The sequence below is a fragment of the Pseudomonas sp. genome (genome assembly GCF_040514055.1).
In the GTDB taxonomy this organism is placed as follows: Bacteria; Pseudomonadota; Gammaproteobacteria; order Pseudomonadales; family Pseudomonadaceae; genus Aquipseudomonas.
The window spans coordinates 1-168,081 of record NZ_JBEVDL010000047.1; the positions used below are offsets into that span (position 1 = coordinate 1).

Annotated in this window: 161 protein-coding genes, 1 tRNA gene and 1 pseudogene; 94 read left to right on the plus strand and 69 right to left on the minus strand. The window is 64.9% G+C overall.

Features of this window, described 5'->3' with window-relative positions; genetic code table 11:
• On the minus strand, positions 1-193 hold a 193-nt coding region (gene rpmA / locus ABWY06_RS11150), incomplete at its 3' end, for a 50S ribosomal protein L27 (RefSeq protein ID WP_353925634.1).
• A gap of 38 nt (positions 194-231) precedes the next feature.
• Positions 232-543, minus strand: coding sequence for a 50S ribosomal protein L21 (gene rplU, locus ABWY06_RS11155; protein WP_353925635.1), 312 nt, complete (start codon positions 541-543; stop codon positions 232-234).
• A 241-nt stretch (positions 544-784) separates the two neighbouring features.
• Between rplU and ABWY06_RS11160 the strand changes: the two genes are divergently transcribed.
• Both ABWY06_RS11160 and ABWY06_RS11165 read left to right on the plus strand, forming a co-directional pair.
• Positions 785-1,753: a polyprenyl synthetase family protein gene (locus ABWY06_RS11160; RefSeq protein ID WP_353925636.1), complete on the plus strand. Its 969-nt coding sequence runs from the start codon at positions 785-787 to the stop codon at positions 1,751-1,753.
• 146 nt (positions 1,754-1,899) lie between these two features.
• On the plus strand, positions 1,900-2,142 hold the full coding sequence (locus ABWY06_RS11165; protein WP_353925637.1) for a PA4570 family protein: 243 nt from the start codon (positions 1,900-1,902) through the stop codon (positions 2,140-2,142).
• A gap of 308 nt (positions 2,143-2,450) precedes the next feature.
• Here ABWY06_RS11165 and bamJ read toward each other — a convergent pair whose 3' ends face one another.
• The 6 genes from bamJ to ABWY06_RS11195 form a co-directional block, all read right to left on the minus strand.
• Positions 2,451-3,068, minus strand: a complete 618-nt coding sequence (gene bamJ, locus ABWY06_RS11170) for a BamJ family beta-barrel-assembly machinery protein (RefSeq protein WP_353925638.1) — start codon at positions 3,066-3,068, stop codon at positions 2,451-2,453.
• Positions 3,069-3,128: 60 nt separating this feature from the next.
• The gene (locus ABWY06_RS11175; RefSeq protein ID WP_353925639.1) at positions 3,129-3,269 is read right to left on the minus strand and encodes a DUF2256 domain-containing protein; all 141 of its coding nucleotides are present in this window, start codon (positions 3,267-3,269) and stop codon (positions 3,129-3,131) included.
• A gap of 15 nt (positions 3,270-3,284) precedes the next feature.
• On the minus strand, positions 3,285-3,584 hold the full coding sequence (locus ABWY06_RS11180) for a DUF6482 family protein (protein WP_353925640.1): 300 nt from the start codon (positions 3,582-3,584) through the stop codon (positions 3,285-3,287).
• 122 nt (positions 3,585-3,706) lie between these two features.
• The gene (locus tag ABWY06_RS11185) at positions 3,707-4,204 is read right to left on the minus strand and encodes a TIGR00645 family protein (RefSeq protein WP_353925641.1); all 498 of its coding nucleotides are present in this window, start codon (positions 4,202-4,204) and stop codon (positions 3,707-3,709) included.
• Between the two features lie 206 nt (positions 4,205-4,410).
• Positions 4,411-4,752 carry a PA4575 family protein gene (locus tag ABWY06_RS11190; RefSeq protein ID WP_353925642.1) on the minus strand — a complete coding sequence of 114 codons (342 nt, stop codon included), beginning with the start codon at positions 4,750-4,752 and terminating at the stop codon, positions 4,411-4,413.
• A gap of 163 nt (positions 4,753-4,915) precedes the next feature.
• Complete coding sequence (locus ABWY06_RS11195) at positions 4,916-7,432, minus strand: Lon protease family protein (RefSeq protein ID WP_353925643.1); 2,517 nt, start codon at positions 7,430-7,432, stop codon at positions 4,916-4,918.
• Between the two features lie 261 nt (positions 7,433-7,693).
• Here ABWY06_RS11195 and ABWY06_RS11200 point away from each other — a divergent pair, with 261 nt between their 5' ends.
• The 7 genes from ABWY06_RS11200 (at position 7,694) to ABWY06_RS11230 (ending at position 13,813) form a co-directional block, all read left to right on the plus strand.
• Positions 7,694-8,182 carry a DUF3015 domain-containing protein gene (locus ABWY06_RS11200; protein ID WP_353925644.1) on the plus strand — a complete coding sequence of 163 codons (489 nt, stop codon included), beginning with the start codon at positions 7,694-7,696 and terminating at the stop codon, positions 8,180-8,182.
• A 61-nt stretch (positions 8,183-8,243) separates the two neighbouring features.
• Entirely contained in the window at positions 8,244-10,097 is a 1,854-nt protein-coding gene (locus ABWY06_RS11205) for an Lnb N-terminal periplasmic domain-containing protein (protein ID WP_353925645.1), read from the plus strand.
• 52 nt (positions 10,098-10,149) lie between these two features.
• Positions 10,150-10,656 (plus strand): GNAT family N-acetyltransferase, encoded by a 507-nt coding sequence (locus ABWY06_RS11210; RefSeq protein WP_353925646.1) that lies wholly within the window; start codon positions 10,150-10,152, stop codon positions 10,654-10,656.
• Between the two features lie 40 nt (positions 10,657-10,696).
• Positions 10,697-11,182 (plus strand): GNAT family N-acetyltransferase, encoded by a 486-nt coding sequence (locus ABWY06_RS11215; RefSeq protein WP_353925647.1) that lies wholly within the window; start codon positions 10,697-10,699, stop codon positions 11,180-11,182.
• A gap of 239 nt (positions 11,183-11,421) precedes the next feature.
• On the plus strand, positions 11,422-12,012 hold the full coding sequence (locus tag ABWY06_RS11220; protein ID WP_353925648.1) for a hypothetical protein: 591 nt from the start codon (positions 11,422-11,424) through the stop codon (positions 12,010-12,012).
• Between the two features lie 348 nt (positions 12,013-12,360).
• Positions 12,361-13,128: a hypothetical protein gene (locus tag ABWY06_RS11225; protein ID WP_353925649.1), complete on the plus strand. Its 768-nt coding sequence runs from the start codon at positions 12,361-12,363 to the stop codon at positions 13,126-13,128.
• A gap of 91 nt (positions 13,129-13,219) precedes the next feature.
• The gene (locus ABWY06_RS11230) at positions 13,220-13,813 is read left to right on the plus strand and encodes a hypothetical protein (RefSeq protein ID WP_353925650.1); all 594 of its coding nucleotides are present in this window, start codon (positions 13,220-13,222) and stop codon (positions 13,811-13,813) included.
• A gap of 37 nt (positions 13,814-13,850) precedes the next feature.
• On the opposite strand, the gene ABWY06_RS11235 is transcribed toward ABWY06_RS11230, so the two are convergent.
• Entirely contained in the window at positions 13,851-14,366 is a 516-nt protein-coding gene (locus tag ABWY06_RS11235; protein WP_353925651.1) for a GNAT family N-acetyltransferase, read from the minus strand.
• Positions 14,367-14,402: 36 nt separating this feature from the next.
• Positions 14,403-16,013 (minus strand): RNA repair transcriptional activator RtcR, encoded by a 1,611-nt coding sequence (gene rtcR, locus ABWY06_RS11240; RefSeq protein ID WP_353925652.1) that lies wholly within the window; start codon positions 16,011-16,013, stop codon positions 14,403-14,405.
• Positions 16,014-16,296: 283 nt separating this feature from the next.
• On the opposite strand from rtcR, the gene ABWY06_RS11245 reads away from it, so the two are divergent.
• The 5 genes from ABWY06_RS11245 to ABWY06_RS11265 all read left to right on the plus strand — a co-directional run bounded on the left by ABWY06_RS11245 (position 16,297) and on the right by ABWY06_RS11265 (position 20,190).
• Positions 16,297-16,370: transfer RNA gene (locus tag ABWY06_RS11245), tRNA-OTHER, on the plus strand.
• Positions 16,371-16,702: 332 nt separating this feature from the next.
• Entirely contained in the window at positions 16,703-17,842 is a 1,140-nt protein-coding gene (locus ABWY06_RS11250) for a slipin family protein (RefSeq protein ID WP_353925653.1), read from the plus strand.
• Positions 17,843-17,889: 47 nt separating this feature from the next.
• On the plus strand, positions 17,890-18,249 hold the full coding sequence (locus ABWY06_RS11255; RefSeq protein ID WP_353925654.1) for a zinc-ribbon domain-containing protein: 360 nt from the start codon (positions 17,890-17,892) through the stop codon (positions 18,247-18,249).
• A gap of 49 nt (positions 18,250-18,298) precedes the next feature.
• Positions 18,299-19,561: an RtcB family protein gene (locus tag ABWY06_RS11260; protein WP_353925655.1), complete on the plus strand. Its 1,263-nt coding sequence runs from the start codon at positions 18,299-18,301 to the stop codon at positions 19,559-19,561.
• A 14-nt stretch (positions 19,562-19,575) separates the two neighbouring features.
• A complete protein-coding gene (locus ABWY06_RS11265) occupies positions 19,576-20,190 on the plus strand; it encodes a hypothetical protein (RefSeq protein WP_353925656.1) in 615 nt (204 codons plus the stop codon).
• A gap of 21 nt (positions 20,191-20,211) precedes the next feature.
• Here the strand turns inward: ABWY06_RS11265 and ABWY06_RS11270 are convergent, their stop codons facing one another.
• A complete protein-coding gene (locus tag ABWY06_RS11270) occupies positions 20,212-20,637 on the minus strand; it encodes a hypothetical protein (RefSeq protein WP_353925657.1) in 426 nt (141 codons plus the stop codon).
• A gap of 150 nt (positions 20,638-20,787) precedes the next feature.
• Between ABWY06_RS11270 and ABWY06_RS11275 the strand changes: the two genes are divergently transcribed.
• Positions 20,788-21,591: a nucleotidyltransferase domain-containing protein gene (locus ABWY06_RS11275; RefSeq protein WP_353925658.1), complete on the plus strand. Its 804-nt coding sequence runs from the start codon at positions 20,788-20,790 to the stop codon at positions 21,589-21,591.
• Positions 21,592-21,616: 25 nt separating this feature from the next.
• Positions 21,617-22,645, plus strand: a complete 1,029-nt coding sequence (gene rtcA, locus ABWY06_RS11280; protein WP_353925659.1) for an RNA 3'-terminal phosphate cyclase — start codon at positions 21,617-21,619, stop codon at positions 22,643-22,645.
• A gap of 374 nt (positions 22,646-23,019) precedes the next feature.
• Here rtcA and ABWY06_RS11285 read toward each other — a convergent pair whose 3' ends face one another.
• Positions 23,020-23,853, minus strand: a complete 834-nt coding sequence (locus tag ABWY06_RS11285; protein WP_353925660.1) for an EamA family transporter — start codon at positions 23,851-23,853, stop codon at positions 23,020-23,022.
• Positions 23,854-24,017: 164 nt separating this feature from the next.
• Between ABWY06_RS11285 and ABWY06_RS11290 the strand changes: the two genes are divergently transcribed.
• The gene (locus ABWY06_RS11290) at positions 24,018-24,353 is read left to right on the plus strand and encodes a hypothetical protein (RefSeq protein WP_353925661.1); all 336 of its coding nucleotides are present in this window, start codon (positions 24,018-24,020) and stop codon (positions 24,351-24,353) included.
• Between the two features lie 188 nt (positions 24,354-24,541).
• On the opposite strand, the gene ABWY06_RS11295 is transcribed toward ABWY06_RS11290, so the two are convergent.
• The 3 genes from ABWY06_RS11295 to ettA form a co-directional block, all read right to left on the minus strand.
• Positions 24,542-25,681: an AAA family ATPase gene (locus ABWY06_RS11295; protein ID WP_353925662.1), complete on the minus strand. Its 1,140-nt coding sequence runs from the start codon at positions 25,679-25,681 to the stop codon at positions 24,542-24,544.
• On the minus strand, positions 25,678-26,538 hold the full coding sequence (locus tag ABWY06_RS11300; protein ID WP_353925663.1) for an RNA ligase family protein: 861 nt from the start codon (positions 26,536-26,538) through the stop codon (positions 25,678-25,680). Before ABWY06_RS11300 ends, ABWY06_RS11295 begins: the two co-directional genes overlap by 4 nt.
• A 279-nt stretch (positions 26,539-26,817) precedes the next feature.
• The gene (gene ettA / locus ABWY06_RS11305; RefSeq protein ID WP_353925664.1) at positions 26,818-28,482 is read right to left on the minus strand and encodes an energy-dependent translational throttle protein EttA; all 1,665 of its coding nucleotides are present in this window, start codon (positions 28,480-28,482) and stop codon (positions 26,818-26,820) included.
• A gap of 305 nt (positions 28,483-28,787) precedes the next feature.
• Between ettA and ABWY06_RS11310 the strand changes: the two genes are divergently transcribed.
• The 6 genes from ABWY06_RS11310 (at position 28,788) to glyA (ending at position 39,802) form a co-directional block, all read left to right on the plus strand.
• Entirely contained in the window at positions 28,788-33,017 is a 4,230-nt protein-coding gene (locus ABWY06_RS11310; protein WP_502948188.1) for a bifunctional diguanylate cyclase/phosphodiesterase, read from the plus strand.
• A gap of 172 nt (positions 33,018-33,189) precedes the next feature.
• A complete protein-coding gene (locus ABWY06_RS11315; RefSeq protein WP_353925665.1) occupies positions 33,190-34,011 on the plus strand; it encodes a protease inhibitor BamI-like protein in 822 nt (273 codons plus the stop codon).
• A gap of 80 nt (positions 34,012-34,091) precedes the next feature.
• The gene (locus tag ABWY06_RS11320) at positions 34,092-35,573 is read left to right on the plus strand and encodes an RICIN domain-containing protein (protein WP_353925666.1); all 1,482 of its coding nucleotides are present in this window, start codon (positions 34,092-34,094) and stop codon (positions 35,571-35,573) included.
• 525 nt (positions 35,574-36,098) lie between these two features.
• Complete coding sequence (locus ABWY06_RS11325; RefSeq protein WP_353925667.1) at positions 36,099-36,923, plus strand: protease inhibitor BamI-like protein; 825 nt, start codon at positions 36,099-36,101, stop codon at positions 36,921-36,923.
• 107 nt (positions 36,924-37,030) lie between these two features.
• On the plus strand, positions 37,031-38,317 hold the full coding sequence (locus ABWY06_RS11330) for an RICIN domain-containing protein (RefSeq protein ID WP_353925668.1): 1,287 nt from the start codon (positions 37,031-37,033) through the stop codon (positions 38,315-38,317).
• 231 nt (positions 38,318-38,548) lie between these two features.
• Entirely contained in the window at positions 38,549-39,802 is a 1,254-nt protein-coding gene (gene glyA, locus ABWY06_RS11335) for a serine hydroxymethyltransferase (RefSeq protein WP_353925669.1), read from the plus strand.
• Positions 39,803-39,902: 100 nt separating this feature from the next.
• On the opposite strand, the gene yjiA is transcribed toward glyA, so the two are convergent.
• The 3 genes from yjiA to ABWY06_RS11350 all read right to left on the minus strand — a co-directional run bounded on the left by yjiA (position 39,903) and on the right by ABWY06_RS11350 (position 43,227).
• Complete coding sequence (gene yjiA / locus ABWY06_RS11340; protein WP_353925670.1) at positions 39,903-40,865, minus strand: GTPase; 963 nt, start codon at positions 40,863-40,865, stop codon at positions 39,903-39,905.
• A 73-nt stretch (positions 40,866-40,938) separates the two neighbouring features.
• A complete protein-coding gene (locus tag ABWY06_RS11345; RefSeq protein ID WP_353925671.1) occupies positions 40,939-41,139 on the minus strand; it encodes a YbdD/YjiX family protein in 201 nt (66 codons plus the stop codon).
• A gap of 24 nt (positions 41,140-41,163) precedes the next feature.
• Entirely contained in the window at positions 41,164-43,227 is a 2,064-nt protein-coding gene (locus ABWY06_RS11350) for a carbon starvation CstA family protein (protein WP_353925672.1), read from the minus strand.
• A 329-nt stretch (positions 43,228-43,556) separates the two neighbouring features.
• On the opposite strand from ABWY06_RS11350, the gene ABWY06_RS11355 reads away from it, so the two are divergent.
• The 6 genes from ABWY06_RS11355 to ABWY06_RS11380 all read left to right on the plus strand — a co-directional run bounded on the left by ABWY06_RS11355 (position 43,557) and on the right by ABWY06_RS11380 (position 49,854).
• The gene (locus tag ABWY06_RS11355) at positions 43,557-44,930 is read left to right on the plus strand and encodes a cache domain-containing protein (protein WP_353925673.1); all 1,374 of its coding nucleotides are present in this window, start codon (positions 43,557-43,559) and stop codon (positions 44,928-44,930) included.
• Between the two features lie 15 nt (positions 44,931-44,945).
• Positions 44,946-45,581: a response regulator gene (locus ABWY06_RS11360; protein WP_353925674.1), complete on the plus strand. Its 636-nt coding sequence runs from the start codon at positions 44,946-44,948 to the stop codon at positions 45,579-45,581.
• A gap of 171 nt (positions 45,582-45,752) precedes the next feature.
• The gene (locus ABWY06_RS11365; protein WP_353925787.1) at positions 45,753-46,913 is read left to right on the plus strand and encodes a DUF3142 domain-containing protein; all 1,161 of its coding nucleotides are present in this window, start codon (positions 45,753-45,755) and stop codon (positions 46,911-46,913) included.
• Entirely contained in the window at positions 46,900-49,098 is a 2,199-nt protein-coding gene (locus ABWY06_RS11370; protein ID WP_353925675.1) for a hypothetical protein, read from the plus strand. Before ABWY06_RS11365 ends, ABWY06_RS11370 begins: the two co-directional genes overlap by 14 nt.
• A 32-nt stretch (positions 49,099-49,130) precedes the next feature.
• Positions 49,131-49,502 carry a PilZ domain-containing protein gene (locus ABWY06_RS11375; RefSeq protein ID WP_353925676.1) on the plus strand — a complete coding sequence of 124 codons (372 nt, stop codon included), beginning with the start codon at positions 49,131-49,133 and terminating at the stop codon, positions 49,500-49,502.
• A 58-nt stretch (positions 49,503-49,560) separates the two neighbouring features.
• Positions 49,561-49,854 (plus strand): hypothetical protein, encoded by a 294-nt coding sequence (locus tag ABWY06_RS11380; RefSeq protein ID WP_353925677.1) that lies wholly within the window; start codon positions 49,561-49,563, stop codon positions 49,852-49,854.
• A gap of 58 nt (positions 49,855-49,912) precedes the next feature.
• Here ABWY06_RS11380 and radA read toward each other — a convergent pair whose 3' ends face one another.
• Together radA and ABWY06_RS11390 are read right to left on the minus strand one after the other, a co-directional pair.
• Positions 49,913-51,277, minus strand: a complete 1,365-nt coding sequence (gene radA, locus ABWY06_RS11385) for a DNA repair protein RadA (protein WP_353925678.1) — start codon at positions 51,275-51,277, stop codon at positions 49,913-49,915.
• Positions 51,278-51,343: 66 nt separating this feature from the next.
• Entirely contained in the window at positions 51,344-51,613 is a 270-nt protein-coding gene (locus ABWY06_RS11390; protein ID WP_353925679.1) for an HP1242/YdcH family protein, read from the minus strand.
• A gap of 169 nt (positions 51,614-51,782) precedes the next feature.
• On the opposite strand from ABWY06_RS11390, the gene ABWY06_RS11395 reads away from it, so the two are divergent.
• Both ABWY06_RS11395 and mscL read left to right on the plus strand, forming a co-directional pair.
• Complete coding sequence (locus tag ABWY06_RS11395; RefSeq protein ID WP_353925680.1) at positions 51,783-52,529, plus strand: EAL domain-containing protein; 747 nt, start codon at positions 51,783-51,785, stop codon at positions 52,527-52,529.
• 65 nt (positions 52,530-52,594) lie between these two features.
• Entirely contained in the window at positions 52,595-53,008 is a 414-nt protein-coding gene (mscL, locus tag ABWY06_RS11400; RefSeq protein WP_353925681.1) for a large-conductance mechanosensitive channel protein MscL, read from the plus strand.
• A gap of 4 nt (positions 53,009-53,012) precedes the next feature.
• Here the strand turns inward: mscL and ABWY06_RS11405 are convergent, their stop codons facing one another.
• From ABWY06_RS11405 to ABWY06_RS11415, 3 genes are all read right to left on the minus strand, one after another.
• The gene (locus ABWY06_RS11405; protein ID WP_353925682.1) at positions 53,013-53,789 is read right to left on the minus strand and encodes a ferredoxin--NADP reductase; all 777 of its coding nucleotides are present in this window, start codon (positions 53,787-53,789) and stop codon (positions 53,013-53,015) included.
• 140 nt (positions 53,790-53,929) lie between these two features.
• Complete coding sequence (locus ABWY06_RS11410; RefSeq protein ID WP_353925683.1) at positions 53,930-54,925, minus strand: DctP family TRAP transporter solute-binding subunit; 996 nt, start codon at positions 54,923-54,925, stop codon at positions 53,930-53,932.
• 392 nt (positions 54,926-55,317) lie between these two features.
• Entirely contained in the window at positions 55,318-55,761 is a 444-nt protein-coding gene (locus ABWY06_RS11415; protein ID WP_353925684.1) for a hypothetical protein, read from the minus strand.
• On the opposite strand from ABWY06_RS11415, the gene ABWY06_RS11420 reads away from it, so the two are divergent.
• Positions 55,730-56,578, plus strand: a complete 849-nt coding sequence (locus ABWY06_RS11420; protein ID WP_353925685.1) for an SDR family NAD(P)-dependent oxidoreductase — start codon at positions 55,730-55,732, stop codon at positions 56,576-56,578. The genes ABWY06_RS11415 and ABWY06_RS11420 overlap by 32 nt on opposite strands.
• 25 nt (positions 56,579-56,603) lie before the next feature.
• On the opposite strand, the gene ABWY06_RS11425 is transcribed toward ABWY06_RS11420, so the two are convergent.
• Complete coding sequence (locus tag ABWY06_RS11425; RefSeq protein WP_353925686.1) at positions 56,604-57,848, minus strand: VWA domain-containing protein; 1,245 nt, start codon at positions 57,846-57,848, stop codon at positions 56,604-56,606.
• A gap of 205 nt (positions 57,849-58,053) precedes the next feature.
• On the opposite strand from ABWY06_RS11425, the gene ABWY06_RS11430 reads away from it, so the two are divergent.
• Positions 58,054-59,178, plus strand: coding sequence for a methyltransferase (locus ABWY06_RS11430; protein ID WP_353925687.1), 1,125 nt, complete (start codon positions 58,054-58,056; stop codon positions 59,176-59,178).
• 340 nt (positions 59,179-59,518) lie between these two features.
• On the opposite strand, the gene ABWY06_RS11435 is transcribed toward ABWY06_RS11430, so the two are convergent.
• The 5 genes from ABWY06_RS11435 to ABWY06_RS11455 all read right to left on the minus strand — a co-directional run bounded on the left by ABWY06_RS11435 (position 59,519) and on the right by ABWY06_RS11455 (position 64,012).
• On the minus strand, positions 59,519-59,662 hold the full coding sequence (locus ABWY06_RS11435) for a DUF2474 domain-containing protein (protein ID WP_353925688.1): 144 nt from the start codon (positions 59,660-59,662) through the stop codon (positions 59,519-59,521).
• The gene (cydB, locus tag ABWY06_RS11440; protein WP_353925689.1) at positions 59,662-60,669 is read right to left on the minus strand and encodes a cytochrome d ubiquinol oxidase subunit II; all 1,008 of its coding nucleotides are present in this window, start codon (positions 60,667-60,669) and stop codon (positions 59,662-59,664) included. The genes ABWY06_RS11435 and cydB overlap by 1 nt, the downstream gene beginning before the upstream one ends.
• Positions 60,670-60,671: 2 nt before the next feature.
• The gene (locus tag ABWY06_RS11445; RefSeq protein WP_353925690.1) at positions 60,672-62,111 is read right to left on the minus strand and encodes a cytochrome ubiquinol oxidase subunit I; all 1,440 of its coding nucleotides are present in this window, start codon (positions 62,109-62,111) and stop codon (positions 60,672-60,674) included.
• Between the two features lie 278 nt (positions 62,112-62,389).
• Positions 62,390-63,007 (minus strand): nucleotidyltransferase family protein, encoded by a 618-nt coding sequence (locus ABWY06_RS11450; protein ID WP_353925691.1) that lies wholly within the window; start codon positions 63,005-63,007, stop codon positions 62,390-62,392.
• A 36-nt stretch (positions 63,008-63,043) separates the two neighbouring features.
• A complete protein-coding gene (locus ABWY06_RS11455) occupies positions 63,044-64,012 on the minus strand; it encodes an XdhC family protein (protein ID WP_353925692.1) in 969 nt (322 codons plus the stop codon).
• A 149-nt stretch (positions 64,013-64,161) separates the two neighbouring features.
• On the opposite strand from ABWY06_RS11455, the gene ABWY06_RS11460 reads away from it, so the two are divergent.
• Complete coding sequence (locus ABWY06_RS11460) at positions 64,162-65,472, plus strand: MFS transporter (RefSeq protein ID WP_353925693.1); 1,311 nt, start codon at positions 64,162-64,164, stop codon at positions 65,470-65,472.
• Here the strand turns inward: ABWY06_RS11460 and ABWY06_RS11465 are convergent.
• The gene (locus ABWY06_RS11465; RefSeq protein WP_353925694.1) at positions 65,411-66,286 is read right to left on the minus strand and encodes a LysR family transcriptional regulator; all 876 of its coding nucleotides are present in this window, start codon (positions 66,284-66,286) and stop codon (positions 65,411-65,413) included. The genes ABWY06_RS11460 and ABWY06_RS11465 overlap by 62 nt on opposite strands.
• Positions 66,287-66,412: 126 nt before the next feature.
• Between ABWY06_RS11465 and ABWY06_RS11470 the strand changes: the two genes are divergently transcribed.
• Together ABWY06_RS11470 and ABWY06_RS11475 are read left to right on the plus strand one after the other, a co-directional pair.
• Entirely contained in the window at positions 66,413-66,805 is a 393-nt protein-coding gene (locus tag ABWY06_RS11470) for a DoxX family protein (protein WP_353925695.1), read from the plus strand.
• Between the two features lie 10 nt (positions 66,806-66,815).
• Positions 66,816-67,493, plus strand: coding sequence for a glutathione S-transferase family protein (locus tag ABWY06_RS11475; RefSeq protein ID WP_353925696.1), 678 nt, complete (start codon positions 66,816-66,818; stop codon positions 67,491-67,493).
• On the opposite strand, the gene ABWY06_RS11480 is transcribed toward ABWY06_RS11475, so the two are convergent.
• From ABWY06_RS11480 to ABWY06_RS11510, 7 genes are all read right to left on the minus strand, one after another.
• The gene (locus tag ABWY06_RS11480; protein ID WP_353925697.1) at positions 67,490-69,199 is read right to left on the minus strand and encodes a J domain-containing protein; all 1,710 of its coding nucleotides are present in this window, start codon (positions 69,197-69,199) and stop codon (positions 67,490-67,492) included. The two genes, ABWY06_RS11475 and ABWY06_RS11480, sit on opposite strands and share 4 nt — an antisense overlap.
• Positions 69,200-69,303: 104 nt before the next feature.
• On the minus strand, positions 69,304-70,956 hold the full coding sequence (locus ABWY06_RS11485; RefSeq protein WP_353925698.1) for a J domain-containing protein: 1,653 nt from the start codon (positions 70,954-70,956) through the stop codon (positions 69,304-69,306).
• A gap of 12 nt (positions 70,957-70,968) precedes the next feature.
• Entirely contained in the window at positions 70,969-72,663 is a 1,695-nt protein-coding gene (locus ABWY06_RS11490) for an Hsp70 family protein (protein ID WP_353925699.1), read from the minus strand.
• A gap of 201 nt (positions 72,664-72,864) precedes the next feature.
• The gene (locus ABWY06_RS11495) at positions 72,865-75,069 is read right to left on the minus strand and encodes a xanthine dehydrogenase family protein molybdopterin-binding subunit (protein WP_353925700.1); all 2,205 of its coding nucleotides are present in this window, start codon (positions 75,067-75,069) and stop codon (positions 72,865-72,867) included.
• Complete coding sequence (locus tag ABWY06_RS11500; protein WP_353925701.1) at positions 75,066-76,055, minus strand: FAD binding domain-containing protein; 990 nt, start codon at positions 76,053-76,055, stop codon at positions 75,066-75,068. Before ABWY06_RS11500 ends, ABWY06_RS11495 begins: the two co-directional genes overlap by 4 nt.
• Positions 76,052-76,561, minus strand: a complete 510-nt coding sequence (locus ABWY06_RS11505; protein WP_502948191.1) for a (2Fe-2S)-binding protein — start codon at positions 76,559-76,561, stop codon at positions 76,052-76,054. The genes ABWY06_RS11500 and ABWY06_RS11505 overlap by 4 nt, the downstream gene beginning before the upstream one ends.
• Before the next feature lie 183 nt (positions 76,562-76,744).
• The gene (locus ABWY06_RS11510; RefSeq protein ID WP_353925703.1) at positions 76,745-77,296 is read right to left on the minus strand and encodes a DJ-1 family glyoxalase III; all 552 of its coding nucleotides are present in this window, start codon (positions 77,294-77,296) and stop codon (positions 76,745-76,747) included.
• A gap of 170 nt (positions 77,297-77,466) precedes the next feature.
• Here ABWY06_RS11510 and ABWY06_RS11515 point away from each other — a divergent pair, with 170 nt between their 5' ends.
• The 4 genes from ABWY06_RS11515 to ABWY06_RS11530 all read left to right on the plus strand — a co-directional run bounded on the left by ABWY06_RS11515 (position 77,467) and on the right by ABWY06_RS11530 (position 82,026).
• The gene (locus tag ABWY06_RS11515; protein WP_353925704.1) at positions 77,467-78,762 is read left to right on the plus strand and encodes an NCS2 family permease; all 1,296 of its coding nucleotides are present in this window, start codon (positions 77,467-77,469) and stop codon (positions 78,760-78,762) included.
• 93 nt (positions 78,763-78,855) lie between these two features.
• Positions 78,856-79,950 (plus strand): tRNA (uridine(54)-C5)-methyltransferase TrmA, encoded by a 1,095-nt coding sequence (gene trmA, locus ABWY06_RS11520; RefSeq protein ID WP_353925705.1) that lies wholly within the window; start codon positions 78,856-78,858, stop codon positions 79,948-79,950.
• Positions 79,951-80,615: 665 nt separating this feature from the next.
• On the plus strand, positions 80,616-81,203 hold the full coding sequence (locus ABWY06_RS11525; RefSeq protein ID WP_353925706.1) for a hypothetical protein: 588 nt from the start codon (positions 80,616-80,618) through the stop codon (positions 81,201-81,203).
• Between the two features lie 403 nt (positions 81,204-81,606).
• Positions 81,607-82,026, plus strand: coding sequence for a hypothetical protein (locus tag ABWY06_RS11530; protein ID WP_353925707.1), 420 nt, complete (start codon positions 81,607-81,609; stop codon positions 82,024-82,026).
• Between the two features lie 158 nt (positions 82,027-82,184).
• On the opposite strand, the gene ABWY06_RS11535 is transcribed toward ABWY06_RS11530, so the two are convergent.
• Entirely contained in the window at positions 82,185-82,571 is a 387-nt protein-coding gene (locus tag ABWY06_RS11535) for a DUF4345 domain-containing protein (RefSeq protein ID WP_353925708.1), read from the minus strand.
• A gap of 171 nt (positions 82,572-82,742) precedes the next feature.
• On the opposite strand from ABWY06_RS11535, the gene ABWY06_RS11540 reads away from it, so the two are divergent.
• The 9 genes from ABWY06_RS11540 to ABWY06_RS11580 all read left to right on the plus strand — a co-directional run bounded on the left by ABWY06_RS11540 (position 82,743) and on the right by ABWY06_RS11580 (position 90,506).
• Positions 82,743-83,195: a DUF411 domain-containing protein gene (locus tag ABWY06_RS11540; protein ID WP_353925709.1), complete on the plus strand. Its 453-nt coding sequence runs from the start codon at positions 82,743-82,745 to the stop codon at positions 83,193-83,195.
• A gap of 93 nt (positions 83,196-83,288) precedes the next feature.
• Positions 83,289-84,647, plus strand: coding sequence for a hypothetical protein (locus ABWY06_RS11545; RefSeq protein WP_353925710.1), 1,359 nt, complete (start codon positions 83,289-83,291; stop codon positions 84,645-84,647).
• A 110-nt stretch (positions 84,648-84,757) separates the two neighbouring features.
• The gene (locus tag ABWY06_RS11550; RefSeq protein ID WP_353925711.1) at positions 84,758-85,102 is read left to right on the plus strand and encodes a zinc ribbon domain-containing protein YjdM; all 345 of its coding nucleotides are present in this window, start codon (positions 84,758-84,760) and stop codon (positions 85,100-85,102) included.
• A 135-nt stretch (positions 85,103-85,237) separates the two neighbouring features.
• The gene (locus ABWY06_RS11555) at positions 85,238-85,627 is read left to right on the plus strand and encodes a DUF3592 domain-containing protein (RefSeq protein WP_353925712.1); all 390 of its coding nucleotides are present in this window, start codon (positions 85,238-85,240) and stop codon (positions 85,625-85,627) included.
• Positions 85,628-85,825: 198 nt separating this feature from the next.
• Positions 85,826-86,815, plus strand: a complete 990-nt coding sequence (locus ABWY06_RS11560) for an AraC family transcriptional regulator (protein ID WP_353925713.1) — start codon at positions 85,826-85,828, stop codon at positions 86,813-86,815.
• A 329-nt stretch (positions 86,816-87,144) separates the two neighbouring features.
• Positions 87,145-87,750 (plus strand): peptidoglycan recognition protein family protein, encoded by a 606-nt coding sequence (locus ABWY06_RS11565; RefSeq protein ID WP_353925714.1) that lies wholly within the window; start codon positions 87,145-87,147, stop codon positions 87,748-87,750.
• Positions 87,744-88,154, plus strand: a complete 411-nt coding sequence (locus ABWY06_RS11570) for a hypothetical protein (RefSeq protein ID WP_353925715.1) — start codon at positions 87,744-87,746, stop codon at positions 88,152-88,154. Before ABWY06_RS11565 ends, ABWY06_RS11570 begins: the two co-directional genes overlap by 7 nt.
• A gap of 337 nt (positions 88,155-88,491) precedes the next feature.
• Entirely contained in the window at positions 88,492-89,394 is a 903-nt protein-coding gene (locus ABWY06_RS11575; protein ID WP_353925716.1) for an NYN domain-containing protein, read from the plus strand.
• 29 nt (positions 89,395-89,423) lie between these two features.
• Entirely contained in the window at positions 89,424-90,506 is a 1,083-nt protein-coding gene (locus ABWY06_RS11580) for a type I restriction endonuclease (protein WP_353925717.1), read from the plus strand.
• A gap of 649 nt (positions 90,507-91,155) precedes the next feature.
• On the opposite strand, the gene ABWY06_RS11585 is transcribed toward ABWY06_RS11580, so the two are convergent.
• Together ABWY06_RS11585 and aptA are read right to left on the minus strand one after the other, a co-directional pair.
• Entirely contained in the window at positions 91,156-92,649 is a 1,494-nt protein-coding gene (locus tag ABWY06_RS11585) for a CoA-acylating methylmalonate-semialdehyde dehydrogenase (protein WP_353925718.1), read from the minus strand.
• 145 nt (positions 92,650-92,794) lie between these two features.
• Positions 92,795-94,141 (minus strand): omega-aminotransferase AptA, encoded by a 1,347-nt coding sequence (gene aptA, locus ABWY06_RS11590; protein WP_353925719.1) that lies wholly within the window; start codon positions 94,139-94,141, stop codon positions 92,795-92,797.
• Positions 94,142-94,285: 144 nt separating this feature from the next.
• Here aptA and ABWY06_RS11595 point away from each other — a divergent pair, with 144 nt between their 5' ends.
• The 3 genes from ABWY06_RS11595 (at position 94,286) to ABWY06_RS11605 (ending at position 96,521) form a co-directional block, all read left to right on the plus strand.
• A complete protein-coding gene (locus ABWY06_RS11595) occupies positions 94,286-95,218 on the plus strand; it encodes a LysR family transcriptional regulator (RefSeq protein ID WP_353925720.1) in 933 nt (310 codons plus the stop codon).
• Positions 95,219-95,318: 100 nt separating this feature from the next.
• A complete protein-coding gene (locus ABWY06_RS11600) occupies positions 95,319-95,783 on the plus strand; it encodes a hypothetical protein (RefSeq protein WP_353925721.1) in 465 nt (154 codons plus the stop codon).
• A gap of 393 nt (positions 95,784-96,176) precedes the next feature.
• Positions 96,177-96,521 carry a hypothetical protein gene (locus ABWY06_RS11605; protein ID WP_353925722.1) on the plus strand — a complete coding sequence of 115 codons (345 nt, stop codon included), beginning with the start codon at positions 96,177-96,179 and terminating at the stop codon, positions 96,519-96,521.
• 107 nt (positions 96,522-96,628) lie between these two features.
• Here ABWY06_RS11605 and ABWY06_RS11610 read toward each other — a convergent pair whose 3' ends face one another.
• Positions 96,629-98,065 carry an amidohydrolase family protein gene (locus ABWY06_RS11610; RefSeq protein WP_353925723.1) on the minus strand — a complete coding sequence of 479 codons (1,437 nt, stop codon included), beginning with the start codon at positions 98,063-98,065 and terminating at the stop codon, positions 96,629-96,631.
• Between the two features lie 286 nt (positions 98,066-98,351).
• Here ABWY06_RS11610 and ABWY06_RS11615 point away from each other — a divergent pair, with 286 nt between their 5' ends.
• The 9 genes from ABWY06_RS11615 (at position 98,352) to ABWY06_RS11655 (ending at position 107,283) form a co-directional block, all read left to right on the plus strand.
• Entirely contained in the window at positions 98,352-99,002 is a 651-nt protein-coding gene (locus ABWY06_RS11615; protein WP_353925724.1) for a TetR/AcrR family transcriptional regulator, read from the plus strand.
• Between the two features lie 32 nt (positions 99,003-99,034).
• Positions 99,035-99,619 carry an IMPACT family protein gene (locus ABWY06_RS11620; RefSeq protein ID WP_353925725.1) on the plus strand — a complete coding sequence of 195 codons (585 nt, stop codon included), beginning with the start codon at positions 99,035-99,037 and terminating at the stop codon, positions 99,617-99,619.
• A gap of 106 nt (positions 99,620-99,725) precedes the next feature.
• Positions 99,726-100,295, plus strand: a complete 570-nt coding sequence (locus tag ABWY06_RS11625) for a DUF922 domain-containing Zn-dependent protease (RefSeq protein ID WP_353925726.1) — start codon at positions 99,726-99,728, stop codon at positions 100,293-100,295.
• A 731-nt stretch (positions 100,296-101,026) separates the two neighbouring features.
• Positions 101,027-101,716 (plus strand): SDR family oxidoreductase, encoded by a 690-nt coding sequence (locus tag ABWY06_RS11630; protein WP_353925727.1) that lies wholly within the window; start codon positions 101,027-101,029, stop codon positions 101,714-101,716.
• Between the two features lie 128 nt (positions 101,717-101,844).
• Entirely contained in the window at positions 101,845-103,200 is a 1,356-nt protein-coding gene (locus ABWY06_RS11635) for an 8-oxoguanine deaminase (protein WP_353925728.1), read from the plus strand.
• 92 nt (positions 103,201-103,292) lie between these two features.
• Entirely contained in the window at positions 103,293-104,240 is a 948-nt protein-coding gene (locus tag ABWY06_RS11640) for an adenosine deaminase (protein WP_353925729.1), read from the plus strand.
• A 190-nt stretch (positions 104,241-104,430) separates the two neighbouring features.
• Positions 104,431-105,201 carry a substrate-binding periplasmic protein gene (locus ABWY06_RS11645; RefSeq protein WP_353925730.1) on the plus strand — a complete coding sequence of 257 codons (771 nt, stop codon included), beginning with the start codon at positions 104,431-104,433 and terminating at the stop codon, positions 105,199-105,201.
• Between the two features lies 1 nt (position 105,202).
• Positions 105,203-106,531 carry a GGDEF domain-containing protein gene (locus ABWY06_RS11650; protein WP_353925731.1) on the plus strand — a complete coding sequence of 443 codons (1,329 nt, stop codon included), beginning with the start codon at positions 105,203-105,205 and terminating at the stop codon, positions 106,529-106,531.
• A 20-nt stretch (positions 106,532-106,551) separates the two neighbouring features.
• Positions 106,552-107,283 carry a substrate-binding periplasmic protein gene (locus tag ABWY06_RS11655; protein ID WP_353925732.1) on the plus strand — a complete coding sequence of 244 codons (732 nt, stop codon included), beginning with the start codon at positions 106,552-106,554 and terminating at the stop codon, positions 107,281-107,283.
• 327 nt (positions 107,284-107,610) lie between these two features.
• Here ABWY06_RS11655 and hrpB read toward each other — a convergent pair whose 3' ends face one another.
• On the minus strand, positions 107,611-110,130 hold the full coding sequence (gene hrpB / locus ABWY06_RS11660; protein ID WP_353925733.1) for an ATP-dependent helicase HrpB: 2,520 nt from the start codon (positions 110,128-110,130) through the stop codon (positions 107,611-107,613).
• A gap of 415 nt (positions 110,131-110,545) precedes the next feature.
• On the opposite strand from hrpB, the gene pmcY reads away from it, so the two are divergent.
• The 5 genes from pmcY (at position 110,546) to ABWY06_RS11685 (ending at position 113,544) form a co-directional block, all read left to right on the plus strand.
• Positions 110,546-110,965 carry a periplasmic Zn2+ metallochaperone PmcY gene (gene pmcY, locus ABWY06_RS11665; protein WP_353925734.1) on the plus strand — a complete coding sequence of 140 codons (420 nt, stop codon included), beginning with the start codon at positions 110,546-110,548 and terminating at the stop codon, positions 110,963-110,965.
• Positions 110,966-111,009: 44 nt separating this feature from the next.
• Entirely contained in the window at positions 111,010-111,540 is a 531-nt protein-coding gene (locus ABWY06_RS11670) for a DinB family protein (RefSeq protein ID WP_353925735.1), read from the plus strand.
• Positions 111,531-112,424, plus strand: a complete 894-nt coding sequence (locus ABWY06_RS11675; RefSeq protein WP_353925788.1) for a cation diffusion facilitator family transporter — start codon at positions 111,531-111,533, stop codon at positions 112,422-112,424. The genes ABWY06_RS11670 and ABWY06_RS11675 overlap by 10 nt, the downstream gene beginning before the upstream one ends.
• 372 nt (positions 112,425-112,796) lie before the next feature.
• On the plus strand, positions 112,797-113,276 hold the full coding sequence (locus tag ABWY06_RS11680) for an Lrp/AsnC family transcriptional regulator (RefSeq protein WP_353925736.1): 480 nt from the start codon (positions 112,797-112,799) through the stop codon (positions 113,274-113,276).
• Positions 113,277-113,340: 64 nt separating this feature from the next.
• Complete coding sequence (locus ABWY06_RS11685) at positions 113,341-113,544, plus strand: DUF2788 domain-containing protein (RefSeq protein ID WP_353925737.1); 204 nt, start codon at positions 113,341-113,343, stop codon at positions 113,542-113,544.
• 15 nt (positions 113,545-113,559) lie between these two features.
• Here the strand turns inward: ABWY06_RS11685 and ABWY06_RS11690 are convergent, their stop codons facing one another.
• Entirely contained in the window at positions 113,560-114,129 is a 570-nt protein-coding gene (locus ABWY06_RS11690; RefSeq protein WP_353925789.1) for a pseudouridine synthase, read from the minus strand.
• 140 nt (positions 114,130-114,269) lie between these two features.
• Between ABWY06_RS11690 and ABWY06_RS11695 the strand changes: the two genes are divergently transcribed.
• From ABWY06_RS11695 to ABWY06_RS11705, 3 genes are all read left to right on the plus strand, one after another.
• Positions 114,270-115,319, plus strand: a complete 1,050-nt coding sequence (locus ABWY06_RS11695) for an MBL fold metallo-hydrolase (RefSeq protein WP_353925738.1) — start codon at positions 114,270-114,272, stop codon at positions 115,317-115,319.
• Positions 115,320-115,399: 80 nt separating this feature from the next.
• Positions 115,400-116,434: an NADPH-dependent aldehyde reductase Ahr gene (ahr, locus tag ABWY06_RS11700; protein ID WP_353925739.1), complete on the plus strand. Its 1,035-nt coding sequence runs from the start codon at positions 115,400-115,402 to the stop codon at positions 116,432-116,434.
• Positions 116,435-116,490: 56 nt separating this feature from the next.
• Entirely contained in the window at positions 116,491-116,934 is a 444-nt protein-coding gene (locus ABWY06_RS11705; protein WP_353925740.1) for a GNAT family N-acetyltransferase, read from the plus strand.
• Positions 116,935-116,937: 3 nt separating this feature from the next.
• Here ABWY06_RS11705 and amn read toward each other — a convergent pair whose 3' ends face one another.
• The 3 genes from amn to ABWY06_RS11720 all read right to left on the minus strand — a co-directional run bounded on the left by amn (position 116,938) and on the right by ABWY06_RS11720 (position 120,826).
• Positions 116,938-118,410, minus strand: a complete 1,473-nt coding sequence (gene amn / locus ABWY06_RS11710; RefSeq protein WP_353925741.1) for an AMP nucleosidase — start codon at positions 118,408-118,410, stop codon at positions 116,938-116,940.
• Between the two features lie 128 nt (positions 118,411-118,538).
• Entirely contained in the window at positions 118,539-120,188 is a 1,650-nt protein-coding gene (locus tag ABWY06_RS11715) for an acyl-CoA dehydrogenase family protein (RefSeq protein ID WP_353925742.1), read from the minus strand.
• A complete protein-coding gene (locus ABWY06_RS11720) occupies positions 120,185-120,826 on the minus strand; it encodes a TetR/AcrR family transcriptional regulator (protein WP_353925743.1) in 642 nt (213 codons plus the stop codon). The genes ABWY06_RS11715 and ABWY06_RS11720 overlap by 4 nt, the downstream gene beginning before the upstream one ends.
• A gap of 195 nt (positions 120,827-121,021) precedes the next feature.
• Here ABWY06_RS11720 and ABWY06_RS11725 point away from each other — a divergent pair, with 195 nt between their 5' ends.
• The 4 genes from ABWY06_RS11725 (at position 121,022) to ABWY06_RS11740 (ending at position 124,608) form a co-directional block, all read left to right on the plus strand.
• Positions 121,022-121,819: a hydroxymethylpyrimidine/phosphomethylpyrimidine kinase gene (locus ABWY06_RS11725; RefSeq protein ID WP_353925744.1), complete on the plus strand. Its 798-nt coding sequence runs from the start codon at positions 121,022-121,024 to the stop codon at positions 121,817-121,819.
• The gene (thiE, locus tag ABWY06_RS11730) at positions 121,816-122,460 is read left to right on the plus strand and encodes a thiamine phosphate synthase (protein ID WP_353925745.1); all 645 of its coding nucleotides are present in this window, start codon (positions 121,816-121,818) and stop codon (positions 122,458-122,460) included. The genes ABWY06_RS11725 and thiE overlap by 4 nt, the downstream gene beginning before the upstream one ends.
• Positions 122,461-122,530: 70 nt before the next feature.
• A complete protein-coding gene (gene hemL, locus ABWY06_RS11735) occupies positions 122,531-123,814 on the plus strand; it encodes a glutamate-1-semialdehyde 2,1-aminomutase (RefSeq protein ID WP_353925746.1) in 1,284 nt (427 codons plus the stop codon).
• Between the two features lie 245 nt (positions 123,815-124,059).
• Positions 124,060-124,608 (plus strand): tetratricopeptide repeat protein, encoded by a 549-nt coding sequence (locus ABWY06_RS11740; protein ID WP_353925747.1) that lies wholly within the window; start codon positions 124,060-124,062, stop codon positions 124,606-124,608.
• 221 nt (positions 124,609-124,829) lie between these two features.
• On the opposite strand, the gene ABWY06_RS11745 is transcribed toward ABWY06_RS11740, so the two are convergent.
• Entirely contained in the window at positions 124,830-125,156 is a 327-nt protein-coding gene (locus ABWY06_RS11745) for a DUF1820 family protein (RefSeq protein WP_353925748.1), read from the minus strand.
• A gap of 127 nt (positions 125,157-125,283) precedes the next feature.
• On the opposite strand from ABWY06_RS11745, the gene miaB reads away from it, so the two are divergent.
• The 5 genes from miaB (at position 125,284) to lnt (ending at position 130,620) form a co-directional block, all read left to right on the plus strand.
• Positions 125,284-126,624 carry a tRNA (N6-isopentenyl adenosine(37)-C2)-methylthiotransferase MiaB gene (miaB, locus tag ABWY06_RS11750; RefSeq protein WP_353925749.1) on the plus strand — a complete coding sequence of 447 codons (1,341 nt, stop codon included), beginning with the start codon at positions 125,284-125,286 and terminating at the stop codon, positions 126,622-126,624.
• Positions 126,625-126,711: 87 nt separating this feature from the next.
• Positions 126,712-127,695 (plus strand): PhoH family protein, encoded by a 984-nt coding sequence (locus ABWY06_RS11755; protein WP_353925750.1) that lies wholly within the window; start codon positions 126,712-126,714, stop codon positions 127,693-127,695.
• Positions 127,688-128,158 carry an rRNA maturation RNase YbeY gene (gene ybeY / locus ABWY06_RS11760; protein ID WP_353925751.1) on the plus strand — a complete coding sequence of 157 codons (471 nt, stop codon included), beginning with the start codon at positions 127,688-127,690 and terminating at the stop codon, positions 128,156-128,158. The genes ABWY06_RS11755 and ybeY overlap by 8 nt, the downstream gene beginning before the upstream one ends.
• A gap of 34 nt (positions 128,159-128,192) precedes the next feature.
• A complete protein-coding gene (locus tag ABWY06_RS11765) occupies positions 128,193-129,032 on the plus strand; it encodes a CorC family transporter (protein WP_353925752.1) in 840 nt (279 codons plus the stop codon).
• Between the two features lie 67 nt (positions 129,033-129,099).
• Positions 129,100-130,620, plus strand: coding sequence for an apolipoprotein N-acyltransferase (gene lnt, locus ABWY06_RS11770; protein WP_353925753.1), 1,521 nt, complete (start codon positions 129,100-129,102; stop codon positions 130,618-130,620).
• A 73-nt stretch (positions 130,621-130,693) separates the two neighbouring features.
• On the opposite strand, the gene ABWY06_RS11775 is transcribed toward lnt, so the two are convergent.
• Together ABWY06_RS11775 and ABWY06_RS11780 are read right to left on the minus strand one after the other, a co-directional pair.
• Entirely contained in the window at positions 130,694-131,455 is a 762-nt protein-coding gene (locus tag ABWY06_RS11775) for a YdcF family protein (RefSeq protein ID WP_353925754.1), read from the minus strand.
• A gap of 55 nt (positions 131,456-131,510) precedes the next feature.
• Complete coding sequence (locus ABWY06_RS11780; RefSeq protein WP_353925755.1) at positions 131,511-131,966, minus strand: hypothetical protein; 456 nt, start codon at positions 131,964-131,966, stop codon at positions 131,511-131,513.
• 199 nt (positions 131,967-132,165) lie between these two features.
• On the opposite strand from ABWY06_RS11780, the gene leuS reads away from it, so the two are divergent.
• The 5 genes from leuS (at position 132,166) to ABWY06_RS11805 (ending at position 138,182) form a co-directional block, all read left to right on the plus strand.
• Positions 132,166-134,790, plus strand: a complete 2,625-nt coding sequence (gene leuS, locus ABWY06_RS11785; protein ID WP_353925756.1) for a leucine--tRNA ligase — start codon at positions 132,166-132,168, stop codon at positions 134,788-134,790.
• An 81-nt stretch (positions 134,791-134,871) separates the two neighbouring features.
• A complete protein-coding gene (locus ABWY06_RS11790) occupies positions 134,872-135,483 on the plus strand; it encodes an LPS-assembly lipoprotein LptE (RefSeq protein ID WP_353925757.1) in 612 nt (203 codons plus the stop codon).
• Between the two features lie 35 nt (positions 135,484-135,518).
• The gene (holA, locus tag ABWY06_RS11795) at positions 135,519-136,556 is read left to right on the plus strand and encodes a DNA polymerase III subunit delta (protein ID WP_353925758.1); all 1,038 of its coding nucleotides are present in this window, start codon (positions 135,519-135,521) and stop codon (positions 136,554-136,556) included.
• Positions 136,557-136,641: 85 nt separating this feature from the next.
• Positions 136,642-136,806: an alternative ribosome rescue factor ArfA gene (gene arfA / locus ABWY06_RS11800; RefSeq protein WP_353925759.1), complete on the plus strand. Its 165-nt coding sequence runs from the start codon at positions 136,642-136,644 to the stop codon at positions 136,804-136,806.
• 77 nt (positions 136,807-136,883) lie between these two features.
• Positions 136,884-138,182 (plus strand): lytic murein transglycosylase, encoded by a 1,299-nt coding sequence (locus tag ABWY06_RS11805; protein WP_353925760.1) that lies wholly within the window; start codon positions 136,884-136,886, stop codon positions 138,180-138,182.
• Between the two features lie 515 nt (positions 138,183-138,697).
• On the opposite strand, the gene lipA is transcribed toward ABWY06_RS11805, so the two are convergent.
• The 12 genes from lipA to ABWY06_RS11865 all read right to left on the minus strand — a co-directional run bounded on the left by lipA (position 138,698) and on the right by ABWY06_RS11865 (position 149,846).
• Positions 138,698-139,678 carry a lipoyl synthase gene (gene lipA, locus ABWY06_RS11810; protein ID WP_353925761.1) on the minus strand — a complete coding sequence of 327 codons (981 nt, stop codon included), beginning with the start codon at positions 139,676-139,678 and terminating at the stop codon, positions 138,698-138,700.
• Positions 139,675-140,328, minus strand: a complete 654-nt coding sequence (lipB, locus tag ABWY06_RS11815; protein ID WP_502948189.1) for a lipoyl(octanoyl) transferase LipB — start codon at positions 140,326-140,328, stop codon at positions 139,675-139,677. Before lipB ends, lipA begins: the two co-directional genes overlap by 4 nt.
• Entirely contained in the window at positions 140,328-140,600 is a 273-nt protein-coding gene (locus ABWY06_RS11820) for a DUF493 domain-containing protein (protein WP_353925762.1), read from the minus strand. Before ABWY06_RS11820 ends, lipB begins: the two co-directional genes overlap by 1 nt.
• Positions 140,601-140,661: 61 nt before the next feature.
• Entirely contained in the window at positions 140,662-141,822 is a 1,161-nt protein-coding gene (locus tag ABWY06_RS11825; RefSeq protein ID WP_353925763.1) for a D-alanyl-D-alanine carboxypeptidase family protein, read from the minus strand.
• Positions 141,823-141,927: 105 nt separating this feature from the next.
• On the minus strand, positions 141,928-142,938 hold the full coding sequence (locus ABWY06_RS11830) for a septal ring lytic transglycosylase RlpA family protein (protein ID WP_353925764.1): 1,011 nt from the start codon (positions 142,936-142,938) through the stop codon (positions 141,928-141,930).
• Entirely contained in the window at positions 142,938-143,948 is a 1,011-nt protein-coding gene (mltB, locus tag ABWY06_RS11835; RefSeq protein ID WP_353925765.1) for a lytic murein transglycosylase B, read from the minus strand. The genes ABWY06_RS11830 and mltB overlap by 1 nt, the downstream gene beginning before the upstream one ends.
• A 16-nt stretch (positions 143,949-143,964) precedes the next feature.
• The gene (gene rodA / locus ABWY06_RS11840; RefSeq protein ID WP_353925791.1) at positions 143,965-145,068 is read right to left on the minus strand and encodes a rod shape-determining protein RodA; all 1,104 of its coding nucleotides are present in this window, start codon (positions 145,066-145,068) and stop codon (positions 143,965-143,967) included.
• A 38-nt stretch (positions 145,069-145,106) separates the two neighbouring features.
• Positions 145,107-147,020, minus strand: a complete 1,914-nt coding sequence (gene mrdA, locus ABWY06_RS11845) for a penicillin-binding protein 2 (RefSeq protein ID WP_353925766.1) — start codon at positions 147,018-147,020, stop codon at positions 145,107-145,109.
• 5 nt (positions 147,021-147,025) lie between these two features.
• A complete protein-coding gene (gene rlmH / locus ABWY06_RS11850) occupies positions 147,026-147,493 on the minus strand; it encodes a 23S rRNA (pseudouridine(1915)-N(3))-methyltransferase RlmH (protein WP_353925767.1) in 468 nt (155 codons plus the stop codon).
• Positions 147,494-147,502: 9 nt separating this feature from the next.
• The gene (rsfS, locus tag ABWY06_RS11855) at positions 147,503-147,877 is read right to left on the minus strand and encodes a ribosome silencing factor (RefSeq protein ID WP_353925792.1); all 375 of its coding nucleotides are present in this window, start codon (positions 147,875-147,877) and stop codon (positions 147,503-147,505) included.
• A 42-nt stretch (positions 147,878-147,919) separates the two neighbouring features.
• Positions 147,920-148,558, minus strand: a complete 639-nt coding sequence (gene nadD, locus ABWY06_RS11860) for a nicotinate-nucleotide adenylyltransferase (protein WP_353925768.1) — start codon at positions 148,556-148,558, stop codon at positions 147,920-147,922.
• Entirely contained in the window at positions 148,551-149,846 is a 1,296-nt protein-coding gene (locus ABWY06_RS11865; protein ID WP_353925793.1) for a glutamate-5-semialdehyde dehydrogenase, read from the minus strand. Before ABWY06_RS11865 ends, nadD begins: the two co-directional genes overlap by 8 nt.
• A 186-nt stretch (positions 149,847-150,032) precedes the next feature.
• On the opposite strand from ABWY06_RS11865, the gene ABWY06_RS11870 reads away from it, so the two are divergent.
• Positions 150,033-151,271 carry an alpha/beta fold hydrolase gene (locus ABWY06_RS11870; RefSeq protein WP_353925769.1) on the plus strand — a complete coding sequence of 413 codons (1,239 nt, stop codon included), beginning with the start codon at positions 150,033-150,035 and terminating at the stop codon, positions 151,269-151,271.
• A gap of 14 nt (positions 151,272-151,285) precedes the next feature.
• Here ABWY06_RS11870 and ABWY06_RS11875 read toward each other — a convergent pair whose 3' ends face one another.
• On the minus strand, positions 151,286-152,146 hold the full coding sequence (locus ABWY06_RS11875) for a class I SAM-dependent methyltransferase (RefSeq protein WP_353925770.1): 861 nt from the start codon (positions 152,144-152,146) through the stop codon (positions 151,286-151,288).
• Between the two features lie 63 nt (positions 152,147-152,209).
• Here ABWY06_RS11875 and ABWY06_RS11880 point away from each other — a divergent pair, with 63 nt between their 5' ends.
• The gene (locus tag ABWY06_RS11880) at positions 152,210-152,926 is read left to right on the plus strand and encodes a DNA-3-methyladenine glycosylase (protein ID WP_353925771.1); all 717 of its coding nucleotides are present in this window, start codon (positions 152,210-152,212) and stop codon (positions 152,924-152,926) included.
• A complete protein-coding gene (locus ABWY06_RS11885) occupies positions 152,923-154,281 on the plus strand; it encodes a bifunctional DedA family/phosphatase PAP2 family protein (RefSeq protein ID WP_353925772.1) in 1,359 nt (452 codons plus the stop codon). The genes ABWY06_RS11880 and ABWY06_RS11885 overlap by 4 nt, the downstream gene beginning before the upstream one ends.
• A gap of 105 nt (positions 154,282-154,386) precedes the next feature.
• Here ABWY06_RS11885 and ABWY06_RS11890 read toward each other — a convergent pair whose 3' ends face one another.
• The 3 genes from ABWY06_RS11890 to ABWY06_RS11900 are packed head-to-tail and all read right to left on the minus strand — an operon-like array spanning position 154,387 to position 156,090.
• On the minus strand, positions 154,387-154,986 hold the full coding sequence (locus tag ABWY06_RS11890) for an LON peptidase substrate-binding domain-containing protein (RefSeq protein WP_353925773.1): 600 nt from the start codon (positions 154,984-154,986) through the stop codon (positions 154,387-154,389).
• Positions 154,987-155,014: 28 nt separating this feature from the next.
• Positions 155,015-155,731 (minus strand): LrgB family protein, encoded by a 717-nt coding sequence (locus ABWY06_RS11895; RefSeq protein WP_502948190.1) that lies wholly within the window; start codon positions 155,729-155,731, stop codon positions 155,015-155,017.
• Positions 155,728-156,090 carry a CidA/LrgA family protein gene (locus ABWY06_RS11900; RefSeq protein ID WP_353925774.1) on the minus strand — a complete coding sequence of 121 codons (363 nt, stop codon included), beginning with the start codon at positions 156,088-156,090 and terminating at the stop codon, positions 155,728-155,730. The genes ABWY06_RS11895 and ABWY06_RS11900 overlap by 4 nt, the downstream gene beginning before the upstream one ends.
• 194 nt (positions 156,091-156,284) lie before the next feature.
• On the opposite strand from ABWY06_RS11900, the gene ABWY06_RS11905 reads away from it, so the two are divergent.
• The 6 genes from ABWY06_RS11905 (at position 156,285) to ABWY06_RS11930 (ending at position 161,299) form a co-directional block, all read left to right on the plus strand.
• Positions 156,285-156,740: a MaoC family dehydratase gene (locus ABWY06_RS11905; RefSeq protein WP_353925775.1), complete on the plus strand. Its 456-nt coding sequence runs from the start codon at positions 156,285-156,287 to the stop codon at positions 156,738-156,740.
• Between the two features lie 126 nt (positions 156,741-156,866).
• Positions 156,867-158,594, plus strand: a complete 1,728-nt coding sequence (locus ABWY06_RS11910) for a C13 family peptidase (protein WP_353925776.1) — start codon at positions 156,867-156,869, stop codon at positions 158,592-158,594.
• A gap of 67 nt (positions 158,595-158,661) precedes the next feature.
• Positions 158,662-159,303, plus strand: a complete 642-nt coding sequence (locus tag ABWY06_RS11915) for an oxidoreductase (protein WP_353925777.1) — start codon at positions 158,662-158,664, stop codon at positions 159,301-159,303.
• A 41-nt stretch (positions 159,304-159,344) separates the two neighbouring features.
• On the plus strand, positions 159,345-159,695 hold the full coding sequence (locus tag ABWY06_RS11920) for a DUF5629 family protein (RefSeq protein WP_353925778.1): 351 nt from the start codon (positions 159,345-159,347) through the stop codon (positions 159,693-159,695).
• 10 nt (positions 159,696-159,705) lie between these two features.
• Positions 159,706-160,317, plus strand: a complete 612-nt coding sequence (locus tag ABWY06_RS11925; RefSeq protein WP_353925779.1) for a class I SAM-dependent methyltransferase — start codon at positions 159,706-159,708, stop codon at positions 160,315-160,317.
• Between the two features lie 115 nt (positions 160,318-160,432).
• Entirely contained in the window at positions 160,433-161,299 is an 867-nt protein-coding gene (locus ABWY06_RS11930) for an MBL fold metallo-hydrolase (protein ID WP_353925780.1), read from the plus strand.
• A 374-nt stretch (positions 161,300-161,673) separates the two neighbouring features.
• On the opposite strand, the gene ABWY06_RS11935 is transcribed toward ABWY06_RS11930, so the two are convergent.
• From ABWY06_RS11935 to ABWY06_RS11950, 4 genes are all read right to left on the minus strand, one after another.
• Complete coding sequence (locus ABWY06_RS11935) at positions 161,674-161,970, minus strand: YceK/YidQ family lipoprotein (protein WP_353925781.1); 297 nt, start codon at positions 161,968-161,970, stop codon at positions 161,674-161,676.
• Positions 161,963-162,592, minus strand: a complete 630-nt coding sequence (gene ubiX, locus ABWY06_RS11940) for a flavin prenyltransferase UbiX (RefSeq protein WP_353925782.1) — start codon at positions 162,590-162,592, stop codon at positions 161,963-161,965. The genes ABWY06_RS11935 and ubiX overlap by 8 nt, the downstream gene beginning before the upstream one ends.
• Positions 162,589-163,950, minus strand: coding sequence for a UDP-N-acetylmuramate:L-alanyl-gamma-D-glutamyl-meso-diaminopimelate ligase (gene mpl / locus ABWY06_RS11945; protein WP_353925783.1), 1,362 nt, complete (start codon positions 163,948-163,950; stop codon positions 162,589-162,591). The genes ubiX and mpl overlap by 4 nt, the downstream gene beginning before the upstream one ends.
• A gap of 80 nt (positions 163,951-164,030) precedes the next feature.
• Positions 164,031-165,947 (minus strand): sigma-54-dependent Fis family transcriptional regulator, encoded by a 1,917-nt coding sequence (locus ABWY06_RS11950; RefSeq protein ID WP_353925784.1) that lies wholly within the window; start codon positions 165,945-165,947, stop codon positions 164,031-164,033.
• Positions 165,948-166,271: 324 nt separating this feature from the next.
• Between ABWY06_RS11950 and exaC the strand changes: the two genes are divergently transcribed.
• Positions 166,272-167,792, plus strand: coding sequence for an acetaldehyde dehydrogenase ExaC (gene exaC, locus ABWY06_RS11955; protein ID WP_353925785.1), 1,521 nt, complete (start codon positions 166,272-166,274; stop codon positions 167,790-167,792).
• A gap of 126 nt (positions 167,793-167,918) precedes the next feature.
• Positions 167,919-168,081: pseudogene (locus ABWY06_RS11960) on the plus strand (ethanolamine permease); the annotation flags it as partial.

Genomic DNA, 168,081 nt, shown 5'->3' on the forward strand with positions numbered 1-168,081 from the left:
CTTCGACTTTCGCGAACAGGGTGTGATCCTTACCCATGCCAACGCCATAACCGGCGTGGAACTGGGTGCCGCGCTGACGCACGATGATGTTGCCGGCCTTGATGACCTGGCCGCCATACATCTTCACGCCAAGACGTTTGGCTTCTGAGTCGCGACCGTTACGGGTACTACCACCAGCTTTTTTGTGTGCCATGAGTTCAATACTCCTAGTAGAGGATTTAGGCTAAAAAATTAAGCCTGAATACCGGTGATTTTGATCTCAGTGAACCACTGGCGGTGGCCCTGACGCTTCATGTGGTGCTTACGACGGCGGAACTTGATGATGGTCACTTTATCGTGACGACCTTGCGCGATCACTTCGGCGACGACTTTGGCGCCAGCCACGACCGGTGCGCCGATCTGTACATCATCACCGTTGCCGACCAGCAGCACACGGTCAAAAGTCACGGCCTCGCCAGTGGCGATTTCGAGCTTTTCGATTTTCAGGTATTCACCTTCGGTGACTTTGTACTGCTTGCCACCGGTAACAATTACTGCGTACATAATTTTGCTCCGTTAATCCTGCTCACCCAGCGCTTTATAGGAATAGTCGTCGGCTGGCATGGCTGCTTGGGGCCGGAAGGACGCCCTTGCAATTGCGTAAGGCAGGTGCTGCCCAGGGAAGTTCAGGGGCCGCGATTGTACGCAAGCCTGGCCAACCGCGCAAGCACCTCGGGCCCTTGCCTTGACAGCCCCCAGCTCGGCCCCTAGCATGCCGCGCAACCCTCGAGGAGCACTATCGCCGATGCAACCCCAGGCCTTCTACCATGCGGTGGCAGACGATTTTACCGCTGTCGACGGTATCATTCGCCAACAACTGATTTCCCGCGTCCCCCTGGTGGAGAAAATCGGCGACTACATCATCTCCGCCGGTGGCAAACGCCTGCGCCCGCTGCTGGTGCTGTTGTGCGGCAAGGCCCTGGGCCATCAGGGCGATGACCTGCGCCTGCTGGCGGCGACCATCGAGTTCCTGCACACCGCCACCCTGCTGCACGACGACGTGGTCGACATGTCGGACATGCGCCGCAGCCGCCCCACCGCCAACGCCCAATGGGGCAATGCCCCCAGCGTGCTGGTCGGCGACTTTCTCTATTCGCGCTCCTTCGAGATGATGGTCGAGCTGGGTTCCATGGAGGTGATGCGCATCCTCTCCAAGGCCACCCGGGTGATCGCCGAGGGCGAAGTGCTGCAGCTGTCGAAGATTCGCGACGCCAGCACCAGCGAAGAAACCTATATGGACGTGATCCGTGGCAAGACCGCCATGCTGTTCGAGGCCTCGGCCCACAGCGCCGCGGCCCTGGCCGGCGCCAGCGTCGAGCAGAGCGAAGCCTTGCGCACCTTTGGCGACCACCTGGGCGTGGCCTTTCAACTGGTCGACGACCTGCTGGACTACCGCGGTGACGCGGCGACCCTGGGCAAGAACGTCGGCGACGATCTGGCCGAAGGCAAACCGACCCTGCCGCTGATCCATTGCATGCGCAACGGCACGCCGGAACAGGCCGCCCTGGTCCGCCAGGCGATCCAGAAAGGCGGGCTGGAGGACCTGGAGCGCATTCGCGAAGCCGTGGAAGCCTCAGGCGCCCTGGACTACACCGCGCAACAGGCCCGCGACTATGCCGAACGGGCGATTGCCTGCCTGGACGTGCTGCCGGCCAGCGAGTATCGCGACGCCCTGGTGCAGCTCAGCCGCTTCGCGGTCGCCCGCAGCCACTGAGTCTCCTGCCCCGTCCAAAAAAACCCATCCTCGCGATGGGTTTTTTGTGTGTCCGTCGGACCGTCCGCGAAAAACACCAATGAAGGCTTGCTATTAATTGAATAGGAATTATTCTCAATTAAAGCCCTGTTCATTGGAGTGAACTCATGACCTACCTGATCGATGCCTGGCTGGACCGCCCTCACCCCTACCTGCGCATCCTGCACCGCGAAACCGGACAGGTCTGTGCCGAACTGGAGGAAGAGGCGCTCGACGAGCTGCGTGAACTGGGAGAATTGGACCTGATCAGCCTCAACTCCAGCGAGCCGCTGGTGCTCAAGGAGCTGGTGCGCAACCTGTTCCTGTTCTGCTACGCCCGGGCATTGCGCCCTGGCGATGGCATGCACTGAAACCCGACCCTGTGGGAGCCGCCGAAGTCGGTCGCAGGCCAAGGGTGGGCTGTCGCGAAACAACGCGCCGAGACCAGCTCACATTCGCACGGGGCCGTTACGGCTAATTGATCATGCCCAAGCTCCGCGTGGGAATTCAGCCTGGGACGCTCCGCGTGCCTTTTGCTGGCGCCGTGAATCGCGGCCATGGGCCGCTCCTACGAAAGCGCGGCACTGCACTTGGCGCGCGGGGGGTTGGCTCGCTCCCACGCTCCGCGTGGGAATGCCGACGGCGACGCTCCGCGTCGCGCCGGCACACCGTTACCGCCTTAAAGGATATCCAGCAGCTCGACGTCGAACACCAGCACGCTGTGCGGCGGAATGCTGCCCACGCCTTGTTCGCCGTAGGCCAGCTCGCTGGGCACGTACAGCCGCCACTTGCTGCCAACGCCCATCAACTGCAGGGCCTCGGTCCAGCCGGCGATCACGCCGCCCACCGGAAATTCCGCTGGCTGGCCGCGATCGTAGGAGCTGTCGAACACGGTCCCGTCGATCAGGGTGCCGTGGTAATGCGTGCGCACGCTGTCTTCACGGGACGGCTTGGCACCGTCGCCGGCGGTCAGCACTTCGTATTGCAGGCCCGAGGCCAGCTGGACGATGCCATCGCGCTTGGCGTTTTCGGCGAGAAAGGTCAGGCCGGCACCAGCGGCTGCCTGGGCTTTGGACTGGGCCTCGGCCTGCATGATTTCGCGGATCACCTTGAAACTGGCGGTCATTTCTTCCTGGCTGACGCGGCTCGCCTTGTTGGTGAACGCATCGGTCAGGCCGACCAGGATAGCGTCCAGGCTGACGCCCGGCGGCGGGTTGTCGCGCAGCTGCTCGCCCAGCTGACGGCCGATGCCGTAGCTGACGCGGGTTTCGTCAGTGGAAAGGTTGAATTCGGCCATGGCCAGGCTCCGCTGTGGGTAAAAATGGGCGGCCAGCCTAGCACAGATGCCCCCGGCCCCCTATCGAGGAGCCGCCGGCCGACGACGGCAGCGCTCGGAGCAGTACTTCACCTGATCCCAGCAGCGTGCCCACTTCTTGCGCCAGGCGAAGGGCAAGCCGCAGGTCGTGCACGCCTTGATCGGCAGCAGGGATTTTTTCATCGACTGGTTCGGCGCTTACGAGGTCATGGCGAGGGGCACCCGCAGCGACTCCCGCGCCGCACCCGGCAGGCCACAGATTTCGTCATGCACGCAGCTGTGCACCAGGTGAAAGGGCACACTGGGCAGGCCCTGCAACAGCTGCCGGGCCTGCTCGACCGAGCGCAGTTGCAGGGTTGTGCCCGCCTCGTCGCTGAGCAGGTGGACCTGCCCATCGACGCGCACCTCCAACAGATAGATGCCGCCTTCCAGGGAAACCAGATTGAGCTCGTCGATATGGCCGGCGCGGGCCTGCTCAGTCAGGTGATGTAGCTTCATGGTGGCGCCCCAGACCTGGACAATACCTGTACATCATATAATGAAAATACAGATAAACCCCACTGCAGGCATAAAAAAACCGCCCGCCGTTAGCCCACGGACGGGCGGCTAGCGAAGAGCAGTTAGAGGTGATCGTGTTTGGTGATCTTGTCCAGGTAACCCATGATAAAAGCCGAAATCACAAAGGTCATATGGATGATCACGTACCACATCAGGTAATCGGTGGAGATGTTCTGCGCATCCATAAACACCCGCAGCAGGTGAATGGAGGAGATCGCCACGATGGAGGACGCCACTTTCATTTTCAGCGACGCGGCATCCATGGTGCCCAGCCAATCGAGCTTTTCCGTGCCCTCATCGATGTTCAGCCGCGAGACGAAATTCTCGTAGCCGGAGAACATCACCATGACCAGCAGTCCGCCGACCAGGGACATGTCGATCAGCGAGAGGATCACCAAAATCAGCTCGGACTCGGTGCGCTCGAACACATGGGGCAGGACATGGATGATTTCCTGGAAAAACTTCAATCCCAACACCAGCAATCCCAGCGACAGACCAAAGTAGATCGGGGCCAGCAACCAACGCGAGGCGTACATCAGGTTCTCGATTAAACGTTCCATGGTCTCTCACAGGGGGGATCAAAACTGGCAGCGAGTATACCCAGGCGTACGATGCCGACAAGCGTCCAGCCGCCACACAATCCGGGCACCCTCCCCGGCCCGGCGGTGTCGACTGCCGATTGTGGATAACCCTGCCGCGGAGCCTCGTGTCCGCGCGGCAAAAGCCGACGCAAGCGGTATCGGCGCATCCACCGCCGTTGCCCGGTTCAATTGTCAGGGCGGAACTGATAATCGCCCAGGTGACGACCCCGCTCGGCGTTCACCCGGCGCAGTTCGGCCTGCAGGTGCAGGCACCAGATCGCCGGTTCGCAGGACTCGGCATAGCCCAGCAGCGCCAGGTTGTCGGCGATCGCCGTGAGCACCGCTTCGGCCACCAAGGGCCCGTGGAATGGGCCTTGCGCCTTGATCGTGGACGGCTGGGCGTGGGCCATGCCGGCGGCGCACAAGAGTGTCCAGAGCCCTTTGTCGCCAGCCAGCGGGCGGATGACGCACTCGATGCGCGTTTCCAGGCCCAGGCAATGGCGAGTAAGACTGAGGCGACGCGGCATGGCGGCTGTCCTCGGAGAATCTGGGTTTTAGCCTACACCTCGGCGGGTGGATCAGCAAAGCCCAAGGCTGCGCGACAACCTGTGGATAACTCTGTGGGCAAAGTCTCCGGCCGCCCGCTCAAGGTGCGCGCCAGAGCCGCTGTCACCGCTCAACCCCATCCCTTCACAGCGTGTCTTTTTTTACCGGCACCTTGCGCGGTTTCTCGGGCTTCTTCTCGCCCTTATCGGTTTTCTCGGCTTTTTCCGCCGCCAAGGCCAGGGCCAATACCTGAGCCTCGCGGATTTTCTCGGCGTCGCCGTCCTCGAGTTCCAGGTCCATCTCGGCAATGTCGCGCAAGCGCTCCACCACCCGGGCATTGATACTGCCGGCCGGGAAGCGGCCCTGCTCGTCCGCCGCCCCTACGGCCTGCCCCACAAGCAAGCCGAGGGCCTCATCCACCTGACGTACTGCGTAAACATGGAACAGGCCGTTGCGCACTGCCTGCAGCACCCGCTCGTCGAGCATCAGGGTAGTGACATTGGCATGGGGAATGATCGCGCCCTGCTCGCCCGTGAGCCCGCGGGCCTCGCACAGGCGGAAGAAACCCTCGATCTTTTCATTGACGCCACCGACGGCCTGCACTTCGCCGAACTGGTTGATCGAGCCGGTAATGGCGAAACACTGCTTGAGCGGGGTGCGCGACAAGGCCGAGATCAGGGTGCAGACCTCGCCCAGGGACGCACTGTCACCGTCCACATAGCCATAGGATTGCTCCAGGGCGATGCTCGCGGAAATCGCCAGGGGAAACTCCTGGGCGTAACGGCTGCCCAGGTAGCCGGTCAGGATCATCACGCCCTTGGAGTGAATCGGCTGCCCCAGGTTGACCTCGCGCTCGATATCGACGATGCCGCTGCCGCCCGGATAAACGGTGGCCGAGATGCGCGCCGGCACGCCAAAGGCCGAATCGCCGACTTCCAGCACGGTCAGCCCGTTGCATTTGCCGACGGCGGCACCGGCGGTGTCGATCAGGATGACCCCGGCCAGCATATCGTCGAGGATGCGTGCCGAGACCCGCCCGGTACGCGTGGCCTTGGCCTTCAGGGCTCGCTCGATGTGGCCGGCGTCGGTGACGCTGTCATTGGCCAATTGCCGGATGAAATCGGCCTCGCTGACCAGCTGGAACAGGTCGCCAATACGCGCCGACAGGCGGCCCTGATGCTCGGCCAGACGCGCGCTGTAGGTCGCCAGCCGGGCCACGGCGGTGGCGGTCAGCGGCGCCATGCCCTCTTCCGAGGTGCGGGTCTTCAGCAACTGGGCGAACTGCTCAAGGCTGTCCTCGACCAGCGGGATATCCTCGTCGAAGTCGACCAACACCCGGAACATTTCCTGGAAGTCCGAATCGTGGTCCTGCAGGGCGTAGTACAGCTCGCGCGAGCCGATCAGGATCACCTTGACCTGCAAGGCGATCACCTGCGGGTTGAGGGTCACGGTGGCCAGGCGGCCCAGCTCGCCCAGGGGCGACTCCATCTTCAGCTTGCGGGTATGCAATGCGCGCTTGAGCGCATCCCAGACGAAGGGCTCGCCCAGCATTTTCTCCGCCTCGAGCACCAGGAAGCCACCATTGGCCCGGTGCAACGCACCCGGGCGCAGCTGCCGGTAGCTGGTGGACAGCGCCCCCTGGTCGGTGCTGTATTCGATACGGCCGAACAGGTTGTCGTAGGTCGGGTGGGATTCGAACACCACGGGCGCGCCACCACTGCTGTGGTGACCGACCACCAGGCTGGGGCTGTACTGCTCCTCGAGCAGCTTGCGGCTCTGGGCATCGGCCTTTTCCGCGTCCACCAGTTGTTCGACCAGGGTCTTCAACAGGTTGACCTGCATGGCCTGCAGGTAGGCACAGACCCCGGCGTTTTCCGCATATTTTTTCGACAGCGGCGCCAACAACGGCTGCAGCGCCAGGGTGATGGTTTCCTCGTTCAGCTGCCGCAGCTGGTTGCTCGATTCGCGTTTCCATTGCGGCAGGCTGGCCAGCTCCTCGTTGAGGCGCTCTTCCAAAGCAGAAATATCGGTGTGATAACGCTCGCGCTCGGCTTCCGGCAGCTGGGCGAACTCCGCCTCGTCGAGGGCCTTGCCCTCTTTCATCGGGGTAAAGGCGATATTGCTGCTGTCGCGGTACAGGGCGATGCCCTTGTCCAGGGACAGCCGTTCGATCACATCCAGCGCGCGGTCATAGCGCTGGTTGAAGGCCCGATCGATGGCGCTTTTTTTCTGCTGGTAGGCCGGGTGTTCGAAGACCGCCGGAAAGGTCGCGACCAGGTTGTCGATCAGCAGGCCGATGTCGCTGATAAAGGCGCCGGCCGTACCCGGAGGCAGTTCCAATGCCCGCGGCTCGCGCGGCTCGTCGAAATGGTTGACGTAGACCCAGTCCGCCGGCGTGGCCAGGCGCTTGGCTTCGGCCTTGAGGTACCGTTTGACGAAGGAAAAACGCCCGGTGCCCGGTTCGCCCATGACAAACACGTTGTAGCCGGGACGCGGCATCGCGACCCCGAATTGCAGCGCCTCCACGGCGCGCTCCTGGCCGAGGACCCCGCGAAAGGGCTCCAGGTCGTCGGTGACGGTGAAATTGAACTGAGCGGGATCGAAGGGCCGGGTCAGGGCTTCGGGCGCCAGGCGCAGGCCGGCAACAACGGAATCGGGCATCGGAAGTCCTTACATCGAGCGGCACCAGGCCGCGGAAAGATGGCCGCATTCTGGCGCCGCCCGCAGGGCCCTGGCAAGGCGGCGGCGCGTGGACGTCTGGCGCAGCGCAACATTTTCCGACAATTACTGAACCGGGTTCCCCGCTTCAGGCTCATAACGACACGGGTAGTCTTAACTACCCTGATGATCAGGAGCCCTAGCGTTCCTGGCCAGCTGTTGCTGTACCCCGATCTTCCATAGAGACAATAGAGAGAACACGCTATGAAACGGATCTTGATAGGCACTCTTTTCGCTGCCGCTTCGCTCAATGCCATGGCTGAAGCCCCCGGCGGCCCCGACTGTGGCTGGGGTAACATGCTGTTCGAAGGACAGCGTGGCATCGCTCCGCATTTCCTCGCCTCCACCACCAACGGCACCACCGGTAATGCCACCTTCGGCATGACCTCCGGGACCAACGGCTGCGCCACCAATGGTGCGCTGACCTACGGCGGCAAGTCGATGCTCAAGCTGGGGGCGATGCTCGATGAGCTGTCCGAAGATATGGCCAAGGGCCAGGGCGAAGCCCTGACCACCTATGCCGTGCTGCTGGGGGTTGAACCCCAGGATCGCGCCCACTTCGCCGCGGTCACCCACAGCCACTTCCAGGACATCTTCAGCCGTGCCGATGTCACGGCCGACGAGGTGCACAGCGCCACCCTGGCGGTGATCAAGGCCGATGCCCGTCTGGCCAAATACGCGACCCAGGCTTAAGCTCCCGCGGTCCGCTCCAGCCGGGGCGGACCGGTTTTTCCTACTGATCGAACCCCTGACCATGCTCAAACGCCTGCCTTATCTGGCGCTGTGCGCCTGTGCCGCGGTGCAGGCCGCGCCGACGTTGTCGCCGCCGGACCTGCAGGCACTGGCCAACCGCCCCGAATGGATCGCCCTGGGCCACTACGAAACCGGCAAGCTCGGCGGTTGGCGCAGCTATGTCGACGACCAGGCGTTTTTCCTCGCCGCCGACGGCGAACAGAATCCCAGGGCCGAGCTGGCGGCCACCCTGGCGGCGCTCTACGCGCCGGCCACGGCCGGCGAGCTGCACGCCCAATGCGTGTTCCCGGCGCGCAGCCGCTGGCTGCGCCATGAACTGGCGCTGGACGACCTGCCGCAACTGCAGTGCGGCGATTTCCAGCGCTGGTACCAGGGCATTGCCCCCCACAGCACGGTGCTGATTTTCCCGGCGGCCTACCTCAACAGCCCCTCTTCGATGTTCGGCCATACGTTGCTGCGCATCGACCAGGCCGAGGTTCAACGCGACGGCACCACCCTGCTCAGTTACGCGCTGAATTTCGGCGCCTATATCCAGGGCATGGACAACAGCCTGCTGTATGCCTGGAAAGGCCTGATGGGCGGCTATCCCGGACTGTTTTCCCTGGTCTCCTACCAGGAAAAACTCGCTGAATACCGCAGTCTGGAAAATCGCGACCTGTGGGAGTACCGGCTGAACCTCAGCGCCGAGGAAACCGGGCGCATGATCGAGCACGTCTGGGAGCTCAAGCAGATCCAGTTCGACTATTTCTTCTTCGATGAAAACTGCTCCTATCGCCTGCTGGAACTGCTGGAGATCGCACGGCCAGGCTTGCAGCTGACCGAACAATTCCCGCTCACCGCCATCCCCACCGACACCGTCAGGGCCATCCAGGAAGCCGGGCTGGTGGAGCAGGTCGCGTTTCGCCCCTCCCGTGAGCGAGAGCTGATGGCCCGCACCCAGGCACTGGACGCCGAGGAGCGGCAATGGGTCGGCCGCCTGGCCGACGCACCGGAGCACCTGCAGGCCCCGGCGTTTCTCGCCCTGCCCGCGCCCCGCCGCGCGCTGATCCAGGACGGTGCTTACCGCCTGCTGCGCTACCGCGCCAACGGCCAGGTACGGGATCCGGCGGTCGCCCAGCACAGCTTCGAGCTGCTGCGCGCCATCAACCAGCAGCCGCCGCCCGAGCTGGCGGTCGAGCGTCCGAGCCTGCCGGAAGACGGCCATGAGTCGCGCACCTGGCAGCTCGGGGCGGGTAGCCGCGACGGTGAGGCCTTCGCCGACTATGGCCTGCGCATGGCCTATCACGACCTCAACGACAACGCGCCGGGCTTTCCCCTGGGCGCGCAGATCGAAATGGGCAACCTCAAGCTGCGTCAGTACGAGGGCAACCGCTGGCAGCTGCAGCGTCTCGAGCTGGTCACCATTCGCTCCCTGACCCCGCGCAGCGCGCTGCTGCAGCCCTGGTCCTGGCAGGTCGCCAGTGGCCTGGAGCGAGTGCCCGGACGGGACGACGACCAGACGCTGGTCAGCCAGGTCAACGGTGGTGCCGGTGGCACCTGGCGCCTGGGCGAGGACGTGCTGGGTTATGCCCTGGGCACCCTGCGCCTGGAGCACAACCCGGACTTCGCCGCCTTTGTCGCACCGGCGGCGGGCATGGCCGGCGGCCTGTTGTGGCGCAATGACCTGGGTAACCTGGGCCTGGAAGCCAAGGCCGATTATTTCCATAATGGCGAAGTCCGCCGCAGCCTCGGCCTGACCCAGCAATGGGAACTGTCGCGCAACCTGGGCCTGCGCCTGAGCGCCGAACGCCAGTTCAGCCAGCTGACGTCCCCGGAAAACGAACTGCGGCTGGAAGTGAAGTGGTACCACTATTAAGCCAGGCCGCGGGTTCGATAGCCCTCTGCCCCCACCCTGTTGAGAAAAAGCGATGCCTTACAGCGTTTCACTCACCACCTGGCAGCAGCTGAGCGCCGAGCAACGCGCGGCGGTTCGCCAACTGAGTATTTCACCGCAACAAGTCGAATACGCCGGCCCCACCGAGCGGGCGGTGGCGCTGTGCGAAGCGGACCAGGTCGGCGATATCCAGGGCCTGGCTATCTTCAAAGGGCAGCAGATTACCGGCTTCCTGCTGCTCAAGCGCGGCGCGCAGGCACCGGAGTGGGCGCCGGCCGGAGCTGTCACCATCAGCGGCCTGCGCATCGACCAGACCTTCCAGGGCCAGGGCATCGGCACCCAGGCGCTGCACGCCGTGAAGGACTGGGTGCAATGCCACTGGCCCGAGGTGGCGCAACTGATCCTGGCGGTCGATGAAGACAATGCCGCCGGTATCCGCGCCTACCTCAAGGCCGGCTGGAACGACCTGGGCGTGCGCATGCTGGGCCGTATTGGCGGCGAGCGGCAGATGGCGATGCCCTTGGCAAACAGCGCGCAATAATCGGTACCTTGATTCACCCAACCACAGGAGCCGATCGGCCATGCCCCTTAGCCATAGACCCGTGGAAGAACAGGACCTGCCGACCCTGTGCGGATTGGCGCAAGACGCCGAAGAGCTGTTTTTCTTCTTCCCCAAGGCCCGCTTCCCGCTGACCCCGGCGCAACTGCAGGAGAACATCGCCCAACGCGCGGATTCCACCGTGGTGCTGCTGGAAGGTCAAGTGGTGGGCCTGGCCAATTTCTACCGCTGGGAAAGCGGCGGCCAATGCTGGATCGGCAACGTCATTGTCGCCCCCAGCGCACGGGGCCGCGGTGTGGCGCGCTACCTGATCGGCTGCCTGGTCGAAAAGGCCCATGACCACCACCAGGCGAGCGCGGTGCACCTGTCCTGTTTTAACCACAACACCGCCGGGCTGCTGCTCTACTCCTCCCTGGGCTTCGAGCCCTACGCCATCGAGCCCTACACTGGACCCCAAGGCCAGCGCCTGGCGCTGATCCAGTTGCGCTGGCGGTGTAGCGGCCTGTAGTCCAACGCTAGGCGAGGACGTCCCGATACCGTATAAAGCGATTATCACCCATGGCCACGCGGTGCCGCCTTCATAAACGGTGCAGCTCACTGGCCTGCCAATAGCCTTACATTTGAGTCCGCTAAAGCAAGCACGTAAGCGGCCCTTGCACCTTATATCGGCTGCAGCAACCCAAGGAATAAACCCCAAACAATAACCACCATCGCACCACAAGCACATACAGAATGGAGTGCTACTTAATGGTAAAACAACTAGTCGCTGCCGCCGGCCTACTCTTCCTGGCCGGCTGCGCGGTACCCACCACTTATACTTACGGCACTCAAAATTATTCCTCCGCGCAGACCTTTCATGCCGCCGCCAATGCCGACATGGTCGCGGCGCTGTCCACCGTTACACCGCTACCCGTCCCCTTGACCGATAAGACACTGATACTCGCCATTCCCAGCGAGTCAACCCGGTTCAATTACGCCAAAAGCCTTTTCGTTCGCCAGACCGGCCAGCAACCCATGAATGAAGCGCTGGCCATTCTGCAAAACGTCGGCCGGGTCAACCAAATGGGTATGAGGATTTATTACGACGGCCTCCTGAAAAGAAACATTTACAAATCCGTGCAACTGATCGAGATGCAGGCCATGACAGGGGAATTTTCCGCGTCACCTGAGGCTGACGCACTGTATATAACCGAGCCTGCACCGGGGTCGGCCCAGTGGTTCTATGTATCTGACAAACACGGCAAACAGATTTTCGCTGCGGACCGCAGCGACCCCTCGACCACCGGAAAACTCAACGCATTTATCGAGGCCGTACAAGCTCAAGCCATCCGTGAGTAGCCAACAGGCGGCTGGGTAATAGGCCCACCCGCAGGCCCCGAAAAGGCTATTACCTCATTCGCCCAAGGCCATGGAGCGGCCACACGGCTGCCTGGGCCTGGGCCTGGGCAGGAGCATTGAAGCACCGCGAGGCCTGTTAGCTGGCGCGTAGAAGCGCGGAAACCGAGATTCTGGAAACGCCTGGGGGTCCTGAGCGCTTCGTATTGGAAGCACTTTGCCCACCTCGCAGGCTCCTGTATAAGCCTTCTAAGAAGACGGCCTGTCCCGCCCGATCTTGGGAAGCGCCGGGAAGCTTAATGTGGCCGAGGTAGGGACTTACGCGTGCCCATCAGCAGAATGGAAATCTCGATGTCACAACCACGTCCGAAAGCCCGGCCCAGTGCCTTTCACCTGACTTGCGTGAGCCTTTCGCTGACCACCTGCCTCCTCAGTGCGACGGCCACGGCACAACCCTTGCTGCGGGTTTCGCAACCGACCTGGGCGGAGTTGACGCCGGTCGAGCGTAACGCCATTCAGAAAACCCATGTCGTCGAGCTGGTGGCGCTCAATGCCTTTGGTTTGATCATGGACAACCAAAGTATCGACGAATCCCGCCCAGGCACCTCTGGCGGGGCCCGTCTGGGCGAGACCGTTGCCCAGGCCAGTTATATCGATCACGCATTCAAGGACGGCAACCGCTACTCCGCCAAGAACCAGCTGGCGATTGGACTGCTGGGGGCCCTGGTCGGCGCCTCCATGGACCAGGCGCCCCAGGCGCAATTTCACCACCGCTACGCCGTCAAGCTGGGGACGGGCAATGTCGAGTATTTCGATGAAGTGAAGGGCGACGGATTCAGGCACTCGCCCGGCGTGTGCATCGCCATTCCAGCCCTGACCCTCACCGACCAGCAGCTCTGCAGCCAGACAGCCGCCAGTCTAAGGGCGCTGTACCTGCCGACCACGGCGGCCGCAACCGGCCCAGTGCCCACGCCTGATGCCAAACCCGCCAGCGTGCGCACGGACACACCAACAACATCACCCTCCGACCTGGTCAACTGCAAGTCGGGAACCCTGGCCCCGGTCAGAACCACCGCCAAGAAATGCGCGCTGATCAACGGAATCGCGCAACCCCAATAAACCACCCGTGGCGAAACTTAATGGCGCAGCTCTATCGCGGTGCGCCGGCTGATCGAGCGCCTTCACGGACACCTTAATGGAGCGATGATCCATGTTGATAAAATTGGTTGCAGTTGCCAGCCTGTTGTTACTGCTGACCGGCTGCGCCACCCCCCCCACTTATATTTACGGCGATCAAACCTATTACTCTCCCGAGGCGGTCCTAGGGGCCATCGACATCGACTTAATCAACACACTGGCCAGTATTCAACCCTTGCCGGCTCCCTTGACGCAGAGGAAACTGATATACGCGGTTCCCAGTGAGTCGATCGTCATAGCCGAGGCCAAAAATCAGTACATTAAAAACAACCGCCAGCCGGCACAAGGTGCGGCACTGATATCCCTGGAAACCCTTGCCACTGGAAACTATAAGTCGCTCAAACTCGGCCACGCCGCCGTTGATAAAAGGAACATCTATTCATCGGTTCAATGGGTGACGATGCAGGCAATGACCGGGGAATTTCCTGCATCACCCGAGACCGATGTACTTTATTACACCCAGGCATCACAAGACTCGGGCCAATGGTTCTACGTGTCCTACAAGCATGGCAAACAGATATTCGCTCACGACCGTAGCGCCCCCGAGAGCCTCGGCAAAATCAACGCCTTTATCGAGGCCGTGCAGGCGCAAGCCATTCGCGAATAGAGAGCCGCTCAGCAGTATCCTGCGACAGGCTCTATAGTCAGGGCCCAGCGACCTCACAGCTCATCAACAGCTTGGCCAGGTACTCGCCATCCACCGCCAGCGCCTGGGGCTCGCGGCCGAAGGTGACAAAGCCGCAGCGCTGGTACAGCGCCAGGGCCGCCTGGTTGCCTTCGGTCAGGCTCAGTTGCACCAGCCGCACCCCGTCACGCCCGCGCGCCTCGGCCAGGGCCGTCTGCACCAGGGCAAGGCCCAGGCCCAGGCCGCGCAGAGCCGGCGCCAGGTAGAGGCCAAACAACTTGGCCTTGTGCCGGACCTTTTCCTGCTGGGCGAAGGTGAGTCCCACCACCGCGGCCAAGGCGCCGGCCTGCCAGCAGCCCAGCACCCGGGTTTTGGCCTGTGGCCCCGCTTCCAGCCGCGCCGCCCACCAGGTCAGCGGCAATGCCGCGCGCTCGGCGACGCTGGAGGTAAAGGCCCGCGGATGCCGCGCGTAGGCCTCGAGCATCAGCCTGCGGTAGTCCGCGGCATGTCCGGGCAACAGGCGTTCAATCTTCATCGGTAGCGTCCCATCAGCAGAGCCAAGGTGTAAAAACTAACGCAGGCTTTTCCAGTCCAGGCCAAAACGCGCCAGGTACTTGCGCAGCCGATCCGCGTCGTTGGGTTGACTCTTGCCCTGGCGCGACACGGCGAACAGCTGGCGACCGGCCTCGGACAAACTGCTGGCCTGGCGGCAGAGGGCGATCACCGCCGGCAACTGCAGGCGATCGAACAGGTCCAGCTGCTCCAGGCGCTCCCCCAGCAACCCGTGCAGCACATCCGCAGCGTCACCCTGGCCCGCAGCAACGGCCGTACCGGACCAGGCCCGGCGCAGGCGCAGCACTTCCTCGTCGACCTGGACCTCGTCGATCCGTCCACTGTCGGCCAGGGTCGCCATGCGGGTGATGGAGGCCGACAGTTCGCGAAAATTACCGCTCCAGGCCGCCTCGCTGGAGCTGGCAAAGGCCAGGTAACGCCGCCGCGCCTCCAGGTTGAAGCGCACCAGGCGGCCGTGTTCGCGGGCGTAGCGCTCCAGCTCGAATTCCAGATTCGGCTCGATATCCTCGCGGCGCCCGGCCAGGCCCGGCATCTCGAAGGTCCAGAGGTTGATCCGGGCGAACAGGTCCTCGCGAAACAACCCCTGGGCCACGCGCTGGCGCAGGTCGCGGTGGGTGCCGGCGATCAGCAGGAAATCGCTTTCGACCTCGCGGTCGCTGCCCAGGGGGAAAAAGCGTTTTTCCTCGATGGCCTTGAGCAACATGGCCTGCTCGTCGGGGCCCAGCTCGCCAATCTCGTCGAGAAACAGCATGCCGCCGTCGGCCGCCCGCAGCAGCCCTTCGCGGGCCGCCTGGGCGCCGGTAAAGGCGCCCTTGCTATGGCCAAACAGCGCCGACATGGCGCCGTCGCCGCGCAGGGTGGCGCAGTTGACCTCGACAAAACGCCCCTGCAGCAGGTGCCGCGCGCGTTTCAGCTGGTAGATGCGCCGCGCCAGAAAGGACTTGCCCGAGCCGGTGGGCCCGACCAGCAGCATGGGCGAGCGCGAACGCACCGCCACCCGCTCGATCTGCTCGATGCTGCGGTTGAACGCCGGGTTACGGGTGGCAATACCGGCCTTGAGAAACGCCAGGGTCTCCTGCTGCTCCCGACGAAACCGCGTGGCGATACGGTCGTAGCGCGACAGGTCGAGGTCGATCAGCGCGCAGGTACCGATATGCTCGGCGTCGTCGTTACGCCGGCCCGGCGAGGTCTGCACCAGGCGTGCCGGCAGGTACCGCGCCTCGGTCAGCAGGAACCAGCAGATCTGCGCCACGTGGGTCCCGGTGGTGATATGCACCAGGTAGTCCTCGCGTTCGGTATCGAAGGCATAGGCGCTGGTGAACTCGTGCAGCGCACCATAGACCTCCTCGAAATCCCAGGGGTCGCGCAGGGTCATCGGGTGCAGGCGCACCTCGGTCTCCGGCGAGACCGCGGCGATATCGTCGCGAATCCGCCCGGCCAACCCGGCATCCCGTGGACTGTGGATCAGCTCCAGCCGGTCGAGTAGCAGGTCCGGCTGCTGACACAGCCCCACACTGGGCCGCCATTTGTGCCAGCGATTGGCGCCCTTGCCCACCCGGTCCAGGGTGGCGCCGACAAAACCGAGGGCCACCGTATGCTTGCGTTGCATGCTTATACCAAAAGATAAATAACGATCTTAAAATATATTAAATCCTGTAAAAAATCCGCGCATCGAACCGGAATAAATTCAAAAAATAGAATATTTCTCTTTTAAATTAACAACTTATAAAAACTATTGGCTTTCCTGACAGAACTGGCACGCCGCTCGCAATATCCCTCTCGACCGCATCGCCAGGCAGGCCTTCGGGTCGGGAGTCGAATCCCGCCGGTGCAGGGACCCACCCTTCGGGGTGTCGGTTGCCCTGTATGCCGCCACCGCAACGACCGGTCATGGAGTCGGTAGCTCAGTGGGTAGAGCACTTCTGTTCGCAGGAGCCGTCGCAGGTTCGAGCCCTGCCCGAGTCCACTCGATAGCTCAGCTGGTAGAGCAGTCTTTTTCGGAGGACCTGTCGCGGGTTCGACTCCCGCTCGAAATGCCCTTTCACGGCAGCAACACCTCAGGCACTACCCGTCGGTGCGGCACTGGGACGTTCCAGCGCCACCGCCGATCTGCCCGGCCCCAGGGTCGAGCGACAGGCAGACATGCGTTTGGGCCGAGGACCGGCCCCGCGGCCAGGACGGCCGAAACGCCAGGTTTCCCCGTCGCCCCACCCTGGACGCCCGGCGGATCGGCGACCACCGACACCCGGTTAGGCAATAACCGAATGGCTCAACAATAAAGAATCAGGAAGAACGACCATGACTATTTTCAAGCGCTGGATGGTAAAGAAGAACGAACGCGGCCTGCTGTTCTCCGAGGGCGACTTCGTATCGATCCTCGAGCCCGGCCAGCACGTCCGTTTCGACCCCCGCCAGCGCCTGAGCCTGCAGCTCTACAGCCTTAACACAGCGCTGTTCGAGCACCCGCTGACCGCTTACCTGCGCCAGCACGAAGCCGCGCTGGTGGAGCGATTCTTCCAGCGCTGCGACCTGAACGAACAACAGGTCGGCCTGCGCTTCGAGGACGGCCTGCTGGTCGAGCTGCTGCCACCGGGCGCCCGCCGCCTGTACTGGAAGAGCCAGGCCGAGCAGCGCCTGGAAACCATCGAGCTGAGCCAGACCTACCGCCTGGAGCGCGAGCTGGTCGCCCGCCTGAGCCAGCCCTCCCTGCGCGGCCGGCCTTTGCCCGGCCTGGACGCGGTGCTGCTGGCCCAGGTGCCGGCCTACCAGGTCGGTGTGCTCAAGGTCGATGGCGAGGTGATCGAGTTGCTGCCGGCGGGCCTGCATGGCTTCTGGCGCTTCAACCGGCAGATCGGCGTGGAGCTGGTGGACCTGCGCATCCAGGCCCTGGAAGTCAGCGGCCAGGAAATCCTCAGCCGCGACAAGGTCAGCCTGCGCCTGAACCTGTCCGCCAACTGGCGCTACACGGATGTGCTGCTGGCCCACGAGCACCTGGCCAAACCCCAGGAGCAGCTGTACCGCGAGCTGCAGTTCGGCCTGCGGGCCGCGGTGGGCACCCGCAGCCTGGATGAACTGCTGGAGAACAAACAGGCGATCGAGCAGACCCTGTACGCGCATCTGGCCGGCAAGTTGCCCGGCCTGGAGGTCAGCAGCCTCGGGGTGCGCGACATCATCCTGCCGGGCGAAATGAAGGCGCTGCTGGCCCAGGTGCTGGAAGCTGAAAAAGCTGCCCAGGCCAATGTGATACGCCGTCGCGAGGAAACCTCGGCGACCCGCTCGCTGCTCAACACCGCCAAGGTGATGGAAGACAACCCGACGGCCTTGCGCCTGAAGGAACTGGAAACCCTCGAGCGGGTAGCCGAACGCATCGACCGGATCTCGGTGTTCGGCGGTCTCGACCAGGTGCTCAACGGCCTGGTGAAACTGGCCCCGCATTGAAAGCCACAGCCATGGGCAATAACGCGACAGAACAAGGTATAAAAATAATGAAAAGCGGAAAACAACGCCGCCAGGAACTACGCGCCGCCCGCCTGCGCCGTGCCGAAAAAAACCGGCAGGCCCTGCTCGACTGCCTGCCGCTGAGCTTCACGCCCAGCAGCCAGTTGGCGGTTCGGCCTGGTCTGCTGGCGTCCTACAACAGTTACGGCCAACCGCTGTTCGTGGCGCGCGGCTGGTACCAGGACCAGCCCTTTTGCTGCCGCGATTGCGGTCGGGATGAAATCTGGACCGCGGCGCAGCAACAATGGTGGTACGAAACCGTGCAAGGTTCGGTGTATGCCAGCGCCATCCGCTGCCGGCCCTGCCGCCTGGAACGCCGCCAGGCCGATGGCCGCGCCCCGAAGTAGCCCCTGTCGGCGACGCCGGCAGCACTGAATAGAAAAATGGATACCGATGATGAATACCGAGATAAACGAGACACTGCACGACAACGCCCCGGCCACCAGCTTCCAGTTGCTGGAGGTAGCCAACGGTAAACCGATCAAACTCTGGACCCAGGGCGTGCCGGTGGAAGCCGAGGCGAAGCAGCAGCTGATCAACACCGCCAAGCTGCCCTTTATCTTCAAGCACCTGGCGGTGATGCCGGACGTGCACCTGGGTAAGGGCTCGACCATCGGCAGCGTGATCCCTACCCTGGGCGCGGTAATCCCCGCCGCCGTGGGCGTGGATATCGGTTGCGGCATGATGGCCGCGCGCACCTCGCTGATGGCCAGCGACCTGCCGGACAACCTCGGCGGGCTGCGCGACGCCATCGAGCGCGCGGTGCCCCACGGCCGTACCAGCGGCCGCGGCGCCCGCGACAAGGGCGCCTGGGAGAATGTACCTCAGGCCACCGACCAGGCCTGGTCGAACCTGGCCGGGCGCTTCAAGTTGATCACCGATAAACAGCCACGCCTGGAAAAGACCAACAACCGCAAGCACCTGGGAACCCTGGGGACCGGCAACCACTTTATCGAGGTCTGCCTCGACGAAGCCCAGCGGGTCTGGTTCATGCTGCACAGCGGATCGCGCGGCGTGGGTAACGCCATTGGCAGCCTGTATATCGAGCTGGCCAAGGCCGATATGCGCCAGCACATCGCCAACCTGCCGGACAAGGACCTGGCCTATTTCGAGGAGGGCAGCCAACACTACGACGACTATGTGGAGGCGGTGGGTTGGGCCCAGGATTTTGCCCGGCAGAACCGTGAGCTGATGATGCAGGCGGTGATCGCCGCAGCGCGTCAGGTCATCGGCAAGCCGTTCGAGGCCAACTTGCAGGCGGTCAACTGCCACCACAACTATGTGCAGAAGGAGCGGCATTTCGGCGAGGAGGTCCTGGTTACCCGCAAGGGCGCGGTCTCGGCGCAGAAGGGCGAGTTGGGGATCATTCCCGGGTCCATGGGCGCCAAGAGTTTTATCGTCCGTGGCCTGGGTAACCCGGAGGCGTTCAACTCCTGCAGCCACGGCGCCGGACGGGTGATGAGCCGGACTCAGGCGAAAAAGCGCTACAACCTGGACGACCAGATCCGCGCCACCGCCCATGTCGAGTGCCGCAAGGACCTGGACGTGATCGACGAGATCCCCATGGCCTACAAGGACATCGAGCAGGTCATGCATGCCCAGCGCGAGCTGGTGGAAGTGGTGCACACCCTGCGTCAGGTGGTGTGCGTTAAGGGCTGAGCCAGGAGCAACGGATGGACGCGTTACAGGAACTCTGGGATCCCCAACTGAAACAGCTGCGCGAACGGCTGCGTCTGGCAGGCTGCGTTTTCGAGTTCGAGGTGTATCGCCTGCCTACCGCTGGCGCGGCCGATGAAGACCTGCACCGCCAGGCGCTGGCGGGGTTGTTTGCGCGACTCGAACTGGAGCGCGAACGCTGGCGCCAGCGCCTCGTGGCCCGCCACGGGGTAGCCGATCAGGGGCTGCCGCCAGTACTGCGGGTCGAGCTTGAGCAGGCGCGTCCCGCGTCCCTGGATTCCCACGCCATCGGCCAGTTGCGGCGTACTCACCATTGGCAAAAAGGTCAGGTACCGCTGTACGCCGCGTTTCGCAACCCGCCTTACGGCACCCGATTAGGAGAGGAGGAAATGGCCACGCTGTTCCACGACTGGCTCGATCTGCTGGGCCTGCGTGCGGACGAATTCGTGCAGGTGCTGGACTGGGTCGGCGAGGCCCATCGCGACCCGAATCGCAGCGACTGGAGCAATTACTTCGACGACGGCAAGGACTGGTGGGGCGTCTGGTGCCTGAGCATTGGCAACCCCGCGCGCGGCACACTTAGCGTGCTGGCCGCCAGCGCGACCGACTGATCCCTGGGTGCAGCGACCGGCTTACTCCGGCGCCAGGCACATCAGCCAGCGGCGCAGGCGGTTAGTGGAATGGGGGACCAACCCTTCCTTGCGGCAGTGCTCGAGAAAGGCGTAGAGGTAGGCAACCCGCTCGGCACGGGGTATCTCGGTCAGCTCCTTGAGCGGGAACCACTGCAGGTTCTTGCCCATGGACAGCAGCACCGAGAAATGCCGGGCCTGGGTAAAGGTCACCAGGGTCCGGCGCACGACCAACAGGTAACACCAATTGGCCGCCGGCCAGGCGAAACGACAAAGTACCACCACCATCCCGACCAGCATCAGACCTTGCAGCAGCCAGCAGAAGACACCCTGCACACCCAGCAGGCTCGGCACCAGGCACACCGCCAGGACGCCGCCGATCAGGCACAGCACGGTGGCCAGCAAATTGAAGATATGTGAATAGACCATGACAGGGGATTATCCGCGGGGCTTGTAAGAGGGCCACTGTTTAGCCCATGCCAGGCCAATCGACCATGGCGCCAAGCATGGAACGTGATCCAACACACACTATGGGTCGGGGCTTCGCCCCACCCACGCACAAGGCCGAGGAGGCCTGAAATGGAATTGAACGAACGCCACCCGCTGTCGCCCGAGATGCGCGAATGGGTGTTACGGGAACTGAAGGAAATAGAAACCCAGTATGACGTGCAGGTGCTGTATGCCTGCGAGTCGGGGAGCCGCGCCTGGGGCTTCGCATCCCCAGACAGCGACTATGACGTGCGCTTTGTCTACGTCCATCGCCAGGCCTGGTACCTGCGGGTGGACGAACCGCGGGACGTGATCGAGCGCCCGCTCAGTGACGAGCTGGATATCGGTGGCTGGGAGCTGCGCAAGACCCTGCGTCTGCTGCGCAAATCCAATCCGACCCTGCTGGAATGGCTGGACTCGCCACTGGTGTACCGTCAGGAACCCGGGGCGGCCGAGCAGCTGCGAAACCTGGCCGAGGCCTTTTACTCAGCCCAGGGCGCCCGTCACCATTACCTGTCGATGGCCAAGAAAAACTTCCGTGGCTACCTGCAGGATGAGCAGGTGCGCTTCAAGAAGTACCTCTATGTGCTGCGTCCCTTACTGGCGGTGCGCTGGATCGACCAGGGCCTGGGTCGCCCGCCCATGACCTTTGCCGCGCTGCTGGAGGCCACCGTGCAGGATCCGCAGCTGCTGGCCGAGATCGATGAATTGCTGGTGCTCAAGCGCCAGGTGGTCGAGTCGGCCTACGGCCCTCGCCGCCCGGCGCTGCACGCCTTTATCGAGCAGGCACTGCTCCAGGCCGAAAACCAACCGCCACTGCCGGCACCCGGCGGCGATACCGCCGAACTGGACCGTTACCTGCGCGAGACCGTGCTGGGCTCGAACACAGACTGACCCGCGCCCCTAAGGATCAAGAAAGATGCACAAGGATTTTATGGAACTGGACGGCGCCATGGGTGGCGGCCAGGTACTGCGCAGCGCGCTAAGCCTGTCCATGGTCAGCGGCCAGGCATTCTCCATCGTCAATATCCGCGCCCAGCGCAGCCGCCCTGGGCTGCTGCGCCAGCACCTCACCGCGGTACTGGCGGCCGCCGAAGTCTGTGGCGCCGAGGTCGAGGGCGCGCGGCTGGGCTCGACCCGCCTGAGCTTCCGGCCCGGGGCGATTCACGCCGGCGATTACCGCTTCAGCATCGGCACCGCCGGCAGCTGCACCCTGGTGTTGCAAACCCTGTTGCCGGCGCTGTTGCACGCCCCCGACCAGAGCCGCCTGTGGCTCAGCGGTGGTACCCATAACCCGGCGGCGCCGCCGGCGGATTTCCTGCAGCTGGCCTGGCTGCCGCTGTTGCGACGCATGGGCGTGCAGGCCGAGCTGAAGCTGCTGCGCCATGGCTTCGCGCCGGCCGGCGGCGGCGAGCTGCAGCTCGAGGTGCAACCCGCCACCCTGCAACCGCTGCACCTGGAACAGCGCGGCGCGGTGCTGCAGCAGCACGCCCGCACCTTGCTGGCGGGCGTGCCCGGCCATGTCGGCGCGCGGGAACTGGAACGCCTGGGCAAACGCCTGTCGCTGCCCGCCGAGGCGCTGCATTTTGTTCACCTGCCCGAGGACCAGGGGCCGGGCAATGCCTTGCTGCTGGAAGTGCACTGCGAACAGGTCAGCGAAGTCTTCGCCGCCTTCGGCCAGACCCGTCTCAGCGCGGAAAAAGTCGCCGACCTGGTGGCGCACCGTGCTCGCCGCTGGCTGTTGAGCGAGGCCGCAGTGGACGAACACCTGGCCGATCAACTGCTGCTGCCGATCGCCCTGGCCGGCGGCGGCAGCTTCACCACGCTGGCCATGACGCCGCACCTGGAAAGCAATATCCAGGTGATCGAGGCTTTTCTGCCGGTGCGATTTCACTGCGAGGAGTTGGGAGCGGCACTCTGGCGAATCAGCCTGGTGCCTGCCGCCTGAGGCAGAGCAATCCAGGCGATCACGCAGCCAAGCACAAGCGGATAACACCACCCGCCCCTTTCAGTAGGCCGAGCCCACTCGTTGTGCAGTGGGTCAAGCGGCAGGGACGCCGCGAGAGTCGCGATGGGCCAGGGACGGCCCTTCGCGACGGGCCCATGGAACAATGAGGGGGAGAGGGAACCCGCCGCAGGCGGGCCGAATGTCAGGGGCAAGCCTTTTGGGTTACTTTTGGGGCGACTGCCAAAAGTGACCCGCCGTAAGGGCGGAACCCGAGGTTTGTGCCGATAAATGAGTGACGCATATGCGCCGCACCGAACAGCCCACGCACCAGATCGACTCGCCTCAACATGTAGAGTGAGCCTGCAATGGAGCAATCACGACAACCGCAGCAATACCGCCCCCAGGGCGATCAGGGCGATCGCCAGGCCCTGCACTCGGCCGATGCGTTCGCCCAAAAACAGCCAGGCGATCAGCAGTCCGAACAGGATCGAGGTTTCGCGCAGCGCCGCCACCAGCGCCACTGGCGCCAGGGTCATGGCCCACAGAGCCAGGCCATAAGACAGCAGCGTCCCGGCGCCGCCGAGCAGGCCGTAGTGCCAACGGCTGCGTAGCTCGCTCGAGAACGCCCCGCGCCGGCACAGCAACGTCCACAGCAGCAAGGGAACAGCCGTCAGCAGGAAAATCCACAGGGTATAGGCCGCCGGCGCCCCCGACAGCCGTACGCCCAGGCCATCGATCAGCGTGTAACAGGCGATCACCAGGGCATTGATCAGCGCATAGCCAGTGGCGGCGCGCCCGGCCCCGCGCCCCTGCCACACCAGTACGAGGATCCCGCCACAGAGCGTGCCCAGGGCCAGCCAGCGAAGGACCGAGAGACTTTCACCCAGCAGCGGCCCGCTGGCCAGGGCGACCAGCAAGGGCGCGGTGCCGCGTATCAGGGGGTAGGCCTGGCTCATTTGCCCGGCATGATAGGCCGCCGCCACCAGACGAAAATACACTACCTGAACCAGGGCGGACGCCGCGATATAACCCCAGCTGGCCGCTGCGGGTGCCGGCAACCAGGGCAGTGCCAGCAGCGCCATCCCGCCCGCCGCGCTGGTCACCATGACCGTGCCCATCAGCTTGTCGTCGCCACCGCGCACCACCGCATTCCAGCTGGCATGCAGCAGCGCCGCGAACAGCACCACCAGCACCAGGCTTGCCGTCATCTTCTCAATGCCCCTGTCGACCCGCTTGAAGGCGGCGGCGCCGTACCCACGGCACCCGCCAGAGCCAACCGATTAACGTTTTCATCACAACCGACGCCCTAGACTCGGACGATCATCATTCCTGCTGCGCGTACGCCCGCCCTAATGGCGTATGGGAGTTTCGCATGGCGCGTTATCCGGCCGTCCTTTCCCTGGTCCTGACCAGCCTGCTGAGCGGTTGCCAATCGACCCGCGAGACTCTGCTGGGCCAGGGCTACCCGCCGGCCTTCGCCGAGGGCTTCCAGGACGGCTGCCAGAGCGGCCAACAGGCGGCGGGGGCGATCAGCGGCGGCTACCGCAAGAACGTGCCACTGTACCTGAGCAGCGCGCAGTACGCCGAGGGCTGGGGTGACGGTTTCCAGCAATGCCAGGCCATGGTCGAAAGCCGTGAACGCCGCGCCTACCACGAGCGGCGCCACGAAGAACAAGGCGAACACTGGCAAGAGCCGCGCCCGCGCTAAGCCCGCCCAAATCGGTTGTCCTATGGCATCGGCCGAGCGGCTCGAACACGGCGCTCGGTCCCCGTCTGCGGCTGATGCGCTGCACACACGCCATGCCCGCGCCGGCGGGTATCCAGCCCTGGCGACACGGCAGCTGCTCCGAGAGTGACACCAGGGGCTTTCGTGGACCTGGGCCAGGCGTGACCGCCCTAGCCGGTCAGGTAGTCCACCTGGTGGGCCTCGCTGGGCACCGGCACCTCCCATTTGAACAGCATCCGCTGGATATCCGCGTTGCGCAGTGAGCTGTCACGACGGCTGTTGCGTCGGTATAGCTCCGCTTCCGGCCGTTCCAGGTACACCAGTCGTACCTTGGCCTTGTAGGCATACAGCAGATCGAGGGTTTTCTGGCGCATCTGCAGCGACAGGTGCGTCGAATTCCATACGAACGGCCGCTGCTGACGCAGCAAGGCCTTGGCCCGGTCGATCGCGTAGTGGGCCGCGGCCCCTTCGTTCTGGCCATGCTTGAGGCCCAGGGCCTCGCGCGCATCGTCGAAGGAAATCACCGGCAACTGCGGGCAATGCTCGGCCACCCAGGTGTCCTTGCCGCTGGCCGGCAGCCCGGCCAGCATGGTCACCGACGACCCCGGCGGTTCGTGCAGGGCGTAGTCCGGATGGACCCGGGTGCCACGGAAGTACTGCACCCGGGTATAGGCATCGGCGAAGTGGCGCGGCGCGTGCAGACACCCCTCCTCCTGCGCCAGCTCGCGAAACAGCGCGATCTCGTCCAGCACCGCGGCCTTGCCCACATAGTGTCGGCCTTGCATGTCCGCCTCGGCCAGGCAGCAAAGCATCCACAGTGGCAGCTCCCAGGACAGCCGATGAATCAGGAACTCCGCGGATTGCCCCTGGCGATTGCCGCTGAGGGCGAAAAACGGCAGCTGGTGCACCGCGATCAGCCGGCAGATGGCCTCGCGCAGGGCAAAGGGCACCCCGGCGCGCCACAGCAGCAGACGCGCATCCACCGCGCCGCGCCGCGAGTGCCCGGGCTGGCCGATGCGCCCGCTGTCGGGATCGATTACCGTGGTGTCCGGCTTGGCGATGTCGTGCAACAAGGCGCTGACAAACAGCACAAATCGCTCGTCCTGGCTGCTCGCCTGATAATCCGCTTGTTGCAGCAAGGCCTCCAGCACCATCAGGGTGTGGGTCCAGACATCACCCTCGGCATGGTAGTAAGGGTCCTGCGGGGTATTGGCCAAGGGAGCAAGGCTGGGTATGGCCGCCAGCCAGGCCGCCGCGTCGATCTGGCGCTCGGATTGCAGCACCAGGCGTTGCAGGTCCGGGTAGTTCATTGGCCACCTCCGGTCGGCGCCCAGCGGTGGGTCAGACGCGGCGCATACAGGTCGACCCCCGGCGCCAGCTGGTTGGCAATAAAGGGCTGCTCGGCGTGGTGCTGGCCGGCCTGTTCGATGGCCTGGATAAAATCCTGGCGCACCCATTTGATCCGTCCGTCGGTGGTCGCCGGGCTCTCCAGCTTAAGGTACAGGCCTTCCATGCGGATCGAGCGGTCGCACTGGCGCCAGGCACGTGCCACGTCCAGGCCTTCGCGCCGCACCTGGGTCTCGAAGCCGGCCTGCCAGGCCGGCGACTTGGCGCCCGAGGGGCCGACCAGGGCCAGCAATTCTCTCAGGCTGCCCGGCGCCACCCCGGCGAACAGCACCGGCACCGACAGCACCGGGCCGTCAGCCAGCAGGGCGTGACGGCGGACCGTGGAGAGGAAACAGCCGGCCTGGCGATCCCAGATATCGAATTCGCAGAAATAGTGCGGCAGCTGGTCGTAGAACACCGCGTGTTTTTTATGCAGCCATTCGCCATACAGGACGTAACGGTCCTCTAGGCGCTCCAGCAACCAGGGTTCATGGGCCACCGCCCACTGCTTGAGCAGGTTGAACTGGCGCTCGCGGCCTCCGCCGCTCAGGTAATGCCCGCGCGATTGCAGCAACAGCTCGGCGGCCGACGAGAAGCTGATGGCGCAGTTGGCGCCGTCGAGTTTTTCCTCTACCACCAACCAGCGACCCGCCAGACGGTGGTAGGCGACCTGACCCGCCTCGCTATCGCCGGGCTGCAGGCGCGAGCCTTGCAGGTGCGGGGTGCGCGGGTATTTGATCAGTTCGAGGTTTTGCGCGTAGGCGCAACGATTTATGCTCATGGGTTTTCTCCAGATCGATCAGGGAAAACCAACGACAGCAAAACAGGCAGGGGCGAGCACCACCGGGGCACAGGCAACCATCAGGCACAGCGAAACCGTCGTCGGTATCAGGCGTGTTGGTTGAGGCGGGGCACTTCGTTCACCACTGAAAGGAAAGGTGCAGGAGGACAGCAGGCGCGCATTCAACGCCAAGGCGCCTTGCGCCGTCAAGCGCAGCTGGCGCTGCGCCCTGGGCCAGTTGGCAAAACGGAGCCCTGAGGCTCCGTTATGGGCTGCCGCTTACGCAAGCTTTTTATGGCGAACCCGATGCGGCTGGGCCGCCGCGTCGCCCAGGCGTTTCTTGCGATCGGCCTCGTACTCGGTGTAGTTACCTTCGAAGAACAGCGCCTGGGAGTCATCCTCGTAGGCCAGGATATGGGTCGCGACCCGGTCCAGGAACCACCGATCGTGGGAGATGACGATGGCCGCGCCGGGGAAGTCCAGCAGGGCCTCTTCCAGGGAGCGCAGGGTTTCCACGTCCAGGTCGTTGGACGGTTCGTCCAGCAGCAGCACGTTGGCGCCCTCTTTCAAGGTCAGCGCCAGGTGCAGACGACCGCGCTCACCGCCGGAGAGGTCCTTGACGAACTTCTGCTGGTCGCCGCCCTTGAAGTTGAAACGACCAACGTAGGTCCGCGACGACACCTCGTAATTGCCGATGCGGATCTGGTCGGAACCGTCGGAGACCATTTCCCAGACGGTCTTCTTGCCGTCCAGGTCCTCGCGGCTCTGGTCGACGCAGGCCAGCTGCACGGTTTCACCAATTTCGATGCTGCCCGAGTCCGGCTGCTCCTTGCCCATCAGCATGCGGAACAGGGTGGACTTGCCCGCGCCGTTGCCGCCGATGACCCCGACTATGGCGCCCTTGGGCATGCTGAACGACAGGTTGTCGATCAGCACACGATCGCCATAGCCCTTGCAGACGTTCTTGAACTCGATGACCTTGTCGCCCAGGCGTGGACCGGCCGGGATATAGATCTCGTTGGTTTCGCTGCGTTTCTGGAATTCCTGGGACTGCATTTCCTCGAAACGCTGCAGACGCGCCTTGGATTTCGACTGACGGGCCTTGGCGCCCTGGCGCACCCATTCCAGCTCGTCCTTCATGGCCTTTTCATGGGCCGACTGCTGCTTGGACTCCTGGGCCAGTCGCGCCGACTTGGCTTCCAGCCAGCCCGAATAGTTGCCCTCGTAGGGAATGCCGGCGCCGCGGTCGAGCTCGAGAATCCAGCCGGCGACGTTGTCGAGGAAATACCGGTCGTGGGTGATGGCCACTACGGTGCCCGGGAAGTCGTGAAGGAAGTGCTCCAGCCAGGCCACCGAATCGGCATCCAGGTGGTTGGTCGGCTCGTCCAGCAGCAGCATATCCGGCGCCGACAGCAGCAGGCGGCACAGGGCGACCCGACGTTTCTCGCCGCCGGACAGCACCGCGACCTTGGCGTCCCAGGCGGGCAAGCGCAATGCGTCGGCGGCGACTTCCAGCTGGCGCTCCAGGTTATGGCCGTCGGAGGCCTGCAGGATCGCTTCAAGCTTGCCCTGCTCGGCCGCCAGGGCGTCGAAGTCGGCATCCGGCTCGGCGTAGGCGGCGTAGACCTGGTCCAGGCGCGCCTGGGCGTTCTTGATCACGCTCACCGCCTCTTCGACCACTTCGCGCACGGTCTTGTCCGGGTCCAGCTGCGGTTCCTGGGGCAGGTAGCCGATATTCAGGTCCGGCATGGGCCGTGCTTCGCCGTTGAACTCGGTGTCGACCCCGGCCATGATTTTCAGCAGGGTGGATTTACCCGAACCGTTCAGGCCGAGCACGCCGATCTTGGCGCCCGGGAAAAACGACAAGGAAATGTTTTTCAGGATTTCCCGCTTCGGCGGCACGACCTTGCCCAGCCGATGCATGGTAAAAACATATTGAGCCATGGGTAACCTAGCGTCTGTTCAGAGAAAGAAAGATGACGCGAGCGACGCTGCCATTCGGCTGGCGCGGCGGGCCATGATGCAAGTCACGGCCGGCGCGCCGAAAAAGCCGCAGACTGAGGGGCAGCGCTGCTCGCATGCGTGGGGCAAAACTACCGGAATGCGCCTCTCAGGGCAAACTGCAGACAGGGATTCGTCGAAAAAACTGGCACTTAGCCATTACCACTGGCAAGCTGGCCGGCTGCCATGCGTCCCACTCCAGGCGCGCTGCCTGCTACCCTTTTTACTCGACTGCGCAGGACTCTCCGGTGCCCAAGCCGCTTCCACCCACCCGACAGCCCCACGAGCCCCGTCCAACGCCCTGGCGTCGCTCGGTGAAAGGCGTGTTGGTGGGCCTGGTGCTGGTGCTGCTGGCCCTGCTGCTGTGGCAGCTGCGCGAAGAGTTCCAGCAGTTGCAGGCCAATCAACGGCAGCGCGGCCACGAATACAGTGCACAACTGGCCCATCACCTCGACCTGAGCCTGGAGTTCAAAGCCCTGGCTGGACTCGCCCTGTTACGCCAGAGTGGCGTCCCGGTAACGTCGCCGGGGCTACAGGCGACCATGCCGCCGGGCCTGACCACAGTGTTCCCTGGCTTGCGCAGCCTGGCGTGGCTAGATGACCAGGGTCGTTTGCTCGCCGATACGGCGCCGGCCGACGATGGGCCGTATCTGGCCGAACTGCTGCGGCGCTCGGCCGGCAAAGCTTTCCATTACGCCTTCGATGGTCGCGCTGCGGGCCAGATCTACCTGCTGCTGCGCCAGGCGCCGGAGGGCGAACGCAGCGGCTATTGGGTGACCCGCCTGGAGCCCGCGGGCCTGTGGCAATGGCTCGACAGTGACCACAGCAGCGAACACCACTGGCTGCTGGAGGACCTGCCCAGCCGGCAGGTCATCGCTCGCCACCCCGTCGAGCAGCGTGGAGTGGCCATTCCGGTGACGGCCCAGGAGCAGGACCAGACCATCCTGCAACGGCCGCTACTCGGCAGCGATTGGCAACTGCGCGGGCTGTTCGATGCCCGCCAGGTACGCAAGCAGGTACTGCCGGCGCTGGCCGGCAAGTTTCTGCTGTTCCTGCTCTGTGCCGGCCTGATTCTGCTGGCGTTGGTGCGCCTGTTGCGCGAGGAACGCAGCCTGCGCGCCAGCAATGCCGCCTCGCAACGCTCGCTGCAGCACGCCGCCAGTGCCCTGCGCGCCATCGAGGAGCGAGTGTTGGTTACCGAGGGCAACGGCCAGTTGCTCTACTTGAATGCCCAGGCGGAACAGCTGTTTGGCCTGAGCAGCGCGCAAGCCCAGGGCCAGCATTTGCTCAGCTTGTTGCCGCACCTGGATCCGCTGCTACTGTACGGGACGGTGATGCCCCATGACCCCGAGCCCGACCTGGTGGAGGTGTGCCACGAGGGGCAGCCGCGGCTGTTCACCGTGACCCGCAGCGACCTCAGTGAAAGCACGGCGCCGGCCGGTTATGTCTGGGTCCTGCGCGATGTCACCGAGCAGGAGCAGGCCCTGCGCGTATTGCAGGAAACGCGGCGACGCTACCAGGACATCTTCGAAGGCACCGGCATTGCCCTCTGTGTACTGGATCTGGCCGGGCTGCGCCCGTTCCTGCAGTCACGCGGGCTGCACGACCGCGAAAGCCTGGAGCAGTGGCTGCAAACCGAACACGGTGAGCATCAGGCGCTGCTGCAGCAACTGCAGATTACCGAAACCAACCAGGTGGCCCTGCAACTCTTCGGGGTGAGCTCCACCGCGCAGGCCTGGCACCACCTGATCGACCGCCGCCCCGTACGGGTCGGCGGGTTGCGCTATCAATTGATCATGGCCGTGTTGGGCGCCTCGCGTCAGCTGGAGATGGAAAGCCGCATCGTCACGTCCGATGGCCAGGAGCGCCACCTGTGGCTGGTGCTGCGCCTGCCGGACGACCTCGAGGATTGGCATGCGGTAACCCTCAGCATCAACGACATCACCGGCCGCAAACGCACCGAGCTGTCGCTGATCGAGCGTGAGCGGTTCTGGTCGGACGTGGTCCGGGCGGTTCCCGACACCCTCTATGTCCACGACATCACCCACAAATGCGTGTTGTTCAGCAACCACCATATGGGCCTGCGCCTGGGCTACAGCCGGGACGAAGTCGCGGCCATGGGCGAGCATTTCTGGGAGCATATCCTGCACCCCGACGACAGCGACTACTACTGGCGCATCCGCAACCTGCAACAGGTGATCGGCAACGGCGTGCTGCTCGAATCGCTGCTGCGCTGGCGTCACAAGAGCGGCCAGTGGCATTGGTACAGTATCCGTGAGCAGGCGCTGGCACGGGATGCCGACGGCCGGGTCAGCCGCCTGATCGGGGTAGCCAAGGACATCACCGAACAGGTCAACAGCAGCGAGTCGCTGCGCGGCAGCGAACAACGCTATCGACTGCTGGCCGAAAGTATCAGCGACGTGATTTTCTCCAGCGACAACAACCTGCAGCTCAACTATGTCAGTCCATCGGTGCAACCGGTGCTGGGCTATAGCCCCGAGTGGATCATCACCCACAGTTTCCACAGCGTGGCGGCCGACCCGCGCCAGTTGGCCAGCCTCGACCTGCTGCTGGGGCGCATCCGCCTGGCCTTGGGTGATCCGCAGCGCCTGGCCGACCTGCGCGAGCAACTGGCGCCGCAGCTGTTTCTGTTCGACTGCCTGCGCGCGGACGGACGCAAGATACCGGTGGAATTGCGCATCGTACTGATGTGGGACGGTCAGGACCGCTTCGAGGGTGTGCTGGGTGTAGGCCGCGATATCAGCCAGCAGCGCCGGGCGGAAAAAGACCTGCGCATGGCCGCCACCGTCTTCGAACACTCCACCGCGGCGATCCTGGTCACCGACCCGGCCGGCTATATCGTCCAGGTCAACAAGGCCTTCAGCCGCATCAGCGGTTATGCCAGCGCCGAGGTCCTGGATCAGTTGCCGGGTATGCTGACCGCCGATCGCCAACAGGCCAGCCAGCTCAGCTACATCATGCAGCAGCTCAACCAACGTGGCAGCTGGGAAGGCGAAGTCTGGCTCAAGCGCAAGGACGGCGACAGCTACCCGGCCTGGGTCGGCATTACCGCGGTGCAGGACGAAGAGGGCGACCTGGTCAGCTATGTGTGTTTTTTCAGCGACATCAGCGAGCGCAAGGCCAGCGAACAGCGCATCCATCGCCTGGCTTACTACGACGGCCTGACCCAGTTGCCCAACCGCACCCTGTTCCAGGACCGTCTGCACTCGGCCTTGCAACACGCCCAACGGCATCAGGAATGGGTGGTGCTGATGTTCCTCGACCTCGACCGCTTCAAGCCGATCAATGACTCGCTCGGCCACGCCGCCGGCGATCGCATGCTCAAGGAGGTCGCCCAGCGCCTCGGTGAGTGCGTGGAGAGCGACGACACCGTGGCGCGCATGGGCGGCGACGAGTTCACCCTGCTGCTGCATCCCTGCGCCACCCGCGAAGGCGCGTTGAACCGCGCCGTGCATGTGGCCGAACGGATAATCGCCGGCCAGACCCGGGCCTTTGTGCTGGAAGGGCGCGAGTTCTTCGTCACCGCCAGTATCGGCATCGCGCTCAGCCCCCAGGATGGCAGTGAGCTGAGCCAGTTGATGAAGAACGCCGACACCGCCATGTACCACGCCAAGGAACGCGGCAAGAACAACTTCCAGTTCTACCAGGCCGATATGAACGCCAGTGCCCTGGAACGCTTGGAGCTGGAGAGCGACCTGCGCCACGCCCTCGAGCAGGGCGAGTTCCTGTTGCATTACCAGCCGCAGTTTTCCAGCGACGGCAAACGCCTGACCGGCGTCGAAGCACTGCTGCGTTGGCAGCACCCCCGCCGGGGCTTGGTCGCCCCTGCCACCTTTATTCCGGTGCTGGAGGAATTGGGCTTGGTGGTCCAGGTCGGCGACTGGGTCCTGACCGAAGCCTGCCGACAGCTCAAGGCCTGGCAGGACAGCCAGGTACGAGTGCCGAAAATCTCCGTCAACCTGTCGGCCCGGCAGTTCGCCGACGGCCAGTTGGACACCCGTATCGCCAGCATCCTGCAGGAGAGTGCGCTTGCCCCGGCCTGCCTGGAACTGGAACTGACCGAAAGCATCCTGATGCGCGATGTGGGCGAGGCGATGCGCATCCTGGCCGGCTTCAAGCGCCTGGGGCTGAGCATCGCAGTGGACGATTTTGGCACCGGCTACTCCTCGCTCAACTACCTCAAGCAATTCCCCATCGATGTATTGAAGATCGACCGCAGCTTCGTCGATGGATTGCCGACCGGCGAGCAGGACGCGCAGATCGCCCGGGCCATTATCGCCATGGCCCACAGTTTGAAACTGTCGGTGATCGCCGAGGGCGTGGAGACCCAGGCGCAACTGGACTTCCTTCGTGCTCACGGCTGCGACGAAGTACAGGGCTATCTGCTCGGACGCCCCATGCCTGCCCGGCAATTGGCTGCGCAATTCAGCGGCGCGGCGCTGTTTATCCTCAGCTAAACGCCGTGGCGCCCTGAGCCAGCCCCGCATAATGTGATCGATTCTACACAACGAAAACTTACCGAGCGCATGTCGGAACTTCTCGGGCAGGCTGTGCGACAGTTATCGTCACGTTCGCCGACAGGACGCGACAATAAAGCACGACAGTGCTCCTGCTTCCGAGAAAGTCCTTATGCAAGCCCACTCCAAGATCCTTCTGTTTGGCTGCGCCCTGCTGATCAGCGCCACCGCGGCTTTTGTCTGGATAAGTCGCTCGGAGGCCGTCCCAGTGAGCGACATCCCGCCGCCTGCGCCCAGCGCAGCAGCACCCGCCGGCGTCAGCGCCAATGGCCCGGCCGTCGCCGCCCGAGTAGGCCAGGCCCGGGCAGCGCAGCCCGACCACCCCCTGGCTGTGAGCGACGAGCAACTGCTCGCCATGGCCGACAGCAACCCCGATTACCCGACCCTCGCTGATCGCCTCAGCGAAGTGTCGGCGCGACGCGACGGGCAACACGTGGACGTGGCCGCCCTCTACGCGGCCACGCGCAAATCCAGCGCCTGGGAACCCCTGGACAGCATTCCGGAAGGCTTCCCGCTCTCGGTCGCCGAACAATACGATGGTCGCCAGTTTATCCAGGTCGACCCGATGAAAATCGAGTCGCTGGTACCGGGCGACACCCTGGACATCGACATTGGCCAGCTCAATCAGAGCTTCACTGCCGTAATCGACAACGTCCAGGCGCAACCGAATAACAACGTGACCTGGACCGGTCACCTGAAAGATATGGAAACCCCCTCGCAGGTGGTCTTCACCCGCGGCGAGTCCTTGATCGTGGCCGGCATCACCACCCCCCAGGGCCATTTCGAAATGGAGGCCCGGGGCAACAAGGGCTGGATCGTCAACAGCGCCACGCTGTTCAAGACCCCCGATGTGTTGATCGAAGTGCCGCGCGAAGAGCTGGCGAAGACCCCCGCTACGCTGCCGCCGGCACCGGTCGAGAAGAACCTGCTGTAGACCCTCTCGCACCGTGCGGGAGGTCTTAAACAGCCCCCGCCTCCCCATTTTCAGTAGAATGCCCACCAAGGAACACCCCGATGCCCAGCAGTCAGCGCAATGTCCTGCGGACAGCCCTCTTGCCCTCCTTTCTGACAAGATGCACGGCAGTGCTGGCGCTTGGCCTTGCACCGGCGCTGGCCGTCCAGGCCGCCACGGTCGATGTATTGTTCCTCTACGATGCCTATTCCAATACGCACTTCAACGGACAGACGGCCACCACGCTGCAAAGCTGGGTCACTCAGGCCAACGGTATGTACCGGGCCAGCAACGTTGATATCCAACTGCGCCTGGTCGGCGCGCTGCCGCTGGAAATTGCCGGTACCGATATGGGCGACGTGCTGGGCAAACTCAGGGTCAACGCCGTGGCCACACAGAAGCGCACCGAGCTGGGTGCCGACTTCGTGGTCCAGGTGCATGAACGCGGCGCCTGCGGGATCGGCTACGTAGCGGTCCACCGCGATTGGGCCTTCAACGTCACCGGCCCCACCTGCGGCGCCCAGGTACTGGCCCACGAACTCGGACACAACATGGGCCTGGTGCATTCGCGCAAGCAGGGCGATACCAGCGGCTCGCGTTACCGCTATGGAATCGGTCATGGGGTAGACGGCTCGTTCGCCACCATCATGGCCTACCCTGGGGTATTCAACGGGACCTGGATGCCCAACTTCTCCAACCCCAGCATGACCTGCAAGGGACTGCCCTGCGGTATCCCCGCAGGCCAACCGAACGAGGCCGACTCGGCCCTGGCCCTGCGGAACGTCAGCGCTGAAATCGCCAACTTCCTGCCCACCCGCACAGGCACCGGCGGCACAGGTGGGACTGGTGGCACGGGCGGCACCGGTGGCACGGGCGGGACCGGCGGCACGGGCGGGACCGGTGGCACGGGCGGGACTGGTGGCACCGGTGGCACGGGCGGGACCGGTGGCACGGGCGGGACCGGTGGCACGGGCGGGACCGGCGGCACGGGCGGGACCGGCGGCACGGGCGGGACCGGTGGCACGGGCGGGACCGGCGGGACCGGTGGCACGGGCGGGACCGGTGGGACCGGTGGGACTGGTGGCACAGGTGGGACCGGAGGTGTAAGTGGCACCCCGGCCGGGGTCTATATGATCCGGGTACAGCAAAGTGATCGCTGCATGGATGTGCGCTCCGCATCCAAACTCGCCGGAGCTCCCGTGGTGCAACGCAGCTGTCATGGCGGCACCAACCAGCGCTGGGTCGCAACGCTGCTGAACGACGGCCATTATCTGTTGAAGTCCAAACTCAGCGGCCACTGCCTGGAAGTGGCCAACGGCGCCACGGAGAATGGCGCAGTGGCCCAACAGATGACCTGCACCCAGAACGCAAACCAACGCTGGAAAAATCTTCGCCAAAGCGATGGCAGTTATATCCTGGTCGCCAAACACAGCGGCAAGGTGCTGGACGTCGCCCCGGACGCCATGCTCAATGGCCAGCGTATGCGGCAATGGACCGGCAGCAATGCGGCCAACCAGCGCTTCGTCTTCCAACGCGTGGAATAACAGCCGCTTGTGAGCGCCGACCCGGTCACCATCCCGTCGGCGCTCACGAGCCCTGCCGCAACGGCGAGGTAGCGTCGGCAGCCGTCATGGGACTCGTCACCGCTCGTAAAAGACGCTGCCGAAGGTGATTCACCCTGTTCAGTAGCCCCAGCACGCCGCATTGATCCTGCGAACCAACGTATAAAGGTCGCCGCCCGCCCAACGTTAAACCCAACGCTACCCGCTGCGCCCATCACCCCGTAGTGCATGGATCGAAATGCGCGGCCCGACACAGCACTTAGGGTCACACCGCACACTTCCTTATCGAACCTCCACCAGGTTCTCAACTTCATACACTTTCGCTATACAACACCTCCAATAACGCGACTCCACCAACTGTTCGTGACCTGGCCAACATAAACCAACTTTCCCCACTCAAAAGCCCTTATCGAGTCGACAAGTTGTGCGCGGCTTATCGTATGCCCCAGCGCAAACACTCAACAATAAAAGCGTAATTAGTGCCCTCCCCTACAACAAGAGGCGTTTATGCTAACCACCCAAAAGATTGCCCTGTTTGGTGGCGCCGTGCTGGTCAGCGCAACGGCGGTATTCGTTCTGCTCAACCCATTGCAGCCCGCGCTGCCGACACCGGCCATCACCCAGGCCACACCCGCCAGCCCCAGCCTGGGGGAGGCCAGACGCACCCAGCCAGCAGCCGTCAAGCCTGCGGGCGCCGCAATCGCACCCCCGGCCGACGCCGAGGCAGCGCTGAGCGAAGCCCAGCTACTGCGCCTGGCCGACAGCAACCCCGACTACGCCACCCTGGCCGACCGGGTGGGCGAGGTGTCGGCACGGCGCAACGGCCAAGCCGTGGACGTTGCCGCCCTGTATGCGGCAACCCAGCAGAAATCCGCCTGGAAAGCACTCGATGGCGTACCCGAGGGGTTCCCGCTGTCCGTCAGTGAGCAGTACGACGGCCGCCAGTTTATCGAAATCAACCCGATGAAAATCGAGTCCTTGCTACCCGGCGACACCCTGGATATCGACATCGGCCAGCTCAACCAGAGCTTTACCGCGGTCATCGATAACGTCCAGGCCCAACCAGGCAACAACGTGACCTGGACTGGCCATCTGCAAAACCAGGAAACCGAATCCCAAGTGGTCTTCACCCGTGGAGAGTCATTGATCGTCGCCGGCATCACCACACCCCAAGGGCATTTTGAGATGGAAGCCCGTGGCGACAAGGGCTGGATCGTCAGCAGCGCCACCCTGTTCAAGACCCCAGATGTATTGCTTGAGGTGCCCGCTGACGAGTTAGCCAAAACACCCGCCACCTTGCCGCCCGTGGTTGAGCAAGAACAGGTTTTGTAACCTCAGGCCATTTTATCAAGAGCGACTCTTAGCCATTTACTCAATGGCAATGACAATGTTTACCCCCATTTCCATTTAAATAATTCAATTCGAAAAGGACCGCAACGATGCCAACTACTTCGCATAACGTCGTCCGCACTTCCCGTCACTGGAGCACCGATCTGAAAAAACTGGTGAGTATTGCCGCGCTTGGCTTGTCCCCTTTGATGGCCGCTGAAGCCGCCACCGTGGATGTCTTGTTTTTATACGACGCTTACTCCAACCGGCACTTCAACGGACAAACCTCCACCACCCTGCAAAGTTGGGTCACCCAGGCCAATACCATGTACAAGGCCAGTAACGTCGATATCCAGTTGCGCTTGGTGGGCGCAGTGCCCATGGAGATGGCGGGTAACGAAATGGGGCAAGTACTGGGCAATTTAAAAGCCAATACCTGGGTGGCGCAGAAACGCACCGAAGTGGGTGCCGACTTCGTGGTACAGGTGCATGAACGGGGCTCCTGCGGCATAGGTTATGTCGCGGTGCACCGCGACTGGGCCTTCAACGTCACCGGCCCTACCTGCGGCGCCCAGGTACTGGCCCATGAGCTGGGTCATAACATGGGCCTGGTGCATTCGCGCAAGCAGGGCGACACCAGCGGCGCCCGCTACCGTTATGGCATCGGCTATGGCGTGCCCGGCTCGTTCGCCACCATCATGGCCTACCCGCAGGTATTCAATGCGCCCTGGCTGTCCAAGTTTTCCAGCCCCAACCTGACCTGCAACGGCCAGCCTTGCGGCATCCCCGCCGGGCGCCCGGACGAAGCCGACTCGGCCCAGGCGCTGCGCAATGTCAGCAATGAAATCGCCAACTTCCTGCCCACCCGCACCGGAACAGGCGGTACGGGCGGCACCGGAGGTACGGGAGGAACCGGTGGGACAGGGGGCACGGGTGGTACAGGCGGCACCGGCGGTGGAACCGGTACCGCAGCGGGGGTCTACCTGATACGTGCCCAGCAGAGTGGTCGCTGCATGGATGTCTATTCCGGCTCCACGGCCGAGGGCGCGGCTGTCGTGCAATGGTCCTGCCACGGCGGCAACAACCAGCGCTGGGCCCTGACCTTGATGAGCGACGGTCACTACAGCATCAAGTCCCGACTCAGCGGCAAGTGCCTGGACGTTATTGGCGCCTCCACCAGCAACGGTGCTTATACCCACCAGTTGAGCTGCAGCCAGGCGCCCAGCCAGCGCTGGAAGCTGGCCCGTCTCAGCGACGGCAGCTATACCCTGACCGCCAAGCACAGCGCCAAGGTGCTGGACGTCACGCCGGATGCCAACCTCAACGGCCAGCGCCTGCGTCAGTGGGCCTGGGTCAACGCCACCAACCAGCGGTTCACCTTTCAGCGGGTGGAATAAGCCCTCACCCTGCCCCTGCCCTGAAACCCATTGCCCCCTCCCGGGGGCATTGGCGTTGATCGGCCGGGCGCGACGGTTCGCCGCAATCCCCCCGGTGCCACACACAAGGCACTCCGTCCATGAAGCTCACTTGTCCGTCACATGACCGACCTTCATATGCCTGTTCGCGACGGATGCGGTAGAATCCGCCCCCTCTTACCACCGCCCAACTGATTTTCTCAGGGGATTGCCATGTTCAGCCGTGAAACGACTCTCGCCAACTACGATGCCGACTTGTTCGCCGCGATGGAGCAAGAAGCCCAGCGCCAGGAAGAGCATATCGAGCTGATCGCCTCGGAGAACTACACCAGCCCGGCGGTAATGGAAGCCCAGGGCAGCGTACTAACCAACAAATACGCCGAAGGCTATCCGGGCAAGCGCTACTACGGCGGTTGCGAGTACGTCGACGTGGTCGAGCAGCTGGCGATTGACCGCGCCAAGCAGCTGTTCGGCGCAGACTATGCCAACGTTCAACCCCATGCCGGTAGCCAAGCCAATAGCGCGGTCTACCTGGCCCTGCTGAATGCTGGCGACACCATTCTGGGCATGAGCCTGGCCCATGGCGGTCACCTGACCCACGGCGCCAGCGTCAGCTCCTCCGGCAAGCTGTACAACGCCGTGCAGTACGGCATCGACGGCAACGGCCTGATCGACTACGACGAAGTCGAGCGCCTGGCCCTCGAGCACAAGCCGAAGATGATAGTCGCCGGTTTTTCCGCCTACTCCCAAGTGCTGGATTTCCCGCGCTTTCGCGCCATTGCCGACCAGGTGGGTGCCTACCTGTTCGTCGACATGGCCCACGTGGCCGGTCTGGTTGCCGCTGGCGTGTACCCCAACCCGGTGCCGTTCGCCGACGTGGTCACCACCACCACCCACAAGACCCTGCGCGGTCCCCGCGGTGGCCTGATCCTGGCCAAGGCCAACGAAGCCATCGAGAAAAAACTCAACTCGGCGGTCTTCCCCGGCGCCCAGGGCGGCCCGCTGGAGCACGTGATCGCGGCCAAGGCGGTGTGCTTCAAGGAAGCCTTGCAGCCGGAGTTCAAGTCTTATCAGCAGCAGGTGATCAAGAACGCCCAGGCCATGGCCGCGGTGTTTATCGAGAACGGCTTCGATGTGGTCTCCGGCGGTACCGAGAACCACCTGTTCCTGCTCAGCCTGATCAAGCAGGACATCACCGGTAAGGACGCCGACGCCGCCCTGGGTCGCGCCTTTATCACCGTCAACAAGAACTCGGTCCCCAACGACCCGCGCTCGCCCTTCGTCACCTCGGGCCTGCGTATCGGTACCCCGGCCGTGACCACCCGCGGCTTCAAGGAAGCCGAATGCCGCGAGCTGGCCGGCTGGATCTGCCAGATCCTCGCCAACCTGAACGACGAGGCGGTGATCGACCGCGTGCGCGAGCAGGTCAAGGCGGTCTGCGGCAAATTCCCGGTGTACGGCCGCTAAGCGACAGCGCCGAGCAGATCGGCCAGAAAAAGCCCGGCAATAGCCGGGCTTTTTTATGGCTTCGCCCCGGGGGTGGGGCTCCTACAGGCCGGCACCAGGCTCAGGCGTGGGCGGCGGCGAAGCCCGCCCGGATCGCCGCTTCCGGCAACTGGTCACCGATAAACACCAGCACGCTCTCGCGCGGTTCATCGACCGCCCAGTCGCTGTCCCAATCGAACCCGTACAGTTTCAGCACGCCCTGGAACACCAGCCGACGCGGTTCGTTGGCGATGCAGAGCACGCCCTTGTAGCGCAACAGCGACTGGCCATGGTTCTCCAGCAGCCCGTTCATAAAATCGCTGAGGCGGTCCAGGTCCAGGGCTTTTTCGCTGCGCAGTACCAGGCTGGCGATGCGGTCGACCGCCGGCGCCACGGCCGTGAGCGGGCGCAGGTTGAGCTGCGCATTGAGGTTGAAGCCACGGATATCCAGCAGTTCGGCCAGCTCGATGCGGCCCTGCCGCACCACGGCGATCGGTGCCCGCCGGTTGATACGCGTCAGGCGCTGGGTCAGGGCCTCGAGCTGCGCCGCGTCCACCAGGTCGGTCTTGCTCACCAGCAGCCGGTCGGCAAAGCCGACCTGCGCCTGGGCGATGGGATGCAGCAGATGTTGCTCGGCATGGGCGGCGTCGACCAGGGTGATGATGCCGTCGAGCAGGTAACGCTCGCGCAATTGCTCGTCGACGAAAAAGGTCTGGGCCACCGGCGCCGGATCGGCCAGGCCGGTGCACTCGATAACCAGCCGGTCGAACTGGATCGCCCCGCTGTCCAGGCGCTCCAGCAGCAGGAACAGCGCGCGTTCCAGGTCGCCATGGATGCTGCAACAGACACAGCCGTTGGCCAGCGTCACCACCTGCACGGGTGCCTCGCCCAGCAGTTGCGAATCGATACCGGTCTCGGCGAATTCGTTTTCGATCACGGCGATCTTCAGGCCATGCTCGGCCTGCAACAGGTAGCGCAGCAGCGTGGTCTTGCCGGCACCGAGAAAGCCGCTGAGCACGGTGACCGGGATGGGGGTGGGCGTCATCACTGAGGTCCTTGCCAATAGCGGAAAAGGACGCGCCACGACGATGCGTGGCGCGTGGGTCAAACGAATGGACTCAGCAGCACTTCACCGAGCCTTTACCACCGCCGTAACGCGCCTCCTGGCGCTCACGGAAAAACGCCTCGTAACTCATCACCGGCTGGTCCGGGTGCTTGCCTGCCATGTGCTGGACATAGTTGTCGTAGTCCGGCATGCCCACCATCAGGCGGGCCGCCTGCCCCAGGTATTTACCGAGACGATTGAGGTCATTGAACATGAACTGCACCCTCCGGCGAGACGGTCATGCGCGCTCCGCCGGCATCGGCTGGAACGGCGTTTCCTTATCGGTACGCGCGTTGTTGCCCCAGGCCGCGATCCCGACTTTCAGCGCGTAGAACAGGATGCTGAACACCACCAGCAGGAACAGGATGGTCAAGCCGGCGTTGGTGTAAGCGTTGAGCACCACGTGCTGCATCTGCCCCAAATCCTTGGCCGGGGCCAGCACCTGGCCGGCGTCCAGGGCGTCGCTGAACTTGCGCGCCTGGGCCAGGAAACCGATGGCCGGGTTGCTGTCGAACAGCTTGATCAGCCCCGCGGTGGTGGTGCAGATCAGCAGCCAGACCGCCGGCAGCAGGGTGACCCAGACGTAACGCTGACGTTTCATCTTGATCAGTACCACGGTGCAAAGCATCAGCGCGATGCCTGCCAGCATCTGGTTGGAAATGCCGAACAGCGGCCACAGGGTGTTTATGCCCCCCAGGGGATCGACCACGCCCTGGTACAGCAGGTAGCCCCAGAGCGCCACGCAACCGGCGGTGGCGATCAGGTTGGCGATCCAGGAGTCGGTGCGGCGCAGCGCCGGGACGAAATTGCCCAGCAGGTCCTGCAGCATAAAGCGTCCGGCACGAGTGCCGGCGTCCACCGCGGTGAGGATAAACAGGGCCTCGAACAGGATCGCGAAATGGTACCAGAAGGCCATGCTGTTCTGCCCCGGCAACACTTGGTGCAGGATCTGCGCGATACCCACCGCCAGGGTCGGTGCGCCACCGGCGCGCGACAGGATGGTGGTCTCGCCGATGTCCTTGGCGGTGGCGATCAGCTGCTCCGGCGTGATTACGAACCCCCAACTGCTGACCATGGTGGCGACGCTGACTGCATCGCTGCCGACCACGGCCGCCGGACTGTTCATGGCGAAGTAGACGCCCGGCTCGATCACCGAGGCGGCGACCATCGCCATAATCGCCACGAAGGACTCCATCAGCATGCCGCCGTAACCGATGTAACGGGCGTTGGTTTCATTGTCCAACATCTTTGGCGTGGTGCCTGAGGAGATCAGCGCATGGAAACCCGACACCGCGCCGCAGGCGATGGTGATAAACAGGAACGGGAACAGGCCGCCTTTCCAGACCGGCCCGGTGCCGTCGACGAACTGGGTCAGGGCGGGCATTTTCAGGTCCGGCATGACCACCAGGATGCCGATGGCCAGGGCCACTATGGTGCCGATCTTGAGGAAGGTGGACAGGTAATCACGGGGCGCGAGGATCAGCCAGACCGGCAACACCGCGGCGACGAAGCCATAGCCCACCAGCATCCAGGTGATCTGGATGCCGCTGAAGGTAAAGGCCTTGGCCCATTCCGGGTCGGCGGCGATCTGCCCGCCCAGCCAGATGGAACCAAGCAGCAGCAACACCCCGACCAGCGAGATTTCACCGATGCGGCCCGGGCGGATATAGCGCATGTACAGGCCCATAAACATGGCGATCGGAATGGTCGCCATCACGGTGAACATGCCCCAGGGGCTGTCCGCCAGGGCCTTGACCACGATCAGCGACAGCACCGCGAGAATGATGATCATGATCAGGAAACAGCCGAACAGGGCGATGGTGCCCGGCACCTGGCCCATTTCCTCGCGCACCATGTCGCCCAGGGAGCGGCCGTTGCGGCGGGTGGAGAGGAACAGCACCATAAAGTCCTGCACCGCACCGGCCAGCACCACCCCGGCGATCAGCCACAGGGTACCCGGCAGGTAACCCATCTGCGCCGCGAGCACCGGACCTACCAGCGGACCGGCCCCGGCGATAGCGGCGAAATGATGGCCGAAGAGCACGTGTTTGTTGGTCGGCACATAGTCCAGACCGTCGTTGTTGAGCACCGCCGGCGTGGCGCGGGTGGGGTCCAGCTGCATCACCTTGGTGGCGATAAACAGGCTGTAGTAGCGGTACGCAACCAGGTAGATGGCGACCGCGGCGACCACGATCCAGAGTGCGTTGATCGGTTCGCCGCGTTGCAGCGCCACAGTACCCAGCGCGAATGCGCCCAGCACTGCGACCGCGAACCAGACGATATGGTTAGCCAGTCGGGACATTGAGGGCCTCCTGCCGTTGGCCAATGGCGCACGGCACTAATTGTTATTGTGGGTTTCCCAGGGGACGCTGGTTCGGCGAAACACCGAGCGCGTCCTCCCAGTATGGAGCCTGACTACTATCCTGGCACGGCCCGCGCAGCGACATTCGCAGAACTACCCGCGTTCTCTCGGTAGAACTACCGAGGCGACCGGCATCAGCGCGGACTGTTTTAGGGCCGTGGGCAGCGCCAGGCAGCGGCGCGGGTTTATCATGCGCCGCCACCGTCTCACGTTGGCCGCCCGGCACGGCATTGCCGCCGGGTCGCATGCCGCCCTGCGGAGATCGCCCCATGCAGCTCAAGTACAAGATCGCGGCGCTCAGCCTCCTGCCGATGCTGCTGGCCGTGGCCGTGGTCTGCGCGCTGGTGCTGGTGCAGAACCAGCGCCTGGGCGAACAACAGGCCCGCCTGATCGAAAGCAGCATTCTCACCAGCAAGCAGGCTGAACTGAAACACTATGTCGAGATGGCCCTCAGCCTGGTATCGCCCCTGTACGACAACGAGCAGGACGAGGCGGCGAGCAAGCAACAGGTGCTGGCAGTGCTGGCCAGGATGAGCTTTGGCAGCGACGGCTACTTTTTCGTCTACGACCGCCAGGGCCGCAACCTGATGCATCCTCGTCAGGGCGAACTGGTTGGCCAGGACCTGTGGAACCTGACCGACCCCAAGGGCCTGCCGGTGATCCAGGCGCTGTTGAACAGCGCCACCTCGGGCAACGGTTTCCAGCGCTATGCCTGGCAGAAGCCCTCCACCGGCCAGGTCACCGACAAACTGGCCTATGTGGTGATGCTTGACCGCTGGGGCTGGATGCTCGGTACCGGCCTGTACCTGGACGACGTCGACCAGGCCATGCGCCAGGTACGGAAGGAGGCAGCGGCGGGCATCCGCGCCACCATGCTGGCAATTGCCGCGGTGGCGCTGGTGGCGGTGCTGCTGGTCTTTACCGGCGGGCTGGCGCTGAACGTCAGGGAGCAGCGCCTGGCCGATCGCAAATTGCAGCTGCTCACCCAGCGCATCGTCAGCCTGCAGGACGAGGAGCGCTCGCGCGTCTCCCGTGAACTGCACGACGGCATCAGCCAGTTGCTGGTGTCGATCAAGTTCCAGTTCGAACTGGCCGGCCATCAGCTGGCCGCGGGCGGCGACCAGGGTCTGCAAACCCTGCACCAGGGCACCGAACGGCTCGCGGCGGCCATCGGCGAGGTACGGCGGATTTCCCACGACCTGCACCCTTCGCTGCTCGACACCCTGGGCTTGCCCTCGGCCATCGGCCAACTGGTTGCCGAGTTCGAACCGCGCAGCGGCTTGCAGGTGCATTACCGCAACGGCCTGGGCGACACCGTCCTGGATGACGGCGTGGCCGTGGCACTGTTCCGGGTGTTGCAGGAAGCGCTGACCAATGTCGAACGCCACGCCCGCGCCCAAGGTGTGGAGATCGACCTGGACGGCCAGGGTCACTGGGTGCGGTTGCAGGTGCGCGACGACGGCTGCGGCTTCAACCCCCGGCACCTGGACAACGTCAAGAGCGGTATCGGTCTGCGCAATATTCGCGAGCGGGTCGAGCATTTTGGTGGGCGCTTCGCCCTGACATCCACCCCGGACGGCACGCTGCTGGAAGTGACCCTGCCCTGCCAGGGGCTTGGCCCCCCCGCCCCCGCCGGCGCCTGACCCTTGGAGATCACCATGCAGCCCGCCACGCCAATTCGTATCGTTCTGATCGACGATCATGCCCTGGTGCGCGACGGTATCCGCTCGCTGTTGTCGCTGATGCCGCAGTTCGACGTGATTGGCGAAGCCGCCAGCGGTGCCGAGGCGCTCGAGCTGTTGCAGCGGATCCAACCGCAGATACTGCTGATGGATATCGGCTTGAAGGATATCAACGGCCTGGAGCTGACCCGACGCCTGCGCCAGCTGTATCCGGCGCTGAAGGTGCTGATCCTGAGCATGTACGACAATCAGGAGTACCTGACCACTTCCCTGGAGGTCGGCGCATCCGGCTATGTCCTCAAGGAGGCCCCGTCCCGGGAAATCATCGCCGCCATCGAGGCGATAGCCGCCGGAGGCAGTTTCTTCAGCGCCGAGATCGCCCGCAAGCTGGCACGCCGCGCCCCCGAACCCGAGGGCCTGACACCCCGGGAGCGCCAGGTGCTGCTGATGCTGGCCCAAGGGCTGAACAACAAGAACATGGCCCAGGCCCTGCAGATCAGCGTGCGCACCGTCGAGACCCACAGGTTGAGCATCCGCCGCAAACTGGCGATCGACAAACCGGCGGACCTGGTCCGCCACGCCCTTGAACATGGCTGGGTCCCTGACCACTAGCACAGCGTGAACCCGCGCACAGCACTGAGCCTTCGGCACGCTACACTGCGCCGCATTCGACACACCGGAGTCCCCATGCCCGCCCGCACCCTGCCCGCCCTTTGCCGCGTGCCCGCTGGCGGGCGGCTGTCCGGCGGGTGGCGCGTCATCCGCCTGGGCCTGGCGCTGCTGATGCTGGGCCTGATGGCCTGCGAGGCGGGTCCCGCACCGTCTGCCCTCGACCAGCAGCTGTATATCTGGCAGCGCCAATGGCGCCCGAGCCACGGCGAGGCCCTGGCCGCCAGCCGCGCCGACTTTTCCACGCTGCGGGTGCTGGCCTTGCAAGCACAGCCCGGGGAGGGTTGGACCCGGGCGCGAATCGATCCACGGCTGTTGACCCAGGACGGCCGCCCCCTGATTGCCGTGGTGCGCCTGGACGGTCAATTGCCGCAACTCGATATCCCGACGATTCGCCGCGAAATAGGGCAGTTGCTGCGCGACTGGCAGGCCCTCGGGTTAAAGCCGGTCGGACTGGAAATCGACCATGACTGCGCCAGCGCGCGCCTGGCGGGTTATGCCGAGCTGCTTATGCAACTGCGCCAGGACCTGCCGGATGGGCTCCGCCTGAGCATCACCGCCCTGCCCGCCTGGCTGGCCAGCCCCGCCCTGGAGGCCGTGCTGCAGCAGGTCGACAGCTCGGTGCTGCAGGTGCACGCGGTCACCGCACCGTCCCGGGGCTTGTTCGACGGCCCGCAGGCCGAAGCCTGGGCCAGGGCTTATGCCAGGCGCAGCGCGAAACCCTTCTACCTGGCCCTGCCCGCCTATGGCATGGCCTTGCTCGACAGCGCCGACGGCGCGCCCCGGGTGGAAAGCGAAGTGCCGTTGAACAGCGTGGCCGCACGTCAGGAACTGCACGCCGACCCACGCCAGGTCGCCGAACTGATCCAACGTCTGCGGGCCGCCTCGCCCCCCGGCTTATCCGGCCTGGTCTGGTTCCGTCTGCCGCTGGCCGGCGACCGCCGCGCCTGGGCAATGCGCACGCTGCTGGCGGTGGTCCGCGGCCAGCCCCTGGACAGCGCGCTGACGCTGCAGGCCCGCAGCCAGGGCCATCTGCATGAACTGCAGTTGAGCAACCTCGGTACGCTGGCCGAGGCGCTGCCGCCGCGCCTCGAGATTTCCGCCCGTGGTTGCGAGGCCGCCGATGCCGTCGGCGCCTACCGCGTGACGCTGACCGCCAGCGGCCTGCTGTACCAGCGCCAGGCCCCGGCGCAACTCGCCGCCGGGCGCAGCCAGGCCCTGGGCTGGGCACGCTGCCAATCCCTCGATCAAGGAGTGTCCCGTGTCGAACCCTGAGTGGTCCCGTGATCTGCTGGGCCTCGGTCTAGGACTTGGCCTGAGCCTGTGCCTGCTGCCGGCCCAGGCCTGCGGGCCGGATTTCCCCTTGCGCCTGCTGGACAACCGGGCCCAGACCCTGGCCGAGCTGCCGGAGAACAACTTCGCCTTCGAGGTCAGCCGTCTCGGCACGGCCATTGCGGGCTTGAAAAGCGCGCAGCACGGCCCACAGGACGAATGGCAGGAGGGCATTCTCGAGGGGGTGGAACGCCGCGAGCAAGTCGAGCAGCAGGAACTGTCCGCGCCGCAGCTGCAACGGGTGCGGGCATTGCGCGCGCTGACGGACCCAGAGCAAGCCTACCGCGAAGGGGCCGACCTGCCGGCCGAACTGCGCCTGTACAGCGCCGGCGCCGTGGCCTTCGCCCAAGCCCAGGATGAACTGGCGATCAGCTACTTCCAGCAGCTGCTGGCGTTACCGGCGGCCGAGCGCCCACTGCGCAGCACCTGGGCCGCCTACTCCCTGGGCCGGCTCGAGGCCGCGCGCAGCCTGCCGGACGGGCTACCGGCAGGCGCCGCCGACAACGAGGCCGAAGCCGCAGCCTTTGCCCGCAACGCTGCGGCGCGCGCCCGTGCGGCCTTTCAGCAGGTGCGCCAGTTGGTCATCGAGGGGTTCAACGACCCCCTGGAACTGGCCATCGCCAGCCTGGGCGAGGAAGCCCGGATCGACAAAGACCAGGGCGATTGGGCCACTGCCATCGGCCTGTACGCCAGCCAATACCGGCAGGGCGACCTGGGCGGTTACACCTCCCTGAGGTTTCTCGCCCGTGAGCTGAGCACGCTGCCGGAAGCCGAGTTGGTGCCGCTGTTACGCGAATTACCGGTGCAACAACTGGTCACCGCCTATCTGATCAGTCGCGCGGATTGGGCGTACGACGAACAACCGGCCGGACAACCCCAACTGATTGCCCTGCTGCAACGCAACGATATCGCCAACCTGGCCAATGCCGACCGCCTGGCTGCCCTCAGCTACCAGACCGGCCGCTACGAGAATGCCGCGACCCTGCTCGAACATGCCGGCGACACCGGCCTGGCCTGGTGGCTGCGAGCCAAGCTGGCGCTGCGCCGCGGCGACAAGGCCGCCGCCAGCCTGGCCTACGCCAAGGCGGCACAGGTCTTCCCGACCGACGAGCACTGGGGACCGCGGCGTGACGCCAACTGGAACTTCGAATACGTCACGCCTCGCTGCCGGGTGGACGGCGAACGCGCGCTGTTGGCCCTGGAGCGTGGCGACTATCTGGAGGCCTTCGCCCAGCTGTACGCCAGCGGCGACATCTACTGGCAGGACAGCGCGGTGGTGGCCGAGCGGGTACTGACCCTCGACGAACTCAAGGGTTATGTCGACCAGCATGTCGTGGCACCGCCCCCCGCGGTGGAAAGTGAGGGTGAGGGCCATTTCTACAACCCGCGCCCGGTAGCGGCACGCCTGCGCCAGTTGTTGGGCCGGCGCCTGCTGCGCGCCGAACGCTACGCCGAGGCGGTGGCCTATTTCGATGGCCCCCAGGCGCAGCAACGGGCGTCCGAGTATGGCCAGCAGCGCATGGCCGGCCGCGAGCGCTGGCGCGCGATCGACCGCGCTCAGGCCCTGTATGCCGCCGCGGCTATCGCGCGGCGCCACGGCATGGAGCTGCTGGGCTACGAAATGTCACCGGACCATGCCAGCACCGATGGCAATTACGAGATCGAGTGGGCCGACCGGCAGACCGCTGCCCCCTGGCTCAGCGCGGCCGAAGCCACCCGGCAGAATGCTCACCTGGCGCAACCCAACAAGCGTTATCACTACCGCTATGTGGCCGCCGACCTGGCGAACCAGGCGGCCGACCTGCTGCCAGAGCGCAGCCAGGCATTCGCCGCGACCCTGTGCAAGGCCGGCAGCTGGTTGATCGAGCGCGACCTGCCGAGTGCGCGGATCTACTACAACCGCTGGACCAGCCAGGGCGCCTGGCTGCCCTGGATGGTCAACTTCGGGCGGGGCTGCGAGGAGCCGGATTTCGACCTGGCCCGCGAGCGACTCTGGCAGTACCGCGAAACTGCTGTGCGCCAGGCCCTGGCACCCTACTCACGGCCATTGTGGGGCGCGTTTGGCGTCAGCCTGGTGTTGCTCGGCGGGCTTTACTGGCGCGCGCGCCGGCAAGGCAAATCGACTTAGCTATAGTGATTCAAACCTCACAGGAGTGCGACATGAGTGATACAGCCAATGAGCGTCGACGCTTTCAGCGCATCGCCTTCGACGCCGCCACCGAACTCACCCAGGGTGAGCGGCGCTGGTCGGTCGAACTGCACGACCTGTCGCTGAAAGGCCTGCTGGTCAAGCGGCCGCCGGAGTGGAACGGCGATCCCGACCAGCCCTTTGTGGCGCGAGTCGATCTGGGCCCGGATACCCAGGTCAGCATGGAAGTGGTGCTGACCCGTACCCAGAACGACTTGCTGGGCTTCGTGTGCCGGCATATCGATATCGAGTCCATCAGCCACCTGCGGCGCCTGGTAGAACTGAACCTGGGCGACGAGACCCTGTTGGAGCGCGAGCTGGCGGCATTGGGCGACGACCACTGAGCCTGAGACCAGGAACACCTTCGCCTCCCTTAGCGCGGCAGTGAGGGCCAGCGCACCGATGAAGACTCCAGACGTACAGGTCGTCGATCCGGTCGCCCGGCATCAGGTGCTGGATCCGCTGTCGCGGTTGTCGGAAATCCTCTCCACCCTCCCGGTGGTGCTGCCCTTCGTCCTGTTCGATCAGGCCGAGCAGGCGCTGCGCATCTCCAACGGCGTGGCGCTGGTCATGCTGACCCTGCTCGGGTTGGGCTTTGGCCACTATGCCGGCATGCGCCGGCCCTGGCTGACTTCCCTGGTGTTCACCGTGCTGGGTGTCGCCCTGGTCTCGGCGACCATTACCCTGGGCGGCTGACCAGCTTTTCCGTAGGTCGGGTTAGCGCAGCGTAACCCGACAGGCCAGGGCACGGCCCCTAGTCAAACAACGCGTCCAGCGCCTGTTCCAGGCGGGTCACCGCGATCACCTGCAAACCGGGCGGCGCCTCTTTCGGGGCATTGCCCTTGGGCACTATGGCCCGTTTGAAACCGTGCTTGGCCGCCTCCTTGAGACGCTCCTGGCCGCTGGGTACCGGGCGCACCTCGCCGGACAAGCCGACCTCGCCGAACACCAGCAAGTCATGGGGCAACGGCCGGTTGCGCAGGCTGGAGATCACCGCGGCCATCAGGGCCAGGTCCGACGCCGTTTCCAGCACCTTGACCCCACCAACCACGTTGAGAAACACGTCCTGGTCATGGGTGGGAATGCCGCCGTGGCGGTGCAGCACCGCCAGCAGCATGGCCAGGCGATTGGGGTCCAGGCCCAGGGTCACCCGCCGTGGATTGGCCATATGGCTGGTGTCGACCAGGGCCTGGACCTCCACCAGCATCGGCCGCGTGCCTTCCCAGGTGGCCATTACCACGCTGCCGGGCACTTCTTCCTGGGCGCGGGTCAGGAAGATCGCCGAGGGGTTGGTGACCTCCTTGAGGCCTTTGTCGGTCATGCCGAACACCCCCAGCTCGTTGACCGCGCCAAAACGGTTCTTCACCGCCCGCAGCAGGCGCAGGCGGCCATCGGACTCGCCCTCGAAGTACAGTACGGTATCGACCATATGCTCGAGCACGCGCGGCCCCGCCAGGGCGCCATCCTTGGTCACATGGCCCACCAGGAAAATCGCCGTGCCGCTCTGTTTGGCATAACGCACCAGCAGCGCCGCGCTCTCGCGCACCTGGGACACGCCGCCAGGGGCGGACTGCAGCTGTTCGGTGAAGATGGTCTGGATCGAGTCGATCACCATCACCTTGGGTTGTTCGATGCGCGCGGTGGCGATGATGGTTTCGATGCAGGTCTCGGTCATCACCTTGAGTTTGTCCTCCGGCAGACCCAGCCGGCGCGCGCGCATGGCCACCTGCTGCTGGGACTCCTCGCCGGTGACATAGAGCGCCGGAAAACGGCTGGCGATATTGCACAGGGTCTGCAGCAGGATGGTCGACTTGCCGATGCCCGGATCGCCGCCGATCAGCACCACCGAGCCGTCCACCAGGCCGCCGCCCAGCACCCGGTCCAACTCGCCGGACGCGGTGGAAAACCGCGGCATTTCCTCGACGCTGACCTCGGCCAGGGTTTTCAGCTGCGCCGGTTGGCCGGCCCAGCCGGCACGCCCGCTGGGGGCCACCCCATTGGCTTCGATCAGGGTTTCGGTGAGGGTGTTCCAAGCCCCGCACTCACCGCACTGCCCGGCCCATTTGGGGAAGGTGGCGCCGCACTCGGTGCAGCCGTACATGCGCTTGGCCTTGGCCATGGGGCGAACTCCCGCGGAGGAAAACGCCCATCATAGCCTGCGCAGGGGGGGCGCCGGGAGCGCGATTCAGCCCGAACAGCCACCGCAACAGCTGCCCTTGGCCTGCTTGAGCCGACGCGCAAGGGCGTCCTTCAAGGCCACGCGCTGCAGCTTGAGCGTCGACAGGTCCTGTTCGCTGGCGGTCTCGACCGCGTCTTCGATGCGGCAAATGCGTTTGTCCAGCGCCTCGTACTCGCTCGCCTGGCGGGCAAAGTGCGCATCGGATTGGCGCAGCTCGTGCAGGGTCTGCTGCAGCTCGGGAAAGTCCTTGGTCAGCGGGTGATGGTCAACGTGCATGGTGCGCCTCCGTTAAGTGTCTGAACGCAGCTTAAGCGTCCCGCCCAGCCCCGCCATTGACGCCGATCAAGCGAACCGTCAATGCGCCCACGCCCAGATGCCGACGAAAACAGCAGACAGCGTCGGCATTCTTTGCTTAGCTGAAACGATCGTCCGCAAGGAGCTTGTCATGCCCGATTCGCCTGGATGCACCCACTGCCGCGACGGTGAGGCGCTGGACTTCGCCATCAGCATGGCGTTCCAGCCGATCGTCGACCTGAACAGCCACCAGGTGTTCGCCCATGAAGCCCTGGTCCGCGGCCCAGCCGGCGAATCGGCGGGCAGCCTGCTGGCCCGCCTGACCGACAGCAACCGTTATGCCTTCGACCAGAGCTGCCGGATCAAGGCCCTGGAGTGGGCGGCGCGCCTGCCTGTACCGGCACGGCTGTCGATCAACTTTATGCCCAACGCGGTGTACCGGGCCGAGACCTGTATCCGCGCCACCCTGGAAGCCGCCCAGCGTTACGCCTTTCCGCTGCAGCGGATCATCTTCGAAGTGACCGAACAGGAGCAGGTGCTGGACATCGATCACCTCAGCGGCATCCTGCGCGCTTACCGCAAACAGGGCTTTATGACCGCCATCGACGATTTTGGCGCCGGTTATGCCGGATTGAACCTGCTGGCCGACTTCCAACCCGACCTGATCAAGCTGGATATGGCCCTGATCCGCGGAATTGACCGGGACAGCGTCCGGCAGATCCTGGTGGACGCCACCCTGAGCATGTGCCGCAAACTGAACATCCGCGTCATCGCCGAAGGGGTTGAGACCCGCGAGGAGCTCGACACCCTGCGCGCCATGGGGGTGGAGCTGTTCCAGGGGTATTTGTTGGCCAAACCGGGTTTCCAATGCCTGCCCGCACTGCAGTGGCCCAACTGAGACCGGCTGGCAACCGCGATCCCGTGCAGTACACTCAGCGCCATCCCATTGTCGAGAATCATCAGATGAGCATCATTGGCGAATTCAAGGCCTTCGCGGTCAAGGGCAACGTGGTCGACATGGCCGTCGGCATCATCATCGGCGCGGCCTTCGGCAAGATTGTCACCTCCTTTGTCGGCGATGTGGTCATGCCGCCGATCGGTCTGCTGATCGGCGGCGTCGATTTCAGCGACCTGGCGATCACCCTCAAGGCGGCCGAAGGCGACTTGCCCGCGGTCATGCTGGCCTACGGCAAATTTATCCAGACCCTGCTGGACTTCTTGATCGTCGCCTTCGCCATCTTTATGGGGGTCAAGATGATCAACAAACTCAAGCGTGACGAAGCGGTGGCGCCCAGCGCGCCGCCCACCCCCACCCCTGAAGAACTGTTGCTGGTCGAGATCCGCGACCTGCTCAAGGCTCAAAAGCCCCAGCCTTGACCGCCTACCAGTAGTTCTCCACCGCCACCTGGCCCGGTCGACGGGTCAGGCTCAGCTGCATGTCCCGCTGTTTCAGCAGGGTGCGGCAGTCCTCGATCATCTGCGGGTTGCCACAGAGCATCACCCGCGACTGCTCGGCCGTCAGCGCCACGCCGGCGGCGCGCTCCAGCTCGCCACTGGCGATCAACTCGGTGATGCGCCCGTGCAGCAAACCTGGCACGGCCTCGCGGGTGACCACCGGCAGGTAGACCAGCTTGTCGGCGAACTCGCGTAAGTAGTCCCGATGCGGTAACTGTTCGATCAGCTCCTGGTAGGCCAGCTCGGCACGGGTGCGCGCGCTGTAGACCAGCAGGATCCGCTCATAACGCTGCCACACCTCGAAGTCCTGCAGGATCGACAGAAACGGCGCCACGCCGGTGCCGGTGGCCAGCAACCAGAGGTCGTGGCCGTCGACAAACCGATCCAGGGTGAGGAAACCGAAGGGTTGGCGCTCCACCAGCAGCGTGTCGCCGGCCCGCAAGCGGCTCAGCTCGCTGCTGAATTCGCCACCCGGAACCACAATGGAGAAAAACTCGAGAAACTCGTCATGGGGCGCCGAGAGCATCGAGTAAGCGCGCCAGACGATGCGGCCGTCGGCCTTGGGCACGCCGAGCCGGGCGAACTGCCCGGCACGGAAACGAAAGTGCGGATCGCGACTGCAACGCAGGCTGAACAGGGTCGGCGACCAGGCGCGGACCTCGCTGAGGGTTTCGCGGCTGTATTTTTCCGGGCTGCTGGACATGCGGGCGCCTCGTGGAAGCAGAGACGCCAGTGTCGCGCAAAGCGCTCGGCACAAACACCGACAAGCCTTGGGGTTAAGGGCCTGTTGACACTATGCGCACTGCCGCGGCGCGTGTGGCTAGTGTCAACCGGCCCTCGGCCTTAGCGGCGGTTGACGGTTTGCGCGGCACGCATCACATCGGCACCGATTTCCTTTTCAAAGGTCTTCCACAGCGGCTCCATCTGGGCGCGCCAGGCGGCGTGTTCATCGGCGCTCAGGCTGACCAGCTTGGTGCGGCCGGCGGCCAAAACGGCCTCGCGATCACGCTGGTTGATCTGCTCGGCCTCGTCGCCGACCCTCTGGCTGACTTCTTCGATGATGGCTTCCAGCTCGGTACGGGTCTTGTAGGGGATACTGGTCCAGAACTTGGGATTGCTCACCAGCATGTAATTGATCGAACCGTGATTGGTTTCGGTGATATAGGGCTGCACGCTGTCCAGTTTCTGGCTGGCGAAGTTCGACCAGGGACCTTCGGTGCCTTGCACGCTACCGCCCTGCAGGGCTTTGAAGGTTTCCGCGAATGGCAGCGGCACGGCCTTGGCGCCCAGGGCGGTGAACTGCGCGGCGAGCACGGCCGACGGCTGGATACGGAACGCCAGGCCCTTGGCGTCGGCAGGTTTGGGCAACGGCCGGTTCGCCGACAGCTGTTTCATGCCGTTATTCCAGTACGCCAGGCCGTAGATGTTCTGCGCGGTCATGGTACGCAACAGGTCTCGGCTTTTTTCCCGCTTCTGGAAACGCTTGACCGCCTCCAGGTCATCGAACAGGAACGGCAGATCGAACACCTGCAATTGCTTGGTAAAGGGTTCGAATTTCGACAAGGAAGGCGCCAGCATCTGCACCTCGTTGTTGCGCAGGGCCTCGAGTTCGTTGGCGTCGCCGAACAGTGTGGAGTTCGGATACACCTCGACCTTCACCTCGCCGGCCAGGCGTTCTTCCACCAGTTTCTTGAACAGCAGCGCGCCTTTGCCCTTGGGCGTGTCCTCGGCAACCACATGGGAGAACTTGATCAGGATGGGTGCCTTGCCTTCCGCCAGCGCGGTGCCGGTGACCAGCAGCAAGGCGGTCAGGGGAAGGGTGAGCAGGGACTTGAACATGGATATTCCTTGAATAATGGAAAGCCGAGAAGCCCACGGCATGGCGCGGGCCTCATCGGTTGGGCTGTACTCTGTGCGGATAGCCCGGCGCGCCCTGGGGGCTGGCGCTGGACATCCCCGATTCATCAGGGACTACCAGGTCGCATCTGAGCGCAGTGGTCAGAGGCCTGGTTATTATTGGAGTGCTGGCAGGCTTGACTCGTCGGTACTGAACACGACTACCCAGGCCAGCAGGGGGCGGCATTTTTCGGTAAAGCGCGGCGCAGCACAAGCACGAATTAGCCCAACTCGCGCACAATTTTCATTTTTCCCCGGGCTTCAACGCCTCTACGGCGCGCCATACGGGGATTCTTCCCGTTCGTCTGGCAACCTGACCGCCTGCACAGGATTATTCAGGATAACCCCGCCCCAACGGTAAACACGCCTTGGGCGGGGGACAGGCACTTGGGACTCTCTTTACGGATACGGCTAACCCCGGTGCGGTCGGTGCCATTTTCCGCGGTATAGATCACGTGGGCGGCATCATCGAATCCCTGGGAGGCAGCGTTGTCCTGGGGCAAAGCAAGGTCGCTGACGACAGGCAGCCCGGTACTCAGCGGTCCCGGCGGGGTTGAAAGGCTGTTAAATTCGCGGGATTCTCCCGCCCTACCAAAGCGTTCCTGCTCCCAGGCACTGGCAGACGTGAGGCACCCGGTCAGCCGCTTGGCCGCCCCGGTCATGGACGCGCCGCGCCAGGCGCGAAATGATGGGCTGGCATCCACCGTTCGCCCATCCAGGGCCGATAACATTCCACAGGAGGCAACCATGTCTTTCGCCGAAAAAGTCATCTGGATCACCGGCGCTTCATCGGGCATTGGTGAAGCCCTGGCCGTCGCCTTTCTCGCCCAGGGTGCCCAGGTGATCCTGTCGGGCCGACGCGTCGAGGAGTTGCAGCGGGTGGCGGATCAGGCACCGCAGCGCTGCCGGGTGCTACCCTTCGAAAGCACCGACTACGACGCCCTGCCCGCCATAGTCGCGGACGCCTGGTCCTGGCGCGGGCAGGTCGACCTGTTGATCAACAACGCAGGCATCACCCAGCGCAGCCTGGCCCTGGACACCGACTTCGCGGTCTACCGCCGGCTGATCGAGGTCGATTACCTGGCCCCCCTGGCGCTGACCCAGTTGCTGTTGCCGAAGATGGTGGCGCGCGGCGCCGGCCACCTGGCCGTGATCAGCTCGGTGGCCGGCAAGGTCGGCACGCCGCTGCGCAGCGGCTACTGTGGCGCCAAACACGCGGTGATAGGTTACTTCGACGCGATTCGCGCCGAGGTGGAGCAGGCCTACGGCATCCATGTCAGCGTGATCCTGCCGGGTTCGGTGCACACGGCCATCGCCACCAACGCCCTGGCGGGCGACGGCAGCCGCCGCGGCCACTCAGACCCCAATATCGAGAACGGCATGGCCGTGGCCCTGGCCGCCGAACGTATCCTCGCCGGGCTGGCTGAACATCAACGCGAGATCCCGATCGCCGAAGGCATGGAGCTGCTGGCCCTGCAACTGCGGGTCGGCAACCCCGAGCAACTGTTTGCCTTCACCGCCAAGGAAGGCGCGCGTCTGGCGGCTCTGCGCGCAGCCGGTGGCTCGCTGGACCCGAGCGATATCCGCAGCCAGTGAAGATTAACGTACCACCCGACAGGCTCTAGTCGAGGATCCCGGCGTTGCAGGCTGCCGCCAGCCAGTCGGGAAACTCGCCCATCAGCCTGGCATACAACGCCTCTTCGCCGAGGTCATGCAGATCATCCAGGGAGAAGAAACTGCAATTATCCACCACTCGCCCCGTCATCTCGTCCAACCGCTCGAGTATTCCGTAGTTATGCCCACCCAGGCCGACGAATTGCCAGAAAATCGGTAGCGCCGCCGCCTGAACCATCAATTCCTTGATCCGTGCGCTGCGACTCACACCACCATCGCTGATAAACAGCACATAAACCGGAGTGCGCGCTGGCGTCCGCTGATAAAAAGCGATCACCGCCTCCAGCACCCGGGCTTCATCATTGACTCGCGCTCCCAGCGCCCAGTGACGCCAACCGCCCTGGTCGGCGTCGATATAGCCCTGATAGTTGGCCAAGCTGACCGGGCTCAGCTGTTGCGGTTTTTCGCCAAATGCCCAGCAATCCAGCGCCCCGTCGTCATCGAAATGCACAGCCAGCGGTATCAACCGTTCGAGCAACTCCTGAACCCGCCCCTGTTTGTACTGGCCATTCATCGAGCCCGACCCATCCAATACCAAACCGACCCGTGCACTCACGGCGGACAACCGGGTCTTTTCCAGTATCACCTGGGCCTTTTTCGCCAGTTCGACCAAGCGTGGCGCCGCGTGCGCGAGCTTTTTCTCCAGGGAAACCGAGGCCTGCCGGCTAGGCGCGGCAGGCTGCTCGGACACCGTACCGCCGAAGTGCCGGACCAGGGCCGCCAAGCCTTCGTTAAAGCCCTGCAACACGCAACCTATACGCCACTCGCCTCCCTTGCGGTACAGCTCGGTGATCATGATTGCCTTCTCTTGGGCAAACTCCTGCCCGGAGAATTCGGCCCGCGCCTTCTCCTGGCCCGCCTCCAGCAGGCGGAAACCACTCGCGCCGAGCTCATGCAGAGTGCCCGGATCTTCGATGGCGGCGGTGAAGACCAGCCGTTCGATAGCCTTGGGCAAGTCAGGCAGATCGATCTCGAAGGTCTGTGCGGCGCTCTGCCTGAGGCTCCCGCACGGGCTCTGCGGCTGGTTGAAAAAGATCATGTAGCGCTCGTCGGAAAGCCGGCCCTGGGCATCCACCCCGAAGCACGCCAGGTCGATGGGCCGCGGGCTACGGATGTCGAAAAGCAACTGGAAACGACCGCTGGCCGCTAGAGAAGCCAGGGCGATGCGCTGGCCTTGGGTGATAAGGGTCATATGCAACCGTCCTTGTTCGAAGCCGAGGAGTCCAGGCGCACCTTAACAGTTGGCCAACACGCACTCCTATGGGCAACCCCCTGAATAGCGGGATGCATACGGACCGTAAAGCACTGCGTCACGCGGGTTTAAAAACCCGTAAAATAGCCGTCCAGGCGAGTTTCCCCGCAGACTCGCAGCGCCGTCACGCTTGCCGAGTTCCGCCATGCCCGTCCTGACCACCCCCTTCGCCAGCCTCGACCTGTTTCGCCAGCCGCCCCGGCACGACGACCCCTTGCAGGCCTTCGATGCGGCCGACGAGTACTTGCTGGCCCATCTGGCCGAGCAGGGCCTGCGGGCGGACCAGCGGGTGCTGATCCTCAATGACAGCTTCGGCGCCCTGGCAGCCAGCCTGGTCGGCCAGGCGCATATCAGCAGCAGCGGCGACTCGCACCTGGCTGCATTGGCCCTGGCCAACAACCTGGCCTGCAACCACTTGCCCGCCGACAGCCTGAGCTTCGTGCCGGCCAGCCAGGTGGTCGAGGGGCCTTTCGATTGGGTGCTGATCCGCGTGCCCAAAACCCTGGCCCTGCTGGAGGAACAGCTGATCCGCCTGCATGGCCAGCTGGCACCGGGCGCACGGGTCGTCGCGGGGGCCATGGTCAAGCACCTGCCCCATGCCGCCGGCGATCTGCTGGAGCGTTATATCGGCCCCATGCAGGCTTCACTGGCGGTAAAAAAGGCCCGCCTGCTGATGGCCACCGCGGTGGACAAACCTGTCCCGCAGTCGCCCTATCCCACGCAATACCGCCTGGAAAACCCGCCCCTCACCTTGCTCAACCATGCCAACGTCTTCTGCCGCGAAGGCCTGGACATCGGCACCCGCGCCTTTCTCCCGCACCTGCCGCGCAACCTGGGCGAGGCGCGGGTGGCCGACCTTGGCTGTGGCAACGGCGTGCTGGGCATCGCCTGCGCCTTGCTCAACCCCCAGGCGCAGCTGACCCTGGTCGACGAGTCCTATATGGCGGTGCAGTCGGCGGGCGAGAATTGGCACGCGGCCTTGGGTCATCGCCCGGTCAGCCTGCGCCCGGACGATGGCCTGGCCGGCCAGCCGGCCGATTCCCTGGACCTGGTGCTGTGCAACCCGCCCTTCCACCAGCAGCAGGTGGTCGGCGACTACCTCGCATGGCGCATGTTCCAGCAGGCCCAGGCGGCCCTGGTGCGCAACGGCGAGCTGTGGATAGTCGGCAATCGCCACCTGGGCTATCACGCCAAGCTCAAGCGGCTGTTCCGCGGCGTGGAACAGGTGGCGGCCAATCCCAAATTCGTGGTGCTCAAGGCGATCAAGTAAGCCCTCCATGGGGGCGGCTTGAGAGGGCGTAGGGCGGTCTCGGCGCGCCGTTCAGCGACAGCCCGCCAATCGGGCGTCAGGCGATGCCCGTACCTGCCGCGCTTATAGATTGCCTATGTACACGGGCGCTGTCCGCCCTACCGGTATATCGACACCTAGGCGCGGTCTCTGGGCGGCCCCCGGTAGCGGCCGCAGCGAAGCGAACAGAGTCTCCGAGGTGCTCTGGTAGGGCGGGCAGCGCCCGCCATCGGCAGCGGGGTGGGCTGAACAACCGCACTGCGCGATAGGTCTCGCCCAATGGGCGGGTCTCCTACAAGCAGCGGTGATGAACAGAGACGCCCTAGGGCGTACCCATGCCCGCCGCGCTCATAAATTGCCGCAGCAGCCAGGCGACCACACCCAGGGCCAGTACGCTGGCGCTCCAGATACCCACCAGCCAGGCCAGGCGTTGCCACAGCGGGGTTTTGCCAGTGGCATCGGTCATCAGTGATACCCCTGCTCGGGGTCCATCTTGCCGCGGAACACGTAGTAGCTCCAGGCGGTGTACATCAGGATAAAGGGGATGATAAACAGCGCGCCTACCAGCATAAAACCCTGGCTTTGGGGCGGTGCCGCCGCCTGCCAGATGGACACCGAGGGCGGGATGATATTGGGCCACAGGCTGATGCCCAACCCGCTGTAGCCGAGGAAAATCAGGATCAGGGTCAGGATAAAGGGCGTGTGATTGGCGTTCTTTTGAATGCCCCGCAGCAGCGAGAAGGTGGTCAACAGCACCAACAGCGGCACCGGCATAAACCAGAACAGGTTCGGCAGGCTGAACCAACGCTCGGCGATGGCGGCATGGGCCAGCGGCGTCCAGATGCTGACGATGCCGGTCACGCCCAGCACCACGAACACCAGCGGCCGGGCCATATCGTGCATCTGCTGCTGCAGGCGGCCTTCGGTCTTCATGATCAGCCAGGTACACCCCAGCAAGGCATAGGCGGCGATCAGCGCCAGGCCACAGAACACCGAAAACGGCGTCAACCAGTCCAGCGGGCCGCCGGCGTAGGCCCGGTTGAGCACCGGGATGCCGTCGATATAGGCGCCCAGGGTCATGCCCTGGAAGAACGTCGCCGTCACCGAACCGCCGATAAAGGCCTTGTCCCAGATGTGCTGCTTGTGGCTCTTGGCCTTGAAGCGAAATTCGAAGGCCACGCCGCGAAAGATCAGCCCCAGCAGCATAAAGATCAGCGGCAGGTAGAGCGCGCTGAGCACCACCGAGTAGGCCAGCGGAAAGGCGCCGAACAGGCCGGCGCCACCGAGCACCAGCCAGGTTTCGTTACCGTCCCAGACCGGCGCCACGCTGTTCATCATCAGATCCCGTTCGCCATTGTCCTTGACGAAGGGAAACAGGATGCCGATGCCCAGGTCGAAGCCGTCCATCACCACGTACATCATGATGCTGAAGACGATGATGATCGCCCAGATCAAAGAAAGGTCGATGCCCATGTTCAGTTCCTCTCGCCCAGGTGATCGCCATCGCCTTCTTCCAGGCCCTCGTCCGCCGCCGACAGCGGCCGCGCCGGGGTCCGTTGCTGGCCAGGCCCGCCGGCGCCCTCTTCCTTGCCCTCGTCGGTGACCGGGCCCTTGCGCACCAGGCGCATCATGTAGCCGATACCGACGCCGAACAGCGCGAAATACACCACCACGAACAGGCCCAGGGTCAGGCTCATCTGGGCGAAACCATGGCCGGACGAGGCATCCACCGTGCGCATCAGGCCGTACACCACCCAGGGCTGGCGACCGATCTCGGTGGTGTACCAGCCGGCGAGGATGGCGATGATCCCGGAGGGGCCCATCCACAGGGCCAGGTGCAGGAAGGCACGGTTCTCGAACAGACGGCCGCGCAGGCGCAACCACAGGCTCCACAGACCGGTGAGGATCATCAGCAGGCCCAGGCCGACCATCACCCGGAAGGTCCAGAACACGATGGTCGCGTTGGGCCGGTCCTCGGCGGCGAAGTCCTTCAGCGCCGGCACCTGTTTATCCAGGCTATGGGTCAGGATCAGGCTGCCCAGGGCCGGGATTTCCAGCTTGAAGCGGGTTTGCTCGGCCTGCATGTCGGGCCAGCCAAAGAGGATCAGGGGCGTCGGTTCGTTGCCGTGGTTTTCCCAGTGGCCTTCGATCGCGGCGATCTTCGCCGGCTGGTACTTCAGGGTATTGAGGCCATGGAAGTCGCCAATCACCGCCTGGATCGGCGCCACGAGCAAGGCCATCCACATGGCCATCGACAGCATGCGGCGGATCGCCGGGTTGTCGCGACCGCGCAGCAGGTGCCAGGCGGCCGAGGCGCCGACGAAAAACGCGGTGGCGAGAAACGCCGCGGTGGCCATATGGGCCAGGCGATAGGGGAAGGAAGGGTTGAACACCACGGCGAACCAGTCCATGGGGATCACCCGCCCGTCCAGGATGGCGTAGCCCTGGGGCGTGTGCATCCAGCTGTTGGACGCCAGGATCCAGAACGTCGAGATCAGGGTGCCAATCGCCACCATCATGGTCGAGAAAAAATGCAGTCCAGGGCCCACGCGGTTCCAGCCGAACAGCATGACGCCGAGAAATCCTGCTTCGAGAAAAAACGCCGTCAGCACCTCGTAGGTCAGCAACGGTCCGGTGACCGCGCCGGCGAAGTCGGAGAACGCGCTCCAGTTGGTGCCGAACTGATAGGCCATGACCAGGCCGGAGACCACGCCCATGCCAAAGTTGACCGCGAAGATCTTCGACCAGAAATGGTAGAGGTCACGGTAGACCTCCTGACCGGTCTTCAGCCACAAGCCTTCCAGTACCGCCATGTAACTGGCCAGGCCGATGGTGATGGCCGGGAACACGATATGGAAGGAGATGGTGAAACCAAACTGGATCCGGGCGAGATCGATAGCCTCCAATCCGAACATAGAACATCCTCTATCAGGTTATAGCGGGCACTCACCAGACAGCGGCCAGCTCCGACTCGCTCCAACTTTTTTGGAGTACGCAGGGCGGCAATTGTTCTTATGGGCGATCTTTCGAGGCGTTATCGCGGTGCGCGACAAGCAACATCCAGGCGGCTGGCAGGCATTCCCAAGAGGGGTATTGACCTGGATCAAGCCATGCCCGAAGAGTAGCGCCGCCCCCCTCGAGGCCAGCTGTGGTCATTTGTCGCGCATCGCTGGAACGCCCGTTCTGCGTGTGCTCAACAGGTGCGACGGGGTGCCGCAGGGCCACCAGACCCCAGTGTCCGCAGGGCCTCGGGGGTATCCACGTCGCGCAGCAGTCCCGGGTCATCCAGCGCCAGGACCCGGCACGCCGCCCCGGCCCCCTCGATCAAGGCGCGCGCGCCCGGTTCACCGTGCAGGGCTTGCAGCGGCGGCCAGAATTGGCGACCGAACAGCACCGGATGGCCGTACCGACCCCCATGGCTGCCCAATACTATGCGTCCGGCCCCGGCCTGCGCCGCCAGGGCACGCAAGCTCGACTCCGCGACCCAGGGCATATCGCCCAATACCACGGCAATCGCCGCGGCCGGGTGCCCGACCAGGGCCCGCACCCCCGCCGCCAGGCTGTCGCCCAGCCCCTGTTCGGCGTTGCCGCAGCGCAGCACGCCGACCCTGGCCGGCACCTCCAGCGCCGCGGGGTCATCTTCGGCCCGCAGCAGCACATAGGTTTCGGCGAATACTCGCTGGGTCGCCTGCAGGGTCGCCTGCAGCAGGGTTCGGCCATCGGCCAGCCGCGCCTGGCGCTTGTCGCCGCCGAAACGCCGGCCCCGACCGGCGGCCAGCACCAGGGCGATCACCAGGGGCAGCGGCGCCATCAAGTCCCCGTTCCCCATCCGGCGGCTGCCGCTCGACTACAGGCAGTCACGGGCGATCCCGTTACGCAGCCGCAGCACATCGGCCATCACCGCCAGGGCGATTTCCGCCGGGGTTTTACTGCCCAGCGCCAGGCCAATGGGTGCCTGGATCCGCGCCAGGTCCTGCTCGGTCAAGCCGCCACTGCCGCGCAAGCGCTCGAAACGCTTGAGGCTGGTGGCACGCGACCCCATCACACCGATATAGAACGCATCGCTGCGCACCGCTTCCATCAGGGTCAGGTCGTCCATGCGCGGATCATGGGTCAACGCCAGCACGGCGGTGTCGCCATGGCAGGCCCCTGCGGCGATGGCCAGCGCTGGCAGCTCGCGACGCAGCTCCACCCCGCTCAGTTCCACCCCGGCGAGCACCTCTTCACGGGGCTCGCACAACAGCACCTCGAAGCCCAGGGCCTGGCCGAACGCCACGCAATGGGCGGCCACGCTGGAATACCCGGCCAGCAACAGGCGTTGGGCAGGGCCGATACGCAAGCGAATCTGCTGCTCGCGGCGTTCCACCCGTGGCCCCGGCCCGACCGTATCGCGCAGCCGCCGATGCCCTTCGGGCAGGCTGATCTCACGGATTAGTTGGCATTGCCCCGACAGGGCTCGTTCGAGTTGGCGCAGATGGCCCTGCACCGCCGGCTCTGCCGGAAGGTTTTCCACCAGCACTTCCAGCACCCCACCGCAGGGCAGGCGCACCGACTCGCCAGCGTCCTGGGCGCCATAACGCACCAGGTTCAGCGGCGTGGCAAAACCCTGGCGCACCAGCCGCTCGAGAAAGGCCTCCTCGACACAGCCGCCGGACAGCGAGCCGATCCACTCGCCCTCGGCCGTGGCGGCCAGCAGCGCGCCGGGCGCCCGCGGGGCCGAGCCGAAGGTGCTGAGCACGGTGCACAACCAGACCCGACGGCCCTGCAGGGACCACTGCAGTGCGCGGCGTATCACCTGGAGATCGAGATGCTGCATTGGGGGCCTCGCGGACGGCTGGCAACTGACTACATGTGGCCTTGGACCAGCGATTACGCCAGGAGGTCGGCTGGTGATTCGGGCGTTTCCGAGGCGTCGCGGCCCGTGCTAGGCTGGGCCACCCTTAGCTAGCTATCTAATTGATCGCCATGTCCGCGCCTTCCGCTCAATTGTTGCGTCATCAACGGCCCTTTATGGCGTTCTGGCTGGCGCGGGTCTGCACCGCCAGCGGTTTTCAGATGCTGACCGTGGCCATCGGCTGGCAGATGTACGAGCTGACCGGCAAGGTACTGGACCTGGGCCTGGTCGGCCTGGTGGAGTTCCTGCCGCGCCTGCTGTTCGTGCTCTACACCGGGCATGTGGCCGATCGCTACGACCGTCGCAAGGTCGTTGCCCTGTGCCAGGCCGGCCAGGCGCTGATCGGCCTGGCCCTGGTGCTTGGCAGTGGCGGCGGCCTGACCCGCGAGCTGATTTTCCTGCTGGCGTTTTTACTGGGCAGCGCCCGCGCTTTCGAGATGCCGGCGACCCAGGCCTTGCTGCCCAGCCTGGTGCCGGTGGGGCTGTTTCCGGCGGCGGTGGCGGCTTCCGCCTCGGCGATCCAGGCCGCGACCATAGTCGCCCCGGCGCTCGGCGGTTTTCTCTATGCGTTCGGCAGTGTCTGGGTCTATGCCCCGACCACCCTGCTCTACTGCCTGGCGGTCGGGCTGATCCTCAGCCTGCCGGCCCGCGCCGAACCGCTGCGCAAGGAGCCGGCCTCGGTGAAATCGCTGCTGGCCGGCCTGCAATTTATCCGCAGCCGCCGCGACGTGCTGGGCGCGGTGTCCCTGGACATGTTCGCGGTGCTGCTGGGCGGCGCCACCGCGCTGTTGCCGGTGTTCGCCAAGGACATTCTGCTGACCGGTCCCTGGGGCCTGGGCCTGCTGCGCTCGGCACCCGCCATCGGCGCGTTGCTGATGTCGGTGTGGCTGGCGCGTTTCCCCATCGAACGCCAGGTCGGGCGCATCATGTTCACCTCGGTGGGGGTGTTCGGCGTGGCGACCATCGCCTTCGGCCTGTCGACTTCGTTCTGGTTTTCCCTGGCGGTACTGGTGATCCTTGGCGCGGCGGACATGATCAGCATGGTGATCCGCGCCGCCTTCGTGCAGCTGGAAACCCCGGACGCCATGCGCGGCCGGGTCAGCGCGGTCAACGGCCTGTTTATCGGCGCCTCCAACCAGCTCGGCGAATTCGAGTCGGGCCTGACCGCCCACTGGTTCGGCACGGTGCCAGCGGTGGTCATGGGTGGGGTCGGTACCCTGCTGGTCAGCGGCCTGTGGATGCGCCTGTTCCCCACGCTGGCCAACCGCGATCGGTTGCATCAGCCAATGACCGAGCCCACCGAACCGCCGCCTCGACCGTTCAATGCAGCAGGCGCGGATCCTGGCTCAAGCGCTGATAAAGAAAGTCGGTCAGCGCCCTGACCCGCGCCACCTGCCGCAGGTCAGGATGGCTCAGCACCCAGATCTCGGTGTCCAGCGCCGGGTCGGGCTCCGCCAGACGCACCAACTCGCCATGGGCCTCGGCCAGGGGGCAGAGCAACAGCCCGACGCCCAGCCCCAGGCGCACGCACTCGAGCATCCCCACCAGGCTGTCGACCCGCGCCAGCACCCGCTCGACGGGCACCTGCGCGTCCAGCCAGCGCGCCTGATCGAGGTGCGCCAGGGCGGCGTCCGGCCCCACCCACAGATGCTCGGCCCACGGTAGCTGCGGCCCATGCTCGGCCAGGTAGCAACGCGCGGCATAGGCGGCCGTCTGGATCCGTCCGACCCGCCGCCCCAGCAGATGGTCCGGTGGCTGGTTGGAGCCGCGCACCGCCACGTCGGCTTCGCGGCGGGTCAAATTGAGAAAGGCGTTGTTCATCACCAGTTGCAGGCGGACCTGGGGATGGAGCTGCTGGAACTCCACCAGCAGCGGCATCAGCAGGCTGCCGAACAGCGTGTCGGTCGAGGTGATCCGAATGACCCCGCGGATCTGCCGGTCCTTGCCCTGTACACGCCGTTGCGCCCCCTCGATCTGCTCATCCAGCCCTGCCAGTTGCGCCGCCAATTCGTCGCCTGCGACGGTCGCCGCATAACCGCCCGGCAGGCGCTGGAACAGCGCCACTCCCAGGCTCGTCTCCAGGTGCGCCAGGCGCCGCAGCACGGTGCTGTGGTTGACCTTGAGTGCCGTCGCCGCCGCCGACAGGGAGCCGTGTCGACGCACCGCCAGGAAATACTGCAGGTCGTTCCAGTCCACAGGCCGATCCCCCTATGCAATTACGCATAACCAGTCGGCCAATACTGCGAGTTTTTCGGCGGAATCGCAAAGCGCACAGTGACAGCGTCTCTCACCACCCGATGTCACGCACACAAGGCTCCCCTTATGAACCTGCCTGTCTACCCCGCTGCCGCCAGCCTGCTGCTGCGTTTGACCCTCGCCAGCATGTGGATCAGTCACGGGCTGATCCTCAAGTACCTCACGTATGGCATCGAGGGTCTGGCCGCCTGGCTGGTCAGCCAGCAATTGCCCGCCCTGCTGGCCATTCCCCTGGTGACGCTGGAGGTCGCGGGCGGGCTGCTGATCCTGCTGGGGGTCTATGGCCGCTGGGTATCCCTGGGGCTGCTGCCAATCCTGCTGGGCGCCCTGGTGATTCACTCAGGCAACGGCTGGGTCTTCAGCAACGCCAATGGCGGCTGGGAGTACCCGGCCGTGCTGGCCGCCGTGTCGCTGGTGCATTGCCTGCTGGGGGACGGGCCTCTAGCGCTAAAACGCTGAGGAGCCTGTCATGCACGACCTCGAATTGATCAGCCATCCGCTGTGCCCCTATGTGCAACGCGTGGCCATCGTGTTGCAGGAAAAGGGCCTGGCGTACGTACGCCGTTATATCGACCTGGCCGACAAACCCGACTGGTTTCTGGCGCTCTCGCCGCTGGCCAAGGTACCGCTGCTGCGCACGCCGTCGGGGGTACTGTTCGAGTCGGCGGCGATCGTCGAATACCTGGATGACAGCTTCGGCTCGCGCCTGCACCCCGCGGACCCGTTTCTGCGCGCCCAGCACCGGGCCTGGATGGAGTTCGCCTCGAACCTGTTGAGCGAGCTGGCGCAGTTTTATAACGCGCTCGACGCCGCGGCGTTCGCGCAGCGCGCTGACGCCCTGCGCACACGCTTCGCGCGACTCGAGGACCAGTTGAGCGGCGGGCCGTTTTTCAACGGCGTGGCGTTTTCCCTGGTGGACGTGGTATTCGCCCCGGTGTTTCGCTATTGGCAGGTGCTCGACGCGTTACCCGAGGCCAGGCTGTTGCGGGGCCTCCCACGGCTGGCCGCCTGGCGCACAGCCCTGGCCGAGCGGCCCTCGGTGCGCGCCGCGGCCCCCGCCGATTACCCGCAGCGACTGCGGGCATTTCTCGCCGGCCGCGACAGCCACCTGGGCCGGCTTTACGGCAAACCGCCAGCAAGCCCTTAATCCTGTGCCGGCATCCGGCACTCATCCTTGTAGTGCAAGGTCCAGGTGCAGGTCCCAGCCACTCCTTGGCTGAAATTCGGGTCGAGCGCGGCCAACACTCCAGCCACAAACAGGATTAGCCCGACTACCAGCATCTTTTTCCAGGTCATGACACGACACCAAGCGCCCTTGCCCCGCTGATAGGTCCGTTCCAGCCCACTGCTGAAAACCACCAGCACCGTCGCGGGGAGCTGCAGCGGATGGCCTGGCCGGGGGATAACACCGGCATAAGCCAAGGCCATCGGCCCGATCAGGCCACAGGCCAGCGCGTAATAGACACTTGCGGTTGCTTCCCACACCGCCGTCGCCGTCAGCACTGTCAGTGCTGCCGCGGGCAATCCATGACGCAACAGCAGCAGACCACGGCCACTGCGCACCCAGGTGGCGGGCAGTAACCTGCTGCTGATGGCCAGGTCTGGCTCGGTTAACCAGGGGTCCAAGCAACGCCACAGTCCGTAAAGCCCCGACAGCGAAGTGGCCAACCCCAGCGCCAGGGCAATTGCGCAGAAGCCGGCTCCCAACCAGGAGGCATCGGATCGATCCAGGGCATCGCCAGCCCCCACTGCACAGGGCAACAGCAGCAGTAACCACAGGTAAAAAAACGCGCCTGGCCACTCACTGGCAAGGCGCCATTGCCGCCAGTCATGGGGTCCATCAGGGGCCAGGCGTTGCAGCGCCAATGGCGCAGCCTGTAGCGTCTGCTCCAGCAAGTCGCAGGCTTGCCAGTCCTTTTCCGAGAAACCATCGACCAGGCGCCTGCGCCGAGCATCGCTCAGCGGCTTGAACATCAGCCAGGCCGCCCGCGCCTGACCGCTGTCCGCGAGGGGTCGGTCGATACGCTCGCGCACCCGCTGCTCCAGCTCGTCCTGCTCACCACGCTGCAGCAGCTGCTCCCATTCGGACAGCCAGTCGCCCTGGGTCGCCGCCACTTCGTCCCACCCGCAGCGGGCGCACAGCGTCAGGAGCAACTCAGGGGACCACTGCTCCACGGCCAGCAGAATCTCCACCAGCTGCCGATTGAAATAGCTGCGCCGTTCGAACGATTGCAACCAATCCTGCCCATGCAATTGCGCGACCAGCGCCACAAAGTGCTGTTCGTTGCCGTCCACCAGCAGCCCATGCAGACCATGGAGTTCCGTGGCGAGTAGGCGATGGTCCAGCAGCTCCAGCTGCCTCGAGGGTAGCGAGGACTCTTGCCAGGGCGTCAGCCAGCCCAAGTGCTGCAGTGCCCACTGTGCGGCCAGGTATCCCTGCTCGTTGTCGTTCAGGCAGCGTTCCAGCAGGCAGCGCTCGAACATCGCCAGTCGGTCATCGGCCTTGGCCCGGCAGGCCACGGCATCCAGCGCGGCCGGCGTCAGATCGAACAGGCCGGCCAGCATCCCTGCGAGTTCAGCGTCAGCCGCTTCGAGCAGCGCGGGCGGGTCCCCCGCAGCCAACTCGCTGGCAGGCACAGTCGCCTGCACTGTACCGTCCAGCTCAGCCTCATAAGCCTGCGTTTCTGCGCGGCGGTGGGCTAACGACAGCGCCTGCTCATAGGCGCCCCGCAACCGCTGAAAGGCCTGCGGGTCCTGATCGGGGCGATGCACCTTGAGCAAGGCGGCATAACTGCGCTTGATCGCGCGCTCGTCCGCATCGCTGCGCAAGCCGAGAATCGCCCAGCAACTCATATCTGTTCCTTAACGGCCTGATTCAGGTTGATCAAGTAGCCCCCATTCGTCTTGAAATGCCAGGCAGTCACTGGGCATTGGGTCAGTTTCCGGCCCTACGGCGCTCATTTGCGCAGCCGCAAAGGCCTGGCGAAGCGCTTGAACATGTACTGCAGGGCTGCCCGCGGAGTACCTAGCTTCAGGACGAGATTTGCAGAGGCCAGGGTCAGGACACTGAACAGTACAGCCATTGCCGCGGCGCTAGTCGGCCCGTTCATTCCCCCTACCAACGCCGCCGTCCCGGTAATGAACACACAGGGAACGCCATGGCGCAGCAACAGAAAGCCCAGGCCCCGACGAACCCAGTCACCGGGCAGCACAAGCGAACTGAGCGCGACATCGGCCCAGGCCAACCCATGGGCAAAAGGTTTCCACATGTAGTACATGGTGTAGAAAGTGATTGCCGCCAGAACAGCGCTGATCAGAGCACCGACCAGGCTGAACATCAGCAAGGTAGGGTCGTAACCGACCAGGATATGGGAAAAGGCCAGCCAGCACGGGAGGATCATCAACAGCCCGAGGTAGAGCTCGCTGCGGTGCCAATTCGGTACCGCCTGCCAGGGACGCCAGTCAAACAGGCCGCCTGGCGCCAAGCGCTGCACCAGCTCGGGTGCCCCGTGGCTGAGGTGATCGGCCAACACCTCGCACGCCTGCCAATCCTGAGCGGTAAATGGGTCCACGAAGCGCCTGCGCCGACCATCGCTCATGGGTTTGAACAGCAACCAGGCCGCCCGCGTTTCAGGCTTCTTGGGCTTGCGCACAGCCAGCTCCGCTCGCAGGCCTTGCTCCAGTTCCTCCAGTTGACCACGGCGCAGCAACTGCTCCCACTCGGCCATCCAGCCCGCCTGCCGGGCACACAGGTCATCCCAGCCGCAACGGGTGCAGACCGCCTGGAAAAAAGGCTGCGTCCATTGGCTCACCGCCAATAACATATCGACCAATTGCCGATGGAAATAGGCCCGCCGATCAAAGGGTTGCAGCCAGGGCTGCTGATGGAGCACGGCAAGCTGCTGCAGAAAAGCGGGCTCGTTGCCTGCCACCAGCAACCCGTGCAAGGCGTGCAATTCCTGCCAGAGCAAACGTCCTACCAGGATGTCCATCTCTTCGGTCGGCAGCGCCGCCGATTGCCAGGGTGTCAGCCACTTGAGCCGAACCATGGCCCAGCGCGTTGGCCCCAGACCTTCTTCCTCGGCAGCGATGCAGCGCTCGAGCAAACAGGCCTCGAAGGCCGCCAGCTGGCCCTGCGCCTGGGCCGCGGCATGAGCCGCTTCCAGAGAGGCCGGCGTCAACACTTGGAGTAGGGCGCGGAACTCCTCCTCGACCGCCGCGGCGGCTCGCTCGACAGGCGCTGGCCTGAGACGCTCGACGGGTTCGAGCGGGGCCTCGCCGTTCGGCGGCTGCCGCCTCAGTGCCTCACGCGCAGGGGTTAATGCCAAAGGCTGCGCATCGGTCTCGAGCTGGCCTTGATCGGCAGGCGCCGGCATTGCCCGCGAGACGGACTCTGGCGCGGAGTGAGACTCGATGACCAGCTGTTTCGGCGCCAGCGCCAGCCGCCGCGCGGCGAATGCCAAGGCGGCCTCATAGGCCTCGCGCAGGCGCTGGAATCCCTGAGGGTCTTCGTCAGGGCGGTGAACTTTCAGCAACTTCGCGTAGCTGCGCTTGATGCTGCGCTCATCCGCCGCCTCGCCGAGCCCCAGCACCGTCGTCCAGTGGCTCATCGCCCAACCCCCTTAAAAATCACGTTCCAACGCTTCCATACGCTCGCTCACCACCCGCCGGGCGTCGCGGATCAGCCGCTCGTCCTGGCCATCCAACACCTGCTGGAACTGCTCGGCCAGTTGCCCAACATACTGGCGCTGCTCGCCCAGGCATTCCTGATACAGGCGCTCCAGGCGCGCCATCAGCAGGCTGTTGACCTGCTGATCGCGCGGATGAATCTTCAGCGCGTCGAGGGCTTTCAAGCGTTGATCGATTTCCGCCGGACTCAACACCCCGGGGGTGTTCTCGATCACCAGGCGATGGTGCTGCCCGGTCATCGGGATATGCACCAGCGCTTCCAGCAGGCCGTTGATGTCGTAGGTGAAGCGCACCTCCAGGCTCACCTCGCCGGCCTTGCGCGGCGGCACCGGGATATCCAGTTCGCCAAGAAAAATATTGTTCTTCACCAGCCGGCTCTCGCCCTGGTAGATCTTCAGCAGCACCTGCTTTTGCTGATCGTGCAAGGTTTGCAACCCATGCATGCGGCTAACCGGCACCACCGAGTTGCGCTCGATAATCGGCAGGAAATGACCGCCGTCGAACTGCGCGCCCAATTGTTTGGTGGTTTCCACCCCCAGGCTATAGGGGCAGACATCGGTCAGCACCACCTCCTCCAGGGCCGCATCCCGGGCCTTGAGCGCGGCCTGGATGGCCGCACCCTGGGCGATGACCTCGTCGGGGTTCAAATGCAGCGAGGGGAAACGACCGAACAGACCGGTTACCAGCTTGCGCACCAATGGCATGCGGGTGGTGCCGCCAACCAGCAGCACCTCATCCAGATCCGGGGCATTGATCCGGGCATCGCGCAACGCCCGCTCAAGCGGCGCGCGCAAGCGATCCAGCAAGGGCGTGACCACCTCTTGCAGCTGCGGCTGGCTGAGTGTCTCGCTCCAGACTTCATCGCCCAGGGCCAGGCTGAACTCGACCTGGGCCTGCTGGCCAAGGGCATGCCGCACACGCCGCGCCTCGCGGCGCAAGCGCTGCTGCACCGGCGCTGCGTCCAGGTCGGGGGCCTTGTCCCGACTGCGCAGGCGAGCACAGAACCAGTGCACCAGGGCATCGTCGAAATCCTCGCCACCGAGGAAATTGTCGCCGGCGCTGGCGCGCACCTCCATCACCCCGTCGAACAGTTCGAGGATCGACACGTCGAAGGTACCGCCGCCCAGGTCGAACACCAGAAAGGTGGTTTCCTCCCTCTGGTGCACGCCATAGGCCAGCGCCGCCGCCGTGGGCTCGTTGATCAGGGTGTCGACCTGCAACCCCGCCAGCTCGCCGGCGATGCGCGTGGCCTTGCGCTGGGCGTCGCTGAAATAGGCCGGCACGCTGATCACCGCCTGGGTAACCGGCAGCCCGTAGACCCGCTCGACGTCCGCCTTGAGGCTTCTGAGCACCAACGCCGACAGTTCTTCAGGACGAAACACCCGGCCGCCCAGGCGGATCTCATGCCCGCTGCCCATATGCCGCTTGAACAGTGCGGTGGTCAGCTGCGGGTGGGTTTGCAGCCGCTCGTAGGCCACCTGGCCAACCAGGATCTGGCCCTGGTCATCCAGGCCGACCACACTCGGGGTGAGCAACTCACCCAGCGCATTGGCGACCAGCTGGGGCGCGCCCTCGTGCCAGACCGCCACCAAGCTGTTGGTGGTGCCCAGATCTATGCCGACTATCATGCTGACCGAAACTCCAAGGACAAGGGGCAACATGAAAGGCGCGAACCGGCTCCATGTGCGGGGCGGCTATTAAATCGCGCCACCGTCAGCCGGTAAACCGGGACGTTCAGGTTGTCGGCAATCTCGGCCGATACCGGCCCGCATCGCGGGATCAGCTACCGCGCGTCGCCCGCAGACGGCGCGCGGTGGCCCGGGTCGCTCTCAAAGCAACTTGTCGAGGGTGATCGGCAATTCGCGAATGCGTTTGCCGGTGGCGTGATAGACGGCGTTGGCCACCGCGGCGGCCACCCCGACCATGCCGATTTCGCCGACGCCCTTGGAGCCCAGGGCATTGACGATCGGGTCGTCCTCCTCGACGAAGATCACCTCCACCTCGCCGATATCGGCCTGCACCGGGATATGGTATTCGGCCAGACTGTGGTTGATGCAGCGGCCCAGCCCGTGGTCGGTCAGGGCTTCTTCGTGCAGGGCCATGCCGATGCCCCAGACCACCCCGCCGAGGATCTGGCTGCGGGCCATTTTCGGATTGACCACCCGCCCCGCGGCGATGGCGCTGACCACCCGGGTGACCCGCACCGTGCCCAGGCTTTTATCGACCTGGACTTCGACGAAGACCGCCGAATGGGTGGCGGTGCTATAGGCCTCGCGCCGCGTGTCCGGCTGCGCCTCGACCTGCACTTCCAGGCTGTGCAGGCCGCTGGCGCGGACGATCGCGGCCAGCGACAGGGCCCGGTCACTGCCCTCGAGGCGCAACTGTCCGTCGCCAAAACTCACCTGTTCCGGCCGCACGCCGGCCAGGCCGGAATCCGGCAGGCTCTGGGCGATCACCAGCAGGCGCTGGCCCAAGGCTTCGCAGGCCTGTTGCACCGCGCTGCCCACCGAGGACACGGTAAAGGAGCCGCCCTGCAGCGGCGCCTTGGGCAGGCTCGAATCGCCCAGCACAAAGGTCACGTCCTCCACGGCCAGACCCAGGGTCGCGGCGGCGATCTGGGTCATCACGGTGTAGGTGCCGGTGCCGATATCGGTGGTGGCGCTGCTGACGGTCAACTTGCCGCTGCCATCCAGCCGTGCCTTGGCGCTGGCCTTCTGCTGCATGGCCTCCCAAACGCCGGTGGCCATGCCCCAACCGATCCACTGCTGGCCCTCACGTCGGCTGCGCGGCGCCAGGGGCCGGGCGGCCCAGCCGAAGCGCTCGGCACCCTGCTGGTAGCAGGCCCGCAGCGCCTTGCTGGAATAGGGCTTGTCCTCGTTCTGGTTGCGCTCGGCGTAGTTATTCAGGCGCAACTGCAAGGGATCGATGGCAGCCGCATAGGCCAGCTCATCCATGGCGCACTCCAGGGCAAAAAGCCCCAGGGCCGCGCCGGGGGCGCGCATGTCCAGCGGGGTGAAGACATCCAGCGGCGCCAGCCGGTAGGACAGCTCGAGGTTGTCACAGTGGTAAAGCATGCCCGACCACTGGACCACCTGTTCGCTGAAGTCCTCGAAGCGCGAGGTCTGAGCGATCGCCGAATGGGTCAGCGCCTGCAGCGTACCGTTGGCCGAAGCGCCCAGACACAGTCGCTGCAGCGTGCGCGGCCGGTAGCCGAAGGTGAACATCTGCTGGCGGGTCAGGCACACCCGCACCGAGCGGTTCAGCGCCAGCGCCGCCATCACCGCCAGGGGGAGCTGGTACTGCGGCCGCAAGCCGGAGCCGAAGGCGCCGCCGACAAAGGCGGCGAGCACCCGAACCCGGCCGGGTTCCAGGCCGAACACCTGCTCGATATAGGCCTGGCTGTTCTGCGTGCCCTGGGTCTTGTCATGCACCAGCAGGGTGCCATCGGCCTGCACCAGCACCGTCGAGGCATGGGGTTCCAGGGGGTTGTGGTACTCCACCGGCGAGCTGTACTCGGCCTCGATCCGCAACGTGGCGCCGGCCAGGGCATGTTCCCAGTCGCCCCGCGGCTCGGGCAACTCGGCGGGCGCCGGGTGTGCGTCGTCGAGCTGGGTCAGCAGGTCGGTCTGGTGGGCGTCCTGCTCGTACTCGATTTGGACCAGGGAGGCGGCGTAGCGCGCGCGCTCCAGGGTATCGGCGACGACCAGCGCCAGCGGCTGGCCGCTGTAGAAGATGCGTGCGTTGTACAGCGGCCGGAAGGGTGAGCCCTCGGCGGCATCGGCATCCTCGTAGGCGTCGTCATCCTCCGCCAGGCGTGGCCGGTTCAGATGGGTCAGTACCTGCTCGACCCCGGCCACCCGCAACGCCGCCTCGGCGTCGATCCGCAGGATGCGGCCGCAGGCAATGGCGCTGTTGACCACCACGCCGTGCAACAACCCGGGCACCGCGAATTCGCCGGCGTAACGCGCCCCTCCTGTGACCTTGAGCGGACCCTCGACCCGATCCAGCGGCATACCCAGCGGCGAGGCGTTCATGGACGTACTCCCCCCGCGGCGGCCTGGCTCAACGCGCGGACGATGGCACGGCGGGCCAGCTCGATCTTGAAGCCGTTGTCGGCCAGCGGCTGGGCATCCTCCAGCAACGCTTCGGCGGCGCCCTGGAAGGTCGTGGTATTGGCGGGTAGACCGATAAGCGCCGCCTCGACCCCGGTATCGCGCCAGGGTTTGTGCGCCACTCCGCCCAGAGCCAGGCGCGCGCGGCGGATCTGGCCATCCTCGAGTTCCAGGGCCGCGGCGACCGAGACCAGGGCAAAGGCGTAGGAGGCGCGATCACGCACCTTCAGATAGGCCGAGTGGGCGGCGAAGCCGTCGGCGGGCAACTCGACCGCGACAATCAGCTCATTCGTTGCCAGGCAATGATCGCGCTCCGGGGTGTCGCCCGGCAGCCGATGGAAGTCGGCGAAGGGGATGACGCGCTCGCCCGCGGGGCCGATCACCCGCACCCGCGCGGCCAGCGCGGCCAGGGCCACGCACAGGTCCGAGGGGTGCGTGGCGACGCAGTGTGGGCTGGCCCCGAGAATTGCATGAATACGATTGCGCCCCTGCCGGGCCGGGCAACCGGAACCGGGTTCGCGTTTATTACAGGGCACCGTCGCGTCATAGAAATAGTAACAACGGGTGCGCTGCAGCAGGTTGCCGCCGGTGGTCGCCATATTGCGCAACTGCGGCGAGGCCCCGGCCAGGATCGCCTGGGCCACCAGCGGGTAGCCTTGCTCGATCGCCGGATGCCAGGCCAGGTCGGCATTGCTGACCAGGGCACCGATGCGCAGGCCGCCATCGGCCAGGGGCTCGACCCCGCGCAAGGGCAGACCGTTGATATCGATCAGGCGCTCGGGGCGGCTGAGGTTTTCCTTCATCAGGTCCAGCAGGTTGGTACCACCGGCGATAAAACGCGCGGTCGGTCCGGCCAGGCCCAGGGCCTCATCGATGCCCTGGGGTTTGCTGTAGGTGAAGGGACTCATGGCTGCTCGCCTCCCTGGGCACGGCAGGCGGGCAAGGCCTCCTCGATGGCCGCGAGGATATTGCCGTAGGCGCCGCAGCGGCACAGGTTGCCACTCATGGCTTCGCGCACCTGCTCATGGCCCTGGGCGCGGCCTTCATGGGCCAGGCCCAGGGCCGAGCAAATCTGCCCGGGGGTGCAGTAGCCGCACTGGAAAGCGTCGTGACGGATAAAGGCCGCCTGCAGCGGATGCAGCTCTTCGCCCTGGGCCAGGCCCTCAATGGTCAGCAGCTCGGCACCCTCGGCCATCACCGCCAGGCTCAGGCAGGCGTTGATGCGACGCCCGTCGAGCAATACGGTACAGGCGCCACACTGGCCGTGATCGCAGCCCTTCTTGCTGCCGGTCAGGCCCAACTGCTCGCGCAGCAGGTCGAGCAGCGTGGTCCAGGGCTGCACCTGCAACTGATACGGCTGGCCGTTGATACTCAGGTTCAGCGGATGCAACGCCAGCCGGCTGTCGCCGTCCATGGGGGAAATCGTGCTCATGACAACCTCGGAATCAGGGGCGCCGGGGCGCCCCGAAAGCGCACCAGCACGGGTCTGCGCCGGCCTGCAACCGGCATCCAAGATTTACGACTGCCCCCTCCGGTTAATGTTCAAGGCGCGTCCCGGAAGGTCGCGGGCACCCAAGGCGCATAGTCTCCCCAGGCGCTAGACCAGCATGGCTTGGGCCACCCGGTTACGGGTCGCCTTGCCGCACAGCCGCTCGACCAGGGTCAGGGCAAAGGCCAGCGCACTGCCAGGCCCCTGGGCGGTGATGCAGTTGCCGTCGACCACCACGGCCTCGTCGACGAAGGTGCAACCGCTAAGCCGGTCGCTCAGCGCCGGATAGCAGGTCATGCGCCGCTGGCGCAGCACGCCGTACGCCTGCAGCGCCACCGCTGGGGCCGCGCACAGGCCGGCGAACAGGGCCCCGGCTCTGGCCTGTTCGCGCACCCGCTCGGCCAAGGGTTGATGGTCGGCCAGGTGCTGGGCGCCGGGCATGCCGCCGGGCAGGACGATCAAATCGAAGGCCTGGGCCAGCACGTCCACCAGCATGGCATCTGCCGTCAGGCGAGTACCGCGGGCGCAAGTGAACATGCGGCGTTCCTCGACGCTGGCCACCAGCACCTCGACCTCGGCGCGCCGCAGCACATCGATCAGGGTGACGGTTTCCAGGTCTTCCACCCCGTCGGCGACGGGAATCAGGGCGCGTGGGGTCATAGTGTTTTCTCCTGGAGCGAGGTGACAGCGCGCCTCGATCGGGTCATAAATCCACCATCCGGGGACGAGCTGGTATGATGCGCGGCTTTTGCCGGAGCCGCAGAAAAACAGCGCCCCCAGGGCGGCTGTGCTTTGCTTCTGGCGGACGTCCAACAAGGGGAGAGCCCAGCATGCTGGAAAGACTGTTCCAACTGAGCGCACACAACACCACGGTGCGCACCGAAGTGCTTGCCGGCCTCACCACCTTCCTGACCATGGCCTATATCCTCTTCGTCAACCCGAGCATCCTCGGTGAAACGGGCATGGACAAGGGCGCGGTGTTCGTCGCCACCTGCCTGGCCGCCGCCATCGGTTCGGCGACCATGGGCCTGATCGCCAACTACCCGATCGCCCTGGCACCGGGCATGGGACTCAACGCCTTCTTCACCTATACAGTAGTCCTGCATATGGGCCACAGCTGGCAGGTGGCACTGGGCGCGGTGTTTCTTTCGGCCTGCATGTTCTTTCTGCTGTCGATCTTCCGCATCCGCGAATGGATCATCAACAGCATCCCGCTGGCGCTGCGTTCGGCGATCGCCGCCGGCATCGGCCTGTTCCTGGCGTTGATCGCCCTGCAGAGCGCCGGCATAGTGGTGGACAACCCGGCGACCCTGGTGGGCATGGGCGACCTGAGCAAACCCGGCGCGCTGCTGGCGATTCTCGGGTTCTTCCTGATCGTTGCCCTGGAAGCGCGCAAGGTCACCGGCGCGGTGCTGATCGGCATCCTGGTGATCACCTTCGCCTCCATCGCCCTGGGCGTCAGCCAGTTCGGTGGCGTGCTGTCGATGCCACCGTCGCTGGCGCCGACCTTCCTGCAGCTGGATATCCGTGGCGCCCTGGACATCGGCCTGGTCAGCGTGATCTTCGCCTTCCTGTTCGTCGACGTGTTCGACAACTCCGGCACCCTGATCGGCGTGGCGAAAAAAGCCGGGCTGATGGGCAAGGACGGCCATATGCCGAAGATGGGCCGGGCCCTGATCGCCGACAGCACCGCGGCCATGGCCGGCTCGCTGCTGGGCACCTCGACCACCACCAGCTATATCGAGTCGGCGGCCGGCGTCAGCGCCGGTGGACGCACCGGCCTGACCGCCTGCGTGGTCGCCCTGTTGTTCCTGCTGGCGCTGTTCTTCGCCCCGCTGGCTGGCAGCGTACCGGCCTTCGCCACCGCCCCGGCGCTGCTGTTCGTCGCCGTGCTGATGCTGTCCGGGCTGGCCGAGATCGACTGGGAGGACATTACCGTCGCCGCCCCGGTGACGATCACCGCCTTGGCCATGCCCTTGACCTATTCCATTGCCAACGGTATCGCCTTTGGCTTTATCGCCTGGGTGGCGATCAAGGCGCTGGCCGGCCGCTGGAGCGAGCTGAATCCGGCCCTGGTGATACTGGCCATCCTCTTTGTGATCAAACTGGGCTGGTTCAACGCCTGATACCCGACGGGGCGTGCCAACCGGTGCGCCCCGCCACTGCCTGACCCGTGACCGCCCGGCGCCTGCCGGGCCCAACCCGACACCGAGTGTTCCATGAGCCGTCTGCACGTTGACCCCAGCCAGTACCTGGCCCAGCTGGCCGAGAAAAAGACCCGTCTGGTCGAGCTGCTGGCGCCCTTCGCCGCACCCGAACCCCAGGTCTTCGAGTCGCCGCGGGCGTTCTACCGCCTGCGGGCCGAATTCCGCCTGTGGCGTGAACAGGAACAGCGCTTTTATGCGATGTTCGAGGCCGGTGATAAACACACGCCGATCCTGCTGGAAGACTTCCCCATCGCCAGCCAGCGTATCAATGAGCTGATGCCGCGCCTGAAGGCCGGCTGGGAAGCCAGCCAGGCGCTGTCCTTCAAGCTGTTCCAGGTCGAGTTCCTGACCACCCTGGACGGCGATGCGTTGATCAGCCTGTGCTACCACCGGCCGCTGGACGACGTCTGGCAGGCCGCCGCGCGGCAGCTGGCCAGCGCGCTGGAGGTCAGCCTGATCGGCCGCTCGCGCGGCCAACGCCTGGTGATCGGCAAGGACCATGTGGTCGAGCGCCTGCAGGTGGCCGGCCGTACCTTCAGTTATCGCCAACCGGAAGGGGCCTTTACCCAGCCCAATGGCGAGGTCAACCAGAAGATGCTCAATTGGGCCTACGAGGCCCTGGGCGAACGCCAGGATGACCTGCTGGAGCTTTACTGTGGCAATGGCAACTTCACCCTGCCCCTGGCGACCCGGGTACGCAAGGTACTGGCCACCGAGATCAGCAAAAGCTCGGTGAACGCCGCCCTGGCCAACCTGGCCGACAACGACGTGGACAATGTCACCCTGGTGCGGCTGTCCGCCGAGGAGCTGACCGAGGCCCTGAACGACGTGCGTCCGTTCCGCCGCCTGCAGGGCATCGACCTGAAAAGCTACGACTTCGGCAGCGTGTTCGTCGACCCGCCGCGCGCCGGCATGGACCCGGACACCTGCGAGCTGACCCGGCGCTTCGAGCGCATCCTGTATATCTCCTGCAACCCGGAAACCCTGGCGGCCAATATCGCCCAGTTGCACGACACCCACCAGGTGACCCGCTGCGCCCTGTTCGACCAGTTCCCCTATACCCACCATATGGAAAGCGGGGTCTTGCTGGAGCGGCGCAAGGGCTAGCATGCCGTTGAAAAGCGTAGGCGTGGCGGGCGAGACAAGACTGGACGCCCCTGACAAAAACACCCGAGCAAGCGCAGTTTACAAGCTGTAAATGAGCATTCCGCGGATGTTTTTAACGCCGTATCGGCAACGCAGGTAGTTTTTCAACGGCCTGCTAGGACCTGTGAACATTAATCATCGCGGGGCGCGTTGCCACGAAAAAGGGTTCCAGGCCAGGCGCGAAACGCAGGCAAGGGTCATTCCCTTGTCCAGTTTCGCCACGCGGCATGGGGCGCTTATTGGCGCAACCCGCAGGGCCGGGCCACGCCAGGCTGGCCCTATTTTGATGCGATAAGGGATTTATCGTTGTTCGTTCTGACGCCCCCGACGGCCCGTTTCTAGCAGGGTGGGGTTTCAAAACCCGGTTCGGCGCGGCCGTGCGGTAAGTCCACAGGCCTAATCCCGCTGTATATATCGCCCCTGGCCTGGCCCCTGGCGCAGCCGCCTGCAGCAGGCCCTGGGGTTTATCTGCGAACCAGCGCACAAGTACTGACTGCCACGGCCACGGCCACGGCCAAGCCTACTATCGATCGCTGGTCCGCTCTGGAGATACACTTCAAACCTGTCCAGCCCCACGCGGGCCAGGCCGCAAACACAACTGCGCCAGCCTTAATCTCGTAGAACACATGAAATCACTTAAAATAGTATTGCTTTTTACCCTGACCATCATCGCCGGAGTATTGATAGCCCCTCAACTACCGTCACGCTACACGTATGGAGTCGAAGCCTGGTATGCACGCCTCGGCCAGCCCGAGTTCAACGAACCTTTTGAGAGCTTTACCCACCAGCCGATAGACGAGGTAAGCACAGCGCTTAGAGCCAAGGGCCACGCACCCAAATGTTATGGCAACCTGACGCCGGAAGAAAAAATATCGAAGCGCCACGACTTCACGTGCGACATATACACAAACAGCGCCTATGGCGGCATCCCGGCAACTCATATCATGTTTATCTTTCAGGACGGCACACTCACACACGTGCGCGTGGAGTTCCCCAGCAGTTCATTTGAAAAGGTGCAGGATTACGCGTTCAAGCATATGCAAAACTATAAGCGCGCTGACACGAAAGAAGATCTTGGTTCAGATGGCTTTGGTAACAAACTGATGGGGTGGACATTGCCCAAAGGTTCCTTGGTGGCGGGAACCGAGGAAGTGGAAGGCCAGCCTACCTACTTGCTCTGGTCCTCCAACCAGTTTTCATTCAAGCTGAAATAAACACCGTCCTTACGAGCTGCCTGGGGCAAAACAAGACACCCCCATTGTAAGTAGCAAAGACACCCATGACAGTCCACAGCGACTATGGCAGCCTAGCGACACCTGCAAGCGGTACAGGTCAGCCTGGCGGCCCTAGGCTAATCACGCCTGGACACGCACTTGTTGGTGGCCGCTGCCACATACCACTGCACGGGTTCACTTTGCCCCCGCTCAACTCCGCCTCCATGATAGGGAAAGTGGAGCCTTGATGAATCGGCCAGCTCGGGTCACGAGACGATCCTGGCAGCTGAGCGCGACTTGGCTCGGATGTAGCAAAAAACAAGATTGGCATAGCAGCCCGGCACAGGCGCCGGCCTGAACACTACTCCCCTATGTGAGAAGCGCTAACAATCAGAGGTTCACGATGCTCCGTATAGTCGCTCCGCTCTTATTGATGCTGTCATTTTCGGTCCAGGCGGCCCCGGTCTGTGGCCCAACCTTTGAAAGGTTTCTGACAACCTTCAAGGAAGACAAGCAATTCCAGAAGGACCATACGCACTATCCGCTGAGCTACTCCTATATCGATGTAAACGCTGAACCCGAACCCCGAAAAATCCAGCTCCTGATTACCAGCGCCGCGGATGCGCAGGCCAGAAAACAGCCGGATTATCCGCCGAAGGCTCCAAAAAAATCATCTCAGTTCGAGCAAAAAATAACCCGCGATAACACCGCTCGCCTGACCGTGGCGTTTAACCAGCCGGATACCGACTATTCCATTGAGTACCACTTTGAACCCACACCCAATTGCTGGCACCTGGTCGGGATCGATGACGCGTCGTTGTGACCCTGGCCAACTGGGCGCTCAGACTTGATGTAAACGCTTTTGCTCGCCTGGACGTCAGGCCAGGCTGCCGCCGACGACGCCTACTAGCGGCACAGCAGGCACCACGCGGTTCATACCAGGCATGTCGCCCAGCGGCAGACTTTGCCTGGATAGCCCGGCTAGACGCGACTGACCCCACGCAGCGCCCAGAACGCCAAACCCGCCGAGACCAATTCGATCAGCAGCGCATAGAGGTTGAAACTTTGCTGGGTCGTGCCGTCCAGCCAGAGGCCGCCGATTCGCCCGAGCGCCAGGCCGGCATAGACCAGCACCAGCAGCGTCAAGGCCGCGCGGGTCAGGTCGGCACGGCTAATCGCCAACAGCAGGAACACCCCCAGACCAATCTGCAACCCGCCGTAGTAGGCGCGCACATCGGTGATCGCCGCCGGGGCCATCAACAGCATGCCGCTTAAATTGGCCATTTCCTCGGGCTGGATAAAATAGGCCAGGCCCAGGCCGACCAGCGCCAGGGCCTGCACCGCCAGAAAGATTCGCGCAAACAGCATGGCCAGATCCTTTTCGAGTCAACGGGGCAATTCAGCTGGCCAGCATAGTGCAGTTTGCTCTCGGGCCGCCGATATAAACCCGGTTGATCGGTAACGCCCTGCAACACCCCGCACTTGGGCACATCCCTGTCCGGCGTTATGCTGGCGATCTTCTGCCAGCGAGGGTTTCCCATGCGCCGTCTCGTTCTATTGACCAGCCTGCTGGCCGGCCTGGTCCAGGCCGCCGAGCCGATTGCCATCGAAGTCTTTCGCGACCCCAATTGCGGCTGCTGCAAGGCCTGGATCAACCACCTGGAAGACAACGGTTTTACCGTCACCGACCGGGTGGAAAGCAATATGAGCGCGGTCAAGAGCCGCCTGGGCGTGCCACCGCGCTTGGCTTCCTGCCACACCGGCGTCATCAATGGTCAGTTTATCGAAGGCCATGTACCGGCCGCCGATATCCTTAAGTTGCGCCAGCGCCCGGACCTGCTGGGCGCCGCCGTACCCGGCATGCCCACCGGCTCGCCGGGCATGGAACGCGGCGCCCTTCGCGACGCCTACCAGGTGATCGGGCTCGACGCCCAGGGTGGCGAAGCGGTGCTGGCGGACTACCCGGCGCTGCCGGCAAACACCGCCCGGTAACCGGCCTCAAGGCAGAAGTGGCGACACGGGGCTTGCAGCACCCGGGCCAGCGGGTATGCTCGCGCACCTCGTTCGACTTACCAGGAACACCGCATGCGCGCGTTACCTCTGTTGGGCCGCGGATTGTGCTGGTCGCTCGGCTTGTTGCTGGTCTTGGTCCTCCTGGGCTATCTGCTCCTGGTGCTGATCAACTGGCGAGACGAGCCGCCCTCCCCTGCGGCCCTTGAGCTCTCGCAGCGTTACCAGCAACGCCAGCCCCCCGCCGACGCAGACAATGCCTTTATGTACCTGATGGGCTTTACTGCCGCGGCGGGAATGGACCCCGTCGAGCAAGGCCGTGTCCGACTCGACTGGACCCGAAACGCCCTGGCGCAACCGCTCGATCAGCCCTGGCAAGAGCCCGAACAACCGAAAATACCCGACTACCGGAGCATGCGTTCGAACGGGCTTAACCAGTTTGTGCAGAGTTGCATAGCGAATGAACCCGCCTGTACGGAGCGACTGCTAAGCGACCCCAATCTGATCGAACATTGGCTGGCCAGTGAGCGCCAGCTGCTGGAGCGTTATCTGGGGTTGCTCAGATACCCCAGGGTCCATGACCCGTTACCTGTGGATATCCGCCGCGCGCTGCCCGACTACGGGCAGATCCTGGACGGCCAACGGCTGTTGCTGGCCCAGGCCTGGCAACTGGGCAGCCATGGCGAGATCCAGGAAGTAAAATCCCTACTCAGTCGCGACCTTGGTTTTTGGCGCCAAGCCCTGGCCGACGCCGATACCCTGATCAACAAAGTGATCGCGGTCGCGGCCATCAAGCAGCATTTTTTCTGGGGCAACCGGATCCTGGCGCAACTGCCGGCTGAACGTCAGTTGTGGGCCTTGCCGGGGAACTGGGAGCTGCCGCTTAGCCCAGAAGAGCGCTCAATGGCGCGCGTCGCGGCCGGGGAATGGACATTCGGCCAGAGCAGCCTTCGACTCGTATACGCAGACCGGGGTTTGAGACTGGTGCTAAGGCCCTTGCTTCAGGAGCAAGCCAGCAGCAATCGTTACGCCCACTTCCTCCGCTCGTTCGAACGGGATGCCGCGCTCCCTTATCCCAAGCTTGTCGACAGGCTAGATGCCATCGCAAAACTGCCTCAGGACCAGTTGTCACGGCGGCTGATTCAGAGCCGAGGCTACAACCTTGCGGGTACCCTGCAGCTGGGTGTGGATAATCCGGGGGATTTCCACAGTTACAGCGTGCGCGTCGCTGACCTGGAAGGCCTGCGCCGCAGCGCGGTGCTATTGGCACAACTGCGCAGCGAGGGCGTCACGGTCGAGACCCTGGCGGCGAAACTGCCCCAGGCCGAGCTGAACAACCCCTATACCGAAGCGCCCTTCGATTGGGACCCCGGGTCCGCCAGCCTGAGCTTCGCCAGCCCCGGGCGTGGCGAAGTCTACCGCCTGCAGTTCTGACCGGCCGGCTGGCGCGGCACGTATCGGCGGCTGGCGCGCCATGCGGGCCCACTGGCCGCTAAAACCCTATATAATCTGCGGCCTTTCATTTCCCGGATACGAGAATCACCGTGAGCACCTTGCCGCCCTGCCCCACCTGCAACTCCGAATACAGCTACCAAGACGGCGAGATGCTGGTGTGCCCGGAGTGCGCCCATGAGTGGTCGGCCACTGCCGCGGCCGACAGTGCCGTGGACGGCGATACGGTGATCAAGGACGCGGTGGGCAATGTTTTGCAGGATGGCGACACCGTCACCGTGATCAAGGACCTCAAGGTCAAGGGCAGCTCGCTGGTGGTCAAGGTCGGCACCAAGGTCAAGGGCATCCGCCTGTGCGACGGCGACCATGATATCGATTGCAAGATCGACGGCATCGGCGCGATGAAGCTGAAGTCCGAGTTCGTCCGCAAGGTCTGAGCCACGCTGGAATTGCCAAGCGCGCGCCTCCCCTTTCTCAGCCACCAGCTCGCCAGGTCCGCCGTACGGCGTGCTGGCCTGCTCGTGCGCACTCGCCCGAACATGGGCAGTTAGATGGCACAGGAATCACAAGCCATGGACCACGTGAAAACGCTGTTGAAGGCGGGGGCATGTGTCTTCTTCGCCCTCGTGGGCTGGAACCAATATATGGAGTACCGCGCCGCCAAGAACTGGCCCTCGGTCAACGGTACGATCAACGGCATCCGCGTGGAGAGCCATACCAACACCCGTAGCAACGACAACGGCCTGCGCCGCACCGAGACCCGTTACGAAGTGAAGGCGCGTTACCAGTACGAGGTCAAGGGCATGCACTACACCGGTCACCGAATCTCCCTCAACAGCAGCACCCACAGCTATTCCAGTCGCTCATCGGCCGAAAGCACGCTGGCCCAATATCCGGTGGGCAAGGTGGTCACCGTCTATTACAACCCGGAGCAACCGGATAAAAGCCTGCTGCAACGCTGATCGGCCACGGAGTCGAGCCGCATTGAGGGTCCCTACAGGACACGGGAGCCCTCGCCAAACACACCCTCGGCCGGTCATGGGGAACAGGATGGCTTTTATCGCCATTTGTTCGCACTATCTGGTCCCCGTTCGTAGCCAGGACTCACCCATGATGGTTATCGCCGTTACCCCGGCTACCTCTCCCCCCGAGGTTCCACGATGACCGGGAGCGCAACCCCAGACAAATTGCCCAACCCTCGCCAGGCCTATATCGCCCGTATCAACCGGGTGATGGACCATATCGACACGCACCTGGCCGACGCGCTGGACCTCAATACCCTGGCGGCGGTCGCGCACTTTTCCCCCTGGCACTTCCATCGTGTGTTCCAGGCCATGACCGGCGAAACCCTGGCCGACTGCGTCCGTCGACGCCGGCTGGAAGCGGCCGCCCAGCGCCTGCTGCAATCGCCGCCGTTACCGGCGCTGCAGGTGGCACTGGAGCTGGGGTTCGCCTCGGCCGAGGTATTTAGCCGGACCTTCAAGGCGCACTTCGCCATGACTCCCACGGCCTGGCGCCGGGGTGGTTGGCGCGACTGGGTCGCCCAGCAGCAGGCCGCGTTGAGCAAGATTCATCAAGGCCTGCACAAGGCACATCAAGCCGCCGCCGCGGCGTTTCGCGACAATCCTCGGCACTGGCCCAGCGGACCCGTGGCCACAAAACGAGGACTTACCATGCACATCGAGATCCAGACCCTGGCCCCGCAACGCCTTGCCTATCTGCGCTACACCGGCCCTTACGGCAGCCCCGATATCACCCAGACCTGGGGGCGTTTCGCCGCTTGGTGCGCGGCCCATGGCCTGATGGAGCCACGCCGGACCATGTACGGCCTGTCCCTGGACAACCCCGCGATCACCGCGCCGGACAAGTGCCGCTACGACTGTTGCGTGGTGGTAGACGAGGAGTTCAAGGCCCAGGGCGAGATCGGCGTGCAGACCCACCCTGGCGGACGGTACGCCTGTGCCCACTTCAGCGGCACCGCCACCGATATCCATGCCGCCTGGATGCATCTGTACGGCGACTGGCTGGCCAACAGTCCCTGGCAAGCGGACGACAAACCCAACCTGGAAATCTACCCGGTGGACTTTGTCATGGACCCGGTCAGCGGCGCCTTCAGCTGCCTGCTCTGCGTGCCGGTCAAGCCGCTGTAGGCATCGCGTGGCCGTACCAACCTCGGCGCCAGTGACGGGCAGTGGCGAAAATCCGCTACCCCACAGGTCGCTCCTGCCCTTTCAAGGACCGCGGGCTGCGCAGCATCCCTGCCAACGGCAGCGACGAGGCCAAGGCGACCCGCACGTCGAGTGATGTCATGCACATTATCCGCACTCCGTCACGGAGCCACGCAACAAGCATGCTAGCGTGAGGGTCGGAAGCAGACGCTGGTGCGCGGCGCGGCAAGTCGCGCCACACCGAGCGCAATTCACCCGTTCACCGTACAGGTCACTGGTGTGAACGGCGGACGTACATAAGGGAAGTACAGATGCTCAATATCGATCCTACTACCGGCAAGGTGCTGCATCCCCGTGTCATCGGCGCCATCAGCCCCAATATCCATCGCGGCACGATGCAGCATGTCAACGGCATCATCGTCCATCAAACCGACAGCTACACCGCCCAGTCCTCGCTCAGCAGCTACCAGAACAGCGGCGCCAACGGTGCGCACTTTTTAATCGATAAAGAAGGCGTGATCTACCAAACGGCTTCCCTCTACCAAACGACTTGGCACGTGGGCAAACTCAAGGCCCGTTGCGTGCTGGAAAGCCGCTGCACCCCGGTTGAGCTCAAGGCACTCGAGACATTCAGCCCCACGGCGGAAAACACCCGGGAGATGCAAAAATCGTCCCCCGCGCGCTTTCCGGCCAACGCCGACAGCATCGGTATCGAACTGGTCGGCAAAGCCATTTCCAACCCCGCGACCCCCAACGCCGAAGCCGTCTACGAGACGGTGACCGCCAAGCAGAATGACTCGCTGCAATGGCTGGTGGGAGAACTGCGCAGCACCCTGGGTGTGCCCCAGGCCGAGGTGTTCCGCCATCCCACGGTCTCACGAAAAAACTCAACGGAGGCGGCCTCGGCACAATGGTAAAACTGTCGCGAATCGGTTTTTTGCTGGCAAGCCTGTCCGCCTGCACCCATGCCACGGATGACGGCCTGACACCCACCCTGCGCCCACTGGATCTGCCGGCAATCAGCGCGCTCAGCGTGTCGCAAGCGGCTGAAAAGGTCGACCAGGGCGACGAGGACTGTACCGGGTTCGAAGTGTCGGAGGCCGACGCCCGGCAGTACTTTGCCGGCGCCCAACAAATCGACCACTACGATTACCGCCATATCGTCGACTGGTCCGCCTGCCAGGCCAGCGGCACCCTGCAGTTCGCCGATGGCAGCCAGGCGAACTGGCGTTTGCAGCGCTATCGGGCGGGGCTGCTGGTCTATCCCGATGGCAGCGAGAAGTATCTGTACTGCGCCCAGTGCAGCGCGCCGTTCCAGTAACGCGCGTGCCTGTAGACGCGGGATAAGATGCGGCCGCCTCCAAGTGGGCGGCCTAGCGGACGTCGGCGTGTCGAGAGCGCCCAGCCGGGATGCGCCGCCTCTCGCGGCCAAATCTACTCGCCGCTGATCCGCTTACCAAGGGATGCCCCGCATGCCAACCCCTCGCCCCTGGATGCCCGCCTGCGCGGGCATGACGAGGTGGCGGCCGATACAGTGATGTCCAGTCACTCCCGCTCCGGCAGGAACCCAGTCGTGCTGCTACTTTCTTCGTGCTAAAACTAATAGCGCTAAGCCATTAACCAGCTATCGTCAGGCATGCCTGCATCAAGGAAGAGCCATGGATAGTGAAAAAAGCTCCGCGCCTTATGCGCTGCGTCAGATCCCAGACGAGGCGCAGAAGCGTCTGGCCGTGCTGATCGACGCCGACAATGCCCAGGCTGCGATCGTAGAAGGTTTGTTCGAGGAAATTGCCAAATTCGGCGTGGCCAGCGTCAAGCGCATCTACGGCGACTGGACCCAGCCCAACCTGGGAGGCTGGAAAAAAGTACTGCTGGATTTCTCCATCCAGCCCATTCAGCAATTCGCCTACACCAAGGGCAAGAGCGCCACCGACGGCGCACTGATCATCGATGCCATGGACCTGCTGTATACCCGTCGCTTCGACGGTTTTTGCCTGGTCTCCAGCGACAGCGACTTCACCCGCCTGGCCGCCCGCCTGCGCGAAGAGGGGCTGATCGTCTATGGCTTCGGCGAAGAGAAGACACCCTCGCCCTTTGTCTCGGCCTGCGACAAGTTTATCTATACGGAAATCCTGCGTGCCCCGTCGCCAGCGAGCAACGAAGTATCCATCGCCCCCAGGGAGACTCCTGTCGGCGTCGAGAAGGTCGCCACCGTCAGCCCCGTCAAAACACCGGGGGAAGCCAAATTCGTTGATAAATCCCTCCCTGCGCCGGGCCAAAAAAAGGCCAAGGCACCGGTGGATTTTATCGCCAAGGTGATAGATGACTTGATGGACGAAAATGACTGGGTTCACCTCGGCTCACTGGGTTCGAATATCAACAAACTTCGTCCCGGCTTCGACCCGCGCCTGTATGGCCACAAAAAGCTCAGCGACCTGATAAAAACCCACCCCCAACGCTTCGAACTCGACTCCCATAGCACCAGCGCAACGGGCGGCAAGGCGCTGTATGTGCGCAATCGAAAGGGGTCAAATAACAAGAAAATAATATTCCTCCGTTAAGGATGCAGGCCTCCGGGCCGGGAGTTAAAATGGAAATTATTGACAAATTAAACAGCCTCTCAAACAAGATTCGCCAACAGGCCCTTTCGATAAAAACAGAGGAAGCAACAAAAATAGCTTTCGTAATGCCATTTATCAACACTGTCCTCGGTTATGATGTATTCGACCCAAACGAAGTGACGCCAGAATTTATCTGCGATATAGGCACTAAAAAAGGGGAGAAAATTGACTATGCCATACTAAAAAACGGCGAAATTCAAATCTTGATTGAGTGCAAGAAAATCGGCGAACCGTTGAACATCAACAACGCCTCACAGCTGTTTCGTTACTTCCACGTTACTAACGCACGCATTTCAATATTGACCAACGGCCAAGTCTATAAATTCTTCACCGATCTTGACGCACCCAACAAAATGGATGAAAAGCCATTTCTAGAACTGGATTTGCTGGATATCGACGAACATGCGGTACCTGAACTGGTAAAACTGACCAAGTTGGCATTCGACGTTGAATCCATAGTCAACGCCGCTGGAGAACTGAAATACGTCAGCCAAATAAAGAAAGAACTGGCATTACAATTCACCAAACCCAACGATGAATTTGTAAAGTTTTTCGCATCCCGTGTTTATGACGGAATGCTCACACAAAAAGTACGCGACCTTTTCTCGGAGCTCACTCGTAAGGCGGTATCGCAATTCTTGAACGATCAAATCAACGAACGTTTGAAATCCGCAATGAGCGGAGCAATCAAGCCAAGTTACAACACCATCGCGGCAACGCCCAACGAGCCTACGGCCGAGGAGACGAGTGAAATCACAGACGACAAGATAATTACAACCATTGAAGAAGTGGAGGGGTATCACATCGTAAAAGCGATTGTCCGCTCCGTTGTGGATGCAAAACGAATTATTCAACGAGACACTCAAAGTTATTTCGGAATACTGCTGGATGACAACAACCGCAAGCCCATTTGCCGCCTCCACTTCAACCGGGCACAGAAGTATATTGGCATATTTGATAAAGACAAGATCGAAACTCGTCACCCCATCAGCTCGCTGGATGAAATCTATAACTTCGCAGACCAATTGAAAACCACGACCGGGTTTTATTGAAAAAACAGCAAGAGCGAATACCGAGCCCTTGACCATCCCCGCGCCAGGGAAATTCTAGGAAGGCTGTTGATGCCCAGTCTTTGCAGTTCGTGAATAGGTTATGACGGCGGGTTGTCTGCAGGTAAGTCTGATGGGTATCGCTTCGCTCAACGCCATCCTACGGGTTGGGCCGTTCTCAGACGCGGCGCAATGTGAGAGTGGGGCCTGGACGCTCCACGTCGCTCAGTGCTTACCGCCGCAATCCTTGATTGTTCCCACGCTCTGCGTGGGAATGCAGCCTGTGGCGCTCCAGCGTCGCGCTGGTGATGGCAAGGCACCGACTTGCCTCTGCGGACGCGGAGCGGCCAGGGCGGTGCGTCCGCGTGGGAGCCTGGGTGCGCAGCGCTGCTCCCTCGCAGGTGGGATCGTGGGAAATTATTGATGGGTATCGCTTCGCTCAACGCCATCCTACGGGCTGGGGGATCGTTCCCATGCTCTGCGTGGGAATACAGCCTGTGGCGCTCCAGCGTCGTGCCGGTGATGGCAAGGCGCCGACGTGGCTCTGCGGACGCGCGCGCGCGTGGGTGCGATCAGCAGGTCTGCTTTGGCGCGTTATCAATAAAAAAGGCCCGCCTCGCGACGGGCCTTTTTGCTTCACGCCAACCTGGGTTTACAGGCTGGGGAAGGCGAACTGCGACGCTTCGTGGCTGGCCCGTTGGGGCCAGCGCTGGGTAATGGCCTTGCGTCGGGTGTAGAAACGCACGCCGTCCGGGCCATAGGCGTGCAGGTCGCCGAACAGCGAGCGTTTCCAACCGCCGAAGCTGTGATAGGCCACCGGTACCGGCAAGGGCACGTTGACCCCGACCATGCCCACTTCGATCTCGTCGCAGAACAGCCGCGCCGCTTCGCCATCGCGGGTGAAGATACAGGTGCCGTTGCCGTATTCGTGGTCGTTGATCAGCTGCATGGCGGCTTCCAGGCTGCCGACCCGGACGATGCACAGCACCGGGCCGAAGATCTCTTCCTGGTAGATACGCATGGCCGGGGTCACCCGGTCGAACAGGGTGCCGCCGACGAAATAACCGTCCTCATGGCCAGCAACGCGATAACCGCGACCGTCCACCACCAGGTCCGCGCCGGCGGCGAGGCCGTCGTCGATATACCCCACCACCTTGTCACGGGCGGCAGCGGTGACCAGTGGACCCATGTCCAGTCCACAGGTGGTGCCGGCGCCGATCTTCAACGCCTTGATCTGCGGCACCAGCTTGGCCACCAGGGCATCGGCCACCTGATCACCGACGCAAACCGCCACCGAGATGGCCATGCAGCGCTCGCCGCAGGAACCGTAGGCCGCGCCCATCAGCGCGCTGACCGCATTGTCCAGGTCCGCGTCGGGCATCAAGACCGCATGGTTCTTCGCCCCGCCCAGGGCCTGTACGCGCTTGCCGCGCCGGGTGCCCTCGGCGTAAATGTATTCGGCGATCGGCGTGGAGCCGACGAAGCTCAGGGCCTTCACTTCCGGCGCCTCGATCAGCGCATCCACCGCTTCCTTGTCGCCGTGCACCAGGTTGAGCACGCCCTTGGGCAGGCCGGCCTCCTGCAGCAGCTGGGCGATCGCCAGGGTCGAGCTGGGGTCGCGTTCGGACGGCTTGAGGATAAAGCAGTTGCCGCAGACGATGGCCAGCGGGTACATCCACAACGGCACCATGGCCGGGAAGTTGAACGGGGTAATGCCGGCCACCACGCCCAGGGGCTGGAAGTCGCTCCAGGCATCGATGTTCGGGCCGACGTTGCGGCTGTACTCGCCCTTGAGGATTTCCGGGGCGGCGCAGGCGAACTCGACGTTCTCGATGCCGCGCTTGAGCTCGCCGGCGGCGTCTTCCAGGGTCTTGCCGTGCTCTTCGCTGATCAGCTGGGCGATGCGCCCTTCGTTCTGCTCCAGCAATTGTTTGAAGCGGAACATCACCTGGGCACGCTTGGCCGCCGGGGTGTTACGCCAGGCCGGAAAGGCGGCCTTGGCGGCGTCTATGGCCAATTGCACGGTGGCGCGGCTGGCCAGCGGCACCTGGCGGATGACGGCGCCGGTGGCGGGGTTGAATACCTCGGCGTGGCGGCCGTCGCCGGCAACCTGTTCGCCGTCGATCAGGTGGGTAATGGCGGTCATGGGAAACTCCGTTAATCAAATTCGCTGGACGGCGCTACGCCGTCGAAAATGCTCTGTCTGGCCCAGGTTGGATGACGTACTGTTTATCCACCTGGCAATTGTGTCGGGCGGTGGATGGGGAAGGCCTCATCCACCCAACGTGCCCTCAATCCAGCCGGTTCAGTGTCTCGCCCACGGCGCTGAAGACCCGATCCAGGTCCTCCATCCTGGCGTTGAAGGTCGGCCCGAACTGCAGGGTGTCGCCGCCGAAGCGCACATAGAATCCGGCCTTCCACAGGGCGATGCCCGCCTCGAACGGCCGCACTATGGCGTCGCCGTCGCGCGGGGCCAGCTGGATGGCACCGGCCAGGCCGCAGTTGCGGATATCCACCACGTGTTTGGCGCCCTTGAGGCCGTGCAAGGCGTTTTCGAACTGGGGCGCCAATTCGGCGGATTGCTGCAGCAGGTTTTCCTTCTCCAGCAGGTCCAGCGCCGCCAGCGCCGCGGCGCAACCCACCGGATGGGCCGAGTAGGTGTAGCCGTGGGTGAATTCGACGGCGTACTCGGGCGTCGCCTGGCCCATAAAGGTCTGGTAGATCTCGCGGCTGGCGATCACCGCGCCCATGGGGATGGCGCCGTTGGTGATCTGCTTGGCCACGTTCATGATGTCCGGGGTCACGCCGAAATAGTCCGCGCCGGTGGCGGTGCCCAAGCGGCCGAAAGCGGTGATCACCTCATCGAAGATCAGCAGGATATTGTGCTGGTCGCAGATCTCGCGCAGACGCGACAGGTAACCCACCGGCGGCACCAGTACGCCAGCGGAACCGGCCATGGGTTCGACTATCACCGCGGCGATGTTCGAGGCGTCGTGCAATTCGATCAGCTTGAGCAGCTCGTTTGCCAGCTCGACACCGCCGGTCTCAGCCATGCCGCGGGTGAAGGCCAGGCCCGCTTGCAGGGTGTGCGGCAGGTGGTCGACGTCCATCAACTGGCCGTACATCTTGCGATTGCCGTTGATACCACCGAGGCTGGTGCCGGCGATATTGACCCCGTGATAACCGCGGGCGCGGCCGATCAGCTTGGTCTTGCTGGCCTGGCCTTTTAGCCGCCAGTAGGCGCGGGCCATTTTCACCGCGGTGTCGGCGCACTCGGAACCGGAGCCGGTGAAGAACACATGGTTCAACTCACCTGGCATCAGATCGACGATCTTTTCCGCCAGTTTAAACGACAAGGGATGGCCGTATTGGAAACCCGGGGAATAGTCGAGGGTGCCCAGTTGCTTGGCCACCGCCTCCTGGATCTCCTTGCGCGAGTGACCGGCACCGCAGGTCCACAGGCCCGACAGGCTGTCATAGATGCGTCGGCCCTGGTCGTCGATCAGCCAGCTGCCTTCGGCGGCGACGATCAGCCGCGGGTCGCGCTGAAAGCTGCGGTTGGCGGAAAACGGCATCCAGTGCGCATCCAGCTTGAGCTGGCTGGCCAGGGACGGGGTGGCGGTCTGCGGCATGTTCATCGGTGACCTCGCAAGGCAGGGCAATAGTCGACGTGGGGAGATCCGGTCGGTCCCGTCTCCCGGGATTCTTGCCAACAAGGTGTCATGGGCATAAAGTCAAAAAAATAGAACTTTTATTATCTTCAGATCGGAATCCACTAAACAATGAGCGGCCGCCGCCCCGATCCACTGGCCCAGGTCAGCGACTTCGACATTCGCCTGCTGCGGATTTTTCGCGCCGTGGTCGAGTGTGGCGGCTTTTCCGCGGCGGAGAGCCTGCTGGGGATAGGTCGCTCGGCCATCAGCCAGCAGATGAGCGACCTCGAGCAGCGCCTTGGCCTGCGCCTGTGTCAACGCGGCCGCGCAGGCTTCGCCCTGACCGAAGAAGGCCGCGAGGTCTACGCCTCGGCGCTGCAACTGCTCGGCGCCCTGGAGAGCTTCCGTACCGAGGTCAACGGCCTGCACCAGCACCTGCGTGGCGAGCTGAACATCGGCCTGACCGACAACCTGGTGACCCTGCCGCACATGCGCATCACCCACGCCCTGGCGCGTCTCAAGGAGCGCGGGCCGGAGGTGCGCATCCAGATCCGCATGAGCCCGCCCAGCGAAGTGGAGCAAGGGGTACTGGATGGCCGCCTGCACGTCGGCGTGGTGCCCCAAGCCAGCGCGCTGTCCGGGCTGGACTACCAGGCCCTGTACGACGAACGCTCGCTGCTCTACTGCGCGGTGGGCCATCCGCTGTTCTATGTCGAGGATCAGCAATTGGCCGATAAGCGCCTGGAAAGCCAGGACGCCATCGCCCCGACCTTTCGCCTGCCGCCGGAGATCCAGGCGCACTACCAGGCACTCAACTGCACGGCCAGCGCCTCGGACCGCGAGGGCATGGCGTTCCTGATCCTGACCGGGCGTTATATCGGCTACCTGCCCGATCACTACGCCAGCCTCTGGGTGCAGCAGGGCCGCCTGCGGTCGCTGAAACCGGCCAGCCGTTACTATGACCTGGGCCTGGCTACCGTCACCCGCAAGGGCCGCCGGCCGCACCTGGTGTTGGAGAGTTTTCTCGAGGCCCTGGCCGCCACCGGCGGCACCCCGGCCTGATTACCCCGGGCGGCGCGCCTTACCGCTTTGCGCGGCAGGTCGCAGAATGCCCCGGGGCCATCGACCAAAATCGGACCACCTTTTTACCCCGGGACTTTCCATGCCTTCCATACACCCGTCGCTCGCTGGCGGCCTGCTGGCCCTGAGCATGCTCTTCACCCCGCTCTTCGCCCTGGCGACCGACCTGGTCTACCCGGTCGGGCAGGTCAGCGACAACGACCCGGGGCTGGTTCTCAAGCGCGTGCGCCAGAGCGCCGACAGCACCCAGTTGTTTCTCGAGTACAACGAGCGCGAAAGCAGCGCCCGTATCGGCACCTACCCACCTGGGCACCCCGACAGCTTTCGCCTGATCGATCCGGCCAGCGGCCGGGAATATGCCCTGCGCGCAGTCAAGGGCATTGCCACCGCCCCGGACTTCGACGAGACCGAGGACGGCGACAGCCTCGAATTCAGCCTGGAGTTCGAGCCTGTTGCGGTGCGCAGATTCGACCTGCGCGAGGGCATGCAAAAGGGCGAAGAGGACGAGGTGATGTGGCATATCAGCGGGATCAGGTTACAACCCTGATCCCAGCGCCCCTGGCGGGTAACGCCCTCTGTTTCAACCGATTGACACTGTTGCACGCCGCGCCGCTTGCCTTGCTGGATTAGCCGAAGACTGCTCCATGCGAGCACCACCCTTCGCCCCCCCCCCGGCAACCTGGCCAGCACCCGGGAAACGCCTGACCTGATCTCATCGATACTGGGTGTGCCGCTGCGGGTCGACCCGCACAAACGGCCGCACCCGCCGAGCCACCCAAATACCCCTGCATGACAATACGGGCGCAGCTGTACCCAGGGTAATGGCGCAGCAAAAACATCTAATTAATTGATTGCTTAAAGCGCATATTTGCGCTTTTTAATCGATTTAAAATCGATAGGATAGCTCCATACCCACTGACAAGTACCCGGAGCCACCGCCATGAAACGCCAACTGATCCTCAGCCTGACCTTCTCCGTACTGGCCGCCCACGCCATGGCGACCCCGGATAACGCAGCCTTCCCAACGACCGGCCATATCTCCATCGCAGCCGATGGCGCTGATCGTACTGGCGGTGCACGTGTTGCCGCCGACGGCGCCGACCGTACCGGCGGTGCACGTATCGCAGCCGATGGCGCGGACCGCACCGGCGGCGTGCGTATTGCAGCCGACGGCGCTGACCGCATCGGCGGTGTACGTGTTGCCGCCGATGGGGCGGACCGTACCGGCGGTGTGCGCCTGGCCGAAGGCGGTGCCGATCGCACCGGCTATGACCGTATGGCCTGAAACACCGAATCGACCTGAGCGCAAACCCCGGCATGCCGGGGTTTGCGCCGTTCAACCGGCACCACCGCCAAGCCACCTGGCACAACCTGGATTATGTGCCGCCTCGGTTAACGGCGAGCACCGACCTTGCGCTGCAGGCTGATCACCGCCTCACGGGCCTGGGCGCCGAGTTCGGCCAGGTCGAGGCCAGGAATCCGGTCGTTCTCAAGCACCAGGCGCCCCCCCACCAGCAGCGCCCTTAGCGTGGGACGCCCGGCGCACAGCACCGGCCCCAGTGCCACATCGTGCAGGCCAAAGTAGCGCGGATCATCCAGCCGGTAGAGCGCGATATCGGCAGCCTTGCCGACCTCCAGGCTGCCCAGATCATTCAGGCCCAGCACCGCGGCGCCACCGGACGTGCCCCAGCGCACCACATCTTCCACGGCGCACACTTGGGCGCCCCCTTCCGCCTTGCCGCCGGCATAGCGCGGCCGGGCCGCTTCGCCGCCCTTGGCCCGCTGCATCAGCCAGGCCGCGTGGGTTTCACTGAGCATGTCGCAGGCCTCGTTGGACGCCGCGCCATCGACCCCGAGGGAAATCCCCATGCCCGCGGCCTCCATGGCCACCACATCGGCGATGCCGCTGCCGAGCCGGGCGTTGCTCTGCGGACAGTGGGCGATACCGGTGCCGGTGCTGCCCAGCAGCTGGATTTCTTCGGGTAGCAGCTTGACCAGGTGGGCGAACCAGACATCGCGACCCAGCCACTCATGCGCGGCGCAAAACTCGACGGGGCTGCAGCCATGCCGTTCGCGCAGCTCGTCGAGGTAGTCGACGGTCTCCGACAGATGACTGTGCAGGCGAATACCCAGGCTACGGGCCGCGCGGGCCGTCTCCCGCAAACCATCGGCGCTCACCGAATACGGCGGGCTGGTCGGCGCCATCACCACCCGTCGCCAGGCATCGGCGGCGGGCTGGTGATAACGGCCGACCAGTCGCTGCACGTCCGCCAAGTAGGCATCCAGGGACTCCAGCTGCAGCGCCGGGGGCACCCGGGCGTCGAACGGGCGAACCTGGGTCGCACCACCCCGACACAGCACCAGTCGCAGGCCAAGCTGTTCGGCCTCCTCGAACAATATCGCCGCGCCGTCAAAAGGCATGTCGGGGTAGTAAAGGTAATGATGGTCGGCCACCGTGGCGCAGCCCGAACGCATGAGCTCGGTCAGGCCGATGCGCACCGCCAGGCGGAAGCTCGCCGCATCGAACGCGCCCCGATAGCGCTGGGGCACCGCCGCCAGCCAACCGCCGAGGTTGTGTCCGAGCCCTTCGGGAACCCCCTTGAGCAATGACTGGAACAGGTGGTGGTGCGTATTGATCCAGGCCGGGTAGATCACGCAGCCGCGGGCGTCGAGCTGCCGCTCGCCAGGTCGGGGTGGCAACAGGCCCATGGCCTGGATACGGCCATCGACGATACGGATATCCGGACCAGCATGGCGGGCGGCTACGCCCGGCAGCCCAGTCAGCAGGGCACTGGCGCCATGGATCAACCAGCTGTTGGCACTCGCCATGAAACACCCTTGGGGTAGAAAACCGGCCTTGGCACCGGGCCGGCCATTGTAGGTTTCCGGCTCGACTTTACCGAGAATGACCGCGCATTCCGAGCGATGGCGCTCTAGGAGCCGCCTGGCGAGAACAACGCCTTGCAAGCCGGCCGACGCCCCACAAGGGTGCAAAAACGATGTTAAATAGCGGAAATCGCCGCGAGCCCGGCGTTTTTCTCTTCGCCACGCTTGTCACCTCGCCGGCGCTGGGGTATCAGTGCAGGCGCCCATCAGCACCCGTTCGGAAAGGCCCATGACCGTTGACACCCCACGCCCCGCCAAATCCGCCGGCCGTATCCGGCAGCAAAACGAGGAAGCCATACTCGCCGCTGCCACCGAGGAATTCGCCCGCCACGGCTACAAGGGCACCAGCATCAACACTATCGCGCAGCGGGTGGGCTTGCCCAAGGCCAACCTGCACTACTACTTCAGCAACAAACTCGGGCTGTACGTCGAGGTGATGCGCAGCATTCTGGAGCAGTGGGACAACGCCTTCAGCGACCTCAAGGTCGAAGACGATCCGGCCAGGGCGCTGAGTACCTATATCGAAGCCAAGATGGAGTTCTCCCGACGCCAGCCCCTGGCTTCGAAGATCTTCGCCATGGAAGTGATCAGCGGCGGCGAGTGCCTGTCCGAGCATTTTGGACAGGATTACCAGCAGTGGTTCCGTGGTCGCGCGGCGGTATTCGAAGCCTGGATCGCCGCCGGCAAGATGGACCCGATCGACCCCGTGCACCTGATCTTCCTGCTGTGGGCCAGCACCCAGCATTACGCCGACTTTTCCAGCCAGATCGCCCGCCTGACCGGCCGCAAGAAGTTGACCAGGGAGGACTACGTCCAGGCCAGCCGTAACCTGGTACAGATCATCCTCAAGGGCTGCGGCCTGACGCCACCGCTGAACTGACCTGCTGCGCCCCTTCAACCCGTGAGCGCCGAATGCCCGTTACCCTCGCCATTGCTGCTGAGTACCGCGAAGAGATTCGCAAGAGCCGGTTTATCGCCCAGGCCGTGCCGATCGAGCACCCCGGCGAGGTCGCGGGCTGGCTGGAGCGCCTCGGCGATCGCGCGGCCAGTCACAATTGCTGGGCCTGGAAGGTCGGTGCGCAATGCCGATTCAGCGACGACGGCGAACCCGGCGGCACCGCGGGAAGACCGATACTCGCCGCCATCGAAGGCCAGGACTGCGACCAGGTACTGGTGCTCGTCACCCGCTGGTACGGCGGCATTCAGCTGGGTACCGGCGGCCTGGCACGGGCCTACGGCGGCAGCGCGAACAAATGCCTGCAAACGGCCGAGCGCCGCGAACTGCTGCAACTCACCCGCTGCAGCTGCCAGTGTGGCTTCGCCGAACTGCCGCTGCTCAAGGCACGTCTGGCGCAGTTCCAGGCGCAACTCGAGGGTGAAAGGTTCGACGCGACGGGTGCCGAACTCAGCCTGGCGCTGCCCGCAGAGCAGATCGCCGGCCTGGCGCGCGTGCTGGCCGATATCAGCCGCGGTCGCGCTCAACTGCGGCTTGGTTGAGCGCTGCCGCGGCAGGGTCCCGGCGCAACAGCACACTGTAGACCAGGCGCCACCCGGGCATTTCAGGCTAGCATGGGCGGATCTCACCTCCCCCCAGAGTGATCCCATGCCGTTCTCCCGTCCCTTGTGGATACTGCTCTCATTGACCCTGACCGGCCCCGCCGTGGCTCAGGTCGACGAACAACTGGACTATCAGTACTACTCGGCGGATGCCGATGCCCATACCTCGCTGGGGGAAGCGATCTCCGCGGCCTCGTCGATCCGCCAGGATGGCAAGGTGTTCCACGGCTATACGAAATGGTTTGTGAAATGGCGTTATCGCTGGCAACAACGTTCGGGTCGCTGCCAGCTCACCGAAGTGACCACCACACTGAGCGGCAACATTACCTTGCCGCGTCTGCAAGGCGGCACCCCGCGACAACGCCGCGAGTTCGAGCGCTATTTCGAGGCGCTGCGCGGACACGAGCTGGGCCACTATGGCTATGGTCAGACGGCTGCCCGGCAGATCGACGACGAGCTAAGCGCACTGCAGCCCACGAGCAACTGCAAAATCCTGGAATCCACTGCCAATGCCTTGGCGCAAGAACTGCTGGACCAGCAGGTGGCGCTGGAAAAACGTTACGACATCGATACCCGGCACGGCGCTACCCAGGGTGCCCTTGTAAGAGTGCCCTAGAAGCATGTGTGTAAGGGCGGGACCCAGGTGTCGTCAGGGCAGGATACTCGCCAAGGCGGCGATGACGATGTCTTCGAGCTGCGGCCTGAACGTCCGCCCAGGTGCATGTGGTGAACCACCCACCTGGCGTCAAGCCGTCCACGAATGCTTTCTGGCTCTTGGCAGCACGGCCCCGAGGCCGCTATCAACGGGGCCTGGTCCACGCCCATGACCACTGGTCTACTCCAGGCCGCGCGCCAGGCGTAACCATCAAACTGCGTCTAGAGTTGATCCTCATTCCCTCGGCCCCTGGCGTTAGCACGCCTCGATCCGCCGCGGGTCGCGCCCCCTTAGGAGCACAGGTCAACTTCCTGGCTTCGGCTGATTTCGTGCCCACGTCGAGGGTGACAGCCAGCTGTGGATAACCTTTGTAAAACCCGCTGCGGGGGCGCCCGTAACAGCCCTGCCCGCCTGTGCCAGCAGGGCCGTAAAGACTGCGCAATAGCGTCTGAATACCTCTTCAAGCACCTGTTTTATCTGATATTTTGCTGAACATCCGACAATTACAGAGTCTGCCTGCAGATGCCTTAGGCGCGATCTGGGTTGTCCCCGCGCTCTGGGGATAACTCTGTGCACAAACTTGGGATGCCTGACGCTGATCAAGACGGTACGGGGCGTCGGCCAAAGTGCTTGTTTTTTAACCAGAGGGCCATGAAGCGTGTTCGATGGCCCGCTTTATATGGAGTCGAAGCATGGCTACCCCACGAACCGCTTTGATCATCGGTGCCTCTCGCGGACTGGGACTCGGGCTGGTCAAACAGTTGCGGGCCAATGGCTGGCAAGTCACCGCAACGGTGCGTGATCCACAACGGGCCGAGGCACTTCGGCAGGTGCCAGGTGTGGCCATCGAAACCCTGGACATCGATGACGGCAGCGCGCTGCAGGTGCTCGCTGGCCGCCTGGAGGGACAGGTCTTCGACCTGCTGCTGGTCAACGCCGGGATCATGGGCCCCGCCGATCAGTCGCCAGCGGCCGTCAAGGCCGAGGCACTGGGCCAGCTGTTTATGACCAATGCCCTCGCACCGATCCGCCTGGCCGAACGCCTGGTCGGTCAGGTCCGCCCGCGGACCGGGGTGCTGGCCTTTATGAGCTCGGTGCTCGGCAGCGTGGCCTGTCCGGAGGGCAACGACAAATCCCTGTACAAGGCCAGCAAGGCCGCGCTCAACTCGCTGACCCACAGTTTTTTTGTCGAGCAGTTGCAAGACAGCGGCCTGACCGTCCTGTCGCTGCACCCGGGCTGGGTCAAGACCGACATGGGCGGCGACCAGGCCCCCTTGGAGATCGAGCCCAGCTGCCACGGCCTGGTCCAGCAGCTCGAACGCCATGCCGGCCTGGGCGGCCACCGTTTTATCGACTACCAGGGCCAGACCATCGCCTGGTAAGCCAGGCTTGCCGTTGGCGGCGGTGGCGGTTATCGTCGGCACCGCGCCTCGGTCGAGGCCGCCCCTGGATCAGCAGACAGGGCAACACTGAGCTGGCGAACCTGAATCCAACTCAGAGGAGCCTGCCCATGGCTGCTAACCGTCTCTGGCTGCGTAACCCGCTGGCCATCCACACCGCCAACACCCTCGATGCCCGAGGTGGCCTGGTCATCGAAGATGGCCGCATCTGTGAATTGCTGGCCGCCGGCCAGCATCCCGAACGCCCCTGCGACCAAGTTTTCGACGCCCGCGAGCATGTGCTGCTGCCGGGCCTGATCAATACCCACCATCACTTTTACCAAACCCTGACCCGGGCCTGGGCGCCCGTGGTCAACCAGCCGCTGTTTCCCTGGTTGCAGACCCTCTACCCGATCTGGGCACGATTGACGCCGGACATGCTGGCGCTGGCCACCCGAGTGGCCTTGGCCGAGCTGCTGCTGTCCGGTTGCACCACCGCCGCGGATCACCATTACCTGTTTCCCGATGGCCTGGAGGAGGCCATCGACGTGCAAGTCGAGGTGGTCCGCGAACTGGGTATGCGCGCCATGCTCAGCCGCGGATCCATGAGCTTGGGCCAGGCCGACGGCGGCCTGCCACCGCAGCAGACGGTCCAGCAGGGCGAGGTGATTCTGGCCGACAGCGAGCGGCTGATCAGCGCCTATCATCAGCGTGGCGCTGGCGCCCAAATACAAATCGCCTTGGCGCCCTGCTCGCCCTTCTCGGTGACCCCGGAGATCATGCGCGCCAGCGCCGAGTTGGCCCGCGGGCGGGATGTGCGTCTGCACACCCACCTGGCCGAAACCCTGGACGAGGAGGACTTCTGCCTGCAGCGTTTTGGCCTGCGCACGGTGGATTACCTGGACAGCGTCGACTGGCTCGGCCCGCGCACCTGGCTGGCCCATGGCATTCATTTCAACCCCGATGAGATCGTCCGCCTGGGCGCCGCGGGCACCGGCATCTGCCATTGCCCCAGCTCGAACATGCGTCTGGCCTCGGGTATTTGCCCGACCCTCGACCTGCAGGCCGCCGGCGCGCCGATCGGCCTCGGCGTGGACGGCTCGGCGTCCAACGACGGTTCCAACCTGATCCTCGAGGTGCGCCAGGCACTGTACCTGCAGCGCCTGCGGTATGGCGCCGAGGCCATTACCCCGGCGCGGGTGCTGGATTGGGCCACGCAAGGTTCCGCGCGGCTGCTAGGACGCGATGACATCGGCGAACTGGCGGTGGGCAAGCAGGCCGACCTGGCGCTCTACCGACTCGACGAGCTGCGGTTTTCCGGCAGCCACGACCCGCTGTCGGCGCTGCTGCTGTGCGGTGCCGACCGTGCCGACCGGGTGATGGTCGGCGGCCAGTGGCGGGTGCTCGACGGCCAGATCATCGGCCTGGACCTGCGCCGCCTGATCGCCGACCACCGTCAGGCGGCCGCACGGCTGATCGCCGCCTGACCTCTGCGCCCATGCCCGCGAACGGAGACTGCCGGCCGTTGCGGGCGGGGGTTAAACTGTCCCCCGTCTCCGCCTGATAACGAGAAGCCCCCATGTACGACTGGCTCAACGCCCTGCCCAAAGCCGAACTGCACCTGCACCTGGAAGGCTCGCTGGAGCCCGAGCTGCTGTTCGCCCTGGCCGAACGCAACAAGATCGCCCTGCCCTGGGCCGACGTCGAGAGCCTGCGCGGCGCCTACGCCTTCAACAATCTGCAGGAGTTTCTCGATCTCTATTACCAGGGCGCGGACGTGCTGCGCACCGAGCAGGACTTCTACGACCTGACCTGGGCCTACCTGCAAAAATGCAAGGCACAGAACGTGGTCCATACCGAACCCTTCTTCGACCCGCAAACCCACACCGACCGCGGCATTCCCTTCGAGGTGGTGGTCAATGGCATCGCCCGGGCGCTGGACGACGGGCGTCGACAACTGGGCATCAGCAGCGGCCTGATCCTCAGCTTCCTGCGGCACCTGAGCGAGGACGAAGCGCACAAGACCCTGGACCAGGCGCTGCCCTTTCGCGACGCCTTTATCGCCGTGGGCCTGGACAGCTCGGAAGTTGGCCACCCGCCGAGCAAGTTCCAGCGGGTCTTCGACCGCGCCCGCAGCGAAGGTTTTCTGACCGTCGCCCATGCGGGCGAGGAAGGGCCGCCCGAGTACATTTGGCAGGCCCTCGACCTGCTCAAGGTCAGCCGCATCGACCACGGCGTGCGCGCCAGCGAGGATCCGCGGTTGATGCAACGACTGATCGACGAGCAGATCCCGTTGACTGTCTGCCCGCTGTCCAACACCAAGCTCCGTGTCTACGCCGACATGAGCCAGCACAACATCCTGCAGATGCTCGAACAGGGGGTGAAGGTGACGGTGAACTCCGATGACCCGGCGTACTTCGGCGGCTACGTGACGGAGAATTTCGTCGCGCTGCAGCAGGCCCTGGGCATGACCGAGGACCAGGCGCGGCGCCTGGCCCAGAACAGCCTGGACGCTCGCCTGGTGTAAGCGTTCCGCGGCGGCCGACCGCGCCGTCGGTCGGCCTGGCCGCGCGGGTGCATCCGCAGGGCTCAGGCGCCTGCAGTTTCGGCTGCTGGTGCCGATATCCAAGGTATACGCAGACGGAAGATCGATGGCATCCTCCAGCAACGCATATCCCCGCCCCAGGCTTGCACGCGTCGTCGAGGTGGCCCCTGCCATGAAACTGCCGTTGCACCCGTGCCCAGCGCTCCTTGCCGGCATGCTCGCGCTGCTGGTCTGCCTGACCCGCGGCGTCGCGGCCGGCGAGCCGATTCGGATCGTCACCGAGGAACTGCCGCCCTACAACATGACCCAGGACGGTCGCCTGACCGGCATGAGCACCGAGGTGGTGCAGGCTGTGCTGGCGGAAATCGGCGAACAGGCCAGCATCCAGTCCATGCCCTGGGCGCGGGCCTATGACATCGCCTTGAACGCTGAAAATGTGTTGATCTACTCAATCACCCGCACGGCGAAGCGCGAGAAGCTGTTCAAGTGGGTGGGTGTGATTGCACCCATGGACTGGTACCTGTACGCCAAACCCGGGCGCAAGATCAGCCTGCAGACCCTCGACGACGCCCGGCGTTTCCAGATCGCCACGGTCAAGGAAGATGCGGGCGAGCAGTACCTGGTCAGCAATGGCTTCGCCGTGGGCCGCAACCTGCAGTCCAACAACAAGTACGAGTACAACTACGAGAAACTCAAACTCGATCGAGTCGACCTGTGGATTTCCATCGAGCTCAATGCCCTGCACCTGATACGCCAGGCCGGCGACGACCCGGCCCAAAGCGTGGTACGCGCCCTGCCCTTGCCGGATGTTGCCGGCCAGCGCGGCTTGCATATGGCGTTCAGTCCGCAGACCGACGATGCGGTGGTAGCGCGTTTCCGCCAGGGCCTGGAAACCGTCCAACGCAACGGTACCTATGCGGCCATCGCCCGCAAGTGGCTGTAGCATGAACCCGCCCGTCACGCCCACCGCCGCGCCGCCACGGGGATCCCTCGGGCGTAGGTTGGTACTGGCGACATTGGCCTTCTGTCTGCTGTTCACCCTGCTCACCGCGACGATTCGCAGCGTATTGGCCTGGCGCGCCAACCTGGCCACCATGAGCGCCGAGCTGACCCTGATCGATCAGGTGTTCCAACGCACCCTGTCGAAGGCGATCTGGGAAATGGACCGCGAAGCCCTGCAGACCCAACTGGACAGCGTCGCCCAGGCCGCCCCGGTGGGCCGGGTCGAACTGCGTATCCTGCGCGCCGGCCGGGCAGCGGAGGTGCTGACCCGGCAACGCGACGAGTACCCTGCCTCGGGGCGGGCCCCCGCGCTGCAACGCAGCTTGCTCTACGAACCCTACGCCGGCGCGCGCGAGACGGTAGGTGAATTGAGCCTGGAAGGCGACGAAGGCCTGCTCTGGCAGCGCCTGCTCGGCGACGTGTTGATTATTCTGGTGGCCCAGATCATCCAGTCGCTGCTGCTGGCGGGCTTGATCATGTGGATGTTCAACCGTTCGGTAACCGTGCACGTGCAACATATCGCCCGCCACCTGGCACGGATCTCGCCCAGCCACCAGATGCGCAACCTGCGACTCGCGCGCAGCGTCTCGCGCCGCGACGAGTTGAGCCTGTTGGAAACCGGGGTCAACGACCTGCAGGACAAGCTGTCCGCCTACCTGCAGCGCCAGCGCGAAGATGAGCAGGCGCTGGCCGCCAGCCGCGACCACCTGGCCGAACTGGTGGACGCGCGTACCGCCGAACTGCGCGCGGCCAACCTGCGTCTGGAGGAACTGTCGCGCAGCGATGCGTTGACCGGCCTGGCCAATCGCCGCCACTTCGACGAAATCAAGGAAATCGAATTCCGCCGCGCCATGCGCCAGGACCAACCGCTGTCGGTGCTGATGTGCGACGTGGACTTCTTCAAGCTGTACAACGATACCTACGGTCACGCCATGGGTGACCAGTGCCTGCAAAGCGTGGCGGCAGTCCTCGGCAGCGTATTCGCCCGCGCTGGCGAGCTGGTCGCGCGCATCGGCGGCGAAGAGTTCGCCGTGTTGCTGCCCGGCTCCGATGCCGCACAAGCCCGGGAGTCCGCCGAACGCCTGCGTCAGGCGCTGGCGGCGCGCGCCATCGAACACAGCGCCTCGCAGGTCGCGCCCTACCTCACCCTGAGTATCGGCGTCGCCCAACTGGAGTCGCGCAGCATGGACCGCTTCGACCTGTTGTTGCACAGCGCCGACCAGGCGCTGTACCGCGCCAAACGCCAGGGCCGCGATCGAATCGCCGACTGAATCACCGCACCGAGGTCCCAATGAAAACCACCCTGTCCTTCTGGTTCGTGCTGCTGACGGCCTACGGCGCGAGCAGCACGGCCGAGCCCATCAAGGGCGTCACCGAGGTCACCTCCTACACCTACCTGCGCAACGACCGCGTGGCCGGGCCGGCCACCGCCGTTGTGCAAGCCACCTTGCAGCGCGCGGGGCTGAACGACTACAGCCTGGCGCTCTACCCCTGGGCCCGGGCGTACGACATGGCCCAGCAGGAGCCCAATGTGCTGATCTTCCTGATCGCCCGCACCCCCGCGCGCGAGCCGTTGTTCAAGTGGATCGGCGAGCTCGACCGCATCGATTACCACTTCTACAAGCGCCGCGAAAACACCGCGGTCCAGGTACATGACCTGGAGGACGCCAAGCGCTACAGCGTGGGCGTATTGCGCGACGACGTGCGTCACGAATACTTGAAAGCCAAGGGCTTCGCCAAGTTGGTGGTGTCGGCGCAGAACGCCGACAATTTCAGGAACCTGCTGAACCAGCAGGTCGATCTGGTGCCCATGCCCGAGCGAGATGCGTTGCTGCTGTGCGCCGAAGCCCGGGTCGACTGCGCGCAGCTGGAGAAGGTCTACACCCTGGACGCCCTGGCGACCGGCCTGTACATGGCCTACAGCCCGAGCACCGACGACGAGACGGTGGCCCGCACTCGTGCCGCGTTCGACAAGCTGATGGCCGAAGGTGAAGTAAAACGCCTGATGGACAATGCGCGCTGAATCCCCGGCGGCATACCGCGGACGCGACGAACGGGGCCAGGATTTGTTGGCGCGGGGCGGTCTGGTCAACACGGGGGAACGGCATGCCTAGGATCAGGCAGGCCACGTAGCTGGGACCGCCCAGGGTGAGTGCAGCGATACCCATGCAACCAGAAATATTCAAGGTCGGACTCGCCCGCCGACCGACACTACCGGCGCTCCGGGCTCGTTCAGCCGAGGAGCGACTATGCAAGCCTTGCTACCCATAAGGTGGGAAAGCAGCCCTTGACGCTCGAGCTTCTACCCGCTCAAAGCCGGGCCACACAGACCCTTGGCGCCTGCTGACCCTCATTGCTTGCGCGGCTTCGCGCGAGCGGTGGCCTCGGCCACCAGCGGGTCATCGGGCCAGTAATGTTTCGGGTAGCGGCCCTTGAGGTCTTTTTTCACCTCGGTATAGGTATTGGCCCAGAAGCTCGCCAGGTCCTGGGTCACCTGGACCGGCCTGCGCGCCGGCGACAACAGGTGCAACAACAGGGCCAGGCGGCCACCCGCGATGCGCGGCGTCAGCGCCAAGCCAAACAGCTCCTGGAGCCGCACGGCCAGCACGGGCGGATACTCCGAATAGTCGAGGCCTATGCGAGAGCCCGAGGGCACTCCCAGGCTGCGCGGCGCCAGCTCGTCCAGGCGCTGGGGCAAGGGCCAGGGCAGCAGGCCGGCCAGCAGCGCTGGCAGGTCCAGGCTGGCGAAATGACTGAGGCGGCTGACCTTGCCCAAATAGGGCTGCAGCCAGTCTTCCAGGCGGGCCAGCAGTGCCGCATCGCTCAGGTCCGGCCAGTCGCTGCTGCCCTTTTCGCTCAGGTCCAGGCGGCGCAGCAATGCCACCCGCGCCTGCCACTGCCGCAGCTCCGGCGTCCAGGGCAGCAGTTCGATGCCCTTGCGGCGCACCAGTCCGATCAGCGCCGAGGCACGGGCCTCCTCATTCAAGGCTGGTAGCGCGGCGCGGCTCAGCACCAACTCGCCCACCCTCCGCTGGCGCTCGGCGCGCAGCACGCCCTCGCGCTCGTCCCACTCCAGCTCATCGCGCTGGCTGACCTGTTCGGCCAGCACCGTCTCGAACAGTCCAGGGTCGAGAGCCGCGGCCAGATAGATGCGCTCCTCGCGCTGCCCTTCGCGGCTGCCCAGGTCGGCCACCACCAGCCAGGGCTCTTTCATTAGCGCGTCGGGGTCGCCGAACTGGGCGGCGCGGCCATTGGCCAATCGATAGCCACCCCCGCCCTCACGGCGCTGACGAGCCACCCGATCCGGATAGGCGAACGCCAGCAGACACCCTATCCAGCCGGGATCAGTGGGGTCGGCCACCGGCTGCCCGGCGCCCCCACGCAGGTAGTGCCTGAACTGCCGAGCCAGTTGCCGTATGCGCTGAACGGCGCCGCGGCTGGCCTTGGCTGAAGACTCGCTGCCCAACGCCACCAGCCGGTCGTGCAGGTCGGCACCGGCGCCACGCAGGATATCCCTCTCGCCGAGCAGTGCGGCGATGTCGCAGGCGAGGTTACCCAGGCCAAGCGCCTGTCCCCGCAGCAGCAAATGGGCGATACGCGGATGCGCCGGCAGCTCAGCCATCGCCTGGCCATGGGCCGTGAGGACACCGCGCGCATCCAGGGCCCCGAGGCGACCGAGCAGATCACGGGCCTGGCTGTAAGCCGCCGAAGGCGGTGCATCGAGCCAGGCCAGTTCCTCGGGCACTACCCCCCAGCGCGCCAACTGCAGGGCCAGCCCGGAGAGGTCCGCCTGCAGGATTTCCGCGCTGCCATAGGCGCTCAGTTGTTCGTGCTGGGCCTGCGACCACAGCCGGTAGCACACCCCCGGCTGCAAGCGCCCGGCACGCCCGGCGCGCTGGGTGGCGCTGGCACGGGAGATACGCTGGGTATCCAGGCGGGTCATGCCGCTGGCCGGGTCGAAACGCGGCACCCGGGCCAGGCCGGCATCCACCACCACCCGCACGCCGTCGATGGTCAGGCTGGTCTCGGCGATGTTGGTCGCCAGCACCACCTTGCGCAGACCGACCGGCGCCGGCTCGATCGCCGCCCGTTGCGCCGCCAGGTCCAATTCACCGTGCAGCGGACAGAGCATCACGTCGGCCTGCCCCTCCAGCTGCTCGGCCAGTTGCCGGTGCACACGGCGAATCTCCGCCTGGCCGGGCAGAAACACCAGCAGGCTGCCACGCTGCTCAGCCAGTGCCTGCAGGCACAGTTGAACCACACGAGGCTCGACATATTCACCGGGTTGAAAGGGCCGTCCCCACTCCGTGGTGACGGGAAACATACGGCCTTCACTGGAAACAACCGGGGCGTCGTTCAGCAAGCGAGAAAGCCGTTCCCCCTCCAGGGTCGCCGACATCAGCAGGAGCTTGAGCGGCTGCTCCTCTCGCATCAGCGCGCGGCCGTTGAGGCACAGTGCCAGGGCCAGGTCGGCGTCCAGGCTGCGCTCGTGAAACTCGTCGAAGATCACCAGGCCAACCCCTTCCAGCGCCGGATCCTCCTGCAATCGGCGGGTCAGGATGCCTTCGGTGACGACTTCGATCCGGGTCCTGGGCCCGATTCGGCTTTCCAGGCGGATGCGGTAGCCAACCGTCTCGCCGACCGCTTCCCCCAGTTGATCGGCCAGACGCTCGGCCGCCGCCCGTGCAGCCAGTCGGCGGGGCTCGAGCATCAGGATGGACTGCCCCTGCAGCCAGGGTTCGGTCAACAGCGCCAGCGGCACACGGGTGGTCTTGCCGGCGCCGGGCGGCGCTTCCAGCACGGCCTCATGGCGGCGGGCCAGGGCGTCGCGCAGGGCGGGCAGCGCGGTATCGATGGGTAAGGCGGGCATGGATTTCATGGGCCCAGTATACCGACGAACCGCCAGGGCCTAGGGCCTGTTGACACTATGCGCACGGCCGCGCCGACGCCTGTTTGGGCGCGAGACCAGGCACGAGTCGCGCGGTTTGGTCATTCCAAATAAGCGACGAGTAACGCCGTATCGCGCCCAACCAGGCCCGGCCCTGCGGGTTGCGCGCAAAATGGCCCCATGCGGCGTTGCGGGACTTGGCAAGGGAATGGCCATTGCCGGCGTCCCGCGCCTGGCCTGGGGCCATTTTTCGCAGCAACGCGGCGCGTGTGGCTAGTGTCAACAGGCCCTTGCGCGGATCCGATCAGAACAGGACGGCAACGCGGCGAGGGCCGCATTGCAGCGGCATTGCCACGAACGTCTTGGTATAGTGGCTCATTATTGTCTGGAGGTCGTTATGCCCATGGGTTCCCGCATTATCGGTGGTGTTCTGGCCATCGCCCTGTTCACCCAGCTGAGTGCATGCGGCACGCTGTTCTTTCCGGACCGGCGTGGCCAGATCGAAGGGCGAATCGATCCCCTGGTCGCCGGCTTGAACGCCGTGGGCATCCTCTTCTACGTGATCCCCGGACTGATCGCCTTTGGCATCGACTTCGCCACGGGCGCCATCTACCTGCCCGAGGGCGAGACTTACTCGGTGGCCCCGGAGACCCTGCAGCCGGCCATTGGCGCCGATGGCCGGATCGACACCGCCAAGCTGCGCCTGATCATCGAACAGCAAACCGGCCGCGACCTGCCGTTGGACGATCCGCGCCTGATCCAGCACAGCGGCGACCTGGAGCAGTTGGCCAGTTACGGGCTGCGCCCGGCGGCCTGACCGCCATTCTTGACCCGCGCCGCAGGTGCGGCCTGGGGGGATCCATGTCCACGACCGCGTTATCGGCAACGCCCCAATGGCTCAGCCCGCACCTGCGGCAGCTGCTGCGCTACCACGGTTGGGCCTATCGGCGGCTGATCGACAGCCTGCAGCGCCTGGAGGCCACGGCCTACCAGGCGCCTTGCGGGCTGTTTTTCGGCAGCCCCCACGGCACCCTCAATCACCTGGCGGTGGCCGACCGTATCTGGCTGGCGCGGGTGCGCGGCGAGCCTGCACCCTTCACCCGCCTGGATGCCGAGGTGGCCACCGACCTGGCGGGCGTGCGGGACTTTATCGCCGAGGGCATCGCCGGCTGGCAGGCCTGGTTGCAGGCCCGGGATGACCACGGATTGAGCCAGGTGCTGACCTACCGGAACAGCCGTGGTGATGCCTTCTCCCGGGTACTGGCCGATGTGCTGCTGCACCTGGTCAACCACGGTAGCCACCATCGCGGGCAGATCAGCGCGGCGCTGACGAGCCTGGGGCAGCCGGCACCGGTGCTCGATTACATCTACTTCCTCAACGAATCGCCGTGACCCCTCGATATGCCCGCCTGCTGCGCCAAGCCAGCGCCGCCGCCTTGGCGGTGGCCCTGCTGCTGGTGCTGTGCAAGGCCCTGGCCTGGTGGCAAAGCGGCTCGGTCAGCCTGCTCGCGGGCCTGACCGACTCCTTGCTGGACAGCGCGGCGTCGCTGCTCAACCTGGTGGCCGTGCACTACGCCCTGCGCCCGGCCGACCATGACCACCGCTACGGCCACGGCAAGGCCGAGGCATTGGCGGGCCTGGGCCAGGCGCTATTTATCGGCGTGGGCGCCCTGCTGGTGGGCGCACACGGAGTCAGTCATCTGCTGCACCCGCAGCCGCCGCGCAGCCCGAACCTGGGCATCGCGGTGATGCTGTTGTCGTTGCTGTTGACAGCTGCGCTGCTGCTGTTCCAACGCCATGTGGTGAGAGTGACGGGCTCCACCGCCATCCAGGCCGACTCGTTGCACTACCGCTCCGACCTGCTGCTCAACGGCAGCATCCTGCTCGCCCTGCTCATGGCCGGTTACGGTTGGCCGCAGCTGGATGCGCTGTTTGGCATCGCCATCGCCGGGTACATCCTCTGGAGCGCATGGAGCATCGTGCGCCTGGCCTTCAGCGTGCTGATGGACCAGGAGCTGCCGCCGGCCATCGCCGAGCAGATGCTGGTCCTGGCCCGCGCAGTGCCTGGCGTGCTCGGCGCCCATGACCTGCGCACGCGCATTTCCGGCAGCCACTGGTTCGTCCAGTTGCACCTGGAGCTGCCGGACCGCCTGAGCCTGGTCGAGGCACATGGGCTGGGGGAACAGGCGGCCAGCGCGATCCGCGCGGCCTTTCCCCACGCCGAGGTGCTGGTGCATGCCGATCCCGCCAGCGTGGTGGCGCGCGGCGAAGACTGAAGCGGGCCGCCGACGCGCGCGCATTCAGCAGCGTAGGTTGCATAAAAACTTAAAGAACATAAAAAAAGGGAGGTCCTAAGACCCCCCTCGGGAAACTTGTCCGGTGCTGGCGATGTTATCGCCGCTTTCATCGCCCGCCTGGTTGGGCAGTGCGGACCCGGGGGCCGCGGCAACCCGGTGGGGCTGGCGGCGGCGGACCGCCTGGTTGGGCGGGCCGTCTGGACATCATCGTCCGGGCCTTGAAACTGAGATAAAGCTTAACGTCACGGCACCGGCAGGCGATTGCTAATATTGTCCAATCAGCTATCATTTGCGCAATAATTCGCTTCCAATCAATTAAAATCAGCAATCTAAAAACGAGCAACAATAAAAGTGAACAAACTAGACCGCTACGACCTGGCGATTCTGGCCGACTTGCAGCGCGACGCCACCCTTTCCAACCAGGACCTCGCCGAGCGGATCGGGCTGTCGCCTTCACCCTGCTCGCGACGGGTCAAGCAATTGCAGGACGACGGTTATATCCTGCGCCAAGTGGCCTTGCTGGACCGCAAGAAACTCGGCTTGAGCCTGACCGCCTTTGTCCAGATCGGCATGGACCGTCATACGCCGGAGCGTTTCGAGCACTTCGAAAGCGTGATTCGCCGCTGCCCCGAAGTGCTCGAATGCAACCTGGTGACTGGCATGGACGCCGACTACCAGCTCAAGGTGGTGGTCGCGGACATGGAGCATTACCAGCAATTCCTGCTCGGGCAGCTGACACGCATCGAAGGGGTGACCAGCGTGCGCTCCGCCTTTGTGCTGAACCAGGTGGTGTCCAGCACCGAGTTGCCACTGCAGCATCTGCGCGGCTAAGCCGCGGGCTTACCCGTGAACGCATCGCGTACAATGGTCGCCTCGATGACTCCCTGAGGTAACCATGGATCCGAAAGTATTCGAAGAGTGGATGATGATCATCCTGGTCGGCGGCCTGGTGCTGTTTATGGCCTTTATCGTCTGGGACCTGGCGAAGAAATCCAAGGCCGGCCGCTACGGCAGCCTGGTGTTGTTCTTTGCCCTGGGGCTGGGCGTGCTGGGTTTTATCATCAAGACCGTGGTGATCGGCAGCCTGGAAGGCTTCTGAGCCGGGCCCACCGACTCAGCCCAGGGTCGCCGGCACCTCACGCCACTCTCCGGGCAGCAGTCCGTCCAAGGCCCAGTCACCGATCCGCACCCGCACCAGACGCAAGGTGGGCAGCCCGACCGCCGCGGTCATGCGCCGCACCTGGCGGTTACGCCCCTCGCGAATCACCAGTTCCAGCCAGGCCGTGGGTACCGACTTGCGAAACCGCACCGCGGGCGTGCGCGGCCACAGCGCCGGTTCGTCGAGCAGGCGCGCCTCGGCCGGCAGCGTCGGCCCATCGTTGAGCTCCACACCCTGGCGCAACTGCTGCAACTGCTGCTCGTTCGGTTCGCCCTCCACCTGCACCCAATAGGTCTTGGCCAGCTTGTGCCTGGGGTCGGCGATACGCGCTTGCAACTGGCCGTCGTTGGTCAGCAACAACAGACCCTCGCTGTCGCGGTCCAGGCGTCCGGCCGGGTAGATGCCGGGGATCGCGACGAAATCCTTGAGGGTGGCGCGCCCCTGCTCATCGCTGAACTGGGTCAGCACATCGAAGGGTTTGTTCAGCAGGATCAGCCGGGCGGTCGTCGGCGGCGCCTTGGCCACCCGGCGCGGGGTGGACGGTGCCGAAGTCTTGGCGGCGGGACGTGGGGAGCGGGCCATGGTTACAAAAGGTGTCCGGAGGCGAAGGGCAGCGGGCGATCATGCTAGGTTGAGGCACTGCCCACTGCAAGAGTATCGACGCGATGCCCGCTGTTTCACGCCCTGCCTGGTTGCTCGGCCTGCTTAGCCTGGTCGGCTGCACCGGGGGCCCCTACCAGGGACCGACTTCCGACCACTTCGACGGTCAGCGTTTCAGCAACCTGGAACCCAAGGCGCACAAGACCCTGGCTGCCGTGCTCAAATGGCAACTCAACCGCCCGCCCCAGGCCGCCTGGGTCGAGCAGCCGTTGCCGACCGCAGCGCAGGCGATCCCGCAACGCGTCGAGGGGCAGGACCTGCGGGTCACCTATATCAACCACGCCACCCTGCTGATCCAGCTGCAGGGGCTGAATATCCTCACCGACCCGCTGTGGTCCAAGCGCGCCAGCCCGCTGTCCTTTATCGGCCCCAAACGTTACCACGCCCCCGGGCTGAGCCTGGACCAGCTGCCGCCCATCGACCTGATCCTGGTCAGCCACAACCATTACGATCACCTGGATACCGGCAGCCTGCGGCAACTGGCCGGGCGCTTTCCCAAGGCCCAGGTGGTCACCGGGCTGGGTAATGGCGCGCTGATTCGCCAATGCGGCTTTGCTGACGTACGCGAGATGGACTGGTGGGAGGCGCTGCCACTGAATAAGGGCCTGACCCTGCACGGGGTGCCGGCGCAGCACTGGTCGTCGCGCACCCGCGCCGACACCAACAAGACCCTGTGGATGGGCTTTGTGCTCGAGGCGCCCGAGGGGCCGCTGCTGTTTCCCGGCGATACCGGGCTGGGCCCCGAATTCCGCCTGATCCACCAACGTTTCGGCCCGATGCGCTTTGCCGCCCTGCCGATCGGCGCCTATGCGCCACGCTGGTTTATGCGCGACAACCATATGAACCCGGCCGATGCGGTGCAGGCGCACCGCCAGCTTGCGTCCCAGAGCAGCATGGCGATCCACTTCGGCACCTTCAACCTCAGCGATGAGGAACAATTCGCGCCAGTGATGGAGCTGGCCACCGCGCTGCGCGAACAGCAGGTGCCAGAGGCCGAGTTCCGGGCTCCGCAGCCCGGCGAGCACTGGCAAGTGCCCCCCCTGCAGCGCCCCTGAGCCCAGCGGCATCCGCTGCTGGCGTCACGCTGGGTCGGCTATGCTGCTGCTCCATCTGCATGCCAACGAGGACCGCCCCCATGAGCGCCGACCCGCACGTCCAGGATCACTTCACCGGCTGGGCCGCCATGGCCCCCCGCGCGCCCCTGGAACCCTACCGTTTCGACCCGGGTCCGCTGGGCGCCGAAGAGGTCGAGGTGCGCGTCGAATACTGCGGCATCTGCCATTCCGACCAGTCGATGATCGACAACGAGTGGGGCAATGCACGTTTCCCCTTTGTCCCCGGACATGAAGTGGTGGGCAGCGTGGTGCGCCTGGGCGAGCAGGTACGCGGCCTGAAGCTCGGCCAGCGGGTGGGGATCGGCTGGTACAAGGGCAGCTGCATGCACTGCCACAGCTGCATGGAAGGTTCGCATCAGCTGTGCGGCACGGTCAAACCGACCATAGTCGGCAGCAACGGTGGCTTCGCCGATCGCCTGCGCGCCCACTGGGCTTGGGCCATTGCCCTGCCGGACAGCCTGGATCCGGCCCTGGCCGGACCGCTGTTCTGCGCCGGTTCGACGGTGTTCGCACCGCTGCTGGAGCTGGGCGTCAAGCCCACCGACCGGGTCGGCGTGGTCGGTATCGGCGGCCTCGGGCACCTGGCACTGGGCTTTCTCAACGCCTGGGGCTGTGAAGTCACCGCCTTCACCTCGTCGCTGAGCAAGCGCGAGGAAGCCCAGCGCCTGGGCGCCCATCGGGTGCTGGCTTCCACCGATCCCGAAGCATTAAAAGCGGCCGCTGGCAGCCTGGACCTGCTGCTGGTCACCGCCAGCGCCGACCTCGACTGGAATGCCTTGATCGGCACCCTGGCCGCCAAGGGTCGCCTGCACTTCGTCGGCATAGTGCCCAGCGCCATCCCTGTGCACGTGTTCAACCTGATTCCCCGCCAGCGCAGCCTGTCCGGCTCGCCGGTGGGCTCGCCCGCCAGCATGGCCAGCATGCTGGCGTTCTGCGCGCGTCACCAGATCCTGCCCCAGGTGGAGCTGTTCCCCATGAGCCAGGTCAACCAGGCCATCGACCACCTGCGCGCCGGCAAGGCGCGCTACCGGGTGGTGCTGGACGCCAGTCGCTGACCGCGCGGTCGATTTGCGGCAAACTGGCGGACCTTTGTCGGCCGCCAGTTCCGTTTATGCCCTCTCCCATCGAAACGCCCAAGCCCATCGACCTGCCGCGCCTGCTCGAAGTCTGGGAAGCCGCCGTGCGGGCCAGCCATGACTTTCTTCCGGACGGCGAGATCGAACTGATCCGGCCCTTGCTCGCCAGCCAGTACTTTCCCGCCCTCGAACTGACCTGCGTGCGGGCCGACTCCGGCCAGGTGCTCGGCTTTCTCGGCCGCGCCGAACACAAGGTGGAAATGTTGTTCGTCGACCCCGTCGCACAGGGTCAGGGCGTCGGTCGTACCCTGCTCCGGCATGCCATGGAACAGGGCGCCCGTGGGGTCGATGTCAACGAACAGAATCCAGCGGCCCTCGGCTTTTACCTGAGCCAGGGATTCAGCGTGGCGGGACGCTCGCCGCGCGATGGCGGCGGACGTCCCTATCCGTTGCTGCACCTGGCCTTGCCGGAGGCCTGACCCTCAGCGGAACGGCGGCTCGTCGAAGCTGCGCAGCTTGCGCGAGTGCAGGGAGTTGAGCTGGGTGCGCATCAGGTCCAGGGCGGCAATGCCGATATGCAGGTGCTGGGTCACCGCTCGCTCATAGAACGCCCCGGCGGCCCCGGGCAGCTTGATTTCGCTGTGCAGGGGTTTGTCCGAGACGCAGAGCAGCGTGCCATAGGGCACCCGCAGGCGATAGCCCTGGGCGGCGATGGTGCCGCTCTCCATGTCCACCGCGATGGCCCGGGCCAGGTTGATCTGCGCGCGCTCCTGAGCCCAGCGCAGTTCCCAGTTGCGGTCGTCGTAGGTCAGCACGGTGCCGGTGCGCAGACGCCGCTTGAGCGCTTCGCCACGCTCGCCGGTGACCTGGGCGGCGGCCTCCTGCAAGGCCATCTGCACCTCGGCCAGGGCCGGAATCGGGATATTCGGCGGCACCACCCGGTCGAGGATGCCGTCACGGCGCATATAGGCATGCGCCAGCACGTAGTCGCCGATGGTCTGGGATTGGCGCAGGCCGCCGCAGTGGCCGATCATCAGCCAGCAATGGGGGCGCAGCACCGCCAGGTGATCGGTGATGTTCTTCGCATTGGACGGGCCGACGCCGATATTGACCAGGGTTACGCCATGGCCGTCTGCGGCGATCAGGTGGTAGGCCGGCATCTGGTAACGGTGCCAGAGCACCCCGCCGATGATCGACTGCGCCTCGCCGTTGTCCATGCCGCGCTCGATCACGATATTGCCCGGCAGCACCATGCGCACGAACCGCGGATCCTCGCGCAACTGGGTCAGGCCGTGGAGGATGAACTGGTCGACGTAGCGGTGGTAGTTGGTCAGCAGGATCCAGGGCTGCACATGGCGCCAGTCGCTGCCGGTGTAGTGCACCAGGCGGCGCAGGGAAAAATCCACCCGCGCGGCGTCGAACAACGCCAGCGGCAGTGCGTCGGGATTGTCCCAGTCGTACAGGCCATCGGCGATGCCGTCGGAGGCGGCCGACAGGTCGGTGCTGGGAAAGACCCGAGCCAGCTCGGCGGCGGTCACTCCGGAGCCCGCCAGCTCGTCGCCTTGTTCCACCACATAGGGGTAGGGGATATTCTGCTGGCTGGTGCCGACCTCGACCCGCAGGGTGAAATCGTTCATCAACGGCCGCAGCTGCTCGAGCAAGTAGTTACGGAACGCCTTGGGATGGGTCACGGTCACGCTGTAGGTACCGGGGACCTGGACCTTGGCATAGGCACGAATGGTGGTCGGGACCTCGCCCTGGCACAGGTAGGTCAGGCGCAGCTCCGGGTAGCGGAACTGGCTGTGCTGCGCCGCGTCGGGCCTGATGCGCTCCTTGAGGTAACGCTTGAGGGCCTGGCTCAGGCCCTGGGTGGCTTGTTCGTGCAGGACCGCCAGCCGGTCGACGGCCTCTTCGGCGGTGTGGGCGATCTCGAAGGCTTCGCTGTTGCTGGTCACGGGGACATTCCTGTCTGAGCACTCAGGTTTCTATCTTGCCTGGTTTACCGGCAAAAGGCATGCGTACGCCGCCCCCGCAGACTGTACGTCAATCCCCGCCCCACCCACCAGCGGCGCGCCACCGCAGCTCAGACCAGATGCGGCGTGCTGCGCGCCACCAGCGCCTCCACCGCCACACCCCGCGGCAAGGTGCCATAGGCCCGACCGCCCTCGCCCAGCCGGCTGGCGATAAAGGCATCGGAGACCTCGGCGTTGCCGGCTTGCAGCAGGAGGGTGGCCTGCAGGGTAATGGCCACCTCCTCGGTCAGTTGGCGGGCCCGGTACTGGATATCCGCGGTATCGCGAAACGCCGCCTGCAACCGGCCCACTTGCGCCTTGAGCCGGGCATCGCCATGGCCGTCGCCCAGCTCGATAAACAGCGCTTCGAGCACGCCGGGCTCCTTGGACAGCGCGCGCAATACATCCAGGCACTGCACATTGCCCGAGCCTTCCCAGGTGGAGTTGACCGGCGCCTCGCGGTACAGCCGCGGCAGGATGCTGTCCTCGACATAGCCGGCGCCACCCATGCATTCGGCGGCCTCGTTGATCATGGCGGGGGCCCGTTTGCAGATCCAGTACTTGCCCACCGCGGTGACCAGGCGGGCGAACTTGTTCTCCTGCTCGTTCTCGGGATGGTCCAGCGCCCGACCCATGCGCAGGGTCAGGGCCAGCGCCGCCTCGCTTTCCAGGGCCAGGTCGGCCAATACGTTCTGCATCAGGGGCTGCTGCGCGAGCACACGTCCGCCCACCTGCCGATGGGCACAGTGGTGAGCCGCCTGGGTCAGCGCCTGGCGCATCAGGGCGCTGGAGCCGACCATGCAATCGAAGCGGGTCAGGGACACCATCTCGATGATGGTCGGTACCCCACGCCCCTCTTCGCCGACCATCCAGGCCAGCGCCCCGCGGTACTCGACCTCGCTGGAGGCGTTCGAGCAGTTGCCCAGTTTGTTTTTCAGGCGCTGGATATAAAACGCGTTGCGCGTACCGTCCGGCCGATGGCGCGGCAGCAGGAAGCAACTCAGGCCCTTGTCGGTCTGCGCCAGGGTCAGAAAGGCATCGCACATCGGTGCCGAGCAGAACCACTTGTGGCCGACCAGTTCGTAGGCCTGGCCTGGACCGCCGGTACCAACCGGGTAGGCCCGGGTGGTATTGGCCCGCACGTCGGTACCGCCCTGCTTCTCGGTCATTGCCATGCCGATGGTCGCCCCGGTTTTCTGCTCGATCGGCAGGTTGCGCGGGTCGTACTGGCTCGAGAGGATCTTCGGCAGCCAGTGCTGCGCCAGGTCGCCCTGCAGGCGCAGGGCCGGCACGCTGGCGTAGGTCATGGTCAGCGGGCAGCCGCTGCCGGCTTCCGCCTGGCTGTGCAGGTAACTCATGGCGGCGCGGGCGACCTGGGCACCGGCGCGGGGCTCGGTCCAGGGCAGCGACGGTAAGCCATGGCTGATCGCAGCAGCCATCAACTCATGGTAGGCCGGGTGAAACTCCACCAGGTCGATGCGATGGCCGTAACGGTCGTGGCTCTTGAACTGCGGCTTGTTCTCGTTGGCCAGAAACCCCGCGACCATCAAGGGACCACCGGCCAGCGCACCGTAGGCATCGATACGCGCCTCGGCCCAGCCGCCGTCGAAGCGACGGGTCCATTCCTGCAACGGCAAGTCGAGTCGATAGAGGTTGGCGCCGTCCAGCGGCGGCACCTGGTTGAACACTTCATGGGTTTCGGCAAGGTTGGACAGGGTCATGGCGTTGGTTCCTCGGCGCCCACGGCGCGCAGGCAAAAAGTCACGATGCAATGGCTGACGGTATTCAAGTCGGGGGCCGGCAGCCCCTTGTCGCGGGCGGCGCGCGCCGCCGGCGACAAGGGGCCGACCAGGGATTCGCTGATCGCCCCCACCAGGCAGGCGGCAATCACCGGCAGCGGCCCCGGGCGGAACAGCCCCTGCTGCACGCCCTCCTCGATCAGGCCGACAAACAGCGCGGCATAGGCTTCGCGGTAGCACAGGCGACGGTCATCCACCGCCGGGTCGACCGGTTCGGCGATCAGCGCAAAGGCCAGCTGGCGGCTGTGCCAGGCACGGCTGGCAAACTGCTGCAGGCCCGCCCGTAACCGCACCACCGGCGAGCCGCTGCCGCGCAAGACGGCACCCAGGGCCTGCAGTTCATGCTCGCTGGCCAGGCTGAACACTTCGGCGGCCAGCTCGCCCTTGCCCTGGAAGTGCCGGTACAGGCTGCCGGTGGCGATCCCGGCGTCCTCCGCCAGGGCCTGCATGGTCAGTGCCGCGAAACCACCTTCGGCGACCCGCTGCAGGGCACAGGTGAGGATATGCGCGCGTAGCTGCAGGTCGCGATCGAGGCGGGCCACTGTGGTGCGGTAGACCATGATCTGAATCCTAATTCAGCGAATGAACCCAGTGAATCACCATTCAGTGTTTGACGAAAGCGGCATTTCGGCCAGATCGCCCCACATCGGACAGCGCGCCACGCCCCACCCGCGGGACGCCATTTCGCCAGCGGCAGAATGCCGCGACCGCCAGCCCGGGCCCGGGCTGGCGGTTTAGTGATAAGCTCGCGCCTCATGACTCTTTATACTTCCCGCCCCGTTGTACTCTGCCTGTCCGGCCACGACCCCAGTGGCGGCGCCGGCCTGCAGGCCGATATCGAAGCCTTGCTCGCCCAGGGCTGCCACGCCGCCCCGGTGGTCACCGCGCTGACCGTGCAGGACACCCGCAATGTCAGCGATTTTCGCGTGCTCGATCGCCCGTGGGTGCTGGCCCAGGCCCAGGCGGTCTTCGCCGACCTACCGGTGGCCGCGATCAAGCTCGGCATGCTCGGTTCCCTGGAGATGGTCGCCACCGTGGTCGAGCTGATCCAGGCGCACCCGTCCCTGCCCGTGGTCTGCGATCCGGTGTTACGGGCCGGCGGCGGCGGTGCGCTGGGCAAGGACGAGGTCGGTTACGCCATGCGTGAACAGCTGCTGCCCCTGGCGCGCATCGCCACACCGAACCTGCCCGAGGCACGTATCCTGGCCGAACTGCCCGACGGCAGCGCCGATGCATGCGCGCAAAAGCTGCTGCCTCACTGCCCTTACCTGTTGATCACCGGCGGCCATGGCGACGAACACCAGGTGCATAACCGCCTGTATGGCCGTGACGGCCTGCGCCAGACCTTCACCTGCGAGCGCTTGCCCGGCAGCTACCATGGTTCGGGTTGCACCCTGGCCAGCGCCCTGGCCGGCCGCCTCGCCCAGGGCGAGGAGCTGGTCAGCGCCGTGCAGACCGCCCTGAGCTACACCTGGCGTACCCTGCGCGATGCCGAGCAGCTCGGCCAGGGCCAGTTCGTGCCACGCCGCCTGCCCCTGGATTTCTGCTCATGAAAGCCGCCGCCCCAGTGAAACTGCGCGGGCTGTACGCCATTACCGACAGCCAGCTGCTGGCCGAGGGCAAACTGCTGCCCTATGTCGAAGCGGCGCTGCAAGGCGGCGTACGCCTGCTGCAATACCGCGACAAGTCCGCCGACGAGACCCGCCGCTTGCGCGAGGCCCAGACCCTGCAAGCACTCTGCGAGCGTTATGGCGCCTGCCTGATCATCAACGACGATGCCGAGCTGGCTGCCCGCCTCGGCGTGGGCCTGCACCTGGGCCAGTCCGACGGCTCGCTGGCGGCCGGCCGCGCGCTGCTGCGCCCGCGGGCGGTGATTGGCGCGACCTGCCATGCACGCCTGGACCTGGCCGAGCAGGCCGCCCGCGACGGCGCCAGCTATGTGGCCTTCGGCCGTTTTTTCGACTCACTGACCAAACCCGGCGCCGCCCCGGCGACCCTTGAATTGCTGCAGCAGGCGCGGGCTCGCCTGAACCTGCCGATCGTCGCCATCGGCGGCGTGACCCTGGACAACGCGCCAACCCTGCTGGCAGCCGGCGCCGACCTGCTGGCAGTGGTGCACGGGCTGTTCGGCGCACCTTCGGCCGAGCAGGTCCGAAGCCGCGCCGAGGCCTTTAGCGCGCTGTTTCACCCTTGATTGACTCGCTGATAAACCCGCGCTGCCGAACGCTTGCGAGCCGTCCGGCAGCGTCCGACTGGAGAAAACCATGTCCCGTTCCGAAGAGCTGTTCCAACGCGCGCAACAGCACATCCCCGGCGGCGTCAACTCGCCGGTCCGCGCGTTCAAGAGCGTCGGCGGCACCCCGCTGTTCTTCAAGCACGCGGCCGGCGCCTATGTGACGGACGAGGACGACAAGGCCTATGTCGACTATGTCGGTTCCTGGGGGCCGATGATCCTCGGCCACAGCCATCCCGAGGTGCTCGACGCCGTGCGCCGGCAACTCGAACACGGCCTGTCCTATGGCGCACCCACAGCACTGGAAACCGAGATGGCCGACCGGGTCTGTGCCCTGGTGCCGTCCATGGACATGGTGCGCATGGTCAGCTCCGGCACCGAGGCGACCATGAGCGCCATCCGCCTGGCGCGCGGCTTCACCGGCCGCGACAGCATCCTCAAGTTCGAGGGCTGCTACCACGGCCACTCCGACAGCTTGCTGGTCAAGGCCGGCTCGGGCGCCCTGACCCAGGGCGTACCCAGCTCCGCCGGGGTGCCGGCGGCCTTCGCCAAACACACCCTGACCCTGCCCTTCAACGACAGCGCAGCGGTCGAGCACCTGCTGAACGAAGTCGGCCAGGAAGTGGCCTGCATCATCGTCGAGCCGGTGGCCGGCAATATGAACTGCGTGCCGCCGGCACCGGGTTTTCTCGAGGGCCTGCGCCGCCAGTGCGACAAACACGGCGTGGTACTGATTTTCGACGAGGTGATGACCGGTTTTCGCGTGGCGCTGGGTGGCGCACAGGCGCATTACGGCGTGACGCCGGACCTGACCACCTTCGGCAAGATCATCGGCGGCGGCATGCCGGTGGGCTGTTTTGGCGGTAAACGCGCCATCATGGAGTGCATCGCACCGCTCGGGCCGGTCTACCAGGCCGGCACCCTGTCGGGCAATCCGCTGGCCATGGCCGCTGGCCTGGCCACCCTGCGCCTGATCAGCCGCCCCGGCTTCCACGCCGAACTGGGCGCCTTCACCGGCCGCCTGCTCGACGGCCTGCAGCAACGCGCCGATGCCGCCGGCATCCCGTTCGTGACCACTCAGGCGGGGGGCATGTTCGGCCTGTATTTCAGCGGGGCGGACGACATCGTGACCTTCGAAGATGTGATGGCCAGCGACGTGCAGCGCTTCAAGCAGTTCTTCCACCTGATGCTCGAGGGTGGCGTGTACCTGGCACCCAGCGCCTACGAGGCCGGCTTCACCTCCATCGCCCACGGCGAACCGGAGCTGCAACTGACCCTGGACGCCGCCGAGCGGGCCTTTGCCGCCATGGCCTGAGACGCGGAGCGCCGCGTCGAGGCTCAAGACGGCGGCGCAATTGCCCGAAACTCGCGGCGCACCAGGCAAACCGGGTGCGCCGCGAGCGCCCACAGCCCCCCTGCCATGAAAAAAGCCAGTAAAGACTTTGTAAGCAGGGGGTCGCTTATTTCATAATGTGATGGCGGGCGCGTTTGTCCGGATCAATCGGCATGCTGACCGGTTCCGTATCGCATTTATCTTGGTTTTGAGGCGCGTTGATTGCCATGAGTCGCACCGGCCGCACCCTGTATCTGGGCTGCCTGTTGCTTGTACTGCCGCTGCTGGCCGCAGCGGGCGGCAACTCCTTGCTGATCCCGGCGACCGGACGCTGCACCCTCAATACCCCGCCTGAAGAGCTGGCCCAGGCCCTGACCATCTGCCAGGACGCCGCACAGAACGGCGATATCGCCGCCGAGTTCGAGCTGGGCGAGTTCCATTACCAGGGCAAACTGGCCCCACGCGACCTGGCCCAGGCCCTGCGCTGGTTCGAACAAGCCTCGCTGCAGGGCCATCCGCAGGCGCAATACCGCCTCGGCTTGATGTTCTTTCGCGGCGAAGGCGTACCGGCCAACAACGTCCAGGCCTATATCGTGCTGAAAATGGCCGCCATCAATGGCGCCGAAGAAGCGCTGGACACCGCCGACCTGGTGGCCGCGCAGATGCGCCGCGATGAGTTGGAGATCTCCACCCAGGTGCTCGGGCAGATTTTCCGCAACTACCTGCTGGAACTGCAGACCGCCGATCAGGGCTCACCCTTCGCGCCGCTGCCGTAAGCCCAGATACCCCGGCAGATTTTCCGCACCTTTTTTGCACAATCGCTGCTGGAATTGCTGGAACTGCTGGAACTGCAGACCGCCGATCTGGGCTCACCCTTCGCGCCGCTGCCGTAACGGCCGCGCAGGATAAGCCTGCGATACTCATCATCCCGCGGCATGGGTATCGCTTCGCTCAACCCATCCTACCCAGCTTATGGCTTACGGCTTGTAACTTGCCGCTACCGCTCCGGCATCGGCATGGGGAACGGCATCACGTTACCACCGCCCTTGGCCTCGCTGATTTTCGGCGTGCCGACCCGCTCGACCTCGTCGATGCGAATGATCGCATGCATGGGCACGAAGCTGCGCACCACGCCTTCGAACTGCGCCTTGAGCTTTTCTTCGCTGGGATCGACCACCACCTGGGTGCGCTCGCCGAAGACGAATTCCTCCACTTCCAGGAATCCCCACAGATCGCTTTGATAGATCTGCTTGGCGTACATTTCGAACACCTGGCCCTGGTTGAGAAAGATCACCTTATAGATCGGGGCTTCGCGCTTGCTCATGGGTGACGGACGGCTGCCAAAAATAAAGGGCGCAAATAGTAACACAGCCATCAGGCCGGCAACGCTAGGAAGCCTGCTGTCCGAGCATTATACTGTGCGGTTCCTCGAACCACCCCGACGAACCGGCATGACCAAGAAGCTGTATATCGAAACCCACGGCTGCCAGATGAACGAGTACGACAGCTCGCGCATGATCGACCTGCTCGGTCAGGACCAGGCCCTTGAAGTCACGGCCCGCGCCGAGGATGCCGACGTGATCCTGCTCAACACCTGCTCGATCCGCGAGCGGGCCCAGGATCGGGTCTACTCCCAGTTGGGCCGCTGGCGCGAGCTGAAACTGGCCCGCCCGGAGATGGTGATCGCGGTCGGCGGCTGCGTGGCCAGCCAGGAGGGTGCGGCGATCCGCGACCGCGCGCCCTACGTCGACGTGGTGTTCGGCCCCCAGACCCGGCACCGCCTGCCGCAGATGATCGACGCCGCGCGTATCACCCGGCTGCCCCAGGTGGACGTGTCGTTTCCGGAAATCGAGAAATTCGACCACCTGCCCGAGCCGCGCATCGATGGCCCGAGCGCCTACGTCTCGATCATGGAAGGCTGCAGCAAGTACTGCACCTTCTGTGTGGTGCCCTACACCCGCGGTGAAGAGGTCAGCCGCCCCTTCGACGCGGTCCTCGAGGAAATCCTGCACCTGGCCGACAACGGTGTGCGCGAGGTCACCCTGCTCGGGCAGAACGTCAATGGCTACCGCGGCCTGACCCATGACGGCCGCAGCGCCGACCTGGCCGAGCTGATCCGTGTGGTGGCGGCCGTCGAGGGCATCGACCGTATCCGCTACACCACCTCGCACCCGCTGGAATTCTCCGACAGCCTGATCCAGGTGCACGCCGAAGTGCCGCAACTGGTCAAACACCTGCACTTGCCGGTACAGGCCGGTTCGGACCGCATCCTGGCGGCGATGAAACGCAACCACACCGCGCTCGAGTACAAGTCGAAGATCCGCAAACTGCGCGCCGTCTGCCCGGACATCAGCATCACCTCGGACTTTATCGTCGGCTTCCCCGGCGAGACCGAGCAGGACTTCGAGCAGACGATGAAGCTGATCCGCGAAGTCGGCTTCGACTTCTCCTACTCCTTTGTCTACAGCGCACGCCCCGGCACGCCGGCCGCCTCGCTGAGCAACGAGATCCCGGCAGAGGTCAACCGCGAACGCCTGGCGCGCCTGCAGCACCTGCTCAACCAGCAGGGTTACGAGATCAGCCGACGAATGGTCGGCAGCTTGCAGCACATTCTCGTCAGCGACTACTCGAAGAAGGACCCGGGCTGGCTGACGGGCCGCACCGAGAACAACCGGATCGTCAACTTCCCTTGCGACAACCCACGCCTGATCGGTCAATTCGCCACCGTGCATATCGACGAAGCCCTGCCGCATTCCCTGCGCGGCAGCCTGCGCGAAACGCCGCCCGGTTAAAACTTTCGGCAGCTGTGCTTTCACCCCAGGACGCCTGGGGTTATCCTCCGATCATTACCCCAGCCGACTGGCGGCCACCACACGACCTTGAACGCACCCATAGAACCTCATCGCTTTATCCTCGAACCCTTTGAAGCTCGCCGCTTCGCCAACCTCTGCGGGCAATTCGACGAGCATCTGCGCCTGATCGAACATCGCCTGGCGATTGAAATCCGCAACCGCGGCAACCAATTCGAACTGCTCGGCGCGCCCGAACACACCCACTCCGCCGAACACCTGTTGCGTCGCCTGTACCGTGAAACAGGTACGACCGACCTGTCGCCGGACCTGGTCCATCTTTTCCTGCAGGAGTCCGGCGTGGAAGAACTCGTCAATCCCGTTAGCGAGCCCGGTGTGGCCCTTCGCACCCGCAAGGGCATGATCCGCCCGCGCGGCGCCAACCAGCAGCGCTACGTCAAGTCGATCCTCGATCACGACATCAACTTTGGCATTGGCCCGGCGGGCACCGGCAAGACTTACCTGGCGGTGGCCTGCGCGGTCGACGCCCTGGAGCGCGAGCAGGTACGCCGCATCCTGCTGGTGCGTCCGGCGGTGGAGGCCGGGGAAAAACTGGGCTTCCTGCCCGGCGACCTGTCACAGAAGATCGACCCTTATTTGCGCCCGCTGTACGACGCCCTCTACGAGATGCTCGGCTTCGAGCAAGTGGCCAAGCTGATCGAGAAACAGGTGATCGAAGTGGCTCCGCTGGCCTATATGCGCGGACGTACCCTGAACAACAGCTTTATCATCCTCGACGAGAGCCAGAACACCACACTGGAACAGATGAAGATGTTCCTCACCCGCATCGGTTTCGGCTCCACCGCGGTGATCACCGGCGACATTACCCAGGTCGATTTGCCGCGCGGCACCAAGTCCGGGCTGACCCATGTGATCGATGTGCTGCAGGATGTACCCGGTATCAGCTTCACCCACTTCCTGTCCAAGGACGTGGTCCGCCACCCCCTGGTGCAGCGCATTGTCGAAGCCTACGAGCGCTTCGAGCAACGCCAGGCGGAGTCGGACAATGCTTGAGCTGGACCTGCAGCGCGCCAGCGACGCCGAGGCGCCCAGCGAAGCCGCCTTCGCCCAATGGTGCGCCCTGGCGCTGCGCCAGCGCAGCGCCGACTCCGAACTGACGATCCGCCTGGTCGACGAAGCCGAAGCCCGCGAACTGAACCGCACCTACCGGCACAAGGACTACGCCACCAACGTCCTGTCCTTTCCCGCCGATGTGCCGGAGGGTCCGGGCGGCGTTCCGCTGCTGGACATCCCGCTGCTGGGCGACCTGGTGATCTGCGTGCAGGTGGTGACCCGCGAGGCCGCCGAGCAAGGCAAGAGCCTGGACGCGCACTGGGCCCACCTGGTCATCCATGGCTGCCTACACCTGCTCGGCTACGATCATATCGACGAGGACGAAGCCCTCGAGATGGAACACCTGGAACAACAATTGCTCGCCGAACTGGGTCACCCCGACCCATACGCCGACGAAGAATGACTGCCAACGCGCAAGGGATATTGAGTACACAAGCATGAGCGAAGATCGATCGAGCAATGGGCAAAAGTCCTGGCTGGGAAAAATCACCCAGGCTTTTGCCCACGAACCCAAGAACCGCCAGGAGCTGCTGGAGCTGCTACGCGAGGCCCATCAGAACAAGCTGCTGGACAGCGAGGCGCTGGCCATAGTCGAAGGCGCGATCCAGGTCGCCGACCTGCAGGTGCGCGACATCATGGTGCCGCGCTCGCAGATGATCAGCATCAAGGCCAGCCAGGCACCGCGCGAATACCTGCCGGCCATCATCGAGTCCGCCCATTCGCGCTACCCGGTGGTCGGCGAGACCCTGGACGACGTGATCGGCATCCTGTTGGCCAAGGACTTGCTGCCCCTGATACTGCAGGACGACCCCCAGCAGTCCAATATCAAGGACCTGCTGCGGCCAGCGACCTTCGTCCCCGAGTCCAAGCGCCTGAATGTGCTGTTGCGCGAGTTCCGCGCCAACCACAACCACATGGCGGTGGTGGTTGACGAGTACGGCGGCGTGGCCGGCCTGGTCACCATCGAGGACGTGCTGGAACAGATCGTCGGCGATATCGAGGACGAGCACGACGTCGAGGAGGACAGCTATATCAAACCGCTGCCCAGTGGCGACTTCCTGGTCAAGGCGCTGACACCCATCGACAGCTTCAACGAGACCTTCACCAGCCAGTTCTCCGACGACGAATTCGACACGGTCGCCGGCCTGGTGATGAATGCCTTCGGCCACCTGCCCAAGCGTAACGAGATTACCGAGATCGGCGACTTCCGCTTTCGGGTGCTCAGTGCCGACAGCCGCCGCATCCACCTGCTGCGCCTGACCCAGCTGTCACGTTGAAGCCCGGCGTCGGCGTGCCACTTCGCCGCACGGCGCCTGCCCACTCCCGTCACCCCCAAGGACGCCCATGAACTGGATCTCCCGCCCCGGCTGGCCGGGCAACCTGCTGGCGCTGCTGGCCGGCGCGCTGACCCCACTGGCGCTGGCCCCCTACGACCTGTGGCCGCTGATACTGCTGAGCATCGCCCTGCTCTACCTGGGCCTGCGCGCACTGCAGCCGCGCCAGGCCGCCGTGCGCGGCTGGTGCTACGGCTTTGGCACGTTCGCCGCGGGCACCAGCTGGGTCTACGTCAGCATCCATGACTTCGGCGCCGCCTCGCCGGCGCTGGCCGCCTCGCTGACCTTGGCCTTTGTCGCGGCACTGGGCCTGCTGTTTGCGCTGACCGCCTGGCTCTGGGCACGCTGGCTGCGCCGCAATGAAGCCCCCCTGGCCGACGCCCTGGCGTTCGCCGCACTGTGGCTGGCCCAGGAGCTCTTTCGCAGCTGGTTTCTCAGCGGCTTTCCCTGGCTCTACGCCGGCTACAGCCAACTGAACGCCCCCCTGGCCGGCCTGGCGCCCCTGGGCGGAGTCTGGCTGATCTCCTTCGCCCTGGCGTTGAGCGCCGCGCTGGTAGTCAACCTGCCACGCCTGCGGGCCCGCCCGGCCTTCTTGCTGGTCGGCACCCTGGTGCTGGCGACGCCCTGGCTGGCGGGTCTGGCCCTGCAAGGCAAAGCCTGGACCGAACCGGCCGGCAAGCCCCTGAGCGTCGCGGCCGTGCAGGGCAACGTCGAGCAAAACCTCAAATGGGACCCCGCGCAACTCAACGCCCAGCTACGCCTGTACCGCGACCTAAGCCGGCAAGCCACGCGCAGTGACTTGGTGGTCTGGCCGGAAACCGCGGTACCGGTGCTTAAGGAGTTCGCCGAGGACTACCTGGCCGACATGGACAAGTTCGCCAAAGGCCGCCAGGCCGCGCTGATCACCGGCGTACCGGTGCGCCAGCTGAACGACCGAGGGGAAAAACGCTATTACAACGGTATCACCGTGGCCGGCGTCGGCCAGGGCACTTACCTGAAACAGAAGCTGGTGCCCTTCGGCGAGTACGTACCGCTGCAGGACGTGCTGCGTGGGGTGATCGCCTTTTTCGACCTGCCCATGTCGGACTTCGCCCGCGGCCCGGCCGATCAGCCACTGTTGCAAGCCAAGGGGTATCGGATCGCACCTTTTATCTGCTACGAAGTGGTGTACCCGGACTTTGCCGCTGACCTCGCGGCCCAGAGCCACCTGCTGCTGACCATCAGCAACGACGCCTGGTTCGGCCGCTCCATCGGCCCGCTGCAGCACCTGCAAATGGCCCGGATGCGCGCCCTGGAGGGCGGGCGCTGGATGATCCGCGCCACCAACAACGGTCTCACCGCGCTGATCGACCCGTTCGGCCAAGTGACTGCGCAACTGCCACCGTTTGAGCAGGGGGTACTGCTCGGCGAGGTGGTGCCCATGCAGAAGCTGACGCCCTACCTGTACTGGCGTGCCTGGCCCCTGCTGATCCTCTGCGGCTTGCTGTTGGGCTGGGCGTTGTTGGCCGGGCGCATGGCCAAAACGCTGTAGGCCGCCGGCGGGCTGGCACCAAACAACGCGCCGAGGCCGCTCGACGAACAGCCTGGCCGTAGCCGACCGGCCATCACCGGTACAGCAGGGGGTAAATCAGCAAGCCTGCGGCCTCGTTGAGCAGCACGCCGTTCTGCCAGAACGCCTTGCCTTCCGGCAACCAGCCGCCCCCTGGCCGCGCATTGGCCACGCCCCAGAATCCCATGGGGGCCGCCAGCACCTCGAACCCGGCCTGCTCGAAACACCAACGCGCCCGCGGCATATGGGCGGCATGGGTCACCAACACTATCCGCCGCAGCCCCAGGGGCGCCAGCAGCCGGGCGGTCTCGGTGGCGTTTTCCCAGGTAGTGCGGCTGGTCTCCTCACGCCAGCGCACCGGCTGGGCAAAATCGCGCTGCAGGCTGTCGGCCATGATGGCCGCCTCGCTCGGCGGCTGCCCATAGTGCAGGCCGCCACTGGTCAACAGCGGCAGACCCGAAGCCCGCGCCAGCCGTGCCGCATAACGCAGCCGCTCCATCGCCAGGCCACCGGGCTGATCGGCGCCCCAGGCGGGATCGGCGCGCTCGCGGCCGGCACCCAGCACCACGATGACCTCGGCGTGCCCAGCCAGTCTCGGCCAGTCCACTTCAGTCAGCACCGCGGTCGGCTCCAGGGCTCGCGCCGACCATTGCACCACGATCGGCAGGCTCATCAGCCACAGGCCAGCGAAACCCAGCGTAAAACAGGCCGCGGCCAGCCGTGGCGCGCGACGGCGCAGCCACCAGGCCAGCAGCAGCACGAGCAGCAGGCCACCAGGCGGCAACACGAATTGTTTGAAAAGATAGCGAAACGGCATGGGCATCTCCAGGTGGCCCAAGCCTAAACCCAGGGCGGCCCCGGCGCGAGTCGCCTCAGCTGCTGCGGCGCGGACTGCCAGCGCGGAACAGTTGCGACCCGCAGGTCTGGCAGGCCTGAATGCCGGTTCCCCGCTGCCACTGGGCAGCTGTGCCACACAGGGCGCAGCACAGGTGCTGGCGACGCTTGAACAGGGGCTTGGCGCGTGCGGGGGTTTTACTGACGGGTTTGCTGCCAGGGCGGACGGCCTTGGCAGTTTTGACCGGCTGTTGCTCGATGATCGCCAGTTCCTCGGCGGCGGCATGCCACCCCCGCAGCCAATGCAGATCGCGGTCGAGGTAGGCCCGGATCAACTGCAGTTCGGCGCTGCTCAGGCCACGCAGTTCGAGCTCCCGGGGCGACTCCTGACGCAACGCCGTAGCGGTGTCTGCCTCCTCCAACGCCAAGGCCAGGCGCGCCAGCAACCGCTCGTAAAGCCCACCGCTTGCCTGCGCGCCTCGCACCTCACCCATCCCGCACCTCGTAGCGGACAGCCCAACTGCCCCTTTGTGGAAAGCTTAGCGTCGCCCTTGCGTCCGATCCCCTGCCGCGACCAACGGCGAGCCCCCGCACGGCCCCGGCCCGCTCGGCGCAATCAGGGTTTCCCTCGGCCAAGCGCCCTCATGTATGCTACCGGACTTCCTGTAAACCCCCTTCTCAGCCTAAGTAGCCATGCACGAACTCTATCAGCCCCGTGAAATCGAAGCCGCCGCGCAAACCTACTGGGACCAGCAGAAGTCCTTTGAAGTCAGCGAACAACCGGGCAAGGAGACCTTCTATTGCCTGTCGATGTTTCCTTACCCCAGCGGCAAGCTACACATGGGGCATGTGCGCAACTACACCATCGGCGATGTGATCGCGCGTTATCAGCGCATGCAGGGCAAGAACGTGCTGCAGCCCATGGGCTGGGACGCCTTCGGCATGCCGGCGGAAAACGCCGCGATGAAAAACAACGTGGCGCCCGCCAAATGGACCTACGAAAACATCGCCTACATGAAGACCCAGCTGAAAAGCCTGGGCCTGGCGGTCGACTGGTCCCGTGAAGTCACCACTTGCAAACCGGATTATTACCGCTGGGAACAATGGCTGTTCACCCGCCTGTTCCAGAAAGGCGTGATCTACCGCAAGAACGGCAACGTCAACTGGGATCCGGTGGACCAGACCGTACTGGCCAACGAACAGGTGATCGACGGTCGCGGCTGGCGCTCCGGCGCGCTGGTGGAAAAGCGCGAGATCCCGATGTACTACTTCAAGATCACCGCCTACGCGGAAGAGCTCTTGAGCAGCCTCGACGACCTGCCCGGCTGGCCGGAACAAGTCAAGACCATGCAGCGTAACTGGATCGGCAAATCCCGCGGCATGGAAGTCAGTTTCCCCTACGACCAGGTCTCGATCGGCCAGACCGGTGCGCTGAAAGTCTTCACCACCCGCCCCGACACCCTGATGGGCGCCACCTACGTGGCCGTGGCCGCCGAGCATCCGTTGGTCAACATCGCCCTTGAGCGCCTGCCGTCCGAGCAGGCGGTTGCCTTGCGCGCCTTTGTCGAGGAATGCAAACGCGGCGGTGTGGCCGAAGCCGATATCGCCACCCAGGAAAAAAAGGGCCTGCCCACGGACCTGTTCGTCGAACACCCGCTGACCGGTGAGCGGCTGCCGGTGTGGGTCGCCAACTACGTGCTGATGCACTATGGCGACGGCGCGGTCATGGCCGTACCGGCCCACGACGAGCGTGACTTTGCCTTCGCCAGCCAGTACGGCTTGCCGATCAAGGCCGTGGTGCGCACCTCCGCCGGCGACGAAACGCCGGCCCCCTGGCAGGCCGCCTATGGCGAGCACGGCCAACTGATCAACTCGGGCGAATTCGACGGCCTGGATTTCGCTGGCGCCTTCGATGCCATCGAAGTGGCCTTGCTGAAGAAAGACCTCGGCCAGGCGCGCACCCAGTTTCGCCTGCGCGACTGGGGCATCAGCCGCCAGCGTTACTGGGGCTGCCCGATCCCGATTATCCACTGCGACACGTGCGGTGATGTACCGGTACCGGAAGATCAGCTGCCGGTGGTGTTGCCCGAGGACGTGGTGCCCGACGGTGCCGGCTCGCCCCTGGCGCGCCTGGCCGAGTTCTACGAATGCACCTGCCCCAGTTGCGGGCGGCAGGCCAAGCGCGAAACCGACACCATGGACACCTTCGTCGAGTCCTCCTGGTATTTCGCCCGCTATGCCTCGCCCCACTACACCCAGGGCATGGTCGACCCGGCCGCGGCCAACCACTGGCTGCCGGTGGACCAGTACATCGGCGGCATCGAGCACGCGATCCTGCACCTGCTGTATGCGCGTTTTTTCCACAAGCTGATGCGCGATGAAGGCCTGCTCGACTCCAATGAGCCATTCAAGAACCTGCTGACCCAGGGCATGGTCATCGCGGAAACCTTCTACCGCCTGGAGCCCAATGGCGCCAAGAGCTGGTTCAATCCCGCCGACGTGGAACTGGTGCGCGACGCCAAGGCCAAGGTCATTGGCGCCACGCTGAAGAGCGACGGCCTGCCGGTGGAGATCGGCGGCATCGAGAAAATGGCCAAGTCGAAGAATAACGGCGTCGACCCGCAGTCGATGATCGACCAGTACGGCGCCGACACCTGCCGCCTGTTTATGATGTTCGCCTCGCCGCCGGACATGAGCCTGGAATGGTCGGACTCCGGAGTCGAGGGCGCAAACCGTTTTCTGCGCCGGGTCTGGCGCCTGGCCCAGGCCCATGTGGTCCGGGGCCTGCCGGCCAGTGGTGCGGACCAGGCCAGCCTGGACGACAGCCAGAAGGAACTGCGCCGTGCCATTCACCTGGCCATCCGCCAGGCCAGTCAGGATGTCGGCCATAACCATAAATTCAACACCGCCATCGCCGCCGTGATGACCCTGATGAACGTGCTGGAAAAAGCCGCCCACGACAGCGAGCAGGATCGCGCCCTGCTGCACGAAGGCCTGGAAACCGTAGCCCTGCTGTTGGCACCGATCACCCCGCACATCAGCCACACGCTGTGGCAGGCCCTGGGCCATGCCGGGGCGGTCATCGATGCGGCCTGGCCGGTGCTGGACGAGTCGGCGTTGGTGCAGGACAACCTGACCCTGGTGATCCAGGTCAACGGCAAGCTACGCGGGCAGATCGAGATGCCGGCGACCGCGACCCGCGAAGCCATCGAGGCGACTGCCCGCAGCCACGAGAGCGTGCTGCGCTTCACCGAGGGCCTGACGATCCGCAAGGTCATAGTCGTGCCGGGCAAACTGATCAATATCGTCGCCAGCTAAGATGCGCGGCGAGGGCTCGCCGCCCTTGCCCGCCATCCGGCCGGGGCACATCGATGCACATGGTTTTTAGGGGATAACAGGATGATCAAACGCAATCTGATGGTACTGGGGCTGGCGGCGCTGCTGAGCGCCTGCGGTTTTCAGCTGCGTGGCATGGGCGACGCCCAATTCGCCCTCAAGGAGCTCGACCTGACCGCGCGCAACGCCTACGGCGAGACCGTCAAGCAGGTTCGCCAGGTCCTGGAGAACAACGACGTCAAGGTCTACCCCGGTGCGCCATACCAGTTGATCCTGGTGCGCGAGGAAGAAACCCAGCGCACCGCCAGCTACACCGGCACCGCGCGCAGCGCCGAGCGCGAGTTGAGCACCAGCCTCGAATACGAGATCCGTGGCCGCAAGAACCTGCTGCTGCTCAGCGACAAGCTGGAAGCGCAGAACACTTACTCGCACGACGTCAACAACCTGATCAGCTCCGACCTGGAGTCCGTGCAATTGCGTCAGGAGATGCGTCGCGACCTGATCCAGCAACTGGTCATGCGCTTGCAACTGGTCACCCCCGAGCGCCTCGATCAATTGCAACAAACGGCTGAAGCTAAGGCCCAGGCCGAAGCGGAAGCGCTGGCCGCTGCCCGCCGCGCCGAAGCGGCCAAGCCGCAGCAATCGCCGTTGCAACTGCCGATCCCGACGCCCTGAGTCCGCCGGGGCCGTAGCACGGCCCCGTCACGCCGATGAAACTCAATCCCGCCCAGCTCGCCAAGCACCTGCAAGGGGCCCTGAGCCCCGTCTACGTGGTCAGTGGCGACGAGCACCTGCTGTGCCAGGAGGCCTGCGACGCCATCCGCGCAGCCACCCGCCAACAAGGGTTCAGCGAACGCCAGGTGTTCAACGCTGACCCCAGTTTCGACTGGGGTAGCTTGCTGCAAGCCGGCGCCAGCCTGTCGCTGTTCGCCGACAAACGCTTGCTGGAACTGCGCGTGCCGTCCGGCAAACCCGGCGACAAGGGTACCGCCGCCCTGCTGCACTACCTGGCGCGACCGGCCGAGGACACGGTACTGCTGATCAGCTTGCCGAAACTCGACGGCAGCACGCAAAAAACCAAATGGGCCAAGGCGCTGATCGACGGCGCGGACGCGGTGTTCCTGCAAATCTGGCCGGTCGAGACCACGCAGTTACCGCAATGGATTCGCCAGCGCCTGGCCCAGGCCGGGCTGGCGGCCAGCGCCGCCGCAGTGGAGCTGATCGCCGCGCGGGTCGAAGGCAACCTGCTGGCCGCCGCCCAGGAGATCGAAAAGCTCAAGCTGCTCGCCAGCGCTGGCCAGGTGGACGTCGACACGGTGCAGGCCGCGGTGGCCGATAGCGCCCGCTTCGATGTCTTCGGCCTGATCGACGCGGCGCTCAATGGCGAAGCAAGCCATGCCCTGCGCATGCTCGAAGGGTTGCGCGGTGAAGGGGTCGAGACGGCCGTGATCCTCTGGGCACTGGCCCGCGAAGTGCGCCTGCTGGCCAGCCTGGCCCAGCAGTACAGCCAGGGTGTGCCGCTGGAGAAAGCCTTCAGCCAGGCACGCCCGCCGGTCTGGGACAAACGCCGCCCGCTGGTCAGCAAGGCCCTGCAGCGGCACAGCGCGGCACGCTGGCAGCAACTGCTGATGGACGCCCAGCGTATCGACGCGCAGATCAAGGGTCAGGCCATTGGCGATCCCTGGATCAGCCTCAGCCGCCTCAGCCTGATGATCGCCGGCCAGCGTCTGGCGCTGCCTGCCGAGTAACCGGCAGGCCTCTGGACTTTTGCCCCATGGCGGCGGATGATCCGCGCGACCTGCAACCTTGCAGGTTCTGCACGAGGACTGGAGCATGGCCAAACAGCCAAAAAAACCCACAAAGAAAACCCCCAACCGCGCCAAATCCCTGATCGCCCAGCCGCTGTTTCGCAGCCGACAGGAAACGCCCGCCAAGGGCAAAGGCAGCTACCGCCGCGAAGCCTCCCACTGGGAGGCTTCTTTCATTCTGGCCGCCTGAAACGCCGTGGCCGGGCCAACTATCGCCGACTGCCATGTTAAGGTTGGCACCTCGCAAAAAATGCCCTGAGAGCCTCGATGCCTTACCTGCCCCTGCGTAGCCTCACCTGCGCCGCCCTGTTGCTCAATGGCGCGCTGCTAAGCGCCTGTGCCGACACCCAGGCACAAACACCTCCTTCCGCGGCCCCGATCTCTGCGGCAGCCGTCAAGCCGCCCGCCCTCACCCCTGCTGCGGCGCCACCCCCCGTACTGGTCCTCAGCTTCGATGACTGGCGTCAGCAGCTGCGCGCCGAGGCCCTGACTGCCGGCATCTCGGCCGAGCTGTTCGACCGCGCCTTGCACGGCATTAGCCTGGACCCTTCGGTACTGGCGGCCGACAGCAGCCAACCCGAATTCAGTCGACCGATCTGGGCCTATCTGGATGGCGCCGTCTCGGCCAAGCGCGTCAGCCAGGGCCAGGCGGCCTGGGCGCAGCAACAGGTCAACCTGACCGCCATCGAACAACGGTATGCCGTGCCGAGCGAGATTCTGGTGGCGATCTGGGGCATGGAAAGTGGCTATGGCGGCAATATCGGCAGCAACAACGTGATCCGTTCGCTGGTCACCCTGGCCTACGAGGGCCGACGCCAAGGGTTCTGGCGGGAACAATTGCTGGCGGCGCTGCGGATTCTCGAGCAGGGCGACAGGACGCCCGAAGGCCTGATCGGCTCCTGGGCCGGCGCCATGGGCCAGACCCAGTTCATGCCGACCACCTACGCCACTCATGCGGTGGATTTCGACGGCGACGGCAAACGCGACCTGTGGGGCTCGCAAGCCGACGCACTGGCCTCCACCGCTCATTACTTGCAGGCATCCGGTTGGCAGCCGGGACAACCCTGGGGGAGCGAAGTGGTGTTGCCGCAAGGGTTCGACTACGCCCTGGCCGATCCGCAGGTGCGCAAAACCGTCAGCACCTGGGTCGAGCTGGGTATCAAGCTGCCGGCGGGCTTCACGAAAGACACCGCGGGCGACGCCTCGTTGCTGCTGCCGGCCGGGTATCGCGGCCCGGCATTCCTGGTCCTGGCCAACTACCGCGCCCTGCTCAAGTACAACAACTCCACGGCCTATGCCCTGGCGGTGGCCACCCTGTCCGAACGCTTGCGTGGCGCCGAGGGTATCCGCGGCGAATGGCCACGGGACGAGCGCCAACTCGGGCGTAGCGAGCGTATTGAACTGCAGGAGCTGCTGACTCGTCACGGCTACGCCCCCGGTGTGCCGGACGGCATCATTGGCGCCAACACCCGCAACGCTGTACGCGCCTTCCAGCAACGCTTGGGGCTGCCCGCCGATGGTTATCCCGGCTACGCGCTGCTGGAACAGCTGCGCGCCCTGCCGTGAGTGGCGGGCAGGGCCCCTGTAGGCTGGGTTGAGCGCAGCGATACCCATCGCGTGGACCCCTCGATGGGTTACGCGGCGACGGGCAGTGGCGTGGGTCGGCGGTCCGTCAGATGCGCCGCTAACCCATCCTGCGCGGCCCCATGATCCGTAGGCTGGGTTGAGCGCAACGATACCCATCGCTTGACCTCCTCGATGGGTTACGCGGCGGCGGGCATTGGCAGGGGGTTGGCGGTCCGGCAGCTGTGCCACTAACCCATCCTGCGCGGCCCCATGATCCGTAGGCTGGGTTGAGCGCAGCGATACCCATCGCGTGGACCCCTCGATGGGTGACGCGGCGGTGGGCATTGGCGGGGGTGGCGGTCCGGCAGCTGTGCCGCTAACCCATCCTACGCGGCCCCATGATCCGTAGGCTGGGTTGAGCGCAGCGATACCCATCGCGTGGACCCTTCGATGGGTTACACGGCGGTGGGCATTGGCGGAGGTTGGCGGTCCTTCAGCTGCGCCGCTAACCCATCCTACGCGACGCCCTTGGCGCCGTGGGCCTGCTGGTCGGCGTGGTAGGACGAACGCACCAGCGGGCCGGAGGCGACGTTCTTGAAGCCCATCCGCGCGCCTTCCTCGGCGAACCAGGCGAACTGGTCCGGGTGCACGAAACGCTGCACCGGCAGGTGGCTGCGCGAGGGTTGCAGGTACTGGCCAAGGGTGAGCATGTCGATCTCGTGCTCGCGCATGCGCTGCATCACCTCGACCACTTCGGCGTCGGTCTCGCCCAGGCCCAGCATCAACCCGGACTTGGTCGGCACCTGGGGCACCAGGGCCTTGAACTTCTGCAGCAGGTCCAACGACCACTCGAAGTCCGACCCCGGGCGCGCCGCCTTGTACAGCCGCGGCACGGTTTCCAGGTTGTGGTTGAACACGTCCGGCGGCTCGGCGGCGGTGATCGCCAGGGCTACGTCCATGCGCCCGCGGTAGTCCGGCACCAGGGTCTCGAGCTGCACGCCCGGCGACAGCGCGCGGATCTCGCGCAGGCAGTCGGCGAAATGCTGGGCGCCGCCGTCGCGCAGGTCGTCGCGGTCCACCGAGGTGATCACCACGTATTTCAGGCGCAGGTCGGCGATGGCCAGGGCCAGGCTTTTCGGCTCGTTGGCATCCAGCGGCTTGGGCCGACCGTGGCCGACGTCGCAGAACGGGCAACGCCGGGTGCAGATGTCGCCCATGATCATAAAGGTCGCGGTGCCGCCGGAGAAACACTCGCCCAGGTTCGGGCAGGAGGCTTCCTCGCAGACGCTGTGCAGCTTGTGCTGGCGCAGCAGCTGCTTGATCCGGTCGACCTCGGGGGAGACCGGTACGCGCACGCGGATCCAGTCCGGTTTACGCGGCAGTTCTTCGGTGGGCAGGATCTTCACCGGGATACGGGCCATCTTTTCGGCGCCGCGCAGCTTGACCCCGACTTCCACCTTGGCCGGGCCTTTGCCGGCTTCCACAACAGTGCTCATAGCGATTCGATTCCGCCCGTTAGGGTCGTCTGTTCAGCGTAGTCAAGGTGTCTGACGAGCTGCGCGCGCATGCGGGCACGTACCTCGGCAAATTCTATCGGAGCGGCCACCAGGTCCGCCAACTGAGTCATGGCCAATCCGGCATAACCGCAAGGGTTGATGCGCTGAAAGGGCTGCAGGTCCATGTCGACGTTCAGCGCCAAGCCATGGAACGAACGCCCGTTGCGGATCCGCAGGCCCAACGAGGCGATTTTCGCCTCGCCCACGTAGACACCCGGTGCATCAGCGCGGGCCTGGGCGTCGACGCCGTACTCGGCAAGCAGGCCGATCAAGCTGGCCTCGATGCGATTGACCAACTCACGCACGCCGAACCCCAGGCGCCGCACGTCCAGCAGCAGGTACGCGACCAGTTGGCCAGGACCGTGATAGGTGACCTGGCCACCGCGATCGACCTTGACCACCGGGATAGCGCCGGGGACCAGCAGGTGTTCGGCCTTGCCGGCCTGCCCCTGGGTGAACACCGACGGGTGCTCGAGCAGCCAGATCTGGTCGGCGGTCGACGGCTCGCGGGTGTCGGTGAAGCGTTGCATGGCCCGCCAGGTCGGCTCGTAGTCCTGCACGCCCAGTTCGCGAACCCCCAGAGCCGACATCAGAGCACCATATGCACGCGGCCAGTGGCACGCAACGCACTATTGATGTCCTGCAGTTGTTCGATACTGGTGGCGGTGATCAGCAACTGCACCGTCTGGTAACGGCCATTGCGACTGTCGCGCAAGACCATGGTGCTGGGGTCCAGGCCCGGCGCATGCGGCCGCACCGTGGCGATCACCAGCTCGGCGAAGCCTTCGCCGGCGTCGCCGATGACCTTGATCGGGTAGGCCTCGCAAGGCAGTTCGATGGTTACGTTTTGCACATCGGTCATGGTCGGATCCACCAGGGGCACGCGCGCCGAGCCACAGGGCCGGCCACGCGCGCACGTGCGATTAGTTGAACAGCTCGAAGAAGAACAGGCGGATACCGTCCCACAGGCGACGGAAGAAACCGCCTTCCTCGACCGCTTCCAGCGCGATCAGGTCGGCGCTCTGCACCAGTTTGTCACCCAGCTTGACCTCGACTTTGCCGATCACCGCGCCTTGGGCGATCGGTGCCACCAGTTGCGGGGTCAACAGCGTCTCGGCCTTGAGGTTCTTCGCCTGGCCCTTCTGCATGCTGATGGTCAGGTCCTGGGCCAGGCCGGCTTTCACCTGGCGACTGGCGCCCTTCCATACCACCGCCTGGGCCAACTCCTCGCCCTTCTTGTAGAAGGTCTGGGTTTCAAAGAAACGGAAACCGTAGGTCAGCAGTTTCTGGGTTTCCGCCGCGCGCGCCTGTTCGCTGTTGGTGCCGAAGACCACGGTAATCAAACGCATGCCGTCCCGCACCGCCGAGGACACCAGGCAAAAGCCGGCCTCTTCGGTATGGCCGGTTTTCAGGCCATCCACTGTCTTGTCGCGCCACAGCAGCAGGTTGCGATTCGGTTGCTTGATGTTGTTCCAGAAGAATTCCTTCTGCGAGTAGATGGCGTAGTGCTCGGGGTCTTCGTAGATGATTGCCCGTGCCAGCTTGGCCATGTCGGCCGCCGAGGAATAATGCTCCGGATCCGGCAGGCCGGTGGCGTTCATAAAGTGGCTGTTGCTCATGCCCAGGCGCTGGGCCGTGGTGTTCATCATGTCGACGAACGCCCCCTCGCTGCCGGCGATGTGCTCGGCGATGGCCACGCTGGCGTCGTTGCCGGACTGGATGATGATGCCGTGCAGCAGGTCGCTGACCGAGACCTGGGTGCCGACCTGGATAAACATCCGCGAGCCGCCAGTACGCCAGGCGTTTTCACTGATCGTCACCAAGTCGCTTTCGCTGATCTGCCCGCGACGGATCTCCAGTGTCGCCATATAGGCAGTCATCAGCTTGGTCAGGCTGGCAGGCGGCAGGCGCTGATCACCGTTATTTTGCACCAGCACGTTGCCGCTGACGGCATCCATCAGCACATACGCGGTGGCAGCCAATTGCGGCGGAGCCGGCACCACCTGCTCGGCAGCCTGGGCGGCAGGCAACACGATCAGCAGGACGAGCAGGCACAGGCGTTGGGTCAAACTGGTGATATTCATCCGTCTCTCGAAAGCTGATTGAAGTTCTGCAGCCGGCGCGCCATGCGCCGAGCTGCCTGTTCCACGACCCTGTGGACGGCCTCGGGGGCCGGGCCTAACGGTCTATCACTCGGCCTTGACCAGGGTCGGATCGCCCAGGCGGGCCAGCCGCACGCTCTGCTGCACCTGCTGGACCTCATCCTGAGTGCTGATCGGTCCCAGGCGAACCCGGTGCAGGATCTGTTGGTTGCGCACCACCGAGTTGATAAACACCGTGGCACTGACTGTCTGGCTCAACTTGGCCTTGAGAAGTTCCGCAGCGTCCGGATTGGCGAAGGCGCCCACCTGGAGAAACAGGCCAGATGCTCCGACTGAATCGTTTTTTTTTGCGTCGATCTGCACCGGCAGCACGGCCGCGGCATGCTGCTGAGCGGGCGGCGAATACTGTTCGATGGACGCTCCCATGGTCATCGGGCCATTGGTCACCGGCTGCGACGTGGCCATTTTCGGCCCCGCCAACACCATGGGCATCGGCCGTCCCTGCTGCGCCCACCATTCACTGGGATCGATCCCCTCGACCTTGACCCGGGCCGTGCCGCTCTCGGCATAGCCGAGCTTTTTCGCCGCGGCGAAGGACAGGTCGATGATACGGTCGGAATAGAACGGGCCACGGTCGTTGACCCGCAGTATCACGCTCGTGCCGTTGTCCAGGTTGGACACCCTCACATAGCTGGGCAGCGGCAGGGTCTTGTGCGCGGCGGTCATGCCATACAGGTCGTAGGCTTCGCCATTGGCCGTGGCCTGCCCATGGAACTTGGTGCCGTACCAGGACGCGGTGCCACTGGCCCGGTAGCGCCGGGCATCATTGATCGGATAATAGGTCTGCCCCAGCACGGTATAGGGGTTGGCCTTGACCGGCCCATAGTGCGGCATGGGCACCGCGTCCGGAATGCGCGAGACGTCCACGTCCCACCAGGGCGCACCGTCGCGATGCGGACGACTGAAATCACCGGGGCCGGAGACCGCTCCGCCCTGCTTGACCGGGGCCACCGGTTGCGGAGTTCGGCTCGAGGAGCAACTGGCCAGGGCCAACGCGAGGGTGGCACCGGCGGCCAAGGTAAAGGGTGTGGAACGCATCACTTGAAACCCCGTGCTTTGACCAGCGATTCGGATAGTTGGTGCACCGCCATGGCGTACATCACGCTGCGGTTGTAGCGGGTAATGGCATAGAAATTGGGCAGACCCAGCCAGTATTCGGGACCGCCAGCTGCCTCCAGGCGAAATGCGGTCACGCGCAGGTCATCGCCCAGCGCATCGTGGCTGGACCAGCCCAATGCCCGCAGTTGTCCGACGTTCTTCACCGGTTCGATGCCTTCGGTAAGGCCCTGATCGGCCTGTGCCCCCTTGACGTCGGCTTGACTCACGACCGGCAGGCCCGCCTTCCAGCCATGGTGCTTGAAATAGCTGGCCACGCTGCCGATGGCATCGGTCGGGTTGCCCCAGATATCGATATGGCCATCATTGTCGAAATCCACCGCGTAAGCGCGAAAACTGCTCGGCATAAATTGCGGCAGACCCATCGCCCCCGCGTAGGACCCCTTGAGGGTCAGCGGATCGACCTGTTCTTCGCGGCTGAGCAGCAGGAACTCCTTGAGTTGCTGGCGGAAGAACGGCGCCCGCGGCGGGTAATCGAAGGCCAGGGTCGAGAGCGCGTCGAGCACCCGGTAATTACCGGTGTTGCCCCCATAGAAGGTCTCCACGCCGATAATCGAGACGATCACCTGCGCAGGCACCCCGTAGGCCTTTTCGGCACGCGCCAAGTCCTCCTCGTGTTCCCGCCAGAAATCCACGCCACGTTTGATCCGGGCATCGGTCAGGAAAATTGGTCGATAGTCTTTCCAGGGTTTGACTTTTTCCGCTGGGCGCGAAATCGCATCGAGGATCACCTGTTTGCGCTGGGCCTGGCCAAACAGTTCGACCAGTTGTTCGGCCGCGAAACCGTAGTCGCGCGTCATCTCCGCAATGAATTCGGCGACCTGCGGCGAGCCCACATAGTCGGCACCGCTGGCCACCGGAGCAGCGCTCAGCAGGGCCGTCAAACCGACCCACTGTACTTTTCGAGTTGCCCAGCGACGCATTGTCAACATTGCACTATTCACCTGATCACACCTGAGCGATCCACTTACGATGCGTGTGGATCGCCATTAGAATTCCAAACCCGCAGAGCAGCGTCACCATCGAGGTGCCGCCGTAACTGATAAACGGCAGGGGCACCCCTACCACCGGCAGCAGGCCACTGACCATGCCGATATTAACGAACACGTAGACGAAGAAGGTCATCGTCAGGCCGCCGGCGAGCAGCTTACCGAAGAGCGTCTGTGCCTGGACAGTAATAACCAAGCCGCGTCCGATCAGCAGCAGGTAAACCAGCAACAGGACACAGATGCCCACCAACCCGAATTCTTCACCGAGGACCGCAATGATAAAGTCCGTATGGCTTTCCGGCAAAAAATCCAGGTGGGACTGGGTGCCCAGCAACCACCCCTTGCCGAACACACCGCCCGAACCGATCGCCGCCTTGGACTGAATGATATTCCAGCCGGTCCCCAGGGGATCGCTTTCCGGGTCGAGGAAGGTCAACACGCGCTGACGCTGATACTGCAGCAACACGAAGTACCACATGCCCACGGCGATCGGCACCACCGCCGCCACCGCGCCGAGGATCCAGCGCCAGCGCAGGCCGGCGACGAACATCACGAAACAGCCCGAGGCCAGGATCAGCAACGCGGTCCCCAAGTCCGGCTGGCGGACCACCAGCCCGAAGGGAATACCGATCAGCGCCAGGCTGATACCGATATGCTTGAGGCGCGGCGGCAGGCTGCGCTTGGCCAGGTACCAGGCGATCGTGGCCGGCATGATCAGCTTCATAAATTCAGAGGGCTGAAAGCGAATCACCCCTGGGATATTGATCCAGCGTGTCGCGCCCATGGCGTTATGGCCGATGACATCCACCACCACCAGCAGCGCCAGCCCCATCACGTAGGCCAAGGGCACCCAACGCGCCATAAAGCGCGGCTCGAATTGGGCAATTACCAGCATCAGCACCAGGCCAAGGCCGAATGAAGTGGCCTGTTTGATCAACAGATCCCAATTCTTGCCGCTGGCCGAATAAAGCACGAACAGGCCGCCCGCCGCGAGCACCAGCAGCAACAGCAACAACAGCCCATCGATATGCAGGCGCTGCAACAGGCTGGAGCGCCGGCGCAGCACATCCTCGCTGGACAGGCTTCGATCGAAACCGCTGCTCATGGCTGCACCGGCTGCTTGACCGGCACCACGGGCACTGGCGCAGTCCCCGGCGGGGCGAACTCGGCCTTGAGCTGGCCGTTCTCGTCAAGCAACCAAGCGTCCATCACCTGTTTGACCACCGGCGCCGCCACCCCCGAACCCGATTCGCCGTTCTCGACCATCACCGCCACCGCGATCTGCGGGTTATCCGCCGGGGCAAACGCAATAAACAGGGCATGGTCGCGATGACGTTCCTGCACCTTGGAGCGGTCATATTTCTCACCTTGCTTGATCGCCACCACCTGAGCCGTGCCGCTCTTGCCGGCGATACGATAAACGGCCGTGTCGCCCACTTTGCGCGCGGTACCGCGCGGGCCATGCATCACCTGCTCCATGCCAAAACGGGCGTAGTCCCAGAACTTGGGGTCGCGCAACTGGATATCGGGCACGGGCGAGGGGTCGACCGGCGCCTCGCCCTCGATGGACTTGGCCAAGTGCGGGCGGATCCAACGCCCACGGTTAGCCATCAGCGCAGTGGCCTGCGCCAACTGCAGCGGGGTAGTTTGCATGTAGCCCTGACCGATGCCGAGAATCAAGGTTTCGCCCGGGTACCAGGCCTGACGATAGCGTGCGCGCTTCCACTCCCGCGATGGCATCAGGCCTGGCGCCTCTTCGAACATATCCAATGACACCTGGCGGCCGATGCCAAAACGGTCCATGTAAGCGTGCATACGGTCGATGCCCATCTTATGCGCCAGGTCGTAAAAATAAGTGTCGTTGGAGCGCATGATGGCCATCTCCAGGTTCACCCAACCGTCACCACTGCGGTTCCAGTTGCGGTACTTGTGGTCGTAGTTGGGCAATTGATAGAAACCCGGATCGAACACCCGCGTGTCCGGCGTGACCACCCCGGCATCCAGCCCCGCCACCGCCATCATCGGCTTGATGGTCGAGCCCGGCGGGTACAAACCACGCAGCACCCGGTTGTACAGGGGCCGGTCGATGGAGTCACGCAGCTCGGCGTAGGCCTTGAAGCCGATACCGGTGACGAACAGGTTGGGGTCGAAGCTGGGCAGACTGACCATCGCCAGCACATCGCCGGTAGAGGGCTGGATTGCCACGATCGAACCCCGGCGTCCGGCCAGGGCCTTTTCCGCGGCCTCCTGCAGGCGCATGTCCAGGGTCAACACCAGGTCCTTGCCGGGCGTCGGATCGGTGCGCTTGAGCACCCGCAGCACTCGGCCACGGGCGTTGGTCTCGACCTCTTCGTAGCCCACTTCACCGTGCAGCTGCTGTTCGTAAAACCGCTCGATACCGGTCTTGCCAATATGATGCGTGCCGCTGTAATCCACCGAATCGAGGGTCTTCATCTCCGCTTCGTTGATCCGCCCGACATACCCCAGGGCATGGGCAAAATGCTCGCCCTGGGGATAATGACGCACCAATTGCGCCACCACCTCGACCCCCGGCAGGCGGAACTGATTCACTGCCACCCGGGCGATCTGCTCCTCGCTCAACTCGAACAACACCGGCACCGGTTCGAAGGGACGCCGCCCCTGGCGCACCCGCTTTTCGAAAAGCGCCCGCTCCTCGGCCGGCAGCTCCAGCACCTGCACTATCACATCCAGCACCTGCTGCCAGTCGCCGGCGCGCTCACGGGTCACGGTCAGACTGAAACTGGGCCGGTTATCGGCGATGATCACCCCATTGCGGTCGAAGATCACTCCCCGCGTGGGCGGTAACGGCTGCACATGGACACGGTTGTTCTCCGACAGGGTCGAGTGGTACTCGTACTGCACCACCTGCAGAAAATACAGCCGCGCGATCAGCAGCGCGGTGAGCAGCAACAGCACCACGGCGCCGACGATCACCCGCTGACGCACATGACGGGCGTCCTTTTCGTGGTCCTTGAGGTGGATCGGCTGCGGCATCTAGATCACTTATGGTACGGATGCCCGGACAAGACCGTCCAAGCCCGGTAAATCTGTTCGCCGATCAGGATGCGCACCAAGGGATGGGGCAGGGTCAGGGGCGACAACGACCAGCGCTGTTCGCTGCGCGCCGTGACCTCGGGTGCCAGGCCCTCCGGACCTCCAACCATCAGGTTGACGGTGCGCGCCTCCAGGCGCCACTTCTCCAGTTCACGGGCCAATTGCTCGGTACTCCAGGGCCGTCCCTCGACCTCCAGGGTGACGATCTTCTCGCCCGCCTGCACTTTGCCGAGCATGGCTTCGCCTTCCTGGCGGATCAGGCGCGCCACATCGGCATTCTTGCCACGGGTATGCAGCCCGATCTCGACCAGGTCCAGCGGCAGCTCGGCGGGCAGACGCTTGGCATATTCCTGCCAACCCTCTTCCACCCAGCGCGGCATGCGCGAGCCGACGGCGATCAGACGCAAGCGCAACGGCGAACCTTACTCGGGTTCGTTGTTGAATTGCTCGGGGCTGAACTGCGCCCGGCTCTGCTCGGCGCCCTGCCACAGGCGCTCAAGGTCGTAGAACTGGCGGGCGGTCGGCAACATCACATGCACGACGATATCGCCCAGGTCGAGCAATGCCCACTCGCCGGTGTCCAGGCCTTCGCTGCCCAAAGGACGCACGCCCTTTTCCTTGACCTTTTCCAGCACATTGTCGATCAGCGATTTGACATGGCGATTGGAGGTACCGCTGGCGATCACCATATAGTCGGTGATGCTGGTCTTTTCGCGCACATCGATAGTGACGATGTCCTGCGCCTTGATGTCTTCCAGCGCGGCGATAGCCACCTTGACCAGGTCGGCGCTCGGCATTTGTTTATTCTTCATAGGTAACTCGTGTGACTCGCAGGTAATTCACGCACGGTACAATCCGTGCGCATGGATGTAAGCCAGAACGGCATCGGGCACCAGAAACCTCACCGACTTGCCGCTGGCCAGCTGGGCACGGATCTGCGTGGCGGAGACCGCCAGCGGTGTCTGCCAGACGAATGCGATTTGCCCGCCTGGCCCCTGCAGGGCCTGCGGATCGCTGACACTGCGGGCGGCCAGCAGGTCCCGCAGAGCCTCGGGAGCCTCGCTATCGGCATCCGGGCGTTGCAGCACCAGGATATGGCAGTGATCGAGCAAGGCCTCCCAGCGGTGCCAGGTCGGCAAGCCGCAAAAGGCGTCCCAGCCCAACAGTAAAAAAAGTTGGTCGTCGCTGGCCAGCTCGGCCCGCAACGATTCCAGGGTCTCGATGCTGTAGGACGGCGTGTCACGGCGCAGTTCGCGGTCATCAACCCGTAGCTGCGGCACATCGGCCACCGCGCACGCGACCATCGCCAGACGGTCCGCCGCCGCCACCTGTGGCGCGCCGCGGTGCGGCGGACGGGCATTGGGCAGCAACCGCAGCTGATCCAGGGCAAATTGTTCGGCGACTTCGATCGCACCGCGCAAATGGCCGATGTGAATCGGGTCGAAGGTGCCACCCAGCACGCCGATGCGCTTAACCACGCAGCTGACCGTCACCGATCACCACGTACTTCTCGCAAGTCAGGCCAACCAACCCGACCGGACCACGGGCGTGAAGTTTGTCCGTCGAAATGCCGATTTCCGCCCCCAGCCCGTACTCGAAACCGTCGGCAAAACAGGTCGGGGCGTTGAGCATCACCGAGCTGGAGTCGACCTCGGCGAGAAACCGCCGGGCGTGCCCCTGGTGCTCGGTGACGATGGCGTCGGTGTGATGCGACCCGTAGTGGTTGATATGCTCGATGGCCTGGTCCAGGCCGTCGACCACGCGGATCGACAGGATCGGACCGAGGTATTCGGTGCGCCAGTCATCCTCGTCGGCCGGCAGTGCCTCGATCAGCCCACGGGTGCGCTCACAGCCGCGCAACTCGACGCCCTTTTCCAGGTACATGGCCGCCATGGACGGAAGAAAGGCCGCCGCCACACTCTGCTCGACCAACAGGGTTTCCATCGCGCCGCAGATGCCGTAACGGTAACACTTGGCGTTGAAGGCGATGCGCTGGGCCTTGGGCAGGTCCGCCAAGGCATCGACGTACACGTGGCAAATGCCATCGAGGTGTTTGATCACCGGCACCCGCGCCTCGCGGCTGACCCGCTCGATCAGGCTGCGGCCGCCACGCGGCACTATGACATCGACGAACTCGGGCATGCTGATCAGCGCGCCAACGGCGGCGCGGTCAGTGGTTTCCACCACCTGGACCGCGGCCGCGGGCAATTCAGCCTCGACCAGGCCTTGCTGTACGCAGGCGGCAATGGCGCGATTGGAGTGAATGGCCTCGGAGCCCCCGCGCAAGATCGTGGCGTTACCCGACTTCAGGCAGAGGCTGGCGGCGTCAATGGTCACGTTCGGACGCGACTCGTAGATGATGCCGATCACGCCCAGCGGCACGCGCATTTTGCCGACCTGGATACCCGAAGGGCGGTAACTCATGTCACTGATGGCGCCGACCGGGTCAGGCAGGGCCGCGACCTGGCGCAAGCCTTCGAGCATGCCGTCGATGCGTGCGGGGGTCAGTTCCAGGCGCTCGAGCAGGGCCGGTTCCAGGCCACTGGCACGACCCGCGGCGAGGTCCAGCTGATTGGCCACACTCAGGGCATCGCGGGCCGCATCCAGGGCCCGCGCGGTGGCCAGCAGGGCGCGGTTTTTCTGCGCGGTGCTGGCGCGGGCAATCTGCCGCGACGCTTCGCGGGCCGCCTGGCCCAGGCGATTCATATAGTCGAGCACGGACTCTGTCATGGTCTCGGTGGTCTGGCTGCAAGAAAAGGGACTGATTATACCGGCGCAGCCCGCGCAAGCCCAGCGCTGCCGGGCAAATGGTCGCGCAACGCAGTTTGCGCGCGACGGTAACGCACCCACGCGCAGCGGTAACCCCCAACCACCGCCGCCGCCCGAAGGATGGGTAACCAAAGCACCGAGGGCTGTTTACCGTGCGCATTGGCCACCGCCGGGGTATTCGCCATGCACTACCGTACCGACTACCACAGCGCCGCGCTGGACCAGGCGCCGCGCTCGCTGCGGCTCGGCCCCTGGCACCTGCAATACCTGGCGTTTGCCCGCCAGGCCGACGACCCGCGCCCCCCGGTGCTGCTGCTCGGCGGCGCCTTCCAGCGCTTTCGCGCCTTCAGCGGCGAAGTCGCCACCCTGCTCGACGAGCACCCGGTCATTCTGCTCGACCTGCCTAGCCAGGGCGGCAACCTGCAGTTGGCGCCCGAGTTGAGTCTGGCGCACCTGGCCGACCTGATCGGGCTGTTCGCCGAGCGTCTGCAACTGCCCGCGCTGATGCCCATCGGGCTCTCCTATGGCTCGGCGCTCGCCGCCCTGTTCGCCGTCCGCCATCCCCAGCGCTGTGCTCGGCTGTTGCTGTGCGGCATCAGTACCTGCGCCCGCGACGGCGCCCGCCGCCTGCTGGAAGAAGGCCTGGCCTTGCTGGCCGAAGGCGAGGTCCAGCGCTTCGCCCAAGGCGCACTGACCGGCCTGCTCAACCCGCTGCAGCAAGCCGCGACCGGGGTGCCGACGGGTTTTCGCAGGGCCCTGCTGCGTCAATTGCTGCGGCTGTCGCCGCATGAAGTGGAGCGCTATCGGCAAAATACCCAACGCCTGCTCGACTTCCCGGGGTTCACCCAGCACCCACAATGCCCCACGCTGTTGCTGGTCGGGGAGCACGACCACTTCACCCAGCCCTGGGAGCACGCGCGTTTCGCCGCCGCCTGCGCCGATGCCGATTGCGTGCTGATCCATCACGCCGATCACCTGGCCCAATTCGAACGACCAGCTGCCTGCGCCGACCTCTATCGCCCCTTCTTGAACGGCCAGCCGCTACCGCGGACCGCCCCAGGCAGCACCCGCCTGCCCCGGCGACAGTGGCTGACCCTGGATAAACGCCATGGGCCTCGCCGCGCGCCCCTCAACCCCGGTGCTCGCCTGCGGCATGCGGCCGGCGGCGACTGTGCCGCGCAGGTCCTGGAACTGGGCTTTTTCGGCGGACGCCTGCGCGCCGACTGGCCCGCCGACTGGCCGGCGCGCGGCTGGCAGCTGCTGCTGCCCGACGGACCCGCGCTGGCCCTGCTGCCGCTGCGCCGGTACGATCAGACGCTGAGCTTCGTCTTCACCCATACCGACGCCGACGCCAGCGCCGCACTGGCCGCCGCATTGGCCGTCGCGCTGCAACCGGACGAGGTAGCCAGCGCCTGCGCCTGAGCCCAGCGACCGAATTAGCCGCCAAGACGCGCTTCGACCACCCGCACCAGACCCGGCCCACGCATGGCCAAGAGCCCCAGGGACGCGACCCGCTGCGCCGGGTCCAGCACCCGCACGGACGGGAATCCACAGCGCTCGAACCCCTCGGCAATCTGCCGATCGTCACGGTAGTGCAGCGGGTAGTTGCCGCGGGTCAGGCGCCCGATCAACCCGACCCCCCAGCGCAGCTGGCGGTAGCGCGGATGCTCGCGCAAGTCCGGGTACAGCTCGGTCAGGTAGGTGGCTGTCGGAAATTGCCCGAGCAGTTCGGCCAGCCGCGCCCAGAACGCCTCGATCACCGGCAGTTCGAAGTAGTTGACCAGCCCCTCGGTGATCACCAGTACCGGCTCGTTATGATCCAGCCCGGCCAGCAGCTCGGCCAGGCTCAGCGGCCCTTGCGCGGCGAGGATATCCACCCCTCGCACCTGATGTTGCCCGCCCAGCCAACCGGCGCCGTGCAACAGCAGGCGCTTGCGCGCCGCCATGGGCGGCAGGTCGGCCTCCAGGTAGCGCAGTTGCGCGTAGCGCTGGGTGAAACGACGTCCGCGCGGCGACAGACCACAGGCAATCTCCACCACCTGGCGGACACCGCCCTGCTCGATCGCCGCACTCAGACAGGCATCGATGGTCAGATGGCGCTGCAGCAGCAACTGCTCGATATCCAGCCCGAACAGCCGGCGCGCCCCCCAGGTCAGCGGTCGCAACAATGCATGCACCGAACGCCCCATCGAGGTGGCAAAGGCCGGCTCGGACAATCGATGGCGATACCAGACATAACCGGTGTAGTGGGCACTGGGGCTGATATGAGCGCTGTCCACCCGGGTTCGTTCAGACATGGTTCAGGCTCTTCTTGTTATCATCGCCTCAGCCTATGCCCTAGCCGTAGTCAGTGACAGCCCATGCCACCGCTTCCCACCCTTAGTTTGCCCTGGTCAGGCGCCCGGCCTTTGCCGGACGCGTTTTTCGATCGCGATGCGCAGCAGGTCGCCCGGACCCTGCTGGGCAAGGTGCTGCGCCACCGGGTCGACGACCTGTGGCTGAGTGCGCGCATCATCGAAACCGAGGCGTACTACCTGAATGAAAAAGGCAGCCACTCCTCCCTCGGCGCCACCCCCTCTAGGCGCGCCATGTTTATGCCGCCGGGGCACCTCTACCTGTACTACGCCCGCGGCGGCGACAGCCTGAACATCAGCGTGCAGGGTGCCGGCAATGCCGTACTGATCAAGGCCGGGAGGCTTTGGCAGGACAGCATCAGCGGCCCCGACAGTGTGCAGCGCATGCAGCGCAACAACCCCGATGCGCGTGGGCAACCCCGCCCCCCGGAACGCCTGTGCAGCGGCCAGACCTTGCTGTGCAAGGCCCTGGGCCTGAAAGTGGCGCAGTGGAACGCACGCCGCTTCGACCCTCTGCGGTTTTTCATCGACGACCTCGACGAAGCCCCCGGTCCGGTCCTGCAAACCCGGCGCCTGGGTATCCCCAGCGGACGCGACGAGCACTTGGCCTATCGCTTCGTCGAGGCGGCTCACGCCGATCAATGCACTCGCAGCCCGCTGCGCCGAGGCCAGTTGCCCGGCCGCAACTTCTTTCTCCTTACCCCCCAGGACCCCACCCCATGAGCGAATGGCTCGGCAACCTGACCGGCTGGCTCGGCGCCCATCCCGAGTGGCTGGGCGTCGCTATTTTCGTGATCGCCTGCATCGAGTGCCTGGCCATAATCGGCATCGTGGTGCCCGGCGTATTGCTGCTGTTCAGCGTCTGCGTGCTGGCCGGCAGCGGCGCCCTGACCCTGGGTCAGACGCTGCTGCTGGCATATGCCGGCGGCGTGCTCGGGGACCTGCTGTCCTATGGACTCGGCCGGCGCTTCCACCAGAACATCCGGCGCCTGCCTGGCCTGCGCCACCACCCGGAATGGATTGGCAACGCCGAGCTGTACTTCCGCCGCTATGGCGTGGTCAGCCTGTTGCTCGGTCGTTATATCGGCCCGTTGCGGCCCATGCTGCCGATGGTCGCCGGCATGCTCGACATGCCCTTCGGGCGCTTTGTCGCGGTCAGCCTGTTGGCGGCGGCCGGCTGGGCAGTGGCCTATATCGTGCCCGGCTGGGCCACCGGCGCGGCGCTGCGGCTGCCATTGCCCGAGGGGTTCTGGCGCGAGGCAGCAGTGGTGGCCGGTGGACTGGCGTTGTTGATCGGCCTGTGCCTGCACAGCAGCCTGCGTGAACGCCCGGCGACCACACAGGTGGCGGCCGGCCTGAGCCTGCTGTTACTGGCGGGTTTGTTTGCCGGCTTTCCACACCTGAGCCATTTCGACCAAGGGCTGATGGCCCTGGTCCAGGCCGCGCGCACCCCGGGCCTGGATTCGTTGATGGTCGTGGTCACCCGCCTAGGCGACTTCTCCACGCAACTGGCCGTTGGTGCGCTATTGACCGCCGTGCTGCTGATCGCCCGTCAATGGCGCGCCGCGCTGTTCGCCGGCACCGCACTGCTGTGCACGGCCCTGGCCAATGGCCTGTTGAAGATGTCGTTCGCCAGGGTGCGCCCCGAGGTGTTGCTCGAACCACTGAGCACCTACAGCTTCCCCAGCGGCCATAGCTCGGCGGCCTTCGCGTTTTTCCTGGTGCTGGGCGTGCTGGCCGGACGTGGTCAACCAGCGCGCCTGCGGGTGACCTGGCTGCTGCTGGCCAGCCTGCCGGCCTTGTCGATCGCACTGTCGCGGGTTTACCTGGGGGTGCATTGGCCAACGGACATACTCGCCGGTGCGTTGCTGGCGAGCGGCATCTGTGCCAGCGGGCTGTTCCTGCTGCAGCGGCAGCAACGCATGCCCGCGCTCTCGGCCCGGGTCTGGTGGCTCCTGGCGCCGGCCTGCCTGGCGCTGCTGGGTGCCGCCGCCACCTGGGCCTTGCCGCAAGCAGTGCAGCAATACCGCTACGAACCAGTGCCGGTGCCGGTACTGGAGTCGCTGCGCGAATCGTAGGAGGGGTCGGGCCGCGTAGGTGGGGGCGCGTAAGTTGAGCGCAGCGATACCCATGCCGCGTAAGACTAATCTGCGCCGGAGGGAAACCTCTTGCTCCGTCAACGCCTAAGCGGTCATTTCGCCTTGCAGCTGATCGAGCAGGGCCTGGACGTGGGCCAAGCCCTGCAGTGGATCGTCTTGCATCAGCAGTTGCAGTTTCTGCGCCGGGGTGAAAGGCAGCAGGTAGGCCAGTTGGTTGGCCAATGCCCATTGGCCAACCGGCGCCTGGCCCATGCCCAGATCGGCCACCATCGGATGTTCGGCCAGGGCGCCGAGCAGCGCCGCCAAATCGGCGTGTTCCTCCAGCAACGGACGCTCCTCGGGCGCTTCCCGCCAACGCACCTCGGCCAGGGTCAACTGGTCACGCTGCACCTCGGCGCGCTCGACCTGGAAGCGTCGCCCGCCTTCGACCCGTACGCCCAACAAGCCGTTGGGGCGCTGCTGCCAGTCGCGAATCAAGGCCTCGCAGCCGATCCCGGCGAACCGCTCAGCCGCAGGCCCCACCTCGGCCCCCTCGACCAGGCAGACCACCCCAAACCCTTCGCCGCGCTTCAGGCAGGCGCTAAGCATGTCCAGGTAACGCGCCTCGAACAGTTGCAAGTCCAGCACGCAACCCGGCAGCAACACGGTATTGAGTGGAAACAGTGGATACAGCGCTGAGCTCATTGAGAAGCCCTCAAAATCTGTGTATGCATCACACCACCAGCGCCACGGCCAGCGGCAACAATACCGCAGTCGCCACCCCCATCAGACTCATGCCGAGGGCGGCAAAGGCACCACATTCCTCGCTGATCTGCAGGGCTCGCGCGGTGCCCACCGCGTGGGCAGTCAGGCCCAGGGCCATGCCCAGCGCAGCATGGTGCTGCACGCCCAGTCGACGCAACAGCTCGGGACCGAGGATGGCGCCGATCACCCCGGTGATCAATACGAATACCGCCGCCAGCGCCGCGATGCCACCAATCTGGTCGGCGACCAGCATGGCGATTGGCGATGTCACCGACTTGGGTGCCATGCTCATCAACATCTGCGGCTCGGCGCCGAAGCCATACGCGAGGGCCACGCCCAGCAACGTCGCGACCACGCCGCCGATCAACAGGGTCACCAGTGTCGGCCAGAACAGCTGGCGGATGCGCCGCAGGTTGAGGTACAGCGGCACCGCCAGGGCCACGGTGGCAGGCCCCAGAAAGACCGTCAGCACCTCAGCGCTCTTGCGATACTCGGCATAGTCCAAGCCGCAGGCCAGCAGCACCGCGATCACCATCAGCATCGACACCAAGACCGGTTGCAGAAAGACCCAACGAGTCCGCTCATAACCGACCAGCGCCAGTTGATAGGCACCCAGGGTCAGGCCCACGCCAAACAAGGGATGGTGGATCAGCGCCTGCCAGGCGGGCTGCCAGGCCAGGCTCATGAACGCTCCTGGCGGCGGGCCTGGCGCTCGATCAGTCGCTGCATCAGCCAGCCGGTGAAGGCCAGGGACAGGATCAGCGACAACACCAAGGCGCCGACCACGGCCCAGAAATCGGCGGCAATGGCCGCGGCATACGCCATCACCCCGACCGCCGCCGGCACCAGCAGCAGCGGCAGGTATCGCAGCAGACCACTGGCGGCCACGGTCAGTGGCTCCCCCACTTCCCCGCGCAGCAGCAGAAAACCGAACAGCAACACCAGGCCGATGATCGGCCCCGGCAGCATCGGCAGCAGCAGGACCGTCAGCGCACTGCCGAGCAGTTGGAACAGCACCAGCCAGGTCAGACCGCGTAACAACATGCCCGCTCCTCCCGCCGCGCACCCGAACGGTCGCGGCATACATAGACAGCGCTTCATTATAAGCAGGCTAAGCAATGGCCCATAACCCATCATTCGGCCAAAGCAGCGTACTTGACCCACGGCGGCACCCATGCTGATCTAGCGACTGCGACGTTCACCACAAAAATAACAAACCGACTCCATAAGGAGAAACTATGCCGTTCGTACCCGCGACAGAACTGCAAGACCACGTTGGCAAACACCTGGGGCATTCGGAGTGGATCACCATTGACCAGGAGCGAATCAACCAATTCGCCGAGTGCACCGGCGATCATCAATTCATTCACGTCGATCCGGAAAAAGCCAAGCTGACCCCCTTTGGCAGCACCATCGCCCATGGTTTCCTCTCGCTGTCGTTGCTGCCGAAGCTGACGGAAAACCTGATGCTGATGCCCACCGGCATGAAAATGGCCGTCAACTATGGCCTGGACAGCGTGCGCTTTATCCAGCCGGTCAAGGTCAACGCCCGAGTACGCCTGGGCCTGACCCTGCTGGAAGTCACCGAGAAAAAACCTGGGCAGTGGTTGCTCAAGGCCCGTGCCGAACTGGAAATCGAAGGCGAGGAAAAACCCGCCTACATCGCCGAGACGCTGAGTTTGTTCTTTGTCTGAAGCCTGTTTCAGCCGCTGACCCTTCCCGCCACGGGGGCGTTGCCCCCCGTTTTTTACCCGGCGCGACGCGCCCGCGCGGCGCTTTGCGGCATACTGCACGCCGTCCTTGCCGCCGGAATGCCGATGATGCGCCAGTTGTTCGCTCCCCTGGGTCTCGCCCTGCTATTGACCGCCTGCGGCAACGGCGAGTCCTTGCTTCCTCCCAATGCCGTATTGCCCGATGGTGGCCGTTACCGTGGCGAAGTGGTCAATGGCCTGCTCCAGGGCCAGGGCCGCATCGACTACAGCAACGGCAGCTGGTACGCCGGTCAGTTCAAGGATGGTCAAGCCGAGGGCAGCGGCGAGTGGCAGGGGACTCACGGCGAGCACTACCAAGGCCAGTTTCACCTCGGTCAGTTCCACGGCATCGGTATTCTTGAACGGGCGGATGGCAGTCGCTACGAGGGCGCCTTCACCCTCGGCGACATGGACGGCGAAGGCCAGCTGACGCGTGCGGGCATCAGCTACCGCGGTGGCTTTCAAGCCAACCTCTACCACGGCCTGGGCAAGCTCGAATGGGCCGAGGGGCAAAGTTACCAGGGCCGATTCGTGCGCGGCCAGCTCGACGGCGAAGGGCTGCGCAGCGACGGCGCAGGCAACCGCTTCAGTGGCACCTTTACTCGTGGCCTGTTGAACGGCGAAGGCAGTTTCGTCGGCAGTGATGGTGACCACTACAGCGGCGGCTTTCGTAATGACCGCTACCATGGCAAGGGCCGCTACGAGGACGCCCAGGGCCAGGTCTGGCTGGGACGTTTCAAGGACGGCGCGCTGCACGGTGAAGGCGAATTCATCGGCGCGGATGGCAGTCGTTACCAGGGCCGCTTCCGTGCCTGGCGCTACCATGGCCTGGGCGAATTGAGCATGGCGGACGGCAGCCGCTTCAAGGGCCACTTCGCCCACGGCGAGTACGACGGTCTCGGCACCCTGACCTTGAGCGACGGCAGTGTACAGGCAGGTACCTGGCAGAACGGCCGACGCATTCGCGACGCCCAAGACCAATCCTTGGCCGACCCGCTGGAGATTGGCCTGCTGGAGCAGGGTCAGTTGCTGCAACAGGTGATCGCCGCGCTGCCCGCCTCCACCCCGGCGATGGAGCTCTATAGCCTGACCTTGGCCGGTGACGGCAATCAGAGTGTGTTTCTGCGCGAGGCGGACTATGTCAGCCGCTTGCTGCGCGAGCGCTTCGCCGCCTACGGCAACATTACCCTGGCCAATCACCGCGACCACCTGGCCGACCGCCCTGTGGCCACCCGCGAAAGCCTGGCGCGTAGTGTTCGCGCGCTGGCCGAGCGCAGCGGCAAAGAGGACCTGATCTTTATCTACCTGACCAGCCATGGCTCGTCCGATCATCAGTTGGTGCTGAACCAGCCACGCCTGGAACTGGCCAACCTGCCAGCCGCCGACCTGGCCGCATTGCTCCAGCCACTCAAGGATCGCCTCAAGGTGGTGGTGATCGCCGCCTGTTACTCGGGCGGTTTCATCCCAGCACTCAAGGATGAAAAGACCCTGGTGATGACGGCTTCGCGCGCCGATCGTGTCTCGTTCGGCTGTTCGGAAGAGAGCGACTTCACCTATTTCGGCCGCGCGCTGTTCGGCGAGGCCCTGCAGGAAACCGATGACCTGGCCAAGGCTTTCGAAATCGCCAAAACCCATGTGGCCGAACGCGAGGAGGCCGATGGCTTCGAGGCCTCGGAGCCGCAAATCTGGGCCCCGGAGGCGGTGCTGGCGCACTGGCGCACATTGCGGGCGACGCAACCCGCCGCGCCACCGGCCAGCGCCAACAGCGCCGAGACAGCCGCTGGGCCTGCACCGTGACGGGATCAATTAAATCGTCGAACTCAGCAAACAGGCCACTAGACTGCAGGTAATAGCGGAGATGACCATGTACCTGACCCCCCAACATGTGTTGCTCGCGGGCGCCAGTGGCCTGACCGGCGAGCACCTGCTCGACCGCCTGCTCAACGAACCGACCGTGGAGCGCGTGCTGGCCCCCAGCCGCCGCCCCCTGGCCGAGCATCCGCACCTGGACAACCCGGTTGGACCGCTGGCAACCCTGCTGCCGAGCCTGGGCGGACCGCTGAATACCGCCTTCTGCTGCCTGGGCACCACGATCAAGCAAGCCGGCTCCCAGGAGGCCTTCCGCGCCGTCGACCACGACCTGGTGCTGGCGGTCGGCCAACGCGCCCGGGAACTGGGTGCGCGGCATTTCCTGGTGGTCAGCGCCCTGGGCGCCGACCCTCAGGCCAGCACCTTCTACAACCGGGTCAAGGGCGAGATGGAGGACGCGTTGCGGGCCCAGGGCTGGCCACAGCTGACCTTGGCCCGGCCCTCGCTGTTGCTCGGCAACCGTCGCGAATTCCGTCTCGGTGAGCGCCTGGCCGCGCCGCTGATGCGCCTGCTCCCCGGCAAGTACCAGGGCATTCAGGCCAGCGTCCTGGCCCGTGCCCTGTGGCGCCTGGCACTGGAAGAGCAGGATGGCGTGCGCGTCATCGAGTCGGACCAGCTGCGCAAACTCGGACGTTAAACCTTCCCCTTACATTCCCACTTTAGATCCGAGGCCTGCGCGTGACCCACCCAACCCTGCTCGATGCCCTGCACACCACCGACATGCTGGAAATCGACGGCCTGCACAGCTGGCAATTTTCCCTCGAGCCCGCGGCTACCACGGCGGCCGAACCGGGTGCCGCCTTGGCGCGCGGCGAACGATTTCTGTCGATCGAATGCATGGATGGCCGCGCGCGTCGCGAATGGCATTTTTCCCAGGAAGCGGTGCTGGCCGCGACCTTCGACACCGACCGCGGTGGCTGGCTGATCAGCGACCACCAAGGGCCGCACCTGCTGATCTGCATGAGTGGCATCAGCGTTGACGGGGATACCGACGACGCCGAGGACGATAGCCAGGCAGCCGCGAACTGAGCGGCGGCTCGTGGGCTTTTACGCCCGCCGGGTGCTGCCGCACCTGATCGACCGCGCCTGCGGCCTCGGTCAGCTGATGAAGGCCCGCTCGCAGTTGGTACCGCTGGCCCGTGGCCAGGTACTGGAGATTGGCATCGGCAGCGGCCTCAACCTGCAGTTCTACGACCCGGGACAAGTAGAGCGCATCGTCGGCGTCGACCCCAGCGCCGCGATGCAGGCCCTGGCCCGTGAGCGGGCTGCCGCCATCGACATCCCGGTGCAGATGGTCGCCCTGGAACTGGGACAGATCCAGGCTCCAACGGCCTGTTTCGATAGCATCGTCTGCACCTTCACCCTGTGCACCATCGTCGACCCCTTCAGCGCGCTGCGCGAGATGCGCCGGGTGCTCAAGCCTGGCGGGCGCCTGCTGTTCTGCGAACACGGTTTGGCGCCCCAGCCTGAGGTCGTCCGCTGGCAACGGCGCCTGAATCCGCTGTGGAAACCCCTGGCCGGTGGCTGTCACCTGGACCGCGACATTCCGGCACTGATCGAGGCAGGCGGGTTCGTCATCCGCGAGCGCCACAGCGCTTACCTGCCGGGGCCGCGGCCCTGGAGCTTCGTCCACCGCGGCTGGGCCGACTGAGCGGCCGCCCGACCCGCTTGCCCGGCGAGGTGAAACATGAAATAAAGCCGGCGCCGCCCAGACGGCCAACTTCCACCCTGCACTCCGGATGCCTCGCGTCCGAGAAGGACGCTCGATGCGCAGACTCACCAGCCTGACCGGCAATAGCCAGAAACTCGACGGCGGCGCCATGTTCGGCAACGCACCGCGTGCCCTGTGGGAACGCTGGATGATCCCCGATGCACAGAACCGCATCGACCTCGGCTGCCGCGCGCTGCTGGTGCAGGAGCACGAGCGCAATGTGCTGATCGAAACCGGGATCGGCGCGTTTTTCTCGCCGCAACTGAAGGAACGCTTCGGGGTCCAGGAGGAGCGTCACGTGCTGCTCGACAGCCTGGCCGAACAAGGCCTGAGCCATGTCGATATCGACGTGGTGCTGCTCAGCCACCTGCATTTCGATCATGCCGGCGGCGTACTGGCGCCCTGGGCCGAGGGTCAACCGGCCCGGCTGCTGTTCCCCAATGCGCGCTTTCTCACCGGCCGCCGCCAATGGCAGCGTGCCCGCGCCCCCCACGCCCGCGACCAGGCGTCCTACATCCCCGAACTGCTGGACCTGCTCGAGGCCAGCGGGCGCCTGGAACTGCTGGAGGACGATGCCACTTCGGCCACCCTGGGCGAAGGCTGGCGCCTGCACTGGAACGAGGGCCATACCCCCGGGCAGTTACTGGCGGAAATCGCCATGCCCGACGGCCCGGTGGTGTTCGCCGCCGACCTGGTACCGGGCGCGCCCTGGGTGCACCTGCCGTTGACCATGGGCTACGACCGTTTCGCCGAGGGCCTGATCGAGGAGAAACAGGCGCTGCTCGAACACTTGCTGGCCTGCAACGGGCGGCTGTTTTTCACCCATGACCCGTCCATCGCCCTGGGCCGGGTGGTGCGCGACGAACGCGGCCGCTATGGCCTGCAGGACAGCCAGTCGCACCTGGTGCAGTTGAGCCATTGAGCCGAGCGTATTTTCAGAAAGACTCTGCCCGCTTTTGGCGTCTGTCCGCGTGGGTTACGCCGCGCGCAGAATGCAGCATGGTTTGCCAGAGTGCTTTCTGCGCGACTAACCACCCTACGAAAGCGCCTGCGCCCGCTCTGGTAGGGCGGGTGAAACCCACGAATTGTGGCGCAGGTCGAGGGTCTGCCCGCACTCGAGCCTGCGCTTGGACTACCCCGGCGGAGCGAGCGGCATGGGTTGCCAGACCGGCTGGACGCACGACTCACCCAGCCTAAGTGAAGGGCTTCGACCAGGCCCGTGACAAGGCGGTACTCGCCGAACAAGCCCCTTGTCGGTCCAGCCCCAGGGCCTGCACGGCCGCGACAGCGCCCGGTTTACAGGCCGCCGCTGACGCCCAGGCTGATACCCAGCGCCGTGGCCAGCGACAGCGGCAACAGCAGGGTATCGAGCAGCGCACTGGCCGCCAGGTCCAGGCCCGGGTGGCGTGGCGCCTCGGCACCGAAGCGGTCCGCAGCGCAACAACCACCCTGCAAGGCATAGAGGTCCAGGCGCGTCCCGGCATAGACCACCGGCGCACCCGGCTTGGCCGCGTCCAGCGTGGCGACGCTGGCGCAGCCGGACAAGCCGATCAGCAGCAGCCCGAGCACGCCCCGGGACAGACGCCTAATCATGGCTGCCCAGGTGGTGTTCGCCCCAGCGTGGCAGCATGTCCTGGGGAATGTTCAGCACATTGAGGATCCGCGCCACGACGAAGTCGATCAGGTCGTCGACCGTCTGCGGCTGGTGATAGAACCCCGGTGCCGCCGGCAGGATCACCGCCCCCAGGTTGGACAGCTTGAGCATGTTCTCCAGGTGGATACTGGAAAATGGCGACTCGCGCGGCACCAGGATCAACTGCCGACGCTCCTTGAGGGCGACGTCGGCGGCACGTTCGATCAGGTTGTTGCAGGCGCCACAGGCAATCGCCGACAGGGTGCCGGTGGAACAGGGCACCACCACCATGGCGGTCGGGGCGCCGGAACCGGAGGCGGCCGGGGCCATCCAGTCCTCCTTGCCGTAGACGCGGATCTGCCCGGCCACCGCACCGGTGTACTCGGTCAGGAAGGTCTGCATGGCCTGGGGCTTGCCGGGCAGCGTCACGTCGGTCTCGGTGGCCAGGACCAGCTGCGCGGCCTTGGAGATCAGAAAATGCACCTCGCGGTCCTCGCGCACCAGGCAGTCCAGCAGGCGCAAGCCGTACTGCGCGCCAGAGGCGCCGGTCATGGCCAGGGTAATGCGCTCCGGGCCGCTCATGACGCCGTATCCGCCAAGGCCTGGGCCAGCTTGCCGTGCAGGCCGCCGAACCCGCCATTGCTCATGATCACCACCTGGGTGCCGGGACGGGCCTGGGCGGTGACGGCGGCGATGATAGCCTCCAGGGAATCGCAGACGCGCGTCGGCACCGGGCAGTCGACCACCGCGGCCGCCAGGTCCCAGCCGAGCGTGGGGGGCGCGTACCAGTACACCTGGTCGGCCTGGGCCACCGAGGCCGCCAATCCGTCCCGGTGGGCACCCAGTTTCATCGAGTTGGAGCGTGGCTCGACAATGGCGATCAGTTGGGCGTCGCCGATGCGCTGACGCAGGCCATCGAGGGTGGTGGCGATCGCCGTCGGGTGATGGGCGAAATCGTCGTAGACGGTGACGCCCCGCACCTCGGCGACCTTCTCCATGCGTCGCTTGGCATTGACGAATGTGCCGAGCGCGGCGATGCCCTGGGCCGGCACCACGCCCACATGGCGGGCGGCGGCCAGCACCGCCAGCGCGTTGGCGACGTTGTGCCGGCCGGTCAGTTGCCAGTCGACCACGCCCTCGAGTCGCCCATCGAAGTGCACCTCGAAACGCGAGGCATCGGCGCTGAGCAGCCGCGCCTGCCACTGGCCGCCTTCGCCGGTGGTCTGCACCGGCGTCCAGCAGCCCATGCCGATGACGCGCGCCAAGGCGCTTTCGGCGGCCGGGTGGATGATCAGCCCGTCACCGGGGATGGTCCGCACCAGATGATGGAATTGCCGCTCGATGGCCGCCAGATCCGGGAAGATATCCGCGTGATCGAATTCCAGGTTATTCAGGATGGCGGTGCGCGGGCGGTAATGGACGAACTTCGAGCGCTTGTCGAAGAAGGCGCTGTCGTACTCGTCCGCCTCGACCACGAAGAACGGCGTGCCGCCCAGGCGGGCGGAGATCCCAAAATTCTGTGGCACCCCGCCGATCAGGAAGCCCGGGCTCATACCGGCCTGTTCCAGCACCCAGGCCAGCATGCTGCTGCTGCTGGTCTTGCCATGGGTGCCGGCCACGGCCAGCACCCAGCGCCCTTGCAGCACGTGATCGGCCAGCCATTGCGGACCGCTGACATAAGGCAGGCCCTGGTTCAGTACGTACTCCACCGCCGGATTGCCGCGCGACAGGGCATTACCGATCACCACCAGGTCCGGGACCGGGGTGAACTGCGCGGGCTCGTAGCCCTGGGTCAGCTCGATGCCCTGGGCCTCGAGTTGGGTGCTCATGGGCGGATAGACATTGGCGTCGGAGCCGGTAACCCGATGGCCCAGTTCCTTGGCCAGCACCGCCAGCGAGCCCATGAACGTGCCGCAGATGCCGAGGATATGAATATGCATGAAGGACCCCTGAAGCCGGCCGCGCGGGCCGTGGAAACTGGCCGGCAGGTTACCCCAGGCCACCCGGGCGCGGCCAGCGTCTAACGCCGTGCAATACCGTGTTTGCGCAGCTTGCGGTAAAGGGTATTGCGACTGATGCCCAGGTGCTCGGCGGCGCGGCTGATATGCCAGTGCTGGGATTCGAGCGTGGCCAGCAGCGCGGCGCGCTCGGCATCGTGCAGCGGAGCGGGCGCAGCCGCCTGCGGCGTCGCGCCCGACTGACGGACCTCCAGTGGCAGATCCTCGACCCGAATGCGGCCGTCCTCGGCGAGCGCGGCCAGGGTGCGCAACACATTGCGCAGCTGCCGCACGTTACCTGGCCAGGCATAGTCGAGCAGCGCCTGGCGCGCGGACTGCTCCAGGCACAGGCGCTGCCCCTCGGCGGCCTCGTGCAGCAGGTGGTCGAGCAGTTCGGCCTTGTCGCTCCGGGCCCGCAGCGGCGGCATCTGCAGCACCAGCCCATTGAGCCGGTAGTAGAGGTCTTCGCGAAACCCGCCGTCCTGCACCCGCGCCTGCAGGTCGCGGTGAGTGGCGCTGATGATTCGCACATCGATTGCCTGCGCCTCGCCTCCCAGGGGCACCACCTGGCGGTCCTCCAAGACCCGCAGCAGGCGACTTTGCAGCGCCAGCGGCATATCGCCGATTTCGTCGAGGAACAAGGTGCCGCCGTCGGCCTGCTGCAGTTTGCCGCGCATGCCGTCCTTGCGTCCCCCGGTAAAGGTACCGCCGCGGTAGCCGAACAACTCGCTCTCGATCAGCGACTCGGGAATCGCCGCGCAATTGAGCGCGACAAAGGCCCGTCCGGCACGGCTGCTGGCCTGGTGCACGGCCTTGGCGAAGGCTTCCTTGCCGGAGCCGGTCTCGCCGTTGAGCAGCAACGGCACGTCTCGCTCGAACACCCGCAGGGCGCGACGAAAGTCCCCTTGCAGGCCGATGTCGGCCAGGCACAGGCCCGGCACCAGGCTGGTCGATGGGCGCGGCGCGACCACCGGCACTGCCGGCAGACGGGTGCTGAGCGCGACCGCCGGTTGCCCGCGTACCACGGCGTACAGCAGGCGCCCGTTGAGGCTGCGCAGCGGCCAGCTCGGCCCCGGGTGCGCGCCGGCGCGACCGAGCAACTGGTCCAGGCGGCAATCGAAGAAGGTTTCCAGTGGCTGCCCCAGCAGCGCGGCGCGGTGGCTGCCGAGCAGGTTGATCGCGCTCTGATTGGCCGCGCGGATGCGCCCTTCGCCGTCAAAGGCCAGCAAGCCCTCGCTGAACAGCCCGACGTATTCCTGCTGCAGGTGGAAACGCAGCAGCCACTGGCCTTCGAAACGCCGCAGGAAAAAGCAGTTCTCGATGGCCTTGGCCGACAGGTTGACCAGGGCCATGGTGTGGAACTGGCTCTGGCGCGACACCTCGTGGCGCGCCGAGGACACATCCAGCACGCCGAGCAGTTCGCCATGGGGATCGAACACCGGACTGGCCGAGCAGGTTAGCCCGGTGTGCCGGCCCCGGAAGTGCTCGTTCTGGTGAATGGTCAGCGCCTGACGCTCGACCAGGCAGGTGCCGATGCCATTGGTGCCCTCGCACGCCTCGCTCCAGTCGGCGCCCAGCCAGAGGCCGGCACGTTCGAACGTCTGGCGCTCGGCGTCGGCGGTCACGCAGTTGAGGATCACGCCCCGCGCATCCGTCAGCAGCACCGCGTTGCCGGCCCCCGACAGCTGGTGATACAGGCTGTTCATCTCGCCCTCGGCGATCTCCAGCACCTGCTGCAGGCGCTCGCGGCATTCGAGCATGCGCCCGTGCTCGAGCACTGTGGGTGCGATCGGCTGGGCCGGATCGAGGTGGTAATCCTCCAGACAGCGCAGCCAGGAGCGCGCGATCGAGGGGTCGCTGCCGGGGCCGCTGGGCTGACCACGCCCATGGGCGACGGTGAGGACCTGTTGCGCATGGCGACGCAGGTGATTGGCATGCATTGTTATTGTTCTCCCCCAGCAATGGGAGGGTGTCCCCTGCCGCGGATGACACCCAGCGGCCCAGCATCGCCCAGGCCCCGGGACTTGGCAATGGCGAAACCGACTTGCAAGTCACGGCGCGCACCACGGGCGGCACAAAGTGTCACAACCTCTGTGCCAGAAACGTTACGGTCGACCCGGTGTGCGCACCGCGCCTGGCACCGCATGCGCTCTAGAACGCCCCTGGGCCCACCCTGGCCCGCGCCTTGCTCTAGGCTTGTCCAAGCGCACAGGCGCGGACTCCCCGCATCATTAAAACAAACACAAGAGCCAGGAGAGATCATCATGCGTTACGCCCACCCCGGCAGCGAAGGCGCCCTCGTAACCTTCAAAGCCCGCTATGGCAACTACATCGGTGGCGAATTCGTCGCGCCGGTGAAAGGCCAGTACTTCACCAACACCTCGCCGGTCAACGGCCAGCCCATCGCCGAATTCCCCCGCTCCAGCGCCGAGGATATCGACAAGGCCCTGGACGCCGCCCACGCCGCCGCCGCGGCCTGGGGCGCCACCTCGGCCCAGGAGCGCTCCAACGTGCTGCTGCGCATCGCCGATCGCATGGAGCAGAACCTCGAACTGCTGGCGATCACCGAGACCTGGGACAACGGCAAGGCCGTGCGGGAAACCCTCAACGCCGACATCCCCCTGGCCATCGACCACTTCCGCTATTTCGCCGGCTGCATCCGCGCCCAGGAAGGCAGCGCCGCCGAGATCGACGGCAACACCGTCGCCTACCATATCCACGAGCCGCTCGGCGTGGTCGGCCAGATCATCCCCTGGAACTTCCCGATCCTGATGGCCGCCTGGAAACTCGCCCCGGCCCTGGCCGCCGGCAACTGCGTGGTGCTCAAGCCCGCCGAGCAGACGCCGTTGGGCATCAGCGTACTGCTGGAGCTGATCGGCGACCTGCTGCCGGCCGGCGTGCTCAACGTGGTGCAAGGTTTTGGCAAGGAAGCCGGCGAGGCCTTGGCCACCAGCAAGCGCATCGCCAAGATCGCCTTTACCGGCTCCACCCCGGTGGGCGCGCACATCATGAAATGCGCGGCCGAGAACATCATCCCGAGTACCGTGGAACTGGGCGGTAAGTCGCCGAACATCTTCTTCGAAGACATCATGCAGGCCGAGCCGAGCTTTATCGAAAAGGCCGCCGAAGGCCTGGTGCTGGCGTTCTTCAACCAGGGTGAGGTCTGCACCTGCCCCTCGCGCGCCCTGGTGCAAGAGTCGATCTACCCGGCCTTCATGGCCGAGGTGATGAAAAAGGTCCAGCAGATCAAGCGCGGCGACCCCCTGGACACCGACACCATGGTCGGCGCACAGGCTTCCGAACAGCAATTCGACAAGATCCTCTCCTACCTGGAAATCGCCAAGAACGAGGGCGCCGAACTGCTCACCGGGGGCAACGTGGAGAAACTCGCCGGCAGCCTGGGCGGTGGTTATTACATCCAGCCGACCCTGCTCAAGGGCCACAACAAGATGCGCGTGTTCCAGGAGGAGATCTTCGGCCCGGTGGTCAGCGTCACCACCTTCAAGGATGAAGCCGAAGCCCTGGCGATCGCCAACGACACCGAGTTCGGCCTCGGCGCCGGGGTCTGGACCCGCGACGTCAACCGCGCCTACCGCGTCGGCCGGGCGATCAAGGCCGGCCGCGTGTGGACCAACTGCTACCACCTGTACCCGGCGCATGCCGCGTTCGGCGGCTACAAGAAGTCCGGCGTCGGCCGGGAAACCCACAAGGTCGCGCTGGAGCACTACCAGCAGACCAAGAACCTGCTGGTCAGCTACGACATCAACCCGCTGGGCTTTTTCTAAGCCAGTCGAGCCGCACACCCACTGATCGCCCACCCACCGCTGCTGTAGCAGCGGTGGCTGCGGTCTCGTGGGCCGGTGCAGGCTGTGCAGTTCTCTGTGTACTCACGTTCAGAGCGGGGATTTACCATGACAACGCCAACACAACTCAAACCGACCCTCGGCACCTTGCACCTGTGGGGCATCGCCGTCGGCCTGGTGATTTCCGGCGAGTACTTCGGCTGGAGCTATGGCTGGGGCAGCGCCGGCACCCTCGGCTTTCTGGTCACCACCCTGATGGTGGCCGCCATGT

What these genes read in the sequence shown, in the direction of transcription:
- rplU (WP_353925635.1), bottom strand. Translation starts at nt 543, where the DNA reads ATGTACGCAGTAATTGTTACCGGTGGCAAGCAGTACAAAGTCACCGAA.
- ABWY06_RS11160 (WP_353925636.1), top strand. Translation starts at nt 785, where the DNA reads ATGCAACCCCAGGCCTTCTACCATGCGGTGGCAGACGATTTTACCGCT.
- ABWY06_RS11165 (WP_353925637.1), top strand. Translation starts at nt 1,900, where the DNA reads ATGACCTACCTGATCGATGCCTGGCTGGACCGCCCTCACCCCTACCTG.
- bamJ (WP_353925638.1), bottom strand. Translation starts at nt 3,068, where the DNA reads ATGGCCGAATTCAACCTTTCCACTGACGAAACCCGCGTCAGCTACGGC.
- ABWY06_RS11175 (WP_353925639.1), bottom strand. Translation starts at nt 3,269, where the DNA reads ATGAAAAAATCCCTGCTGCCGATCAAGGCGTGCACGACCTGCGGCTTG.
- ABWY06_RS11180 (WP_353925640.1), bottom strand. Translation starts at nt 3,584, where the DNA reads ATGAAGCTACATCACCTGACTGAGCAGGCCCGCGCCGGCCATATCGAC.
- ABWY06_RS11185 (WP_353925641.1), bottom strand. Translation starts at nt 4,204, where the DNA reads ATGGAACGTTTAATCGAGAACCTGATGTACGCCTCGCGTTGGTTGCTG.
- ABWY06_RS11190 (WP_353925642.1), bottom strand. Translation starts at nt 4,752, where the DNA reads ATGCCGCGTCGCCTCAGTCTTACTCGCCATTGCCTGGGCCTGGAAACG.
- ABWY06_RS11195 (WP_353925643.1), bottom strand. Translation starts at nt 7,432, where the DNA reads ATGCCCGATTCCGTTGTTGCCGGCCTGCGCCTGGCGCCCGAAGCCCTG.
- ABWY06_RS11200 (WP_353925644.1), top strand. Translation starts at nt 7,694, where the DNA reads ATGAAACGGATCTTGATAGGCACTCTTTTCGCTGCCGCTTCGCTCAAT.
- ABWY06_RS11205 (WP_353925645.1), top strand. Translation starts at nt 8,244, where the DNA reads ATGCTCAAACGCCTGCCTTATCTGGCGCTGTGCGCCTGTGCCGCGGTG.
- ABWY06_RS11210 (WP_353925646.1), top strand. Translation starts at nt 10,150, where the DNA reads ATGCCTTACAGCGTTTCACTCACCACCTGGCAGCAGCTGAGCGCCGAG.
- ABWY06_RS11215 (WP_353925647.1), top strand. Translation starts at nt 10,697, where the DNA reads ATGCCCCTTAGCCATAGACCCGTGGAAGAACAGGACCTGCCGACCCTG.
- ABWY06_RS11220 (WP_353925648.1), top strand. Translation starts at nt 11,422, where the DNA reads ATGGTAAAACAACTAGTCGCTGCCGCCGGCCTACTCTTCCTGGCCGGC.
- ABWY06_RS11225 (WP_353925649.1), top strand. Translation starts at nt 12,361, where the DNA reads ATGTCACAACCACGTCCGAAAGCCCGGCCCAGTGCCTTTCACCTGACT.
- ABWY06_RS11230 (WP_353925650.1), top strand. Translation starts at nt 13,220, where the DNA reads ATGTTGATAAAATTGGTTGCAGTTGCCAGCCTGTTGTTACTGCTGACC.
- ABWY06_RS11235 (WP_353925651.1), bottom strand. Translation starts at nt 14,366, where the DNA reads ATGAAGATTGAACGCCTGTTGCCCGGACATGCCGCGGACTACCGCAGG.
- rtcR (WP_353925652.1), bottom strand. Translation starts at nt 16,013, where the DNA reads ATGCAACGCAAGCATACGGTGGCCCTCGGTTTTGTCGGCGCCACCCTG.
- ABWY06_RS11250 (WP_353925653.1), top strand. Translation starts at nt 16,703, where the DNA reads ATGACTATTTTCAAGCGCTGGATGGTAAAGAAGAACGAACGCGGCCTG.
- ABWY06_RS11255 (WP_353925654.1), top strand. Translation starts at nt 17,890, where the DNA reads ATGAAAAGCGGAAAACAACGCCGCCAGGAACTACGCGCCGCCCGCCTG.
- ABWY06_RS11260 (WP_353925655.1), top strand. Translation starts at nt 18,299, where the DNA reads ATGAATACCGAGATAAACGAGACACTGCACGACAACGCCCCGGCCACC.
- ABWY06_RS11265 (WP_353925656.1), top strand. Translation starts at nt 19,576, where the DNA reads ATGGACGCGTTACAGGAACTCTGGGATCCCCAACTGAAACAGCTGCGC.
- ABWY06_RS11270 (WP_353925657.1), bottom strand. Translation starts at nt 20,637, where the DNA reads ATGGTCTATTCACATATCTTCAATTTGCTGGCCACCGTGCTGTGCCTG.
- ABWY06_RS11275 (WP_353925658.1), top strand. Translation starts at nt 20,788, where the DNA reads ATGGAATTGAACGAACGCCACCCGCTGTCGCCCGAGATGCGCGAATGG.
- rtcA (WP_353925659.1), top strand. Translation starts at nt 21,617, where the DNA reads ATGCACAAGGATTTTATGGAACTGGACGGCGCCATGGGTGGCGGCCAG.
- ABWY06_RS11285 (WP_353925660.1), bottom strand. Translation starts at nt 23,853, where the DNA reads ATGACGGCAAGCCTGGTGCTGGTGGTGCTGTTCGCGGCGCTGCTGCAT.
- ABWY06_RS11290 (WP_353925661.1), top strand. Translation starts at nt 24,018, where the DNA reads ATGGCGCGTTATCCGGCCGTCCTTTCCCTGGTCCTGACCAGCCTGCTG.
- ABWY06_RS11295 (WP_353925662.1), bottom strand. Translation starts at nt 25,681, where the DNA reads ATGAACTACCCGGACCTGCAACGCCTGGTGCTGCAATCCGAGCGCCAG.
- ABWY06_RS11300 (WP_353925663.1), bottom strand. Translation starts at nt 26,538, where the DNA reads ATGAGCATAAATCGTTGCGCCTACGCGCAAAACCTCGAACTGATCAAA.
- ettA (WP_353925664.1), bottom strand. Translation starts at nt 28,482, where the DNA reads ATGGCTCAATATGTTTTTACCATGCATCGGCTGGGCAAGGTCGTGCCG.
- ABWY06_RS11315 (WP_353925665.1), top strand. Translation starts at nt 33,190, where the DNA reads ATGCAAGCCCACTCCAAGATCCTTCTGTTTGGCTGCGCCCTGCTGATC.
- ABWY06_RS11320 (WP_353925666.1), top strand. Translation starts at nt 34,092, where the DNA reads ATGCCCAGCAGTCAGCGCAATGTCCTGCGGACAGCCCTCTTGCCCTCC.
- ABWY06_RS11325 (WP_353925667.1), top strand. Translation starts at nt 36,099, where the DNA reads ATGCTAACCACCCAAAAGATTGCCCTGTTTGGTGGCGCCGTGCTGGTC.
- ABWY06_RS11330 (WP_353925668.1), top strand. Translation starts at nt 37,031, where the DNA reads ATGCCAACTACTTCGCATAACGTCGTCCGCACTTCCCGTCACTGGAGC.
- glyA (WP_353925669.1), top strand. Translation starts at nt 38,549, where the DNA reads ATGTTCAGCCGTGAAACGACTCTCGCCAACTACGATGCCGACTTGTTC.
- yjiA (WP_353925670.1), bottom strand. Translation starts at nt 40,865, where the DNA reads ATGACGCCCACCCCCATCCCGGTCACCGTGCTCAGCGGCTTTCTCGGT.
- ABWY06_RS11345 (WP_353925671.1), bottom strand. Translation starts at nt 41,139, where the DNA reads ATGTTCAATGACCTCAATCGTCTCGGTAAATACCTGGGGCAGGCGGCC.
- ABWY06_RS11350 (WP_353925672.1), bottom strand. Translation starts at nt 43,227, where the DNA reads ATGTCCCGACTGGCTAACCATATCGTCTGGTTCGCGGTCGCAGTGCTG.
- ABWY06_RS11355 (WP_353925673.1), top strand. Translation starts at nt 43,557, where the DNA reads ATGCAGCTCAAGTACAAGATCGCGGCGCTCAGCCTCCTGCCGATGCTG.
- ABWY06_RS11360 (WP_353925674.1), top strand. Translation starts at nt 44,946, where the DNA reads ATGCAGCCCGCCACGCCAATTCGTATCGTTCTGATCGACGATCATGCC.
- ABWY06_RS11365 (WP_353925787.1), top strand. Translation starts at nt 45,753, where the DNA reads ATGCTGGGCCTGATGGCCTGCGAGGCGGGTCCCGCACCGTCTGCCCTC.
- ABWY06_RS11375 (WP_353925676.1), top strand. Translation starts at nt 49,131, where the DNA reads ATGAGTGATACAGCCAATGAGCGTCGACGCTTTCAGCGCATCGCCTTC.
- ABWY06_RS11380 (WP_353925677.1), top strand. Translation starts at nt 49,561, where the DNA reads ATGAAGACTCCAGACGTACAGGTCGTCGATCCGGTCGCCCGGCATCAG.
- radA (WP_353925678.1), bottom strand. Translation starts at nt 51,277, where the DNA reads ATGGCCAAGGCCAAGCGCATGTACGGCTGCACCGAGTGCGGCGCCACC.
- ABWY06_RS11390 (WP_353925679.1), bottom strand. Translation starts at nt 51,613, where the DNA reads ATGCACGTTGACCATCACCCGCTGACCAAGGACTTTCCCGAGCTGCAG.
- ABWY06_RS11395 (WP_353925680.1), top strand. Translation starts at nt 51,783, where the DNA reads ATGCCCGATTCGCCTGGATGCACCCACTGCCGCGACGGTGAGGCGCTG.
- mscL (WP_353925681.1), top strand. Translation starts at nt 52,595, where the DNA reads ATGAGCATCATTGGCGAATTCAAGGCCTTCGCGGTCAAGGGCAACGTG.
- ABWY06_RS11405 (WP_353925682.1), bottom strand. Translation starts at nt 53,789, where the DNA reads ATGTCCAGCAGCCCGGAAAAATACAGCCGCGAAACCCTCAGCGAGGTC.
- ABWY06_RS11410 (WP_353925683.1), bottom strand. Translation starts at nt 54,925, where the DNA reads ATGTTCAAGTCCCTGCTCACCCTTCCCCTGACCGCCTTGCTGCTGGTC.
- ABWY06_RS11420 (WP_353925685.1), top strand. Translation starts at nt 55,730, where the DNA reads ATGTCTTTCGCCGAAAAAGTCATCTGGATCACCGGCGCTTCATCGGGC.
- ABWY06_RS11425 (WP_353925686.1), bottom strand. Translation starts at nt 57,848, where the DNA reads ATGACCCTTATCACCCAAGGCCAGCGCATCGCCCTGGCTTCTCTAGCG.
- ABWY06_RS11430 (WP_353925687.1), top strand. Translation starts at nt 58,054, where the DNA reads ATGCCCGTCCTGACCACCCCCTTCGCCAGCCTCGACCTGTTTCGCCAG.
- ABWY06_RS11435 (WP_353925688.1), bottom strand. Translation starts at nt 59,662, where the DNA reads ATGACCGATGCCACTGGCAAAACCCCGCTGTGGCAACGCCTGGCCTGG.
- cydB (WP_353925689.1), bottom strand. Translation starts at nt 60,669, where the DNA reads ATGGGCATCGACCTTTCTTTGATCTGGGCGATCATCATCGTCTTCAGC.
- ABWY06_RS11445 (WP_353925690.1), bottom strand. Translation starts at nt 62,111, where the DNA reads ATGTTCGGATTGGAGGCTATCGATCTCGCCCGGATCCAGTTTGGTTTC.
- ABWY06_RS11450 (WP_353925691.1), bottom strand. Translation starts at nt 63,007, where the DNA reads ATGGCGCCGCTGCCCCTGGTGATCGCCCTGGTGCTGGCCGCCGGTCGG.
- ABWY06_RS11455 (WP_353925692.1), bottom strand. Translation starts at nt 64,012, where the DNA reads ATGCAGCATCTCGATCTCCAGGTGATACGCCGCGCACTGCAGTGGTCC.
- ABWY06_RS11460 (WP_353925693.1), top strand. Translation starts at nt 64,162, where the DNA reads ATGTCCGCGCCTTCCGCTCAATTGTTGCGTCATCAACGGCCCTTTATG.
- ABWY06_RS11470 (WP_353925695.1), top strand. Translation starts at nt 66,413, where the DNA reads ATGAACCTGCCTGTCTACCCCGCTGCCGCCAGCCTGCTGCTGCGTTTG.
- ABWY06_RS11475 (WP_353925696.1), top strand. Translation starts at nt 66,816, where the DNA reads ATGCACGACCTCGAATTGATCAGCCATCCGCTGTGCCCCTATGTGCAA.
- ABWY06_RS11480 (WP_353925697.1), bottom strand. Translation starts at nt 69,199, where the DNA reads ATGAGTTGCTGGGCGATTCTCGGCTTGCGCAGCGATGCGGACGAGCGC.
- ABWY06_RS11485 (WP_353925698.1), bottom strand. Translation starts at nt 70,956, where the DNA reads ATGAGCCACTGGACGACGGTGCTGGGGCTCGGCGAGGCGGCGGATGAG.
- ABWY06_RS11490 (WP_353925699.1), bottom strand. Translation starts at nt 72,663, where the DNA reads ATGATAGTCGGCATAGATCTGGGCACCACCAACAGCTTGGTGGCGGTC.
- ABWY06_RS11495 (WP_353925700.1), bottom strand. Translation starts at nt 75,069, where the DNA reads ATGAACGCCTCGCCGCTGGGTATGCCGCTGGATCGGGTCGAGGGTCCG.
- ABWY06_RS11500 (WP_353925701.1), bottom strand. Translation starts at nt 76,055, where the DNA reads ATGAGTCCCTTCACCTACAGCAAACCCCAGGGCATCGATGAGGCCCTG.
- ABWY06_RS11505 (WP_502948191.1), bottom strand. Translation starts at nt 76,561, where the DNA reads ATGGACGGCGACAGCCGGCTGGCGTTGCATCCGCTGAACCTGAGTATC.
- ABWY06_RS11510 (WP_353925703.1), bottom strand. Translation starts at nt 77,296, where the DNA reads ATGACCCCACGCGCCCTGATTCCCGTCGCCGACGGGGTGGAAGACCTG.
- ABWY06_RS11515 (WP_353925704.1), top strand. Translation starts at nt 77,467, where the DNA reads ATGCTGGAAAGACTGTTCCAACTGAGCGCACACAACACCACGGTGCGC.
- trmA (WP_353925705.1), top strand. Translation starts at nt 78,856, where the DNA reads ATGAGCCGTCTGCACGTTGACCCCAGCCAGTACCTGGCCCAGCTGGCC.
- ABWY06_RS11525 (WP_353925706.1), top strand. Translation starts at nt 80,616, where the DNA reads ATGAAATCACTTAAAATAGTATTGCTTTTTACCCTGACCATCATCGCC.
- ABWY06_RS11530 (WP_353925707.1), top strand. Translation starts at nt 81,607, where the DNA reads ATGCTCCGTATAGTCGCTCCGCTCTTATTGATGCTGTCATTTTCGGTC.
- ABWY06_RS11535 (WP_353925708.1), bottom strand. Translation starts at nt 82,571, where the DNA reads ATGCTGTTTGCGCGAATCTTTCTGGCGGTGCAGGCCCTGGCGCTGGTC.
- ABWY06_RS11540 (WP_353925709.1), top strand. Translation starts at nt 82,743, where the DNA reads ATGCGCCGTCTCGTTCTATTGACCAGCCTGCTGGCCGGCCTGGTCCAG.
- ABWY06_RS11545 (WP_353925710.1), top strand. Translation starts at nt 83,289, where the DNA reads ATGCGCGCGTTACCTCTGTTGGGCCGCGGATTGTGCTGGTCGCTCGGC.
- ABWY06_RS11555 (WP_353925712.1), top strand. Translation starts at nt 85,238, where the DNA reads ATGGACCACGTGAAAACGCTGTTGAAGGCGGGGGCATGTGTCTTCTTC.
- ABWY06_RS11560 (WP_353925713.1), top strand. Translation starts at nt 85,826, where the DNA reads ATGACCGGGAGCGCAACCCCAGACAAATTGCCCAACCCTCGCCAGGCC.
- ABWY06_RS11565 (WP_353925714.1), top strand. Translation starts at nt 87,145, where the DNA reads ATGCTCAATATCGATCCTACTACCGGCAAGGTGCTGCATCCCCGTGTC.
- ABWY06_RS11570 (WP_353925715.1), top strand. Translation starts at nt 87,744, where the DNA reads ATGGTAAAACTGTCGCGAATCGGTTTTTTGCTGGCAAGCCTGTCCGCC.
- ABWY06_RS11575 (WP_353925716.1), top strand. Translation starts at nt 88,492, where the DNA reads ATGGATAGTGAAAAAAGCTCCGCGCCTTATGCGCTGCGTCAGATCCCA.
- ABWY06_RS11580 (WP_353925717.1), top strand. Translation starts at nt 89,424, where the DNA reads ATGGAAATTATTGACAAATTAAACAGCCTCTCAAACAAGATTCGCCAA.
- ABWY06_RS11585 (WP_353925718.1), bottom strand. Translation starts at nt 92,649, where the DNA reads ATGACCGCCATTACCCACCTGATCGACGGCGAACAGGTTGCCGGCGAC.
- aptA (WP_353925719.1), bottom strand. Translation starts at nt 94,141, where the DNA reads ATGAACATGCCGCAGACCGCCACCCCGTCCCTGGCCAGCCAGCTCAAG.
- ABWY06_RS11595 (WP_353925720.1), top strand. Translation starts at nt 94,286, where the DNA reads ATGAGCGGCCGCCGCCCCGATCCACTGGCCCAGGTCAGCGACTTCGAC.
- ABWY06_RS11600 (WP_353925721.1), top strand. Translation starts at nt 95,319, where the DNA reads ATGCCTTCCATACACCCGTCGCTCGCTGGCGGCCTGCTGGCCCTGAGC.
- ABWY06_RS11605 (WP_353925722.1), top strand. Translation starts at nt 96,177, where the DNA reads ATGAAACGCCAACTGATCCTCAGCCTGACCTTCTCCGTACTGGCCGCC.
- ABWY06_RS11610 (WP_353925723.1), bottom strand. Translation starts at nt 98,065, where the DNA reads ATGGCGAGTGCCAACAGCTGGTTGATCCATGGCGCCAGTGCCCTGCTG.
- ABWY06_RS11615 (WP_353925724.1), top strand. Translation starts at nt 98,352, where the DNA reads ATGACCGTTGACACCCCACGCCCCGCCAAATCCGCCGGCCGTATCCGG.
- ABWY06_RS11620 (WP_353925725.1), top strand. Translation starts at nt 99,035, where the DNA reads ATGCCCGTTACCCTCGCCATTGCTGCTGAGTACCGCGAAGAGATTCGC.
- ABWY06_RS11625 (WP_353925726.1), top strand. Translation starts at nt 99,726, where the DNA reads ATGCCGTTCTCCCGTCCCTTGTGGATACTGCTCTCATTGACCCTGACC.
- ABWY06_RS11630 (WP_353925727.1), top strand. Translation starts at nt 101,027, where the DNA reads ATGGCTACCCCACGAACCGCTTTGATCATCGGTGCCTCTCGCGGACTG.
- ABWY06_RS11635 (WP_353925728.1), top strand. Translation starts at nt 101,845, where the DNA reads ATGGCTGCTAACCGTCTCTGGCTGCGTAACCCGCTGGCCATCCACACC.
- ABWY06_RS11640 (WP_353925729.1), top strand. Translation starts at nt 103,293, where the DNA reads ATGTACGACTGGCTCAACGCCCTGCCCAAAGCCGAACTGCACCTGCAC.
- ABWY06_RS11645 (WP_353925730.1), top strand. Translation starts at nt 104,431, where the DNA reads ATGAAACTGCCGTTGCACCCGTGCCCAGCGCTCCTTGCCGGCATGCTC.
- ABWY06_RS11650 (WP_353925731.1), top strand. Translation starts at nt 105,203, where the DNA reads ATGAACCCGCCCGTCACGCCCACCGCCGCGCCGCCACGGGGATCCCTC.
- ABWY06_RS11655 (WP_353925732.1), top strand. Translation starts at nt 106,552, where the DNA reads ATGAAAACCACCCTGTCCTTCTGGTTCGTGCTGCTGACGGCCTACGGC.
- hrpB (WP_353925733.1), bottom strand. Translation starts at nt 110,130, where the DNA reads ATGCCCGCCTTACCCATCGATACCGCGCTGCCCGCCCTGCGCGACGCC.
- pmcY (WP_353925734.1), top strand. Translation starts at nt 110,546, where the DNA reads ATGCCCATGGGTTCCCGCATTATCGGTGGTGTTCTGGCCATCGCCCTG.
- ABWY06_RS11670 (WP_353925735.1), top strand. Translation starts at nt 111,010, where the DNA reads ATGTCCACGACCGCGTTATCGGCAACGCCCCAATGGCTCAGCCCGCAC.
- ABWY06_RS11685 (WP_353925737.1), top strand. Translation starts at nt 113,341, where the DNA reads ATGGATCCGAAAGTATTCGAAGAGTGGATGATGATCATCCTGGTCGGC.
- ABWY06_RS11695 (WP_353925738.1), top strand. Translation starts at nt 114,270, where the DNA reads ATGCCCGCTGTTTCACGCCCTGCCTGGTTGCTCGGCCTGCTTAGCCTG.
- ahr (WP_353925739.1), top strand. Translation starts at nt 115,400, where the DNA reads ATGAGCGCCGACCCGCACGTCCAGGATCACTTCACCGGCTGGGCCGCC.
- ABWY06_RS11705 (WP_353925740.1), top strand. Translation starts at nt 116,491, where the DNA reads ATGCCCTCTCCCATCGAAACGCCCAAGCCCATCGACCTGCCGCGCCTG.
- ABWY06_RS11715 (WP_353925742.1), bottom strand. Translation starts at nt 120,188, where the DNA reads ATGACCCTGTCCAACCTTGCCGAAACCCATGAAGTGTTCAACCAGGTG.
- ABWY06_RS11720 (WP_353925743.1), bottom strand. Translation starts at nt 120,826, where the DNA reads ATGGTCTACCGCACCACAGTGGCCCGCCTCGATCGCGACCTGCAGCTA.
- ABWY06_RS11725 (WP_353925744.1), top strand. Translation starts at nt 121,022, where the DNA reads ATGACTCTTTATACTTCCCGCCCCGTTGTACTCTGCCTGTCCGGCCAC.
- thiE (WP_353925745.1), top strand. Translation starts at nt 121,816, where the DNA reads ATGAAAGCCGCCGCCCCAGTGAAACTGCGCGGGCTGTACGCCATTACC.
- hemL (WP_353925746.1), top strand. Translation starts at nt 122,531, where the DNA reads ATGTCCCGTTCCGAAGAGCTGTTCCAACGCGCGCAACAGCACATCCCC.
- ABWY06_RS11740 (WP_353925747.1), top strand. Translation starts at nt 124,060, where the DNA reads ATGAGTCGCACCGGCCGCACCCTGTATCTGGGCTGCCTGTTGCTTGTA.
- ABWY06_RS11745 (WP_353925748.1), bottom strand. Translation starts at nt 125,156, where the DNA reads ATGAGCAAGCGCGAAGCCCCGATCTATAAGGTGATCTTTCTCAACCAG.
- miaB (WP_353925749.1), top strand. Translation starts at nt 125,284, where the DNA reads ATGACCAAGAAGCTGTATATCGAAACCCACGGCTGCCAGATGAACGAG.
- ybeY (WP_353925751.1), top strand. Translation starts at nt 127,688, where the DNA reads ATGCTTGAGCTGGACCTGCAGCGCGCCAGCGACGCCGAGGCGCCCAGC.
- ABWY06_RS11765 (WP_353925752.1), top strand. Translation starts at nt 128,193, where the DNA reads ATGAGCGAAGATCGATCGAGCAATGGGCAAAAGTCCTGGCTGGGAAAA.
- lnt (WP_353925753.1), top strand. Translation starts at nt 129,100, where the DNA reads ATGAACTGGATCTCCCGCCCCGGCTGGCCGGGCAACCTGCTGGCGCTG.
- ABWY06_RS11775 (WP_353925754.1), bottom strand. Translation starts at nt 131,455, where the DNA reads ATGCCGTTTCGCTATCTTTTCAAACAATTCGTGTTGCCGCCTGGTGGC.
- ABWY06_RS11780 (WP_353925755.1), bottom strand. Translation starts at nt 131,966, where the DNA reads ATGGGTGAGGTGCGAGGCGCGCAGGCAAGCGGTGGGCTTTACGAGCGG.
- leuS (WP_353925756.1), top strand. Translation starts at nt 132,166, where the DNA reads ATGCACGAACTCTATCAGCCCCGTGAAATCGAAGCCGCCGCGCAAACC.
- ABWY06_RS11790 (WP_353925757.1), top strand. Translation starts at nt 134,872, where the DNA reads ATGATCAAACGCAATCTGATGGTACTGGGGCTGGCGGCGCTGCTGAGC.
- holA (WP_353925758.1), top strand. Translation starts at nt 135,519, where the DNA reads ATGAAACTCAATCCCGCCCAGCTCGCCAAGCACCTGCAAGGGGCCCTG.
- arfA (WP_353925759.1), top strand. Translation starts at nt 136,642, where the DNA reads ATGGCCAAACAGCCAAAAAAACCCACAAAGAAAACCCCCAACCGCGCC.
- ABWY06_RS11805 (WP_353925760.1), top strand. Translation starts at nt 136,884, where the DNA reads ATGCCTTACCTGCCCCTGCGTAGCCTCACCTGCGCCGCCCTGTTGCTC.
- lipA (WP_353925761.1), bottom strand. Translation starts at nt 139,678, where the DNA reads ATGAGCACTGTTGTGGAAGCCGGCAAAGGCCCGGCCAAGGTGGAAGTC.
- lipB (WP_502948189.1), bottom strand. Translation starts at nt 140,328, where the DNA reads ATGTCGGCTCTGGGGGTTCGCGAACTGGGCGTGCAGGACTACGAGCCG.
- ABWY06_RS11820 (WP_353925762.1), bottom strand. Translation starts at nt 140,600, where the DNA reads ATGACCGATGTGCAAAACGTAACCATCGAACTGCCTTGCGAGGCCTAC.
- ABWY06_RS11825 (WP_353925763.1), bottom strand. Translation starts at nt 141,822, where the DNA reads ATGAATATCACCAGTTTGACCCAACGCCTGTGCCTGCTCGTCCTGCTG.
- ABWY06_RS11830 (WP_353925764.1), bottom strand. Translation starts at nt 142,938, where the DNA reads ATGCGTTCCACACCCTTTACCTTGGCCGCCGGTGCCACCCTCGCGTTG.
- mltB (WP_353925765.1), bottom strand. Translation starts at nt 143,948, where the DNA reads ATGTTGACAATGCGTCGCTGGGCAACTCGAAAAGTACAGTGGGTCGGT.
- mrdA (WP_353925766.1), bottom strand. Translation starts at nt 147,020, where the DNA reads ATGCCGCAGCCGATCCACCTCAAGGACCACGAAAAGGACGCCCGTCAT.
- rsfS (WP_353925792.1), bottom strand. Translation starts at nt 147,877, where the DNA reads ATGCCGAGCGCCGACCTGGTCAAGGTGGCTATCGCCGCGCTGGAAGAC.
- ABWY06_RS11870 (WP_353925769.1), top strand. Translation starts at nt 150,033, where the DNA reads ATGCACTACCGTACCGACTACCACAGCGCCGCGCTGGACCAGGCGCCG.
- ABWY06_RS11875 (WP_353925770.1), bottom strand. Translation starts at nt 152,146, where the DNA reads ATGTCTGAACGAACCCGGGTGGACAGCGCTCATATCAGCCCCAGTGCC.
- ABWY06_RS11880 (WP_353925771.1), top strand. Translation starts at nt 152,210, where the DNA reads ATGCCACCGCTTCCCACCCTTAGTTTGCCCTGGTCAGGCGCCCGGCCT.
- ABWY06_RS11885 (WP_353925772.1), top strand. Translation starts at nt 152,923, where the DNA reads ATGAGCGAATGGCTCGGCAACCTGACCGGCTGGCTCGGCGCCCATCCC.
- ABWY06_RS11890 (WP_353925773.1), bottom strand. Translation starts at nt 154,986, where the DNA reads ATGAGCTCAGCGCTGTATCCACTGTTTCCACTCAATACCGTGTTGCTG.
- ABWY06_RS11895 (WP_502948190.1), bottom strand. Translation starts at nt 155,731, where the DNA reads ATGAGCCTGGCCTGGCAGCCCGCCTGGCAGGCGCTGATCCACCATCCC.
- ABWY06_RS11900 (WP_353925774.1), bottom strand. Translation starts at nt 156,090, where the DNA reads ATGTTGTTACGCGGTCTGACCTGGCTGGTGCTGTTCCAACTGCTCGGC.
- ABWY06_RS11905 (WP_353925775.1), top strand. Translation starts at nt 156,285, where the DNA reads ATGCCGTTCGTACCCGCGACAGAACTGCAAGACCACGTTGGCAAACAC.
- ABWY06_RS11910 (WP_353925776.1), top strand. Translation starts at nt 156,867, where the DNA reads ATGCGCCAGTTGTTCGCTCCCCTGGGTCTCGCCCTGCTATTGACCGCC.
- ABWY06_RS11915 (WP_353925777.1), top strand. Translation starts at nt 158,662, where the DNA reads ATGTACCTGACCCCCCAACATGTGTTGCTCGCGGGCGCCAGTGGCCTG.
- ABWY06_RS11930 (WP_353925780.1), top strand. Translation starts at nt 160,433, where the DNA reads ATGCGCAGACTCACCAGCCTGACCGGCAATAGCCAGAAACTCGACGGC.
- ABWY06_RS11935 (WP_353925781.1), bottom strand. Translation starts at nt 161,970, where the DNA reads ATGATTAGGCGTCTGTCCCGGGGCGTGCTCGGGCTGCTGCTGATCGGC.
- ubiX (WP_353925782.1), bottom strand. Translation starts at nt 162,592, where the DNA reads ATGAGCGGCCCGGAGCGCATTACCCTGGCCATGACCGGCGCCTCTGGC.
- mpl (WP_353925783.1), bottom strand. Translation starts at nt 163,950, where the DNA reads ATGCATATTCATATCCTCGGCATCTGCGGCACGTTCATGGGCTCGCTG.
- ABWY06_RS11950 (WP_353925784.1), bottom strand. Translation starts at nt 165,947, where the DNA reads ATGCATGCCAATCACCTGCGTCGCCATGCGCAACAGGTCCTCACCGTC.
- exaC (WP_353925785.1), top strand. Translation starts at nt 166,272, where the DNA reads ATGCGTTACGCCCACCCCGGCAGCGAAGGCGCCCTCGTAACCTTCAAA.